Origin of the sequence: Lysobacter antibioticus (assembly GCF_001442535.1) — a bacterium.
Classification (GTDB): domain Bacteria; phylum Pseudomonadota; class Gammaproteobacteria; order Xanthomonadales; family Xanthomonadaceae; genus Lysobacter; species Lysobacter antibioticus.
This window is the reverse complement of the sequence record NZ_CP013141.1, coordinates 1,686,577-1,878,483: the sequence shown is the minus strand read 5'-3', so window position 1 is coordinate 1,878,483 and position 191,907 is coordinate 1,686,577. Positions and strand designations below refer to the sequence as shown.

Below are 191,907 nucleotides of genomic sequence, written 5' to 3'. Positions count from 1 at the left end.
GACCACGCGGGCCGCCCGGGCCCGGACGGCGGCTGCGGCCGCCTTCGGAATCGCCCGGGCTGGCGTGCTGGATGCGCAGCGGGTGGCCGGCCACGCGCACCTTCTTCAGGTGCTCCATCAGTTCGCGCGGCATGCCTTCGGGCAGGTCGATCAGGGTGTAGTCGTCGCGGATGTCGATACGGCCGATGTAGCGGCTTTCCAGGTCGGCTTCGTTGGCGATCGCGCCGACGATGTTGCCGGGCTGGACGCCGTGGGCGTGGCCGACTTCGATGCGGAAGGTTTCCATGCCGACTTCCGGCGCGCCGCGCGGTGCGCGCTCGGCGCGCGGTGCCGGTGATTCGTCGTCGAACAGCGACTCGGCCTTGTTGGACGGACGCGCCGACGGCGGGGTGTATTGGCGGTCTTCGCGACGCGGCGCCGGAGCGCGCTCGCCTTCGCGCGGCGGGCGCGCGTCGTTCTGGCGGAATTCCTTGCGGTGCGCGCCCGAGTTGGAGGCGTTGTCGCGCTCGACGAACTTGCGCGTCGCCGCGCCACGGTGTTCGCGCGGGCCGTCGCGCTCTTCGCGCTCGTAGCGTGCGGCCGCCGGGGGCGGGCTCAGCAGCAGCGGGCTGTCGCCCTGGACCACCTTGGCCAGCGCCGCAGCGATCTCGACCGCCGGCACGTTCTTCTCGCGCTCGTAGCGTTCGACCATTTCGCGGAACAGGCCGAGGTCGGCGCTTTCCAGGGCTTCGGTGATGCGGCCGAGGAAGCGCGCAACGCGCTGCTCGTTGACGGTCTCGACGCTCGGCAGCTCCATCGGCTCGATCGGCTGGCGCGTGGCGCGCTCGATCGCGCGCAGCATGCCGCGCTCGCGCGGGGTCACGAACAGGATCGCCTCGCCTTTGCGTCCGGCGCGGCCGGTGCGGCCGATGCGATGGACGTAGCTTTCGGTGTCGTAGGGGATGTCGTAGTTCAGCACGTGGCTGATGCGGTCCACGTCGAGGCCGCGCGCGGCGACGTCGGTGGCGACCAGCACGTCGATCTTGCCGTCCTTGAGGTTCTGGATGGTCTTCTCGCGCTGCGCCTGCTGCACGTCGCCGTTGATCGCCGCCGCCGACAGGCCGCGCGCGCACAACTTCTCGGCCAGCTCTTCGGTGCCGAGCTTGGTGCGCGAGAACACGATCATCGCGTCGTAAGGCTCGGCCTCGAGGATGCGGGTCAGCGCGTCGAGCTTGTGCACGCCGCTGACCGACCAGTAGCGCTGGCGGATGTTGGCGGCGGTGGTGGTGGTCGACTTGATCGCGATCTCGACCGGCTCTTTCAGATAGGTCTGGGCGATGCGCTTGATCTGGCTCGGCATGGTCGCCGAGAACAACGCGACCTGGCGCGATTCCGGGGTCTTCTTGAGCACGTTCTCGATGTCGTCGATGAAGCCCATGCGCAGCATTTCGTCGGCCTCGTCGAGCACCAGGCAACGCAGCTCGGACAGGTCCAGGGTGCCGCGGTCGAGGTGATCGATGACGCGGCCGGGCGTGCCGACCACGACGTGCACGCCGCGCTTCAGGGCCTGCAACTGCGGGTAGTAGCTCTGGCCGCCGTAGATCGGCAGCACGTGGAAGCCGGGCAGGTGCACGGCGTACTTCTGGAAGGCTTCGGCGACCTGGATCGCCAGCTCGCGGGTCGGCGCCAGCACCAGGGCCTGCGGCTTGAATTGCTTCGGATCGATCTGGGCCAGGATCGGCAGCGCGAACGCCGCGGTCTTGCCGGTGCCGGTCTGGGCCTGGCCGAGCACGTCGCGGCCTTCGAGCAGCGGCGGGATGGTGGCGGCCTGGATCGGCGAGGGCGACTCGTAGCCGACGTCCTTGAGCGCGCGCAGCAGCGGCTCGGACAGGGCGAGGTCGGTGAATTTCGGGGTATCGGGGGAGGTATTGGTCAGGTCGGCGCTCATAACGAGGCTCAGCAGCGCCGGCGATGCCGGTCGGAAGACCCACCAGTTTACTCCTATGAGTGTGGAGCTACGGCTCGGTCGCAGGATCGGCGGGCATCCTGGGTACAGCTGCGGTGCGGTCGGCGAGGGCGATCGGGCGGGTCTCGACGGTCTTCCGGCTCGCCCGGACCTCCGCTGTGCCGGATCGGTCCTTTGCCGGCCGGCCGCCGGCCCAGGCTTGCTTCGTTTGCACGTTTGTGCACAATTGAACTCAATCATTAACGATTGAGCCGATATGTCCGCCGAGGAACTGCTGCCGCAACAGCGCCATCGCCTGATCCTGGACCGCTTGCTGGCCGAGGGCCGGGTGATCGCGGTCGACCTGGCGCGCGAACTCGAGGTTTCCCACGACACCATCCGCCGCGACCTGCGCGAGATGGCCGCGGCCGGGCAATGCCGGCGGGTCTATGGCGGCGCCTTGCCGATGGCGCCCGATCACGGTTCGCTGGCGCAGCGCCGGACCCAGGCGCCGGCCCGCAAGGCGGCGTTGGCGCGCGCCGCGGTGGGCTTGGTCGAACGCGGGCAGGTGCTGTTTCTCGATGCCGGCTCGACCAACATCGCCATCGCCGAGGCCTTGCCGCGCGATTTCGACCTGACCGTGGCGACCAATGCGCCGGCGATCGCGGCCCTGCTCGCGCAACGCGACGACATCGAGCTGATCGTGATCGGCGGCCGAGTCGATCCGCACGTCGGCGCCAGCCTGGGCAGCGGCGCGATCCGCGATGCCGCGGCGATCGTCAGCGACCTGTATTTCCTCGGTATCTGCGGCGCCGATGCGCAGGCCGGCATCAGCGCGATCGACTACGAGGATGCGCAGTTCAAGCGTGCGGTCGCTGCCGCCAGCCGCGCGGTGGTGGCGGTGGCCACCGACGACAAGCTCGGCACCGCCGCGCCGTTTTCGGTGTGGCCGGCCGAGGGCGTGCAGGCGCTGGTGATCGAACACGGCGGCGATGCCGCCGAGGCCGAGGCCTTCGCCAGACTCGGTGCGCGCGTGCTGCGCGCCGAACCAGCAACCGACCCCGCGCGCGCACTGCGCGCCGACTCCGCCGACTGATGCGTGCATGACCAACAGTCTGGGCGCCGATGCCTTCCGCATCGTCCTGTCGCGGCGACATGCCGCCATCGAACCGAGAACGATCATGACTGAATTCGATCCCGCCGCCGTTGCGGCGGACAACCAGGCAAGTACCGCGGGCGAGCGCGAAAACGTCAGTGCCACTGCAGCGACGGACGCCGCGCAGGCCGACGCGCCGATCGGTGCGAGCGAGCGCCTGTCGACCCGCATCGCCTTCTTCATCGCCGGCCTGGCGATGGCGGCCTGGGCGCCGCTGGTGCCGTACGCGAAGGCGCGCACCGGCATCGACGAGGGCATGCTGGGTCTGCTGTTGCTCGCGCTCGGCGCCGGTTCCCTGGTGACCATGCCGCTGACCGGCGCCATCGCCGCACGTTACGGCTGCCGCCGGGTGATCCTGCTGGCCAGCGCCGTGGTTTGCGCGACTTTGCCCTTGCTTACGCATTTTTCCGGCGTGCCGGCGATGGCGCTGACCCTGTTCGCGTTCGGCGCCGCCATCGGCACCATCGACGTCGCCATCAACATCCAGGCGGTGATCGTCGAGAAGGCCAGCGGCCGCGCGTTGATGTCGGGTTTCCACGGATTTTTCAGCGTCGGCGGCATCGCCGGCGCGGGCCTGGTCAGCGTCTTGCTGTGGTTGCAGGCGGCGCCTTCGATCGCGGCGATGACCGTCGCGGTGGTCTTGGCCCTGTTGATGCTGGCCGGCAGCCGCGGCCTGTTGCGCTATGGCGACGACAGCCACGGCGGCGGCTCGATGTTCGCGCTGCCGCACGGCGTGGTGATCCTGATCGGCGCCCTGTGTTTCATCGTGTTTCTGGCCGAAGGCGCGATGCTCGACTGGAGCGCTTTGCTGCTGGTGTCGCAGCGCGGCGTCGCGGCCAGCGTGGCCGGCATCGGCTATGCCGTGTTCGCGCTGGCGATGACCATCGGACGTTTCAGCGGCGACCGCATCGTGCATCGTTTCGGCCCGCGCCCGGTGTTGGCGGCCGGCGGCGCCTGCGCCGCCGCGGGTTTCGCCTTGGCCGCGCTGGCGCCGGGCGCCTTGCCGACCTTGCTCGGTTTCGCCCTGGTCGGGCTCGGCGCCTCCAACATCGTGCCGATCCTGTTCAGCGCCGCGGGCCGGCAGACCGCGATGCCCGCCGGTCCGGCGATCTCGGCGGTCAGTACGCTCGGTTATGCCGGCATCCTGGCCGGGCCGGCCGCTATCGGCTGGATCGCCAAGTTCAGCAGCCTGCCGGTGGCGTTCGTGCTGCTCGCTGCGGCCTTGGTCGCGGTGGCCGCGAGTGCGCGCATCGCCGCCGCGCGCGACTGATCCGAGAGTTCAGCGCGGCCGCTGCGCCAGCCAGCGATCGAGTTGCGCGGCGAAGGCCTGGCGGTCGCGCGCATGGAACACCGCCGGGCCGCCGGTCTGCACGCCGGCGCCGCGCAATTCGTCCATGAAATTACGCATCGACAGGCGTTCGGCGATGTTGTCCGCGGTGTATAGCTCGCCGCGCGGATTCAGCGCGACCGCATGCTTTTCCAGGGCCAGCGCGGCCAGCGGGATGTCCTGGGTGACCACCAGGTCGCCGGCGACCACACGCTCGACGATCTGCGCATCGGCGACGTCGAAGCCGCCGGGTACCTGGATCGCGCGGATATACGGCGACGGCGGCGTGCGCAGCCATTGGTTGGCGACCAGGGTGACCTGCACCCGGGCGCGGTCGGCGGCGCGGAACAGGATCTCCTTGATCACGCCCGGGCAGGCATCGGCATCGACCCAGATCTGCGGCGCGGCGGTGTCGGTCATGAGGCGGGCGAGGTCGGCTTCGGCAACGATGCGGCATTGTCGCGCCAAGCCGTGCGCCGCGTCGCCTGCCGCGGTCCGCGGCCCGTTACCATGCTCGTCTCGGCCGCGGTCCTGGCGGCGGCCATTCCAGTAGGGCGCCGCGCATGATCAAGGTCCATCACCTCAACAATTCCCGCTCGCAGCGCGTGCTGTGGTTGCTCGAAGAGCTGGAACTGCCGTACGAGATCGTCCATTACCAGCGCGACGCCAAGACCATGCTGGCCCCGCCGGAACTGCGCGCGATCCATCCGCTCGGCAAGTCGCCGGTGGTCGAGCTCGACGGCCAGGTGCTGGCCGAATCGGCCGCGATCATCGAAACCCTGAGCGAGCGCTTCGACCGCAGCCACCGTCTGTCGCCGCCATTGCAGCCGTTGGACGGCGAGGAACGCCTGCGTTATCGCTACTGGCTGCACTACGCCGAGGGCTCGGCGATGCCGCCCTTGCTGTTGAACCTGGTGTTCTCCAAATTGCGGCGCGCGCCGATGCCGTTCTTCGCCAAGCCCATCGCGCGCGGCATCGCCGACAAGGCGGTGTCGGCCTTCGTCGGGCCGCAACTGGCCCTGCATCTGGACTACATCGAAAGCGAACTGGGCAAGCACGAGTGGTTCGCGAGCGATCGCTTCACCGCCGCCGACATCCAGATGAGTTTCCCGGTCGAAGCGGCGGTCGCCCGCGCGCGGGACCGCGAGCGGCCGCGCATGCAGGCCTTCGTCGAACGCATCCAGGCGCGGCCGGCCTACCGACGCGCGCTGGAGCAGGGCGGGCCGTACTCGCTGCTGAGCTGAGCGGCGGCTTGGTTTCGGCCCGGTCCGGGCCCACTGATGGGGGACGCGTCGTCACGCCGGCGCGGCCTTCCTTTTGAGCACCGTCCTTTCGAGCACCGCAGCCCGCATGCATTCGCCGCACTTCGACAACGCCTTCGTCCGCGAGCTTCCCGGCGACCCGGACCCTTCGCCGGAGCGCCGCCAGGTGCATGGCGCGCTGTATTCGCGGGTCGATCCGACCCCGGTGGCGGCGCCCCGGTTGCTGGCCTGGTCGGCGGAAATGGCCGAACGCCTGGGTTTCAGCAAGGACGAGGTCGCCAGCCCGGCCTTCGCCGAGGTATTCGGCGGCAATGCCTTGCTCGACGGCATGCAGCCGTACGCGGCCAACTACGGCGGCCATCAGTTCGGCCATTGGGCCGGGCAGCTCGGCGACGGCCGCGCGATCTCGCTCGGCGAACTCGTCAACGCCGCCGGCGAGCGTTGGGAACTGCAACTCAAGGGCGCCGGCCCGACCCCGTACTCGCGCACCGCCGACGGCCGCGCGGTGCTGCGTTCGTCGGTGCGCGAATTCCTGTGCAGCGAGGCCATGCATCACCTCGGCGTACCGACCACGCGCGCGCTGAGCCTGGTCGGCACCGGTGAGGACGTGGTGCGCGACATGTTCTACGACGGCCATCCGCAGGCCGAACCCGGCGCCATCGTGTGCCGGGTCGCGCCATCGTTCATCCGCTTCGGCAATTTCGAGCTGCCGGCCTCGCGCGGCGAGACCGAACTGCTGCGGCAACTGGTCGACTTCTGTATCGCCCGCGATTTCCCGCATCTGAGCGGCGAGGGCGAGGCCCTGTACGGCGCCTGGTTCGGCGAAGTCTGCGAACGTACGGCGGTGACGATGGCGCACTGGATGCGGGTCGGCTTCGTCCATGGCGTGATGAACACCGACAACCTCTCGATTCTCGGCCTGACCATCGACTACGGCCCCTACGGCTGGATCGACGACTACGACCCGGACTGGACCCCCAACACCACCGACGCCGGCCAGCGCCGTTACCGCTACGGCCAGCAGCCGCAGGTGGCGTACTGGAACCTCAGCCGCCTGGCCGGCGCGCTGTCGCTGTTGCTGCCGGTCGAGACCTTGCAGGACGGCCTGCGCCGTTACGTCGATGCCTACAACCTCGCCGAACGCGACAGCATCGCGCGCAAGCTCGGCCTGCGCGAGTGCGGCGACGACGATGTCGAGCTGATGCAGCAGCTGCGCGAGTGGCTGCATCGGCACCAGGTCGACATGACCATTTTCTTTCGCGCCCTGGCCTCGGTCGATATCGCCCAGGCGCAGCCGGAACCGCAGGTTTTCGCCGAGGCCTATTACGACCCCGAACTCGGCACGCAGGGCGAGCCGGCCTTGCGTGCCTGGCTGGCGCGCTATGCCGAACGCGCGCGCGCCGACGCTTGGCCCGCGGAGCAGCGCCTCGCCCGCATGAACGCCGCCAACCCGCGCTACGTGCTGCGCAACTACCTGGCCCAGCAGGCCATCGACCGCGCCGCGCAGGGCGACCTGCAGGGCATCGCCGAGTTGCTGGAGGTGATGCGCCGGCCGTATGAGGACCAGCCGGGGCGCGAAGCCTATGCCGCGCGCCGCCCGGAATGGGCGCGCGACCGGGCCGGTTGCTCGATGCTGTCGTGCAGTTCCTGAGCGCGTAGTTCCTTGGCCTGCAGTTTGCGGGCCCGCAGCTTCCATACGTGTGCGGCTGAAGCCTCGACACCGCGCGAGCGGCGTCGCGTCGCCGGGGAGCGCGGTTTGCAGCACAATCGGCAGCCATGAATCCGCTGCCCGAACTCCGCGTCGTCGAGCACGACGACACCGCTTGGCATGGCGCGTACTGCGACTACGTCTCGCAGGTCTTCCGCCAGGCCGATTTCCGCCGTTGGTGCGAATGGCGGCAGTGGGGCGATGATTATCGTGCGTTCTGCATCGTCGGCGACGACGGCCGCGTGCTCGCCAACGTTTCGGTCTCGCGCATGCGCTTGCTGGTCGAGGGGCGCGAGCTCGCGGGCTATCAACTCGGCGCGGTCGGCTGCCTGCCGCAGGTGCGGGGGCAGGGGCTGGCGCGCAGGGCGATGCAGGCGGCGCTGGCGTATTGCGGGCCGGCGCCGGTGTTCTTGTTCGCCAACGACAGCGTGCTGGATTTCTACCCGCGTTTCGGCTTCGCACCGGCGCCGCAGACCTTGTTCGAGGCCGAGCTGCAGGCCGAGCCGGTGGGCGACGGCCGCATCGTTCGCGCCGCCGCCCTCGACCTTGCCGACGGCGAGGTCCGCGCAGCTTTCCTGCGTTCGGCGGCCGAGGCGTCGCCGGTCAGCGCACGCTTCGCCGCGTGCGATTACGGCCGTATCGCCACCTGGTACGCCGCCAACGGCTACGCCAGCCCTCTGCGCCGGCTCGACGACGACACCTGGGTATTCGCCGAGGTCGAGGACGGCGTACTGACGATCGAAGACGTGTTCGCTACCCGGCCGTTCGATCTGACGGCGGCGCTGCCGCATTTGATCGAGCAGCCGGTCCACACGCTGCGTTTCGGCTTCACCCCGGAACGGCTGTGGCCGAGGGCCCGTGCGCTCGGGGCGGAGGCCGACGCTGATCTGTTCGTGCGGAATCTTGTGTTGCCGGCGGGGCCGCACCGGTTTCCTTTGCTCGCGCGCACCTAAACGCTGCGGGGTTCGGCGATGGGGGGGCGGGCGATGGCGGGCGGGCGATGGCGGACGGGCGAGGGCAGGCCGGCGGTGTCGCCGACGGCGCTGGCCGCCGTCGATCCCGGGCCGCCCGGCTGCGCCGCGCCGACGACTCGCATCGCGCGGCGGCCGTGGCCCGATGACGGCCGGCGCCGCGGCGGCGCCGCAGTCGCCGGGCCGGTCGTTCAGACCGGGGCGAAGCCCTTGGTGGTCTTCTTTTCGTTCTTTTCGGCGCGCTTTTCCTTCATGGTCTTGGCCGGTTTCTTCTTGGTTTCCTTCTTGCGGTCCATTCCCTTGCTCATGATCCGATCCTCGTTCGATGGCGGCGCGTCGCAGCGGATGGCGGGCGCCCGTGGCCAAGTATGCGCCGCCCGGCGGGCCGGCGCCTGCGTCGGCCAGCCGCCGTTCGCGTGGCCTCGCGGCTGAACCACGGGGCCGCCGGCCAGCCCCGTCCACCCGATCCGAGCTGCCGATTGGCGCGCCGCGCCCGGTAGAATGGTCGGATGCCCCTGATTACCGTACAGAACGCCGACTACAGCGTCGGCGGCCCGCTCCTGCTCGAAAACGTCGAACTGTCCATCGAACCGGGCGAACGCATCGCCCTGATCGGTCGCAACGGCGCGGGCAAGTCCACTCTCATGAAACTGCTGGCCGGCGAACTGCAGGCCGACGACGGCGAAATCCGCCGCGAATCCGGCGTGCGCGTTGCCCGGCTCGAACAGGAAGTGCCGCCCGGCGCCAACGGCACGGTGTTCGACGTGGTCGCCGACGGCCTCGGCGAGCTCGGCCACTGGCTGGCCGAATACCATCACCTCAGCCACGCCGAACCCTTCGACGGCGACGCCCTGGCCGACGTGCAGACCAAGATCGAAGCCGCCAACGGCTGGGGCCTGGATCAGCGCGTCACCGAAACCCTCGACCGCCTCGGGCTGGACGGCGAAGCCGCGTTCTCGGGCCTGTCCGGCGGCATGAAGCGGCGCGTGCTGCTGGCGCGCGCGCTGGTTTCGGCGCCCGACCTGTTGCTGCTCGACGAGCCGACCAACCACCTCGACATCGAAGCCATCGACTGGCTCGAACAATTCCTCAAGTCCTGGCAGGGCGCGCTGCTGTTCGTCACCCACGACCGCCGCTTCCTGCGTTCGCTCGCCACCCGCATCGTCGAGATCGACCGCGGCCAGGTCACCAGTTGGCCCGGCGATTGGGACAACTACGTGCGCCGCCGCGAAGAGCGCCTCAACGCCGAAGCCCAGGAAAACGCCCGCTTCGACAAGCTGCTGGCGCAGGAAGAAGTGTGGATCCGCCAGGGCATCAAGGCCCGCCGCACCCGCGACGAAGGCCGCGTACGCCGGCTCAAGGCGATGCGCAACGAACGCCAGGCGCGCCGCGACACCGTCGGCAACGTGCGCATGGACTTCGCCCAGGCCGAGTCCTCCGGGCGCAAGGTCATCGAGGCCAAGGACGTCAGCTTCGACTACGGCGGCAAGCCCTTGCTGAGCAATTTGTCGACCACCATCTTCCGCGGCGACCGCATCGGCCTGATCGGCCCCAACGGCAGCGGCAAGACCACCTTGCTCAAGACCTTGCTCGGCGATCTCAAGCCGAGCGCCGGCGAAGTGCGCGAAGGCAGCAAATTGCAGGTCGCCTATTTCGACCAGTACCGCGCAACCCTGCGCGAGGACTGGAATGCGATCGAGAACGTCGCCGAGGGCCGCGAGTACGTCGAGGTCGGCGGCAAGCAGAAGCACATCATCGGTTACCTGCAGGATTTCCTGTTCACCCCCGAACGCGCGCGTGCGCCGATCACCCGTTTGTCCGGCGGCGAGCGCAACCGCCTGCTGCTGGCCAAGCTGTTCGCGCAGCCGTCCAACCTGCTGGTGATGGACGAACCGACCAACGATCTCGACGTCGAGACGCTGGAGCTGCTGGAAGAACTGCTCGGCGACTACACCGGCACCTTGCTGCTGGTCAGCCACGACCGCGACTTCCTCGATAACGTCGTGACCTCGACCTTGGTCATGGAAGGCGAAGGCCGGGTCGGCGAATACGTCGGCGGCTACAGCGACTGGGTGCGCCAGCGCGCCAATGCCGCGGCCAAGAGCGTCGCCAAGGCCGCCGCGTCGAAGCCGGACGCCGAAGCGGCCGCACCGGTCGTCGCCAAGCGCAAGCTCAGTTACAAGGACGCGCGCGAACTCGAGCAATTGCCGGCGAAGATCGAGGCCTTGGAAACACGCCTGGCCGAGCTCACCGCGCAGATGAACGAGCCGTCCTTCTACCAGCGCGATGCCGCCGCGATCAACGCCCACAACGCGACTCTCGCCGAGGCCCAGGCCACCCTCGATACTGCCTACGCGCGCTGGGCCGAACTGGACGGCTGACCCCCGTCGAACTTCGACCCCCGGCCCCCGCGCCAGACCCCAACTTTCGTCGCTTGCGCGGGCCAAGGCGGCGGTTCCTAATCCCCTCGACAGCCGGCGCGGCCGGCGAGGGGAGAGCGGCGATGCGCAGGGTCGGATCGGATCGAATCGGACTGGATCGAATCGGACTGGATCGAATCGCACGGGTCGCGGCGATGGCGCTCGCCGTGCTGTGCGCCGGCAACGCCGCGGCCGCGGTCAAGGAGGCCGCGCCGAACGGTTTCACCATCGAGAACGAACAAGTCGTCGCCGTCGACCAAACCACCGCATGGAAGGCGCTGGTCGAGGACGTCGACCGCTGGTGGCCCAAGGACCACACCTGGTGGGGCGCCGAGTCGACCCTATCCATCGACGCCCGCGCCGGCGGTTGCTTCTGCGAGATCGGCCGCGACGGCAAGCAACAGGCCCAGCATATGACCGTCAGCTTCGTCGATCCCGGCAAGACCCTGCGCCTGCTCGGCGGCCTCGGGCCGCTGCAGGGCATGGGCTTGAGCGGGGCGATGGAGTTCCGCCTCAGCGCGGCCAAGGACGGTGGCACCCGCATCGTCCTGCATTACCGCGCCGGCGGTTATACGCCCGATGACCTGAGCAAGTTCGCCGCCTTGGTCGACAAGGTGCAGGGTCTGCAACTCGGCGGCCTGGCCGATTACCTGCGCCGCGCGCGCGACCCGGCCAAGGCAGGTTCCGGCAAGTGAGTTCCGCGCTCGCCTATCGCACCCGCCACGATCGCGGCGCGATCCTGGCGACGCACCGCCACCGCGCGCCGTACGCGGCGCTGGTGTTGGACGGCGACTACACCGAATCCAGTCTCGACGGGCCCTTGCCGTGCCGCCCCGGCACCTTGGTGTTGCACCCGCCGTATCACGCCCACGGCGATCGTTTCGGCCGCCTCGGCGCGAGTGCGATCAATATCGAATTGCCGAACGATCGCTTCGTTTTCGCCGCCAGCGCCTGGCAAGTGCACGACCTGCGCGAAGCCCGGGAAGTGTTCGCGCGTTGCCCGCGGCGGCTGCCGGAGCTGCTGGCCTGTGCGACGCCGCAGGCGGCCGTGGTCGTGCCCGATTGGCAGGGCGAACTGCTGCGCACGATGGCCGAATGCGAGGACGAGATCGGCACCCTCGCGCGTCGCCTGGGCGTTTCCGCCGAGCACGCCAGCCGGGCCTTGACCCGCACCTATGGCATGTCGCCGCAGGCGCTGCGGCGCGAAGCGCGCTGGCGCCATGCGCTGCAGCTGATGGCCGGCAATGCGTCGCTGGCCGAGGTCGCCGCGGCCGCCGGCTTCAGCGACCAGAGCCATCTGCATCGCATCGTCGTCGCCCATGCCGGCTGCACGCCGGCGCGGCTGCGCGAACAGATCCGCGGCCGGCTCGGGCCACAGATCAATTGCGTACAAGACCGCCCCCTGGCGATCGCGGCCTAATGACTCCAACGCGCCGCCGGCGCACCAGGAGCCACGCCATGAACCTCACCCGACTTGCCGCCGCCACGGCCTTGCCTGTCCTGCTCGCTTGGGCGGCGAGCGGTGCATCGACGACGGTCCCGGCCAGTGGCCCGGTCGCGGCCAAGGCGGTCAACGACGCGCTCGGTGCGTCGCTGCGCGCCGACATGCCGACCGCGCTGAGCACCTTGAAGGCGGCGCCGCTGGAGGAGTTCAACGCCAAGGACGCCGCGTTCCGCGCCTGCATGCTCAGCCGTCACGATCGCAGTACGCCGCCGTACCTGGCCGGCACCGTCGCCGATCCGTTCGCGCGCAGCGTGCTCGAGGTCTATCAGCGCTATTGGTGGAAGGCGCTGCGCGATCCGGCGGTGCGTCCGGCCGAAGAGGCGCGGCTGAAGACCGATCTGGCCGCGTTGATCGGCGAGCCCGCGCCGGCACCGACCGAAGAAGCTTTCGAAGGCTTGAACGAACGCATCAACGTCGAACTGCGCAAGCGCGGCTTTCATCCGCTGCAGGGCCGCACGCCGCCGTTGTACGACCTGATGCTGTGGGGCCAGCAGGAGGAGCGGCCTTACACGGTCGACCTGCCGAGCGGCGAACAGCAGCCGGTGAAAGTGTTCGTGATGGACGGTTGGGTCAGCCGCGGCTGGGCCCACTACACCTCGTGCGAGCGCACCGGCGCGGCCGGCTGGGCCAAGCCCGAGGGCCTGTACGCGGTGCGCAGTTCCTACGGTGACATGAAGGGCGAAGACTTCCGGGTCAGCTTTCTCGGCCACGAGGCCCAGCATTTCGCCGACATGAAGCGCTGGCCGGAGATGCCGGCCTGGACCTTGGAGTACCGCGCCAAGCTGGTCGAACTGGCCCAGGCCGATACCACCCGCGAGAAACTGCTCGACCGTTTCTATCGCAGCCAGGACGACGAACCCGATCACCCGCACCCCTACGCCAACAAGCGCGTCACTACCGAGGTGGCGAGCAAACTCGGCCTGGCCGCCGACGCCGATCTGCGCAAGGCCGATCCCGAAGCGGTGCGCCGCACCGCGCGGGAAGTGCTGATCGCCGATACCCAGCGGCGCGAGGCCGAGGGCGCGGAGAAGACCGGCGTTATGGCGGGGTCCGACCCGGCGCCGGTCAGCCGGCCATGACGAAAGCTTGCGCGCGCGGCGACGGGAGTTCCTGCGCCGCGCGCGTCTCGCGACGTTCGACCCGGGCGACGCGGCCTTCCTCCATCACGATCAGCTGGTCGGCGACATCGAAATAGCGGTCGTCGTGAGTGATCGCGACGATCGCCTTGCCGCGCGCCTTCAGCGCCGGAAGGATCTCGTGATAGAACACGGCCTTGAAGGTCGGGTCCTGGTCGGCGGCCCATTCGTCGAACAAATACAGTTCTTTGTCGTCGATGATCGAGGCCAACAAGGCCATGCGCCGGCGCTGGCCGTCGGACAAGGCCAGGGTCGAGAAGCGGCCGTCGCGGTAGCTGACCTTGCGGTCCAGGTGCAGGGCCTTGAGGTAGTGATCGACCGTCGCCTTGAGCTGGTCGTCGTCGGCGCCGAGGATCTGGTCGAACAGGTGATAGTCGGAATAGATCGCGCTGACCGACTGCCGGTAGGTGCCGATCGAATCGTCGCTGACGGCGTGGTCGCCGAAGCGGATGATGCCGCCGACCGCGCGGTAGTGCAGGGTCAGCAGCTTGCTCAGGGTCGACTTGCCCGAGCCGTTGCCGCCGACGATGAAGCTGATCTCGCCCTTGCGGAACTCCAGGTCGAGTGGACCGACCCGGAAACCGTCGTCCTTGTCGTCCTTGCTGCCGTGGCGATAGCTGACCTGCTCGAAACGCACGCTGTCCCAGTCGCGCGCCGGCTCCTGCACGGCCGAGATGCTCTCCTGCGGAATCTCCTCGAACAGCTTGGCCACGCGCTGGATCGAAACGCGCGAGATCGAGATCTGCGGCAGGAAGCCGAGAATCGCCGAGATCGGCCCGGCGATGTACAGCAGCGCCATGATCACCCCGATCAACTGCTCGTTGCTGATCGTGCGGTAGTTGACCACGATGAACACGATCGAGCCGATCACGAAGAAACTCAGCAGGTCGCCGTAGTTGCTGGCCGCGCGCAGGATCGTATAGCCGGTCTTCTCGTCCTTCTGCACCGAGCGTTCGCAGTGCATCAGCACTTTGTCGAAGAAGGCCTCGCGTTTGGCGTCGTCGAGCTTGAGCTCCTTGATGCCGTGGATCAGGCCCTGGATCGATTCCTGCAGGTGGTCGAAATGCTGGCGCGCGCTGTTGAAATAGCGCCCGCCGATCAGCATCGGGATCTGGTAGGTCACCACGCCGAAGGCGATGCAGCCGAGCACGAACCAGAACAGGTCGGCGTTGAGCACCAGCAGGAAACCGAGCATGCCCAGCAGCATGACCAGGTTGATCAGCATGTCCGGGAACATGCGCGCGCCCAGCACGATGCGCGGCACGTCCGAGGTCAGGGCGGCGATCAGGCGCGAATGGCCGATCTTCTCCAGCGCCGACAGCGGCGCCTGGGCGATGCGGTCGTACAGGCGCGTGCGCAGGCTGGAGGCAACGTCGATCGCGACCCGGGTCAGCACCACTTGCGACAGGGTCCGGGTGACCAGGATGAACACGCACACCAGGGTGAATACCAGCGCGAACGGCGCGTTGGCGATCTCCAGCGAGAACAGCCGGGTCGGCGCGGCCGCGATGGTGTGCAGGCGCGGGTCGCCCTGCTTGAGCACGTTCATCACCAGCGGGATCAACAACGAATAGCAGATGCCCGACAGGCCGCCCAACAGGATCGAGAAGAACACCTTGTTGGGGGCGCGGCGCGAATACTCGGCGAACAATTTCATTCGGCGGCTCCAGTGGTCTGGCCTGCGCGGTGCGCAGCGGCGGGCCGGTCGTAGCTGGCCTCCAGCCTGCGGTATTCGACATCGCGGAAGGCTTCGACGCTGTCGTCGTAGTGCGGACTGAACACGTTGCCGGACTGGCCGGTGGAGTTCATGTAGTGGTGCTGCACCGCGTCGCGTCGCAACGCGATCACTTGCCGGAAGCCGGCGCCGAAGGCCTGCAGATAACCGTCCGAGCCGGCATAAGTCGCGCCGGCGACGTTGATCGAATTCGGCGAGCCGCCGTTGCCGACGCGGCGCTCGAACAGTTTGTCGAACGGCTTCCACTGGCTGAAGGGCGTGTGCCGGTAGACGGTGTGCTGGACCTCGCCCCAACGCCAACTGTCCATGCTCCAGTCGCCCTTGAGCTTGTACAACTCCCACAACGCACGCTCCTGCGAGGCTGCCAGGGCCTGGTCGCAAGTCTCGCGCGCGGCGGTGGCGGGCCGGTCGCACCAGCCTGCGGCGTCGGTGCGCAACAGTGCGGTCAGCTGGTCCAGGCCGACGCCTTCGACCAGGCCGTCGAGGACGTCTTCGCCCTGGGTCTCGCCCCAGTTCGCCTGCAGACGGTCGGCGTAGACGCGCTCGCGGAAGTGCCGCATCCAGGCGTGGAAGATCGCCGCGGCCTGACTGTCGGCGCGCATGTCGCCGTTCCAGTCCTTGAGGTGGCGGGCGGCTTGTGCCGCGTGCTCGCCTTTGGGCAAGCGCTTGCGCAACTCGCCGATCAGCGCCGCGGCTTCCAGGTCGAGGGTGTCGGCCTGGATCCGCTGCATGTCGGCCATGCCCAGGCGCTTGCCGGCGTCGATGCGTTCGCGCAGCAATTGCTCGATGCGGCGCGCGCGCGCCGGCGAAGCCCAGTCGTGCGAGACGAAGTACGGATAGGCGTCGCCGGCGACCTTGTTGTTGGCGGTGACGATATAGCCCGATGACGGGTTATAGCTTTGCGGCCACTGCGCCGGCGGCACTTCGCCGGACCAGCCGTAGGCTTCGTCCCAGCCCGGCGAGGGCAGGGTGCCTTCGCCCTGCTTGCGCAGCGGCAGGCGGCCGGCACCGAGGTAACCGATGTTGCCCTCGCGATCGGCGTAGACCATGTTCATCGCCGGGGCGACGTGGAAGGCCAGCGCTTGGCGGAAGCCGTCCCAATCCTTGGCATAGCCGAGGCGGAAGAACGCCTCGTAACTGGTGTCGCCGGGGTCCAGCCCGGTCCAGCGCAGCGCCACCGGTTGATCGAACACGCCGTAGCGATCGCTGATGATCGGCCCGTGCCGGGTCGAGCGCACCTTCAATGCGACCGGCGCGTACTGCTCGCGCAGCTGCCGCGGGAAATCGGCGCGCACTTCGATGCGCTCCTCGCGCACCGCGAACGCCTGCCAACCGGCGCCGGTTTCGTAATGCTCGCTGGCGCGGTCGACGCGCTCGAAGAACAGGTCCTGGGTGTCGGCCATCATATTGGTGCCGCCCCAGGCGAGACGCTCGTTGCGTCCGAACACCACCACCGGCAGGCCGACCAGGCTCATGCCCGAGGTCTTCAACCCCGGCGCCTGGATGCTGAGCGGATACCACAAGGACGGAATCTGCAGGCCCAGATGCGGATCGTTGGCGAGCATGGCGGCGCCGTCGGAGGTCAGGCGACCGGCGACCACCCAGGCGTTGCTGCCGGTGTTCGGCACCGCCAGGCCGTAATCGCGCTGCAACTGCGATTGCAAACGGCCGATCGAGGCCAGTGGCGCGGCATCGCGCACGCCCAGCGCCGCCACCGTGGTCGGCGCATCGGCGGGGTAATCGGGGAAGAACGGTTTCAGCTGCGCTTCGTCGAGGCCGCGTTGGGCGACGTAGCGCGCCAACTCGCGCTGGAAATTGCCGCCGAGGTCCAAGGCGAACATCTTGATCCAGGCCAACGAGTCGCGCTCGGTCCAGCGCTCCGGCGCGATGCCGAACACACGGAACTCGCTCGGCAGCGGGTGGCCTTCGCCGATCCAGGCGTTGATGCCGGCGGTGTAGGCGGTCAGCGAACGTTGTGCCTGCGGACTCAGCGCCGGCCAGGCGCTGGCGGTGGATTCGTACAGGCCGAGGGTGCGGAACCAGACATCGGTGTCGACGCTGTCCTTGCCGAATATCTCGCTGACGCGGCCGCGTGCCAGGCGCCGCTGCAATTCCAACTGCCACAGGCGGTCTTGCGCTTGCGCATAGCCGACCGCGAAGAACGCGTCGTCGTCGCTCGCCGCCTGGATGTGGACCATGCCGTCGGCATCGCGCCGGATCGTCGCCGGTGCCTTTGCGCCGCGGCTGAGCTGCCCGCGGCTGATCTGCAGGCTCGCTGTTTGCGGCAGGCTCGCCTTCAGCGACGACCAGGTCCAGACCGAAGCGGCCAGCAACGGTACGACGACGATGGCCAGGAACCGCGAGGCGAGCGGAAAGGAACCGAACAATGCAAAAAACTTCACCGATGCTCTCGCCATGATCGTGAAGGGGACGACTCCTTGTCTCCGCCGTCGACGCCGTCCCCACGGAGTGTCGATGCGTTCCATCCTTGCGGCCTGGGCGTTCGGCCTCGGCCCGCGTTCCCATTCGGGATGCGTGGCGCTACCGCAGCGCCACTTTCGTAGCCGGCGCGGTCGTCGCGATGACGTCGACGCGCGCGGCACTAACGCCCAGCAGGCGCCACGGCCCCGGCATGCTCGACTCGGCCATGCTGGCGGCTCGGCGTAGCACCTGACGAGACGCGGCCGTCGCGGCGGGCGACAACGGTGGGCCCGTGCGAGTAGCTAACGTCGCGTTCGCCTCAATCAGGCCAAGCAGTCCCGGCCGATGTCCCGGCATACCCGCCCGCGACCGATCGATGCCATCGATGCCAGTCGTGTCCTGTACATCCCCCGGATGCCGTTTGCTGTGTTTCGGATATTTCCCTGTTCCCTGGGGTTTCGATCCTTTCTTTGCAGATTCTTGAGTGCGATCACGTTGTCGGCTACCGCAATGATCATGCGCCTATGGCGTCCCCGGATCCTTGCTGATAGGTGGCGATCGAGTCGACGAAAATAGCTGTCGATGAAAGACCAACGTCACACAGCAATAGCTTAATGAGGATGTCGCGTCAATAAAATGACTCTCGCTCATCTACGTGAATCGAGTTGGCGAAAAATACGCCAGTGCACTCGAAAGTGGTGTTTTCCCTGGGGATTTACTTAATACATCGCCTTCACATCGGATCAAGGCGCGAGCAATCGAGTGTGTAGGCTGCACGTACCTGGCCGTATTTTTTATGTGATCGCGTTTCAGGTTCGTGTGGCTGTAGAGACCAAGTGCACAGATTCCATACGGATATTTGACGCGCTTGAGACGCCAAGCGTATAAGCCTCGCGAGGGCCGATTACGCAAGATGCAGTGGCAAGCGTCATGGGCCCGGAGATGCGCGGATCGCGTTGACGACCGTCGCATCGAGTGCGAACCGGCAGCATTAGGCTCGCACCGTCCGAACCGAATCGGGTCGGACTCAGGGGGAAATCGAAAGGAAATACCAACGACGGCGCGCGGGATTCGCGCGTCGATGGAGGGTTGTTGGTCCGCATATCGCATGAAGCGAAGCACGCCAGACATGGGGTCTTCGAACGGAAGCAGTTCAGTCAAGCAAAGGTTTGCTCAAGGAAGTCAGTGTGCAAAGTTTTCCCGAGATCATGTTTCACCGTGCCCGAACCATGCCCGACGCCGTGGCCTGCCGCTTCTTCAAGGGCGCCTCGTTGGAGCCGGAGGTATTCACTTTCGGCGGTCTGTTCGAGCAGGCGGCCGGCCTGGCGGCGCGACTGCAGCAGCGCGGCCTGTCGGGCCAGCGCGCCGTACTGGTGTGCAAATCGCAGCAGAGTTTCGTCGTCGCCTTCTATGCCTGCATGCTCGCCGGCGTGGTCGCCGTGCCGTCGGCGCCGCCGCGCCGGCAGGTGATGCAGAGCCGCCTGCAACTGATCGTCGGCGACGCCCAGGCGCGCGCGCTGCTGTTCGACGGCGACGAGTTGCTCGACACCGAACTCGAATTCGACGGCGAGCGATTGCTCAAGATCGACCTGCGCGAACACGACGCGGCCGGCTTGCGCGCCGACGCCGGGCAGTGGACCCAGGCGTTCCCGGAGCCGTCGGCGCACGCCTTCTTCCAGTACACCTCCGGTTCCACCGGCGACCCCAAGGGCGTCGTCGTCAGCCACGGCAATCTGATTCACAACTGCGCAGCGATCCAGGACGCGATGGAACTGTCGCCGGACTCGGTGCTGTTCACGGCCTTGCCGCTGTTCCACGACATGGGCCTGGTCGGCGGCGTGCTGCAGCTGATGTACAGCGGCTGCCCGGCCGGCTTCATGTCGCCGTCCGAATTCGTGCAGTACCCGGAACGTTGGTTGCAGATCATTTCGAAATTCGGGGTCACCGTGAGCGGCGGCCCGAACTTCATGTACGACTTGGCCGGACGCGCGATCAAGCCCGAACAGATCGAAGGCGTCGACCTGTCGTCGTGGCGGGTCGCCTTCTGCGGCGCCGAACCGATCCGCGCCGCCACCGTGGCGCGTTTCGCCGAGCGTTTCGGCGAGTATGGTTTCCGCGCCGAATCCTTCTACCCGTGCTACGGCATGGCCGAGTCGACCTTGCTGATCACCGGCGTGCGCTGCGGCACCGCGACCGCGGTCGATCGCCGCGACGGTGCGGCCGTGGTCGGCTGCGGCACGCCGCGCGTCGGTATGCGCCTGGTCATCGTCGACCCGCACACCCACCGCCTCGTGGCGGACGGCGAGGGCGGCGAGATTTGGGTGCACGGCGCCAGCGTCGCACAAGGCTATTGGCAGCGCCCCGAACTCAACCGGATCGCTTTCCATGCGCGCATCGACGGCGAAGCCGAGACGGTCGCGCCGGGAGGTTATCTGCGCACCGGCGACCTGGGATATCTGCACGACGGCCAGTTGTTCGTCACCGGCCGACTCAAGGACCTGATCATCGTCAACGGCCGCAAGTACGTGCCGCAGGACATCGAAGACGAATGCGAGCAGAGCCATGAAGCGCTGCGCCAGTCCGGCGGCGCCGCCTTCGACGTCGTCGAGGGCGACAGCGGCCGATTGGTGGTCGTGTTCGAACTCAAGCGCGAATGGCTGCGCCGTCATCCGCAGTGGAGCGACGTGATCGGCTCGATGCGCGCTTGTGTCAATTCCGCCTATGGCCTGCCGGTGTCCGAGGTGGTGCTGATCAAGCCCGGCACCTTGCCGCGCACGTCGAGCGGAAAGGTGCGGCGCAGCCAGTGTCGTATGGACTATCTCGCCGGTGCCTTACAGCGCGCGGGATGACCGATCGGCCCCGACGCAGGGCCACGCGGACCGCGTCCGCGATAACAAGAAACGTAGCGCCAGTGAATGCAGCGCCGGTCCTCGTGGAGCGGAAGACATGGAGCAGTTGGGGGTAGGGCAATGAGCAAGCGTGAACCGTGGTTGATCGATGCGATGGCCGAAGTTCTGGAGGTGGACCGTTCGCAGTTGTCGGCGACCGAGTCCTTCGCCGAACTCGGCGTGGATTCTCTGTTGGGACTGCGCCTGACGCGCAAGTTGGAAGATCTGCTGGGCAGCGAAGTCGAACTGGAATGGCTGTTCGATCATCCCAGCGTGCGCCAGCTCGCGCGTTTTCTCGACGAGCGTTTCGGCGAGATCGATGCGGCGCCCGCCGGCCCGGGTTGAAGCAACCGACCCGGCGAACCAAACCCTCCGCAGGCTGGTCATGGACGGTTCCGCGATCCGGAACCGAGCGGCCTGCTCAACGCGTCACGAAAGGAATCAGCGACATGAGCGAATTTCCGGTATCGCCCGCGACTCGCCACTGGCATAGCGCCGCGCCGCTCGCGCTCGAACTCGGGCAGCACCTGCCCGGCTACACCCTGGGGTATCGCACCTGGGGCCAGCTGTCCGCAGCCGGCGACAACGCCGTCATCGTCTGCCACGCCCTGACCGGTTCGGCCGACGCCGCCGAATGGTGGGAGCCGTTGTTCGGCGCCGGCAAGGCGATCGACCCGCAACGCGATTTCATCGTCTGCAGCAATGCGCTCGGCAGTTGCTACGGCAGCACCGGGCCGGCCTCGCCGCATCCCGACGGCGGCCACTGGGGCACGCGCTTTCCCAAGCTGACCATTCGCGACCAGGTCCGTGCGCAGATGGCCTTGGCCGATGCGCTCGGTATCCGCCGCATCAAGTTGGTAATCGGCGGTTCGATGGGCGGTCTGCAGACCCTGGAGTGGGCCTTGCTCGATCCGCAGCGAGTCGAATCGATCGCGGTGATCGCCGCGAGCGCGCGCCACTCGGCCTGGTGCATCAGCTGGAGCGAGGCGCAGCGCCTGTCCCTGCGTGCCGATCCGAAGTTCCGCGGCGGCGACTACCCGCGCGAGGACGCGCCGCATGCCGGCCTCGGCGCCGCCCGCGCGATCGCCATGGCGACTTATCGCAGCCCGGCCTCGCTCGACGACCGCTACGGGCGCGCCAACGGCGCCTCGGTGTTCGATGTTCACGCCAAGCTTCCCGACGATTTCGCCGTGCGCGGCTGGATGCAGCATCATGCCGAGAATTTCGTCCGTCGATTTGACGCCAATTGCTATCTGGCGCTGATCGATGCGATGGATCAGCACGACGTCGGTCACGGCCGCGGCGGCGTCGACGCCGCCCTGTCCAGCATCCGCCAGCCGGCCCTGATCGTGGCCATTTCCAGCGACGGCCTGTATCCGCCGGCCGAGCAGGAACTGCTGTGCGAATCGATTCCCGGCGCGCACTTCCTCGAAATCAACTCGCGCCACGGCCACGACGGTTTCCTCATCGATGCCGCGGCGATGGAACGCAGCATCGCCCAATTCCGCGGCGTCGCCGCAACACCGGGCCACGGCGCCCGCTTCATCAACGCAGCGGAGGTCGCAACTTATGCTGGCTGATTACTCGCCCGTACGTATCCAGGCCCGCAACAGCGTGGTCGACGCTCACCGCGTCGACCTGGTGCTGATCGGCGCCCGCGGCAAGGTCGGCAGCGCCTTCCGGCGCCAGCTCGGCAATCGCCAGCCGGCCTTGTTGTCGGAAGCCAATCTCGATCTGCGCCTGCTCGCCGGTTTCGACCGCCGCGGCTTCGCCTTCGACACCCACGGCATCGTCCCGGAGTCGATCGACGAGCACATGCCCGAGCGCGGCGCCGACGATGTCGAACGGCTGATGTCGCACGTCGGCCGCCACGGCGGCGTGCGCACCCTGGTGGTCGACTGCACCGCCAGCGACGAGATCGCCGATTTCTACCCGCGCTTGTTGATGGGCGGCATGGGCATCGTCGCAGCCAACAAGCGCGCCAACGCGCGCAGCCTGTCGAGCTATCGCGATCTGCAGCACGCCGCACGCGAACGCGGCGTGCCGTACCGCTACGAGACCACGGTCGGCTCGGCGATTCCCTTGCTCGGCCCGCTGCGCGATTTGCGCCTGCGCGGCGAACGGGTGATCTCGGTGCAGGGCGTGTTGTCGGGCTCGCTGAGCTACATCCTGCACCGCATGCACGAGGGGTGTCTGTTCTCGGCCGCGGTGGCCGAAGCGCGCGCGCTCGGCTACACCGAGCCCGACCCGATGGAAGACCTGCGCGCGATCGATCTCAGCCGCAAGCTGCTGGTGCTGGCGCGCGAAGCCGGTTTCGCGATGGAGCTCGAAGACCTGGTGATCGAGCCCTTCGCCGACCTCGACATCGCCTCCGACGATCTGATCCCGGCCCTGCAGGTCGCCGACGCCGGGTGGAAAGCCCGCATCGCCAACGCCCTGGAGCAGGGCGAGCGCTGGGTGGTGCTGGCCGAGGCCAGCCGCGAAGGCGGGCGCATCAACCTGCGCCGGGTGCCGGCGCACTCGTCGTTCGCCCAGCTCGAACCGGGTCAGAACCTGATCTCGATCCGCACCGAACTGCAGGACCGCATGCCTTTGTGCGTCAGCGGCCCGGGGGCGGGCGTGGAGATCACCGCCGCCGGCGTGCTCAGCGACGTGGTCGCGGCAGCGGCGCACTGGACGCGCCAGGACTGACGCGTAGCGACACAGGACCGCCGGTCGCGAGACCGGCTTTGGCAGGACGCGAATCGACAGGACGCGATAGATGAATTTGGAAAGGGCCATCGAGATGGAGCGAAACGAGGACATGGACGCCTGGTTTCCGCTGTCCGCTGCGCAGCAGGGACGGTGGTTCCTGTACCGTTTCGACCCGGCCGGGCGCGGCAACCACAACAACGTGTTCGCCGTGGCCTTGCAGGGACGGATCGAGCCGTCGGCGATCGCGCGCGCGCTCGAGACCCTGGCTGCGCGCCATCCGATGCTGCGCGCGCGAGTACGTTGCCTCGACGGCCGCGAGCCCGAGCAATGCATCGCGCTCGACGCGCAGGTGCCGCTGTCGATCGTCGATGCCGCCGGCCTCGACGAGGACGAGTTGAAGGCGAGGGTCGGCGCCGATGCGCTGGCAACGTTCGACGACGAGCGCGCGCCGCTGGTGCGGGCCGCCCTGTATGTGCGTGATGTGCGCGATGCGCGCGAATCGGTGTTCGTGCTGGCCTTCGATCATTTGATCTGCGACGGTTGGTCGTATTGGCGCCTGCTCGAAGAGTTCGGCGCGCTGCTGTCCGGCACCACGACCGAGGCCGAACCGAGCGCGGCCGCCGCCAGCTATCGCGATTACGTCGCCTGGCAGCGCGACTGGCTCGGCAGCGCCGAGGCCGAGCGCCAGTTCGGCTATTGGCAGGATCGCTTCGCCACGCCCGCACCTGTGTTGGACCTGCCGAGCGACCGTCCGCGCCCGGCGCGGCCGAGCGGGGCGCAGGCGGTGGTTTCGCTGTCGCTGTCGGCGACGACGTCCCAGGCGCTGACCGCTCTGGCTACGCGCCAGGCTGGAACGCTGTTCACCACGTTGTTGGCCGCTTACCAGATTCTGTTGCACCGCCTCAGCGGCCAGGACGACGTCGTCGTCGGCTCGCCGATGCCGGGCCGCAGCCGTCCGCAGTGGGACGGCGTGGTCGGCGACTTCGTCAACATGGTCGCGTTGCGCGCTGGCTTCGCCGAACGCCAGACCGTCGCCGACGTGCTGCGTCTGGCCCGCAATGCCGCGCTCAAGGGCATGGCGCAGCAGGACTATCCGTTCTCCCGCCTGGTCGACCGCCTGCACGCCGGCCAGGAGCGCGGCGAGCATCCGCTGTTCCAGAGCGTGTTCGTGTTCCAGAACGCGCGCCGCAGCAAGGATCTCGCGGCGCTGTGGAAGGCCGACGAGTCCGCCGCGCCGGTGGCGCATTGGGGCGAGATCGGCCTGCGGCCGTTCCCGCTGCCGCAACGCCTCGGCAGCGACCGCATCGGCCTGGCCTTGCAGGCGATGGAGTTCGACGACGGCTTGCGTTGCGATTTCGTCTACGACACCGATCTGTTCGATCAGGCCACGGTCGCGCGCTATGCGCAATGCTTCGAAGTGCTGCTCGACGGCATGATCGCCGACGCCCAGTGCCCGGTCAGCCGCCTGCCGCTGCTGTCGGCGGCCGAGCGCGAGCAGGTGCTGGAAGCCTTCAACGACACTGCTTTCGATTACCCGCGCGAGCGTCTGCTGCATCAGCCGTTCGAGACGCAGGTTCGGGCGACGCCGGGAGCGACCGCACTGGTCTGCGGCGGCGAGCGGCTGAGCTATGCCGAACTCAATCGCTGGGCCAACCGCATTGCGCATCGGCTGCTTGCGCTCGGCGTGCGTGCCGACGACCGCGTCGCGATCTGCCTCGAACGCAGTCCGTCGCTCGTGGCCGGGGTGCTCGGCATCCTCAAGGCCGGCGCGGCCTACGTGCCGCTGGACCCGAACTATCCTGCGGACCGTTTGGCCTACATGCTCGCCGACAGTGCGCCGATGGCGCTGTTGAGCCAACAGTCGCTGACGGGCTTGCTGGGTGAGGTCGCGGTGCCGGTCGTGTTGGCCGACGATGCGGACTTGGCCGATCAGCCCGAGCATGATCCGAAGGTCGATGGCCTGACCGCGCGCCATCTGGCCTACGTGATCTACACCTCCGGTTCGACCGGCCAGCCCAAGGGCGTGGCGATCGAACATGCGAATGCGACGAATTTCATCGCCTGGGCGAACGCCAACTTCAGCCGCGAGCAGCTGAGCAATACGCTGTTCTCGACCTCGATCAACTTCGACCTGGCGGTGTACGAGTTGTTCGCACCGCTGAGCATCGGCGCGCAGATCACCGTCGTGCGTGATGTGCTGGCGACCGATTCGAACAGCCCGCTGAGCCTGATCAACACCGTGCCCTCGGGCATCAACGCCTTGCTGCAGAGCGGCGGGGTGCCGGTGACCACGCGCACGGTCAATCTGGCCGGCGAACCGCTCAAGCGCGCGCTGGTCGAGCAGATCTTCGCCCAGACCGACGTGGCGATGGTTGCGAACCTGTACGGCCCGACCGAGACCACGACCTATTCGACCTGGGTTGCGATGGACCGCGCGGATGGTTTTGCCTCGCACATCGGCAAGCCGGTCGCGAACACCCGCATCTACATCGTCGATGCGCATCTCGAGCCGGTGCCGGTCGGGGTGGTCGGGGAGCTGTACATCGGCGGCGAAGGCGTGGCCCGCGGCTATCTGCACCGTCCCGAACTGACTGCCGAGCGTTTCGTGCGCGATCCCTTCGTCGCGGACGAAGCCGCTCGGATGTACAAGACCGGCGACCTCGGCCGCTGGCGCGCCGACGGCACCATCGAGTACCTGGGCCGCAACGACTTCCAGGTCAAGATCCGCGGCTTCCGCATCGAGCTCGGCGAGATCGAGAGCAAGCTCGCTGCGTGCGAAGGCGTGCGCGAAGCGGTGGTGGTGGCGCGCGAAGGCGAGGGCGGCGATAAGCGCTTAATCGCTTACGTGGTTCCCGCCGAGGGCGTGGAGCTGTCGGCGGCGCGCCTGCGCGAGCAACTGTCGCGCAGTCTGGCCGAGTTCATGCTGCCGAGCGCCTTCGTGACCCTGGCGGCGTTGCCGCTGACCCCGAACGGCAAGCTCGACCGCAAGGCCTTGCCGGCGCCGGGCGACGACGCGGTGATCCGCCGCGAGTTCGAATCGCCGCAGGGCGAGGTCGAGACCACGCTCGCCGCGATCTGGTGCGAGCTGCTGGGCCTGGAACGCGTCGGCCGCCACGACCAGTTCTTCGAGCTCGGCGGGCATTCGCTGCTGGCCCTTCAGGCAGTGTCGCGGATACGTCAGACGATCGGCGTCGACATCGCCCTGCGCGATCTGTTCGCGCGTCCGACCCTGTCGGCGCTGGCCGCGCATGCCGACGCGCTGGAGGCACCGCGCGTGGCCTCGTTCGAGCCGATCGCGCCGGTCGCTCGCGACGGCGCCTTGCCGCTGTCGTGGCCGCAGCAGCGTTTGTGGTTCCTCAATCAACTCGACGCCGCCGCCGGCGCTGCGTACCACATGTGCGCAGCGCTGCACGTGCGCGGCAAGCTCGACCGCGGCGCCTTGCAGGCGGCGCTGGACCGGGTCGTCGCCCGTCACGAGAGCCTGCGCACGGTGTTCGTCGAGCAGCAGGGCGAACCGCGCCAGTCGATCGGCGCCGTCGACACCGGTTTCCAATTGGTCGATCACGACCTGCGCCATCTCGATCCCGGTTCGCGCGCGCTGGCCGCGGCCGAACACGGCGCCGCCGAAGCGGTGGCGCCGTTCGATCTGGCCGCCGGGCCGCTGATCCGCGGCCGCCTGCTGCTGCTGTCCTCGGACGAACACATCCTGCTGTTCACCCAGCACCACATCATTTCCGACGGTTGGTCGATCGGCCTGTTGGTCAAGGAAGTCAGCGCGCTGTATGCCGCGATGCGCCAGGGCCAGGCCGATCCGCTGCCGCCCTTGTCGATCCAGTACGCCGACTACGCCGCCTGGCAACGCGAGCAATTGCAGGGCGAGCGGCTGCGCGAGCTCGGCGAATTCTGGCGCGCGCAGTTGCGTGGCGCGCCGGTGTTGCTGGAGCTGCCGACCGACCGGCCGCGTCCGCCGGTGCAGAGCTATGCCGGTGACAGCGTGCCGCTGGTGCTGCCGGCCGCGCTCAGCGCCGCGCTGCGCGCCTGGGCACAGGGGCACGGCGCGACCTTGTTCATGGCCTTGTTGGCCGCCTGGTCGACGTTGTTGTCGCGTCTGAGCGGACAGGACGAGGTCGTCGTCGGCACGCCGGTGGCGAACCGCCAGCATCCGCAGACCGAGCCGCTGATCGGCTTCTTCGTCAACGCCTTGGCCCTGCGCGTGAGCCTGCGCGACGACCCGAGCGCGGCGCAGTTGCTGGCGCGGGTCCGCGCGGTCGCGCTCGACGCCTACGACCATCAGGACCTGCCGTTCGAACAGGTCGTCGACGCGCTGCAGCCGGCGCGCACGCTCAGCCACAGTCCGCTGTTCCAGGCCATGTTGTCGCTCGACAACACGCCCGGCGGCGCGACCCTGAACCTGCCGGGCCTGAGCTTGAGCCCGCTGGCGACCGCGCAGGCCACCACCCGCTTCGACCTGTCGCTGGCACTCAGCGAATCGGGCGCCGAGATCGTCGGCGAGCTGGAGTACGCCACCGACCTGTTCGAGCGCGAGACCATCGAACGCTATGCCGGCTATTTCGTCCGCCTGCTCGAAGCCATGGTCGCCGACGCGCAAGCCCCGGTCAGCCGCCTGCCGCTATTGTCGGCGGATGAGCGCGAGCACGTGCTCGAAACCTTTAACGATACTGCTTTCGACTATCCGCGCGAGCGCCTGCTGCACCAGCCGTTCGAGGCGCAGGTTCTGGCGACGCCGGGAGCGACCGCACTGGTCTGCGGCGACGAACGCCTGAGCTACGCCGAACTCAACCGCCGGGCCAACCGCATCGCCCATCGCCTGCTCGCGCTCGGCGTGCGCGCCGACGACCGCGTCGCGATCTGCCTCGAACGCGGTCCGTCGCTCGTGGCCGGCGTGCTCGGCATCCTCAAGGCCGGCGCGGCTTACGTGCCGCTGGACCCGAACTATCCGCCGGACCGCCTGGCCTACATGCTCGCCGACAGCGCGCCGATGGCGCTGTTGAGCCAACAGTCGCTGACGGGCTTGCTAGGCGAGGTCGCGGTGCCGGTCGTGTTCGCCGACGATGCGGACTTGGCCGATCAGCCCGAGCACGACCCGGTCGTCGATGGCCTGACCGCGCGCCACTTGGCCTACGTGATCTACACCTCCGGCTCGACCGGCCAGCCCAAGGGCGTGGCGATCGAGCACGCGAATGCGGCCAACTTCATCGCCTGGGCGAACGCCAACTTCAGCGCCGAACAGCTGAGCAATACGCTGTTCTCGACCTCGATCAACTTCGACCTGGCCGTGTACGAGCTGTTCGCACCGCTGAGCATCGGCGCGCAGATAACGCTCGTGCGTGATGTGCTGGCGACCGACCCAGGCAGCCCGCTGAGTCTGATCAACACCGTGCCTTCGGGCATCAACGCCTTGCTGCAGAGCGGCGGGGTGCCGGCGACCACGCGCACGGTCAATCTGGCCGGCGAGCCGCTCAAGCGTGCCCTGGTCGAGCAGATCTTCGCCCAGACCGAGGTGGCGATGGTCGCGAACCTGTACGGTCCGACCGAGACTACGACCTATTCGACCTGGGTGGCGATGGACCGCGCGGATGGTTTTGCCTCGCACATCGGCAAGCCGGTCGCGAATACGCGTATCTACATCGTCGATGCGCATTTGCAGCCGGTGCCGGTGGGGGTGGTCGGCGAGCTGTACATCGGTGGGGAGGGCGTGGCACGCGGCTATCTGCATCGTCCGGAGTTGACCGCTGAGCGTTTTGTCCGCGATCCCTTCATCGCTAACGAAGCCGCTCGGATGTACAAGACCGGTGACCTCGGTCGCTGGCGCGCTGACGGCACCATCGAATACCTGGGCCGCAACGACTTCCAGGTCAAGATCCGCGGCTTCCGCATCGAGCTCGGCGAGATCGAGAGCAAGCTCGCGGCTTGCGAAGGTGTGCGCGAAGCGGTGGTGGTGGCGCGCGAAGGCGAGGGCGGCGACAAGCGCCTGATCGCCTACGTGGTGCCGGAAGAGGGCGTCGAGCTGTCGGCGGCGCGCCTGCGCGAGCAACTGTCGCGCAGCCTGGCCGAGTTCATGTTGCCGAGCGCCTTCGTGACCCTGACGGCCTTGCCGCTGACCCCGAACGGCAAGCTCGACCGCAAGGCCTTGCCGGCGCCGGGCGACGACGCGGTGATCCGCCGCGAGTTCGAAGCGCCGCAGGGCGAGGTCGAGACCGCGCTCGCCGCGATCTGGTGCGAACTGCTGGGCTTGGAACGCGTCGGTCGCCACGACCAGTTCTTCGAGCTCGGCGGCAGTTCGCTGGTCATCACCCGGCTCGGCTTCGAGATCCGCCAGCGCTACGGCATCAACGCCAACGTCGGCGAACTGTACGGGCGCCAGGCCTTGAAGGACATGGCCGCGTTCGTCGAACAACAGTCGCCGCGCCTGCGCCGCGAGGCCGACGACGTCACCGTCATCGAGTTCGACCTGTAGCTGCCGCCGCAGCGATCCGCCATACGCGAACGACCACATTCTGGAATGGAAACGGCAAGGACATGAGCATGCAGCAGCGCTACTACCTCAGGGAGAACGTCTATTTCGAGCCGCTCGTGCTCAAGTGGTACGCCTGGCCCTACCTGTTGCCGCCGGTCAGCGCGGCGATGAACATCACCGGCCGCAGCCTGCGCCTGATGAAGTCCTTCGTCGCCAATCACCAGTTGCACCTGGCCGCGAGCAAGAACCCGGAGCTGTCCGGCGGCGACTTCGTCAATTGCAGCGAAGACCAGCTCGACAACGTGCGCGGCCTGATCCACGACATCGAACACACCCATCAGGACTACCTGGACCTGCGCAAGGCGGTGGCGAAGCTCAACGAGATGCTGGAGCAGGCCAAGGGCCTGTCGCTGGAGCCGCTGTACGCGCAAGTGCCGGAAGCGCTGCGCGGTTATGTCGAGCTGATCTACGACATGAACCACAACGCCTCGTTCCGCCTGATCGAAGGCTTGATCTACGAGAGCCCGCTGTACAAGCCGCTGGCGCAGAGCGTTTCGCTGGGGCTGCTCGGCAAGGTCAAGGAGCGTCCGTTCGTGCTCAGCTCGCCGCGCCTGCCCGACGAGAATCATCTGCACGTCGAGGTGCCGTTCGCCCACGACTTCATCGACACTTTGTTCGCCGCGCGCGGCACGCCGATCGAACGCGAGCAGATCGACAGGCTGTTCGACGGCGTCGGCCTGCAGGGCGGGCTGACCGTGGACGAGCTGTTCACCACCGAGCCGCCGCGGGTCACGCGCGCGGCGCTGGAAGGACGCCTGCGGGTCAGCTATCTCGGCCATGCCGGCCTGCTGCTGGAAACCGAGCGCACCAGCATCCTGGTCGACCCGATCATCGCCGTGCGCGACCAGGCCAACGGCGACCGCGTGCTGAGCTTCAGCGAGCTGCCCGAGACCATCGACTACGTCTGCCTGACCCACACCCACATGGACCATGTCTGTGTGGAGACCCTGTTACAGCTGCGCCACAAGATCGGCGAGGTGCTGGTGCCGAAGAACGGCGGCGGCAGCATCGTCGACCCCTCGATCAAGCTGATGCTGCAGACCATCGGTTTTAAAGTGCGTGAGTTCGAGGATATGGAGATCTTGGACTGCGTCGACGGACGCATCCGTGCGATCCCCTTCCTCGGCGAGCACGCCGACCTGCACATCCGCTCCAAGACCGCGTGGTACTTCGAGTTCGCCGGGCAGAAGATTTTCTCCGGCGCCGATTCGTCGAGCCTGGACGAGCGCATGTATGAGCGCATCCAGAAGGTGATCGGGCATATCGACTTGCTGTTCATCGGAATGGAGTGCGTCGGCGCGCCGATGAGCTGGCTGTACGGCTCGTTGTTCACCAAGCCGATTCCGCGCGAGATCAACGAGTCGCGCCGCTTCAACGGCTCCGACTGCGCCTCGGCGCAGAAGATGATCGAGATCTTCAAGCCCTCGCAGGTCTACGTCTACGCGCTCGGCATGGAGCCGTGGTTCAAGTACTTCATGGGCATGGACTACACCGAGGACGCGCGTCAGATCCAGGAATCGAGCCAGTTGCTCGAATTCTGCGCCGGCCGCCAGGTGCAGTCCGAGCGTCTGTTCGCCAAGCACGTCTGGAACTTTAGTTGATGCGCACGTCGCGGCGGCCGACAGGCATGCCGCGGCGGCAGGGAATGCAACGTCGAGCGGCCGCCGGCAGCGGCGGCCCCACAGGATCACAGGGAATTAGCTAATGTTTCTTTTCGAGCTGGTGCAGTACGTCGAACAAAACGGCATCGACATCAAGGTCGTCGACGGCAAGTTGCGGATCACCGGCGATCAGGCCTTGCTGACCGACCAGGTCAAGGAGACGATGAAGCGCTACAAGGCCGAGCTGTCGGCCTATTACGCGCGCCTGTCGCAGGACGCGATCGCCGCGCGCGGCGGCGAGGGCTCGTATCCGCTGTCGTTCGCCCAGCAGCGCCTGTACTTCCTGTATCAGTACGACCCCGAGCTGACCAGCTTCATCCTGCCGATGGAACTGGAGCTGCGCGGCGAACTCGACGTCGCCGCGTTCGGCGAGGCGGTCGCGGCGGTGGTCCAGCGCCATCCGATCTACCGCACCACCTATCGGGTCGAGGCCGGCGTGCCGCGCCAGCGTTTCGATGCCGGGCGCAATTTCCAGATCGCCTACCAGGATCTCAGCCAGGCCTCCGAGGCCGAGCGCGAGGCAGGCCTGGCCGAATGCCGCCGCGACGTCTCCGAGCGCCCGTTCGACCTGGGCGAGGAACTGCCGCTGCGCGTGCACCTGCTCAAGCGCGACGCCGGCGCCCACACCTTGCTGGTCGGTTTCCACCACATCGCCACCGACGAGTGGTCGATCCAGCAGTTCGTCCATGAAGTCTCGCGGATCTATCGCGACCGCGGCCATGCGCGGGTCGCGGTCGAGCCGGTGTCCTACCTCGACTACGCCGCGTGGCAGGTCGAGCAGTACGAGGCCGGCGGCTACGAGGTGTCGCGTTCGTACTGGCAGCACCAGCTCGACGGCATCAAGGGCGTGCTGGAACTGCCGCTGGACTTCCCGCGCCCGGCGCTGCAGAGCTACAACGGTGCGCAGATCGCCCGCCAGGTGCCGGACGAACTCGGCCGCAAGGTCGGCGCCTTCGTGCGCGGCCGCGGCTTGCCCGAGTTCGGTTTCTACCTCGGCGTCTGCCATCTGCTGCTCAACAAACTCAGCGGCGAGAACGACATCGTGGTCGGCACCGACGTGTTCGGCCGCGATCACGCCGACCTGCGCGACATGGCCGGCTTCTTCGTCAACCAGCTCGCCCTGCGCAGCCAGATCCACCCGGAAGCCCCGGTCGCCGAGTACCTGGGCCAGGCCGGTCTGGCGGCGATGGACGCGCTGCGCTATCAGGACATGCCTTACGACAAGGTCGTCGACGCCCTCGGTATCGAGCGCGACGCCGCCTATTCGCCGGTGTTCCAGGTCAAGTTCCTGTACGAACGCGCGGCCCGCAAGCTGGAGCTGTTCGACGATGTCGAAGCCAGCGAGCGCGCCTCGTTCGGCACTCGCTCGCAGTACGACCTGACCCTGAAAGTGCAGGGCGAGCAGGTCATCGCCTACTACAACACCGACCTGTTTCGCGCTGGAACGGTCGAGGCCTGGCTGGATCTGTACCTGGCCTTGCTCGATGAGATCGTCGAGCAGCCGCAGCGCCCCGTCGCCGACCTGTTGCAGGGCACCCTGGCGCAGCGCTATGCCGCCTTTACCCAGGGCGAGCAACGGACGGTCGACCCTGCCGACCTGTTCGCCCGCATCGACGCCGCGGTGGCGGCGAACCCGCAGGCGATCGCAGTGCGTTCGGTCGACGGCGACGCCAGCTACGCGCAGTTCGACGCGCGCGTGCGCCAGATCGCCGCGCGCCTGTTGGCGATGGGCATCGCCAAGGGCGACAAGGTCGCCGTGCACCTGGACCGCTCGATCGACCTGACTGCGGCCACGGTCGCGGCGATGCGCGCCGGCGCGGTGTTCGTGCCGCTGGACCCGAGCTATCCGCGCGAGCACATCGACTACACCCTCGGCGACAGCGGCGCCGGCGTGGTCGTGACCCAGTCGAGCCTGGCCGACCACCTGCCGGAGTTCTACGGCTTCGTCCTCGATCTCGACAGCTTGCCGACCCCGAGCGCCGACATCGCCGCGCCGGCCTATCCGACGCTGGGCGCCGAAGACATCGCCTATCTGCTCTATACCTCCGGTTCGACCGGGCGGCCGAAGGGCGCGCTGATCCCGCACGGCGCCTTCGCCAACCTGTGCGACTGGTACATCCGTTTCTGCTCGCTGGACCCGAGCAGCCGGGTGCTGCTGATGATCCCGATCGGCTTCGACGCCTCGATCAAGAACATCTTCGCTCCGCTGATGGCCGGCGGCACCCTGGTGCTGGCGCGCCCGGACCTGTTCGATCCCGAGTCGCAATTGCGCCAGATCGAACACACCGGGGTGACCCTGATCAATTGCGCGCCGAGCGCGATGTACGCGCTGGTCAAGCACGACGCCGGCAACGGCTACGAGTCGCTGCGCAGCCTGCGCCTGCTCGCGCTCGGCGGCGAAGCGCTGGACCTGAGCCTGCTGCGGCCGTGGCTGGGCAGCGAGGCCTGCAGCGCCGCGCTCGCCAACATCTACGGCCCGACCGAATGCACCGACATCTCGGTGGTGTACCAGGCCGGGCGCGAAGAGTGGCTGCAGCGCTCGCAGGTGGTGATCGGCCGGCCGATCCAGAACGCCCAGGCCTACATCGTCGACGCCGGCCTGCGCCTGTGCGCTCCGGGCGTGCCGGGCGAGCTGGTGATCGCCGGCCGCGGTGTCGCGGCGGGCTATCACAACCTCGACGAGACCACCGCGCGCAGCTTCGTGCGCACCGCGCTCGCCGATTCGCCGGTCTACCGCACCGGCGACGTCTGCCGCTACGACGAAGACGGCCAGATCGTCTACCTGGGCCGTCGCGACGGCCAGATCAAGATCCGCGGCAAGCGCGTGGAGACGGCGGAGATCGTCGCCCAACTCGCCGCCTTGCTGCCTGCGCGCAAGATCAGCGTGCAGTTGTACTCGGCCAACGGCATGGAACTGCTGCTGGCCTTCGCCGACGGCGGCGCTGCGGCCATCGGCGCCGACGAGCTAAAGCAAAGCCTGGCCCAGCGGCTGCCGCGGCACATGGTGCCGGCGCAGATCCTGTTCCTCGAGCGCATGCCGCTGACCCCGAACGGCAAGATCTGCGGCAAGTCGTTGGCCGCGGTGTTCGAGGCGCAGCGCGCCAACGCCGAAGCGGTCGACGAAACCCTCGACGAGACCGAACGCCTGATCGCCTCGGTCTGGGAACAATTGCTCGGCGTGCAAGGCATCGAGCGCGGCTCGGACTTCTTCTCGCTCGGCGGCGATTCGATCTTCTCGATCCAGTTGGTCGCCGAACTGCAGGCGCACGGGATCAAGGTGTCGGTCGCCGACATCTTCAAGCATCCGACCCTGGGCCAGCTCGCGCATTTGGCCGCGCGCAACGCCTCCGCCGCGCCGGTGATCGAGGCCGGCGCCGAAGCGTGCGCGGACGCCAGCGACGAAGCGACGTTGGCGCCGTTCGCGTTGCTATCCGCGGCCGACCGCGCGCTGCTGCCGGACGGCCTGGAGGACGCCTATCCGGTGACTTCGCTGCAGCACGGCATGATCTTCCACGGCCTGCTCGACAGCGATCTGTCCAACGGCGGCTCGACCTATCACGACGTGTTCTCGTTCGAGCTGAGCTTCGACGCCTTCGACTCGCAGGCCTTCGTCCGCGCGATCGGCGACGTCGTCGCCCGCCACCCGGTGCTGCGCACCGGCTTCGACCTCGGCCGCTATTCGGTGCCGCTGCAGCTGGTGCACGCGCAGGTGGCGCCGAACATCGACCAGACCGACCTGCGCGGGCTCGACGAGACGGCGCAGGAACGCGAAGTGGCGCTGGCCATCGCCGCGATCAAGGTCAAGGGCTTCGCCCTGGACGCGTCCAGCCTGATCCGCTTCACCGTGCTGCGCAAAGCCGAGCACTGCATCCAGCTGGTGATCGATGCGCATCACGCCATCCTCGACGGCTGGAGCATGGCGACCCTGCAACGGCAGGTGTTCGAGTGCTATCGCGCCTACCAGGCCGGCGCCGAGACCGCGCCGACGTTCGATAGCGGCCGTTCGGGCTTCGCCGATTACGTCGCCCAGTTGGCCCGCGAAGAGGCCGACCCGGCCAACCGCGCGTTCTGGGACGAATGCGGCCGCCGCGCCGGCCAAGGCCGCTTGGCCGCGGTCGCAGCGAGCGCAGCCGCGCGCGAGCACCGCGAGATCCGTCTCGACGCGGCTTTGGCCACGCGCCTGGACGAACTGGCCGTGCGCGAAGGCGTCGCCGTGCGCACGCTGTTGTTCATGGCCCATGCCTGCACCCTGCGGGCGATGATCGGCGCCGACCGCGTCGTCACCGGCCAGACCGACAACGGCCGCCTGGAAACGCGCGGCACCGAGAACGTACTCGGCCTGTTTCTCAATGTATTGCCGCAGACCGTCGATCTCGGCGGCAAGCGCTGGCGCGAGCTGGCCGCGGCGGTGCACGAGGCCGAGACCGCCAGCCGCGCTCACCGGCGTTATCCGCTGGCCTCGATCCTGCAGCGCCATCCCGCGCTCGCGGTCGATTCCTTGTTCACCTACACCAATTTCCGCGTCTCCAACCCGCTGACCCGCGAGGCCTCGTTGCGGGTGCGCGAAGGCGAGTTGTTCGAAGAGATCAATTTCGGCCTGTCGCTGCACGCCAACGGCAATCGCGAAGACGGCTACACCGTCATCCTCGACGCGCGCCTTAACCTGCAGCCGATCCACATCGAAGCCTTGCTGCGTACCTACGTCGACGCACTGGAGGCGATGACCGCCGATTTCGACGCCGCCATCGCGCCGTTGCCGGTCCATCATCTGCCGGTGTTCGCCCACGGCCAGGACGGCGCCGCGCACGCTCTGCTGCGCTTCGACAGCGTTCTCGATGCCGCCGCCCTCGATGCGGCCGCGACCGAAGTCGTGCACCACGCCTTCGACGGCAGCGTCGCCGGCCCGGCCCTGCACTTGCTGAGCCCGGCGTTCGCCGCCGGCCAGGACGAGCAGGCCTGCATCGACATCGCCCTGAGCCAGATCGGCGCCACCGATGCGCCGCTGACCGTCGCCGCCTATCGCCGCGACGGCCTGCAGCTCCTGGTATTGCGTGTGTCCCCGGCCTTGGCCGCGGCCGATCCCGATGCCGCCAGCGCCCTGGTGGCGCGTTACTGCATGTTGAGCGGCGACCGCGCCGCGTTGTCGGCGCGCGCCGGCAGCGCCGCGCCGTGGCGCGATGCCGGCGTATTCGATCGCGACCGCGCGTATTGGCAGGCTCAGCTCGACGGCGCGCCGGTCGCGCTGGCGTTGCCGAGCGATCGCCCGCGCAACGCGGCACCGGATCACGTCTCCGCTTCGGTCGAGGTTGCCGTGCCCGCATCGACCGCCTCGGCGTTGCGCGTTTTCGCTGTGCAGCAGGCCGCGCCGGTGCCGGCCGTGCTGTTGGCGGCGTGGATCGCCTTGCTGTCGCGTTGGAGCGGGCAGGGCGAGGTCGTCACCGGCCTGGCCTCGGCCGTTTTGGCCAACGAGGTCGCGGCCTTGCGCCTCGACCTGCAAGACGACCCGACGGTCGCCGAGGCCGTCGCGCGCGCCGCTGCCGCGCTCGATGCTGCCTGTGCGCATGCCGAACTGCCGTTCGCTCAGGTCGCCGAGGCCGTACGCGGCCGTGGCGAGGCCTTGTTCGAGGTGCTGTTGGCCCTCGACGGCGCTGCAGCGTCGCGGCCCGGACTGGCCCTGTCGCTGGAACTCGCCGACACCGCCGAAGGCCTCCGCGGCCGTCTGCATTACCCGCAGGCGCAGTTCGACCGCGCCAGCGCCGAGCGCATGGCCGGCCATCTGGCCACCGTGCTCGCCGCATTCGCGCAGGACGGCGGACGCAAGCTCAGCGGCTTGCCGCTGCTGTCGGCGCCCGAACGCGAGCAGGTGCTGTTCGGCTTCAACGACACTGCGACGGTAGCGGCGTCGGAGCGGCTGATGCACCGCCGCTTCGAGCGCCACGCCGCCTCGCAGCCGGAGGCGATCGCCCTGATCGACGGCGAGCTCGCGCTGAGCTACACCGAACTCAACCGCCGCGCCAACCGCATCGCCCATCGCCTGATCGCGTTGGGCGTGAAACCCGACGACCGCGTGGCGATCTGCGTCGAACGCAGCGCGGCGATGGTCGCCGGCCTGCTCGGCGTGCTCAAGGCCGGCGGCGCCTACGTCCCGCTGGACCCGAACTATCCGTCCGAACGCTTGGCCTACATGCTCGAAGACAGTCGCCCGGCGGCGCTGCTGACCCAGGCCGGGTTGCGCGAACGCCTGCCGCTCGGCGAGCCGGCGCGTCTGCCGGTGCTGGCGATCGACGCACTGATCGCGGCGCCGGGCGAGGGCGAGTCGCACGACCCCGATCCGCAGTCGCTGGGGTTGACTCCGGCGCATCTGGCGCAGGTGATCTACACCTCGGGTTCGACCGGCCAGCCCAAGGGCGTGATGGTCGAACACCGCAACGTCGCCGAACTGATCCGCACCCACATCGCTCACTGCGCGTTGCAGCCCGGCGACCGGATGCTGCAGTTCGCTTCCTACTCGTTCGACAGCTCTGTGGTGGAAATCTTCCCCACCCTGTCGGCCGGCGCCACGGTGGTGCTGCGTCCGGCGCATCTGGTCGCACCCGATGCCGAATTCGTCGACTTCCTGAGCGCGCAATCGATCAACATCGCCGACCTGCCGACCGCGTTCTGGCACCAGTGGTCGCAGGAGGTCTCGGAAGGCCGGTTGTTGCCGGCGCCGAACTTGCGCCTGGTGGTGGTCGGCGGCGAGAAGGTCGAACGCCGTCATCTGGCGCAATGGTTGAGCGCGCCAGGTCTGCGTTGCGGCCTGCTCAACACTTATGGCCCGACCGAGGCCACGGTGTATGCGACCGCGGCGCTGTTCGCCGATGCCTCGCAGTTGCCTGTGCACGAGGTCTCGATCGGCCGCCCGGTCGCCAACACCCGCGTCTACATTCTCGACGCGCACGGCCAACCGGTGCCGGTCGGCGTGGCCGGCGAGCTGTGCATCGCCGGCGCCCAGGTCGCGCGCGGCTACCTCGGGCGCGAAGCGCTCAGCGCCGAGCGTTTCCTCCGCGACCCCTTTGTCAGCGCCGATTCCGATCCGGTCCAGGCGCGCCTGTACAAGACCGGCGACCTTGCGCGCTGGCGTGCCGACGGCAGCATCGACTACCTCGGCCGCAACGACTTCCAGGTCAAGATCCGCGGTTTCCGCATCGAGCTGGGCGAGATCGAAGCGGCGCTGTCGGCCTGCGCCGGCGTGCGCGAAGCGGTGGTGATCGCCCGCGAGGACGAGCCCGGCGACAAGCGCCTGGTGGCGTATGTCGTCGCCGCCGCAGAGGCCGCGACGACCGCGGCGCAGTGGCGCGAGCAGCTGGCGCGCTCGCTGGCCGATTATCTGTTGCCGTCGGCGATCGTGCGCCTGGACGCGCTGCCGCTGACCGCCAACGGCAAGCTCGACCGCAAGGCCTTGCCGGCACCGGACGACGCGGCGATGGCCGCGCGCCCTTATGCCGAACCGCAGGGCGAGGCCGAGGCCGCGTTGGCCCAGGTCTGGCAGGACTTGCTCGGCCGCGAGCGGGTCGGCCGCAACGATCACTTCTTCGAACTCGGAGGCCATTCGCTGATCGCGGTGCAGTTGGTCACGCGTTTGCGCGAGAGCCGCGGCGTCGAGCTGTCGCTGCGCGACGTGTTCGCCCGGCCGGTGCTCGCCGAGATGGCGCAGAGCCTGCGCGGAGCCCGCGCGGCGGCGTTGCCGCCGATCCTGGCAGCCGACCGCGGCGCGCCGTTGCCGCTGTCGTGGGCGCAGCAGCGCCTGTGGTTCCTCGATCAGCTCGATTCCGCCGCCGGCGCCGCTTATCACATGCCCGCGGCGTTGCGCCTCAGCGGCCGCCTCGACCGCGCGGTGTTGCAGGCGACCCTCGACCGCGTCGTCGCGCGTCACGAGATCCTGCGCACCTGCTTCGTCGCCGGCGACGGCGAGCCGGTGCAGTCGATCGCGCCGGCCGACTGCGGTTTCGTTCTCGACGACCTCGACCTCAGCGCGCTCGACGCGCCGGCACGCGAGCGCGAAGTGCAGACCCTGTCGGCGGCGGAAGTGCGCAAGCCCTTCGATCTGTCGAGCGGGCCGCTGATCCGCGGCCGCCTGCTGCGCCTGGCCGCGGACGAACACGTGCTACTGCTGACCCAGCATCACATCATCTCCGACGGCTGGTCGCTCGGTGTGCTGGTCGACGAGGTGTCGGCGCTGTATGCCGCCTTCGCCGAAGGCCGCGCCGATCCGCTGCCGCCGTTGCCGGTGCAATACGCCGACTACGCGGTGTGGCAGCGCCAGTGGCTGCGCGGCGATACGCTGGAAGCGCAGATGGGCTATTGGCGCGAGCATCTGAGCGGCGCACCGGCCCTGCTGGAACTGCCGACCGATCGGCCGCGTCCGCCGGTGCAACGCTACGTCGGCAGCACTCGGCGTTTCCGTATCGACGAACGCACCGCCGACGGCCTGCGCGCCTTGTCGCAGCGCCACGGCACGACTTTGTTCATGACCTTGCTGGCCGGCTGGTCGCTGCTGCTGTCGCGCCTGAGCGGCAGCGACGACGTCGTGGTCGGCACCGCGGTCGCCAACCGCCGCCGCGGCGAGGTCGAGCCCTTGCTCGGCTTTTTCGTCAACACCCTGGCGCTGCGGGTCGACATCGGCGACGACCCGACCGTCGCCGAGCTGCTGGCGCGCACCCGCGCGGTCATGCTCGGCGCCTACGAACACCAGGACGTGCCGTTCGAGCAGGTCGTCGACATGCTGCAGCCGGCGCGCAGCCTGGGCCACAACCCGGTGGTGCAGAACATGCTGGTGCTGCAGAACACCCCGACCGGCACCCTGCAGCTGCCCGAGCTGAGCCTCAGCCTGATCGACCAGCCGCGCGACGAGACCCTGTTCGACCTGTCGCTGGAACTGATCGAGAACGAGGGCGGCCTCGACGGCAGCCTCGAATACGCCAACGACCTGTTCGACGCCGCCACCATCGAACGTTGGTCGCAACATCTGCAGACCCTGCTGCGGGCGATGGCCGAGGGCGAACAGCGGCGCATCGGCAGCCTGTCGCTGCTCAGCGCCGACGACCGCCGCCTGGTGCTGGAGCGGTTCAACACCGTCGACGGCGCTGCGCCGGCCACGGCTCACGACGGGCAGACGGTGCACGCTCTGTTCGAGGCCCAGGCCGCCCGCGATCCGCAGGCCACCGCGGTCGAATTCGAGGGCAGCGCGCTGAGCTATGGCGAACTCAACCGCCGCGCTAACCGCGTCGCCCATCGCCTGATCGCGCTCGGCGTAGCGCCCGACGACCGCGTCGCGATCTGCGTCGAGCGCGGCCTGGACGCGGTGGTCGCGGTGTTCGGCGTGCTCAAGGCCGGCGCGGCCTACGTGCCGCTGGACCCGGCCTATCCGCCGGAACGCCTGGCCTATCTGGTCGGCGACAGCGCGCCCAAGGCCTTGCTGACCCAGAACGCGCTGCGCGAGGCGGCCTGGTCGCTGGACGAGCACGCTCCCGACATCGCCGTGCTGATGCTCGACGACGACGAGACATGGGCCGCTCAGCCCGAGCACGACCCGGCGGTGAGCGCGCTGACGCGGTCGAACCTGGCCTATGTGATCTACACCTCCGGTTCGACCGGCGAGCCCAAGGGCGTGATGGTCGAGCACCGCAACGTGCTCAACCTGTGGTCGGCGTTCGAGCGCGAGGTGTTCGCCGAATGCGCACCGGGTGCGCGCCTGGGCCTGGACGCGGCCTTGTCGTTCGATGCCTCGGTGCAGTCGCTGGTGCAACTGCTATCGGGGCGTTGCATGGTGATCGTGCCGGCGGCGATCCGCGCCGACGGCGCCGCCTTGATCGAATTCCTGGCGCGCGAGCGCATCGACATCTTCGATTGCACGCCGGCCCAGTTCGAGGCCTTGCTCGCCGCCGGTCTGCTCGACGACGCGGTCGCGGGCGGCCGCCGCCCGGGCACCGTGCTGGTCGGCGGCGAAGCCCTGCCGGCGCGCGCCTGGGACGCCGCGGCGGCTTCGTCGATGCGCTGCTACAACGTGTACGGCCCGACCGAATGCACGGTCGACGCCAGCTATGCCCGCATCGAAGCCGGGGTCGCGCCGCACATCGGCCGGCCGCTCGCCAACACCCGCATCTACGTGCTCGGCGGCGACGGCGAACCCTTGCCGGTCGGCGTGGTCGGCGAGATCCACGTCGGCGGCGCCGGCGTCGCCCGCGGTTATCTCAACCGCGCCGAACTGAGCGCCGAACGCTTCGTCCGCGACCCGTTCGCGTCGTCGGCCGGCGCGCGCATGTACCGCACCGGCGACCTCGGCCGCTGGCGCAGCGACGGTACCCTGGAGTACGTCGGCCGCAACGACTTCCAGGTCAAGCTGCGCGGCTACCGCATCGAGCTCGGCGAAATCGAGGCGCGTCTGTCGGCCTGCGCCGACGTCCGCGAAGCGGTGGTGGTCGCGCGCGAAGACCAGCCCGGCGAGAAGCGCCTGGTGGCCTACGTGGCGCCGCGCGCGGCGGCCAAGGACGAGGCGCTCGAGGAATTGCTCGACGGCCAGGTCGCGCAGTGGTCGGACATCTTCGACGACCAGGGCGAAGAGGAAACCGTCGAGCAGGCCGATTTCGGTTTCGACCTGACCGGCTGGAACAGCACCTACACGCGTGCGCCGATCGCCAGCGAAGGCATGCGCGAATGGCTCGACACCACCCTGGTGCGGATCGAGGCGCTGCAGCCGCGCCGTGTGCTCGAAATCGGCGTCGGCACCGGCATGATCCTGTGCAACATCGCGCCGCGTTGCGAGCGCTATGTCGGCACCGACCTGTCGGTCAAGACCGTGGCCAAGGTCAACCACCTGGTCGGGATCACCCCGGAGCTGACCGGCAAGGCCGACGTGTTCCAGGGCGAGGCCACCGATTTCTCGGCGATCCACGGCGAGTTCGACACGGTGGTGATCAACTCGGTGGTGCAGTACTTCCCGAACCTGGCCTATCTGGAGCAGGTCATCGCCTCGTCGATCGGCGTCACCGCCGCCGGCGGCAAGCTGATGATCGGCGACGTGCGCCATCACGGCCTGATGCCGTCGTTCCATCTGTCGGTGCAGGCCTTCCAGTCGCCGGACAGCCTGTCGGCGACGCAACTGGCCGACCGCGCCGCGCAGAAGATGCGCGGCGATATCGAGTTGCTGATCGATCCGGTCTGGTTCCACGCCCTGCGCGATCGTTATCCGCGCATCAGCGCGGTGCGCGTGCTGCCCAAGCTGGCCCGCCACGAGAACGAAATGTCGGCCTATCGCTACGACGTGGTGCTGAGCATCGACGGCGAGCGCGACGAGGTGTTCGCGGTCGACTGGCAGGACTGGGGCGACGAAGGCTTCGATGCGCAGCGCCTGCAGCAGCGCATCGACGCCGGCAGCGAGGCGGTGCTCGGTTTGCGTGCGATCGCGCACCCCTGGGCGACGCCCTACCAGCGTGCCTGGCAGCGTCTCGGCGCGGGCGAGGGCGGCGCCTCGGTCGCGGCGATCAAGGCCCAGGCCGCGCTCGATGCCGGCCAGGGCGCACTGTGCGTCGATCTCGAAGATTTCTGCCGCGAGCGCGGCTACAGCCTCGACCTGAGCTGGGCGCCGAACGCGCAGGGCGGCGAATACCACGCCCTGATCGGCCGCAACGGCCAGGCGCTGCACTTCGATTGGCGCAGCCAGATCGCGGCGGAGCAGTTGCGCAAGGACGAAGCCGGTTTCGCCCACGACCCGCTCGAAGCCAAGTGGCGCAGCACCTTGCCGGGCCGTCTGCGCGAAACGTTGGCGGCGCAGGTGCCCGAGTACATGGTGCCGAGCGCGTTCATGCTGATCGACCGCTGGCCGCTGACCGCCAACGGCAAGCTCGACCGCCAGGCCTTGCCGGCGCCGGACCGCATCGCGGTGACCGCGCGCAGCTACGAGCCGCCGCAGGGCGAGGTCGAGGAGACCATCGCCGCGATCTGGCAGGAACTGCTCGGCCTGGAACAGGTCGGCCGCCACGACCACTTCTTCGAGGTCGGCGGGCATTCGCTGCTGGCGGTGCAGGTGATGGCGCGGGTGCGCGAAGCCTTCGCCGTCGACGTGCCGGTGGCCGAGCTGTTCAAGTCGCCGGAGGTCGCGCTGCTGGCGCGGGTGGTGCTGGTCGCCAGCGTCGGCCGCTATGCCGACGAGGACGTCGAGCGCATGGCCGCCGACATCGATCAGTTGTCGGAAGAGGAACTGCGCGCCCTGCTCGAAGAGGAAAACCCGTGAGCCGCCGCGACCGCGCGGCGGCAAGGGGACGACACACCATGGAACAACAAGCGATGGAGATGCGGGATGTCTAAGGAATCGTCGGCGGACATCGAGCTGCTGAAACTGGAACTGCTGCGGCGCCGGCTCAACAAGTCGGCGACCCCGGCCGCGCAGCCGGATGGCGCGCGGCCGATCGCGCGCGCCGATCGCGATGGCGAACTGCCGTTGTCGTGGGCGCAGCAACGCATGTGGTTCCTCGATCGTCTCGACCAGGCGGCCGGCGAGGCCTATCACGTGCCGGCGGCGCTGCGCCTGAAGGGCCGGCTCGACCGCCTTGCGCTGCAATCCGCGCTCGACCGCATCGTCGCCCGCCACGAAAACCTGCGCACCCGCTTCGTCGGCGTCGACGGTTCGGCGCGCCAGCAGATCGCCTCCGAGCACGTCGGCTTCGTCCTGGTCGATCACGACCTGCGCGCGCTGGCGCCGGCCGAGCGCGAAGCCGAGGCGGCCCGGATCGGCCGCGACGAAGCCTTGGCGGCGTTCGATCTGGCCGCCGGCCCGCTGATCCGCGGCCGCCTGCTGCGGGTGGGCGACGACGAGCACATCCTGCTGGTAACCCAGCACCACATTATTTCCGACGGTTGGTCGATGGGCGTGCTGGTGCGCGAAGTCAGCGCGCTGTACACCGCTTTCACCCAGGGCCGCACCGATCCCTTGCCGCCGCTGCCGGTGCAGTACGCCGACTACGCGGTGTGGCAGCGCCAGTGGCTGCAGGGCGAGGCCTTGCAGAAACACATCGACTTCTGGCGCACCCACCTCGGCGGCGCGCCGACCCTGCTGGAACTGCCCGGCGACCGGCCGCGCCCGCCGCTGCAGAGCTATGCAGGCGACCGCATCCCGGTCGCGCTGCCGGCAGCGCTGACCACCGCCCTGCGCGCGCTGTCGCAGCGCCACGGCACCACCGTGTTCATGACCCTGCTGGCCGGTTGGTCGGCGCTGATGTCGCGTTTGAGCGGCCAGGACGAGGTGGTGATCGGCACGCCGGTGGCCAATCGCGCCCGCACCGAACTCGAACCGCTGATCGGTCTGTTCATCAACACCCTGGCCCTGCGCGTCGACCTGCGCGACGACCCGACCGTCAGCCAGCTATTGGCCCAGGTCAAGACCAGCACGCTCGGCGCCTATGCCCATCAGGAACTGCCGTTCGAGCAGGTCGTCGAAGCGCTGGCGCCGGAGCGCAGTCTCGGCCACAGCCCCTTGTTCCAGGTGATGCTGACCCTGGACAACACCCCCGACAGCGGCAGCCTGGCATTGCCGGGGCTGGAACTGAGCGCGGTGCCGGCGACCAACGCCAAGGCGCATTTCGATCTGCGCCTGCTGCTCGGCGATGCCGGCGAAGACCTCAGCGGCGAACTGGAATATTCGAGCGACCTGTTCGACCGCGCCACCGCCGAGCGCATGGTACGGCAGTGGATCGCGCTGCTGCAGGGCATGGTCGGCGGCGATGCGCGCAAGGTCGGCGAACTGGCTTTGTTGAGCACGACCGAGCGCGAGCAGGTGCTGCGCGGCTTCAACGATCTGCGTAGCGACGCGGTGCACGACCGCACGATCCATGCGTTGTTCGAGGAACAGGCCGCCGCGCAGCCGGATGCCGAAGCGTTGTTGGTCGAAGACGAAGTGCTGAGCTACGCCGAACTCAATCGCCGCGCCAACCAAGTCGCGCATCGCTTGATCGCGCTCGGTGTGAAACCCGACGACCGGGTGGCGATCTGCACCGAGCGCAGCGTGGCGATGATCGTCGGCCTGCTGGGCGTGCTCAAGGCCGGCGCCGGCTACGTGCCGCTGGACCCGAGTTATCCGAGCGAGCGCTTGGCCTACATGCTCGAAGACAGCCGGCCGATCGCCCTGTTGACCCAGTCGGCCTTGCGCGCGGCGATGCCGATGCTGGAATCCTCGCCGCTGCCGGTGGTGGTGCTCGACGATGAGTCGCTGAGTGACCAAAGCGAAAGCAATCCGAGCATCGCTGGCCTGACGCCGCGCCATCTCGCCTACGTGATCTACACCTCCGGCTCGACCGGCCAACCCAAGGGCGTGATGGTCGAGCACCGCTCGGCCGTGAACTTCTGGCGGGTGATGGGCGAAACGACCCATCGCGAGCTGACCGAGCCGTCGCGCGTGGCTTTGAACGCGGCGTTCTCGTTCGACATGTCCCTGAAGGGCATCCTGCAGTTGCTCTCGGGCCATGCCCTGGTGCTGATCCCGCAGGCCATCCGCGCTAACGGCCCGGCGATGCTCGACTTTATCGACCGCTACCGCATCGACGCCTTCGACAGCACGCCCTCGCAATTGGAGGTGTTGCTGGCCGCCGGTCTGATCGGCAAGCCCGGTCACCAGCCGACCAGCGTGCTGCTGGGCGGCGAGCCGATCGGCAAGGCGATGTGGGACAAGCTCCAGGCCTCGCCGAGCATCCATTTCCACAACATGTACGGCCCGACCGAGTGCACGGTCGATGCCACCATCGGCAGTATCCGCGATGCCGTCGGCGGCCCGAACATCGGCCGCCCGATCGCCAACACCCCGGTGTATTTGCTCGATGGCCACGGCGAGCCGGTGCCGGTCGGCGTGCCGGGCGAGCTGTTCCTCGGCGGTGTGCAGGTCGCACGCGGTTACCTGGATCGCCCGGAACTGACCGCCGAGCGTTTCCTGCGCGATCCGTTCGCGCAGGACGCCGATGCGCGCATGTACAAGACCGGCGACCTCGGCCGATGGCGCGCCGACGGCACGATCGAATACCTGGGCCGCAACGATTTCCAGGTCAAGATCCGCGGCTTCCGCATCGAGCTGGGCGAGATCGAAGCGCGCCTGACCGCCTGCGACGGCGTGCGCGAAGCGGTGGTGATCGCCCGCGAAGAAGACAGCGGCGACAAGCGCCTGGTCGCCTACGTGGTCGCGGAGCAGGGCGCCGAGATCTCGGTGGCCAATCTGCGCGAAGCGCTGACCCGTGACCTGGCCGAGTACATGATCCCGAGCGCCTTCATGGCGCTGGACGCGCTGCCGCTCACCCCGAACGGCAAGCTCGACCGCAAGGCCTTGCCGTCGCCGGACCAGTCCGCGCTGGCGAGCCGCGAGTACGAAGCGCCGCTAGGCGAGACCGAACAGGCCATCGCCGGGGTCTGGCAAGACCTGCTCGGCATCGAGCGGGTCGGCCGCCACGATCATTTCTTCGAGCTGGGCGGCCACTCGCTGCTGGTCATCAGCCTGATCGAACGCTTGCGCCAGTGCGGCCTTAACGTCGACGTGCGCACCGTGTTCACCACTCCGGTGTTGAGCGTGCTGGCCGGCAAGATCGCCGGCGAGGCCGAAGCGCCGGCGGCGGAGGTCGCGCCGAACCTGATCGTCGCCGGCACCACCGCGATCACTCCCGAGCTGTTGCCGCTGGTGTCGCTGAGCCAGGCCGAGATCGACGCCATCGTCGCCACCGTGCCCGGCGGCGCCGGCAACGTCCAGGACATCTACCCGCTGGCGCCGTTGCAGGAAGGCATCCTGTTCCACCACATGCTCGAAAACGACAGCGGCGGCGATACCTATCTGCTGCGCACCGTGCTCGGCTTCGACGGCCGCGAGCGCATGGACGCTTTCCTGGCGGCCTTGCAGCAGGTCATCGACCGCCACGACATCCTGCGCAGCGCGGTGATCTGGCAGGGCCTGCCGCAGCCGGTGCAGGTGGTGTACCGGCAGGCGCCGTTGCCGCTGCACGAGGCCGAGCTGTCGGCCGATTCGCCGGCCCTGCCGCAGTTGCTCGCCCACACCGACCCGCGCCGGATGCGCCTGGACCTGCAGCGCGCGCCGATCCTGGCCGCGTTCCGCGCCCAGGACCCGGACAGCGGCGAATGGCTGCTGGCGCTGCTGCGCCACCATGTCAGCGGCGACCACGTCGCCATGGCATTGATCCTGTCGGAGATCCTGGCGCTGCTGCAGGGACGCGGCGAGGCACTGCCGGCCAGCCTGCCGTACCGCAATTTCATCGCCGCCACCCGCGCCGTGCCCGAGGCCGAGCATGAGGCCTGGTTCCGCGAGCAGCTCGGCCATGTCGACGAACCGACCGCGCCGTTCGGCGTGCTCGACGTGCAGAGCAGCGGCGAGCAGGCGCGCGAAGCGCGGATCGTGTTCGACGATGCGCTGGCGCGGCGCATCCGCGAACTCGCGCGCGAGCGCGGGGTGACTCCGGCGGTGTTGTTCCACGTGGCCTGGGCGCAAGTGCTGGCGCGCTGCAGCGGCCGCGACGAAGTGGTGTTCGGCACCGTGCTGTCCGGCCGCCTGCAGGGCTCGGAGGGCGCCGACCAGGTGGTCGGCATGTTCCTCAATACCTTGCCGATCCGTATCCCGGTCGGCGGCGAAGCCGTGGCCGAGGCGGTGCGCGACACTCATCGCCGGCTCAGCGAACTGCTGGCGCACGAGCAGGCGTCGCTGGCCCTGGCCCAGCGTTGCAGCGCGATCGCGCCGCCGTTGCCCTTGTTCACTGCCTTGCTCAACTACCGCCACAGCCACGAGCCCGGCAACGCCGCCGAGGAACAGGCCATGGCCGAGGCCTGGGACGGCGTGTACGTGCTCAAGGACGACACCCGCAACAACTACCCGCTGACCATGTCGGTCGAGGATCTCGGCCAGGGCTTCGGCCTGACCGCGCTGTCGGTGCCGGGCATCGACGGCCCCCGCGTGGTCCGCTACATGCAGACCGCGATGGAGTCGCTGATCGGCGCGCTCGAAAGCGGCGGCGAGACGCCGCTGCGGGCGTTGCCGATCCTGCCGGTGTCCGAGCGGGAGCAGGTGTTGAGCGGCTTCAACGATCTGCGTAGCGATGCGGTCCACGACCGAACGATCCATGGACTGTTCGAGGCGCAGGCCGCTGCCGTGCCGGATTCGGATGCACTCTTGGTCGAAGACGAGGTGCTGAACTACGCCGAACTCAACCGCCGCGCCAACCGGGTCGCGCACCACTTGATCGCGTTGGGTGTGAAACCCGATGATCGCGTGGCGATCTGCACCGAGCGCAGCGTGGCGATGATCGTCGGCCTGCTGGGCGTGCTCAAGGCCGGCGCCGGCTACGTGCCGCTGGACCCGAGCTATCCGATCGAGCGCTTGGCCTACATGCTCGAAGACAGCCGGCCCATCGCCTTGCTGACCCAGTCGGCGCTGCGCGCGGCGATGCCGATGCTGGAGTCGTCGACGCTGCCGGTGGTGGTGCTCGACGATGAGTCGCTGGCCAGCTACAGCGAGAGCAATCCGAGCGTGGAAGGTTTGACGCCGCGCCATCTCGCCTACGTGATCTACACCTCCGGCTCGACCGGCCAGCCCAAGGGCGTGATGGTCGAGCACCGCTCGGCGGTGAACTTCTGGCGGGTGATGGGCGAAACGACCCATCGCGAGCTGAGCGCAGGCTCGCGCGTGGCCTTGAACGCCGCGTTCTCGTTCGACATGTCCCTGAAGGGCATCCTGCAGTTGCTCTCGGGCCATGCCCTGGTGCTGATCCCGCAGTCGATCCGCGCCAACGGCCCGGCGATGCTCGACTTTATCGACCGCTACCGCATCGATGCCTTCGACAGCACCCCCTCGCAGTTGGAGGTGTTGCTGGCCGCCGGCCTGATCGGCAAGCCGGGTCATCAGCCGACCAGCGTGCTGCTGGGCGGCGAGCCGATCGGCAAGGCGATGTGGGACAAGCTCAAGGCCTCGCCGAGCATCCACTTCCACAACATGTACGGCCCGACCGAGTGCACGGTCGACGCGACCATCGGCAGCATCCGCGATGCGGTCGGCGGCCCGAACATCGGCCGTCCGATTGCGAATACCCCGGTGTACCTGCTCGACAGCCGCGGCGAGCCGGTGCCGGTCGGCGTGCCGGGCGAGCTGTTCCTCGGCGGCGTGCAGGTTGCACGCGGCTATCTGGATCGTCCGGAGCTGACCGCGGAGCGCTTCCTGCGCGATCAGTTCTCTGCGAACGAAGAAGCGCGCATGTACAAGACCGGCGACCTCGGTCGCTGGCGCGCCGACGGCACGATCGAATACCTGGGCCGCAACGACTTCCAGGTCAAGATCCGCGGCTTCCGCATCGAGCTCGGCGAGATCGAAGCGCGCCTGACCGCCTGCGATGGCGTGCGCGAGGCGGTGGTGATCGCACGCGAAGAAGACAGCGGCGACAAGCGCCTGGTCGCCTACGTGGTGGCGGAGCAGGGCGCCGAGATCTCGGTGACGAACCTGCGCGAAGCGCTGGCCCGCGAGCTGGCCGAGTACATGATCCCGAGCGCGTTCGTCGCCCTGGACGTCTTGCCCTTGAACCCGAACGGCAAGCTCGACCGCAAGGCCTTGCCGTCGCCGGATCAATCGGCCTTGGCGAGCCGCGAGTACGAAGCCCCGCTCGGCGAAGTCGAGCAGACCCTGGCTGCGATCTGGCAGGACCTGCTGGGCATCGAGCGGGTCGGTCGCCACGACCACTTCTTCGAACTAGGCGGGCATTCGCTGCTGATCATGCAATTGGCGATCCGGGTGCGCGAACGCTTCGAGGTCGAGATCCCGCTGCGCACCCTGTTCGAGCAGCCGACTCTGTCCTTCCTCGCCGGGCTGGTGGTGTCGGCGCAGATCGAATCCTTCGCCGAGAGCGACGTCGCCGACATCGAGCAGTCGCTCGGCGAATTGAGCGAAAGCGAGTTGTTGGCCCTGTTGTCGGAGGACGCCGTCGATGAACGATGATCAGAGCCGCAAGCTCGAACAGCTGCGGCGCGCCGTGGCCCTGCAACAACTGCGCAAGCGCGAAGGCGCGCGCCGCGAGACCGTGGTCACGCCGCCGATGCAGCGCGCCGACCGCGCCGCGAGCCTGCCGCTGTCGTGGGCGCAGCAGCGCATGTGGTTCCTCGACCGGCTCGACCACGCCGCCAGCGCCGCCTACCACATGCCGGTGGCGCTGCGTCTGCGTGGGCGCCTCGACCGCGATGCGCTCAAGGCCACCCTCGACCGCCTGGTGGTGCGCCACGAAAACCTGCGTACGCGTTTCGTCAGCGTCGACGGCACCCCGGTGCAGATGATCGACCCGGCCGAGCGCGGATTCGAGCTGATCGAAGAAGACCTGAGCGGCTTGTCCGCCGATGCGCGCGAAGCGGCGGTGGCCGAACGCGGCCTGGCCGAGGCGCATGCCTTGTTCGATCTGGCCATCGGCCCGCTGGTGCGCGGGCGTTTGTTGCGCCTGGCCGACGACGAGCACGTGCTGCTGGTCACCCAGCATCACATCGTGTCCGACGGCTGGTCGCTCGGCGTGCTGGTCAAGGAAGTGACCGCGCTGTACACCGCTTTCAGCCAGGGCCAGGACGACCCGCTGCCACCGTTGGCGATCCAGTACGCCGACTACGCCGCTTGGCAGCGGCAGTGGCTGCAGGGCGAGACCCTGCAACAGGAAATCGAGTTCTGGCGCGAGCGCCTGAGCGGCGCGCCGGCCCTGTTGGAGCTGCCGACCGACCGGCCGCGCCCGGCCGCGCAGAGCTATGCCGGCGACCGCTTCGACCTGCAGATTCCGCCGGCCTTGACCGCCGGCCTGCGCGCGCTGTCGCAGCGTCACGGCACCACCTTGTTCATGACCTTGCTGGCGGCCTGGGCGACCCTGCTGTCGCGCCTCAGCGGCCAGGACGAAGTCGTCATCGGCACCTCGGTCGCCAACCGCCGCCGCAGCGAGCTGGAACCGCTGATCGGCCTGTTCCTCAACACCCTGGCGTTACGCGTCGACCTGCAGGGCGAGCCGAGCACGGCCGAGCTGTTGCAACGGATCAAGGCCACCACGCTCGACGCCTATGCCCACCAGGACCTGCCGTTCGAGCAGGTGGTCGAGGCGCTGCAACCGCAGCGCTCGCTCAGCCACAGCCCGATTTTCCAGACCATGCTGGCGTTCAACAACACCGCCGCCGGCGGCGTGTTGAGCCTGCCGGAGCTGGAACTGTCGGCGATCGACACGCCGCGCCAGACCGCGCATTTCGACCTGGAACTGGCGATCAACGACACCGGCGATGGGCTCGAAGCCAGCTTCGCCTATGCCACCGACCTGTTCGACCGGGCCACCATGCAGCGCTACGCCGGGCACTTGCTGAGCCTGCTCGAAGCGATGACGGCCGACGACAGCTTCACGGTCGCGCGTCTGCCTTTGCTCGATGCGAGCGAACGCGAGCGTCTGCTGAAGGCCTGCAACGATACTGTCGCGGTCTATTCGCAGGACCGCTGCGCACACGAGCTGTTCGAAGCGCAGGCCGCGCGCACGCCCGACGCGGTCGCATTGATTTGCGGCGAGACCCGGCTCAGCTACGCCGAACTCGAGCGCCGCGCCAATCGTCTGGCGCATCGTCTGATCGCACTCGGCGTTAAACCTGATGATCGCATCGCGATCTGCGCCGAACGCGGCGAGGCGATGGCGATCGGCCTGCTCGCCACGCTCAAGGCCGGCGCCGGCTACGTGCCGCTGGAACCGGGCTATCCCGATGAGCGCCTGGCCTACATGCTCGACGACAGCGCGCCGGTCGCGGTGCTGGTGTCGCCGGCCTTGCGCGGCCGGGTCGAGGCGCTGGGGCCGTCGGCGCCGTTGCTGAGCCTCGACCAAAGCCAATGGTCGGACGGCGCCGAACACGCACCGCAGATCGCGGCGCTGACGCCGGCGCATCTGGCCTATGTGATCTACACCTCGGGTTCGACCGGGCGGCCGAAGGGCGTGATGGTTCATCACCAGGGCCTGGTGAACTACCTCGAACACGCGCGGCGCGAATACCTCGGCGAGGCGGTGCAGGGCGCGCTGGTGGCGACGCCGTTCGGCTTCGACGCCACCGTGACCAGCTTGTTGACGCCGTGGCTCGCGGGCAAGCCGGTGGTGCTGTTGGCCGAGCAGGCGCAGGTCTGCCTGGCGCAGTTGCTCGATTACGCCGCCCAGGCGCAGCCGTGGCTGTTCAAGCTGACCCCGGCGCATCTGGATGCGCTGTCCAATCTTGCCGCCGCGCCGGCCTCGGCTACCGCGCACGTACTGGTGGTCGGCGGAGAACAACTGACCCGTCGCGGCCTGCAGCGCTTCCGAGAGCGGGTGCTGCCGGCCTCGGTGGTGATCAACGAATACGGCCCGACCGAGACCGTGGTCGGCTGCACTGTGTATGTCAGCGACGCGAGCGAAACGCCGTCCGCCGCCGACGCGGTGCCGATCGGCAAGCCGATCGCCAACACCCGCATCTATCTCCTCGACCGCCTCGGCGCGCCGGTGCCGGTCGGCGTGGCCGGCGAGGTGCATATCGGCGGCGTGCAGGTCGCGCGCGGCTATCTCGGACGCCCGGAACTCAGTGCCGAACGTTTCCTCGACGACCCGTTCGCCGGCGTCGCCGGAGCGCGCATGTACCGCACCGGCGACCTGGCGCGCTGGCGCGCCGACGGCGAACTCGAATACCTGGGCCGCAACGATTTCCAGGTCAAGATCCGCGGTTTCCGCATCGAACTCGGCGAGATCGAGACCCGGCTCGCCGCCTGCGCCGGTGTCGCCGAGGCGATCGTGATCGCCCGCGAAGACACGCCGGGCGACCAACGCCTGGTCGCCTATTTCCTGGCCGAGAGCGGCGCTGCGCCGCAGCCGGGCGATCTGCGCGAAGCGCTGGCGCGCGAGTTGGCCGAGTTCATGCTGCCGAGCGCCTTCGTCGCGGTCGAGGCCTGGCCGCTGACCGCGAACGGCAAACTCGACCGCGCGGCGTTGCCGTCGCCGGACGCTTCGGCCGTGGCCGCGCGCGCCTTCGAAGCGCCGCAGGGCGAGGCCGAACTCGCGGTGGCCGAGGTCTGGCAAGGCCTGCTCGGAATCGAGCGGGTCGGCCGCCACGACCAGTTCTTCGCCCTCGGCGGCCACTCGCTGCTGGCGATGGTGCTGATCGAGCGCCTGCGCCAGCGCGGCTACAACGCCGACATCGGCGCGGTGTTCACCGCGCCGAGCCTGAGCGAACTCGCGCAGCGCCTGGTGCCGGTCGCCGGCGCCGCCTCCGACGCCTACCAGGTGCCGGCCAATCTGATCCCCGACGCGTTCGCCGCCACCGGCGCGGATGCGGACACCGAGGAATTCCAAGTATGAGTCTCGACGAACTGCTGGCCCGACTGCGCGAACTCGGCGTCGCCGTGCTGGTCAAGCAAGGCGAATTGTCGATCCGCGCACCGCGCGGCGCGATGGGCCCGGAACTGCTGGAGCAGCTGAAACTGCACAAGCCGGCGCTGCTGGCGATGGCGGTCGAGGACGGCGTCGACCTGGTCGGCGGCGTCCGGGGCAGTATCTCCGAGCGGGCACCGGCGAAGATCACTCCGCAGATGTTGCCGCTGGTGCAGCTGAGCCAGGAGCAGATCGACGGCATCGTCGCCGCCGTGCCCGGCGGCGTGGCCAACATCCAGGACATCTATCCGCTGGCGCCGTTGCAGGAAGGCATCCTGTTCCACCACCTGCTCGAAGGCGAGGACGGCGGCGACACTTATCTGCTGCGCTCGATCGTCGCCTTCGACGCGCGCGACCGCCTCGACGCCTTCCTCGGCGCGCTGCAGGCGGTGATCGACCGCCACGACATCCTGCGCAGCGCGGTGCGCTGGCAGGGCCTGAGCGAGCCGGTGCAGGTGGTGCACCGCCGCGCGTCGTTGCCGCTGTCGGAGCTGGTCCCGGACGCCGGCGAGAGCGCGATGGACTGCCTGCTGCGGCGCACCGATCCGCGCCGCCATCGCATCGACCTGCAACGCGCGCCGAACCTGGCCGCGCAGATCGTGTTCGATGGCGACAGCGGCGAATGGCTGCTGGCCTTGCTCAATCACCACATGGTCTGCGACCACGTGACGATGGAGCTGATCCTCGGCGAGATCCATCTGCTGCTGCAGGGGCAGGGCGCCTTGCTGCCGGCGCCGTTGCCGTACCGCAACTTCATCGCCCGCACCCGCGCGGTCGGCGACGCCGAGCACGAGGCCTATTTCCGCGGCCAGCTGGGCCACATCGACGAGGCCACCGCGCCGTTCGGCGTGCTCGACGTACAGGGCGACGGCGCCGCCGTCGCCGAAGCGCGGGTCGAGTTCGACGATGCGCTCGCCTCGGCGATCCGCGAGGCCGCGCGCAGCCACGGCGTGACCCCGGCGGTGCTGTTCCACGTCGCCTGGGCGCAGGTCCTGGGCCAATGCTGCGGGCGCGACGAGGTGGTGTTCGGCACCGTGCTGTCCGGTCGCCTGCAGGGTGCCGAGGTCGCCGAGAACGTGGTCGGCATGTTCATCAACACCTTGCCGATGCGGGTCGCGCTGGCCGGGGTCGAGGTCGCCGATGCGGTCCGCGACGCCTACCGCGCGCTCGGCGAGTTGCTCGCCCACGAACAGGCGTCGCTGGCGCTGGCCCAGCGTTGCAGCGGCGTGCGCGCACCGACGCCGTTGTTCACTACCTTGCTCAATTACCGTCACAGCCACCAGGAAAGCGCCGCCGAGTCGGAAGACACCGCGCGGGTCTGGGCCGGCATGCGCCGCATCGGCGGCGAGGATCGCACCAACTACCCGCTGACGATGTCGGTCAACGACCGCGGCCAGGGCTTTGGCCTGTCGACCCTGGCGGTGCCGGGCATCGACGGCCCGCGTCTGATGGCCTATTTGGAAACCGCGGTGCGGGCCCTGGTCGACGCGCTCGCGCACGAGCCGCGGCGTGCGCTGCGGCGCCTGCCGGTGTTGCCGGCGCCCGAGCGCGAACAGGTGCTCGGCGGCTTCGGCGCCGCACGCGCCAGCTTCCGCAGCCAGGACAGCATCCACGGTCTGTTCGAGACGCAGGCGGCGCGCGATCCCGACGCCGTCGCGCTGAGCTTCGACGGCGCCAGCCTGAGCTATGGCGAACTCAATCGCCGCGCCAACCAGGTCGCGCATAGTTTGCTCGAACTCGGCGTGCGCGCCGACGATCGCGTCGCGATCTGCATCGGCCGCGGCTTCGACATGCTGGTCGGCGTGCTCGGCATCCTCAAGGCGGGCGCCGGTTACGTGCCGTTGGACCCCGTGTATCCGGCCGACCGCCTGAGCTACATGCTCGGCGACAGCGCGCCGGTGGCAGTGTTGACCTCGGCTACCCTGCGCGACGAGTTGCTCTTGCTCAGCGAAGCCAACGCGCCGTTGCTGGTGCTCGACGACGGTTCGCTTGCCGACCAGGCCGGGCACGACCCGGCGTTGGCGGTGGAGCCCGGTCACCTGGCCTATGTCATCTACACCTCCGGTTCGACCGGCCAGCCCAAGGGCGTGATGGTCGAACACGGCCATGTCGTGCGCCTGTTCGCGGCGACCCGGCCGTGGTTCGAGTTCGGCCGCGACGACGTCTGGACCCTGTTCCACTCGTTCGCATTCGACTTCTCGGTCTGGGAAATCTGGGGCGCGCTGTTCCACGGTGGCCGCCTGGTGGTGGTGCCGGAGCTGTGCGCACGCACCCCGGACGAGTTCTACGGCCTGCTCGCCGACCAGGGTGTGACCGTGCTCAACCAGACCCCGAGCGCGTTCCGGGCGCTGATCGCCGCGCAGGCGCGCAGCGAGCGCCCGCACGCCTTGCGCACGGTGATCTTCGGCGGCGAAGCACTGGAGCTGCACACCCTGGCGCCGTGGATCGAGCGCAACGACTGCGACCGCACCCGGTTGATCAACATGTACGGCATTACCGAGATCACCGTGCACGCCAGTTATCGGCGCATCCGCGCCGAGGACGTGCGCCAGGCCCGCGGCAGCCTGATCGGTTGCGCGATCCCGGACCTGCAACTGTACGTGCTCGACGCTCAGTTGCAGCCCGTGCCGGTCGGCGTGGCCGGCGAGTTGTACGTCGGCGGCGACGGCGTCGCCCGCGGTTATCTCAACCGCGCCGAACTCAGCGCGGAGCGTTTCCTGCGCGATCCGTTCTCGGCCTCGCCGCAGGCGCGACTGTACAAGACCGGCGACCTCGGCCGCTGGTTGCCCGACGGCGATCTCGAATACCTCGGCCGCAACGACTTCCAGGTCAAGATCCGCGGCTTCCGCATCGAGCTGGGCGAAATCGAAGCCAAGTTGGCGGCCTGCGCCGGCATCGCCGAAGCGGTGGTGATCGCGCGCGAAGACCAGCCGGGCGACAAGCGCCTGGTGGCGTATTTCATCGCCGCGGACGGCGCCGAGCCGAGTGCGGCCGAGCTGCGCGAAGCGCTGGCGCGCGAGCTGGCCGAGTACATGATCCCGAGCGCCTTCGTGCGCCTGCAGGCCTTGCCGCTGACCGCCAACGGCAAGCTCGACCGCAAGGCGCTGCCGGCGCCGGACCAGGCCTCGGTGTCGAGCCGGGGCTTCGAGGCGCCGCAGGGCGAGACCGAGCGCGCCATCGCCCAGGTCTGGCAGGAACTGCTGGGCCTGGAACGGGTCGGCCGCCACGATCATTTCTTCGAGCTCGGCGGCCATTCGCTGCTGTTGATCGGCCTGATCGAACGCCTGCGCCAGCACGGCCTGTCGGTCGACGTGCGCAGCGTGTTCGCCGCACCGACCCTGAGCGCGCTGGCCGCGCGCGCCGACGCCGCCAACGCGCCGGATGAGGCCGCGGTGCCGGCCAACCGCATCGGTGCCGACACCGTCGCCATCACCCCGGAGCTGTTGCCGCTGGTGGCGCTGGAGCAGGCGCAGATCGACGCGATCGTCGCCGCGGTCCCGGGCGGGGTCGGCAACGTCCAGGACATCTACCCGCTGGCGCCGCTGCAGAAGGGCATCTTGTTCCACCATTTGCTGGAGAACCAGAGCCAGGGCGACACCTATCTGCTGCGTTCGGTGGTGGCCTTCGACGGCCGCGAGCGTCTGGATCGTTTCCTCGGCGCCCTGCAGCAGGTGATCGACCGCCACGACATCCTGCGCAGCGCGGTGCACTGGGACGGCCTGCCGCAACCGGTGCAAGTGGTGCAGCGGCGCGCGCCGCTGCCGGTCACTGAAGTGGCGCTGGCTGCCGGCGAGGCGGCCTTGCCGCAGTTGTTGGCGCACAGCGACACCAACCGCATCCGTCTCGACCTGACCCGGGCGCCGGTGATGGCCGCGCAGATCGCCTTCGACGCCGAGTCGGGCGAATGGCTGCTGGCGCTGCTGACCCACCACATCGTCGAGGACAACTATTCCAAGCAGCTCATGCTCAAGGAAGCCGAGCTGTTGCTGCAGGGGCAGGGCGCGCTGTTGCCGGCGCCGATGCCCTACCGCAACTTCATCGCCCGCACCGTGGCGGCGCCTGAACAGCGCCATGAGGCCTGGTTCCGCGAGCAGTTCGGCGATGTCGACGAACCGACCGCGCCGTTCGGCGTGCTCGACGTGCAGGTCGACGGCGCCCGCGCCAACGAGTCGCGGGTCGAGTTCGCCGACGCCTTCGCGGTGCGTGTGCGCGAAGCCGCGCGCCACTGGGGGGTGACGCCGTCGGTGTTGTTCCACCTGGCTTGGGCGCGGGTGCTCGGCCAGTGCAGCGGTCGCGACGACGTCGTGTTCGGCACGGTGCTGTCGGGGCGCATGCAAGGCTCGGAGGGCGCCGACCAGGTGGTCGGCATGTTCCTCAATACCTTGCCGGTGCGGGTCGGCCTGGCTGGCCGCAACGTCGGCCAAGCGGTGCGCGACACCTATGGCTTCCTCGGCGAGCTGCTCGAGCGCGAGCAGGCTTCGCTGGCGTTGGCCCAGCAGTGCAGCGCGATCCTGCCGCCGTTGCCGCTGTTCACCGCTTTGTTGAACTACCGCAACCGTCGCGAAATGCGTCAGGGCGACACCCGCGACGCCGATGCGGCCTGGGATGGCATGCGCCTGATCGGCGGCGACGCCCGCAACAACTACCCGCTGACCCTGTCGGTCGAGGACCGCGGCGAAGGCTTCGGCCTGACCCTGCTGTCGGTGGCCGGCATCGACGGCCCGCGCGTGGTTCGCTATATGCAGACCGCGATGGAATCGCTGATCGCCGCGCTCGAAGCCGGCGGCGCGATGCCGCTGCTGGACTTGCCGATCCTGCCGGTGTCCGAGCGGGAGCAGGTGTTGAGCGGCTTCAACGATCTGCGTAGCGATGCGGTCCACGACCGAACGATCCATGGACTGTTCGAGGCGCAGGCCGCTGCCGTGCCGGATTCGGATGCACTCTTGGTCGAAGACGAGGTGCTGAGCTACGCCGAACTCAACCGCCGCGCCAACCGGGTCGCGCATCGCTTGATCGCGTTGGGTGTGAAACCCGATGACCGGGTGGCGATCTGCACCGAGCGCAGCGTGGCGATGATCGTCGGCGTGCTGGGCGTGCTCAAGGCCGGCGCCGGCTACGTGCCGCTCGACCCGAGCTATCCGATCGAGCGCCTGGCCTACATGCTCGAAGACAGCCGTCCCATCGCGCTGCTGACCCAGTCGGCGCTGCGCGCGGCGATGCCGATGCTGGAGTCGTCGCCGCTGCCGGTGGTGGTGCTCGACGATGAGTCGTTGGCCAGCTACAGCGAGAGCAATCCGAGCATCGCTGGCCTGACGCCGCGCCATCTCGCCTACGTGATCTACACCTCCGGCTCGACCGGCCAGCCCAAGGGCGTGATGGTCGAGCACCGTTCGGCGGTGAACTTCTGGCGGGTGATGGGCGAAACCACCCATCGCGAACTCAGCGGGGGCTCGCGCGTGGCGCTCAACGCCGCGTTCTCGTTCGACATGTCCCTGAAGGGCATCCTGCAGCTGCTGTCGGGCCATGCCCTGGTGCTGATCCCGCAGTCGATCCGCGCCAACGGCCCGGCGATGCTCGACTTTATCGACCGCTACCGCATCGACGCCTTCGACAGCACGCCCTCGCAATTGGAGGTATTGCTCGCCGCCGGTCTGATCGGCAAGCCCGGTCACCAGCCGACTAGCGTGCTGCTGGGCGGCGAGCCGATCGGCAAGGCGATGTGGGACAAGCTCAAGGCGTCGCCGAGCATCCACTTCCACAACATGTACGGCCCGACCGAGTGCACGGTCGACGCCACCATCGGCAGCATCCGCGATGCGGTCGGCGGCCCGAACATCGGCCGGCCGATTGCGAATACCCCGGTGTATCTGCTCGATGCGCGCGGCGAACCGGTGCCGGTCGGCGTGCCCGGCGAGCTGTTCCTCGGCGGCGTGCAGGTCGCACGCGGTTATCTGGATCGCCCGGAACTGACGGCGGAACGTTTCCTGCACGATCCGTTCTCGGCGGAATCCGATGCGCGCATGTACAAGACCGGCGACCTCGGTCGGTGGCGCGCCGACGGCACCATCGAATACCTGGGCCGCAACGATTTCCAGGTCAAGATCCGCGGGTTCCGCATCGAACTCGGCGAAATCGAGGCGCGCCTGACCGCCTGCGACGGCGTGCGCGAAGCGGTGGTGATCGCACGCGAAGAAGACAGCGGCGACAAGCGCTTGGTCGCCTACGTGGTGGCGGAGCAGGGTGCCGAGATCTCGGTGACTAACCTGCGCGAAGCGCTGGCCCGCGACCTGGCCGAGTACATGATCCCGAGCGCGTTCGTCGCCCTGGATGCCTTGCCCTTGAACCCGAACGGCAAGCTCGACCGCAAGGCCTTGCCGTCGCCGGATCAGTCCGCGCTCGCCAGCCGCGAGTACGAAGCCCCGCTCGGCGAAGTCGAGCAGACCCTGGCTGCGATCTGGCAGGACCTGCTTGGGATCGAACGCGTCGGTCGCCACGACCACTTCTTCGAACTCGGCGGCCACTCGCTGTTGATCATGCAACTGGCGATTCGAGTGCGCGAACAGTTCCATGTCGAAGTGCCGTTGCGCGAGCTGTTCGAGCGCCCGCTGCTGTCGGTGCTGGCCGATGCGATCAAGGCCTTGCAGGTCGAGGTCTTCCTCGGCGACGAGCTCGGCGACATGCAGGACGAGTTGGATTCGATGTCGGAAGACGAATTGCGCAAGCTGCTGGAAAGGGAATCCGTAGATGAATAAGCAGGACCCGGCTCTGGAAGCGCTGAAACAGGCGATTTTGCGCAACCGGCTCAAGAAACGCATCGAACAGCGCGGCGACGACCTCGCCGCGACGACGATTCCGCTGGCCGACCGCAGCGTGCCGCTGCCGCTGTCGTGGGCGCAGCAGCGCCTGTGGTTTCTCGACAGGCTCGACCCGGCCGCCAGCGCCGCGTATCACATGCCGGTGGCGCTGCGTTTGAGCGGTCGCCTCGACCGCGACGCGCTCAAGGCCACCCTCGACCGCCTGATCGCCCGCCATGAAAACCTGCGCACCCGTTTCGTCGAAGTCGACGGCGTGCCGACCCAAGTGGTCGCGCCGGGCGAGCAGGGCTTTGCCCTCGACCTGCAGGACCTGAGCGCACTCGCGCCCGAGGCGCGCGAAACCGCGATCGCCGAACTCGGCGCCATCGAAGCGCGCGCGCCCTTCGACCTCGCCGCCGGCCCTTTGATCCGCGGGCGCCTGCTGCGCCTGGCCGACGACGAGCACGTGCTGTTGCTGACCCAGCACCACATCGTCTCCGACGGTTGGTCGATCGGTGTGTTGGTGCGCGAAGTCACCGCGCTCTACGGCGCTTTCAGCCAGGGTCTGGCCGATCCGTTGCCGCCGCTGCCGATCCAGTACGCCGACTACGCGGTCTGGCAGCGCCAATGGCTGCAAGGCGACGCCTTGCAGGGGCAACTGGACTTCTGGCGCGGCCACCTCGGCGGGGCACCGGCCCTGCTGGAACTGCCGAGCGACCGACCGCGCCCGCCGGTGCAGCGCTATGCCGGCGGCCGCGTCGACCTGCGCCTGACCCCGCAGCTGACCGCGTCCCTGCATGCCTTGTCGCAGCGCCACGGCACGACCATGTTCATGGTCCTGCTGGCGGCGTGGGCGACCCTGTTGTCGCGCCTGAGCGGCCAGGACGAAGTGGTGATCGGCAGCCCGGTGGCGAACCGCCGCCGCAGCGAAGTCGAGCCGTTGATCGGCTTCTTCGTCAACACCATCGCCTTGCGTATCGATTTCAGCGGCAAGCCCGGCGTCGCCGCCTTGCTGGCCCAGGTCAAGGCCGCCACGCTCGGCGCTTATGCGCACCAGGACGTGCCGTTCGAGCAAGTGGTCGAAGCCTTGCAGCCGGCGCGCAGCCTCAGCTACGGGCCGGTGTTCCAGACCATGCTGGCGTTCAACAACACGCCCGGCAACAGCGAGCTGAGCCTGCCGGGCCTGAGCCTGGAAATGCTCGGCACCTCGCGCTACACCGCCCACTTCGATCTGGAACTGGGGCTGCGCGAGATCGACGGCGCGGTCGAGGGCAACATCGGTTACGCCAGCGATCTGTTCGATCACAGCACCATCGAGCGCTATGCCGGCTACTTCGTCAGCGTGCTCGAAGGCCTGGCCGCCGAGGGCGCCGAGCCGATCGCGCGCCTGCCCTTGATGGCGGCGGCCGAGCGCGAGCGCGTGCTCGAAGGTTTCAACGACAGCGCGGTCGAGTTCGCGGCGTCGCGTGTGCTGCATCAGCTGTTCGAGCAGCAGGCGCGCAGCACGCCCGATGCCCTGGCGCTGGTGTTCGAGGAACGCAGCCTCGATTACGCCGAACTCAATCGCCGCGCCAACCGGGTCGCGCATCGCTTGATCGCGCTCGGGATTGAACCTGATGATCGCGTCGCGATCTGCGCCGAGCGCGGGCCGGAACTGGTGATCGGGGTGCTCGGCATCCTCAAGGCCGGCGCCGGCTACGTGCCGCTCGACCCGGCCTATCCGGACGAGCGCCTGGCCTACATGCTCGACGACAGCGCGCCGCTGGCGCTGCTGAGCCAGCGCAGTCTGTTCGACGAAGTGCCGGCGTTGGGCGCTTCTCGTGTGCCGCTGATCGACCTCGACGATCCCGTGCTCGCGAACGAGCCCGAGCACGATCCGCTTGTGGCCGGGCTGACCCCGCAGCATCTGGCCTACGTCATCTACACCTCGGGTTCGACCGGCCAGCCCAAGGGCGTGGCGATGGCGCAAGCGCCGCTGGTCAACCTGATCGATTGGCAGTGCCGCGACCAGGGCGGTCGCGCCGCCGGCGAGAAGGTGCTGCAGTTCTCCGCGCTCGGTTTCGACGTCGCCTTCCAGGAATTGTTCTATACGCTGGCCTCGGGCGGCTGCCTGATGCTGCTGCGCGAAGCGACCCGCCAGGACCCGTTCGCACTGGTCGATTTCATCAAGCGCCACGAGGTGCAGCGGATCTTCCTGCCGTTCGTGGCCTTCCAGGGTCTGGTCGCGGCGGCCGAGCGCAACGGCGAAGCGCTGCCGTCGCTGACCCGTGTGGTCACCGCCGGCGAGCAGTTGTTCGTCAACCCGGCGATCCGCAGTTTCTTCGCTCGCGTGCCTGGACGCGAGCTGCACAACCATTACGGCCCGACCGAAAGCCACGTCTGCACCGCCCACACGCTGTCCGGCGACCCGATGGCGTGGCCGGCGACTCCGCCGATCGGTGCGCCGATCGCCAATGCGCGCATCTACCTGCTCGACGGCGAGCGCCAGCCGGTGCCGCCCGGCGTCAACGGCGAGATCTACATCGGCGGCGCCTGCCTGGCGCGCGGCTATCTCGGTCGCCCCGAACTCAGCGCCGAGCGCTTCCTGGCCGACCCCTTCGTCGCCGACGCCGATGCGCGCATGTACAAGACCGGCGACCTCGGCCGCTGGCTGCCCGACGGCACCGTCGACTACCTCGGCCGCAACGATTTCCAGGTCAAGATCCGCGGCTTCCGGGTCGAGCTCGGCGAGATCGAGGCGCGTCTGTGCGCCTGCGCCGGCGTGCGCGAAGCGGTGGTCACCGCGCGCGACGACCAGGCCGGCGGCAAGCGTCTGGTCGCGTATCTGTTGGCGGAGCAGGGCGCCGACGTCTCGGCGGCAACTTTGCGCGCGGCGTTGGCGCGCGATCTGGCCGAATACATGCTGCCGTCCGCGTTCGTGAGCCTGGACGCCTGGCCGATGTCGCCGAACGGCAAGCTGGACCGCAGGGTGCTGCCGGCGCCGGACCAGTCCGCGCTCGCGCTGCGCGAATACGAAGCGCCGCAGGGCGAACTGGAACAGACGGTGGCGCGGGTCTGGTGCGAACTGCTGGGCCTGGAACGCGCCGGGCGCCAGGATCAGTTCTTCGAGCTCGGCGGGCATTCCTTGCTCGCAGTGCAGTTGGTCACGCGCCTGCGCGAAGCGCTCGGCGTCGAGCTGGCGCTGCGCGAGGTGTTCGCGCATCCCAGCCTCGCCGCGATGGCCGCGGCGCTGGCCGGCGCCGGCCGCGCCGACGACAGCACCATCGCCGTGGCCGACCGCGACGGCCCGTTGCCCTTGTCGTGGGCGCAGCAACGCCTGTGGTTCCTCGACCAGCTCGATCGCGCCGCCAGCGCGGCGTATCACATGCCGGCGGCGCTGCGCCTGAGCGGCCGGCTCGACCGCAGCGCGCTCAAGCGCACCCTCGACGGCATCGTCGCCCGTCACGAGAACCTGCGCACCAGTTTCGTCGATGGCGGCGGCACGCCGGTGCAGCTGATCGCGCCGGCCGAAGTCGGCTTCGTCCTGATCGAACACGACCTGACGGACGTCGCCGCCGAGGCGCGCGACGCCGCGGTCGCGGCACTCGCCGCGCAGGAAGCGCAGGCGCCGTTCGATCTCGCCGTCGGCCCGCTGATCCGCGGCCGTCTGCTGCGGCTGGCCGACGACGAGCACGTGCTGCTGGTCACCCAGCATCACATCGTCTCCGATGGTTGGTCGCTCGGCGTGCTGGTGCGCGAAGTCAGCGCGCTGTACGCCGCGTTCCACGAAGGCCGCGCCGATCCCTTGCCGCCGCTGCCGATCCAGTACGCCGACTATGCCGTGTGGCAACGCCAGTGGTTGCAGGGCGAGACCCTGCAGGCGCAGCTGAATTTCTGGCGCGAGCATCTGCGCGGCGCGCCGGCCTTGCTGGAACTGCCGGCCGACCGTCCGCGCCCGCCGCTGCAGAGCTATGCCGGCGACCGCGTCGCGCTGAGCCTGTCGCCGGAGTTGACCGCGTCGCTGCGCGCCTTGTCGCAGCGCCACGGCACCACTTTGTTCATGACCTTGCTGGCCGCCTGGTCGGTGCTGCTGTCGCGCCTGAGCGGGCAGGACCAGGTCGTGGTCGGCAGCCCGGTCGCGAACCGCAAGCGCGCCGAAGTCGAGCCGCTGATCGGTTTCTTCGTCAACACCCTGGCCCTGCGCGTCGACCTGAGCGCGGCGCCGAGCGTGGCCGCGCTGTTGGCGCAGATCAAGGCCACCACCCTGGACGCCTATGCGCACCAGGACGTGCCGTTCGAGCAGGTGGTCGAAGCGGTGCAGCCGGCGCGCACGTTGAGCTACAGCCCGCTGTTCCAGAGCATGCTGGCCTTCAACAACACCCCCGACGGCGGCGCCCTGGAACTGCCGGGGCTGAGCCTGGAAGCGGTCGGCGGCACCCGCCACACCGCGCACTTCGACATCGAGCTGGCGGTCACCGATGCCGGCGCCACCCTCGAAGGCAACCTGGCTTTCGCCACCGATTTGTTCGAGCGCGCCACCATCGAGCGCTATGCCGGGCATTTCGTCCGCCTGCTCGAAAGCATGGCCGGCGACGATGCGCACACGGTCGATGCCTTGCCGCTGCTCAGCGCCGACGAGCGCGAGCAAGTGCTGCATGGTTTCAACGCCACCGATGCCGAGTATCCGCACGACCGCTGCATCCACAGCGTGTTCGAACAACGCGCGGCCGAGCGGCCGACCGCGATCGCCGCACGTTTCCAGGGGCGCAGCCTGAGCTATGCCGAACTGGACCGCAGCGCCAATCGCCTCGCGCATCGCCTGATCGCGCTCGGCGTCGAACCCGACGACCGCATCGCCGTCTGCGCCGAACGCGGCCTGGAACTGCTGGTGGGCGTGCTCGCCATCCTCAAGGCCGGCGCCGGTTACGTGCCGCTGGACCCGCAGCATCCCGACGAACGCCTGGCCTTCATGCTCGCCGACTGCGCGCCGCGCGCGCTGCTCGCGCCGTACGCACTGCGCGAGGCGATACCGGCGCTGGCCGGCAGCGAAGCCGCATTCGTGGCCATGGACGGCATCGCCGATGCGGCATCGCCGTCGCCGGCCGACCTCGCGCCCGAAGTGGCCGGGCTCGGCTCGCGCCATCTGGCCTACGTGATCTACACCTCCGGTTCGACCGGCTTGCCCAAGGGCGTGATGGTCGAACACCGCAACGTGTTGCGATTGGTGATCAATAACGAATGCGCGCAGTTCGGCGCCGCCGACGTCATCGCCCAATGCGCGAACCCGGCCTTCGACGCCTCGACCTGGGAGCTGTGGGGCGCCTTGCTCAACGGCGCGCGCCTGGAAATCATCGCTGCCGAGGATGTGCTGGAACCGGCGCGCTTCGGCGCGGCCCTGATCGACGGCGGCGTGACCGCGCTGTGGCTGACGGTAGGTCTGTTCAACGAGTACGTCGATGCGCTGGCGCCGGCCTTCGCCGGACTGAATCATTTGTTGATCGGCGGCGACGCGCTCGACCCGCGCAGCGTCGCGCGCGCGCTCGGCCGCGCGCAACGGCCGCGGCGTTTGGTCAACGGCTACGGCCCGACCGAGACCACGACCTTCGCCACCAACTTCGAGATCGCCGCGGTCGCCGAGGGCGCGCGCAGCATCCCGATCGGCAAGCCGATCGCCAACACCCGTGTGTACCTGCTCGACGCGCGCGGCGAGCCGGTACCGGTCGGCGTCGCCGGCGAGCTCTACATCGGCGGCCCCGGCGTGGCCCGCGGTTACCTCAACCGCGACGAGCTCAGCGCCGAACGTTTCGTCGCCGATCCTTTCGGCGCAGCAGCCGGCGCGTGCCTGTACCGTACCGGCGACCTCGGCCGCTGGCAGGCCGACGGCAACATCGAGTTCCTCGGCCGCAACGATTTCCAGGTCAAGATCCGCGGTTTCCGCATCGAACTCGGCGAGATCGAAGCGCGCCTGGCCGATTGCGCGGGCGTGCGCGAAGCGGTGGTGCTGGCGCGCGAAGACCAGCCCGGCGACAAGCGCCTGGTGGCCTATGTGATCGCCGAAGACGGCGTCGAAGTCTCGGCAGCGGCATTGCGCGAAGCCCTGACCAAGAATCTGGCCGATTACATGCTGCCGTCGGCGTTCGTGAGTCTGGCGGCCTGGCCGCTGACCGCGAACGGCAAGCTCGACCGCAAGGCGCTGCCGGCGCCGGACGCATCGGCGGTGGCGGCACGCGAGTACGAAGCGCCGCAGGGCGAGGCCGAAACCGCGGTCGCGGCGGTCTGGTCCGAGCTGCTCGGCCTGGAGCGGGTCGGCCGTCACGATCATTTCTTCGAGCTCGGCGGCCACTCGCTGCTCGCCGTGCAACTCACCACGCGCCTGCGCGAGAGCCTCGGCGCGGCGCTGGCCCTGCGCGAGGTATTCGCGCGGCCGACCCTGGCGGCGATGGCGGCGGCCCTGTCCGGCGCCGAACGCGCCGACGAGGCGGCGATCCCGCGCGCCGACCGCACCGCGGCCTTGCCGCTGTCGTGGGCGCAACAACGCCTGTGGTTCCTCGACCGGCTCGATCCTGCCGCCGGCGCGGCCTATCACATGCCGACCGCGCTGCGCCTGAGCGGCCGTCTCGACCGCGATGCCTTGAAGGCGACCCTCGACCGCATCGTGGCCCGCCACGAAAACCTGCGCACCTATTTCGTCGAAGTCGACGGGATCGCCTCGCAGTCGATCGCGCCGGCCGACCGGGGCTTCGACCTGGTCGAGACCGATCTGCGCGAGCTCGACGCCGAAGCGCGCGAACGCGCGGTCGCCGAGCTCGGCGGCGAAGAGGCGCGCGCGCCGTTCGATCTCGCCGCCGGCCCGTTGATCCGCGGGCGCTTGCTGCGGCTGGCCGACGCCGAACACGTGCTGCTGTTGACCCAGCATCACATCGTCTCCGACGGTTGGTCGCTCGGCGTGTTGGTCAAGGAAGTGAGCGCGCTGTACGCGGCCTTCAGCCAGGGCCAGGACGACCCGCTGCCGCCGTTGCCGATCCAGTACGCCGACTACGCGCAATGGCAGCGGCAATGGCTGCAGGGCGAAACCCTGCGCCAGCAGATCGGGTTCTGGCGCGAGCATCTGCGCGGTGCGCCGGCGTTACTGGAGCTGCCGAGCGACCGGCCGCGTCCGCCGTTGCCGAGCTATGCCGGCGACCGCGTCGGCTTGAGTCTGTCGCCGCAGCTGACCGCCGGTCTGCGCGAGCTGTCGCAGCGCCACGGCGCGACCTTGTTCATGACCTTGCTGGCGGCGTGGTCGAGCCTGTTGTCGCGCTTGAGCGGGCAGGGCGAGATCGTCGTCGGCAGCCCGGTCGCCAATCGCCAGCGCGCCGAGATCGAACCGCTGATCGGCTTCTTCGTCAACACCCTGGCGCTGCGCATCGAGGTCGACGGGCAGGCTAGCGTCGCCGATCTGTTGAGCCGCGTGCGCGCCACCATGCTCGACGCCTACGCCCACCAGGACGTGCCGTTCGAGCAAGTGGTCGAAGCGGTGCAGCCGGCGCGCAGCCTCAGTTACAGCCCGTTGTTCCAGACCATGTTCGCGTTCAACAACACCCCGGGCGGCGGCGCCCTGCAACTGCCGGGTTTGGAGCTGGAAAGCATCGGCCGCCCGCTGCACACCGCCCACTTCGATCTCGAACTGGCCCTGGCCGACAGCGGCGACAGCCTGCAAGGCAATCTGTCCTTCGCCAGCGATCTGTTCGACCGCAAGACGATCGAGCGCTACGCCGGTTATTTCGTCCGTCTGCTCGAAGCGATGGTCGCCGACCCGCAAGCCCCGGTCAGCCGCCTGCCGCTGCTGCCCGCGGCCGAGCGCGAGCAGGTGCTGGAAGCCTTCAACGACACTGCTTTCGATTACCCGCGCGAGCGTCTGCTGCATCAGCCGTTCGAGACGCAGGTTCGGGCGACGCCGGGAGCGACCGCACTGGTCTGCGGCGGCGAGCGGCTGAGCTATGCCGAACTCAATCGCTGGGCCAACCGCATTGCGCATCGGCTGCTTGCGCTCGGCGTGCGTGCCGACGACCGCGTCGCGATCTGCCTCGAACGCAGTCCGTCGCTCGTGGCCGGGGTGCTCGGCATCCTCAAGGCCGGCGCGGCCTACGTGCCGCTGGACCCGAACTATCCTGCGGACCGTTTGGCCTACATGCTCGCCGACAGTGCGCCGATGGCGCTGTTGAGCCAACAGTCGCTGACGGGCTTGCTGGGTGAGGTCGCGGTGCCGGTCGTGTTGGCCGACGATGCGGGCTTGGCCGATCAGCCCGAGCATGATCCGAAGGTCGATGGCCTGACCGCGCGCCATCTGGCCTACGTGATCTACACCTCCGGTTCGACCGGCCAGCCCAAGGGCGTGGCGATCGAACATGCGAATGCGACGAATTTCATCGCCTGGGCGAACGCCAACTTCAGCCGCGAGCAGCTGAGCAATACGCTGTTCTCGACCTCGATCAACTTCGACCTGGCGGTGTACGAGTTGTTCGCACCGCTGAGCATCGGCGCGCAGATCACCGTCGTGCGTGATGTGCTGGCGACCGATTCGAACAGCCCGCTGAGCCTGATCAACACCGTGCCCTCGGGCATCAACGCCTTGCTGCAGAGCGGCGGGGTGCCGGTGACCACGCGCACGGTCAATCTGGCCGGCGAACCGCTCAAGCGCGCGCTGGTCGAGCAGATCTTCGCCCAGACCGACGTGGCGATGGTTGCGAACCTGTACGGCCCGACCGAGACCACGACCTATTCGACCTGGGTTGCGATGGACCGCGCGGATGGTTTTGCCTCGCACATCGGCAAGCCGGTCGCGAACACCCGCATCTACATCGTCGATGCGCATCTCGAGCCGGTGCCGGTCGGGGTGGTCGGGGAGCTGTACATCGGCGGCGAAGGCGTGGCCCGCGGCTATCTGCACCGTCCCGAACTGACTGCCGAGCGTTTCGTGCGCGATCCCTTCGTCGCGGACGAAGCCGCTCGGATGTACAAGACCGGCGACCTCGGCCGCTGGCGCGCCGACGGCACCATCGAATACCTGGGCCGCAACGACTTCCAGGTCAAGATCCGCGGCTTCCGCATCGAACTCGGCGAGATCGAGAGCAAGCTCGCTGCGTGCGAAGGCGTGCGCGAAGCGGTGGTAGTGGCGCGCGAAGGCGAGGGCGGCGATAAGCGCCTGATCGCCTATGTGGTCGCGCACGACGGCATCGAACTGTCGACCGGGAATCTCCGCGAGCAACTGTCGCGCAGTCTGGCCGAGTTCATGCTGCCGAGCGCCTTCGTGACCCTGGCGGCGTTGCCGCTGACCCCGAACGGCAAGCTCGACCGCAAGGCCTTGCCGGCGCCGGGCGACGACGCGGTGATCCGCCGCGAGTTCGAAGCGCCGCAGGGCGAGACCGAGACCGCGCTCGCCGCGATCTGGTGCGAACTGCTGGGCTTGGAACGCGTCGGCCGCCAGGACCAGTTCTTCGAACTCGGCGGGCATTCGCTGCTGGCCCTGCAACTGGTTACCCGACTGCGTTCGACCCTCGGTCTGGAGTTCGCCCTGCGCGAGGTGTTCGCGCAGCCGAGTCTCGACGGCATGGCGCGGGCCCTGGATAGCATCGACCGCGCCGCCGAATCGCTGGCGCCGATCGTGCCGGCCGACCGCAGCGGGCCGCTGCCGCTGTCGTGGGCGCAGCAACGCCTGTGGTTCCTGGATCAACTCGATCCGGCCGCGGGCGCGGCTTACCACATGCCGGCGGCACTGCGTTTGAGCGGTGCGCTGGACCGCGGCGCGCTCAAGGCCGCGTTGGACCGGGTCGTCGCCCGTCATGAAAACCTGCGCACCTGTTTCGCCGAAGTCGACGGCCAGCCGGTGCAGCTGATCGCCGCGGCCGACAGCGGTTTCGTCCTGGTCGAGCATGACTTGGGCGACCTCGACGAGACTGCGCGCGAGCATGCGTCGGCCAGCCTGAGCCTGCAGGAGGCGCGTGCATCGTTCGATCTCGCCCGCGGCCCGCTGATCCGCGGCCGCCTGCTGCGCCTGCGCGACGATGAGCACGTGTTGCTGGTCACCCAGCACCACATCGTTTCCGACGGCTGGTCGATCGGCGTGTTGGTGCGCGAAGTGGCGGCGTTGTACGCGGCCTTCCACGAGGGCCGCATCGATCCGCTGCCGCCGCTGCCGATCCAGTACGCCGACTACGCGCTATGGCAACGGCAATGGCTGCAGGGTGAGGCGCTGAGCGAGCAGGTCGAGTTCTGGCGCGGGCAATTGCGCGGTGCTCCGGCATTGTTGGAGCTGCCGAGCGACCGGCCGCGTCCGCCGGTGCAGAACTATGCCGGCGATCGGGTCGAACTGCGTCTGTCGGCGCAAGCTTCGGCGGCCTTGCGCGCCTTGTCGCAGCGTCACGGCACGACGTTGTTCATGACCTTGCTCGCGGGTTGGGCGAGCCTGCTGTCGCGCCTGAGCGGGCAGGACGAGGTGGTGATCGGCAGTCCGGTCGCCAATCGCCAGCGCAGCGAGATCGAGCCGCTGATCGGCTTCTTCGTCAACACCCTGGCGCTGCGCATCGGCGTCGACGGCCAAGCCAGCGTCGCGGAACTGTTGGCGCAGGTGAAGGCGACCATGCTCGATGTCTACGCCCACCAGGAGCTGCCGTTCGAGCAGGTGGTAGAGGCCGTGCAGCCGGCGCGCAGCTTGAGCTACGGCCCGCTGTTCCAGACCATGTTCGCCTTCAACAACACCCCGGGCGGCGGCGCGCTGAATTTGCCGGGATTGGCGCTGGAATCGATCGACAGCCCGTCGACGACGACCCAGTTCGACCTGTCGCTGGCCTTGGCCGACGGCACCGACGGCATCGCCGGCAGCCTGGCCTATGCGACCGCGCTGTTCGACCGCGCCACTGCCGAACGCTACGCCGCCTGCCTGGTGTCGCTGCTCGAAGCGATGGCCGCCGACGAGCGCTGCGCCATCGCGGCGTTGCCGCTGCTGGCCGCGCCGCAACGCGAGCAGGTGCTGCGCAGCTTCAACGACACCGAGACGAAGTTCGTCCTGCCGGCCTCGATCCATCGTGGCTTCGAGTTGCAGGCACAGCGCACGCCCGAGGCCGAGGCCCTGGTCTGCGGCGGACGCAGCCTGAGCTACGCCGAACTCAACCGCCGCGCCAACCGCATCGCCCATCGCCTGATCGCGCTGGGCGTGCGTGCCGACGACCGCGTCGCGATCCGGGTCGAACGCGAGCTAGAGACCATCGTCGGCGTGCTGGGCATCCTCAAGGCCGGCGCCGGCTACGTGCCGCTGGACCCGGCCTATCCGCGCGAGCGCCTCGACTACATGCTCGCCGACAGCGCGCCGGTGGCCTTGCTGGCGACATCCACGGCATCGCAGCTCGCGACCGCGCTGCCGCTGGTGCTGCTCGACGATGTCGCCCTGGCCGGGCAACCCGATCACGATCCTGAGCTGCCCGGAATCGGCCCGCAGCAGCTGGCCTATGCGATCTACACCTCCGGCTCGACCGGACGGCCCAAGGGGGTGATGGTCGAGCACCGCAACGTGCTCAACCTGTGGGCCGCGCTGGAACGCGAGGCCTTCGTCCATTGCGCGGCCGGCGCGCGGGTCGCGCTCAACGCCGGCCTGTCCTTCGATGCCTCGCTGCAAGCGTTGACTCAGCTGCTGTCCGGCCGCAGCGTGGTGTTGGTGCCGGCCGAGGTTCGCGCCGACGCCGAGGCGATGCTCGATTTCCTGGCGCGCGAACGGATCCAGGCCTTCGACTGCACGCCGGCCCAGTTCGAGTTGCTGATCGAGCGCGGCCTGTTGCGCCGCGGCGACACCGATCTGCGCATGGTCCTGATCGGTGGCGAAGCCTTGTCGGCGCGCGCCTGGGACGCGGCCGCGGCCTCGTCGTTGCACTGTTTCAACGTCTACGGACCGACCGAATGCACGGTCGACGCGACCCTGGCGCCGGTCGGCGCCGGCGTCGCCCCGCACATCGGCACGCCGATCGCCAACACCCGGGTCTACATCCTCGACGGCGAACGCCAGCCGGTGCCGGTCGGGGTGACCGGCGAGCTGTTTATCGGCGGCGCCGGCGTGGCCCGTGGCTATCTGCATCGGGCCGAGCTCACCGACGAGCGCTTCCTTGCCGATCCGTTCGCGGACACGGCGGGTGCCCGCATGTACTGCACCGGCGACCTCGGCCGCTGGCGCGAGGACGGCCGCATCGAATACCTGGGACGCAACGATTTCCAGGTCAAGATTCGCGGCCATCGCATCGAACTCGGCGAGATCGAGGCCCGTTTGGGCGAATGCGACGGCGTGCGCGAGGCGATGGTGGTCGCACGCGAAGACCAAGCCGGCGATCAGCGCCTGGTGGCCTACCTGCTGGCACGCGGCGATGCTGCACCGGCTGCGGCCGCACTGCGCGAACAACTGGCGCGCTCGCTCGCCGAACACATGCTGCCGGCGGCGTTCGTGGTGCTGCCGGCGTGGCCGCTGACCGCCAACGGCAAACTCGACCGCGCGGCCTTGCCGGCGCCGGACGGCGCGGCGCGGGTGCAGCACGCTTACGCCGCGCCGCAGGGCGCGACCGAAGAGGCCATCGCCGCAGTCTGGTCGCGGTTGCTCGGCGTCGAGCGGGTGGGGCGGCACGACCGTTTCTTCGAACTCGGCGGCCATTCGCTGCTAGCGATCCGGGTAGTGCACGAACTGCGTGCGCGCCTCGGCGTGGCCGTGCCGCTGTCGGCGACCTTCTCGGCGCCGACCTTGGCGGCATTGGCGGCGGCGATCGACCAGCAAGACGCGCGCCCGGTTTCGCTGTGCGTGCCGCTGCAGGCGGCGGCGACGGGCCGGCCGATGTTCTGCGTGCATCCGGTCGGCGGCCAAGTCTCGTTCTATACCGCCCTCGCAGCGGGACTGGCGAGCTTGGGTCCGGTCTACGGCCTGCAATCGCCGGAAGCCGCGGGCCTGCCGCAGCGCCCGGCCTCGTTGCGGGCGATGGCCCAGGCCCAGGTCGAGGCGATCCGCAGTCTGCAGCCGCGGGGTCCGTACCGTCTGCTCGGTTGGTCGAGCGGCGGCATCCTCGCCGCGACGATCGCGCAGCAATTGATCGCCGCCGGCGAGCGGGTCGAATACCTCGGCCTGCTCGATACCCACCTGCCCATCGCCGGTCTCGACAAGGAGCCGATGCGCGCGGCCGAGGTCGCCCTGCGCGCCGAGTTGCAAGGCCGCGGCCTGGCCTGGCCGGTGTCGGTCGAGTTCGACGGGCTGGCCATCGAAGTGTTGTCGGCGCAGCGCTTCGAACAAGTCGAGCCGCTGCTGCAGCGCCTGGGCTGGCGGGATGCCGATGCCGCGGCCTTCGCCCATCTGCAGGCGCAGTGGCCGGTGACCCGTGCGCACCTGCAGCTGTTGTCGGGCTATAGCGCGAGTCCGGTCGACGCGCCGGTGCAGGCCTTCCGCGCCGATGGTTCGACCCGCGTCGCCGAAGGCATCGAGGCGATCAGCGGCGGCTTTGAGGCGGTCGCGGTCGATGCCGGCCACTACGCCATGCTGGCCGAGCCGCACGCGCAGCGTATCGCCGCGGCCATCGCCGAGTTCCTCGCCCCTCCCTCGTCCACGCGCAATTCCCGCATCGGCGCCGATGCCGAGCGCGCCCTCGCCGAGACCTTGACATGAGTTCGTCGCTTTCCTTGCAGACCACGCCGTGGTTGATCCGCACGCCGTCCTCGACCCGGCGCATGCGCTTGTTCTGCTTCTCCTACGCCGGCGGCAACGCCTTCAACTTCTTCCGCTGGCAGGAGGCGCTCGACCCGGCCGTCGAAGTCTGCGCGGTGCAGTTACCGGGGCGCAGTGCGCGCATCGCCGAAGAGCCGATCGGGTCCTTGCCGGCCTTGCTGCAGGCGGTGGCGCCGGTGATCTCGCGCATGGACGACCTGCCGTGCGCCTTCTTCGGCCACAGCGTCGGCGCCCTGGTCGCGTTCGAGTTGAGCCGCTACCTGCGCCTGCACGGCTTGAGCACGCCGAGCCATTTGTTCATGTCCGGCTGCCATGCGCCGCAGTTCCGCAGCCCGACCCGGCAGCTGCACACCTTGTCGGATACGCAGTTCACCGAGGTGCTGCGCGAGTACGAGGGCACGCCGCCGGAGGTGCTGGAAAGCCGCGAGTTGATGGAACTGCTGCTGCCGGCGATCCGCGCCGATTTCGCCATCGCCGAGAACTATCGCTACCGCCACGGCCCGCTGTTGTCGATGCCGATCAGCGTGTTCGCCGGGCGCGAGGATCTGAACAAGGAGTCCGGCCAGGTCGACGGCTGGCAGAAAGAAACCTCGGGCGCCTGCCAGGTCACCTGGTTCGACGGCGGCCACTTTTTCGTCAACAGCCAGCGCGCCGCGGTGCTGGAGCAACTCAACGCGGAACTGACCGCAAGTTTGTGCGTATAGCCGCCGCGCCCGCATCGCGCCGGGCGCGACCCCACAGTATTACCCCGCACAGTATTTCGAACGCTACGGATTTCAAGAACGACAGGGACCTGCCATGAACGTCAACGCGCTGTTCAACTCCGACCACCATCCGATCGTGATCACACCCGCCGGCGATGTCAGCCAGGCGGCGCTGCACGATTACCTCGTCCACAACCGCGAGCAGGTCCAGGCCTGGTTGCTCAAGCACGGCGGCGTCCTGCTGCGCGGGTTCCAGCTCAACGGCGCCGAGGATTTCCGCGCCTGTTCCGAGCGACTCGGCGCGCAGGCGTTCGACTACATCGGCGGTAATTCGCCGCGCAGCCGCGTCGCCGCCGACGTCTACACCTCGACCGAATACCCGGCCACCGAGGTGATCAGCCTGCACAACGAGATGTCCTACCTGCCGCGCTGGCCGCGCCGTCTGTTCTTCCACAGCGTGATTCCGGCCGCCTCGGGCGGGCAGACCTCGCTGGCCAACAGCAGCGACGTGCTGCGTGCGGTGCCGGACGAGATCGTGCGCAAGCTGCGCGAGCGCGGCATCAACTACGTGCGCAATTTCCAGTCGAGCATTCCGCTCGGCAAGAACTGGCAGACCACCTACCAGACCCAGGACCGCGCCGAGGTCGAGAGCATCGCCGCCGAGCAGGGCTCGACCTGCCGCTGGCAGGCCGACGGCGTGCTGCGCGTCACCACGCGTTGCGACGCCTTCGTCACCCACCCGCAGACCGGCCAGGAGGTGTGGTTCAACCAGGCCGAGCAGTGGCACCCCTCGGCACTCAACCCGCAGCTACGCAGCATGTACGAGCAGATGGTCGGCAAGGGCAACCTGCCGCACGAGTGCGAATACGGCGACGGCGAGCCGATGGAGGAGGAGGCGCTGGCCGAAGTCCGCCGCGCGCTCGACGCCAGCAAGCTGCTGTTCGACTGGCAGCGCGGCGACCTGCTGATGATCGACAACATCCTGATGATGCACGGCCGCGAATCGTTCAAGGGAGAACGCAAGACGCTCGCCTATCTGTCCGAGACCTGATCCGGACCCGACGCGCCACGCCTTCTTCCAGCCCCACCTTTGGACACCACATGACTGCAGATTTTCCCGCCTCGCGACTGCGCGCCGGTTCGGTGCTGATGCTGACCCTGTTGGTCAGCGCGCCGGCCTGCGCCTCGATCGTGATCGACGGCAAGCTCGACGAAACCGAATGGGAACAGGCCAAGCGCTACGACGACTTCAAGGTCACCGAGCCGTATCGTCTGACCGCGCCCGACAGCGGCAGCGGCACCCAGGCGCGCCTGCTGTCGACGCCGGACGGCATCGTCGTCGCCTTCGTGCTCGAACAGGCGCCGGCGTTCGCGCGGGTCAAGCCGCGCCTGGAGCGCGACCAGGAGGACGTCATCGACGGCGTCAACTTCATGGTCGATTTCGACGGCGACGGCCGCACCGCCTACACCTTCAGCGTCGGCCTGTCGGGTTCGATCATGGACGGCGTGGTGACCAACGAGAACGTGCCGAACTACGACTGGGACACCGACTGGAGCTGGGCGGTCGAGGAGACCGAGAACGGCTGGCAGGTCGAGATGCTGATCCCGTGGACGGTGGCGCCGATGCGCGGTACCGACTCGCCGAGCCGCAACGTCGCGGTGTATTTCAGCCGCGTGCTCGGCGGCAACGGCGAGCGCCAGTCGTACCCGGCGGTGTCGATCGAACGCGGCCGTTTCGTCTCCGGCTTCGAGCGACTGGAGATTCCGCAGTACCGCAAGGCCTTGCTGCACTTCTGGCCCTATGTCACCGCCAACCACGACATGATCACCGGCCGCACCAAGTACAACGGCGGCGTCGACCTGTTCTGGAAGCCGTCGCCGCGTTTCCAGTTGAGCGCGACGGTGAATCCGGATTTCGGCCAGGTCGAGTCCGACGACCTGGTGATCAACTTCGACGCCATCGAGACCTTCTTCAGCGACCGGCGCCCGTTCTTCACCGAGAATCAGGGCATCTTCGACCTCAGCACGCCCGATCAGGGCCGGTTGATCCACACCCGCCGCATCGGCGGCGATGCCGACGACGGCAGCGGCGCCAGCGACATCGATGCGGCGATCAAACTCAACGGCTCCTTGGGGCGGCTCAGCTACGGCGTGCTGGCGGCGACCGAGGACGGCGAGGCCGGCCGCGATTTCTACGCGGCGCGTTTGTTGTTCCCGGTGCACGACAAGCTCAGCATCGGCTGGCTCGGCACCGACACCGAGCGCCCGTTCCGCGACCGCAGCGCGCAGGTGCAGGCGGTCGACATGAGCTGGCGGCCGAGCGATGCCCTGGTGATCAACGGCCAGGTGCTCGGCAGCTTCATCGACCAGCGCGGCCGCAGCGTCAACGACAGCGGCGCCTGGATGCGGATCAACTGGACGCCGTCGGAAAGCTGGCGCTATCGGCTCGAAGCCAATCACGTCGGCAACCACCTCGACTTCAACGACCTGGGCTACCAGCGCCGCGCCAGCCTCAACGAGGTCAAGCTCGCCGCCGACTACGTGCATCGCGTCAAGGACGAGGGCGCCAACCTGCGCAGCGTGCGCTGGTTCGCCGACTTGCAGGCGCGCAGCAACGACCGCGGCGACCGCTTGCCGACCACGCTGGCGATCGTCAACAACTACAACTACCGCAGCGGCAACCGACTCAACTTCAATGTCAGCCTGATCACCTCCGGTTGGGACGACCTGATTTCGCGCGGCAACGGCTTGTGGAAGCGTTCGCAGCGCTATCGCTCCGAAGCCGAGTTCGTCAGCCGCCGCTACGGCGACTGGACCTATGGCGCGGCCTTGTCGATGCTGCCGCAAGGCCTGTCGGGCAAGGCCACGCCGGAGCTGGAACTCAGCGCAGTCTGGTACCCCAACGACGAGTTCAACGCCCAGCTGATCTTCAGCCCGGACCGCGGCAGTGACTGGCTGATCTGGGAAGACGGCCGCAACTTCGGCCGTTACTCGCGGCGCGGCGACTACGCCAGCCTCAATCTGAGCTGGTTCCCGGGCCTGCATCATGAGGTGCGCCTGAAGACCGAATGGGCCTCGGTGCGGGCCGACGGCGGCCAGGGCTACATCCTGCAGCCGAACGGACAGATGCTGGCGAGCGGGCAGGCGAGGGCGGATTTCGACGTCAACAACTTCGGCCTGCAGCTGCGCTACCGCTACCTGCTCGGCCCGCAGTCCGACATCTTCGTGGCCTATTCGCGCGGCGGTTCGACCTTCCTCGAACGAGATCCGCTCGGTACCTACGATCAATTCACCGATGCGCTGGAACTGCGCGATTCCGACCAACTGCTGGCCAAGATCCGCTACCGGTTCTGAGCCGCGCCAATATCGTCACGCGCCGCGGCGGCTACCGCGGCGCAGCGTTTCACAGGAGTACTGGACATGCATGCTTTCAAGGAAACCGCGCTGTTCGCCGACGGCCGCGCCCCGCGCGTATTCGAACCCGGTGCCGGCGAGCGCGATCTGGCCGCCTTCGTCGCCGCACGGCGCGAGCTGATCGAGGAGCGTCTGCTCGAACATGGCGCCTTGTTGTTCCGCGGTTTCGACGTCGCCAGCGTCGCCGACTTCGAGGGCTTCGGCGAAGCGGTGTCGCCGCGCGCGCTCGATTACACCTACCGTTCGACCCCGCGCAGCTCGGTCGGCAAGGGCGTGTTCACCGCCACCGAATATCCGCCGGACCAGGAGATCGCCCTGCATTGCGAGAACGCCTATCAGCGCGACTGGCCGCTGAAGATCGCGTTCTGCTGCCTGATCGCGCCGCAGAGCGGCGGCGAGACCCCGATCGCCGACATGCGCCGGGTCGCCGCGGCCATCGGCGAAGAGCGCATGGACCGCTTCGAGGCGCGCGGCGTGCGCTATGTGCGCCACTACCGGCCCTACGTCGATATTCCCTGGGAAACGGTATTCCAGACCTCCGACCGCGGCGAAGTCGCGCGTTTCTGCGAGGCCAACGGCATCGTCCACGAATGGCTGGACGCGCAGACCCTGCGCACCGCCCAGACCAACCACGGCACGGCGCGGCATCCGCTGACCGGCGAGCGCGTGTTCTTCAACCAGGCGCATCTGTTCCACGTCAGCAACCTCGGCGCCGAGGTGGCGACGTCCTTGCTCAACATGTTCGGCGCCGACCGGCTGCCGCGCCATGCTTATTACGGCGACGGCGGCGAGATAGCGGCCGAGGACCTGCAGGCGGTGCGCGAGGCCTTCGCCGGCGCCTCGATCCGGTTTCCCTGGCAGGTCGGTGACGTGATGTTGCTCGACAATATGCAGATGGCGCATGGGCGCAAACCTTTCAGCGGCGCCCGCAAGATCGTCGCGAGCCTGCTGGATGCGTATTCCGAGCGTGCCTCGAACGAAACGGTGCCGCTCGCGGCGACGGCGTAAGCGTACTGCGGCGGCGCTCGTCTGAGTGCGGCTCGACAATGCTCCCGGCCCAGGCCGGGAGCGTGCGGCTTACTTGAGCGGGTAGGAGGAGTAGATCACCGCGTTGATCTTCCAGCCCTGCTCGGTCTTGACCAACTGCCAGGCTTCCTGGCCCTTGCCGGTCATGCGCTCGTCTTCGAGGAAGACGAAGTCGAAATGCACGCTGGCGATGGCACCGTCGGTTTCGATCTTGAGGTTCGAGAATTTTTCCTCGAAGCGTTCCTTGCCTTGACTCATCTGCTCGGCGAACTCGACGTAGGTGCCGGGTTCGAGCTTCTTCAGCTTGGGGTTCTTGGCCTTGCGCTGGCGGAACTCCTCGTCGGAGGACACCAGGATCCAGGAGTTGTGTTCGGGCAGGAACAGGCTCTTCAAGGTGGCCGAGTCCTTGGCGATGATCGCGGCCTTGAAGGTCTCGACGATGGCTTCGATCTCGCGCTTGGCTTGTGCGCGTCGGTCCTGCTCGTGTTGGTCGGAGTCCTGCGGGGCTGCGGCCGGCGCGGTCTGCGCCTGGGCGTGCAGGGACAGCGCCAGCAAGGCGAGGGCGCACAGATTCAGGATCGACTTCATGAGGGACTCCATTCGCTGGGGACGCCGCCGCGACGGGCTGCGCGAGGTTTTCGAACCGCCGGCCGGCGGCCCGCCCATCATGCCCGAGCGCCCGCGCGGCGGCGTCGACCCAGTTCGCGTAATGGGCAGGCCGCGGCGCGGGCTTTACACTGCGTCCATGCATCAAGACTCGCTGTTCGCGGCACCGGCCGTTTCGCCCGATATTCATCGATTGTTCTTCGCCCTGTTGCCCGATGCGGCGACCCAGGCGCGCATGGCCGAGGCCGCCGCGAGCCTGCATCGCGAGCACGATGCCGGCGGGCGCCTGATCGGCGCGCACCGTTATCACCTGACCCTGCAGTTCCTCGGCGACGCCTCCGAGTTCCAGCCCGAGCGCGCGGCGCGGGCGCAGGCCGCCGCGGCCAGCCTGATCCTGCCGGCGTTCGATCTGCGGCTCGACCGTGCCGGCAGTTTTCGCAACAAGTCGGTCCCCTGGTGGCTCGGTTGCGAACGCACACCAGAGGGCCTGGACAGTCTGTTCCAGCGGCTCGGCGTGGCCCTGGCCAAGGAAGGCGTGCGGGTCGAGTCCGGTCGTGCACTGGTGCCGCACGTCACCATCGTCCGCGACGCGGCCGGCCACCTGCACCCGCCGATCGCCATCGACCCGATCGATTGGCGCGTCGAGGCCTTCGTCCTGATCCACAGTCAGCTCGGCTCGCGCAACGCCTACGACGTGCTGGGGCAGTGGCCGCTGACCGCGTGAGCGGCGCAGAATAAGGCCTCATCGCCAGACCGACGGTGGACCGCCATGGGCCAGCCCGATCCGCGTATCGATGCCTATATCGTCAAGGCCGCGCCGTTCGCGCAGCCGATCCTCGAGCACCTGCGCGCGGTCGTGCACGCGGCCTGTCCGCAGGTCGAGGAAGCGATCAAGTGGGGCATGCCCAGTTTCGTTTACCGCGGCAAGCTGATGTGCGGCATGGCGGCGTTCAAGCAGCATGCCACCTTCGGTTTCTGGCAGGGCGCGAACATCGTCGGCGCACGGCAATCCGCCGACAGCGATGCGATGGGCCAGTTCGGCCGTCTGAGCAAGATCGGCGACCTGCCCGGCAAGCGCGAACTCACTCGCCTGGTGAAGCAGGCGATGGCCTTGATCGAAACCGGCGTGACGCGTCCTGCGACCAAGCGCGCGCAACCCAAACCGCCGGTTGAACTCCCGACGGATCTGGCCGCCGCGCTGGCGCAGAAGAAAAATGCGAAAGCCAAGACGACCTACGAAGCGTTTCCGCCGAGCCAGCGGCGCGAGTACGTCGAATGGATCGAGAGCGCGAAGCGCGAGGACACCCGCAAGGCGCGGCTCGCCCAGGCCATGGAATGGATGGCCGAAGGCAAGGTACGCAATTGGAAGTACATGGCGAAGTGAGGGTCGGGTTTCGTCGCATACGCCGATTCTTGCGATTCGGGCGAAAAGCAATCCCCCCAGCCCCCCTTTTTCAAGGGGGGAACAGCGAGGAGGCGCTCGACGGCCGAAACTCCGGCCGAGTCTGATCGAGGCGACCGTCCGCCCGCTCAGCGACGGAAGTCGACGGCGAAGGCGACTAGGGTGCCGGGGATGCGCGCCTTGCCGGCCGGGCAATCGGCATCCAGCGGAACCTGTGCGCGTTCGCCGCTGCGGCGGTCGACGCAGACTTCGAACTGTTCGCCGGCGCCGCTCTGGGTGACGCTGTAGTCGTTGTCGCTGCCGATCAGCACCAGGTGCTTGCCGTTGCGCAGGCGCGGGCCGATCGCCAGGCCTTCGAGTTTCTCCGGGATGTCGCGGGCGCCGGCGCCGCGCAGAGCGGCGAGGATGTCGAGTTCGGGCGCCTTGTCGACCGCACGCACGCCGGCGGGCAAGTCGTTGCTGCCGGCCAGCGACTGCGTGGCGACATTGGTCGCGCCGCGCAGGGAAATTCGATACACGCGCTTATGCAGCGGCGCGGCGGTGACTTCGACGCCGAGGCCGCGGTTGTCGCGTTCCAGCACCAGGAAGTCGCGGTCGCTCAAGGCATGGATCGCGCTGAGGCCGATGCTGCGGCCTTGGTGGGTGGCCGAGAAATCGTCGTCGCTGGACGGGTCGAGCGCGTTCAGGGCGGCGATCGGTTCGAGTTGGTAGACATACTGGGCGTTGGAGCGGCCGCTGCGCAGGTCGAACTCGACGATACGCACGTTGCGGCTGCGGCGGCCGTCGTTGCTCGCGCCTTCCTGCACCAGCGGGTCCTGCATCACCGCGTACAGCTTGTCGCCGGACGGGGTGAGGGTGAGGCCTTCGAAGCCGCGGTTGTCCTGGCGCCCGCTGACCACGAGTTTGCGGTCGCCGACGTAGTCGAGTTGGCCCTGGGCGTTGCGCGGCTGCAGGTTGGCGGGCGTGGCGAAGGCGCGCAGGAAGCGGCCGTTCGGGGCGAATTCGTACAGGCTCGGGCCGTATTCGTCGGCGACGTAGAAGTGGCCGTTGCGGCCGACCGCGAAGCCTTCCGGGTCGAAACTCAGGCCGAGTTTGGCGGCGTCGCCGTTGAGCAACTGCGGGTTGAGGCCGTTGAAGCTGTCGCCGCGGCGCGCGCTGAACAACACGGTCTTGTCGACGATGGGCTGGCCGATGCGGCCGCTGCGACGGTCGTAGGGAATGCGCAGGCGCTGCACGCGGGTGGCGTAGTCGATCACGCCGCCGCCGGGGCCGCGGTCGGACAGGGCGTACCAGTAGCCGTCGCGCGGGTTATAGGTCAGGTCGGAATAGAAGCCGAAGCGGTTGAGGTTGGCCTGGTCGGGCGTGCTCGGCGGCAGACGCACCGCATCGCGTTGGGTCGCCGGGGTTTCGACGAGGTCGGTCAGCGACCAATGAGCGGCCACCGCAGGGGCGGCGAACGCGGTCGCGGCGCAGGCGAGCAACAACGAGGTCAGGGTCGAACGGATCATGCGTGGCTCCGGCGGGGCAGGGGAACCCACCCACGCTAGTGGTCGCAGATGTCAGTTCGGTGACGCGCGCAGGGTGACGAGCTTGGGCCGGGTGCGCAGCTTGACCAGCAGGCCGAAGTGGTCGGAGGGCCAGACGCCATCTTGGTTTTGCTTGAGCACGACGCGGGCTTCGACGAGTTCGAAACCGATCGGGTCGTAGAAGACGTGGTCGATGCGTTGCGCCGGCAGGTAGGCGGGGTTGAGGGTGGTGTGGGCAGCGATGTTCGCGGACGCATCGGGGTGGGCGCTGCCGTAGGCATCGCGATAACGCGTAGCCAGCGCCCGCAGTTCCGGCGAGTCGGCATTGCTGTTGAAGTCGCCGGCGACGATCACGTAGCTGCCCTGCGCGGTGGCGTCGATGAAGTTCAGCAGGCTCGATACCTGCCTGGCGCGGATGGCGCCGCCGGCCCGGTCGTTGTGCAGGTGGGTGGCGTAGACGTCGATATGGGTGCGCGGAGTGCCCGGGCGCAGCCGCGCATGCGCGGCGGTGCGATAGTCGTCGAGCGGTTCGAGTTTGCGCATCTCGCGCGCCTCGGTGCGCTTGCGGGTGAGGATGGCGTTGCCGTAACGGCGCGCGGCATCGGCCGGGTCGACCGAAACGAATTGCACCCGATAACCGAGCGCTGCGGCGAGGTCCTCGGCCTGGTTGCGCAGGCCGTCGCGTTGCAGCACTTCCTGCAGGGCGATCACGTCCGGCTTCAGGCGCTTGATCTCGGCGACGATCATGGCGCGGCGCTTGGGCCAATCGCCCTTGTCGTGCCAGAGGTTGAAGCTGAGCACGGTCACCGTGACCGCGCGGGTTTCGATGGGCGGGGTTTTTTCGGCGGCGATCGCCTGCGAGGTTGCGGCGATGCCGGCGAGCAGCAGGGCCGCGGTGAGCGCGGATGCGAACGAACGCGGAATCGGCGCGATCGCGGCAGAAGGGAAGGTTCGCATGGCTGTGCGACGCTCCGATCGGGACAGGTGTCGAGGATAACGTGGCTCGGGTGATGCCAGGGTAGGAGCGGCGCAAGCCGCGACCTCGTTCCAGTCGCCATGCAATACGGGTTCGATCCTCGCTTCGGCGGTCGCGGCTTGCGCCGCTCCTACCCTCGATGCACGGCTATCGAAGAGCCGAGACGAAAAAACGCGCGGAGCCGCTGGGGCTCCGCGCGTTCCGGGTCGTTACTTCAGCGTGCGCCGACGATCAGCGCGGCACCTGCTGCGTACGCACCACCGGGTACTGGTTGTAGCGCGTGTCCCAGGCCGAATGCAGACGATAGAAGAAGTCCAGGCGCGCCTGCGGGCTCTTGGCGAAGGCCGGATCGTTGTTGATCTTCGCCTCGAATTCGGCCTTCAGCTTCGAGTCCTTGGCCAGCATCTCGCGCGCCACTTCCTCGGCAACGTAGTCCTCCATGTATTCCTTGCGCTCGAAGGCGTTATTGAACTCGCCCCAGGCCGCGAGCGAATCCGGTGCCTGCGGTTCCAGCAGGGCCATGACCACGCGCGCCTTGGACTGGGCGATCGGCACGAACAGCGCGCCGGCGACCAGGTTCTGGGTTTCCGGCTTCCAGGCGCCGCTCAGGGTGGCGCGCTGGTGGCCTTCGACCGATTGCGCGGCGAACTCGGTCTTGTCGGAACGGAAAGTTTCGACCTGCGCATCCTTGAGCGCGGCGCCGAGGCGGCGATAGCTCACGCCGTGCTGGTCGAGCTTGGCCGCCACCCAGGGCGCCTGCGCGGCCGGCACCAGATAGCCGCCGCGCGGGGCTTCGACCACGCGGCTGGGCTGGATGTCGTACTTCAGTTTTACGTTCCAGACCTCGGGCTTGGTCTCGTCGTAGCGGGTCATCAGCGCGCCGGAGACTTCCGACGGCGTGCGCGTGTAGGCATAGCCGCGGAAGGCGACGTCGCGGACCTTGTTGCTGGCCTTGTAGTCGAGCGCGACCGGTTGGCCGCCGAGCGCCTGCGCGCGCCGGTCGGCGGCCAGGGCTTCGCGGCGCCAGTCGCTGCCGTGGCCGGCGACCAGTTCGAGCACGTTGACGATGGTGTTGCGGGTGATCCGCACGCGGGTCGGATAGTCCTTCCACGAATGGGTTTCGACCAACATGCCGAGGCGGTTGCGCAGCGGGATGTAGCCGTTGGAGAAGCGCGGCGGCGGCACCGCGTCTTCGAAGCCCGAGGCCGGGTTGTCGGTTTCGATGAAGGACGGGTAGAACGACACCGGCAGTGAGCCCTGCTTGGCGAGGCGTTCGATCACGCCATCGCGCAGGGCCAGGCCGGCCGGGCGCAGCGCGTTGTCGCCGGAATGCACCGGTTCGACCTGGATCGAGACGTCGTGTTCGAACTTGGCGCCGTCGGTGACGTGCAGGTCGATGTAGGCCAACGGGTCCCAGGTGCCGACCAGCTTGAGCATGGCCTGCATCTCGGGCGCATCGGCCTTGAGGTAATCGCGGTTGAGGTTGTAGTTCTGCGCGGTGGTGCGCCAGCCCATTTCCTCGGGCCCGCGTTGGTTCGGACGGTTCCAGCGGCCGAAGCGCTCGTGGCCGTCGATGTTGAACACCGGCACGAACAGCAGCACCTGCTTGTCGAGCGCCCCCGGCGCGGCCTCGCCGTCGAGGATCTGGCGCAGGGCGAGGAAGCCCGCGTCCTTGCCGTCGATCTCGCCGGAGTGGATGCCGCCCTGGATCAGGGTGACCGGCAGCGACTTGGCCTGGGCCTGCGCCGGCGTGAACGCGCCGCTGCGGGTCACCACCAGCAGCTTCATCGGCCGGCCTTCCGGGGTGGTGCCGAACTCCTCGCAGCGCACCGCGTCCGGGTAGCGCTTGGCGAAGGACGCGCACATCGCGATCACTTCGTCGTAGCGGCCGGTCTTGAGGAAGCCGCTGCGCTCGGCGACGGTGGTCAGAGCGTCGTTGGCTGCGGCGGCGTGCAGCGAGGTGGCGGCGGCCGCGAGCATGGCGGCGACCAGGACGGTACGTGTGGCAGTACGTGGCATCGGATCGGTTCTCCCCGGAATCGCTCCGCATGGTAGCGAAGAAACGCACCTCTGGATTGGCCGCGAGGGTCCGATCCGCACCCAAATACGCAGACTGCTGACAGCCTGCTGTCAGGATCGATGGGCAGGGTCGGCGCTGAAGGGTGGGGCAGGAGCTATCTTGCCGCTAGCCGCTGCGATGGTGGTTGCCAGCACCAAGCATATCCCCCGCGCGATGGGCTTCGCACTGCATCGGACTTGCGCGGCGCGCAGCCCCTTTTTCGAAGGGAGCGACTCAGTGGGGAGGCACGCTTGCTCCGCGTCCAACGATGCAGCCACTCCAGCGATGCAGCGACTTCCCGTGATGCTCCACAACGCGACGTCGCGGCTGTTGCCGTTCCCCCCCTTTGAGAAGGGAGCAGGGGGATTTGCTTTCGCTCCGCTCTGCGTCCAACCACCCCCGCAACCGCCATCGCTCCCCTAGACTGTCGCCCTCACTTCCGGAGTCCTCCGCATGTACGCGCTCTATTATTCGCCCGGCACCGCCAGCTTCGTCGTCCATTGGTTGCTCATCGAGATGGGGATCGAGCACGAACTGCGGCCGGTCGATATGGAAGCCCGCGCGCACAAGAACGCCGAGTACCTGGCGCTGAATCCGAACGGGGTGGTACCGACTCTGATCGTCGATGGCCAGCCGCGTTACGAAGCCGCGGGCCTGGCGATGTTTCTCGCCGACCGCCATCCGCAGGCCGGCCTGGCACCGGCGCTCGACGACCCGCAGCGCGCCGAGTACAACCAGTGGATGTTCAACCTCGCCAACACCCTGCAATCTCCGCTGCGGCTGTGGTGGTATCCGTGGGATCTGCAGGCCGGCGACGAGGCGGTGCGTGCCGGTGCGCAGACGCGCATCGAGGCCACTTGCGAGCGCCTCGACGCACAGCTCGCCAAGCAGGGCCCGTACCTGCTCGGCGAACGCCTGAGCGCGGCCGATTTCTACCTGACCATGCTGATGCGCTGGACCCGCAAGATGCCGCAGCCGGCGCACGACTGGCCGCACCTGGGCGCGTTCGCCCAGCGGATGAAGGCGCGACCCTCCTTCGCCACCGTGTACGAGCGCGAAGGGCTGACCGAATGGGCTTGAAGCGCGGGGCGGCGGCGCTCGGCCTGTGGCTGGCGCTGTCGGGCCTGCCGGCGGGCGCAGCCGGCAAAACGCCGGCTCAAGGCTCGGCAACCGCAGGCTCGGCAACCGCGGTGCAACCGCTGCGCGGTGCGGTCGGCGGGATCCAGCCGGCCGAGTGGACCGCGCGCTGGTGGCGCTGGACGCGCAGTTTCCCCGACGGCCTGCAGCCTTACCTCGATCGCGATGGCAGCCGCTGCGCGGTGGGCCAGGACGAAGACGGGCCGGTGTGGTTTCTGGCCGGCACCGACGGAAGCTTCAACGCCGAACGCCGTTGCCGGATCCCGCTCGGCAAGCACGTGCTGGTGCCGCTGATCAATATGTATTACCACGCGCCGCGCTTCGGCCGATATGCGCACACCTGCGAGCAAGTGAAGGCGCAGGTGACGGTCAACAACGATCGTCTGGTCAGCGCGGTGGTCGTGCTGGACGGCCGGCGTCTCGATCGGCAGGGCTCGATGCGCCTGACCACGGCGAAGTGCTTCGACCCCTTCGCCGAGATCGACGCCTCCGGTCCGCCGACCGGCCCCTACCACGCCGCCGCCGACGGTTACTGGCTGTTGTTGCCGCCGCTGTCGCCCGGGCGCCACCGCCTGAGCATCGGCGCCAACTACGGCGGCGACGAGGACGAGGACTTCGGCCGCATGATCCAGAACTTCGAGTACGAGCTCGAGGTCGGCGATCCGGCCGTCTGACCAAGTCGTCTGATCAAGTCGTCTGATCGGGCCTGCGCGTCCGATCAGGCCGGCGGCCTGAACGGGCCGGCCGTGCCCGTGGCGGTTCAGCCGGACCCTGGCATCGGCCGGGAGCGGTCAGGCCGGCCGCCGGGGCGATCGGTTAGGCTGTAGGGCTGGACCGCCCGGTCGCCGTCGCGCCCGGGTCCAGCGGGGGCGCCTATCGACCGCCTCCGCGCCCGACCGCCGAGGACTGCCGTAGATGAGCCAAGCCGCCACCGCCCCCGCCACCACCGATTCGCAGGGCAAGATGCCCCGCCAGATCGGTTTCATCATCGGCAACGAGGCGGCCGAGCGCTTCAGTTTCTACGGCATGCGCAACATCCTGACCTCATTCCTGGTCGGGACCCTGCTGCTGGCCTCGACCTCCGACCTGGCCGAGCGCGAACACCTCGCCAAGGAGGTGTTCCACAGCTTCATGATCGGCACCTATTTCTTCCCCTTGCTGGGCGGCTGGCTGGCCGACCGCTATTTCGGCAAATACAACACGGTCATCTGGTTCTCGCTGATCTACTGCGCCGGCCACGCCTGCCTGGCGATGTTCGAGCACAGCCAGGCCGGCTTCTATACCGGCCTGTTCCTGATCGCCTTCGGCGCCGGCGGGATAAAACCCCTGGTGGTGTCGTTCTGCGGCGACCAGTTCGACCAGAGCAACAAGCACAAGGCCAAGCTGGTCTTCGATGCCTTCTATTGGACGATCAACTTCGGCTCGCTGTTCGCCTCGCTGCTGATGCCGATCTTCCTGCGCGAGTACGGCCCGAGCATCGCCTTCGGCATTCCCGGCGCGCTGATGTTCCTGGCCACGCTGATCTTCTGGCTGGGCCGCAATCGCTACGTGCGGGTGCCGCCGACCCGCGACGCGCCCGATCCGGATTCCTTCTTCAACGTCGCCCGCACCGCGCTGAGCACGCGCGTGGCCGGGCAGGGCAACCCCGGCGCGATCGTCGCCGGCCTCGGCGTGGCCCTGGCGGTCGGCGCTTTGGCGCTGACCGCGGTGCCGGCGATGGGCTTCGTCAAGAGCGCCTGCCTGGCGCTGGGCCTGCTGATCGGTTTCGGCGGCTACGGCATTTCCCTGCAGCTCGACCGCGCCCGCGGCAAGCACCCCGACGCCGCAGTCGACGGCGTGCGCGCAGTGCTGCGCATCCTGATCGTATTCGCCTTCGTGACTCCGTTCTGGTCGCTGTTCGACCAGAAGGCTTCGACCTGGGTGCTGCAGGGCCAGAAGATGTTCGTGCCGACCGACCTGTGGTGGTGGCCGACCTGGCTGATCTCCGGCGAAGGCGGTGCGCGCGCGGCGGCCTCGCAGATGCAGGCGATCAATCCGCTGGTGGTGATGCTGTTGATCCCGTTCAACAACCTGCTGCTGTATCCGGCGTTGCGCCGGATCGGCCTGCACCCGACGCCGCTGCGGCGGATGGGCTTCGGCATCGCCATCTCCGGCCTGTCCTGGATCGTGGCGGCGGTGCTGCAGTTGTATATGGACGCCGGCCACCCCATGTCGCTGGCATGGCAGGTCCTACCCTATGTGTTGCTGACCCTCGGCGAGGTGCTGGTCTCGGCGACCGCGCTGGAGTTCGCCTACAGTCAGGCCCCGCACGCGATGAAGGGCGTGATCATGGCGCTGTGGTACCTCACCAGCACCTTCGGCAACCTGTGGGTGATGCTGACCAACGCCGCAGTGCGCAACGAGGCGGTGACCACCCATATCGCCGCGACCGGGCTCAGCGAGAACGCCTTCCTGATGTTCTTCTTCGCCGGGTTCGCCTTCGTCGCGGCGGCCGCGTTCGCCTTGTACGCGCGCAGCTACCCGATGCAGGACCACTACCGCCAGGCCGCGTGAGCGACACAGGCAGGCTTGAACGCCCCCATCCGCACTTGCCCGGCGCCGCCGGGCGATCCGACCTGAGCGGGTCCGGCCCGGCCGGACCCGCCGACGAGAACCCGAGCCGATGCTGATCACCCTCATCCTGATCGCCGTGACCGCGCTGGTGTCGTGGCAAGCCTTCGAGAAACGCAGCCTGTACGAGCGCCTGGTGCTGTGGCCGCCGGGCGTCGCGCGTTTCCGTCAGTACGACCGCCTGTTGACCCACGGCTTCGTGCATGCCGACTGGATGCACCTGCTGTTCAACATGATCACCCTGTATTTCTTCGGCGGCGCGGTCGAGCGCCTGTTCGGCCAACTGGTCGGGCTGTTCGGCTACGCATTCTTCTATCTGTCGGCGATCGTGGTCGCGATCCTGCCGAGCTATCTGCGCCATCGCAAAGACGCCGGCTACGTCAGCCTCGGCGCGTCCGGCGCGGTGTCGGCGGTGTTGTTCGCCTTCGTGCTGATCAACCCCTGGAGCTGGATCATCGTGTTCGTGATCCCGGTGCCGGCCATCGTCTATGCGATCGCCTACGTCGGCTATTCGTATTGGATGGACAAGCGCGGCCAGGGCAACATCAATCACAACGCGCATTTGTCGGGCGCGATCTACGGCGTGCTGTTCATGCTGATGATGGAGCCGCAGATGTTCTGGGTGTTCCTGCAGCGGCTCGCCAGCCCGAGCCTGCCGAGCTTCTTCGGCGGCTGACAAGGGCGGCAGCGGCCGAGGCCGCTGCCATGTTGTGTCGCCGCGTCCCCGGATTGCGGCTTTGCGAACGGCGGCTCAGGCCGCCGTTGCCGTTTGAGCGATGCTCAGGACAGGAGCAGTGCGGGCGTGGTGGCCTTGTCGTAGGCATCGTCGCCGTACGAGGCGATCAGTCCTGCATAGATCTGGGCATCGAGCCGGCGCAGCTCGGCTGCGTCGGGTTCCCCGGTGCGGGCGAGCTCGTACAGGCGGGTGATGACGGCTTCGGCCTGCTGGTCGTCGTCCTGTGGCTTGAAGTAACGCATTTGGGACCCCCTTCCGTTTTGCGGTGTGACGTACTTCACATTGAAGCACATTCCATGCCAGCGATTTCAAGGGGTTTGAGCGTTCAAAAGTGACACATCGTGTCAACACCGGGCGATCAGGATCAGGCGGCTGACGCCCTGGGTCGAGTCTCACCTTTGCTCACCCGTCATGAAGGTCGTGCGTGTTAACAAACAAGCACGGTCCTTGGGGGGTGACCGCTCATCCGGAAAACCGACAGGAGCAGGGCATGGCGATCAAGAAAGCCGGCAAGTCCGTCAGCAAGTCAGCCAGCAAATCGGCAGGCAAGAGCGCCGCGGGCAAGAGCGCGAAGCGCACAGGCAAGCAGGCCGCGACCAAGGCGGCCAAGAAAACCACGGCCACCAAGAGCGCGGCGAACAAACGCCCGGCGACGAAGGCCGTCGCCAAGAAAGCGGTAGCGAAGAAAACCGTCGCCAAGAAGGCCGCAAGCAAGAAAGCGCCGGCGAAGAAAGCCGCGGGCAAGACCACCGCCATCAAGAAGGCGGCGGCCAAGAAGGCCGTCTCCAAGAAGACGAGCGCCAGCAAGACGGCGAGCAAGAAGGCGAGCGCCAAGAAGGTCGTCGCCAAGAAAGTCAGCGTCAGAAAAGCGCCGGCCAGGCAGGCCGCGGCCGGCAAGCGCGGCGCGGCGAAGAGCGCCAGCCGGGTGAGCGTAACGAAAACAATCCCGACCAAGCCGGCCTCGGCCAAGCAGGCCGCGAGCAAGTCGGCCGCGATCCAGAAAACGACGAAAAACGCCGCGAAAACGGCGTTGCCGAACAAGGCCGTCAGCGCCAAGGGCAGCGCCAGCCAGGTTGCGTCGAGCAAGGTTCCAAGGCTGGACGTCGCCGCGAAGCGAGCCACGGCCAAGCAGGTCGCGCTGGCAGCGAACAAGCCAGCGCTCAACAAACCGACGACGAACAAACCGGCCGTAAGCAAAACCGTCGTAAGCCAGCCTGTCGCAAGCAAGCCCGTCGCCAAGACAGCGAGCGCGAACGCCCAGCGCCACGACAAGAGCGTGAAGGATCTCGGCAGCGCGTCCATTGCCACGACGCCCGCACCGCGCGCGACCCGACCGCGGGCGGTGACGCCGGCGGCGCCGTTGGCGCCGTTGATCGACAGCCGCGTCGCGGCGGTGACGCCGACCGATGCGGTCGTCGACACGCCCTTGGTGGCGACGCCGGCGGTGACCGGCGTACCGGCGAAGGCCGCGGCCAAACCGCGCAAGGCCAAGAAACCGGCCGAGGCCGATACCTCGGCGGCCGGCTCTTCGGCCGCGAGGTCTCTGGTGGCGTCGGCGGCCGCTTCGGAGTCGGCCGCGCCCGCGCTTCAGGCGCAAGCGCACCGCTCGCAGGCGTCGCAATCGCCCGGTGCGGCCGGAAGCCTGGTCGCAGCCGGAGCCGCCGCCGAAGCCGAGCCGGCCGCTGCCGATACGCCGCGGCGCGAGGATGAGGCCGCGATGGAGGCGGCCGAGGCCGCCGGCAGCGGCGACGAGGAGGGCGGCCGTCCGCGCATCACCCCGGAACAAGCCCTGGCCAATACCCGTCAGTTGCTGGAAGCCAAGCAGGAGCACGCGCGCGAGGCGCAGCCCTGGCAGCAGCTCGAGTCCAAGCACGGCCAGGTGCCGCAGTCGGGCCCGCAGTCGCACAGTGCGGCGCAAAAGGCCGAGGAACTGCATGCCGCGGAAAGCCGGATGGACGCCATCCAGGGCTCGATCGGCACCCAGGACCGGCACAACCAGGGCAAGCGCGATAATCGCTGAGCCCCGGCACCGGGCCGGTCGTTGTCCCAGCGGGGGGCCGCTCGCGCGGCCCCCGATCGCAAACTCGATACTCCCCCGATACGGCCCTCGATGGCCGCCCTCATCCGCATCCCAGGTAGACCCATGGCCGTTTCCGTTCGCCACGTTCCCGACCAGCAGCGCTTCCTCACCGAAGTCGACGAGGTGCAGGCGCTGCTCGAATACCACCTCAACGGCGACCAGCTCGTCATCACCCACACCCTGGTGCCGGATGCGATCGGCGGCCGCGGCATCGCAGGCGACCTGGTCAGGGCGGCGTTCGAGTACGCCCGCGTAGCCGGCTACAAGGTCCGTCCGGCCTGTTCCTATGCGGCGGCCTGGATCCAACGCCACCCGGAATACACCGAGCAACTGGGCTGAGGCCCGGCGGCGAGGCGCGGCCGGGGCTGTCGGAACGGGAGGCTTGAGCCAGCCTCGGGCCTGGGCATCGCGCACCCGCCCCTGAATCCGGACGCGGCCAGGGGTCGCCAAGCCGGCGCCGCTGTGCCAGCCTACGCGCCCTTCGCCCGTCTGCTGCCGGTTTCCGGCATCCTGTCTTTATGCGTCTGAACAAACACATCAGCGACACCGGCTTCTGCTCGCGCCGCGAGGCCGACCGCTTGATCGCCGAAGGCCGGGTCACCGTCAACGGCATGCGCGGCGGGGTCGGCGCGGAAGTCGGCGAGGGCGACGAGGTCCGCATCGACGGCGAGATCCTGCGCGCGCGCGCGGTGGTCAAGGGCAAGCGCCAGCACGTCTACATCGCCCTCAACAAACCGGTCGGCATCGTCTGCACCACCGAGTCGACGGTCAAGGAAAACATCGTCGACTTCGTCGGCCACGAGCGCCGCATCTTCCCGATCGGCCGCCTCGACAAGGATTCCGAAGGCCTGATCCTGCTGACCAGCAACGGCGACATCGTCAACGAGATCCTGCGCGCCGAGAACAAGCTCGAAAAGGAGTATCTGGTCGCGGTGAACCACGAGGTCACCCCCGAGTTCCTGCGCGGCATGGGCCGCGGCGTGCCGATCCACGGCCAGACCACCCTGCCGTGCAAGACCGGCAAGCTCGGCCGCTTCGGTTTCCGCATCGTGCTGGTGCAGGGCTTGAACCGGCAGATCCGCCTGATGGCCGCGCACTTCGGTTTTCGGGTCAAGCAACTGCTGCGCGCCCGGATCGGCAACGTCAAGCTGGGCCATCTCAAGCCCGGCCAGTGGCGCAACCTGACCGACCAGGAACTGCAAGGCCTGCTGCCTCACCGCAACGAGTGGTGAACGGCGCCGCGGATAGCGGCGGACCGAGGGCGATCTAGATGTGGACGTCACGCTTTGCGCGATAATGTCGCGCGAAACAACCATGGACGTCTGCCAAAAGGATTGCTGTATGAAGCGTGTCATCGCCGTCTCCCTGCTTGCGCTGGCCCTGGCGGCCTGCAAGAAAGAAGCCTCGCCTCAGCCCGGCGCCGCGCCGGCCGACCCCGCCTCGACCCTGCCGGCACCGGTCGTCGTCGCGGACGCACCGATCGAGCTCAAGGAAGTCGTCGAGACCACGCCGAACTACGTGGTCGGCATCACCTACGACACCCAGGCGGCGAAGTACCCGGGCCTGGCGAAAGAGCTCAAGACCTACGCCGACCAGGCGCGCGCCGAGTTGATCGAGTCGGCCAACGGCCGCACCGCGAAAGAAAACCCGTCGCCGTACGAGTTGTCGCTGACCTTCAACGACATCCTCGACACGCCCGACCTGGTGGCGGTGTCGGCCGACGGCAGCAGCTACACCGGCGGCGCCCATGCCGCGCCGCTGATCGCGCGTTTCGTCTGGCTGCCGAAGCAGAACAAGCAGCTCAAGGCCGCCGAGTTGGTGCCGCAGAAGCAGGGCTGGGACGCGATCTCGCGCTATGTCCGCGAGCAACTGCACTCGGCGCTGTCGCAGCGCATCGACGCCGACGACCTGGCCCCGGCGGTGCGCGCCGAACAGATCGAGACCGGCGGGCGCATGATCGACGACGGCACCTCCGCCGACCCGGCCAACTTCGCCATGTTCGAACCGGTCAAGGCCGCCGACGGCAAGCTCAGCGGGCTCAAGTTCGTGTTCGCTCCCTACGAGGTCGGCCCGTACTCGGACGGCACCCAGACCGTCGAAGTGCCGGCCTCGGCGCTGCTGCCGCACGTCGCGCCGCAGTACCGCGCGATGTTCAGCGGCGGCGGTTGAGTGCCGCCGCGCCCCGGCGGTCCGACCGCCGCCGGAGCGCGCGCGAAACAGCCAAGCCCGGCACATCGCGCGGCGAGGCGTTTGTTATCGTGCGGCGACGCGGCAGGCATGCGCGCGTTGCCCCGGAAGCGTCATTCAGTGAAGAGAGCGGGTCGATCAGCGCCGTGATCCGCAGGCAGTGCCGAGCGTTTCAACGACCGAGCCGAGGCCGATATGTCCGTTGCGTCGCTGCGTAAACGAGTCGAGGGCTTGCTGGAACTGGCCGACGTGCGTGTCGACGGCCAGCGGCCCTGGGACATCCGCGTCGAAGACGAGGAGTTCTACTCCCGGGTGATGGCGCAGGGCTCGCTCGGCCTGGGCGAGTCCTACATGGACGGCATGTGGCATACCGACTCGCTCGACGAAATGCTGGTGCGCCTGATGCGCGCCCATGTCGATGAGCAGGTCCACGGTTGGGCGGCGATTCTCGACGGCCTGCGCGCTCACCTGGTCAATCTGCAGAGCCACCGTCGCAGCTTCACCATCGGCGAGCGCCATTACGACCTCGGCAACGACCTCTACCGGGCCATGCTCGGCAAGCGCCTGGTCTACAGTTGCGGGTACTGGCGCGACGAGCGCGGGCAGCCGCTGCACGACCTGGATGCGGCCCAGGAGGCCAAGCTCGACCTGGTCTGCCGCAAGCTCGGCCTGCGCCCCGGCATGCGCGTGCTCGACATCGGCAGCGGTTGGGGCGAGGCCTTGAAGTTCGCCGCCGAGCGCTACGGCATCCGCGGGGTCGGCGTGACCGTGTCGCGCGAGCAGGCCGACCTGGCCGACGAACTCTGCGCCGGGCTGCCGATCGAGTTCCGCCTGCAGGACTACCGCGAGCTCGACGAGCCCTTCGACCGGATTTTCTCGCTCGGCATGTTCGAGCACGTCGGGGTCAAGAACTACGCCGGTTATTTCGACGTCGCCCGCCGCTGCCTCAAGCGCGACGGCCTGTTCCTGCTGCACACGATCGGCGGCAACCGTTCGGTCACCCATTCCGACCCGTGGATCGCCAAGTACATCTTCCCGAACTCGATGCTGCCCTCGGCCAAGCAGATCGCCGAGCACGTCGAAGACCGCTTCGTGATCGAGGACTGGCACAACTTCAGCGCCGACTACGACCTAACTCTGCAGGCCTGGCGCGACAACGTCGAGCGCGGTTGGGAGCATCTGGACGCGGCGCGCTACGACGAGCGCTTCCGGCGCATGTGGCGGTTCTATCTGGCCGCTTCGATGGCGACCTTCCGCAGCCGCCATGCGCAGCTGTGGCAGCTGGTCCTGTCGCCGGACGGCGTGCCGGGCGGCTACGTCGCGCCCCGGTGAAGCGGGTGCCGCTTCAGGGTAGGAGCGGCGCAAGCCGCGACCACGCAGCTATCGCTTCACGGCGTCCGCGTCCGCAGCTCCTGTAAGAGCGGCCCATAAAACAAGCCCAGCGCGCACCGGCAGGACCCGACGGGCCCTGCCGGCTTGATTCAGGTCTGCTTTGTCAGGCCCGCTTTCGTCAGGCCTGCTTTTGTCAGGCTTGTTCCTGCGCCAGCTTGCTGTGGCGCATGCCGTAGCCGAAATAGACCAGCAGGCCCAGGCTGACCCAGACCAGGAAGATCAGCCAGGTGATCGCGGCCAGCTCGGACAGCAGCCAGATCGAGAAGCCGATGCCGATCAGCGGGATCAGCGGCACCAACGGGGTGCGGAAGGCGCGGTGCAGGTCGGGCTTGCGCACGCGCAGCACCCATACCGAGGCGCAGATCACGATGAACGCCGAAAGCACGCCGATATTGACCAGCTTGGCGACCTCGCCGATCGGCAGGAAGCCGGCGACCAGGGCGGTGAAGATGCCGAGCACGATGGTCGGGCGGTGCGGCGTGCCGTACTTGGGATGGATCTTGGCGAACCAGCCCGGCAGCAAGCCGTCGCGCGACAGCGAGAACCAGATGCGTGCCGCGCCGAGCATGAAGGCGAACAGCACGCTGGCGATGCCGATCACCGCCGAGATCGAGATGGCCGCGGCGATCCAGGGCAGGCCGAGGCGGGTGAAGGCTTCCGAGACCGGGGCGTCGCCGCCGAGGGTGGTATAGGGCGCGATGCCGGTCAGTACCAGCGACACCGCCAGGTACAGCGCCATCGACACGCCGAGCGACAGCAGCACCGCGCGCGGCAGATCGCGCTGCGGGTTCTTGGATTCCTCGGCGGCGGTGGTCAGGGTGTCGTAGCCGAACACCGCGAAGAACACCACCGCGGCAGCCGTCGCGATGCCCTGCAGGCCGAAGTGGCCGACGCCGTCGGCGTCGACGACGCGCTCGGGAATGAACGGCACCCAGTTGGCCGGGTCGATATAGAACGCGCCGACGCCGATCACCAGCACCACCGCGATGACCTTGATCGCGACGATCACGGTGTTGAAGCGCGCGCCCCATTCGGTGCGGAACACCAGCAAGGCCGACACGCCGATCGTGGCCAGGGCCGCGATCAGGTTGAAGACGCGGCCTTCGCCGGTGCCGATGGCGCCCTGCGCCCACACCGGCAGATAGAAGCCGGCGCTGCCGAGCAGGGCCTGCACGTAACCGGACCAGCCGATCGCGACCACCGCCACGATCAGCGCGTATTCGAGCAACAGGTCCCAGCCGATCAGCCAGGCCGGCAGCTCGCCGAGGGTGGCGTAGCTGTAGGTGTAGGCGCTGCCGGTGACCGGGATCATGCCGGCGAACTCGGCGTAGCACAGCGCCGCCGCGGCGCTGGCGATGCCGGCGAGCAGGAAGGCGAGGGCGACGGCAGGGCCGGCGTTGGTGGCGGCTTCGTGGCCGGCGAGGACGAATACCCCGACGCCGATGATGCCGCCGATGCCGATCGCGGTGAGCTGCCAGAGCCCGAGTACGCGGCGGAAATCCGTACGTTTGCTGGCCTCGGCCTGCAGTTGTTCCACCGACTTGTGCCGCAATACCTTGGCCACCAGGCTCATCGAACGCTCTCCCCGAATGATCGCCGCATCATAGCGGCTGCGGCGGGCCGCGCTTCAATACGGGACCGTTCTGGGGCGGGATCGTCAAATCGCGGCAATGCCCAGGCCCGATGATGGCGGGTCGGGCGCGGCCGGCGCACCCGCGCTCGCGGCCGGCGCAGCTTGGACGCGCGCCGGCGGCGCACGCGGACCTGCTTGGGTGCACATGACTTTGGGGAGAATCGACCGGTGAAGCGCAGTACATCTCTTAGACTGGCCTGGATCGTCTGCGGCGCGCTGGCCGGCGCGGCGGCGAACGCCACGTCCGCTCCCGCCGTCCCGGAGTCTTCGTCCGCCGTGCAGACCGCCGAAACCCCGCGCCTGATCGTGATCGCCCACCGCGGCGCCAGCGGCTATCGCCCCGAGCACACGCTCGAGGCCTATCGCCTGGCGATCCAGCAGGGCGCCGACTTCATCGAGCCGGACCTGGTCGCGACCCGCGACGGCGAACTGGTGGTCCGCCACGAGAACGAGATCTCCGGCACCACCGACGTCGCCGACCACCCGGAATTCGCCGACCGCCGCGTCAGCAAGGTCATCGACGGCGAGACCCTCACCGGCTGGTTCACCGAAGACTTCAGCCTGGCCGAACTCAAGACCCTGCGCGCGCGCGAACGCATCCCGCAGATCCGCCCCGGCAACAAGCGCTTCGATGGTCGGTTCGAGATCGCGACCCTGCGCGAGGTGATCGCCCTGGCCAAGGAGCACAGCCGCGACGGCCGCGTCATCGGCATTTATCCCGAGACCAAGCATCCGACCTGGTTCGCCTTCGAAGGCAAGCGCATCGACGGCAGCCCGATCCGGGTCTCGCTCGGCGAAAAGCTGGTGCAGACCTTGGTCGCCGAGGGTTTCACCGACCCGGCGCGGGTCTATATCCAGAGTTTCGAGGTCGCCAACCTGATCGAACTCAAGCGCAGGATCCTGCCGAAGGCCGGCATCGATCTGCCGCTGGTGCAGCTGTACGGCGACTTCGAGCGCGACCGTCCCTACGACTTCGTCTACCACCTCGCGCACGGCAGCGACCTGGGCGCGATCTATGGCGATCTGGGCACGGCGATCCCGGGCGGCATCGGCGCCGGCACCGGCTATGCGGCGCTGACCGAAACCGCGGCGCTGACCTGGATGCGGACGCACTACCTCGCCGGCCTGGGCCCGTCCAAAAGCAGTCTGCTGCCGCGCGTGGCCCTGCCGGCCAAGCGCGATGCCGACGGCGACGGCAACGCTTTGCTCGCCACCCGCAATACCGGTTTCGTCCATCCGGTGCTCGGCCGCGCGCTGCAGCTCGGCTTGCAGGTGCATCCGTACACGGTGCGCGCCGAGGAGCCCTTCCTGAGCCAGAGCGCCAACGGCATCGTCCAGAGCGCGCTCGGCGAGGCCCTGCAGCTCTACGCCCTGGGCGTGCAGGGCTTCTTCATCGACCAGCCCGACATAGGCGTGGCCGCGCGCAAGCTGTTTCTCGAACACAGCCGCATCGACCGGCGTCCGACGCCCTGAGCGCCAGCGCGCCGCTTCTGGGTAGGAGCGGCGCGAGCCGCGACAAGCCAAGCGGGGAGGTACCATGTCTTCGTCCGCAGGCAGGGTCTGCGACGTACAAAAAACAAGCACCGATTGCCCGGGCTTCGGTTGCGGCGCTGGCGCCAACTTCTTGCGTCGGACGCTATGAGCGCCAGCGCACCGCTTCTGGGTAGGAGCGGCGCGAGCCGCGACAAGCGAAGCGGTGAAGTACCACGTCTTCGTCCGCAGCCAGGGTCTGCGACGTACAAAAAACCAAGCGCCGATTGCCCGGGCTTCGGTTGCAGCGCTGGGGTAATTTCTTGCGTCGGACGCGATAAGCGACAGCGCGCCGCTTCTGGGTAGGAGCGGCGTGAGCCGCGACAAGCGAAGCGGTGAAGTACGACGTCTTCGTCCGCAGCCAGGGTCTGCGACGTACAAAAAACCAAGCGCCGATTGCCCGGGCTTCGGTTATAGCGCTGGCGTCAACTTCTTCGGTTGGTCGCGGCTCACGCCGCTCCTACAGTCGGCGATATCCTTAGCCGATTCCCGATTCCCGATTCCCGCCAATCACCCCAACGCCGCCTGCAAGGTCGCCGAGCAATCGGCTTCGAGCTTGAGCGTGGCGATGTCGTCGGCGCGGGTCACGCCTCGGTTGAGCAGGGCCAGCGGCAGGCCGGCCTCGCGCGCGGCGCGGGCGAAGCGGTAGCCCGAATAGACCATCAGCGACGAACCCACCACCAACATCGCGTCGGCTTCGGCCAGGGCCTGCTGGGCCGCGGCGACGCGCGCACGCGGCACGTTTTCGCCGAAGAACACCACGTCGGGCTTGACCATGCCGCCGCAGTGTTCGCACACCGGCGTGGCGAAGCGCTCGAACTCCAGGCCTTCCAGGTCGGCGTCGCCGTCGGGCAGGACCGCCGCGTCGAGGTCGACCCAATCCGGATTGCGTTCGGCCAACTCGGTTTGCACCGACTCGCGCGCACGCCGCGCGCCGCAATCGAGGCAGACGATCTCGTCCAGGCAGCCGTGCAGATCGACCACGTCGCGGCTGCCGGCGCGTGCGTGCAGGCCGTCGACGTTCTGGGTCACCAGCGCATGCGGGCCGTCGCGTTCCTGCCAACGCGCCAGGGCCTGGTGGCCGCTGTTCGGCCGCGCGCCGGCGAACGAAGGCCAGCCGACGAAGCTGCGTGCCCAGTAGCGGGCACGGGCGCGGGCGTCGCCGACGAAGGCGCGGAAATCGATCGGCGGCTTGCGCTGCCAGGCGCCGTTCTCGTCGCGGTAATGCGGGATGCCCGAACCGGTGCTGAGGCCGGCGCCGGTCAGCACGAACACGCGCCGGTGCGGGCGCAGCCACTCGTACAGGGCCTGTGCGGCGGTGTGCGCATCGCGGGTGTCGGCGGCGTTCGGATTCATTCGGGGGCGTGGTCGCAGGTGGGGCGGGGCTGTGGGCTAGATGGCGGCGATGCGGCGGCTATCCAAGGTCGGCGCTGCGCCGCGGCAGCGACGGTGTCGCAAAAGAAGACCGCCCGAATCGCTTCGGGCGGCCTGGCGTACCACGGCGGGGCGCGCGCGGTCGCCGGGGGGAGGTCAGGTGTCCGGGCTCACCACATCAGGCCGGCGCCGACGGTCACGCCGACATCGCCCTTGGAGTTGCTGTTGCCGGAGAATTTGTAGACCCAGCGGCCGTCCTCGCTGATCGTCGAGACGCCGATCGCGAAGCCGGTTTCGCCGCGGAACGAGCTCGCCGCGATCGCCGCCATGCTCTTGCCGGGCATGTACGACTGCGGCAGACCCGCGACCGCCATCGCCGAAGCGACGCCGGCGCTGGCCTTGTCGTCGAGCTGGCCGATCTCGCGGCGCAGGCCGTTGCCCCAGTTGTCGGTGTATTGGTTGGAGGTGGTGATGGCGCGGTTGACGCCGTCGTTGAGCTGCTGGACGTTGACCGCATCGGTGTTGCTGGTGCCGGCGCGGACGTTGCGGATCTGCACCGAGCCGCCGCCGTTGTTGAGGGTCACCTGGGTGGTGTTGACGCTGCCGTCGACGTTGGTGTCGTAACGCACCGTGCCGGCCTGCGAGGAGCGCAGCTGGGCGACGTTGACCGCGTCGTTGTCCTGGCTGCCGGCGGCGACGTTGACGATCTGGCGCTGGGCGCTGGCGGTGCCCACCGAAACCGTATTGGCGCGGTCGGCGACCGCGCCCTGGCCCAGAGCGACCGCGCCCGAGGCCGTCACGCTGGCGCTTTCGCCGACCGCGACCGCATTGGTCGCGGACGCCGAGATGCTGCTGTTGGCGCCGACCGCGGTGCTGCCGTCGGCGTTGACCCGGGCGTTGCCGCCGATCGCGGTGTCGTTGTCGCCGGCGGCATAGGCATCGCCGCCGACCGCGACGGCATGCTGGCCCATGGCGCTGGCGCTGGCGCCGGCGGCGATCGCGCGGGTGCCGGTGCCGACCGTGGCGTTGCCGGTGCCGTCGATGGCGATGCGCGGTTCGGGGGTGCCGCCCGGCGGCAGGTTGTCGATGCGGTTGTTGATGTTGGTCAGGCTGGCGTCGACCGCGGCGAAGGCCGCACCGACGTCCTGGTAGCTGCCGCCTTGCACGGTGAAGCTCGGTGCGCCGAAGACGCCGCCGCTGAAGCTGGCGCCGGCGCCGAAGATCGAGGCGATGCCGTCGCCGAAGCCCTGCACCTGGCCGCCGTTGACGGCCTCCAGGCTGCCGGCGGCTATCAGGCCGTTGGCGACATTGTCCAGGGTGGTGCCGGTGCCTGCGGGGCCGCGCAGGGTGGCGCGGGTGTAGTCGGGGTTGCCGGTGCCGTCGTCGTCGTATTTCAGGGCGAAGGCGTCGTTGCCGGCGACGCTGCCGTCGAGCGCGCTCAGCGCCGAGCCGACGTCGTTGTAGGTGTTGCCGCCGATGACGTAATTCGGGGCGGTGAAGCCGCCGCCGACGTTGAAGGTCGCGCCGCCGCCGAACAGCGCCGCAGTCGAGGTGCCCAGGCCGAACAACTGGCCGCCATTGACCGCTTGCAGGCTACCGACCGCGATCGTGCCGCCGGCGAGGTTGTCGATCACGGTGCCGGTGCCAACCGGTCCCTGCAGGGTGACGTTGCCGTAGTCGGGGTTGCCGGTGCCGTCGTCGTCGTAGCGCACGGCGAAGGCGTTGCTGCCGGTCAGGCCGCCGTCGAGCGCGGTCAGCGCGGCGCCGACGTTGTTGTAGGTGTTGCCGCCGATGACGTAGTTCGGCGCGGTGAAGGTGCCGCCGGCGTTGAACGTGGTGCCGCCGCCGAGCAGGTTAGCCACGGAAGTGCCGATGCCGAATATCTGGCTGCCGTTGATGGCGTCGAAGCTGGCGGCGGTGATCTGGCCGGCGGCGAGGTTGCCGATCAAGGTGCCGGTGCCGGCCGGGCCGCGCAGGGTGACGTTGCCGTAGTCGGGATTGCCGGTGCCGTCGTCGTCGTACTGCACGGCGAAGGCCTCGGCCGCGGCCATGCCGGTGTTGACCGCGGCGAAGGCGTCGCCGGCGTTGTTGTAGCCGTTGCCGTCGATGATGAAGTTCGGCGCGGTGACGGTGCCGTCGGCGGCGACTGTGGCGCCGGCGCCGAGGCGCTGCGCATTGGACTGGCTGATTGCGAAGATCTGGCTGCCGTTCACCGCCTGGGTGCTGCCGGCGGCGATGACGCCGGCGCCCAGGTTGGAGATGACGGTGCCGCCCGGGCCCTGCAGGGTGACGTTGCCGAAGTCGGGCGTACCGCCGAGGTCGTCGTACTTGACCGCGAACGGATCGGCCGCGGCATTGGCCAGTGCGCCCTGCAACTGGGCCACGTTGACCGCGTCGGTGCCGGTGCTGCCGGCGGCGACGTTGGTCAGCTTGCGGGTCGAACCGGCGGCGCCGATCGAAACTTCGCCGGCCGAGGTCTGCGGCGCGACCAGGCCGAAGGCGGTGTAGCCGCTCTGGGCGCCGAGCGCGGTGCTGGAACCGGCGCCGAGCGCGACGCTGTTGGCGTGGGTCGAGGTCGCGCCGAAGCCGAGGATGGTCTGGCGGTCGGCGTTGCCGAAGCTGTTGTCGCCGATCAGCACGGAGTTGCCCAGGCGCGCGGCGTAGTTGGTGTCGGGGCCGCCGACGAAGCCTTGCGAGGCCGCAGTGACGGTCGGCAGCTGATGGCGGGCGTTGGTGCCCATGACGATGGTGTTGGAGCCGTTGGCGTAGCTGCCGTCGCCGATGATGACCTGGTTGTTCTGCGCGGGATTGGTGCGCCAGGTGCAGGCCAGGCCGATGATCACGCACGAGGCGTTGTTGTTGTTGCCGATGTAGTTGCTGTCCTGGAATTGGATGTAGCTGTCGGATTGCACCGCGCCGATCAGGGTCAGGTGGTTGGCCGGTTGGTTGCCGTCCAGGTCGAGCACGTTCGGCGCCTGCACCAGGTTGAGGATCAGCGACAGATACGAATAGTTGAAGTTGGCGCGATCGATGGTCAGGCAGCCGCTGCCGAGTAGGCCGCAGGCCTGGTAGTCGTTGCCGAGCAGCCAGTTGCTGAGGTATGCGTTGATGCCGGGCAGGCTGTTGTTGGTCGGGTCGGGCGGTTGAATCACGCCCATCGGCGAGGCCATGCCGCCGTCGTCGAAGGCCATCGAATCCCAGGTGGAACTGTTGGGTATGCCATCGAATACCAGCGGCAGCAGCGGCGCTTCCTCGTCGAGCAGTTCATCGCTTGTGGTCGGCTGTTCGCCGTTGGAAGACGAGGTGTCTTCGCTGCTCTCGATCGCAGGCGCGGACAGTGCGGAGCCGTCTTCGGCGGCGCTGGCGAGCAAGGGCGTCGCCGCCAGGCTCAGCGCGACGCACCAGCAGGCGGTCGATCGGAACAGGGAAGTACGCGTCATTCGGATGCCATGCGTGGCTGCCGATGCGGTGGCCAGAAGAATTGCGTTCTGCGTGTCGCTCTGATTCATGGCAACAGTCTCCGTCTACGGTCGATGCGGTGGGCCGATCGATAGCGCAGGACGGAGCAGATGCGAGCCGGCCGCTATGGCTGCGATTTCGTCTCAATCCGTGGGATATCATCGCTGCCGCGTTCGCTGGCACGACAGTCATCGGCTGATGCAGGCTAGGTAGCCCAACTACGCAATACACTCATGCAGCATCACCTTCACTCACGCGAGATCACGCAAGCGAATGTGTGAGTTGCACAGTTCTCGACGTCAGCCGCCCCCTGCGGCCGCTATGAAAGTCCGCAGTGACTATTCAACTGTTCGCACGCACGATGGTGCACAGATAACCCATGCCGCGCACGGCGCGCAGAGGCAACGGCAAGGGGCTCATCAGCGCGACTTTTTTGCGCAGACGATAGATCAGCATTTCCAGGCGGTGCGGATCGAAATCGTAGACATCGCTGGTCAAGGAACCGATCAGACTGTCGTGCGAAACCGGATGGCCGCCGGCGCCGGTATTGACCAGGCGTAACAGCACACTGCGCTCGGGCGCGCTGAGGTCGATCGAAGATCCGTCGGGGGTGCGCAGGGTCCAACCGTCGAGCGCGAGTTCCCATTCGCTCAAACCGGCGCTGCTGCGCGCGGGCATGGCACGCATGTGATGTTGCAGGCTGTGCATCGCGGTGATGACCGCGGCGAGTCCGTCGAGGTCGACCGGTTTGGGGAAACAGGCGTCGGCGATCTCGTGATAGGACTCGGTCTGGCAGCCGCTGCCGGCATCGGCGTCGAGCATGACGATGCCGATGTCGGAATGTTGGCGCAGGTGCAAGGCGACCGTGCGTGGATTGTCGTCTGGAAGATCGCTCGCGATTACTGCGATATCGCAGGGCGAACTGAGCAGATTGCGGTATAGCGCGGTGGCGTTCGCGCATTCGACGACGGCGAACTGGCGCATCTGCAGCGAATGCAGGATCTGTTGCCTCAACAGCGGATCGCGTTCGACCAGCGCGATGCGTCGATCGTTGCGGTTGGAACTGGAACCGGACGAGCTTGCAGCTTGGACCACGGAGATGGCGGCCATCCTGATGTCCCCTGTTGATCGAACTTCCTGTCGTTACGCTGGTGCTGAACGACGCCGTCGATATCCAAAATCAGGTTAGTTGGGCTCCACTTGGACCGAATGTGACATAAGTCGAGCTTCGTCGAAAGTGCGGAAATTCCTTGGAAATCTTTAGATCGTGATAACGGTGGTTATGTGCCTTCCAACGACAAAAAGGCCGCCCACCGGACAGGTGGGCGGCCTTAGTTGGCGAAAAGCCGGTCAGCGAACCTGAATTATTTATTCTTGGGCTCGCCGGTGGCCGGGGCGGTCAGGCCGCGGCGCTCCAGCAGGGGCTCGATCTTCGGCTCATGGCCGGCGAAATCGCGGAACAGCTGCAGGGCGTCCTTGCTGCCGCCGCGCGAGAGCAGGGTGGCGCGGAAGCGGTCGCCGTTCTCGCGGGTCAGGCCGCCGTGCTGCTTGATCCATTGCACCGTGTTGGCGTCCAGCACTTCCGACCAGATGTAGGCGTAGTAGCCGGCCGCGTAGCCGCCCATGATGTGGCTGAAGTACGGGGTGCGGTAACGCGGCGGGACCGGCGTGTAGTAAATGCCGTCCTTCTTCAGCGAAGCGGTCTCGAAGCCCATCACGTCCTTGGCCTTCGGCACCTGGGCGGCGTCGCCGATCTGGTGCAGGTTCTGGTCGAGCATGGCCGCGCCGAGGTATTCGGTGGTGGTGAAGCCCTGGTTGAACTTGGACGCGGCCAGGACCTTGTCCAGCAGTTCCTTGGGCATCGGCTCGCCGGTCTGGTAGTGCTTGGCGTAGTTGGCCAGCACCGACGGCCAGTCGGCCCACATCTCGTTGACCTGCGAGGGGAACTCGACGAAGTCGCGCGGCACGCTGGTGCCGGAGAAGTAGGGGTACTTCACGTTTGAGAACATGCCATGCAGGGCATGGCCGAACTCATGGAACATGGTGGTGACCTCGTCCCAGGTCATCAGGGTCGGCTTGCCGGCCGGCGGTGCCGGGATATTGAGGTGGTTGGCCACCACCGGCAGGGTGCCGAACAGTTCCGACTGGTCGACGTAGGAGTTCATCCAGGCGCCGCCGCGCTTGGAATCGCGCGAGTACATATCGGCGATGAAGATCGCCAGCTGCTTGCCGTCGGCGTCGAACACGTCGTAAACGCTGGTGTCCGGGCGATACAGCGGCAGGTCGGTGCGCTGCTTGAACTTCAGGCCGTAGAGCTGGCCGGCGGCGTAGAACACGCCGTTCTCGAGCACGTTCTTCATCTCGAAGTAGGGCTTGAGCTGGGCTTCGTCGAAGGCGAACTTTTCCTTGCGCACCTTCTCGGCGTAGAACGCCCAGTCCCAGGGCTCGAGCTGGAAGCTCTTCTCGCCCTTGGCGGCCTGTTCCTTGTCGATCATCGCCTGCAGGTCGGCGGCTTCGCGCTTGGCGTTGGCGACCGCGGCCGGGGCGAGTTGGCCGAGCATGTTGTTGACCGCCTCGGGGTTCTTGGCGGTCTCGTCCTCGAGCACGTAGGCGGCGTAGTTCGGGTAGCCCTGCATCTTGGCGCGCTCGGTGCGCAGGGTGACGACCTTGGACACCAGCTCGGTGTTGTCGAAGGCGTTGCCGCGGCTGTTGCGCGCGACCGAGGCCTTGTGCAGTTTCTCGCGCAGGGCGCGGTTGGTCAGATCGGTCTCCGGCGGCTGGCCGGTGGTGTTGAGCAGGGTCAGCAGGTACTTGCCCTCGAGCTTGCGTGCCTTGGCCGCTTCGGCCGCGGCGGCGATGCGCTCGTCGGACAGGCCGTCGAGTTCGGCCTTGGTGTCGACGACGATGGCCGAGTCCTTGACCTCTTCGAGCACGTTCTCGCTGAACTTGGCGCCCAGTTCGGCCAGCTCGGCGTTGATCGCCTTCAGGCGGGTCTTCTGCGAGTCGCTGAGGTTGGCGCCGCCGCGGACGAAGTCGGTGTAGTAGCGCTCGACCAGGCGCACGCCCTCGGCGTCCAGGCCCAGCGAGTCGCGCTGGCCGTACAGGGTCTTGATGCGCGCGAACAGCTTGGGGTTGAGGTTGATCGCGTCGCGGTGCGCCGACATCTTCGGCGCGTATTCCTGCATGAGCTTCTGACGCACCGGGTTGGTGTCGGTGCTCATCAGGTTGAAGAAGGTCGAGGTGGAACGGGCGAGGATGCGGCCCGAGCGCTCCAGCGCCAGGATGGTGTTGTCGAAGCTCGGCGCCTGCGCGTTGTTGGCGATCGCCTCGATCTCCTTGAGCTGATCGGCCATGCCGCGATCGAAGGCCGGCGCGAAGTCGGCGTCCTTGATCTTGTCGAACTGCGGGAACTGCAGCGGCAGCGGGCTCTCCTGGAAGAACGGGTTCGCGTTCGATTGAGCGTTGGCGGTCACGGCTTGGTCTGCTTTGGTCTGGGCCTGGGCATTGTGGGCAAGGCTGGTACCGGTGGCGAACAGGGCCACGGCCAACGCCAGCGCGAGGGGATGCTTCATCGTGCGGAACCTCGTCAATAGGAACCTTAAAGCCTAACCGACCCCGGGCCAGGGCGGCCCGTGACGAAAGGCATGGCCGCCCGGGGCGGGCCCGCGAGGCCGGGCAAAGCATGACCAAGGGGCCAGGTTCGCCGGCTGCGGCCGGTTTACACTCCGGCGCAGTTCATCAAGGAGCGGGGCGATGGCGCAGGGCAGCCGACATACAGGACGGGCGCCGGGACGGGCCTCATGACGGCGCCAAGCGCACAGCGTTTCGTGCCGATGCTGCACGTCGCCCAGGTGCCGCGCGCGGTAGCCTTCTATGCCACCTTCGGTTTCGCGATCGGCAACGCCCACTACGAGCCCTCCTGCGGCGACGACCCGGTCTGGGTCTCGCTGCAGAGCCCCGGCGGCGCCGAGCTGATGCTGGTGCTGGCCGACGGGCCGGTCGACGACACCGTTCAGGCGGTGCTGTTCTATGTGTATTGCGACGACGTCGCGGCGATGCGCGAGCGCGTGCTCGCCGCCGGTATCGACGCCGGCGCCATGGCCCATCCGTTCTACCGCCCCAAGGGCGAGTTCCGGGTCACGGACCCGGACGGTTACGTCCTGATGATCACGCATCACGACTGAAGCCTTAGCACTCCAGGTTTCTACCTATTTCATTCTGTTTTTTCCGGAGCACGATCCGATGCCTCAACTGCCGATGTCCCGCTCGACCCTGCGCGCGCCGCGCCTGCCCTCCGTCGCCCGCCTGGCCCTCGCGGTCTGCCTCGCCTCGGGTTTCGCCAGCAGCGCCTTCGCGGCCGAGACCACGCGTTACCTGGCCCTGGTCGATGGCGGCAAGCAGGCCGGCCAGCAGGTCGTGACCCGGGCCGACGACGGCACCACCACGGTCGATTTCATCTTCAAGGACAACGGCCGCGGCCCCGAGCTCAAGGAAACCTACACGCTGGCGAAGGACGGCACCTACCAGACCTATCAGGTCCAGGGCACCTCGACGTTCGGCGCGAAAGTCGATGAAAGCTTCCGCCGCGACGGCGACAAGGCGGTGTGGAAGTCGCTGTCCGATTCGGGCGAGGCGAGCGTGTCCGGCCCCGGTCTGTATGCGCCGCTCGGCGGCACCCCGGCCGGCATTTCGGTGGTGCTCAATGCCTTGGCCAAGCGCAGCGACGGCAAGCTGCCGCTGCTGCCGAACGGCAGCCTGAGCGCGCGCAAGCTCGACGAAGCCGAGGTGACCCGCGACGGCAAGACCGAGAAGGTGCAATTGCTCGCCATGACCGGGCAGGGCTTCACCCCGAACTTCGCCTGGGCCACCACCGGCGCGGAACCGCGCTTGTTCGCCTTCATCTATCCCGGCTATCTGCAACTGATCGAAGAAGGGTGGCAGGGCAACGCCAACGCGCTGGAAACACGGCAGAAGGCCGCCGAAGGCAAGCTGCTGGTGGACCTGCGGCAGAAGCTCGGCCACCGTTTCGCCGGCACCACCCTGCTGCGCGACGTGCGCGTGTTCGACAGCGAAAAGGCCCAGCTCGGCGAGGCCACCGACGTGGTTGTCGCCGACGGCAAGATCGTCTCGGTCGGCAAGGCCGCGGCATCGCTGAAGTACGACCGCAGCGTCGACGGCGGCGGCCGCGTGCTGATGCCGGGCCTGTTCGACATGCACGGCCATCTTTCGCGTTGGGACGGCGGCCTCAACATCGCCGCGGGCGTCACCACCGTGCGCGACATGGGCAACGACAACGCGACCCTGCAGCAGATGATCGGCGAGATCAAGGCGGGCACGTTGTTGTCGCCGAACGTGGTGCCGGCCGGCTTCATCGAGGGCGAGAGCAATTTCTCGGCGCGCAACGGCTTCGTCATCAAGGACATCGCCGGCGCCAAGTCGGCGGTCGACTGGTACGCTGCCAACGGCTATCCGCAGGTCAAGATCTACAACTCCTTCCCGAAGGAGCTGCTGCGCGAGACCGCGGCTTATGCGCACAGCAAGGGCCTGCGCGTCAGCGGCCACGTGCCGGCGTTCATGCGCGCCCAGGACGTGGTCGACCAGGGCTACGACGAAGTCCAGCACATCAACCAACTGCTGCTGAATTTCTTCGTCGACGACAAGACCGACACCCGCACTTTGCAGCGTTTTTACCTGGTCGCCGACAAGGCCGCCGACCTCGACCTCGACTCCAAGCCGGTGCAGGACTTCATCGCGACCCTGGCGAAGAAGCAGATCGCGATCGACCCCACCCTGGCGACCTTCGAGTTCCTGCATCAGCGCGACGGCGAGTTGTCGCCGATCGTCGAAGGCATTGCCGACCACCTGCCGCCGGACGTGCAGCGCGGTCGCCGTTCGGCCGAGATGAACATCCCCGACGACGCCACCGCGGCGCGCTACAACAAGTCCTACGCCAAGGCGGTCGAGTTCGTCGGCCGCGCCTACAAGGCCGGCGTGCCGCTGCTGGCAGGCACCGACGAAGTGCCCGGTTTCACCCTGCAGCACGAATTGGCGCTGTACGTGCGTGCCGGCCTGACTCCGTCGCAGGCCTTGCAGGTGGCGACCTGGAACGCCGCCAAGGTCGCCCGGGTGCTCGACGACCGCGGCTCGGTGACGGCCGGCAAGCGCGCCGACCTGATCCTGGTCGACGGCGACCCGACCCGCGACATCGCCGACATCCGCAAGGTCTCGTTGGTGCTGCAGGGCGACACCGCTTACTACCCCAGTGAGGTCTACGACGCCCTGGGCGTGAAGCCCTTCGCCGCACCGGCCAAGGTGGCCGCGGCGAAGTAAGCGCCTGCGAAGTGGGTTACGGGGATTAGGTCCCGGCGTGTAGATCGCAACGAATCCAACTCGAAGAACTCCCCCCCTTTGAAAAAGGGGGGCAGAGGGACTGCTCTTGCTCGCGAGAGAGCAAATCGACCGGGCGAGCAACGGCAAATCCCCCGCGCTGCACGTTCGCCCCTTCGGCCCGATGCGCCTGGCGCTGGCCCCCTTTGACCAAGGGGGCAATGGTTCGGCGGCTTCGGTAGCAGCGCTTTCCCCTCGCTGACGATTCGCGTCGGCCGACTCGAAACCTACCCGAGCTGTTCCCCCCTTTTGGAAAAGGGGGCAGGGGGGATTTGCTCTTCCCCGCCAAAGCCCAAGCGACTCGCAACTTGAAGCCGGCTCTAACCCCAGCCCTCTCCCGCTGGCGGGAGAGGGGGCTCTCTGCCGGCCAGTCCGCCGATCGGCCAGAAAGCCCATTCGAGCACGGGCTCTTTAATGGTTTGGTAACATTCGCCGGTCAATGAGCCGCCACCGGCGCGGGCAGTCCGCGTCACGGCCGTCAAGGGACGGTCCGATCGCCCATCGCCGTACGCGCGTGCCCGAGGGAGCACGGCGGCGGCGGTTTCCCACGAACTGGCGTCCCACGCGCCGCGTCCATCGAGAAACCCGACCATGTTCCAGCACTTGCGTGCTCTTCGCAGCCCTGCGCCCCGTAGTCACGCCCTGGCCGTCGCTATCGGCTTGACCCTCGCTTCCGCCACCGTCTTTGCCCAGGACCCGGCGCCCGCCGCGCCCGCCGAAGGCGAGGCTAAGACCCTCGACGCGCTGATGGTCACCGCCCAGCGCAAGGTCGAACGCGCCAAGGACGTCCCGGTCGCGTTGACCACGGTCGACCGCGAGAAGCTGCACGTGCTCGGTTCCGGCGGCGGCGATATCCGCTTCCTGTCCGGCCGCCTGCCGAGCCTCAACATCGAGTCCTCGTTCGGCCGCGCCTTCCCGCGTTTCTACATCCGCGGCCTGGGCAATACCGATTTCGACCTCAACGCCTCGCAGCCGGTCTCGTTGGTCTATGACGACATCGTCCTGGAGAACCCGCTGCTGAAGGGCTTCCCGGTGTTCGACCTGGAGAACGTCGAACTGCTGCGCGGCCCGCAGGGCACGCTGTTCGGCCGCAACACCCCGGCCGGCGTGGTCAAGTTCGAGTCGGCCAAGCCGACCCGCGAGCTCGAAGGCTACGGCCAGGTGTCCTACGGCACCTACGGCACCACCAATTTCGAAGGCGCGATCAGCGGCCCGCTCAGCGCCAACTGGTCCGCGCGCGCTTCGGCGATGTACCAGCGCCGCGACGATTGGGTCACCAACACCAATCCGAACGCGCGCAGCAACGGCGAACTCGAAGGCTACGACGAATCCGCCGTGCGCCTGCAGCTGCAGTACGACGGCAGCGACACCTTCAATGCCTTGTTCAACGTCCACTCGCGCCACCTCAACGGCACCGCGCGTCTGTTCCGCGCCATGCTGTTCAAGAAGGGCACCAACGATTTCGCCGACGGTTTCGACATCGACGAGGTCGGCATCGACGGCCGCAACTCGCAGGAGCTCGACAGCTACGGCGCCAGCGCGCGCCTGAGCTGGGAACTGCCGAACGACTTGACCCTGTACTCGATCACCGGTTACGAAACCGCCGATTCGCTTAGCCGCGGCGACATCGACGGCGGTGTAGGCGCGATGTTCCTGCCGGGCGGCAGCACCCCGGTCGGCATTCCGTTCGCCGCCGAGTCGGCCGACGGCCTGCCGGATCACCGCCAGTGGACCCAGGAATTCCGCATCGAATCGAGCTATGCGGGCCCGCTCAACTGGCAGGCCGGCCTGTTCTACTTCGACGAAGACATCACCGTCGACAGCCTCAACTACGATAGCCTCGCCGGCGGCGTGCAGGCCGGTCATGCCCAGCAGAAGCAGCGCAACAAGGCCTGGGCCGCGTTCGGTTCGCTCGAATACGACGTGAGCGAGCGCTTCAAGCTGCGCGGTGGTCTGCGCTATACGCAGGACAAGAAGGACTTCAGCGCCAGCGTGCTGCAGAGCGCGCCGTTCGGTGCGCCGGTGTCGGGCCCGTTCAAGGTCCGCACCGACGTCGACGACGTCAGCTGGGACATCAGCGGCGTGTTCCAGGCCACCGCGGACATCAATCTGTACGCGCGCATCGCCAAGGGCTTCCGCGCGCCCAGCATCCAGGGCCGCCTGCTGTTCCAGACCCCGCCGCAGCCGTCGGTCGCCGACGCCGAGAAGGTGATCTCGTACGAAGCCGGCCTCAAGGCCGACCTGTGGGACAAGCGCGCGCGTCTCGGCGTGGCCCTGTTCCGCTACACCGTCGACAACCAGCAGCTCAACGCCGTCGGCGGCGCGCTTAACCAGACCATCCTGGTCAACGCCGACAAGACCCTCGGTCAGGGCGTGGAAGTCGACCTCGACGCCTACGTGACCGATAACCTGATGGTCACCTTCGGCGCCAGCTACAACGACACCGAGATCCAGGACAGCAACCTGTTCGTGGCTCCCTGCGGCGGCGGCTGCACCGTCACCGACCCGACCGTGGTGCGCAACGGCCAGACCCTCGCGGCGATCGACGGCAATCCGCTGCCGCAGGCGCCGAAGTGGGTCTACAACGTCACCGCGCGCTACAGCCTGCCGCTCGCCAACGGCAACGAGTTCTACGTCTACACCGACTGGGCTTACCGCAGCGAAGTGAACTTTTTCCTGTACGAAGCCCGCGAGTTCCGCGGCAAGGACCTGCTCGAAGGCGGCCTGCGCATCGGCTACCAGTGGGACAACGGCCGTTACGACGTGGCCTTGTACGGCCGCAACATCCTCAACGAAAAGCGTGCGGTCGGCGGCATCGACTTCAACAACCTGGTCGGTTTCGTCAACGACCCGCGCATCGTCGGTGCGGAGTTCAAGGCTTCGTTCTGATCCGAGCCTGCATTGCGTTGCTGCGAACGGCCCGCCTCGTGCGGGCCGTTCGTTTTTGTGGGGTGAGTGGATGCGCTTGCGAGCCGCTGGCTCGCGCATCCATGAACGCCTGGGCGCCGTGCGCCCTGGCCGGGCCGGAGAGACTTCAGAGTCATGTCTCGATAGGGCCTTGGACCTCACCTGGGCAAAGATGACGGCAAGAGCATTGCAGCAGGGAGTCGCACCTCCAGTCTCGTCATCCCCGCGAAGGCGGGGCTCCAGAGACTTAGAGTGAGGTCGCGATAAAACTCTGGATCCCCGCCTTCGCGGGGATGACCGCAACAACTAGTGGCATGCAGCATGGAGCCGCAACCCCAAAGCCCTATCCAGCCCCCAGACACCGCCGCCGCGAAGCGCTATGGTGCCTGCAGTCCCCAGGGAGTCCCCGCGATGACCACCGCCTACGATTTCTCCGCCGTCGACATCGACGGTCAGAACCAGTCGCTCGATCGCTATCGCGGCAAGGTGCTGCTGATCGTCAACGTCGCCTCGAAATGCGGATTCACCCCGCAGTACACCGGCCTGGAAAAACTCGAGCGCGACTATGCCGCGCGCGGTTTCGAAGTGCTGGGTTTCCCCTGCGATCAGTTCGGTCACCAGGAGCCCGGCGACGAGGCCGAGATCAAGGAATTCTGCGCGCTGACCTACGAGGTGAGCTTCCCGCTGTACGCCAAGATCGACGTCAACGGCGACAAGGCGCATCCCTTGTGGAAGTGGCTCAAGGACGAGAAGGGCGGCTTCCTCGGCATCGACGCGATCAAGTGGAATTTCACCAAGTTCCTGGTCGGCCGCGACGGCACCGTCATCAAGCGTTATGCGCCGACCGACAAACCCGAATCGATCGCCGCCGACATCGAGAAGGCGCTCGGCTGAAGCGCCTCCAGGGGTAGGAGCGGCGTCCTGCTGGATTTCCTTCGGTCACGAGCCGCGACCGCGTCGCTATTCGAAACGATGCGGTCGCGGCTTGCGCCGCTCCTACCCAGAAGCCACCGCGCCGTGTCGAAGCTCCGCGATCACGCCGCCTCCGCCGCCGGCCGCGCAAGGCCGGCGGCCGATGCCGTCACCTGCGGCCGGCCACCGCGTTTGGCCTTCAAGCCGAAACAAGGCCGCAGCCACGGCACGCGCCGGATCGCCTCGTGCAACGCCCAGCAGCCGAGCACGGTGCCGAGCAGAACGATGGCGGGCTCGACGACCGCGCCGAACTTGAGCGGCAGCACCCAATAAGCGATCAGCACGGTCAGGCTCTGGTGCAGCACGTACCACGGGTAGACCGCCTCGGTGGCCCAGGGCAGCCAGCGGAACGGGCGGTTGAGCACGTGATGCGACCAGCCCAGGATCGTGCAGATCGCCGCCCAGATGTACAGGCTGCGTATCGTCCAGATCGCGTACTGCACGCTGTCGGGCACTTCCTCGGGCAGCAGCTTGATCATCGCCAGATAGGCCGCGAACAGCGTCAGTGCCCAACCCAGGGTGCGGCGGCGCAGGCGCAGCAGTTCCTGCCACAGGCCGGCCTCGTTGCCGAGCCAGTAGCCGTAGAGGAACACGGTGAAATAGATCGCGTGGCGGTACCAGTCGTGGATCAGGTCGCCGGTTTCCTCGAAATGCGGCTGCAACAGGATCGAGCCGAGCGCCAACGGCAGCGCCGGCAGCACCACCAGCTTCCAACCGCGCAGCCCGGCCCACGCGGCGTGGGCACGGCGGCCGAGGCCGTTGCGAAACAGCGGCAACACGGCCGCGAAGACCAGGGTGTAGACCCACAGATAGACCAGGTACCACAGGTGGTTCCAGGTGAAGCCGTACTCCCAGCCGTCGAAGGCCTCGGCCGGCCAGGGTTGGAAGCGGTAGTAGCGCAGCAGGAAGTCGACGAAGCCCGGCTCGACCAGGCCGTTCGCCACGCCCTGGGCATAGGGCTGGATCGGCACGACCACCAGGCAGCCGAAGGTCAGCGGCAGCAACAGCCGCCAGCTGCGTTGGGCGATGAAACGGCCGAGCGAGGTGCCGCGCAACAGGAAGTGCACCGACAGGCCGGAGATCAGGAAGATCAGGTCCATGCGCCAGCGGTTCACGAACAGCATCGGCAACTGCAGGGCCTCCGATAGGTGCGTGCTCTTCAGGTGCCAGCCCCAGTCGGCGACGTAGAGCATGGCCCAGTGGTAGAGGATCAGCAGGGCGAAGGCGAGGGCGCGCAGGGCGTCGATGTCGTATCGGCGTGGCATGGGCGATCACGGCAGTGGCGGAGCCGCAAGCCTGTGGCGACGGGCGTTGGCGAGCGATGCCGGGGTGACCGGTGGTGGTTCATGGGGACGAATCGCGGTCCCGGGGGACGACCGGTCGTCGCGTTCGACGGCCGCCGGGCGAGAATGCGCGCATGAACGACGATGTGTCCCCGATTCCCGCGGCCGCCAGCGCCGCCACCATTCCTACCGCTCATCCGGCCGTCCCGCCGAGCGCCTGGGACCGCTACCAACCCTGGCGCCGCACCGCCGAGATCCTCGGCTGGGTAATCCTGTTCGGGGTCAATGCGGTCGCCGGCAGCCTGACCACCTTGATGGACATCCGCCGGGCCGGCCTCGACATCCCGAATTGGGCGCCGCCGGTCTGGGAGGGCAGCAGTTGCCTGGTCGCGCTGGCCCTGGTGCCGGCCCTGGTCTGGTACACCCGCCAGGTCCCGTTCCATGTCGATACCTGGCGCCGTGCCCTGTCCCTGCACCTGCTCGGCAGCGTGGCCTGGTCGGTCGCGCACGTGACCGGCATGGTGGCGATCCGCAAGGCGGTCTATGCCGGCCTCGGCGAAAGCTACGACTTCAGCCCCTGGGCGACCGAATACATCTACGAATACCTCAAGGACGTGCGGTCCTACACTTATATGGTGCTGTGGATCGAGGCCTATCGCCTGTTGCTGCGGCGTTGGCAGGGCGAAGCCAGCGTATTGACCGTCGCCGACGACGTGCCCGAGCCGATCGTTCCGGAACGGCCGGAGCGCTTCCTGGTGCGCAAGCTCGGCAAGGAGTTCCTGATCGCCGCGGCCGAGGTCGAGTGGCTGCAGGCCTCGTCCAACTACGTCAACCTGCATCTGCGCGGACGCGACTATCCGCTGCGCACGACCATGGCCAGCATCGAGACTCAGCTCGATCCGGCCCGCTTCGTGCGCGTGCACCGCAGCTATATGGTCAACCTGGATTGCGTCGGCGAGATCGAGCCGCTGGAAAGCGGCGATGCGCGCATCACCATGAGCGACGGCACCCGCATCCCGTGCAGCCGGCGTTACCGCGGCGCCCTGCGCCAGGAGCGGCGCGCGGCCTGAGGCGCGCCTGCCGCCGGCTCACTTCTCGACGAAAGCGCGCTCGAACACGTACTGGCCCGGCGTGCCGATGCGCGGCGAGGCGGTGAAACCGCGCTGGTCGAGCACGCCGCGGAAATCGGCCAGCACCTGCGGGCTGCCGCAGATCATCGCCCGGTCGTGCTCGGGGTCGAGCGGCTCGATGCCGAGCAGGTCCATCATCCGCCCGCTCTCCATCATTTCGGTCAGGCGGCCGCGCTGGTCGCGGCCGGCGTAATCGAAGGCCTCGCGGGTCACGGCCGGGCAATACTTGAGCTTGGCCGCGATCTGTTCGCCGAGAAACTCGTGGTGCGGCAGCTCGTTGACGATGTAGTCGCGGTAGGCCAGGTCTTTCTCGTGGCGCACGCCGTGGCAGAGCACGATTTTGTCGAAGCGCTCGTAGGTCTCGGGGTCCTTGATCACCGACAGCCACGGCGCCAGGCCGGTGCCGGTGCCCAGCAGATACAGGTTGCGGCCCGGATGCAGGTCGTGGATCAGTAGGGTGCCGGTGGGCTTGCGCCCGATCAGCACGCTGTCGCCGGGCTGGATCGACTTCAGGCGCGAGGTCAGCGGGCCGTTCGGCACCTTGATGCTGAAGAACTCGAGCTGCTCTTCCCAGTTGGCGCTGGCGATCGAATAGGCGCGCAACAGCGGCTTGTGCGAGCCGTCCGCCTGCTCGACCTGCAGTCCGATCATCACGAACTGACCGTTCTCGAAGCGGAAACCGTCGTCGCGGGTGGTGGTGAAGCTGAAGTAGTCGTCCGTCCAGTGACGGACGTCCAGCACCGTTTCGGTGCCAAAAGCGGAGGACATGCGAGGATCGATCGGGTGGAGCGGGGCGCACATTGTACCCGAGCGATGAGAACGGTTCTTAAAGCCAGGGGTGAGCGGAGAGGAGTGAGAAGCGAGCAAAGCCGATACCGCCTCGCTCCCGCTCGTTTCTGACTCCTCTCCGCTCGTTTCTCATCCGCCCGCCCCAAAAACCCTGTGCTGTCAATGGGTTTCGCGTTCACGCCGGCATTGCGACAATCGCCCGGTCCCCCGCCAGCGGGGCTAATCGATTGGAAACGATGCAAGACCAGAACACGCAGTCCGCGCAGATCGCCAACAAGATCGCCAAACTCATCGCCGTCGAGATCGGCGCCCAGACCGCCCAGGCCCTGTCCGCGATTGCTTTGCTCGACGAAGGCGCGACCGTTCCCTTCATTGCCCGCTACCGCAAGGAAGTGACCGGCGGCCTCGACGACATCCAACTGCGCGACCTGGAATCGCGTCTGCGTTATCTGCGCGAGCTCGAAGATCGCCGCGCCGCGGTGCTCGAAAGCATCGCCGAGCAGGGCAAGTTGACCGACGAGCTGCGCGGCGATATCGAAGCGGCCGACAGCAAGGCGCGCCTGGAAGACCTGTACCTGCCGTACAAGCCCAAGCGCCGCACCAAGGCGCAGATCGCCCGCGAAGCCGGGCTGGAGCCGTTGGCCGACGGCCTGCTGGCCGACCCGACCTTGAGCCCGGAAGCCTACGCCGCCGGCTTCGTCAGCGAAGAAAAGCAGGTCGCCGACGTCAAGGCCGCGCTCGAAGGCGCGCGCGCGATCCTGATGGAGCGCTGGGGCGAAGACGCCAGGCTGGTCGGCGAACTGCGCGGCTGGCTGACCGAGGTCGGCGTGATCCGCGCCCGCGTCGCCGAAGGCAAGGAGGCCGAAGGCGCGAAGTACCGCGACTACTTCGACCACGCTGAATCGCTGGCGAAGATTCCCTCGCACCGCCTGCTGGCCCTGTTCCGCGCCCGTCGCGAGGAAGTGCTGTTCCTCGAACTCGACCCCGGCACCGATGCCGAAGCCGGCCACGCCTACGGCGAAGGCCGGGTCGCGCTCAACGCCGGCATCTCCGACCAGGGCCGCGCCGCCGACCGCTGGTTGCTCGATGCCTGCCGCCTGACCTGGCGCGCCAAGCTGCACCTGCACTTGTTGCTCGACCTGTTCGGCCAGGCCCGCGAGAAGGCCGAGGCCGAAGCCATCGACGTGTTCGGCGACAACCTCAAGGACCTGTTGCTGGCCGCTCCGGCCGGTCCGCGCGCCGTGCTCGGCCTCGACCCGGGCCTGCGCACCGGCGTCAAGGTCGCGGTGGTCGACGCCACCGGCAAGTTCGTCGCCCACGACACCATCTACCCGCACGAGCCGCGCAAGCAGTGGGACCAGTCCCTGCACACGCTGCGCGCGCTGTGCATCAAGCACGGCGTCGAACTGATCGCGATCGGCAACGGCACCGCTTCGCGCGAAACCGACAAGCTGGCCGCCGATCTGATCAAGCTGATGCCGGAAGCCAAGTTGACCAAGGCCGTGGTCAGCGAGGCCGGCGCCTCGGTGTACTCGGCCTCCGAGTTCGCTTCCAAGGAGTTTCCCGATCTCGACGTCAGCATCCGCGGCGCGGTCTCGATCGCGCGGCGCCTGCAGGATCCGTTGGCCGAACTGGTCAAGATCGAACCGAAGGCGATCGGCGTCGGCCAGTACCAGCACGACGTCGACCAATACCGCCTGGCGCGCGCGCTCGACGCCCGCGTCGAAGACTGCGTCAACGCGGTCGGTGTGTACGTCAACACCGCATCGGCGGCGCTGTTGGCGCGCGTGTCGGGCCTGTCGAGCACGGTAGCCGAGAACATCGTCCGCCATCGCGACGAGAACGGCCCGTTCGCCTCGCGCAAGGCCTTGCTCAAGGTGCCGCGGCTGGGCGACAAGACCTTCGAACAATGCGCCGGCTTCCTGCGCATCGTCGACGGTGAACAACCGCTCGACGCCTCCTCGGTGCACCCCGAGGCGTATCCGGTGGTCGAACGCATCGTCCAGCAATGCGGGCGCGAGGTGAAGCAGTTGCTCGCCGACCCGCAGTTCGTGCGCGGCCTGAAACCGGAAGCGTTCACCGACGAGAAGTTCGGCGTGCCGACCGTGCGCGACATCCTCAAGGAAATGGAAAAACCCGGCCGCGACCCGCGCCCCGAGTTCAAGGCCGCGCGTTTCGCCGACGGCGTCGAGGACCTCAAGGACCTGCAGGTCGGCATGATCCTCGAAGGCGTGATCAGCAACGTCGCCGCGTTCGGCGCCTTCGTCGACATCGGCGTGCACCAGGACGGCCTGATCCACATCTCGGCCTTGTCGGACAAGTACGTGAAAGATCCGCGCGAAGTGGTCAAGGCCGGCGACGTGGTCAAGGTGCGGGTGCTCGAAGTCGACATCCCGCGCAAGCGCATCGCCCTGACCCGCCGACTCGACGACGCCGTGCCGGCACCGCGTCCGCCGGGTGCGGGCGCCGAACGCAACGAGCGTGGCGACCGCAGCGGAGGCCGCGGCAACGACCCGCGCGGCGGCCGTCGCGATGCACCCCCGGCTCGAGGCGGTTCGTTCGCCCCGAAGGCCGCCGCACCGATGGGCGGCGCCCTGGCCGATGCGTTCGCGAGGGCGAAGCAGAAACCCTGATTTCCGGGTTTTGCCTTTGGCGACAATCGAAAACCGCCTCCTTGAGAAAGGGGCGGTTTTTTTGTTGGGCTAGTCGAGGGTGTCGCTGATGGAGGCGGCGTTATTACCGCTTAGCTTCGGTTCTGGTTGCAGTTGCCTTGAAGGTTTTTCTGTTGCTGTTGCCTTAGTTGTTGCTGTGCGCCGCCTCGCGCTCGCGAAGGCAATCGAAGACCCGGAGGGTGGCGCGCAAGGATGCGCGCCGTTTTTCATCGGGACAGGGATGTCCCGTATGTAGATCCCCGCGGATGCACCGCTCGTGCGGGCTTGTGATTCAAAGAAAAGCATTTTTCTTTGGTTACCTTTCTTTTGTTGCTTATGACAAAAGAAAGTAACCCGCCGCTTTAGTGGCGGAAGCTTTTGGCGTTTGATCTTGGTCTTTGAGAAGCCTCAAGCAAGAGCAGAGCTTCCGTCCGCTGACGCGGCCGGGTTACTTTCTTTTGCTGGCCCAAAAGAAAGATAACCAAAGAAAAGGCCTTCCTTGACGAAGCTCCCCTGCGAGCACGCAGCTCGCGCCGGGATTTTCCGATAAGACGTCCCTGTCTTATCGGAAAACGCCGCACGTCCTGTGCGGCGCCCTCCGGGTCTACGGTTGCATCGCAAGTTCGAGACTGCGCCAAGCTGTCATGGCAAAGGCAAAGGCAAAGGCAAAGACAAAGGCAAAGGCAAAGACAAAGGCAAAGGCAACCGGCGCCAGCCGCCGATCACTTCCCCGCCGGCGGCTCCAACCGCAACAACTTGCCCTCGCTCTCGTCGGTCAACACATACACCTTCCCATCCCCCGACACCCGCACATCGCGGATGCGCCAGTCGAGCTGCTTGAGCAGACGCTCTTCCTTGACGATCTTGTCGCCGTCCAGGCTCAGCCGGATCAGGCTGCCGTCGGCGAGGGCGCCCAGGAACAGGCTGTCGTTCCACGGCGAGCCGGCATGGCCGGTGTAGAAGGCCATGCCCGACAAGGCCGGGGATTTTTCCCAGACGTGATAGGGCGATTCCAGGCCCGGTTTCTCTTTACCCTCGGCTTCGGAAATCTTCAGGCCGCTGTAGTCGATGCCGTGGGTGATCAGCGGCCAGCCGTAGTTTTTGCCGGGCTGCGGCAGGTTGATCTCGTCGCCGCCGCGCGGGCCGTGCTCGGCTTCCCAGACGGTGCCGGTGCGCGGGTCGACGGCCAACGACTGCATGTTGCGATGGCCGTAACTCCAGATCTCCGGGCGCGCGTCCTGGCGACCGACGAAGGGGTTGTCCTCGGGCACGCTGCCGTCGAGGTTCAGGCGCACCAATTTGCCTTGCAGTTTGTCGAGCTCTTGCGAGGCCATGCGCTGTTGGCGCTCGCCCTGGGTGATGAAGATATGCCCCTGCTTGTCGAAGGCGAGGCGCGAACCGAAGTGATTCGGGCCGACCAGTTTGGGCTGCTGTTGGTAGATCACCTTGACGTCGGCCAGGGCCGCGTCGCCGAGCGTGGCCGAAGCCACCGCGGTGCCGGCGCTGCCGTCGTCGCCGGGCTCGGCATAGCTGAGGTAGATACGCTGGCTGCTGGCGAAGTCGGGCGACAGCACGACATCGAGCAGGCCGCCCTGGCCTTCGGCCCAGACCGCCGGCACGCCTGCGATCGGCGCCGAGATCGCGCCGTCGGCGCCGATGCGACGCAGGCGGCCGGCGCGTTCGGTGACCAGGAAGCCGCCGTCGGGCAGCAGCGCGACCGCCCAGGGGTGTTCGAGCCCCGAGGCGATTTCGGTGACGCGCACCTCGCCGAGTTCGCTGTTGAGTTGATGGGTGGCTTGCTGCGCCGGTGCCGCCTTGGCGGTCGCGGCCTCGGCCTCCTGGTTGCGCTGGCAGGCCGCCAGGCTCAGCAGCAGGGCGAGGGAAAGGACGCTGCGATGAAGCATCGGGGTCATATGCGCTCCTGGATCGTGAGGTCGCGAGCGGAGTGCGCTCGGCAACGGCGCAGTCACCATAGCCGCCGCTCCGCACTGGGACAACGAGGCGCCGGTACAGTTCCGCCCGGCGGGTATCCGCTGCCGGCTCAGCGATAGCCGGCGGCCTGCAGCTCGAACAGCTCGGCGTAGCGTCCGCCCTGGGCGAGCAGTTCGACATGGGTGCCGCTGGCTTCCAGGTGGCCCTCGGCGAGCACCAGGATGCGGTCGGCCATGCGTACGCTGGAGAAGCGGTGCGAGATCAGCACCGCGGTCTTCTCGGTCGACAGTTCCTTGAAGCGCTGGAAGACCTCGAACTCCGAGCGGGCATCGAGCGCCGCGGTCGGTTCGTCGAGGATCATCACCTGCGCATCGCGCATATAGGCGCGCGCGATCGCGATCTTCTGCCATTGCCCGCCGGACAGGTCGACACCGGTCTTGAAGCGGCGGCCGATCAACTGGTCGTAGCCGCGCGGCAGGTTCTCGATGACTTCGTCGGCCATGCCGCGCCGCGCCGCTTCGCGGATGCGCGCGGCATCGCCCATCGCGTCGATCTGGCCGACGCTGATGTTCTCGCCGGCGGTCAAGTGATAACGGACGAAGTCCTGGAAGATCACCCCGGTGTTGGCGCGCAGGTCGTCGAGGTCGTAGTCGCGCAGGTCGCGGCCGTCGAGCAGGATCCGGCCTTCGTCGGGGTCGTACAGGCGCGCGAGCAATTTCACCAGGGTGGTCTTGCCGGCGCCGTTCTCGCCGACCAGGGCCAGCACTTCGCCGGCACGCAGTTCGAAGTCGAGCCCGCGCAGGGCCCACTGCTCGGCGTCGGGATAACGGAAGCCGACGTTCTCGAACACGAAGCCCTGGCGGATCGGTTTCGGGATCGCGAGCGGGTCGGCCGGCGAGACGATCTCCGGCTTGATCTCGAAGAACGAGAACAGGTCTTCCAGGTACAAGGCTTGTCCGGCGACTTGCGAGAAGCCGATCAACAGCCCTTCCAGCAACTGGCGCAGGCGCAGGAAACTGCCGGCGAGGAAGGTCAGGTCGCCGATGCTGAAATCGCCGCGCACCGTGCGCCAGGCGATGTAACCGTAGGCGATGTAGTAACCCAGGGTGCCGAGCCCGGCCAGCACCGTGCCCCACAGGGCGCGGCGGCGGGCGAGGGCGCGGTTGGCCTTGAAGAACTTGCCGGCCAGCTCGCGGTATTTCGCGATCAGGAAGCGATGAAGATTGAAGATCTTCACTTCCTTGGCGGTTTCGACGCTGGCGCCCATCTGACGCACGTATTCGAGTTGGCGCCGCTCCGGCGTCCAGGCGAAGTTGAGCGAGTAACCCAGGGCGTTGAAATGCGCTTCGCCGATGAAGGCCGGAATCAGGGCCACCGCCAGCAGCAGGATCAACCACGGCGCGTAGACCAGCAGGCCGATGGCGAAACTCACCACCGTGATGGTGTCCTGGACCTGGCCGAACAGCTGGCTCATCAGGTTCATGCGGCCCATGGTCTGGCGGCGCGCGCGATCGAGCTTGTCCTGCAGGTCGGGGTCTTCGAAGTCTTCGAGGTCGAGGGTGGCGGCGTGCTCCATCAGGCGCACGCTGGTCGCGTTGGTGAACAGCTCCGACAGCAGCGCATCGCCGTAGGCGACGATGCGCCCGAGCAGGTCGGAGCCGATCGCCAGGCCGAACTCGAGTGCGAGCAGTCCGAGCAGGGTATTGAGCTGGCCGCTGGCCCAGGCCGAGGACAGCGAACCGAAATCGGGATTGGTGGCGACCAGCCGCACGGCTTCGTCGATGATCAACTTGCCGACGTACAGGGTGAGCACCGGCAACAGGGCGCGGACCAGGCGCAGGCCCAGGGTGATCAGGGTCAGCGCCGGGCTCGTCGCCCAGATCTGCTTGAGGAAGGGGCGCAGGTTGCGCAAGGCGTCGAAGCGTTCGCGCAGACTGGGCTTGCCGCCGTCGGCCTGCACCTGGCGGGGCGACGGGCTCGCATCACTGGATGTGCTCATGCAGCGATTGTGCCCAAGAACCGGGTCGCCGGTATGTGGCGTGGTCGGCGATCGAGGCCGCGGTGCCCGGACCGCTTCGCACCGGGCGGGGCGGGATCGATGGCGACGCGATCGCTGCGACGAGCGCGCGGCTCAGGCCGCGGCCATCGCTTCCACTTCGAGCTTCCAGCGCGGATCGAGTAGGCGGCAGCAGACCACCGTCGAAGACGGGCGGTGGCCGTCGAGGTATTTCAGGCGCAGCTGCACGTTGGCCTCGTCGTCGGCGGGATCGGCCAGATAGGTGCGCAGCGAGATCAGGTGGCGATAGTCCATGCCGGCCGCGCGTAGCAGCACGCCCATGTGACGCCAGATCAGCTCGCCCTGCTCCTCGAAGGACGCGGGCAGGGTGACGCCGTCGGCGAGGTAGCCGTTGAGCCCGCTGATGACCAGCAGACGCGCGTCGCCGCGGACTTCGGTGGCATGGCTGTAGCCGCGATAAGGCGGAAACAGTTCGGGTGGGTTATGGCTGATGACGGGCATGGATACTCCGGTTAGGCGCCATCGGGCGGCTGCGGCTCAGTCCGGTTTGAACACGGGGCGGAAGAAGCTGCGCTCGTAGCTGACGATGAAGCGCTTCTCCTGCGCATAGGCGAAGGCGGCCCGGCAGTCGGGGTCGTCGAAGGAGCGCGTGCGGTAATCCTCGTACGCGGCAAGGCTCGGGAACGAGAACATCGCCAGGGCGATGTTGCTGGTGCCCTCGGAGGGCATGAAGTAACCGTGGTGCTGGCCGCCGAATTTCTCGACCAGGGGAATCCAGAGCTTGCCGTAATGCTCGAATTCGGCCAGTTGGTAGGGGTCGATGACGTAGCGCAGGTAGCAGGTGATCATGGGCGAGGGTTCCAGGGGCGAACGTAGGCGGGCAATGTAGCCTGAGGCTGCGCCGGTTTCAGCGACGGGCGCGGCGGAGCCGCGATGCGGATCGCACTGCCTCGCTCAGAGTGCTCGCTCAGAGCGCCTGCGCCAACCGGAAGATCGGCAGATACATCGCGATCACCGCCAGCGCGCCGGCGCCGATTCCGGCGATGCCGCCGAACAGCAAAGCGACCAGATCGCGGCGCCGCTTCGGCCACAGCATCCACAGCGCCAATACCAGCAGCGGCAGCGGGCACAGCACCCAGGGATAGTCGATCAAGGTCTGGGTGAGCAGCGGCAGATCCATGCTGAGGATGGCGAACATCGGCTCGAACCGCGGCACCAGCAGCAAGGGGCTGATGCCTCCGAGCCCGGAAAGCGCCAGGCCGATGATCGGCAGGGCCGGGTTGAAGCGGGCCGGTGATTGCGGCGCCGGCGAGGTTTGCGGAGACGAAGGGGGCATGGGACCAGGGAGGCGGCCGGGAAAGGCGTCAGCTTAGTCGCATCAAGACGGCTAGGACGGACGCCGGCTTTGCCGCGTCAAGCGGGCCAGGACGGACGCGCGCTTTGCCGCGTCAAGGCGGCCCAGGACGGACGCCGGCTTTGCCGCGTCCTTAGCGCCCGGCCTGTCCGCGCAAGGGCCCCGGCCTGGCCGGAAGGGTAGAATGGCGGTCCCCACCGCCAGCCTACGCCCGCCGTGACCGCCTCCCAGTCCCATGCCGTTTCCGCCGTGAGCGGACCCGTCGTCATCCGCCAGGACGACCTGATCCAGTCTGTCGCCGATGCGCTCCAGTACATCAGCTACTACCACCCGGTCGACTACATCAAGAACCTCGCCGCTGCCTACGAGCGCGAGGAAAGCACCGCGGCCAAGGACGCGATCGCGCAGATCCTGATCAACTCGCGCATGTGCGCTGAAGGCCATCGGCCGATCTGCCAGGACACCGGCATCGTCACCGTATTCCTCGACATCGGCATGGACGTGCGCTGGGACGGAGCCACCATGGGCGTGGAAGACATGGTCAACGAAGGCGTGCGCCGCGCCTACAACCATCCCGACAACAAGCTGCGTGCCAGCGTGCTCGCCGACCCGGCCGGCAAGCGCAGCAACACCAAGGACAACACGCCGGCGGTGGTCAACGTCAAGGTCGTGCCGGGCAACACCATCGAGGTGATCGTCGCGGCGAAGGGCGGCGGCTCCGAGGCCAAGTCCAAGTTCGCCATGCTCAATCCCTCCGACTCGATCGTCGACTGGGTGCTCAAGACCGTGCCGACCATGGGCGCGGGCTGGTGCCCGCCGGGCATGCTGGGCATCGGCATCGGCGGCACCGCCGAGAAGGCGATGCTGTTGGCGAAGGAAGCGCTGATGGAGCCGATCGACATCACCGACCTGCAGGCGCGCGGCGCCGGCAATCGCGCCGAAGAACTGCGCCTGGAGTTGTACGAGAAGGTCAACGCGCTCGGCATAGGCGCGCAGGGCCTCGGCGGCCTGACCACGGTGCTCGATATCAAGGTCAAGGATTACCCGACCCACGCCGCCAATCTGCCGGTGGCGATGATTCCGAACTGCGCGGCGACCCGCCACGCCCATTTCACCCTCGACGGCAGCGGCCCGGTAATGCTCGACCCGCCCTCGCTGGAAGATTGGCCGAAGCTGACCTACGACTCGTCCAAGGGGCGCCGCGTCGATCTCGACAACGTCACCCCGGAAGAGGTCGCAAGCTGGAAGCCCGGCGAAGTGCTGCTGCTCAACGGCAAGCTGCTGACCGGTCGCGACGCTGCGCACAAGCGCATGGTCGACATGCTCAACAAGGGCGAGGAACTGCCGGTCGATTTCAAGGGCCGCTTCATCTATTACGTCGGCCCGGTCGACCCGGTGCGCGACGAGGTCGTCGGCCCGGCCGGCCCGACCACGGCCACGCGCATGGACAAGTTCACCGAACAAGTGCTGGCCCAGACCGGCCTGCTCGGCATGGTCGGCAAGGCCGAACGCGGCCCGGTCGCGATCGAATCGATCAAGAAGCACCGCTCGGTGTATCTGATGGCGGTCGGCGGCGCGGCCTATCTGGTGTCCAAGGCGATCAAGGCCTCGCGCGTGGTCGGTTTCGCCGACCTGGGCATGGAAGCGATCTACGAATTCACCGTGCAGGACATGCCGGTGACGGTCGCGGTTGATTCGACCGGCGAGTCGGTGCACAAGACCGGCCCGAAGGAATGGCAGGCGCGGATCGGCAAGATTCCGGTGGTGGTGGAGTAAGCCTGGGTTTCGTTCGACGAGGCCCCGTTGTATCCATGCAGCGCCCGGCCCAATGCCGGGCGTTGCGTTTTCAGGCGGAGCTGCTCTGCTCTAAGGGTAGGAGCGACGCGAGTCGCGACCGCGCTGTCGCGGTTTCGCGCCGCCATCGGCTGGGCCTTCGTTGCCTTTGTAGGAGCGGCGTGAGCCGCGACCCGGCCAAGACGCGAATGCCACGCCGGCTTCCGAAACCCGGCGTGGGCCATGCCCGACTGTCTTCACTGCGGCCGATGCGCTTGCGTGCATCGCTTTGATGGGTCGCGACTCACGTCGCTCCTACAGAGGAACGGCTGTCGCCCCTCAAAGCTTCTTGACCAACTGCGCCAGCATCTTCTTCGTCGCCGGCCGGAGCAGATATTCGTTCGACAAAATCTCCAGCGCGGCGAGGTTGGTGGCGCTGGTGTCGTCCAGGTCGTCCAGGCCGACCAGCAACTCGGTCTGCATCCGGTAATAGCCGTCGCCGACCAACTGCCTGGCGATGTAGTCGACCGAGTCGGTGTTGCCGTCGAACAGGACGTCGATGATCGGTACCGCCCATTCCAGCGCGCCCCATTCGCGTGCCGAGTGCAGGTCGATGCTGCGGGTGCGTTCGCCGGTGCCGACCGACAGCACCACCAGGTCGCGGCTGTTGTCGACCTGGGCATCCTTGCGCATGGCTTCGGCGATGGCGCAGGCGGTCGGGTTGTTGGCGACCACGCCGCCGTCGATCAGGGCATACAGCTTGCCCTGGATGTTCATCGGATGAGCCGGGAAATAGGTCGGCGCGGCCGAAGACGCGCGACAGACCTCCCACACCGGCAGCTTGCGATGACAAGCATCGAAGCTCTTGAAGATCACCGGCGCGCGCGAAATCGTGTCGTAACTGGTCACCAACACCGGCACCTGCAACTGACCGAGGGTGGTCTTGCCGAATACCTTCTTGAGTACCTTCTCCAAACCCACGCCGTCGTAGCGCGGGGCCGAGAGACCGGCGTAGAACACGCGCCCCGCACGCGACCACAGTCGCCCGGCCAGATCCGGAAAGATCAGATGGCGTTGATCGCGATACAGCTCGGCCATGGCCGCGGGGCTGAGCCCATGCGCGAGGCCGCAGGCGACGAGCGCGCCGGTCGAACTGCCGGCGATCAGGTCGAAACTCTCGAGCAGGCCGGGCTTGCCGGACTGGGCCAGCGTCCGCTCGACGCCGTCGAGCCAGTGGCAGCTCACCAGACCGCGTATGCCTCCGCCGTCGAGCGAAAGGATGCGCCGCATCTTCATCGGGGGTCTCCGTCGATCTTGGCAGATTAACGCAGCACTGCTACGACCCAGGTTAGGGGCCGTCCTAACTCGCTCACGCGCCGCGCCTCAGGGGCAGGAGCGGCGTCCTGTTGGATTTTAGCGGTCGCGATCCGCGACCGAGATGCTGCCGCCAACCGAATCGCGGCGTGCCCGTGCAAGGTCTCAACGACGCCAGCATGAAAGGTCGCCGGCAGCCGGCCTCAGTACCACTCCAACAACGACACGCCCAAGCCGATGTAAGTGGCGCGATGGTTGTAGTCGATCATGCTCTCGCCGTAGCCGTCGAAGATCTGCAGATGGCCGCGCAGCTGGTTATGGATCGGGAAGCCCCAGTCGAACTGCAGCGCGCCGTGCGAACGGTCGCCGCCGCGCATCGAATGGCGCGCCATCAGCGAGAACTCGTGGCCGCCGCGGCGATGCACCACGGTGACGTCGCCGCGGCCGATGTAATCCTCGATGTCCGGATTGTCGTCGTCGTTGCCGTCCGACAAACGCCACCACGGCCGCAGCATCACCGCCCAGTTATCGCGGTCCAGGCCCACGTTGGCGATCACCCGGTTCCAACTGCGCGAGAACGGATCGGCGCGGCCGTTGGACTGGTGGTTGATGCCGATCGCCGCCATGCGGCCGTTCCAGCCGCCGATGCGGTAGTTGTTGCGGAACACCAGCAGCACTTCCGGTTCGTAGTTGGTTTCGCGGAAGGGCCGCGAATCCTCGCCGTTGTAGACCTGCCAGCGCGAGCTCTGGGTGTAGCCCATCCAGACGTCGCCGTTGTCGCCGAACAGGTTCTCGACCGCCTTGGTCTTGAAGCTGATCTGGAACTTGGCCTCGATGTCCTTGAGCGACTGCGGCTCGGTGACGGTGTTGCGCGGGTTCGGCGACGACGGCAGCGTGTTCGGGTCGTCGTTCCAGAACACCGGCAGCAGGTACACCGGCTTGTAGGCGCGGAAGTTGAACACGCCGAGCTTGGAATCCTTGGCCAGCTCCCAACGGCTGTCGAGCAGGCTGCCCTTGCCGGCGTTGGCGATGGCGCTGTCGAGCGGGTCGTCGTGGCTGAAAACGCTGCCCGACAGGGCGCGCTTGGCGCGCTCGCCGACGCTGGGCTTGGGCTCGCCGGCGATTTCGTCGCCGATCTCGAGGTTCTGCTGGATCGCCTTGGCTTCCTTGGCCGCGATATCGGCCTGGCGTGCGCCGTCGGCGGGGCGGCCGAGCGCGGCGTCGTAGCAGGCCAGGCGATCGGCGTTGCTGGTGATCGCCACGCAGGCTTGCGGGGTTGCCGCTTGCGGCGCGGTCTGGGCGAAGGCGAACACGGGGGCGCTGGCGAGCGCGACGGATATCAAGCTGCGTTGCAAGGGCATGGCGATACTCACGGCGTATGGATCGCGAACGACAAAACCGTTGCAGTCTTGCATCCGGACGCGAACGAGACGTGAACCGCGTCGCAGCCTGGAGGGGGGGGCTGCAACGCGGTCGCGCGCCGGCTCGCAAGCAAGATGCCTCAGAAGAACCAGGCGAATGCGAACAGGCCGACCATCGCGAAGGCGAGGCCGAGCTTGAGCACGGTGCCGGCGACGATGCCGACCCAGGTGCCGACGCCGACCTTGGTGGCCTGGCCGAGCTGGCGGGTGTGGATCAACTCGCCGGCGAGGGCGCCGACGAAGGGGCCGATGAACACGCCGATCGGGCCGAAGGCCAGCCCGGCGAAGGTGCCGATGATCGAGCCGACGATCGCCAGCTTGCTGGCCCCGACCCGTTTGGCTCCCATCGCGGTGGCCACGAAATCCACGCCCATCGACAGCACCGTCAGCACGCCGAGGATCACCAGCACCACCCAGCCGACTTTCTCGAATCCGGATACCCAGGAGGCAAGCATCATCCCGGCGAATACCAGGGGCAGGCCGGGCAGGGCGGGGAGCACCGTTCCGACCATTCCGACGACGACCAGCACCCCGGCCAAAATGTAATAAAACGTATCCAAATTCATGCCGAATCCCTTGTCCGGACAGGCTGTCCGGGCTGTTTGCATTTTGGCCCATGTCGGGGTACGTTGCGGTCGCTGCGTTTGCCAAGGGTCACCGTGAATCGTGGCCCCGATGCGGTAGATCCATCGATCCGCTACATCGTTGCACCTCGCTTCCTCCTTGCAACCAGCACGCGACGAAGGTCGTGTTAACAACATCACGTTCCAAGGAGAGAGTAGCGATGTCCGGCAAAGAAACGGGAACCGTCAAGTGGTTCAACGATGCCAAGGGTTTTGGCTTCATCAGCCGTGAAAACGGCGAAGATGTCTTCGTGCATTTCCGCGCGATCCAGTCCCAGGGCTTCAAGAGCCTGAAGGAAGGCCAGAAGGTCTCCTTCACCGTCGTCCAGGGCCAGAAGGGCCTGCAGGCCGACGCGGTCGAACCGCTGTAAAGCTCGCACCGAGGTTTGCTGCGGTCTTCGATCGCAGCGCATAGAGTTAGAAAAGCCCGGCTTCGGCCGGGCTTTTTGCTATGTATTTCTTGATTTTCGTCACAGTTCCGGATATTGCCCGCTTCGCCCTAGCGCAATCGCAACGATTCCGGGCCTGTCGGATTCGAAGCGCTGCCAGCGCAACCGGGCGCGAATCCTGCGGATACGACTTTCCCCCTGCTTATATCGATTGAATGCCGCCGAGCGAAAGCGCGGTATCGCCGCCCCGCATCGCGAAGCCGCCGGTCGGCCGATGCGTCGGTGCGAATTGCGTAAAAAGCGCCGGGGGCACGAAGCCCCCGGCAACCCGACGGCCTCGCCGAGCCGTCCCACGTCCCTGCGCCTGTTGCCCGCGAGCGGCGCTTCCATCGCCCCGCGCCGTTCGCGCTTCCGAATCTCCATCCGGAAGGAGCCCCGCACGGCGCCGACCCGGCCTCGTCTCCCGGTCGTTGCCGCCGCCATCCTGGCGCCGGTTTCCGCTTTCGCTTCCACTTTCGGCGGAAGGCTCGTGGTCATCGAACGCGCGAGTCCTGCGCATGGGGTTGGGCGCGAGCGGATTTCGCATCGCCGGGGCCATTAACGCGAACGGCCCGCCATGGCGGGCCGTTCGGAGCTCGACGGGCGAGCGTCGCTGCGCGGGTGCGCGGCTTAGTTCTGGAACGGGGTGTTCTCGGCGAAGTACTCGTGGTTGTCGGCGTTGTCGAGCGCGGCGCTCGGGTTGCTGTTGGCGAGGCTCTTCGCCGCGCTCTGGCCGTAGGCGTGATCGTCGGTGCCGGCGACGACGGTGAAGTGGCTCATCTCGTGGATCAGGGTGCCGGCCTTGGAGTCGGTGCCGGTCAGCGGCGCGTTCCAGAACGCGTTGCAGACGTAGATCTGGTACGGCTGGTTCGGATAGACGTAGGCATAAGCGCTGCTGCTGCAACCGCAGTTGATGGTGATCTGGCCGTTGCTCTGGTCGATCGCCGAATCGATCGATGCGAAGTGCGAGCGCGCGGTGCTGTAGCGGCTGGAGGTGTAGGCGCCGAACCAGGTCGTGTAGCGCGGGCCCACCGTGCCGGCATTGAGATAGCCCTTGGCGTTCTCGGCGTAACTGCGCGCGGCGTTGACGGCCTGGCCGGCCGAACTCGTACGCGAGGTGGTGCAACCGACGTAGTTGACGCCGTTGACCATCGCGCTCGGGCCGACCGGGGGCTTCTTCGCCGCCGGCGAGGCCTTGCTGCCGCCGAGTTGGTCGAGGCCGTCGACCCACAGGCTCAGCGGCGCGCTTTGCGCGCTCATCGGCAGGCCGTTGGCCTGGTGCAGCATCACGCGGTCGGAGGTGGAAGCGTGTTGCAGCGGCGCGTTGAAGCTGACCACGTATTGGCCGGTCTGCGACAGGTCGTAACCGGCCGAGAGATCGATCACCCGACGATAGGTCTGGCCGGGTTGCAGGATCGCGAAATCCTCGGCCTGCGGCAGGCCGCGCTTGACCATCGCGCCCTCGTAGGCGACCGGTTGGCCGTTGTAGCTGACGTTGAACAGCTTGGCGTCGAACTGGTCCGACGGCAGCTGCCACTTCGGCAGGCGCACCGCCTTGCGGCTGGTGTTGGTGATGCTGATCTCGACCGAGCCGAGGAAATCGTCGGCGGCGCCGGAGACGGCGACCATGCCGACGCGCAGCGGATTGTTCTGGGCTGCGCCGGGTGCGGCGACGGCGGCTGCAATGGCGCCGGTGAGCACGGCACTCGCGGAAACCAGATGCACGAAGCGAAGTTTCATTCCACGATCTCCTGATGTTGCGATGGGCGGGGTCCGGTGGCGGACTCGAAAACCCTAACCGAAGGCAAGATCGTGCAACGCGCGATAAGTGAGCCAGTTCCGCGCTTAATCGTGATGCGGGTCGTGAACGCGAAGCGCGGTGCGCGCGCAACAAAAAACGGCCCGCGATGCGGGCCGTTTTTCGTCATTACTTCTCGTTACATTGTTTCATCGCGATTTCATCGCGGGCCTGGGCCATGCCGCCCGGTTTGCGCTCGATCGAAGCGAACTCGATAACCGCCGGCGCTCGATCAACGAACGTAGGCGCGACCGTTGGCGACGCGCACGTAGGTGTTCTCGCGAATGCCGCCGAGGTCCTTCTGGCTGACCACCACGGTGCGACCGTCGTTCATGCGCACATAGACGTTGTAGCTCGGAGCGCCGACGCGGTTCTGAATCGCGTTGCCGGCGAGTGCGCCGGCGGCGGCGCCGGCGACGGTCGCGGTGTTGCGACGGCCCTTGCTGTCGGTGTGATCGTCGGCGATCTCGCGGCCGGCCACGGCGCCGACCAGGCCACCCAGGATCGCACCGGTCGCGCGCGGCGCCGTGCTGGTCGCGGTGGTCTGTTCGATGCGGGTCACGACACCGCAGTCGTAGCAGCTGTTCTGGTTGCTGTTGCCGTAGCTCGGCTGCGACGGCGGCGGGTAGCTGTTGCCATAGCCTCCGCCGTAGCCCGGAGACGTCGCACAGCCGGCAAGCGCCAGCGAAGCGACCGTGGCCAGACCCAGCAATCGGATGTTATTGGTGTTCATTCGAGGCTCCTGCGCTTTAGGGGCGAGTGGCGGACAGTTGCCACGCATCGCCAAGCTATGCGCAGTCACGTGAACACGTGTTCAATTTTCGACCCTGTATCCGACTTCTTCCCCACCGCGTTCAGCTCGCGGCGGGGAAGCCGGGCGATCAGCCGCGGAAGTCCTGATGGCAGGCCTTGCAGGCCTCGCCGATCTGTTCCGAAACGGCGCCGACGCCGGCGCAGTTGAGCGGCGGGCTGGTCAACGCGCCGTCGAGCGCGGCGCGCATCTTGCTCGCATGCTGGCCGAAGCGGGCATCGTCCTTGAGGTCGGGGAAGGCCGGTTCGAGATCGTCGGCCATCGTGCGCAGGGCTTTCAGATGCGGGAGCGTGTCGGTGGCTCCGCAACGATTTTGTTCGACCTTGCCTTTGAGCTGGCCCAGATGCCACTGCTGCACTTGCATGACGCTGTCGGGGAAGTGGTCCTTGCGCTGATCCAGTGCGCGTACCGCCATGACCGTGGCGACGACACCGCCGACCAAGCCGATGAGAAACAGAAACAAGTACTTCGAACCATTGCCTTTGCGTTTCGCTTCGGCGTTGCTGGGCTGGGTATCGCTCATTGCCTGGCCTCCATCCAATGTCGGCGCACGATAGCACGCGCCAATGTGAGGTCCAGGTCAGAAACCTTTGGCGGCCAAGCCTTTCGACGCCTTTGAAGGCACATTAATCGGGTGCGGATGCAGGGCAGCGGGGCGGGAAGGCCTGGCCAAGCGCGCTCGCGCGCCGCAGCGTCCCAGCGGTCGCGCCGGAAAGCCGCGCCGCCGCCCTTACAATAAGCGCATGACTCCGCAATCCTCCGACACCCTCTGGCAAGAACGCTTTGCCGGCATCGACCGCCTGTACGGCCACGGCTCGGTCGCACGCTTCCGCCAATGCCGCATCGCCGTGGTCGGCATGGGCGGCGTCGGCTCCTGGGCGGTGGAGGCGCTGGCGCGTACCGGCATCGGCCACTTGACCCTGATCGACGCCGACGACCTGTGCGTGTCCAATACCAACCGCCAGTTGCCGGCCCTGGAAGGCCAGTACGGCCGCGCCAAGGTCGAGGCCATGGCCGAACGCTGTCGCGCGATCAATCCGGCGATCGAGGTCGATGCGGTGCAGAGCTTCCTGACCCCGTCGAACCTGGACGAACTGCTGGACCGCGGTTTCGACCTGGTCCTGGATGCCTGCGACAGTTTCCGCAGCAAGGTCGAACTGATCGCCTGGTGCCGGCGCCGCAAGCTGCCGGTGATCGTGGTCGGCTCGGCCGGCGGCCGCACCGATCCGACCCTGGTGCGGGTGCGCGACCTGTCGCGCACCGAACACGATGCGATGCTGGCGCTGATCCGCAAGAAGCTGCGCGGCGAGTTCAACTTTCCCAAGAATACCGGCCGCTATTTCAGCGTCTCGGCGATCTACTCGCTGGAGAACGTCAAATACCCGCAGCCCGACGGCAGCGTCTGCGGCCTGAGGCCGAAGCTCGCCGGCGATGCGGCCTTGAAGCTGGACTGCGGGGCCGGGCTCGGCGCGGCCACCCACATCACCGGCGTATTCGCCTTCGCCGCGGTCGGGCGTGCGCTGGAGATCCTGCTCAAGCCCAAGGCGAAGGCGGAATAAAGGGTGGGAGCGGCGTCCCACAGGGACTGATCAGGTCACGAGCCGCGACCGCGCCATCGCGACGGATGACGAAACCATGGCTGCCGACGGATCGCCGGTAGCCTGTCTTCGCGCTGCGCCAAGGATTTGTGGTCGCGGCTTGTGACCGGGACGAAATCCCGGTGGGACGCCGCTCCTACTCTGATGCGGCGCCGGACACCGCCGGCAACTTGAACAAACGCTCGGCGTTGGCGCTGGTCGCGGCGGCGAGTTCGTGCAGCGATATCCCGCGCAGTCCGGCGATGGTTTCGGCGATGCCGGCCAGACGCGCCGGTTCGTTGCGTTGGCCGCGGATCGCGGCATCGGGCTGATCGGGCGCATCGGTTTCGAGCAGCAATTGCTCCATCGGCATCGCCGCGACGATGCGCCGCAAGCGCTTGGCGCGGTCGTAAGTGACCGGGCCGCCGAGCCCGAGCAGGAAACCGGCCTTCCATAGTTGCTCGGCCTGTTCTTCGCTGCCCGAGTAACTGTGGACGACGCCGCGCAGGCCGCCGATGCGGCGGAACGCGGCGATGGTCGCCTCGACCGCGTGGCGTGCGTGCACGATCAGGGGCAGGTCGAACTCGCGCGCGAGTTTCAGCTGGCCTTCGAAGTAGCGCGCTTGTTCGTCGCGATCGAGGCCTTCGACGAAATAATCGAGCCCGCATTCGCCGACCGCGAGCGGCCGTTCGCGCTCGATCCAATCGCGCAATTCGTGCAGATGCTCGGGCCGGTGCGAGGACAGATACATCGGGTGCAGGCCATAGGCCGGGTACAGGCCGGGCGCGCTCGCGCAGACTTCGCGCAACTTCGTCCAGCCGGCCGCGTCGACGGCCGGGACGACCTGGCGGGCGACGCCGGCCTTGCGTGCGCGTGCGATCACTTCGTCGCGGTCGAGGTCGAACTCGGCCGCGTCGAGGTGGCAATGGCTGTCGACCAGGGCGTGCATGCGCTCAGCGCGCGGGCGTCGTCGGCGGTTGGATGCCCGGCGGCGCCTTGCGGTTTTTCCAGTTGGCCAGCAGCAAGGTGCCCAGGCCCAGCAGGATTTCGTCGGCGAGCGGGACGAAGTCGGGGATGACCAGGTCGACCAGGAACAGCGCCGCGGTGATTACGAACAGACGCGGATAGCTCAGGCGTCCGAGAAAGCCCAACAGGGGAGCGAGCAGAGGATTGGCCATGTTCAGTCGAGTTGTGACGCAGGTTGCAAACACGCTAGCACGCGGCCGCGTGACGATTCACACAGGGGACAGATTGGCGAAAATCAATAGGTACTGGTTCAGCTTTCGAGTGGTGGAATGGCGCCGTCCCCCCAACGGTCGGCAACGTATCCCGCCCGTCTGTACTTACATAGCTGCTCAGCGCGCCCCGGAGGCTCCAAATGAACAAGAACATGATAGCTGTAGCGATTGCCGCGCTGCTCGTCGGCGGCGTCGCCGTCGCGGCGTTCCAAAGCTTCCGAGGCAACGGCGCGGCCGGCCAGGCCGCGCTGGCTCCGGTCGCGGGCGCCGAACTCGCGCCGGCCGGCACGGTCGGCGACATCGCCGCCAACGGCGCGATCAACACCTCGCCGCAGGTCGATTACGCCGACGTGGTCAAGGTCAACCCGATTAACGAGAAGCAGAAGCTGTACGCGACCGTGATCGGTACCGATCCGGTCCGCGAGACCAACACCACCTCGACCCCGCGCGAAGTCTGCGAAGACGTGGTCGTGCAAGAGCGCCTGCCCGAACGCGACGGCAACGTCGGCGGCACCGTCGCTGGTGCGGTGATCGGCGGCCTGCTCGGCAACCAGGTCGGCGGCGGCAACGGCAAGAAGGCCGCGACCGCGGCCGGCGCTGTGGCCGGCGGCTTCATCGGCAACCGCGTCGACCGCAACCACGTCGGCGGCCGCGTGGTGAACCGCACCGAGCGCCAGTGCCATACCGTGTCCGACAAATCGCAGTCCTCGCGCGTGGTCGCCTACAACGTGACCTACCGCAACCCGGACGGCACCACCGGCACCATGCGCACCGAGAGCAAGCCGGGCAGCCGCATCGCACTGGGCAGCGAAGACAAGGTCGTCGGCTACGACGTGACCTATCGCTACCAGGGCCAGGAGCAGACCATTCGCATGGACGAGCGCCCGACCCAGCGCCTGCCGGTCATCGACGGCCAGGTCGTGACCCAGACCGCGTCGGCCGGCGTGCCGAGCCGCGGCTGAGTCCGGCGCAACACGCGATACCCGAACGGGGCCGGATCTTCCGGCCCCGTTTTTTTTGCCTCGCGGTTCGACGGCAGTGCAGGGTGGGGCAGCCGCCGTCGCGGCTCGGAACGGCCGGGGGGCTCGCAGCCGCGCCTGCGCCAACCGGCGGGACTGCTTGCCGCGCGTGGTTTTGTGCCGGGTCGCAGGTGCGGACGAGAAACCCGCCCGCTGCCGTGCTGGCTTGCGCAAGAATTCCCCGGATACCGCCAAGTGCGCGGATCCGAGGGTTTTCGGCCTTACCCGGGCCGCGGCAGGCCATTACAATGACCGTCTTTCTGTCCTAGAGGTCTCCCAAGCGCGCCATGGCCCTGAATCCTTACGATCTCTACGACGTCCGTTCCTTGCTCAGCGACGAGGAGCGCGCCGTTCAGGACACGGTGGCCCGTTTCACCGATGAGCGCGTGATCCCGATCATCGGCGATGCCTTCGACCAGGGCCGCTTCCCGAAGGAGCTGGTGCCGGAAATCGCCGCCCTCGGCCTGCTCGGCTCCTCGCTGCCGGAGAAGTACGGCTGCGCCGGCCTCAACGCGGTCAGCTACGGTCTGATCTGCCAGGAACTCGAGCGCGGCGACAGCGGCATTCGCAGCTTCGTCAGCGTGCAGTCTTCGCTGTGCATGTACCCTATCTACGCCTACGGCACCGAAGAACAGCGCGAACGCTGGCTGCCGGGCATGGCCCGCGGCGAGATCATCGGCTGCTTCGGCCTGACCGAGCCGCACGGCGGCTCCGACCCGGCCAATATGAAGACCAACGCCAAGCGCGACGGCGGCGACTGGGTCCTCAACGGTTCCAAGATGTGGATCACCAACGGCAACCTGGCCGACATCGCCATCGTCTGGGCGCAGACCGACGACGGCATCCAGGGCTTCGTGGTCGAAAAGGGCATGCCCGGTTTCGCCGCCCAGGAAATCAAGCACAAGATGAGCCTGCGCGCGTCGGTGACTTCGTCGCTGTTCTTCGACAACGTGCGCGTGCCCGAGGCCAACCGCCTGCCCAACGTCAAGGGTCTGAAGGGCCCGTTGGGCTGCCTGACCCAGGCCCGCTACGGCATCACCTGGGGCCCGATCGGCGCGGCCATCGCCTGCCTCGACGAGGTGCTGGGCTACACCAAGGAACGCATCCTGTTCGAGCGTCCGGTCGCGGCGACCCAGTCGGCGCAGATCAAGATGGCCGAGATGGCGCGCCGCATCACCATGGCGCAGTTGCTGGTGGTGCAGCTCGGCCGCCTCAAGGACGCCGGCAACATGCAGCCGACCCAGGTCAGCCTGGCGAAGTGGAACAACTGCCGCATGGCCATCGACATCGCGCGCGAATGCCGCGACCTGCTCGGCGGCGCCGGCATCACCACCGAGCATGCGGCGATCCGTCACGCGCTCAACCTGGAATCGGTGATCACGTACGAAGGCACCGAGACCGTGCACCAGTTGGTGGTCGGCCGCGAGCTGACGGGGATCAGCGCGTTCTGAGTTTTTCGCTCCCGTTCGCGGGAGCAGGTGGCCCGAAAGGGCGGACGCCCCGAAGGAAGTACCCTTGGGGTATGAGGGCGCACGCCGTCTGGCGACTTGTACGCAGCCGGATCGCGCCGCTCACCCCGACCCGTCTCCCGCGCGGGAGACGGGCTTTCTGCTGGCGACGCATGCGCGAGGGGACAACCGAACCGTGATGACGATTCCCGACATCGAACTGGAAACGCCGCGCTTGGTCCTGCGCCCGCCGCGCCTGGACGACTTCGACGATTGGGCCGCCTTCATGGATGCCGGCGATTACCTGCGCTACATCGGCGGGCCGCAGCCGCGTTCGGTGGCCTGGCGCGGCCTGATGTCGGTGATCGGCTCCTGGGCCGCATACGGCTATGGGTTCTTCTCGGTCTACGAAAAAACCTCCGGCCGCTGGATCGGCCGTCTCGGCCCCTGGCAGCCGGATGGCTGGCCCGGCACCGAGGTGGGCTGGGGCATCATCCAAAGCGAAGGCGGCAAGGGCTATGGCACCGAGGGCGCGGCCGCGGCGACCGACTGGGCCTTCGAACACCTGGGCTGGAGCGAGGTGATCCACACCATCGACGCGGGCAATCTGCCGTCGAAAGGCGTCGCGGCCAAACTCGGTTCGCGCTACATGCGCCAGGACCGCCTGCCGGCGCCGGCCGACATGGAAGTCGAGGTCTGGGGCCAGACCCGCGAGGAATGGCAGGCGCGGCGCCAACGGGGAGCGGGCGCGTGATCACCGTCTACGGCTTCTCGCCCTCGGGCAACTGCCACAAGCTGCGCCTGTTGCTCGAACAGCTCGGCGAACCCTATGCCTGGGTCGAGGTCGACAGCAGCCGCGGCGAAACCCATACGCCGGAATTCCTCGCCCGCAATCCCAACGCCAAGGTGCCGGTCATCGAGCTGGATGACGGCCGCACCCTCAGCGAATCCAACGCGATCCTGTACTACCTCGCCGACGGCAGCGCGTTCCTGCCGGTCGACCGCTGGCAGCGCGCGCAGGCGCTGAGCTGGATGAACTTCGAGCAGTACAGTCACGAGCCTTACATCGCCGTGGCCCGTTTCATCGCCGGCTGGACGCCGCTGGATTCGCCGCGCCGCACCGAGCTGCCGTCGCTGCGCGAACGCGGTCATCGCGCGCTGGCGGTGATGGAACGGCATCTGCAGTCCCACGATTGGTTCAGCGGCGAGGCCTACGGCATCGCCGACATCGCCTTGTTCGCCTACACCGACGTCGCCGGCCACGGCGGCATCGAGCTGGCGCCGTATCCGGCGATCGACGCTTGGCGCGCGCGGGTGCGGGCGACGCCGGGCTTCGTCGCCTTGCCCGATCCCGACCCGCAGGCGGCGCAGCGCATCGCGCAAACGTCATGACGGTTTCGGTCTAATTCTTCCTTGATGAGCCGGCCCGGCGACGGGCGGCGGAGTGTTCGATGTCAGCGCAACTGCAGTCTTCGATCTTCAACAACGTGCCGAGCTTCAGCGCGGTGCCGAGCCCGATTCCCGCGCGCATGAAAGGCCTCAACCGGGCTGAGATCTGCGACGCCAATTTCGTCGAGTTCGTCAATCGGTGGGACGGTCGCGCCGACGCGCGGCCGGCGCCGGACGAGGCGGTCCTGCAGGGCAGCGCGCTCGACGCGCGCGGCTTCCGCGAACTGTTCGAGTCGCAGTTGATCAGCCGCCATCTCGACCTGATGGCGCGCGTGCTGCGTGTGCAGAACAAGGTCTTCTACACCATCGGTTCCAGTGGCCACGAAGGCAACGCCATGGTCGCGCGGCTGACCCGCCACACCGATCCGGCCTTCCTGCACTACCGCAGCGGCGGCTTCATGGCCGAGCGCTTCCGTAAATTGCCCGGCATGGACCCGGTGATGGATTCGGCGCTGAGCTTCGCCGCCAGCAAGGACGACCCGGCTTCGGGCGGGCGCCACAAGGTGTGGGGCAGCAAGCCCTTGTGGGTGCTGCCGCAGACCTCGACGATCGCCTCGCACCTGCCGAAGGCGCTCGGCACCGCGGTCGCCATCGAAACCGGTCGTCGCCTCGGCCATGCGCTGCCGATCCCCGACGACAGCATCGCCATCTGTTCGTTCGGCGACGCCTCGGCCAACCACGCCACCGCCCAGACCGCGTTCAACGCGGCCGCCTGGACAGCGTATCAAAAACTGCCGGCACCGGTGTTGTTCGTCTGCGAAGACAACGGCATCGGCATTTCGGTCAAGACCCCGGGCGGCTGGATCGCCAACCGTTTCCGCAACATGGACGGCCTGGATTACTTCGCCGCCGACGGCCTCGACCTGGCCAGCGGTTACGCCGACGTGCAGCGCGCGGTCGAGCATTGCCGCCGCAGCCGTCGTCCGACCTTCCTGCACCTGCGCACGACCCGCATCATGGGCCACGCCGGCACCGACTTCGAGATCGAATGGCGTTCGTTCGAGGAGTTGTGCGCGGTCGAAGCTAGCGACCCGCTGCTGCGTTCGGCGGCGATCGCGCTCGAGTCGGGGCTGATGTCGAAGCAGGACGTGCTCGACCTGTACGAGGCCACGCGCAAACAGTGCTTCGCCGCCGCCGAAGAGGCCGACCGCCGGCCCAAGCTCGACCGTCTCGACGAGGTGATCGCGCCGCTGGCACCGTATTCGCCGGAAGCCGTGCAGCAAGAGGCCAAGCGCGCCGATTTCGCCGAGCGCCGCCTGCAGGTGTTCGGCAGCGAAGCCAAGCTGCCCGAGCAACAGCCGCCGCGCCATCTGGCGATCCAGATCAACAACGCATTGCACGACCTGTTCGCCAAGTACCCGGAAACGCTGCTGTTCGGCGAGGACGTGGCGCAGAAGGGCGGCGTCTACACGGTCACCAAGGGCCTGCAGAAGGCGTTCGGCCCGCGGCGGGTGTTCAACACCTTGCTCGACGAGACCATGATCCTGGGCATGGCCCAGGGCTTCGCCAATGTCGGCCTGATGCCGATCCCGGAGATCCAATACCTGGCGTATTTCCACAACGCCTGCGACCAGATCCGCGGCGAAGCGGCGTCGCTGCAGTTCTTCAGCAACAACCAATACCGCAACCCGATGGTGGTGCGCATCGCCGGCCTGGGCTACCAGCGCGGCTTCGGCGGGCATTTCCATAACGACAATTCGATCACCGCCTTGCGCGACATCCCCGGCCTGGTGGTCGGTTGCGCCTCGCGCGGCGACGACGCCGCGACCATGCTGCGCACCCTGACCGCGCTGGCCAAGGTCGACGGTCGCGTCTCGGTGTTCCTGGAGCCGATCGCGCTGTACATGACCAAGGACTTGTACGAAGCCGGCGACGGCGCCTGGCTGACTTCGTATCCGAAGCCCGACGAGGCGATGACGCTTGGCGAAGGCCGCGTCTACGCACCGCAGGACGGCAGCGAAGGCGACGACCTGGTCGTCTTCAGTTACGGCAACGGCGTGCCGATGAGCCTGCGCGCAGTGCGCGAGATCGAGAAGCAGCACGGTTGGAAGGCGCGCGTGATCGACCTGCGCTGGTTGGTGCCGCTCAACGACGCCTACATCGCCGAACAGGCGCGCGGCGCCAAGCGCATCATCGTGGTCGACGAAGGGCGGCGCAGTGCCGGCGTCGGCGAGGGCGTGATCACTGCATTGACCGAGGCCGGTTTCGGCGGCGTGCCGTTGCAGCGCGTGGTCGGCGTCGACACCTACACGCCGTTGGCCGGCGCGGCCTTCCTGGTGATCCCCGGCGAGGACGACATCGTCCGCGCCGCCGACGCGCTGGCCAAGGGCTGACCCTCATGTGCGGACTGGCCGGCCTGCTGTGTCCGCGCACCGATATCGGCCACGAGCATCTGCTCGAACTGGCCGGCGCGATGGGCGACGCCCTGCGTCACCGCGGCCCCGACGACGATGGCGTCTGGGCCGATGCGCAACACGGCATCGCCCTGGCGCATCGGCGCCTGAGCATTCTCGACCTGTCGCCGTTGGGCCATCAGCCGATGGCCTCCGCCGACGGCCGTTACGTGATCGCCTACAACGGCGAGGTCTACAACTTCGCCGCCTTGCGCGAAGAACTGCTCGAACTGGGCCACGCCTTCCGTGGTCATTCCGACACCGAGGTGCTGTTGGCGGCGGTGGTGGAGTGGGGCGTCGAGAACGCGGTGGCGCGCTGCAACGGCATGTTCGCCATCGCCCTGTGGGACCGCCACGAGCAGACCCTGTGGCTGGCCCGCGACCGGGTCGGCAAGAAGCCGCTGTACTACGGCTGGGCCGGCGACACCTTGGTGTTCGGCTCCGAACTCAAGGCATTGTGGCGGCACCCGCAATTCGACAACGGCGTCGACCGCAATGCATTGGCCCTGTTGCTGCGTTACGACTACGTGCCGTCGCCGTACGCGATTCATACCGACACCTTCAAGTTGATGCCGGGCGCCTTGCTGCGTTTCGACGCGGCCACGGTTACGCGCGGTGCGGCGGCCCACGATCCCAAACGCGACCAGCACAGCTATTGGCAGGCGCGCGATCGCATGGCCGCGGCGATCCGCCATCCCTTCGACGGCGACATCGACGCCGCCGAGGACCGGCTCGACGACTTGTTGCGCGATGCGGTGGGCCTGCGCATGGTCGCCGACGTGCCGGTCGGCGTGTTTCTCTCCGGCGGCACCGATTCGTCGGTGGTGACTTCGTTGATGCAGGCGCTGAGCGCGAAGCCGGTGCAGAGCTTCACCATCGGCTTCGAGGGTTCGCACCACGACGAGGCGCCGCTCGCGCGGGAAGTTGCGCGCCATCTCGGCACCGCGCACACCGAACTTTATGTCAGCGGCGCCGATGCCTTGGCGGTGGTGCCGCGGCTGTCGGCGATGTTCGACGAGCCCTTCGCCGACGCCTCGCAGGTGCCGACCGCGCTGGTTTGCGCCTTGGCGCGCAGCCAGGTCACGGTGGCGCTGTCGGGCGACGGCGGCGATGAGTTGTTCTTCGGCTATACCCGCTACGAGCGCGCCTTGCGCAACCTGCGTCTGCAGCGGCGCGTGCCGGCACCGCTGCGGCGCTGGCTGGCCAAATCCGCGAGCGGTCACGGCGAAGCTTCGCGCGCCGGCGGTTTCGCCGCGTTCGCCGCCGAGATGGGCGCGCAGGGCATCGGCGACGTTTACCGCAACCGCATCGTGCGCTGGCGTTTCCCTCAGGCCGCCGTGCCCGGGTCGAAACTGCCGGCGACGATGTACGACCTCGCCGAACCGCTGGGCGGCGTGGGCACGCCCGCCGACGCGATGATGCTGGCCGACTACAGTGTGTATCTGCCCGACGACCTGCTGTGCAAGGTCGACCGCGCCAGCATGGCGGTAGGCCTGGAGGCGCGTGCGCCGTTGCTCGACACTCACGTCGCCGAGTTCGCCTGGTCCTTGCCGTTGCAGTTCAAGCGCGGCGACAGCGGCAGCAAGTACTTGCTCAAGCGCGTGCTCAAGCGCTACCTGCCGGACGCCATGGTCGACCGCGGCAAGCGCGGTTTCGGCGCACCGGTGACGCAATGGCTGCGCGGCGACCTGCGCGAGTGGGCGGCGGGGTTGCTCGACCCTTCGCGCCTGGCGCAGGAAGGTTATTTCGACGCCGAGTTGGTCGGCGGCCTGTGGCGGCAGTTCCTGGCCGGCGAGCGCCGCTGGCACACCCATCTGTGGAACGTGTTGATGTTCCAGGCCTGGCAGGAGCATTGGAAAACCGAGCGCAACGAAGTCGGGCGTTCGGTCTGGATGTCGACGACCGGCGAGGGCGGCTTGTAGGCGGCGTAGTCGCCCGCCCGGGGTAGGAGCGGCGCAAGCCGCGACCGCGGGGCTTCAGATTGAGGCGTTGCAGTCGGGTGGTTGCGTGGTCGCGGCTTGCGCCGCTCCTACCCTTAAAAGCCGTCGCAGTGCCCTGGCGCAGCGCAACCCTTTGTAGGAGCGGCGCAAGCCGCGGCCATAGGGTTTCAGGTTACCGCGTTGCAGTCGGATGGTTGCGCGGTCGCGGCTCGCGCCGCTCCTACCCTTAAAAGCTGTCGCAGTGCCCTGGCGCAGCGCAACCCTTTGTAGGAGCGGCGCAAGCCGCGACCGCGGGGTTTCAGGTTGCCGCGTTGCAGTCGGGTGGTTGCGTGGTCGCGGCTCGCGCCGCTCCTACCCTTAAAAGCTGTCGCAGTGCCCTGGTGCAGCGCAACCCTTTGTAGGAGCGGCGCAAGCCGCGACCGTGGGGTTTCAGGTTGCCGCGTTGCAGTCGGGTGGCTGCGTAGTCGCGGCTCGCGCCGCTTCTTACCCTGCAGGCGCAACCTCAGCGCGCGAAACCGTCCAGCAGCGGCACTTCTTCGATCACTTGGCCGCCGATGCTCAGCGCCTGTTCGGGGCGCTCCAGCGGCAGCACCGCCAGGGCCAGATGGCTTGCGCCATCGCTCGCCGAGGCGACCACGGTGCCCAGCGCAGCGCTTTCGCCCCGCACTTCCGCTCCGGGCTCGATCGGCGCGGAAGCGGCGAATGCCACCACGCCGCGCTTGGCCTTGCCGAGGAAATGGGTGCGCGCAACGATCTCCTGGCCGGGATAGCAGCCTTTCTTGACGCTGAAGGCGCGCAGGCGTTCCAGCGACAGCTGTTGCGGGGTCCATTGTTCGGCCTGCGACGCCGGCAGCCGCGGCAGGCCGTGGCGCAGGTCGGCCATCGCCCACTGCGCGGCCGCTGCGGGGTCCTCGGGCGCACTCGCGTCCGCGACGATGCGCAGGCTGCGCGCGCCGCCGTCGCCGCTGAAGTCCAGCTCCAGGCCGGCGTCTTCGTCGCCGCCGAGGGCGGCGCCGCGCGCCTGCGCCGGCTCGGCCCAGCGCCCTTCGGCGCTCAGGTCCTCGCGCAGGGCGATGACCACCTTGCTGCGGAAGACGAAGCGTTTCAGCGCCTCGGCGATCGCCGAGGCGTCGGCGTCCGGGACCAGCAGCCAGACGCGTTGGTCGGACAGGCGGAGCAGGGCGAATAGCGCAATCAGGCGCCCTTTGGGCGTCAGCCAGCCGCTCCAGTGCCAATGACCGTCGGCGAGCGTCTTCACGTCGTTCATGAACTGAGACTGCGCAAACGCTGCTGCGTCGCGGCCTTCCAGGGTAATGAGGCGTTGGCCGGGCAGGGCAAACGCCTGTCCGTGCAAGGGGTGCGGGTTGTCAGGCATGGGGGCCGGGAATTAATATTTAACGCTGTGATGATAGGCGAAACCACCCCGGAAGCACCTTCGGACCTTGCGTCCGAGACCCCGGCGACTCCCGTACCGGATACGGGAGGCGATTCGTCTTCCGCCAAGGACGCTCGCAAAGAGCACGGTGGTCGCGAGGGTCCCGAACCGACCCGTTACGGCGACTGGGAAAAGAACGGCCGCTGCATCGATTTCTGATCCGACGTCCGACCGCTAGCCCTCACGCCTCCACCCCCACAGCGCTCCCACGCTCCCCCCGCCACGCGGCGCCGCCGCCCAGCCGAGATTGCCATCGCATGGCGAACCGCGAACGACCCCTGTCACCGCATCTGCAGGTTTACCGCTGGCAGATACAGATGGTGACCTCGATCCTGCACCGGGCGACCGGTGTCATCCTTTCCGTCGGCGCTTTGCTGATCGCCTGGGCGTTGCTATCGCTCGCGGCCGGTCCCGAAGCCTGGGCGCAGTTCACCGCCTGCGCCCGCTCGCCGCTCGGCTTCCTGATCCTGTTCGGCTGGACCTGGGCCTTCGCCTACCACCTGATCAACGGCATCCGCCACCTGGTCCAGGACGCGGGCTACGCCTACAAGGTCGAAACCTTCGTGCGCAACGGCTGGATCAGCGTCATCGGCAGCCTGGTGCTGACCGCCCTGATCTGGATCGTCGCCATGATGTCGCGAGGTGGCGCATGAGCGCGAACAACAAGCATCTGCGTAACCCGCTCAAGACCGCGCGCGGCCTGGGCTCGGCGAAGGACGGCACCCACCACTTCGTGGTCCAGCGCGTCACCGCGGTCGCCCTGATCGTCCTGACCCTGTACGTGCTCGGCCTGATCGTGTCGTGGATCGGCGGCGATTACGCCTCGGTGCGCGCCTCGGTCGCCCATCCCTGCAACGCCGTGCTGCTGAGCGCGTTCGTGGTGGCGATGTTCTGGCACGCCAAGCTCGGCCTGCAGGTCGTCATCGAAGACTACGTCCACACCCCGGGGCTGGCGATCGCCTCGCAGCTCGCGGTGGTTTTCGTTTGCGTACTCGCGGCTCTCGCCAGCGTGCTCGCCATCATCCGCATCGCGTTGGGAGCCTGAGTCGTGGCCTCTGCCTACAAGATTCAAGAACACAAGTTCGACATGGTCGTGGTCGGCGCCGGCGGCGCCGGTCTGCGCGCCACCTTCGGTCTCGCCCAGAAGGGCTTGAAGACCGCCTGCATCACCAAGGTGTTCCCGACCCGTTCGCACACCGTCGCCGCCCAGGGCGGCATCTCGGCCGCGCTCGGCAACATGGGCGAGGACGACTGGCGCTATCACTTCTTCGACACCGTCAAGGGTTCGGACTGGCTGGGCGACCAGGACGCGATCGAGTACATGTGCAAGGAGGCCATTCCGGCCATCATCGAGCTCGAGCACCAGGGCGTGCCGTTCTCGCGCACCGACGAGGGCAAGATCTACCAGCGCCCGTTCGGCGGCATGACCACCAAGTACGGCGAAGGCCCGCCGGCGCAGCGCACCTGCGCCGCCGCCGACCGCACCGGACACGCCATCCTGCACACCCTGTACCAGCAGTCGCTGGCGCACGACGCGCAGTTCTTCATCGAGTACTTCGCTCTCGACCTGATCATGGACGAGACCGGCGCCTGCCGCGGCGTGCTCGCGCTCGACATGGCCGAAGGTACGCTGCACCTGTTCCGCGCCCAGGGCACGGTGTTGGCCACCGGCGGCTACGGCCGCGCCTATTTCTCGGCGACCTCGGCGCATACCTGCACCGGCGACGGCGGCGGCATGGCGCTGCGCGCCGGCCTCGGCCTGCAGGACATGGAATTCGTCCAGTTTCACCCGACCGGCATCTACGGCGCCGGCTGCCTGATCACCGAAGGCGTGCGAGGCGAGGGCGGGATCTTGCGCAACGCCAACGGCGAGCGCTTCATGGAGCGCTATGCGCCGAGCGTGAAAGACCTTGCGCCGCGCGACATGGTCAGCCGTTCGATGACCATCGAGATCCGCGAAGGCCGCGGCGTCGGCGAGCACAAGGACCACATCCTGCTCGACCTGACCCACCTCGGCCCCGAGGTCATCCACGAGAAGCTTCCCGGCATCGCCGAATCGGCGCGCATCTTCGCCAACGTCGACGTCGAGAAGGAGCCGATCCCGGTCATCCCGACCGTGCACTACAACATGGGCGGCATCCCGACCAACTACCACGGCGAAGTCGTGCAGTTGAAGAACGGCGACCCCGATGCGGTCGTGCCGGGCCTGTACGCGATCGGCGAAGCGGCCTGCGTGTCGGTGCACGGCGCCAACCGCCTGGGCTCGAACTCGCTGCTCGATCTGGTGGTGTTCGGCCGCGCGGTGGCCAACCGCTGCGCCGAGACGGTCACGCCCGGCGGCGCCCACGCCCGTCTGGCCGGCGATGCCTGCGACGAGGCGCTGGCGCGCCTGGACAAACTGCGCAACGCCACCGGCAGCACCCCGACGGCGGTCATCCGCGACAAGATGCAGCGCACCATGCAGGCCGACGCGGCGGTGTTCCGCACCGGCGAGACGCTCAGCGAGGGCGTGCGCAAGATGCGCGAGATCCACGCCTCGTTCGCCGACGTCAAGGTCAGCGACCGTTCGCTGATCTGGAACTCGGACCTGATCGAGACCTACGAGCTGTCGAACCTGCTCGGCCAGGCCTTGGCCACGATCGTCTCGGCCGAGAACCGCACCGAGTCGCGCGGCGCCCACGCCCGCGAGGACTTCGCCACGCGCAACGACGAAGAGTGGCAGAAGCACACGCTGTGCTGGGTCGACGAGAAGGGTACGACGAGCATCGACTACCGTCCGGTGCACAACTACACCTTGACCGACGACGTCGCCTACGTCCCGCCCAAGGAACGCAAGTACTGATCGGCGCTACGGCGCGCAGCCCCGCTGCGCGCCATTCACGCAACCCACCGCAGTACTGCCGCAAGCCGAGAGATCGCCAGCATGGCCGAATTCGCTCTACCCAAGAACTCCCAGATCCAGAAGGGCCGTCACTGGCCGACGCAGGGCGCCAAGCAGCCGCGTACCTTCAAGGTCTACCGCTGGAACCCCGACGACGGCCTCAACCCGCGCGTGGACACTTATGAAGTGGACCTCGCGACCTGCGGCCCGATGGTTCTCGACGCGCTGATCAAGATCAAGAACGAGATCGACCCGACCCTGACCTTCCGCCGCTCCTGTCGCGAAGGCATCTGCGGTTCGTGCGCGATGAACATCGACGGCACCAACACCCTGGCCTGCACCCGCGCGATCACCGATTGCGACAAGCCCGAGGTGCCGATCTATCCGTTGCCGCATATGTCGGTGGTCAAGGACCTGGTGCCGGACCTGACCCACTTCTACGCCCAGTACGCCTCGATCCGCCCGTGGCTGCGCACTCAGAGCGCGACCCCGTCGGACCGCGAGCGCCTGCAGTCGCCGGAAGACCGCAAGAAGCTCGACGGCCTGTACGAGTGCATCCTGTGCGCGTGCTGTTCGACCAGCTGCCCGAGCTACTGGTGGAACGGCGACCGTTACCTCGGCCCGGCGATCCTGCTGCAGGCCTATCGCTGGATCATCGATTCGCGCGACGAGGACACCGGTGCGCGCCTGGACGATCTCGAAGACCCGTTCAAGCTTTATCGCTGCCACACCATCATGAACTGCGCCCGCACCTGCCCGAAGGGGCTGAACCCGGCGCAGGCGATCGGCGAGATCAAGAAGCTGATGCTGGCGCGTCGCGTCTAAGGCGAACGCGGCACCGCCCAGTTCCAACCCACGACGGCGCCTCGGGCGCCGTCGTGCCGTCCAGCCAGTCGCAGGCGGCGTATCCGCGCCGCGCCGGGGGTGAGCGATGCAGTCGAAGGCGATATTCCTGCCGGCCGTGGCGATGGTCGCGCTGACCTGCGCGGTGTGGCTGCGCATGTACGTGGTGCGGATCGGGCAGATGCGCCGCGAGCGCATCCACCCGCAAGCGGTCGCGACTTCGGCGCAGGCGGTCGCCCGGCTCACCGACAGCGCGGCGGCCGACAACTTCCGCAATCTGTTCGAACTGCCGGTACTGTTCTACCTGGCGGTGGTCGTGGCTGGATCGGCCGGACTGGCCGACGGCGCGACGCTCGTCCTGGCCTGGTTGTTCGTCGCACTGCGCATCGCCCACAGCGCGATCCATTGCAGTTACAACCGGGTCATGCACCGTTTTTTCGTCTACGCCGCCGGCGCGCTCGCGCTGTGGGCGTTGTGGATCCATCTCGCAATCGGACTGCTGAGCTCATGAACAGTTTCTCCCGCATCACCGCTTCGGGTTTCGCCCGTCGCGCCTTGGCCGCACTGATCGCTGCTGCGTTCTGCGTTCCCGCGGCTTTCGCCGACACGGCCAAGGCCGCCGATGCTGCGCAGGGCGGCGCCCGTGTCGCCGATGCCCGCCAGTTGCTGGTCACGATGCGCTACGCCGAGATCCTCAAGCAGGGTTTAAGCCTGGTGTTCAGCCAGCCCATGCCCGGCAGCGAGGCGCTCTCCGACGAGCACAACGGGGTGATGAAGCGCTTGTTCGACAGCATGCCGGCCGGGCCTTTCCTCGACGGTGCCTCCAAGCGTCTGGCGCAGAGCGCGACTCAGGCCGAGATCGACGAGGCCCTGGCCTACTTCCGCGGCGCGGCCGGGCAGACCGAGTTGGCTTGCGTGCGCGACACCCTCGGCACGCCGACCACGCTCGATTGCATCCGCGAGCGCGGCGGCGAAGCGCACCTGCAGGCGCATCGCGCCTTCGCCGAAACCTCGATCGAGAACAAGCTTGGCGAGATCATGGCCGGCGACAGCGGCGATGCCGATTTCGCCGCCTCGGCCAAGCTCGCTCTCGAGCAGGATCCGGCCCTGGCGAAGGAGCTCGACGCTTATTGCGGGAGTCATCCCGGCGGCCTGTGCGATGTGTTGAAGCCGGCCCAGGCCGCGCCCTGAGCGCCCGCGACGAGGAAGCGACGAGATGAGCGAAGCCCAGACCAGCCGCGAGGAGCGCGACGAGATCGAATTGCGCCGCCTGCGCTGGCGTTGCCGGCGCGGCATGCGCGAGCTCGATCAGTTGTTCGGGCGTTATCTCGACCGCGTCTGGAAGCAGGCTTCCGACGCCGAGCGCGGGGTTTTCCTACGGTTGCTGGAAACCGAGGACGATAAGCTCTGGCACTGGTTCATGGGCCACGAAACCGCCAGCGATGTCGAACTCGACCGTCTCGTCCAATCGATCCGCGCCTTGCCGCCTTGAGTGGCGGCCCTCGCGCCTGCTCGCGGCGGCGCTGATCGTTCTGGGGCTCGCGGCGGCGCTCTCGCTATGGTTCAGCGAATGCCCGCGTGCCGTGGTCGGGCCGTTGGCACTGCTGGCGCTGGGCTGGGGCCTGTATTCGGCCCGCCGCGAACTGCGCCGTCCCCCGCAGCGGCTGTTGATCGCCGGTGAGCGCGCCAGCCTCGACGAGTTGCCGATTACCGAGCTGCGTCTGCATTCGCGCGGCTGGCTGGCCCGGCTCGATTTCACCGGCCCGGACGGGCAGGGGCGGCGCCTGCTGTGGTGGCCGGACCGCCTCGACGCCCGCGGCCGCCGTGAACTGAGGCTGGCCGTGGCGGTCTCAGCCCCTGCGCGCGATCCGCGTTCGATGGCACCATAGCCCGCTATGTTCAAACCCATTTCAGTAGCCATCGGCCTGCGCTATCTGCGCGCCAAACGCCGTAACGGCTTCATCTCCTTCATCTCCCTGGCCTCGATCGCGGGCATCGCCCTCGGCGTGACCGCGCTGATCACCACCCTGGCGGTGATGAGCGGGTTCCAGCGCGAGATCCGCGACCGCATGCTGCAGATGGCCGCCCACGCCACCGTCAGCGCCTACGGCGAACCCCTGACCGAATGGCGGCTGGCGATCGACAAGGCCGCCGCCGACCCCCGCGTCGCCGGCGCCGCGCCCTACATCGAGAAAGAAGCGCTGCTGTCGTCCACGCGGCAACAGCCGGCGATCATCCGCGGCGTCGATCCGGCCGAGGAGAGCAAGGTCTCGGTGCTCGCCGACAAGATGGTCGAGGGCAAGCTGAGCTCGCTCACCCCGGGCAGTTTCAACATCGTCCTCGGTAAGGAACTCGCCCTGTGGACGGGCGCCCAGGTCGGCGACAGCGTGGTGGTGATGACCGCCGACGGCCGCAGTACGCCGATGGGGGCGATGCCGCAGCTCAAGCGCTTCACCGTCAGCGGCATCTTCGAGGCCGGCTACAACGAGTACGACAAGGGCCTGGCGGTGGTCAACATGCGCGACATCCAGCGCGTGCTGCGCATGGGCGACGGCGTCACCGGCGTGCGCCTGAGGCTGCACGACATGGACAAGGCCTGGGACGTCGCCCGCGATCTCGCGGTGAACCTCGGCGGCCCTTACCGCGTCACCGACTGGAGCAACGACAACGCCAACATGTTCCGCGCCCTGAAGATGGAGAAGACGGTGATGGCGATCCTGCTGTCGCTGATCATCGCCATGGGCGCGTTCAACCTGGTGTCCTCGCAGGTCATGCTGGTGACCGACAAGCAGGCCGACATCGCGATCCAGCGCACCCTCGGGCTCACCCCGATGAGCGTGATGCGGATCTTCATGGTGCAGGGCACCTTGATCGGCATCATCGGCACGGTGCTCGGCGTGGTCGGCGGCATCGTCCTGACCCTCAACCTCGAACACATCCTCAAGGCCATCGAGACCGTGCTCGGCGTGCAGCTGTTGCCGGAAGACGTCTACTACATCACCGGCCTGCCGACCGACCTGCAGACCAGCGACGTGACCATCATCGCCTGCGTCGCGTTGGCGATGGCCTTCCTGGCTACGATCTATCCCGCCTGGCGCGCCGCGCGCACGGCGCCGGCGGAGGCGCTGCGTTATGAATAACCCTCAGAACGCCGACGTCAGCCAGGCCGTCGCCGACGACATCGTGCTGCGTTGCGACGGCCTGGCGATGACCTATTCGGAAGGCAAGTTGCACACGCCGGTGTTCCAGGGGCTGGAGCTGGCGGTGCGCAAGGGCGAGACGGTCGCCATTCTCGGCGCGTCCGGCGCCGGCAAGAGCACCTTGCTGCATCTGCTCGGCGGCCTCGACACCCCGACCGCGGGCGAGGTCTATGTCGCCGGCGAGCGCATGAGCTCTTTGTCCGACCGCGCGCGCGGCCTGCTACGCAATCAGGCGCTGGGCTTCGTCTATCAGTTTCACCATCTGTTGCCCGAGTTCACCGCGCTCGAGAACGTGATGCTGCCGGTGCTGCTCGACGGCCGCAGCCGTTCGGCCACCACCCGGCAGGCGACGGAGCGGGCCAAGGCCTTGCTCGAATCGGTCGGCCTCGGCCATCGCCTCGATCACAAACCCGGTGAACTTTCGGGCGGCGAGCGCCAACGCGCCGCGGTCGCGCGCGCGCTGGTCAATCGGCCGGCCTGCGTGCTCGGGGACGAGCCGACCGGCAACCTCGACGAAAAAACCGCCGCGGTGGTGTTCGAGCTGATGCTCGCGCTCAATCGCGACCAGGGCACCAGTCTGGTGTTGGTGACCCACGACCGCCGCCTCGCGCGGCGCCTGGACCGCGTGCTGGAATTGCACGAAGGCAAACTGCGGCAACTGGACGCCGCCGAGGTGTAGACATGCACGACGCGGCAAGGACGCCGCCCTTCGGAAAACTCGTCGCCTGCGCATTGCTGACCGGCATCGGTGCCGGATTGGCTTTGCCACAGGCCTGTCCGTGGGGAGTCTCGTTACCCGCTTTGATCGCCGTCGCCCTGACGTGGTGGCGTTTGCCGCGATGGCGATGGCTCGCCGCGGCGGTGTTGGGCTTCGCGCTCGCCAGCCTGCATGCAACGTACGCGCTGAGCCTGCAGTTGCCGGCGGACTGGGAAAAGCGCGAGGTCGCGGTCAGCGGGCGCATCGTCGATCTGCCGCAGCACGAACCGCGCCGCAGCCGCTTCCTGTTGCGCGTCGACGACGACGCGCAACAGCCCGCACCCTTGCGTGGTCGTTTATTGCGATTGGCCTGGTACGACGACGAGTTGGAACCGCGCCGCGTGCTGCGAGCCGGCCAGCGTTGGCGTTTCCAGGCGCGGGTGAGGGCGCCGCGCGGCCTGCGCAACCCGGGCGGTCCGGATGCCGAGAAATACGCCTTGATGCAGCGTTTGGCCGCGACCGGCTATCTGCGCGAGCCGGAGCGTGCGCGTCTGTTGGCCAGGGCAAGCGGGCTCGATGCCTGGCGCGAATCGATCTCCGATCGCATCGCCGCGACGGTGCATTCGCCGTCCTCGCGCTTCGTGAGTGCGCTCGCGCTCGGCGATACCCGCGGCCTGGACGAGCGCGACTGGAGCGTGCTGCGCGCCGACGGTCTGACTCATCTGATCGCGATCTCTGGGTTTCATGTCGGGCTGGTGGCTGGGTTCTTCGCCCTGTTCGTGCGCGGGCTGTGGCGGTTGTGGCCGGGGTTGGGGCGACGGGTGCCGGCCGTGGTGGCGGCTTCGGTCGCGGCGATGCTTGGCGGACTGTTGTACGCGGCTTCGGTTGGTTTCGCCCTGCCGACCGTGCGCACCTGGCTGATGATCGCCCTGGTCGCGGCGCTGCGCATGTCGCGCCGGCCTTTTCATGCTTTCGACGCTTTGGCGATGGCGGCGATCTTGATGGCCTTGGTCGATCCCTTGGCCCTGCTTGGCGCCGGGTTCTGGCTGAGCTTTCTCGGCGTCGCCTGGTTGCTGTGGTGCCTGCCGGATTCGATGGCGGCGACCGGCTGGCGCGATCGGCTGCGCGGTTTCCTCGGTGCGCAGGGCGTGGCGAGCCTGGGTTTGCTGCCGGTATGCGTGCTGTTGTTCGGTCAGGCGTCCCTGGCCGGGCCGTTCGCCAACCTGGTCGCGGTGCCCTGGTGGAGCCTGGTGGTGGTGCCCTTGGCCTTGCTCGGCACCGGGTTGGAGGCGATCCACGCCGGCGCCGGCGAGTTCGCCTGGCGCGCGGCAGCGGCCTGTTTCGACGCGAGTTGGCCCTGGTTCGAGTCGCTGGCCGACAGCGGCCTGGCCTTGTGGTGGCTGCCGGAACCGGCCTGGTTCGCCTTGCCGTTGGCGATGCTGGGCGCGTTCTGGCTGCTGCTGCCGCGCGGCGTGCCGGGCAAGGCGCTCGCTCTGCTGCTGTGGCTGCCTCTGCTGTGGCCGGACCGGCATCTGCCCGAGCCAGGCGAGGCCGAACTGGCCGTGGTCGACGTGGGGCAGGGCTTGTCGGTGTTGGTGCGAACGGCCAACCACAGCCTGTTGTTCGACGCCGGGCCCTCGGTGCGCGACGGCTTCGATGCCGGCGAGCGCGCGGTGGTGCCGGCCCTGCATGCGCTCGGCGTGCGCCGCCTCGACCGTGTCGTCGCCAGCCACGGCGACAACGACCACGCCGGCGGTGTGGCCAGCGTGCTGCGCGCGTTTCCGTCGCCGGTCGTGTTCGCGCCGCCCGAGGTCGATGGCGAGGCGCTCGAGGGCATCCGCACCCGTCCCTGCGAGGCCGGGCGCAGTTGGGAATGGGACGGCGTGCGCCTGCGTTTCCTGCATCCGCCCAGGCATTTTCCCTACCTGGGCAACGAATCGAGCTGCGTGCTGCGGGTCGAAAGCCGGCACGGCGCGGCGCTGCTGACCGGCGACATCGGCGAGGTGGTCGAGCGCGATCTGGTCCGCCGCGCCGGGCTGTCGGCGCAGGAGCGCCTGCGCGCCGAGGTGGTGCTGGTCGCCCACCACGGCAGCGGCGGCTCCTCCGATCCGGATTTCATCGCCGCGACCGGCGCGCGCCACGCCCTGGTCTCCAGCGGCCACGGCAACCGCTTCGGCCACCCGCGCGCGGACGTGCTGGAACGCTGGCGGCGAGCGGGGGCGGGCACCCGCGATACCGCCGCCGACGGCGCCCTACGGGTGGGCTTGCGCGCCGGCGGCATCGCCATGGAAACGCGACGCCAGACACACCCGCGTCTGTGGGATGCGACCCGGCGTGCGGGCGCTGGGCTATCCTATCGGCCAGATTGATGTCGGCCACAGGCCGGAGGTTCGCGAGTGCTGGAACTGGTCAAGGCCGGCGGTTGGCCGATGATTCCGTTGTTGATCCTGTCGGCGGTGGCGCTGGCGATCATCATCGAACGCCTCTGGACCCTGCGTCGCAGGGCGGTGTTGCCGCCGCAGCTCGGCCAGGAAGTGCGCGCCTGGGCCGCGACCGGCAAGCTCGATCCGGCCCACATCGAGTCGCTGCGCGCGACCGCGCCGCTGGGCGAGCTGCTGGCCGCCGCGCTCGACGTCCGCCATCGTCCGCGCGAAGAAATCCGCGAGCGCATCGAGGACGTCGGCCGCCACCTCGTGCACCGCATGGAGCGTTACCTGAACACGCTCGGCACCATTTCCGCCGCCGGCCCGCTGCTCGGCCTGTTCGGCACCGTGGTCGGCATGATTCAGATGTTCATGGTCATCAACGACCACGGCATCGGCGACGTCAACCAACTCGCCGGCGGCATCGGCAAGGCGCTGATCTGCACCGCTACCGGCATGATCGTGGCGATCCCTGCGTTGATGGCCCACCGCTGGTTCCGCGGCCGCATCGCCGAGTACATCGTCGCGATGGAGCACGAAGCGATCGCCCTGGTCGACGTGCTGACCCCGGGCACGGTCGAGTCGCGCCAGCATGAGGCGCGCGCGCCGGTGCGCCTGGCCGGCCAGGCCGGCTGAGGCGCCGACGCATGCGCATCCGCGACCATCGCTCCGACGATGAGCCCGAGATCAACCTGGTGCCGTTGATCGACGTGATCCTGGTCCTGATCATTTTCTTCGTCGTCACCGCCACCTTCGACGCGCGCTCGGTGCTGAAGCTTGAGCTGCCGCGCGCCACCGGCGAGCCCTCCGGCGACGCCAGCAAGGCCCTGATCGTGCTGGTGAATGCCGAAGGCCGCTATTTCGTCGGCGACCGCGAAGTGCTGCGCGACGATCTGGAATCGCTCAAGACCACGATCGCGGAGGTCGCCGGCAGCGACCGCGACCGCACCGTCATGCTGCGCGCCGATGCGCGCACGCCCTACCAGGCCGTGGTCACCGTCTACGACGCGCTCGGCCAGCTCGGTTTCCGCAGGATCATGAGCGCGACCGCGCCGCCGCAACCCGGTGCCCAGGCCGCGGCGGGGACGGTGCGGTGACAGCCACCGCATCGCCCTGGCAGACCTACCGCCGGTTGCTCGAATTCTCGCGGCCTTACCGCGGACTGCTCTGGATCGCCGCGCTCGGCATGTTGATCGAGGCCGCCGCCGGCGCCGGTTTCACCAAGATCATGGAACCGATCATCAACCAGACCTTCATCGCCAAGAACTCGGCGTTGGCGATCTGGCTGCCGGCGGCCATCGTCGCCTTGTTCGTGCTGCGCGGTCTCGCCGGCTACCTCACCGACTATTACATGGCCAAGTCCGGTCGCGGCGTCGCCCGCGATCTGCGCGTGAAGGTGCTCGGCAAGTACCTGCGTCTGCCCGGTTCGCGCTTCGACACCGAGCCGGTGCCGTCGATGCTGGTCCGGCTCGGCTCCGACAGCGACCAGGTCGCGCAGGCCGCGGTCGACGCGCTCAAGGTCATGGTCCAGCAGTCGCTGCAGGCGCTCGCGCTGCTCGGCGTGATGATCTGGACGAGTTGGCAGGTCACCATCGCCGTGGCGGTGATGGCGCCGCCGCTGGCCTGGGTCATGGACAAGGTCGGCCGCCGTTATCGCCGCATCAGCCACAAAATCCAGGAAAGCGGCGCGCAGTTGCTGCTGGCGGCCGACCAGGCGCTGTCGAACCAGCAGGAAGTGAAGGTCTACGGCGCGCAGCCGACCGAGCTGACCCGCTACGGCGCCATCGCCGACGACTACCTGCGCCTCAGCCTCAAGGTCGAATCCACCCGCAGCATCGCCTCGGCCATGGTCCAGCTGATGGGCTCGATCGGTCTGGCCTTGCTGCTGCTGGTCGCCAGCCACGAGGCCTTTGCCGGGCGTCTGAGCGCCGGCGGTTTCGTCGCCCTGATGATGTCGATGATGGCGATGATCCCGGCGCTGCGTCAGCTCACCAACGTGCAGAACATGCTGCAGCGCGGCCTGGCCTCGGCCGAGCGATTGTTCGACGTGCTCGACGCTGCCGACGAGCTCGACGAAGGCACGCGCGAACTCGCGCGCAGCCAGGGCCTGGTCGAGTTCCGCGAGGTCACCGCGCGTTATCCGGGCCAGGACCGTCCGGCATTGTCGGACATCAGTTTCGTTGCGCGTCCCGGCACCGTCACCGCCATCGTCGGCCGCTCCGGCAGCGGCAAGTCGACCCTGATCAAGCTGATCCCGCGCTTCTACGACCCCGAGGCCGGGCAGATCTTGCTAGACGGCCACCCCGTGCAGGACTACCGCCTGGCCGACCTGCGTCGCCAGATCGCCCTGGTCGGCCAGCAGGTGATGCTGTTCGACGGCACGGTCGCGGCCAACGTCGCCTACGGCGAGCTGCAGGACAGCGACGCCGAGGCCCTGCAGCGCGCGGTCGGCGGCGCCAACGCCAGCGAATTCATCGAGCGCCTGCCGGAAGGCGTGAACACGCCGATCGGCGCCAAGGGCGGCAAGCTCTCCGGCGGCCAGCGCCAACGCCTGGCGATCGCCCGCGCGATGCTCAAGGACGCACCGATCCTGATCCTCGACGAAGCCACCGCCGCGCTCGACACCGAATCCGAACGCCTGGTCCAGGACGCGCTCGAACGCCTGATGCCGGATCGCACCACCTTGGTCATCGCCCATCGTCTGTCGACGATCGAGCACGCCGACCAGGTGCTGGTGCTCGACCAGGGCCGCATCGTCGAGCGCGGCAGTCACAGCGAATTGCTCGCCCAGGGCGGTCTGTACGCGCATCTGCACCGCATGCAGTTCAGGGAAGCCGAATGAGCGGCGCCTCGGATCGGCAACCGCATGTGCCGGCGTACTGGTACGGCGACGTCCCGGTGCCCGCGCATGCGCGCCTGCTTTCCGCCCTGTACGGCGCAGTCACCGACCTGCGCCGCGCCCTGTATCGCAAAGGCCTCAAGCGCCGTCGCCACCCCGGCGTACCGGTGATCGTGGTCGGCAACATCACCGCCGGCGGCGCCGGCAAGACGCCGCTGACGATCGCGCTGGTGCAGCGCCTGAAACAGGAAGGCTGGACCCCGGGCGTGGCCAGCCGCGGCTATGGCCGCGACGACATCGCCACGCCGCTGTGGGTCGAACGCGACACCGATCCGCGCGCAGGCGGCGACGAGCCGGTGCTGATCGCGCGCCGCACCGGCGTCAAGCTGCGCGTCGACCGCGACCGCGCCGCCGCGGCGAAAGCGCTGGCCGACGCCGGCTGCGATATCGTCGTCTGCGACGACGGCCTGCAGCATTACCGGCTCGCCCGCGACATCGAGATCGAAGTCGTCGACGGCCGCCGTCGCTACGGCAACGGCCAATTGCTGCCGGCCGGGCCGTTGCGCGAGCCGCCCGAACGCGGCGCCGAATGCGACTTCCGCGTCGTCAACATGCCCAACCTCAGCGGCGACGGCGCCGCCGCGACCACCGGCTTCGGCGAATGGCCGATGCGCCTGATCGCCGACCAGGCGTTGCCGCTGCTGGGCGGCCGGCCGCTCAAGCTCGACGCCTTCGTGGGCCAGCGCGTACACGCGGTCGCCGGCATCGGCGACCCCGAGCGCTACTTCACCATGCTGCGCAGCCTCGGCATCGCCATCGTGCCGCACGCCTTCGCCGATCATCATCGCTACAGCGCCGCCGATTTCGAATTCGGCAGCCGCCTGCCGGTGCTGATGACCGAGAAGGACGCGGTCAAGATTCCGTTGACGGGCGAGGGCGCGTTCGCTTCGGACCTGCACTACAGCGTGCCCGTGCGCGCCGAATTGCCGGAAGCGTTCTGGGTGTCGCTGCTCGACAAACTGCCGGCGCGCGCCGCGCGCTGAAGTTGCGCGGCGGCGTCCATCGATCCATCCCGGGCGCCATCGCCCGCCCCCCGCTCGCCGGAGTTCCAAGGGTAGGAGCGGCGCAAGCCGCGACCCTTCCGTCTATCGCTCGTCTGCGCCCGACCTGACCTGAGCCGGCCTGACGTAAGCTTGTCCAGCGCCGCACGCGCGCATCGAATTTCTCGCGGCCAGCCGCGACCGTTGGAGCGAACATGAGCCAGGATTTCGTCGTCGCCATTCCCGCCCGCTACGCGGCCTCGCGTCTGCCGGGCAAACCGCTGCGCGAATTGGCCGGCGAGCCCTTGGTGCTGCACGTCGCCCGCCGCGCCCTGGCGGCCGGCGCGCGCGAGGTCTGGGTCGCGGCCGACGACGAACGCATCGCCCAGGCGTTGAAGGACAGCGGCGTGCAGGTGGCGATGACCTCGTCCGAACACGCCTCGGGCACCGACCGTCTCGCCGAGTGCGCCGACATCGCCGGCTGGCGCGACGACACCGTGATCGTCAACCTGCAGGGCGACGAACCCTTCGCGCCGGCCTCGGGCATCGTCGCCACCGCAGCCGCCTTGCGCGACAGCGGCGCCGAGATGTCGACCCTGGCCGCGCCGATCAGCGAAGTCGAGGTCTTGTTCGATCCGAACGCGGTCAAGCTGGTGCGTGCCGGCAACGGCGATGCGCTGTACTTCAGCCGCGCGCCGATTCCGTGGCCGCGCGACGCTTTCGCCAACGACCGCCAGCGCATGCCCGGCGGCGGCGAATGGCTGCGCCATATCGGCATTTACGGTTATCGCGCCGGGTTCCTGCGCAAGTTCGCCAAGCTGCGGCCGGGCCGGCTGGAACAGATCGAATCGCTGGAGCAATTGCGCGCGCTCGAAGCCGGCTACCGCATCGCGGTGGGCATCACCCCCGAGCCGTTCCCGCCCGGCGTCGATACCCCCGAAGACCTCGTCCGCGCCGAAGCGCATCTGGCCGATCACCGGGCGGGCGCGGCGGGCGAGGGCGCCTGAGCCATGCGCTTGCTGATCGTCTGCCTCGGCAACATCTGCCGCTCGCCGGTCGCCGAGGGCGTGCTGCGCGCCCGCATCGCCGCGTCCTCGGTGGCCGGGCAGGTCGAGCTCGATTCGGCCGGCACCGGCGACTGGCACGTCGGCCAGCCGCCGGACCGGCGTTCCATCGCCAACGCCGCCCAGCACGGCGTCGACATCTCCGGCTTGCGCGCGCGCCAACTCGCTGCGTCGGACTACACCGAGTTCGACTGGTTGCTGTGCGCCGACCGCGCCAACCTGCGCGATGTGCGTGCCCGCGCGCCGCGCGGCGCCAGGGCCCGCAGCGCGCTGCTGTTGGACTGGTGCGGCCTGGAAACCGAAGGCGAAGTGCCCGATCCCTACACCGGCGGGCCGGCCCAGTTCGAGCATGTGTTCCAGTTGCTCGACCGCGCCGCCGACGGCGCGATCGCGCGCCTGCGCGAAGAACTGCATCTGGGTTGATCGCACGATGCGTCGGCAGGCCTCGGCACTGCGCCGGCGCCGGTCGATGCGGATTGGAGCGGGGCGGCGGCGCCGAACCTCGCGCCGGACACCTGCCGGGCCCGGCCATCGCCATGGCGCACAGGGATTTGCCGATCGCGGTACGGCCGCCTTGCCGTCCGGGCCGTTCCCCGATGCATTCAGTGCCAAGGCCCGGTTCGGGCCCTTGCGCTCACGCATAATCAACCCAATCCAGAACCCGGCCCTTCGCCCCGCTTCCCCGATCTGCCGATGCCCGCCACCGCGCCCGCCCGTTCGAACGCTTACATCCGCGCCAGCGCCGGCGCTCGGGTGATGCCCGCCTGTGTCGCGCCCGACCGCGTCGCCAGCGTTCGCGCGTATCCGCAAGCGAGGGCCTCGTGACGACCGCTTCCCAGCCCGCAGCGTTCGACGGCAAGGCCTTCGTCAAGCATCTGAGCACCGCGCCGGGCGTCTATCGCATGATCGGCGCCGACGACAACGTGCTCTACGTCGGCAAGGCCGGGGCGCTGCGCAACCGCGTATCGAGTTATTTCAACGCCACGCCGAAGTCCACGCGCATCATGTCGATGCTGTCGCAGACGGTGCGCATGGAGGTCACGGTCACCCGCACCGAGGCCGAGGCGCTGATCCTCGAGAACCAGCTGATCAAGTCGCTGAAGCCGCGCTACAACGTGCTGCTGCGCGACGACAAGAGTTACCCCTACGTATTGATGACCCAGGAAGCCTGGCCGCGCATCGCCATGCACCGCGGTCCGCGCGCGATCCCGGGACGCTACTTCGGCCCCTATGCCAGCGTCGGCGCGGTGCGCGACACGCTCAACCTGATGCACAAGCTGTTCCGCCTGCGCAGTTGCGAGGACAGCGTGTTCCGCAATCGTTCGCGGCCGTGCCTGCAGCACCAGATCGGCCGTTGCAGCGCGCCCTGCGTCGGCCTGGTGCCGGCGCGCGACTATGCCGAAAGCGTGCGCCGCGCCGGGCTGCTGCTCGACGGACGCAGCGACGAGCTCACCGACGAGCTCGGCCGGAGCATGGAAGAGGCGAGCATGCGCCTGGATTTCGAGGACGCCGCACGTCTGCGCGACCTCATCACCGGCATCCGCACGCTGCAGGCGCGCCAATATGTAGACGGCCGCGCCGCCGACCTCGACGTGCTCGCGGTGGCGATGCAGGGCGTGTCGGCCTGCGTGCTGTTGCTGGCGTTTCGCGACGGCCGCAACCTCGGCACGCGCGCGTTCTTTCCCAAGACCAACGGCAGCGACAACCCCGAGGAAGTGCTGGCCGCATTCGTCTCGCAGTACTACGCCGAGCAACCGCCGCCGCGCGAGATCGTGCTCGATCGGGACCTGCCCGATCGCGAGTTGCTCGAGCACGCGTTGTCGAGTTCGGGCGAGCGCCGGGTGCAGATCAAATGCAACGTGCGCGGCGAACGCGCCGGTTATCTCGACATGGCGCGGCGCAACGCCGAGCTCGCGCTCGGCACCGAACTGACCAGCCACGCCGCCCAGCTCGCACGCGCCGAGGCGCTGCGCGACCTGCTCGGCATGCCGTCGCTGCCGGCCCGGATCGAGTGCTTCGACATCAGCCACACCATGGGCGAGGCCACCGTGGCCTCGTGCGTGGTGTTCGATGCCGAGGGGCCGGTGCGCGGCCAATACCGCCGCTACAACATCGCCGGCATCGTCGAGGGCGACGACTACGCCGCCATGAATCAGGCGATTTCGCGCCGGTTCCGGCGTGCGGTCGAGGAAAACGGGGTGGTGCCGGACATTCTGCTGATCGACGGCGGCGCCGGGCAGGTGGCCCAGGCCCGGGCTGCCCTGGAGGAGCTCGGGGTCGAGGGGCTGATCCTGGTGGGCGTGGCCAAGGGCCCGGCCCGCCGCCCCGGCGACGAGGAATTGCTGCTCCCGGACGGCCGGACCGTCCGCCCGGGCGCCGAATCGCCGGCCCTGCAGCTGGTCCAACAGGTTCGCGACGAGGCGCACCGTTTCGCCATCACCGGCCATCGGGGGCGTCGCCAGAAGGCCCGCAACAGCAGTAGGCTGGAAGACATTCCCGGTATCGGGCCGCGTCGGCGCGCTAACCTGTTGCGGCATTTCGGCGGTCTGGGCGGCCTGAAGGCCGCCGGGATCGAGGAAATTTCCCGGGTCGAGGGGGTCAACGAAGCCCTGGCCGAGCGCATCTACGCCGCCTTGCACGGGTTGGACGCGCCCGCCGAGGCCGCGGTTACGGGCACTATCCAAAAGGGCGCCGCTGCGGCGGCGACGGGCGGCAAGAAGCAGGGGGCCGCGGTTGCGGCACCCGATCGCAAGCGGAGTGAAGGATGAAGTTGACCATACCCACCATGCTGACTCTGGCCCGGATCGTGCTGATCCCGGTGCTGGTGGTGGTGTTTTTCCTGGACTATCCGTGGACCAACTTCGCCGCCGCGTTCATTTTCGCCTTCGCCTCGATCACCGACTGGCTCGACGGCTGGATCGCGCGCCGTTACGACCAGTACTCGGCATTCGGCGCCTTCCTCGACCCGGTGGCCGACAAGCTGATGGTCGCGGTGGCGCTGCTGCTGATCGTGCAGAAGCATCCGACGGTGTGGATGACCTTGTGGGCGGCGGTCATCGTCGGCCGCGAAATCGCCGTTTCCGCGCTGCGCGAATGGATGGCCGAGCTCGGTCAGCGCGCCGCGGTGAAAGTCGCCTCGATCGGCAAGATCAAGACCATCGTGCAGATGGTCGCGCTGGTTTGCCTGCTTTATCAGGAGCGCGTGTGGGGTTTGCCGATCTTCGGCATCGGTGAATGGTTGCTTGCTGCGGCGGCCTTGCTAACTTTGTGGTCGGGACTAGCGTATTTACGCGCGGCATGGCCTATAATGCGCGAGGACGCCAACAAGCCCACGAACTGATCGCATCGGTTCGGCGCGAACGAAGCCTTGGCAGGCAACGAACGCATCGGGGACTGAATCGCTTCCAGGCATCGAAAAAAAGTAGTTGACACTTTTCTTTCGATCCCTAAAATATCGCTTCCTTCAGCGGGAATAGCTCAGTTGGTAGAGCACGACCTTGCCAAGGTCGGGGTCGCGAGTTCGAGTCTCGTTTCCCGCTCCAAATTAGAGGACCTCCGGTAACGGAGTCATCCTCAGAAACAAAACCCCGCCCGCGGGGTTTTGTTTTTTCAGGCGAAGGCTTGCAGCGATTGCAAGCCGACGCAGCCGCAGGCAGTATGCTGTGGCAAGTCACCGGCCGGGTGGCAGAGTGGTTATGCAGCGGACTGCAAATCCGCGTACGCCGGTTCAATTCCGACCTCGGCCTCCAATTCGAAAAACGATCAGGGCAACCTGGTCGTTTTTTTTTGCGCCATCGTCTTGCGCGAATCGACCGAAGCGGGGCTGGTGCGCAGCGGCAGCGGTATCGGCGATCCGGTTCGAGCGAGCACTTGCGCGGGCCAGCGCGCCGCGTTTGCCCGTAGGTGCGCCCGGACCGGCGCGCATCGACGATCGCGAATAGTCGCAGTGGGCCGCTTCGCCGCGACGGCTTCGCGGAGTCGAGAGGCGGAGCGCCGGACCGGGTCGGGCAGGGAAGTCGTCGCGACACGATCGGCAAGCGCATCGCCGACAGTCCTCAGGGCAAAGGCGAGTGCGGCGCATCGCCGTTGTCCGGAGCAGGCGAAACCGCTCCCGGATGGTTCAGGCAGCGCTCGCGGTGTCGTGTCGCGCACGGCTGTCGTAAGCTATCGCGGTCACCGCATCCTGCCCGGATGGCGAAATCGGTAGACGCAGCAGACTTAAAATCTGCCGGGGGCAACTCCGTGCCGGTTCGATTCCGGCTCCGGGCACCAGCTGCACCAAGGGTTTCGGCAATTTCGGCCGAGTTAGAGCAAAAACCTCGGTGCAGTATTTGTGCAGTCATCTCAACTTCGCCATCGCGTCGGCCAGATGCTTGGGCGCCAGATGGACGTAGCGCTTCGTCACGGCCATTGAGCTATGCCCCAGGATCTCGGCCACCGTGTGTAGCGGAACGCCCGCCTGCACGAGCCACGACGCACAGGTGTGGCGCAGGTCGTGCCATCGGCAGTCGATCCCCAGTTTCTCCCGGGCCTGATTCCAGTCCTGAGTTACCTGAGAGTCGGACGCGCCCAGTGGCAACCTCCGGACGATTGGGGCAACCGCGGGATGGATTGGGACCATCTGCAGCGTCCTGGTCTTGCTCGTCCGGTCCAGCAGGTTCACGTCCTTTTGGGTCAGCCGGAGCAGGTGACTGCGGCGGATGCCCGTATAGGCTGCCAGGAGCTCGTACCCGCGCGTCGCCGGCACTTCGCCAGGCCCGGACCTGCTCGATAGTCAAGAACGTCTCACGCGGCTGCTCCGGCAGGAGCTTGATCGCCGCAGGCCTGTTCAGCCAACCCCACTCCCTCCAAGCAGCTCGTGTGGTCTGGCGCAGGGGCTATCGATCTAGCACCTCATGGGCGGGCAGCTTGTTCGTACCTAGGCAGATATCTGATTGTCAATCATGGCAATCAAAAAATATGCATCACCTAGGGAGCATTCCTGCTTAAGCTCCTGAGGAGTCGGGTAAAGCTTTTTGTTTGTACATCGCGGAAATTGCTAGTGCTTCTTTCGCCCCACCAGGAAGGATTTTTGCCTTTGTGAGGATGTACTTCGGGAACTTAGTGAGTAGGTAGGTTTGTTTGAACCATTGGCGGAATTCTGGGAGCGCTGAGTCTGGATACGCGTTTGGCTTCTGAGGATTGCTGAGCGCCTGCGGATAGTAGCTCGGGTAATTGTGCTCGTATTGAACGCGGGCACCATACTTTGTTTCGAGGCCGTTATCGCACCAGTACTTGCCCCAGGCAATTCCGACGCTAATGTCCGGTATCGTCTTGTGGTTCACCGTTAGGTCGGCTGTGATCAGATCGACGACCAGACCGGTAATTTCTTGGAAGATGGTGAAGTGCCCCAGGGGAGCGCTGTCTTTGAGCAGCGAGACGCGATCATGATGGAACTTCCACTTGTCTGCTGGCGTATAGCCTAGCGCCTCATAAATAAACCTTCGCAGACCAAACGCTGCGAGCTTCCGGTAATTGTCGAGTGCAGTCGATCCATCCACCTTTGACTCGAAGGCGTAGTACTCCAGGAATGCCATGCAAACGATGTCGGGGTAGTTGAAGTGCACAGTCCCGTTTTGGATTGTTTCAAGATAAAGTCTTGTTTCGTAGTACCCCTGGGAAAAAAGATATTGCTTGAAGAATGAAATGCGATCCTTGCCAATCACAGGGTTCGCATAATGATCCTCCCATTCCTTAGTTATGGTTTGGATGACGTTTCGTGCGACGCCGACCATGCTTGCTAGGCCACGCTGGGTTAGATAAGGGATGCCGTTTTCCAGCACGCCCATCTCTATGCCATTGACGTCCCTTTGGACCTCAACGCTTAGGTCTAGGGGTAGTTGCTTCGGGGCGGCCTGTTGCAGCTGTCCGGTCATGTTTAACATCCTGTTTTATATGGATTTTCAGGCGGCCTGTTGAGGCCTCTGAGACAGCTTTGTGATAGCCACTAGCTTCGGAGTCTATACGCTAAAAGATGCGCGTTTCGGCCATCTCAGCTTCCTCCACTGGGGAGTGCGGGCTCTATGCTGTCGGTCCAACTTTGATCAGGTCGCCATGAGCCCTAAAGAGCCATCGCCAATTCCGCGGTTCCCCACTGCCGGCGGCGCGTACGCGTTCAAGATCGATCCCATGCACGATTACCGCTTCGGCGACGAGGTCGAACCTGAGGCTGAAGGGCGGTTTTTCGGTTCGCGCATCTTCAGCGAAATGACCCTCTCCGAGGCGGACGCACGCGCTCTTCGTGCGTTGCTGGCGTCGGACAAGGCTTACGATCCGCAGGGGACGACTTTCCGCTGCTTCAGCCCAGGGCTTGGTTTGCGTTTCGGGGACGCTGAGAGCGCAGTCCGGGTAGTGGCATGCCTGGAGTGCTATCACTTCGTGTTGATCGGCAATGGCCGAGTTTCTTGGCAAATTCCCGCTCGCAACACAGTGCGGCAGTTGCTTGAGCTTTATCAGCGTTTGCCACCTGAAGCTTAGCCGAGATCGTATTCGTCCCAAGCCAGGTCACTCCGTTGGATGCAATTGTGGATTGTCCAAATTCGCAACTTGGGCGGGTTTAAGAGTGCGGCGGCAGCGATCTTAGGTGCTCCATATTCAACTCGAATGATTGTTGAGTTGGGGGCGCTGGGGCCTATAGTTGATTCTAAAATCAATTAGATAAGTAAAATCGATAGGTTGTGTATTGAATACGGCGCCAGCGCCAGCGCCGGCTCCGGCACCATCGCGCGATTCTGGGAAAACGTTTGGATCTGCGTTATCGGTCCAGTTCTCCCAACGCGGCACGCAGTGTGCCGAAAGCCGCTTTTGTGGCGGGTTTTTCGCGAACCGCATTGAATGCCAGGCTTGCGCGGATCGCGCGATGCGGATGCGCCGATAACGAAGCGGCCGCGCAGGCTCGGTTCAAACCTTCTTCCAGAAAATGATCGTGCCGGTCAGGCCGCCATGCGGTTTCAGGGCGTAATCGGGGATCTCGCCGGCGCGTGTGTAGCCCAGTTTTTCGTAGAAGGCCGATGCGCCTTCGTCGCTCGCGGTGTCGAGCACGAGTAAGGCGCGTCGATGCTCGCGTGCCAGCGTTTCTGCAGTGCGGACCAATGATGAAGCCACGCCGCGGCCGCGATGGTCGCGCCGTGTCATCAGTTTGGCGATCTCGCCGCGATGCGGTTGATTGGGCGGGCAATCGAGCAACAAGGTCACGGTGCCCACCAACCTGTCTTGGTCGAAGGCGCCGAGCACGATGCGCGCGCCGAGCTCGGCCGCGGCCAGCGAGGCGTGCCAGAACGCCTGGGCCTGTTCCGGCGACAGGGGATGCATGAAGCCGACCGAGCCGCCGTCGGCGACGACATCGATCAACAGTTCGCCCAGCATCGAGCGGATTTCGGGCGAGGGGGAGAGCGGCCTGATCTCGAAGGCGGGCTTATCGATGCAGTGCGTATCGATCGAAAGCATGCGGCTCAGCTCCTGGCCAGGACGACGAGGTAGACGCAAGGCCTCGGCGTGTCGTTGGCGAGCGTGACGTCCGACGGCGCGCCGAAGCCGAGGCAATCGCCCGCTTGCAGTCGGTGGCTTTCGCCGCCTTCGACGATGCTGAGCTCGCCCTTGATCACCCGGATCGCCTGACGGATGCGCGCGTAGGACGAGGCGGGCAGGCAGACACGCCGCCCCGCCGGCATCTCGACCTCGACGATCTCGACCGGATGGTCGGGGCGGACGAACACCTGTTTGCGCCGATAGCCGGTTTCCGGGTCGCGCCAAACCGGCTGCGCCTGCGCTCGCGACAGCCGGCCGGCATCGCCTTCGGCGCGCAGCAGCAGCCCGGCCAGGGTCAGGTCGAAGGCGCCGGCCAGGCGGACCAGAAGGGCCGCGGTCGGGCTGGTCTCGCCGCGCTCGATCTTGCTGATCGCGGCCTTCGATACCTCCGAGCGGGCCGCCAGTTCGGCCAGGGACCAGCCGCGGGTTTCGCGCTCCAGGCGTATCCGGCGGGCCAGTTGCAGGCTGGAGTCATCCAGTAAAGTGGTCATTCGTATCTTTTACTGGACGGTCCTGGACGGCGTCAATCGGCCTTCCCGGAGAGAGGGCCTGGCGGGCCCGGGGTGCGTGAAAGTTGTCGAGGAGGCCGTGCAGCAAGGCGCTCAGCCTGTCCGGGGGGCGACTCGCCCTGGTCGCAACGATGGAATTAGGCCTGCTGCGGCCGTCGTCGGCCGGCCCAGGCTCAGGATCGATTCACGTGAGGCTAACGCTTTGGGGCGCAGGCTGGCCCGTCACCACGACGCAATGTCGTATTCAGCCATTCAGGCGCAGAAGATTCCTTCCTTCCGCATCAGCTTCGCACTCCCGCGTCCGGCGAGTGCACGGTCTTGGTCGTTTATCGCGTCGCTGGAGACCGTAATGAACGATCGGCGTGACTAGCGTTTGCGGGTTCCGCATCCGGTGTCGGTGCGGCTTCGGCCGCAGCGCCGGTGCGGCACGACCCGATCGCCGGCGCGCCGAATCGAAGAGTCAATGATCCATCTGGAAAAGCGAGGCGGCGAGGAAGATCTTCGCCGTCGTTTAGGTGCGAGCCAAGGAGTCGACGGTGCGGGACTTGAGGTCCGGCACCGCCGCAGCTGCTCGCGATGGAATCAGGCGGGTGGAGCGAAATCCGTTCGCCGCGTGTTGGAGAGGCCGATGCAAGAGAACGTCGAATGGTTCTATTTCACGCTGGGAAACGGCCAGAGCATCGGGCCGCTGCAACTGCGGCGAATCTGGATGGAGGCCTGCAGCTCCACCAATGTGAGCGTTCACCGCACGCATCGTCTGTTGTTGGGAAAACAGACCGCGATCTATTCCTTGCGCGCTTCGCCCAGGCTCGGCGATCTGCGCATCGTCGAGTCGCGTCTTCGCCGGCTGCTGGACGATTCCAGGCTCAGCAGTGTCTTAACTTTCGTGTCGCATTGAGGTTTTCATGCAGCTTATGTTCGATATCGCCGTTGGCAAATGCGAAGCCATCGACCAATCGTCGGTGACGGTTCGCCTCGACAGCGCCATCGTCAGTCGTCTCATCCCCGGTCGTGCCTGGAGCCGCTCCGGCACCAGCATCCTCAAAATCAGCCTGCGCCTGTGCAGCGAGCGCAGGCCGCCCAAGGTCGGCAGCGAGACCTTCCTGCAGCGCGAGGCCTTGTTGCGCAATCCGCTCGCCAGCCTCGATCTGCTGGGCGACGGCGAGTTCACGCCGGTCAGGCTGCGCGCGCTCGGCACCGATACCGATCCGCAGTTGCCCGAGGCGGCGCCCGTCCGCGGCAAGGCCGACCGCGCTCCCTCGCGCCCGCGCAAGGATTCCTGACCGGGCCCAGCCATCGCGTGGCTCCGTAGGCGCCTCAGGACGCTGGTCTCAAGCGCGGCTGCGCTCGGATTCAGTCAATTCAGCGTTTGCTGCGACGCAGCATGTATGTGACCGATTTCGCACATACATTCGTCGAGCGATCGGTCGGATCGCACCAGCCAATACCTGAAGGGTGTCAGCCAATGAAGTCATCGTTTCGTATCGCCTTGCTGTGTGGTGCGGTGCTTTCCGCGCTCGGTGTTTCCTCCGCAGCGGTCGCCGGCGGCAGGCCGGACCTGGTCCTGGCCGGGCTCAAGGCCGGCCGCGCGCACCAGCCGGGAGAGCTCCTGGTGAAATACCGCGACGGCACCAATGCCGTACAGCAGGCTTCGGCCCGCCAGGCGTTCGGGCTGCAGAAGCTCGAGACCTTGCGCGGCGGCAATTCCTCCCGCGGTGAGCTGGCCCTGATGCGGGTGCCGGCCGGACGCGACTTGGCGGCGACCCTGTACGAACTGGGCAAGAACCCGAGCGTCGAATACGCGGAACCGAACTGGCAGTACGAACATCAGGCCAGCTCGAACGACACCTATTACACCAATGGCTCGCTGTGGGGCATGTACGGCTCCGGATCGAGCCCGGCGAACCAGTACGGCTCGCAGGCCGCGGTCGCCTGGGCCGGCGGCCACACCGATTGCAGCAACGTCGTCGTCGGCATCATCGACGAAGGCTATATGTATTCGCATCCCGACCTCGCCGCCAACGCCTGGACCAATCCCTACGATCCGGTCGACGGCGTCGATAACGACGGCAACGGCTATATCGACGACGTGCGCGGCTGGGACTTCGAAGGCAACGACAATCAGGTCTTCGACGGCGCCGGCGACGATCACGGCACCCACGTGGCCGGCACCATCGCCGGTGCGGGCGGCAACGGCCAGGGCGTGGCCGGCGTGTGCTGGAGCGGCGTCAAGCTGATCAGCGGCAAGTTCCTCGGCCGTCGCAGCGGCACCACCGCCAATGCGATCAAGGCGATCGATTACTTCAACGACCTCAAGTCGCGCCACGGCCTGAACATCGTCGCCACCAACAACTCCTGGGGCGGTGGACCGTTCTCGCAGGCCTTGCAGGACGCGATCGGCCGCGCCAATACCGCCGGCATCCTGTTCGTGGTCGCCGCCGGCAACGCGGGCGTCAACTGCGAAACCTCCGACTGCTATCCGGCCGAGTATCCGAATCCGAACGTGCTGTCGGTGACGGCGCTGCGTTCGGACGGTTCGCAGATCTACAGCTACGGCTCGACCACGATCGACATCGGTGCGCCGGGCTACGGCATCTGGTCGACCGTGCCGGTTTCGTCGAAGGGCAATGTCGTGCCGAGCTATGCGAGCTACAACGGCACCTCGATGGCGACGCCGCACGTGACCGGTGCGGTCGCCTTGTATGCGTCCTCGCATCCGGGCGCGACGGCGGCCGACATCAAGAGCGCGATCATGAGTTCGGCCATCGCCACGCCGTCGCTGAACGGCAAGACGGTAAGCGGCGGGCGGCTCAACGCCAGCGGTTTCTGAGTCGGGTTGCCGATCGAGTACGAAGAAGGCCCCGGGAAACCGGGGCCTTTTCGTTGCTGCGCTAGCCGTCAGTTCTGCGCCGGAGTGTTCTCGGCGAAGTACTCGTGGCTGTCGGCGTTGTCGAGCGCGTTGGTCGGGTTGCTGATGGCGAGGTTCTTCGCCCCGGCCTGGCCGTAGACATGATCGTCGGTGCCGGCGACGGCATCGAAGTGGCTCATCTCATGGATCAAGGTGCCGGCCTTGGAGTCGGTGCCGGTCAGCGATGCCGTCCAGAACGCGCGGCAAACGTAGATCTCGTAAGGCTGGTTCGGATAGACGTAGGCGTAGTACTTCTGGTTGCAGCCGCAGTTGACCGTGATGGCGCCGTTGCTCTGGTCCATGGCGGCGTCGATGGCGACGAAGTGCTGGCTGGCGGTGCCGTAGCGTTGCGAAGTGTAGGCGCCGAACCAGGTGGTGTAGCGGGGGCCCACGGTGCCGGCGCCGAGATAGCTCTTGGCGTTCTCCGAATAACCGCGCGCGGCGGTGATGGCGCTGCCGATGGTGTCGATCTGGGTCGCATCGCAGCTCTTGTAGGACACGCCATCGACGACGCTGCCGCCGCCGGGCTTACCCTTGGCGCTGACCTCGCCCTTGCCGTTGACCCACAGGCTCAAGGGAGCACTCTTGGCCACCAGCGGCAGGCCGTTGTCCTGGCGCAGCAGCTTGCCGTCCGAGAGCGAGGCGAATTGCAGCGGCGAATCCAGGGCGACCACGTACTGGCCGCTTTGCGAGAAGTCGTAGGCCTTGGACAGATCGACGACGCTGCGCAGGGTTTCGCCGGCGCGCAGGATGGTGAAGTCGGCCGCATCGGGCAGGCCGCGCTTGATCATCGGGCCGTTATAGGCCACCGCTGCGCCATCGCGGCTGATGTCGAACAACTTGGACTCGGCGAGATTCGAAGGCAGTTGCCATGTCGGCACGCGAGCGGTGTGACGGCTGGTATTGGTGACGGTGACTTCGACCTGGCCGCCGAAGTGTCCGTTCTGATCGGCGAGCGCCATCAAACCGATGCGCAAAGGATTGTTCTTTTCGTGCGGCGGGGCCGCGGTGACGGAGGCGATCGCGCCGGCGAGAACGACGCTGCCCGCGACCGCGGACATGAGACTGATTTTCATTCAAAAATCCCCGAGAAATGAACGACAAAGTCCGCGAGGGCGGACACGTCAACGTAACCAGAATGTCGCCCTGAATGCATTGTGCGATGCATCACGCTTTAATCGGTCGAGGTTAAGGCGTGCGGCGGATACTGCGCTGGAAGGCCGACAAAAACGTATGCTCGGCGCCTTCATCCGGACTTCACGCACGATCACGACGAGGTGTTTGCCATGCGGTACATGAAGCGAGCGGGTATGGCCCTATTGCTGGGTTTGAGCCTGGCGGGGGCCGCGCAAGCACAGACGGTCGGTTACAACATCCGCACCGGCGACGTCTGGGTCGATACGCGGCTTGGTGAGATCAACGATTACGGTCGCCGATATCGCGAGCCCTTCATCAACGAGATCAGCGGTTACTACGGCGCACCGCGTTCGCTGATCGACGAATTGCTCGATCGCCGCGGCTGGGCGCCCGGCGACGTCTACTACGCATGCGCCATCGCGCGTTCGCTCGGCGTGCCGTGTCTGAACGTCGTACGCGAATACGATCGCAACCCCGGCCAGGGTTGGGGCGCGGTCGCACAACGCATGGGCATCAAGCCCGGTTCGCCGGCCTTCCATGCGCTCAAGCGCGGCGCGGTCGGCACTTACGATCGCTGGGGCTATCCGATCACCGTCAATCAGTCGGTGCACGTGGATTGGGCCCAGCACGGCCCGGGCAAGGGCAAAGGCAAGAGCAACGGACATCCCGGCGGCAAGAAGAGCGGGGCTGGCTCCTCGCATTACGACCACCCGAGTTCGAAAGGAAACGGTCGCGGCCACGGCAACTCCGATAAAGGCGGCGGCCATGGCAAGGGGCAGGGCGGCGGCAAAGGGCAAGGCAAAGGCAAGGGCAAGGACTGAGTCGGGTCTCGTAATGATCGGGCCCGAGGCGTGAGTGTCGGGCTTGATCACCGCAACCGGCAGGGCTCATGCCGGTTGCGGCGCGGATTGAAAGCGCGCCTCTACCGTTGGCGAGGCGCTCGGCACGGCCAACGCCCCGGCCGAGAAGCGTCGTTCGCGCGACGCGATGGCGATGTGGGAGCGCAGTTCTCGATCGCTCGAATGCATACGCCGCTGACCCGGTAGGCGCGTCGCAACACCAGCGAAATTCTCGTCTTCTCAAAGAGACTCGGACGGCTTGATCCGTCGCGATGTCTGCGACGGCGATCGGTCATTCTGTCTTGGTCGCGATGCAGGCAGGCCGGGGGGCGGCATCCTGCGCGGCCAACGCCAGGGTCGCCGCATTCGACAGGGATGTCGGGTATCGAATGCGATGCTTCCGGGCGCGCCGCACGTCCAACGACACCGCCGGGCTCGCCGGCCTGCTTCATCACGACATGCAACCCAACGCAGGACACCGCGGCCGCATCCGGTTGCGCGTTCCTGCGCGGCACGACGGCGCGCTTCGCGATCCGTCGTCTCATCGGCGCTCTTAAAAGGATATTCATGCGCTCCTTTCTGTTTTCCAGCCTGGCCCTGTCCGCCGCGATGTTCAGTGCGAACGCGTTCGCTTGCGACACCGTCGTCACTTCGGCCAATCCGCATATCATGGCCCCCGGCAAGTATTGCTTGACCAGGAATCTCGACGTCCCCATCGTCATCACCGGGGGGGAGATCGAGTTCGACTGCAAGGGACGGACCTTGGCCAATCCCGACCCGAACGGCGGCGGCCCCGCCGCCATTACGGTCGACTCCTGGTCCAAGGTGACGGTGCGCAACTGCCGTATCGAGGGCTACTCGTTCGGCATTCATCTGCGCACGCGATCGGGCGATCAATTGCTCAATAACACCGTGGTTCGTCCGTACGATGCGGGCATCGTGATCATCGGCGACAGCCCGCCGGACGGCGAAGGCGCGCGGGTGGTCGGCAACCGCGTCATCGACTACGGCAACCCGAACATCTCGCCGTGGCGCGAGGCCATCCAGATCACGATGGCGCCGCGCACCGTCGTCACCAACAACGTGATCGCTGGCTACAACGGCGGCGGCCTGCTCGTCGACCGCTCGGCCGACGTGCAGGCGACCGGCAATCAGTTTCTCGATTTCCCGGACAATACCGATCGGATCATCGAGCTGCGTGATTCGCCGCGGGCGCGCCTGGTGCACAACTCGATCATGCTGCGGACGCGTTCGGGCGTGCGGGGGTTGATCGGCGGCGGCAGTGCGACCTGCATCGAGAACGTGGCCATCAATACCGCCCCTTCGGGCTTCTCCGAGTGCGCGGTCACCCGTTACAACGTCGAAGAGCCCTCGCCGTTCCCGCCGCAACCTCTGCGGTAAACCTCGGCGGTAAATCGCTGCTGTAAGCCGATACACAAACGCCGGCGCCGCACTCGCGGCGCCGGCGTTACCGCTTATCGCGGCGATCTCGCTCGATGCCATCGCACAGGCCCGGCACGCTGCGCATGGCGCCGGATTCGCGGCCTTGCTAGGCTTTGCGCATCCATCCAACCCCCGGGCCGCTGTCGCGGCGGCGGGCGCGCGCGTCGCCAGGAGTCCGTTTCGATGTCCATCCTCGTCACCGGCAGTGCCGGCCACCTCGGCGAAGGCCTGATGCGCCGTCTGCGCGCGCAATCGCGCGACGCCGTCGGCATCGACATCAAGGCCTCGGCGTTCACCGGCCAGGTCGGTTCGATCGCCGATCGCGGTTTCGTCCGGCGCGCCATGCAAGGGGTGCGGGCGGTGGTGCATAGCGCCACCCTGCACAAGCCGCACGTCGCGACCCACAGTTACCAGGATTTCATCGACACCAACGTCACCGGTACCTTGGTGCTGCTTGAGGAAGCGGTCGCGGCAGGGGTCGAGTCCTTCGTCTTCACCAGCACCACCAGCGCCTTCGGTGCGGCCTTGAAACCGGTGCCCGGCGGTCCGGCGACCTGGATTACCGAGGCGGTGACGCCGGTGCCCAAGAACATCTACGGCACCACCAAGATCGCCGCCGAAGGCCTGTGCGAGCTGTTTCATCGCAAGCACGAATTACCGGTGCTGGTGTTGCGGACCTCGCGCTTCTTTCCCGAGGACGATGACGACGCCTCGGTGCGCGACGTCTACCAGCCGGCCAACGTCCAGGCCAACGAGCTGCTGTATCGGCGCGCCGATATCGAGGACATCGTCGACGCGCACCTGCGTGCGGTCGAACGCGCGCCGGCCTTGGGCTTCGGCCGTTACATCGTTTCGGCGACCGCGCCGTTCGGCCATGAGGATCTGCTCGCCTTGCGCGAGGACGCCGTCGCGGTGGTGGAGCGGTTGTTCCCGGATTGCCGCGAGCTGTATGCGGCTAAGGGCTGGCGCTTGTTTCCGCAGTTGGATCGGGTCTACGTCAACGAGGCGGCCCGCCGCGATCTCGGTTGGGAGCCGCGCTACGGTTTCGCCTACGTACTCGATTGCCTGCGCGCCGGCATGGATTTCCGCAGCGCGCTGGCCCACGAGGTCGGCGTGAAGGGTTATCACGACCGCGTGTTCGAGGGCATGCCGTACCCGGTGGCCTGAGACGGTATCGGACTGCGGCGATGTGATCGCAAGCCCGGGGGCAGGAGCGGCGCGAGCCGCGACCGCGGCAATGCGGGCGGCCGCGGATGTACCTCGGCCGGAGGATCACGGTCGCGACTCGCGTCGCTCCTACCCGGGAGCGGTGTCGGACTGTGGTGATGTGACCGCAACCGCGGAGTAGGAGCGGCGCGAGCCACGACCGCGGCATTGCGGGCGGCCGCGGAGGTGCCTGGGCCGGAAGATCACGGTCGCGACTTGCGTCGCTACTACCCGGGAGCGGCCTAGGCAGTCTCGTTTTCACGCCGTGGCAAGCCCGGAATAGGGAAAACCGCCGCCAGCTGGCTAGAATGCCGATCATCGCGATCGGAGCTTTGCGGCAGGTACGCCTCGTCGCCGACGCTCCGCCCGCCGTCGATTGGACGCAGCGCCGAGGAGTAGACGAGATGGCGATCGATTCTGGCCGGCCCTTGCCGCACCTGTTCCTTACACGTCGCATCCTTGCGGCCCTGTCGCAGTCCGTCGCATCGATGCCGTGCCCGGCCGCGTCGGCCGTGGCCGTTTGCGCTTTATGAGCTGGACCGCCCTGATCTGCCTGGGGGCCAGCGACGGCCCGCGTATCGAGAATCTGCTGCTGTCGGCGGCGCAGCTGCTGAGCGAGTTCGACGGTACCGCCGACCCGAGCGCCTTATGCGCCTGCTCGGAGCTGTACGGCGACCGCCATCGCGTCCATCGCGGCGGCGCCACGGTCAACCTGATGTTGGCGATGAAGGTCGCGCCGCGTTGGTCGGTCGAAACCATGGAGCGTCGTTTCAAACAGATCGAGGCCGCGTTCGGACGCGAGCGCGATCCGCAACGCGTCCTGCCGGTGCCCCTGGATATCGACCTGGTCGGCAGGATCGACGGCGAGGTGCAGTGGCAGGATCGTTACGACCCGGCCCGGCCCTACCTGTTCCATGGTCTGCATCAACTGACATTGCCGCTGCTGCGTAAGGCGCTCGACGCCGTCGCCTTGCAGCGCGGCTTCCGCCCCGAACACAATGCGATGGGTTTCTATCCCCTGGCCGGAGCGGATTTCGTCGAACGCTTCCTGCACGCTCAGGCCGCTACGCCAGCCGTTGCCGCCAAGGAGGCCAGCTGATGTCCGAACGCGTCACTCTCGTTACCGGCGCTTCGCAACGCATCGGCCGGGCCATCGTCGAAGCCTGCCTGCAACGCGGCGAGCAGGTCGTCGCCCATCGCCGCCGCGCCGCTTCGACGCCGGCGCCGTACTCGGCGCCGGTGCATGAATGGAGCTGGGACATGGTCGAGCCGCTGCAGGCCTTGCCGCCGGTGGAGGTGACCGACCTGGTCCTCAATGCCTCACTGTTCGAGCGCGGCCATGCCTGGGGCGACCTCGGTGCCGGCGATACCGACGAGGAGCGCGAGCGCCTGGAGCGGCATCTGCGGGTCAACCTGATCGCGCCCTGGGAGCTGGTGATCGGCCTGCACCAACGGCAGCCGCTGCGCTCGGTGGTGGTGATGCTCGACACCTATCTCGATCGCTCCTTCGCCGGTCATGCGGCCTATCAGGTCAGCCGCGCGGCCGGTGCCGGCATGGTGCGTGCGCTCGCCGCCGAACTCGCGCCGACCCGTGTCAATGCGGTCGCCCCGGGCACGGTGCTGCCGTCGGCGCGCGACCCGGCCGAACGCGCCGAACAGGAAGACGCGATCGCCGCGCGCACCGTGCTCGGTCGTATCGGCACGGTCGAGGCCGTGGTCGAGGCCGTGCTGTATCTGCGCGACGCCAGCTACAGCACCGGCGAAATCCTGCGCATCGACGGCGGCCGCTTCAAACTCTGAGCGCGGCGAACGCCGAGCGCAGCCTGCGCCGGCCGGCGTTGCAAGGGCGCGACAGGCCGGTCCATCGATGCGCTCGTGGCGGCGCCGGGCGCTGCCCATAATCGGCGCATTGCCATCGCCTACTCGCCAGGGAAGACCGCATGAGCGCCACCCACAGCCACGATTACGACGCGGTCATCGCCACCCTGGCGGATTATTTCGATGGCCTGTACCACAGCGACACCGCCCGATTGCGCCGCGCCATGCATCCGCAGGCGCATTACGTCTGCGCGACCGACGGCAGTCTGCTGAAGCTCGACATGGAGGCGTATTGGGCGGTCGTCGAGCAACGCGCATCGCCGGCCAGCCAAGGCGCTGCACGCGAGGATAAAGTCGTCTCGGTCGAATTCGCCGGCCCGGTGACCGCGTTCGCGCGGGTCGAATGCACGATTCCGCCGAAACGTTTCACCGACCTGCTGACCCTGATCAAGCTCCACGGCCGCTGGCAGATCATCTCGAAGGTGTTTCATTACGAACTCGACGCCGCCTGATCGCCTGTTGCGGCGACGGGCGTCGAATGCGCACGCGAACGCGAGCGCCGGAGCGCGCAGGGCGCTCCGGGGAAAGGTGTCGAGAAGCGTTTCGCTCAGGGATGCGCGGTCAGTTGCGCCACGCGGCGTCCGATTTGCGCCTGCGCGGCCTCGGCGTTCTCTTTCGCGCGCTGCCACGCCGACCGCGCCGCGTCTTCGGCCTGTTCCCAGTTCAATACCGAACCGAGACGGATGCGTTGGTAGCGCGCCCTCAGGTCCAGGCGGGGATCGTCGAAGTCGCGGTCCGGGTGTTCGAGGTGGGCGGCGATGCCGACGTAGAACGCAGGTGCGTAATCGCTGAAACGCAGGCCGTCGCGATAGAAACCGGCGCTGCGGAACTGACTCGCCCAGTAGCTCAAGCCGGGCGTGGTCGGGGCGGGGCGGCCTTGCAGGGTGCTCGTCATCACACAGGCTCCGCTCTGGGAACCCCCTGTGGGGCGAATCTTGCCCGATCCCGGCGTTAGTCTTTCGTGTACGGAACGTTCAATCCGCGCTGTCGGCGCGGCCAGGCGGCCGGAGGCGAGCCGGGGCGTGCCGGCGGCCCCTGGGCCCCGGCTGGCCACGGTCCTGGCGCCGGTCATCGGATTCCGTCCGCGGCGGCCCGCTTGCGCATTCAGGGCCGGGCGAGCAGGGTATGCTGGTAGCCGCCGCAACCCCCGGGCGGTACTCGTCTCGATGATCCAGGCCGCTGGGAGCGTGCGTGACTGGAATTGCCGACACCTCATTCGACCCGGTTCGAGCGACCGAACATCTGCGGTTCGTGCGCCGCATCTACCAGATGCGTACCCTCGGCCTGGGGACGGGGTTCTTCGCCGTTGCGGGGGTCTTGTACGAACACGATGCCAGTGCCTGGGTCTGGGCGCTGCTGTTCGCCAACGGTTATCTGTGGCCGCCTCTGGCCTATCTGCTCGCCTCGCGCAGCGTCGACCCCGAATACGCCGAGTACCGCAACCTGGTGATCGATTCGGCCCTCGGCGGGATCTGGATCGCGGTCATGCATTTCAACGTCGTGCCGAGCGCGCTGCTCGCGGTGATGCTGTCGGCCGACAAGATCAGCGTCGGCGGCTGGCGTTTCTTCGCGCGCACCGCGACCGCGCAGGCCCTGACCTGCGCCACGGTGTGGGCGCTGTTGGGCTTTGCGTTCGCGCCGGACAGCTCGATGCCGGTGATCCTGGCCAGCCTGCCTTTCATGTTCGTCTATCCGATGGCGATCAGCAGCGCCGCCTACGGCCTGGCGCGCAAGGTCGTGCGCCAGAACAAACAGCTCGACCAGCTCAGCCGCACCGACCCGCTGACCGGCCTGCAGAACCGCCTGCATTGGGACGATTCGGCCACCGCGACCATGACCTACTGCGCGCGCTCCTCGAAGGGCGCGGCCTTGATCCTGATCGACATCGACCGCTTCAAGGAGATCAACGATTTCCACGGCCACCTGGTCGGCGACGCGGTGCTGCGCCGGGTCGCCGGCACGCTGCACGAGGTGGTGCGCCTGACCGACACCGCCAGCCGCATCGGCGGCGACGAATTCGCCCTTATCCTCATGGACACCGGCCTCGATGCGGCGGTGGCGATCGCCGAACGGATACGCAACGCGGTCGAGGATGCGCGCTTCGACGAAGCGCCGGCCTTGCGCTGTACGGTCAGCATCGGCGTCGCGACGACCGGGCCGAAGACCATCAGCGCGGCCATGTGGATGCGCCATACCGATACCGCGCTGTATCGCGCCAAGCAGCTCGGGCGCAACGCGGTCGCGGTCGCCGAGGATTGAGATGAGCGGGGAACGCGCGCCGATGATCTGGACACGCTGGACGCCGGGCCCGGGTTGGGCCGGTTTCGACGCGCACCGGGCGCTGTCGGAGGCGATCTGGAGCGGACTGTCCGAGGCCGAGGGCGTTTGGCAGTACATGAACTTCAGCCAGGACCACTCGATCTGGGAACACCGCGCCGACGGCAGCGAGATCGTGATCCAGTACCGCGGCGAGCGCATCGACAGCCTGCATTCCAGCGCGGGCGAGGCGCAGGCCTATCTGCGCGCGGCGCTGGCGCCGTTCGGCCTGATCGCGCAGGAAGGGCCGGCGCCTTAGCCGAAGTCGCCCTGGGCCCATGGGCGGAGCGATCCGGGCGTTTTTCCCCGCGCCCGGGAACGCGACCGAGCGCACCGGTTTGCCAGTCCGGAAAGCGGGTCTCTAGAATCCAGGACCGGACCGCCACCACGGCGGCGAACCTAGGGCAGGGCATGACGCAGTACGAAGGCAGCATCGCGCAAACGCGCATCGGCGTGATCGGTCTGGGCTACGTCGGCCTGCCGTTGGCCCTGGAGTTCGGTAAGCGCTACGACACCATCGGCTACGACACCAATGCCGTGCGTGTGGCCCAGCTCAGCGTCGGCGAAGACCACCACCGCGAGAACGACGCCGACGAGATCGCCGCATCGACCCAACTGCGTTTCACCGCGAGCGCCGAGGATCTGGTCGATCGCGATGTCTACGTGGTCACGGTGCCGACCCCGATCGACGAACACAAGCGCCCGGACTTCACGCCGCTGATCGAGGCCAGCCGCGTCATCGGCGGCATGCTCAAGCCCGGCGACACGGTGATCTACGAGTCGACGGTCTACCCCGGCGCGACCGAGGAGATCTGCGTTCCCGAGCTCGAACGCGCCTCGTCGCTGCGCTTCAACGAGGACTTCTTCGTCGGCTACAGCCCCGAGCGCATCAATCCCGGCGACCGCAAGCGCCGCCTGGTGGATATTCCCAAGGTGACTTCGGGCTCGACGCCGCAGACCGCCGAGCGCGTCGACGCGCTGTACCGCAGCATTATTCCGGCCGGCACCCACCTGGCCTCGAGCCTGCGCGTGGCCGAGGCCGCCAAAGTCATCGAGAACACCCAGCGCGACGCCAACATCGCCTTGATCAACGAGTTCGCGCTGATCTTCCAGAAGCTCGGCATCGACACCACCGAGGTGCTGGAGGCGGCCGGCAGCAAGTGGAATTTCCTGCCGTTCCGGCCCGGCCTGGTCGGCGGCCACTGCATCGGCGTGGACCCGTATTACCTGATCCAGAAGGCGCAGAGCGCGGGTTACTACCCGGATATCCTGCTGGCCTGCCGGCGCATCAACGACGCCATGGGCAGCCACATCGCCTCCGACATCGTCAAGCTGATGATCCAGCGCGGCGTGGCCCTGGCCGGTTCGCGCATCCTGATCCTGGGCATCACCTTCAAGGAAAACTGCGCCGACTTGCGCAATACCCGAGTGGTCGATCTGGCGCGCGAGCTCGGCGAATACCGGGCCCAGGTGCAGATCCACGATCCCTGGGCCAACGCCGAGGAGGCGCGGCGCGAGTACGGCGTGGAGATGATCGACACGCCGCAGGCCGGGGCCTTCGATGCGGTGGTGGTCGCGGTCGCGCACGACGAGTTCCGCGCGCTGGGCGCCGCTGGCGCGCGCGCCTATGGCCGACCGGGCGCCTTGCTTTACGACATCAAGAGCCTGTACCCGCGCAACGAGGTCGACGCGCGGCTTTGATCGGGCACCGGGCGCGCCTGAGCCGCAGGTCTGGGGGCGCCGGTCGCGCGGCGTGTTAGGCCAAGCGCTCATCCGCCCGGCCTCGTACAACGATTGCACACGCGCAGGGGTATGCTCGCCCTCAGCTCGTGAACTGATCCGATCGCCATGCGTTATGCCGCTTATGTCGCCAGCCTGCTCCTGACCCTGATCTCGGCGGTGCTGGTGTTCCTGCACCATGCCGATTGGTTGTGGGGTGTCGGTCTGTTCGGCGCGCTTGCCGCGCTCGGCACCTGGGACTTGTTGCAGACCCGCAGCACCCTGCGCCGCAATTACCCGGTGCTGGCGCATTTCCGCTACGGCCTGGAATCGATCGGCCCGGAGATGCGCCAGTATTTCATCGAGGCCGACACCGCCGAAGTGCCGTTTTCGCGCCAGCAGCGCGCCCTGGTTTACCAGCGCGCCAAGTCGGTCAACGACGTGCGCCCGTTCGGCAGCCAGCAGGACGTCTACGGTCTGGACTACGAGTGGATCAACCATTCGATGGCGCCGACCGCGCACGTTTCGCACGACTTCCGCATCATCATCGGCGAGAACACCGCGCATCCGTACTCGGCCAGCGTGTTCAACATCTCGGCGATGAGCTTCGGCTCGCTGTCGGCGAACGCGATCCGCGCTCTGAACCGCGGCGCCAAGCTCGGCGGCTTCTATCACGACACCGGCGAAGGCTCGATCTCGCCGTATCACCGCGAGAACGGCGGCGACCTGGTCTGGGAGATCGGCTCGGGCTACTTCGGCTGTCGCGACGAACGCGGGCTGTTCAACGAGGAGCGCTTCGCCGCCAACGCCGGCGACCCGCAGGTCAAGATGATCGAGATCAAGCTCTCACAGGGCGCCAAGCCGGGCCACGGCGGGGTGTTGCCGGCGGCCAAGGTCAGCGCCGAGATCTCGGCCACGCGTGGCGTGCCGATGGGCCAGGACTGCGTATCGCCCGCCGCGCACACCGCCTTCGATTCGCCGCAGGGCCTGCTGCATTTCGTCGCCCGCTTGCGCGAACTGTCGGGCGGCAAGCCGACCGGCTTCAAGCTGGCGATCGGCCATCCCTGGGAATGGTTCGGCATCGCCAAGGCCATGCACGAGACCGGGGTATTGCCGGACTTCATCGTCGTCGACGGCGCCGAGGGCGGCACCGGCGCGGCGCCGGCGGAATTCATCGACCACGTCGGCGTGCCGATGCACGAGGCCTTGATGCTGGTCCACAACACCCTGGTCGGCCTGGAACTGCGCGACAAGATCCGCATCGGCGCGGCCGGCCGCATCACCAGCGCCTTCGACATCGCACGCACCCTGGCGATGGGCGCGGACTGGTGCAACGCGGCGCGCGGCTACATGTTCGCCCTGGGCTGCATCCAGGCCCAGAGTTGCCACACCGATCGTTGCCCGACCGGCGTCGCGACCCAGGACCCGAGCCGCTGGCGCAAGCTCGACGTGCCGGACAAGGCCACCCGCGTATTCCATTTCCACGACAACACCCTCAAGGCGCTGCGCGATTTGCTGTGCGCGGCGGGCTTGAGCCATCCGGCCGAGATCGGGCCCGAGCACATCCTGCGCCGCGTCTCGCCGACCGAAGTGCGTTCGCTCGGCGCGCTGTACAACTTCCTCGCGCCTGGCGACTTGTTGGGCAAGATCCCGACGCATGCCGTGTTCCAGTCGTTCTGGGCGAACGCGCGCAGCGATTCGTTCGCGGCGCCGGATCGGTTGTTGGCGATGCGGGGCAGTAAGTCGTATTGAGGGGGGCGGATTTCCCGACTGTAGGAGCGGCGTGAGCCGCGACCGCGGGACGGGCAGAAGCCGCAAGGCCGATGCTGTTCATCGAAGCGGCATGCTGTCGCAAGGATAGGAGCGGCGTCCTACTGGATTTCCTTCGGTCACAAGCCGCGATCGCGCTGGCTCGACCGACGGCATTGCTTACGGATTTCACGCTACCTGGATTTCGATCTTTGCCGCTGCGAATCTATTTCTGTAGGAGGGACGTGAGTCGCGACGCGGGGCGCGTAGAGATGACGAGGCCATCGTTGTAAGTCGAAGCGACGTGCTCTCGCGGGGTAGGAGCGGCGCAAGCCGCGACATCGCTGCGGCGGTCTTGCGGCGCTTCTGTCAGAAAAATTTAGATCAAGATCAAACCCAAAGCTTCCGCCACTAAAGCGGCGGGTTACTTTCTTTTGTCATAAGCAACAAAAGAAAGCTAACCAAAGAAAAATGCTTTGTTTTGAATCACAGGCCCGCACGAGCGGTGCATACGCAGGGATCTACATACGGGACATCCCTGTCCCGATGAAAAACGGCGCGCATCCTGCGCGCCGCCCTCCGGATCTTCGATTGCCTTCGCTAGTGCGAAGCTGCGCACAGCCACAGCCACAGCAAAATCTTTGCGGCAACGGCAACGGCAACGGCAACGGCAACGGCAACTCAACTGCTTGTCGCCGCGTCGTGGCTCAAAGCAATTCCAGCACGCGCTCCGGCGGGCGGCCGATCACGGCGCGGGCGGCGTGGACGAAGATGGGGCGCTCGATCAGGCGCGGGTGGGCGGCCATGGCGGCGAGCAGGTGGTCGTCGTCGAGCGCGGGGTCGGCCAGGCCCAGTTGGCGGTATTCGTCTTCGCCGCTGCGCAGCAGGCCGCGGGCGGGCAGGCCGAGCAGGGCCAGCAGATCGCGCAGTTGTTCGACGCTCGGCGGGGTGTCCAGGTAGGCGACGAGGATCGGTTCGATGCCGCGAGCCTGCAGCAGTTCCAGGGCGCCGCGCGATTTGGAGCAGCGCGGGTTGTGGTAGAGGCGGGTCGGGGCGGCGTGGGTGTCGGTCATGGCGGTGTCCTCACGGTTCGGTGGGCGCGGGCGGGGCGGGCAGACCGCGGATGGACTTGGCGGGCCGCCGGAGCGCCGGTGGCGACCGTGCAATGCGTCATGCCGCGCGGCGGCCGGCTTTGGCAATGCGTTCGTGGGCCGGGTGGCGCGCGCAGGCTATGGCCGCGACGATGCTCCGAAAACGAAAAAAGCCGGCTTGCGCCGGCCTTTTCGTGGAACTGGTGGGCGGTGCAGGGTTCGAACCTGCGACCCTCGCCGTGTGAAGGCGATGCTCTACCGCTGAGCTAACCGCCCGAGTTGAATCGGGCCGCAAAGTTTACAGGGGGACTCGCGGAACAGGCAAGCCTCTGGATGAATCGCCCGTCAGGACCGGCCCCGGGCGCCGCGCAGGGGCTTGTGCGGCTGGGGCCGGGCACCGTTCTAAGCGAATGGCTTACTCCAGTTGCTCCTTGGCATAGGCGGCATCCAGCGCTTCCATCGCGTCCAGCGGCTTGAGCTTGGCGGCTTTCTCGTAGGCCGCGGCGGCGGCGTTTTCCTGCTTGTCGCCGTGCAGGAGCATCAGCACGTTGCCGTACTCGATGTGGGCGATCGGCGAGTCCGGGGTCAGCTTGACCGCGGTCTTGATGTGCTTCTCGGCTTCGGCGGCCTTGGCGCCGTAGGTCAGGCCGCCGATCATGCCGCCGATCTTGTTGATGATCTCGGCGTGGTACAGGGCCATCGCGGTATGCGCTTCGGCATGTTTCGGCGACAGCTCCAGCGCCGTCTCCAACGCACTGCGGACCTTGCCGGCGATGCCGGCCTTGAGCGCCTTGGCGATGCTCAGGCCCTGGCTGTAGCGGCCCAGGGCGAAGGCGTGGCGATAATGGCTGTTGGCGTCCTCGGGCAGGGCCTTGATCGCGGTCTCGGCGAGCTTGGCGGCCTGCTCGAAGCGTTGCAGCTTTTCGGCGTCGTCGTCGACCAGATAGGTGGCGTGGATGCCCATGGCCTTGACCGCGACGCTGGCGCCGACCGGGCCGAGTGCCTGGCCGGCGTCGAAGGCGGCCTTGAAATCGCCGCGATGGAACGCGCGCCAGGCGTCCTGTAGAGCGTCGGCGAGTGCGTCGGCGTCGAGGCCCTTCGGGGCCGCCTTGCCGGCCGCGCCGATCAGCGCGCTGGCGCGCTTGGCGTCGGGGAATGGCTCGGTATCGCCGGCGTGCAGCTTGGGCCAGGCTTTCTTGAGGGCGTCGCCAGCGTAGGCATAGCCCTTGGCATCATGGGGAAAGTTGGCCCAAGCGGATTTGGCAGCCATCTGCAGTCCTTGTCGACAGGTCGGGAAGGCAGCATCCCGCCGTCGCCGCGTCGTGGCAAGAGGCGCGCGCCGCATCGGCCCCAGGCCGTCAGAAAGCTGAAGCGCCTAGTGTGATTGCTCGATGCTGCGCCGCCACAGTGGCCTGGTGAAACCGCTCATCCGGAGCGGTCAGCGGAGCTAACGATGGCAGCAGTGAAACGCAAGAAACCGGCGGCGAGCGAAACCACGCTGCGCCATGTCTGGCTGGCCGGCCTGGGCCTGGTGGTGTTGGCGCGTCGCGAAGCGATCGCCGCGGCGGGCCGCGGTATCGGCCGCGTCGATGCGCTGCAGCGGCGCGTACGCGATTTCGCCGACGACGCGCGCAGCAACGTGCGCGGCGGCATCGAGAACGTGCGCGACCAGGTCGAGCCCAAGGTGGTCAAGTTCAGCGCCGAGGTCGAGACGCGCCTCGCACCGGTGCTGGACAAGCTGGGCCTGAAGAAGCCCAAGCGCGGCCAGCGCAAGGCCCGCAAGGCCGCGGCGAAGAAGCCGCAGTCGCGCCGGGTGGCGGTGCGCAAGCCGGCGTCGCGTCGCGCCCGCAAGGCCTGATCGTTCCGCCGCGTCCAAGGCGGCGGGGCGGTTCGAGTGAATCAAGCGAGTGAATCGAGAAAGGGCGCCGATCGGCGCCCTTTCTGCGTTGCGGTCGCGCCGATCGCCTCAATCGGCGTCGGCGGGCCGGTAGCGGTCGACGACGATGCCGCAGTCGTAGGCCTGCGAACCGAGCAGGCGCAGGGCCAGTCCGCGATCCGGAAAGATCGAGCGTCCGCGGCCGACCGCAGTTGGATTGACGTAGAACTGGAATTCGTCGACCAGCCCGGCCGCGATCAGGGCCGAGGCGAAACCGGCCCCGCCGAAGCACAGGATGTCGCCTCCCGCCTCTCGTTTCAGCGTCTCGACTTCCAGCGCCAGTCCGCGCGAGGCGATGCGGGTATGCGGCCACGGCGCGGCGTCGAGTTTGCCGCTCACCACGACCTTGTCGGCGTCGACGATTTTGCGGGCGAAGGCGTAGTGCGGATCGGCGGGGTAGTTCGCCGCGGCCGCGCGGGTCCAGTGGTCGATATAACCTTGCGCGGCCATCGGCCGGCTCAGCAGGATGCAATCGGCCGCTGCGAAGCTGTCGTTGAAGGCCTGCTTGAGCGCATCGTCCCAAAGCCAGGCGCCGTTCCAGTTCCAGTTCCAGACCTGCCAGGCGATGCCGTCTTCGGCGCTGACGCGGCCGTCGACCGACATCTGCATCTGCAGGATCAGCTTTCTCATCGGCGCTTTCTCATCGGCGTTCTCTGTGGGGCGCCTGCGGCGGGGCGCAAACCTGCGGCGGGCCTGGTCGCCCGCCGGTTCAGTCCAGATAGGCCCGGATCAGGGTGTTCAGATGCATGCGTTCGGCGTCGCGCAGGAACGGCGCGAGCAGCATCATCACCTGGACGATGCCGTCGCGGATCGCCGCGTGCTCGTCCTTGTCGCCGCGCGCGGCGGCGTAGTTGAGCCAGAAGGTGGCGATGACCAGTACGTTGGTGGCCGTGGCGGCGAGCTCGTCGCCGGACGCACGCATGACCCCGGCCTGCGACAGCCCGCGCATCACCATGTGCGCCTGTTCATCGGCGCGCTTGAGGATGCGGGCGAAACGCATGCGCAAGCGACGGTTGCGGCTGAGGATCTCGACCAGGTCGCGGTAAAGGAAGCGGTAGTCCCAGATGCACTCGAACACCAGGTGCAGTTGCAGCCAGATGTCCTCGAGCCCGGGCAGGCGGCCTTGCGGCGCGGCCAACGCGGCGTCCATGCGCTCCTCGAAGCGCGCGAACAGCTGCTCGATGATGTCGTCCTTGTTGCGGAAGTGGTAGTACAGATTGCCCGGGCTGATCTCCAGCTCGTCGGCGATGTGGTTGGTGGTGACGTTCGGCTCGCCCTGCGCGTTGAACATGGTCAATGCGGTGTCGAGGATGCGCTGACGGGTCTGTTTCGCCATCGGGCGTGCCGTGCAGGGGCGGGCGGGCGCGGCGTCAGCCGCGCAGTTTCTTGACCAGGTCGACGTACTTCTTCTGCGCGTCGGCCTGTGCGGTGCCCTTGAGCTTTTCCCAGGCTTCGTACTTGGCGGTGCCTACGAAGTCGAAGAAGCCGGGCTTGGGGCCGCTGACGTCGCCGTCGGCGCCCTGCTTGTACAGCGCGTACAGGCGCAGCAGGGTGTCGTTGTCGGGGCGGTCGGTCAGCGATTGGACGTCTTTGGCGGCTTGTTCGAACGCGGACTGGATATCGGACACGGCGAGCCTCTCCTGGCGCCAGGGTGAAGCGGCATAACAGCATGCACGCCCGGGACGGTCAATACGGAAAGGAATTGTTCCGCGGCACGGGCTCTGGCACCGTAGCGTCATGCCGCCGCATTGGCGGTCGATCGGCCATCCAGGAGAGGGGTATGAGCTATTTCGTCACCGGCGCGACGGGTTTCATCGGTCGCTTCCTCGTCAGCAATCTGCTGAAACGCAAGGGCACGATCCACGTGCTGGTGCGCAAGGACTCGCAGAAAAAGTTCGACGCCACCGCAAAAAAATGGGCTGGGACCTCAAGCGGGTGATCCCGGTCGCCGGCGACATGACCCAGGCCAAGTGCGGCCTGAGCGCCGCGCAGATCCGCGCGCTCAACGGCAAGATCAAGCACTTCTTCCACCTGGCCGCGATCTACGACCTGACCGCCAGCCCGGCCGCGCAGCGCGCGGCCAACATCGACGGCACCCAGCACGCGCTGGACCTGGGCGCGGCGCTCAACGTGGGCTGCTTCCATCACACCAGCTCGATCGCCGCGGCCGGCATGTACCCGGGCGTGTTCCGCGAAGACATGTTCCACGAGGCCGAGGGCCTGGACGATCCCTACCTGCGCACCAAGCACGATTCCGAAGGCCTGGTGCGCGGCGAGAAGCGCATCAAATGGCGCATCTACCGCCCGGGCATGGTCGTCGGCCATTCCCAGACCGGCGAAATGGACAAGATCGACGGGCCGTACTACTTCTTCACCTTCCTCAAGAAGCTGCGCGAAATGCTGCCGCCGTGGATGCCGATGCTCGGCGTCGAAGGCGGGCGCATCAACATCATCCCGGTCGACTACGTGGTCGACGCGATGGACCACATCGCGCACAAGCCCAAGCTCGACGGCCATTGCTTCCACCTGACCGATCCGGAGCCGCAGCGCGTCGGCGAGGTGCTCAACACCTTCGCCCGCGCCGGCCACACCCCGGAGATGACCATGCGCATCGATGCGCGCATGTTCGCCTTCGTGCCCAGCAGCGTGCGCGGCGCGGTCGGCAACCTGCCGCCGGTGCGGCGTTTCATCGGCATGTTGCTGCGCGACTTCAAGATTCCCAAGGAAACCTTGAAGTTCATCACCTATCCGACCCGTTTCGACAACCGCGAGACCGAGCGCGCGTTGCGCGGCAGCGGCATCAGGGTGCCGAACCTGGACACCTACGCCTGGCGTTTGTGGGACTACTGGGAGCGCCATCTCGACCCGGACCTGTTCATCGACCGCACCCTCAAGGGCAAGGTCCGCAACAAGGTCGTGGTGATCACCGGCGGTTCCTCGGGCATCGGCCTGGCGACGGCGGAGAAAGTCGCGGCGGCCGGCGCGGTGACGGTGATCATCGCGCGCGGCGAAGACGAGCTGTTCAAGGCCCGCGACGCGATGAAGGCCGCCGGCGGCAAGGTCTTCGCCTACACCGCCGACCTCGCCGACATGGCCGACTGCGACCGCCTGGTCAAGCAGATCCTGGACGAGCACGGTCACGTCGACATCCTGGTCAACAACGCCGGCCGTTCGATCCGGCGCTCGATCGAGCTCAGCTACGACCGTTTCCACGACTTCGAACGCACCATGCAGCTCAACTACTTCGGCAGCCTGCGCCTGATCATGGGCTTCATGCCGAAGATGACCGAGCGCCGCAAGGGCCACATCATCAACATCAGCTCGATCGGCGTGCTCGCCAGCTCGCCGCGGTTCTCGGCCTACGTCGCCTCGAAGGCGGCGCTGGACGCCTTCAGCCGCTGCGCCCAGGGCGAGTTGTCGGGCAAGGGCATCAGCTTCACCACCATCAACATGCCGTTGGTGAAGACGCCGATGATCGCGCCGACCAAGATGTACGACAGCGTGCCCACCCTGACCCCGGACGAAGCCGCCGACCTGGTGGTCAAGGGCATCATCGAGCGGCCGACCCGCATCGCCACCCGCCTGGGCATCTTCGCCTCGGTGGTCAACGCGCTGGCGCCGAAGGCCTACGAGGTGGTGATGAGCACGGCGTTCGAGTTGTTCCCCGACTCGGCCGCGGCCAAGGGCGACCGCAAGGGGCTCAAGGACGAACACGCCAGCAGCGAACAGATCGCGTTCGCAGCGCTGATGCGCGGCGTGCACTGGTAGGCGGCGCGTCCTTCTGAACGGCGCGCACAGCGTCGCAAGCATCGGGGCGGCTCAGGCCGCCCCGATGCGTTTTGCGTACCGGGTCGGCGGTTTCCTGCAGGAGCGGAGCAAGCCGCGATCGAGGTCCGGCGCGACCTCGGGATCGCGTCGTGGGCGGGTCGCGCGTCGCGGCTCGCGCCGCTCCTGCCCCTGGAGCCGCGGGCGAGCTTCCAGGCTCGGCAATCGCCCAAAACGAAAACAGCGCGCCGTTGCTCACGGCGCGCTGTGGTCGGGTCCGATGGGTTCGCTTCGATGGGCCCGGATCAATAGGCCCGGCACTGGAAGAAGCGCACGCGCGCCTTGCTGCCCGGCGGCGGTTGCAACTGCACGCGCGAAGAACGCAGGTCGGGATAGGCGTCGAGGATCGTGCAGATCCGGTCGATGTCCTGTTGCTGCGCGTCGGTCAGGCGGTAGATCAGCAAGTTCGACGGCGTCGACCACAGGGCGCGTTCGACGCCGTCCAGGGTGGAGATGCTGCGGATGACCTGACCGCGTTCGGCCGCGGGGTTGCCGGTGTGAGCGGTGCCCGTGGGCGGATTCGCCGGTCGCGTGCCGACCGTAGCCGCCGGAGCGGTCGCAGGAGGCGCCTG

127 protein-coding genes, 4 tRNA genes and 2 pseudogenes (1 of these 133 only partly in view) are annotated in these 191,907 nt (G+C 67.6%); 91 read left to right on the top strand and 42 right to left on the bottom strand.

The annotated features are described in order from the left end of the window. On the bottom strand, window positions 1–1,915 hold the 5' portion of the coding sequence (locus tag GLA29479_RS07635) for a DEAD/DEAH box helicase (protein WP_425599976.1). 20 nt of this gene lie to the left of the window's left edge; 1,915 of the gene's 1,935 nt are visible here — the first part of the coding sequence; its start codon is at window positions 1,913–1,915; its stop codon lies off the left edge, out of view. A 286-nt stretch (window positions 1,916–2,201) separates the two neighbouring features. Between GLA29479_RS07635 and GLA29479_RS07630 the strand changes: the two genes are divergently transcribed. Together GLA29479_RS07630 and GLA29479_RS07625 are read left to right on the top strand one after the other, a co-directional pair. Next, window positions 2,202–3,020, top strand: a complete 819-nt coding sequence (locus tag GLA29479_RS07630; protein ID WP_057971240.1) for a DeoR/GlpR family DNA-binding transcription regulator — start codon at window positions 2,202–2,204, stop codon at window positions 3,018–3,020. 7 nt (window positions 3,021–3,027) lie between these two features. Further along, window positions 3,028–4,350, top strand: coding sequence for an MFS transporter (locus tag GLA29479_RS07625; RefSeq protein ID WP_282955881.1), 1,323 nt, complete (start codon window positions 3,028–3,030; stop codon window positions 4,348–4,350). A gap of 9 nt (window positions 4,351–4,359) precedes the next feature. Here GLA29479_RS07625 and GLA29479_RS07620 read toward each other — a convergent pair whose 3' ends face one another. Next, window positions 4,360–4,827 (bottom strand): YaiI/YqxD family protein, encoded by a 468-nt coding sequence (locus GLA29479_RS07620; protein ID WP_057920012.1) that lies wholly within the window; start codon window positions 4,825–4,827, stop codon window positions 4,360–4,362. Between the two features lie 143 nt (window positions 4,828–4,970). Here GLA29479_RS07620 and GLA29479_RS07615 point away from each other — a divergent pair, with 143 nt between their 5' ends. From GLA29479_RS07615 to GLA29479_RS07585, 7 genes are all read left to right on the top strand, one after another. Continuing rightward, the gene (locus tag GLA29479_RS07615; protein ID WP_057971239.1) at window positions 4,971–5,651 is read left to right on the top strand and encodes a glutathione S-transferase; all 681 of its coding nucleotides are present in this window, start codon (window positions 4,971–4,973) and stop codon (window positions 5,649–5,651) included. A gap of 106 nt (window positions 5,652–5,757) precedes the next feature. Then, window positions 5,758–7,320, top strand: coding sequence for a protein adenylyltransferase SelO (locus tag GLA29479_RS07610; protein ID WP_057971238.1), 1,563 nt, complete (start codon window positions 5,758–5,760; stop codon window positions 7,318–7,320). A gap of 125 nt (window positions 7,321–7,445) precedes the next feature. Then, window positions 7,446–8,330, top strand: coding sequence for a GNAT family N-acetyltransferase (locus GLA29479_RS07605; RefSeq protein ID WP_057971237.1), 885 nt, complete (start codon window positions 7,446–7,448; stop codon window positions 8,328–8,330). Between the two features lie 527 nt (window positions 8,331–8,857). Then, window positions 8,858–10,729 carry an ATP-binding cassette domain-containing protein gene (locus tag GLA29479_RS07600; RefSeq protein WP_057971236.1) on the top strand — a complete coding sequence of 624 codons (1,872 nt, stop codon included), beginning with the start codon at window positions 8,858–8,860 and terminating at the stop codon, window positions 10,727–10,729. Window positions 10,730–10,923: 194 nt separating this feature from the next. After that, window positions 10,924–11,463: an SRPBCC family protein gene (locus GLA29479_RS07595; protein WP_248842812.1), complete on the top strand. Its 540-nt coding sequence runs from the start codon at window positions 10,924–10,926 to the stop codon at window positions 11,461–11,463. Further along, window positions 11,460–12,188, top strand: coding sequence for a helix-turn-helix domain-containing protein (locus GLA29479_RS07590; RefSeq protein WP_057971234.1), 729 nt, complete (start codon window positions 11,460–11,462; stop codon window positions 12,186–12,188). Before GLA29479_RS07595 ends, GLA29479_RS07590 begins: the two co-directional genes overlap by 4 nt. Window positions 12,189–12,226: 38 nt before the next feature. After that, entirely contained in the window at window positions 12,227–13,351 is a 1,125-nt protein-coding gene (locus tag GLA29479_RS07585; RefSeq protein WP_057971233.1) for a hypothetical protein, read from the top strand. Here the strand turns inward: GLA29479_RS07585 and GLA29479_RS07580 are convergent. Together GLA29479_RS07580 and GLA29479_RS07575 are read right to left on the bottom strand one after the other, a co-directional pair. Beyond that, complete coding sequence (locus GLA29479_RS07580; RefSeq protein ID WP_057971232.1) at window positions 13,338–15,065, bottom strand: cyclic peptide export ABC transporter; 1,728 nt, start codon at window positions 15,063–15,065, stop codon at window positions 13,338–13,340. The genes GLA29479_RS07585 and GLA29479_RS07580 overlap by 14 nt on opposite strands. Further along, window positions 15,062–17,545 (bottom strand): penicillin acylase family protein, encoded by a 2,484-nt coding sequence (locus GLA29479_RS07575; protein ID WP_169795624.1) that lies wholly within the window; start codon window positions 17,543–17,545, stop codon window positions 15,062–15,064. The genes GLA29479_RS07580 and GLA29479_RS07575 overlap by 4 nt, the downstream gene beginning before the upstream one ends. Window positions 17,546–18,772: 1,227 nt before the next feature. Here GLA29479_RS07575 and GLA29479_RS07565 point away from each other — a divergent pair. The 15 genes and pseudogenes from GLA29479_RS07565 (at window position 18,773) to GLA29479_RS07495 (ending at window position 79,412) form a co-directional block, all read left to right on the top strand. Next, entirely contained in the window at window positions 18,773–20,413 is a 1,641-nt protein-coding gene (locus tag GLA29479_RS07565) for a fatty acyl-AMP ligase (RefSeq protein ID WP_282955884.1), read from the top strand. A gap of 120 nt (window positions 20,414–20,533) precedes the next feature. Further along, window positions 20,534–20,797, top strand: coding sequence for an acyl carrier protein (locus GLA29479_RS07560; RefSeq protein ID WP_057917621.1), 264 nt, complete (start codon window positions 20,534–20,536; stop codon window positions 20,795–20,797). 104 nt (window positions 20,798–20,901) lie between these two features. Next, complete coding sequence (metX, locus tag GLA29479_RS07555) at window positions 20,902–22,032, top strand: homoserine O-acetyltransferase MetX (RefSeq protein ID WP_082638377.1); 1,131 nt, start codon at window positions 20,902–20,904, stop codon at window positions 22,030–22,032. Next, the gene (locus tag GLA29479_RS07550) at window positions 22,022–23,143 is read left to right on the top strand and encodes a homoserine dehydrogenase family protein (RefSeq protein WP_057971228.1); all 1,122 of its coding nucleotides are present in this window, start codon (window positions 22,022–22,024) and stop codon (window positions 23,141–23,143) included. Before metX ends, GLA29479_RS07550 begins: the two co-directional genes overlap by 11 nt. Window positions 23,144–23,213: 70 nt before the next feature. Next, window positions 23,214–29,624 (top strand): non-ribosomal peptide synthetase, encoded by a 6,411-nt coding sequence (locus GLA29479_RS07545; protein ID WP_057971227.1) that lies wholly within the window; start codon window positions 23,214–23,216, stop codon window positions 29,622–29,624. A 62-nt stretch (window positions 29,625–29,686) separates the two neighbouring features. Then, window positions 29,687–31,285 carry an MBL fold metallo-hydrolase gene (locus GLA29479_RS07540; RefSeq protein ID WP_211265040.1) on the top strand — a complete coding sequence of 533 codons (1,599 nt, stop codon included), beginning with the start codon at window positions 29,687–29,689 and terminating at the stop codon, window positions 31,283–31,285. A 103-nt stretch (window positions 31,286–31,388) separates the two neighbouring features. Then, window positions 31,389–43,487, top strand: a pseudogene (locus GLA29479_RS07535) (amino acid adenylation domain-containing protein); the annotation flags it as partial. A gap of 195 nt (window positions 43,488–43,682) precedes the next feature. After that, window positions 43,683–50,342, top strand: a complete 6,660-nt coding sequence (locus tag GLA29479_RS07530; protein ID WP_057971225.1) for a non-ribosomal peptide synthetase — start codon at window positions 43,683–43,685, stop codon at window positions 50,340–50,342. Beyond that, window positions 50,332–53,718: a non-ribosomal peptide synthetase gene (locus GLA29479_RS07525; protein WP_057971224.1), complete on the top strand. Its 3,387-nt coding sequence runs from the start codon at window positions 50,332–50,334 to the stop codon at window positions 53,716–53,718. Before GLA29479_RS07530 ends, GLA29479_RS07525 begins: the two co-directional genes overlap by 11 nt. Then, a complete protein-coding gene (locus GLA29479_RS07520) occupies window positions 53,715–60,542 on the top strand; it encodes a non-ribosomal peptide synthetase (protein ID WP_057971223.1) in 6,828 nt (2,275 codons plus the stop codon). The genes GLA29479_RS07525 and GLA29479_RS07520 overlap by 4 nt, the downstream gene beginning before the upstream one ends. Then, window positions 60,535–74,226, top strand: a complete 13,692-nt coding sequence (locus GLA29479_RS07515; protein WP_057971222.1) for an amino acid adenylation domain-containing protein — start codon at window positions 60,535–60,537, stop codon at window positions 74,224–74,226. The genes GLA29479_RS07520 and GLA29479_RS07515 overlap by 8 nt, the downstream gene beginning before the upstream one ends. Continuing rightward, window positions 74,223–74,990 (top strand): thioesterase II family protein, encoded by a 768-nt coding sequence (locus GLA29479_RS07510; RefSeq protein WP_082638372.1) that lies wholly within the window; start codon window positions 74,223–74,225, stop codon window positions 74,988–74,990. Before GLA29479_RS07515 ends, GLA29479_RS07510 begins: the two co-directional genes overlap by 4 nt. Window positions 74,991–75,084: 94 nt before the next feature. Next, the gene (locus GLA29479_RS07505) at window positions 75,085–76,041 is read left to right on the top strand and encodes a TauD/TfdA family dioxygenase (protein ID WP_057971221.1); all 957 of its coding nucleotides are present in this window, start codon (window positions 75,085–75,087) and stop codon (window positions 76,039–76,041) included. A 50-nt stretch (window positions 76,042–76,091) separates the two neighbouring features. Continuing rightward, window positions 76,092–78,344 carry a DUF5916 domain-containing protein gene (locus GLA29479_RS07500; RefSeq protein WP_057971220.1) on the top strand — a complete coding sequence of 751 codons (2,253 nt, stop codon included), beginning with the start codon at window positions 76,092–76,094 and terminating at the stop codon, window positions 78,342–78,344. A gap of 66 nt (window positions 78,345–78,410) precedes the next feature. After that, on the top strand, window positions 78,411–79,412 hold the full coding sequence (locus GLA29479_RS07495) for a TauD/TfdA family dioxygenase (protein WP_057971219.1): 1,002 nt from the start codon (window positions 78,411–78,413) through the stop codon (window positions 79,410–79,412). A 69-nt stretch (window positions 79,413–79,481) separates the two neighbouring features. Here GLA29479_RS07495 and GLA29479_RS25205 read toward each other — a convergent pair whose 3' ends face one another. Then, entirely contained in the window at window positions 79,482–80,018 is a 537-nt protein-coding gene (locus GLA29479_RS25205) for a nuclear transport factor 2 family protein (protein ID WP_057917631.1), read from the bottom strand. A gap of 157 nt (window positions 80,019–80,175) precedes the next feature. Here GLA29479_RS25205 and thpR point away from each other — a divergent pair, with 157 nt between their 5' ends. Together thpR and GLA29479_RS07480 are read left to right on the top strand one after the other, a co-directional pair. Next, window positions 80,176–80,760 carry an RNA 2',3'-cyclic phosphodiesterase gene (gene thpR / locus GLA29479_RS25200; RefSeq protein WP_169795623.1) on the top strand — a complete coding sequence of 195 codons (585 nt, stop codon included), beginning with the start codon at window positions 80,176–80,178 and terminating at the stop codon, window positions 80,758–80,760. 45 nt (window positions 80,761–80,805) lie between these two features. Then, window positions 80,806–81,420 carry a YdeI/OmpD-associated family protein gene (locus GLA29479_RS07480; RefSeq protein ID WP_057971217.1) on the top strand — a complete coding sequence of 205 codons (615 nt, stop codon included), beginning with the start codon at window positions 80,806–80,808 and terminating at the stop codon, window positions 81,418–81,420. A 146-nt stretch (window positions 81,421–81,566) separates the two neighbouring features. Here GLA29479_RS07480 and GLA29479_RS07475 read toward each other — a convergent pair whose 3' ends face one another. From GLA29479_RS07475 to GLA29479_RS07465, 3 genes are all read right to left on the bottom strand, one after another. Then, complete coding sequence (locus GLA29479_RS07475) at window positions 81,567–82,946, bottom strand: esterase-like activity of phytase family protein (RefSeq protein ID WP_057971216.1); 1,380 nt, start codon at window positions 82,944–82,946, stop codon at window positions 81,567–81,569. A gap of 51 nt (window positions 82,947–82,997) precedes the next feature. Next, window positions 82,998–83,921 (bottom strand): endonuclease/exonuclease/phosphatase family protein, encoded by a 924-nt coding sequence (locus GLA29479_RS07470; RefSeq protein WP_057971215.1) that lies wholly within the window; start codon window positions 83,919–83,921, stop codon window positions 82,998–83,000. Between the two features lie 250 nt (window positions 83,922–84,171). After that, window positions 84,172–85,959, bottom strand: coding sequence for a M14 family metallopeptidase (locus GLA29479_RS07465; RefSeq protein ID WP_057971214.1), 1,788 nt, complete (start codon window positions 85,957–85,959; stop codon window positions 84,172–84,174). A 493-nt stretch (window positions 85,960–86,452) separates the two neighbouring features. On the opposite strand from GLA29479_RS07465, the gene GLA29479_RS07460 reads away from it, so the two are divergent. The 4 genes from GLA29479_RS07460 to GLA29479_RS07445 all read left to right on the top strand — a co-directional run bounded on the left by GLA29479_RS07460 (window position 86,453) and on the right by GLA29479_RS07445 (window position 90,422). Further along, window positions 86,453–87,079 carry a glutathione S-transferase family protein gene (locus tag GLA29479_RS07460; RefSeq protein WP_057971213.1) on the top strand — a complete coding sequence of 209 codons (627 nt, stop codon included), beginning with the start codon at window positions 86,453–86,455 and terminating at the stop codon, window positions 87,077–87,079. Beyond that, on the top strand, window positions 87,070–87,810 hold the full coding sequence (locus GLA29479_RS07455; protein ID WP_057971212.1) for a hypothetical protein: 741 nt from the start codon (window positions 87,070–87,072) through the stop codon (window positions 87,808–87,810). The genes GLA29479_RS07460 and GLA29479_RS07455 overlap by 10 nt, the downstream gene beginning before the upstream one ends. 241 nt (window positions 87,811–88,051) lie before the next feature. Further along, a complete protein-coding gene (locus GLA29479_RS07450; RefSeq protein ID WP_057971211.1) occupies window positions 88,052–89,689 on the top strand; it encodes a POT-type proton-dependent oligopeptide transporter in 1,638 nt (545 codons plus the stop codon). Between the two features lie 112 nt (window positions 89,690–89,801). Continuing rightward, entirely contained in the window at window positions 89,802–90,422 is a 621-nt protein-coding gene (locus GLA29479_RS07445; protein ID WP_211265071.1) for a rhomboid family intramembrane serine protease, read from the top strand. 104 nt (window positions 90,423–90,526) lie between these two features. Here the strand turns inward: GLA29479_RS07445 and GLA29479_RS07440 are convergent, their stop codons facing one another. Beyond that, on the bottom strand, window positions 90,527–90,724 hold the full coding sequence (locus GLA29479_RS07440) for a hypothetical protein (RefSeq protein WP_057917641.1): 198 nt from the start codon (window positions 90,722–90,724) through the stop codon (window positions 90,527–90,529). Between the two features lie 248 nt (window positions 90,725–90,972). On the opposite strand from GLA29479_RS07440, the gene GLA29479_RS24385 reads away from it, so the two are divergent. From GLA29479_RS24385 to cfa, 5 genes are all read left to right on the top strand, one after another. Continuing rightward, window positions 90,973–92,502 carry a histone H1-like repetitive region-containing protein gene (locus GLA29479_RS24385; RefSeq protein ID WP_144436394.1) on the top strand — a complete coding sequence of 510 codons (1,530 nt, stop codon included), beginning with the start codon at window positions 90,973–90,975 and terminating at the stop codon, window positions 92,500–92,502. Window positions 92,503–92,625: 123 nt separating this feature from the next. Then, window positions 92,626–92,901, top strand: coding sequence for a GNAT family N-acetyltransferase (locus GLA29479_RS07425; protein WP_057917643.1), 276 nt, complete (start codon window positions 92,626–92,628; stop codon window positions 92,899–92,901). Window positions 92,902–93,080: 179 nt separating this feature from the next. Continuing rightward, window positions 93,081–93,794 carry a pseudouridine synthase gene (locus GLA29479_RS07420; protein ID WP_031373157.1) on the top strand — a complete coding sequence of 238 codons (714 nt, stop codon included), beginning with the start codon at window positions 93,081–93,083 and terminating at the stop codon, window positions 93,792–93,794. Between the two features lie 109 nt (window positions 93,795–93,903). Next, complete coding sequence (locus GLA29479_RS07415) at window positions 93,904–94,731, top strand: DUF3298 and DUF4163 domain-containing protein (protein ID WP_057971207.1); 828 nt, start codon at window positions 93,904–93,906, stop codon at window positions 94,729–94,731. Between the two features lie 213 nt (window positions 94,732–94,944). Next, complete coding sequence (gene cfa / locus GLA29479_RS07410) at window positions 94,945–96,081, top strand: cyclopropane fatty acyl phospholipid synthase (RefSeq protein ID WP_057971206.1); 1,137 nt, start codon at window positions 94,945–94,947, stop codon at window positions 96,079–96,081. Between the two features lie 193 nt (window positions 96,082–96,274). On the opposite strand, the gene GLA29479_RS07405 is transcribed toward cfa, so the two are convergent. Beyond that, window positions 96,275–97,714, bottom strand: coding sequence for an amino acid permease (locus tag GLA29479_RS07405; protein WP_057971205.1), 1,440 nt, complete (start codon window positions 97,712–97,714; stop codon window positions 96,275–96,277). A gap of 228 nt (window positions 97,715–97,942) precedes the next feature. Between GLA29479_RS07405 and GLA29479_RS07400 the strand changes: the two genes are divergently transcribed. After that, on the top strand, window positions 97,943–99,247 hold the full coding sequence (locus tag GLA29479_RS07400; RefSeq protein WP_248842811.1) for a glycerophosphodiester phosphodiesterase family protein: 1,305 nt from the start codon (window positions 97,943–97,945) through the stop codon (window positions 99,245–99,247). A 567-nt stretch (window positions 99,248–99,814) separates the two neighbouring features. Here the strand turns inward: GLA29479_RS07400 and GLA29479_RS07395 are convergent. From GLA29479_RS07395 to GLA29479_RS07380, 4 genes are all read right to left on the bottom strand, one after another. Next, window positions 99,815–100,660, bottom strand: a complete 846-nt coding sequence (locus GLA29479_RS07395) for an NAD-dependent protein deacetylase (RefSeq protein WP_057917648.1) — start codon at window positions 100,658–100,660, stop codon at window positions 99,815–99,817. Between the two features lie 188 nt (window positions 100,661–100,848). After that, the gene (locus tag GLA29479_RS07390; RefSeq protein ID WP_057971203.1) at window positions 100,849–104,118 is read right to left on the bottom strand and encodes a YadA family autotransporter adhesin; all 3,270 of its coding nucleotides are present in this window, start codon (window positions 104,116–104,118) and stop codon (window positions 100,849–100,851) included. A gap of 361 nt (window positions 104,119–104,479) precedes the next feature. Next, a complete protein-coding gene (locus GLA29479_RS07385) occupies window positions 104,480–105,247 on the bottom strand; it encodes a response regulator transcription factor (RefSeq protein WP_057917650.1) in 768 nt (255 codons plus the stop codon). A 254-nt stretch (window positions 105,248–105,501) separates the two neighbouring features. Further along, entirely contained in the window at window positions 105,502–107,709 is a 2,208-nt protein-coding gene (locus tag GLA29479_RS07380; RefSeq protein ID WP_057917651.1) for a M3 family metallopeptidase, read from the bottom strand. A 228-nt stretch (window positions 107,710–107,937) separates the two neighbouring features. Here GLA29479_RS07380 and GLA29479_RS07375 point away from each other — a divergent pair, with 228 nt between their 5' ends. The 4 genes from GLA29479_RS07375 (at window position 107,938) to GLA29479_RS07360 (ending at window position 114,325) form a co-directional block, all read left to right on the top strand. Then, a complete protein-coding gene (locus GLA29479_RS07375) occupies window positions 107,938–108,321 on the top strand; it encodes a VOC family protein (RefSeq protein WP_057917652.1) in 384 nt (127 codons plus the stop codon). A 58-nt stretch (window positions 108,322–108,379) separates the two neighbouring features. Beyond that, window positions 108,380–110,467 (top strand): amidohydrolase family protein, encoded by a 2,088-nt coding sequence (locus GLA29479_RS07370; protein WP_248842810.1) that lies wholly within the window; start codon window positions 108,380–108,382, stop codon window positions 110,465–110,467. 648 nt (window positions 110,468–111,115) lie between these two features. Further along, window positions 111,116–113,413: a TonB-dependent receptor gene (locus GLA29479_RS07365; protein ID WP_057971201.1), complete on the top strand. Its 2,298-nt coding sequence runs from the start codon at window positions 111,116–111,118 to the stop codon at window positions 113,411–113,413. A 429-nt stretch (window positions 113,414–113,842) separates the two neighbouring features. Continuing rightward, window positions 113,843–114,325, top strand: coding sequence for a glutathione peroxidase (locus GLA29479_RS07360; RefSeq protein ID WP_057971200.1), 483 nt, complete (start codon window positions 113,843–113,845; stop codon window positions 114,323–114,325). Between the two features lie 140 nt (window positions 114,326–114,465). Here the strand turns inward: GLA29479_RS07360 and GLA29479_RS07355 are convergent, their stop codons facing one another. Then, entirely contained in the window at window positions 114,466–115,668 is a 1,203-nt protein-coding gene (locus GLA29479_RS07355; RefSeq protein ID WP_057971199.1) for an acyltransferase family protein, read from the bottom strand. Between the two features lie 152 nt (window positions 115,669–115,820). Here GLA29479_RS07355 and GLA29479_RS07350 point away from each other — a divergent pair, with 152 nt between their 5' ends. Further along, window positions 115,821–116,756 carry a LytTR family DNA-binding domain-containing protein gene (locus tag GLA29479_RS07350; protein ID WP_082638369.1) on the top strand — a complete coding sequence of 312 codons (936 nt, stop codon included), beginning with the start codon at window positions 115,821–115,823 and terminating at the stop codon, window positions 116,754–116,756. A gap of 18 nt (window positions 116,757–116,774) precedes the next feature. On the opposite strand, the gene GLA29479_RS07345 is transcribed toward GLA29479_RS07350, so the two are convergent. Beyond that, complete coding sequence (locus tag GLA29479_RS07345; protein WP_057917656.1) at window positions 116,775–117,584, bottom strand: ferredoxin--NADP reductase; 810 nt, start codon at window positions 117,582–117,584, stop codon at window positions 116,775–116,777. A 257-nt stretch (window positions 117,585–117,841) separates the two neighbouring features. On the opposite strand from GLA29479_RS07345, the gene GLA29479_RS07340 reads away from it, so the two are divergent. Next, entirely contained in the window at window positions 117,842–120,238 is a 2,397-nt protein-coding gene (locus tag GLA29479_RS07340) for a Tex family protein (RefSeq protein ID WP_057917657.1), read from the top strand. A gap of 740 nt (window positions 120,239–120,978) precedes the next feature. On the opposite strand, the gene GLA29479_RS07335 is transcribed toward GLA29479_RS07340, so the two are convergent. The 5 genes from GLA29479_RS07335 to GLA29479_RS07315 form a co-directional block, all read right to left on the bottom strand. Beyond that, the gene (locus GLA29479_RS07335; RefSeq protein ID WP_211265039.1) at window positions 120,979–122,169 is read right to left on the bottom strand and encodes a PQQ-dependent sugar dehydrogenase; all 1,191 of its coding nucleotides are present in this window, start codon (window positions 122,167–122,169) and stop codon (window positions 120,979–120,981) included. Window positions 122,170–122,297: 128 nt separating this feature from the next. Then, on the bottom strand, window positions 122,298–124,187 hold the full coding sequence (locus tag GLA29479_RS07330; protein WP_057917658.1) for an ABC transporter ATP-binding protein: 1,890 nt from the start codon (window positions 124,185–124,187) through the stop codon (window positions 122,298–122,300). A gap of 132 nt (window positions 124,188–124,319) precedes the next feature. Beyond that, window positions 124,320–124,706 (bottom strand): RidA family protein, encoded by a 387-nt coding sequence (locus tag GLA29479_RS07325; protein ID WP_057917659.1) that lies wholly within the window; start codon window positions 124,704–124,706, stop codon window positions 124,320–124,322. Window positions 124,707–124,742: 36 nt separating this feature from the next. Next, window positions 124,743–125,054 carry an NIPSNAP family protein gene (locus GLA29479_RS07320; protein WP_057917660.1) on the bottom strand — a complete coding sequence of 104 codons (312 nt, stop codon included), beginning with the start codon at window positions 125,052–125,054 and terminating at the stop codon, window positions 124,743–124,745. A gap of 118 nt (window positions 125,055–125,172) precedes the next feature. Continuing rightward, on the bottom strand, window positions 125,173–125,541 hold the full coding sequence (locus tag GLA29479_RS07315) for a hypothetical protein (protein WP_057917661.1): 369 nt from the start codon (window positions 125,539–125,541) through the stop codon (window positions 125,173–125,175). Between the two features lie 267 nt (window positions 125,542–125,808). Between GLA29479_RS07315 and GLA29479_RS07310 the strand changes: the two genes are divergently transcribed. Then, complete coding sequence (locus GLA29479_RS07310; RefSeq protein WP_144436393.1) at window positions 125,809–127,335, top strand: fumarate hydratase; 1,527 nt, start codon at window positions 125,809–125,811, stop codon at window positions 127,333–127,335. Between the two features lie 336 nt (window positions 127,336–127,671). On the opposite strand, the gene GLA29479_RS07305 is transcribed toward GLA29479_RS07310, so the two are convergent. From GLA29479_RS07305 to GLA29479_RS07295, 3 genes are all read right to left on the bottom strand, one after another. After that, window positions 127,672–128,628 (bottom strand): patatin-like phospholipase family protein, encoded by a 957-nt coding sequence (locus GLA29479_RS07305; RefSeq protein WP_057971198.1) that lies wholly within the window; start codon window positions 128,626–128,628, stop codon window positions 127,672–127,674. A 221-nt stretch (window positions 128,629–128,849) separates the two neighbouring features. Beyond that, window positions 128,850–130,007, bottom strand: a complete 1,158-nt coding sequence (locus tag GLA29479_RS07300; protein WP_057920019.1) for a phospholipase A — start codon at window positions 130,005–130,007, stop codon at window positions 128,850–128,852. 140 nt (window positions 130,008–130,147) lie between these two features. Next, window positions 130,148–130,633 carry a DUF456 domain-containing protein gene (locus GLA29479_RS07295; RefSeq protein WP_057917663.1) on the bottom strand — a complete coding sequence of 162 codons (486 nt, stop codon included), beginning with the start codon at window positions 130,631–130,633 and terminating at the stop codon, window positions 130,148–130,150. 218 nt (window positions 130,634–130,851) lie between these two features. Between GLA29479_RS07295 and GLA29479_RS07290 the strand changes: the two genes are divergently transcribed. Then, window positions 130,852–131,061 (top strand): cold-shock protein, encoded by a 210-nt coding sequence (locus GLA29479_RS07290; RefSeq protein WP_031371474.1) that lies wholly within the window; start codon window positions 130,852–130,854, stop codon window positions 131,059–131,061. A gap of 687 nt (window positions 131,062–131,748) precedes the next feature. On the opposite strand, the gene GLA29479_RS07285 is transcribed toward GLA29479_RS07290, so the two are convergent. The 3 genes from GLA29479_RS07285 to GLA29479_RS07275 form a co-directional block, all read right to left on the bottom strand. Then, window positions 131,749–132,858 (bottom strand): M35 family metalloendopeptidase, encoded by a 1,110-nt coding sequence (locus tag GLA29479_RS07285; protein WP_057917664.1) that lies wholly within the window; start codon window positions 132,856–132,858, stop codon window positions 131,749–131,751. 290 nt (window positions 132,859–133,148) lie between these two features. Continuing rightward, complete coding sequence (locus tag GLA29479_RS07280; RefSeq protein WP_057917665.1) at window positions 133,149–133,649, bottom strand: glycine zipper 2TM domain-containing protein; 501 nt, start codon at window positions 133,647–133,649, stop codon at window positions 133,149–133,151. Window positions 133,650–133,797: 148 nt separating this feature from the next. Continuing rightward, window positions 133,798–134,250, bottom strand: coding sequence for a hypothetical protein (locus tag GLA29479_RS07275; protein WP_057917666.1), 453 nt, complete (start codon window positions 134,248–134,250; stop codon window positions 133,798–133,800). Window positions 134,251–134,470: 220 nt separating this feature from the next. Here GLA29479_RS07275 and GLA29479_RS07270 point away from each other — a divergent pair, with 220 nt between their 5' ends. Next, complete coding sequence (locus tag GLA29479_RS07270; protein WP_057917667.1) at window positions 134,471–135,286, top strand: tRNA threonylcarbamoyladenosine dehydratase; 816 nt, start codon at window positions 134,471–134,473, stop codon at window positions 135,284–135,286. A gap of 175 nt (window positions 135,287–135,461) precedes the next feature. Here GLA29479_RS07270 and GLA29479_RS07265 read toward each other — a convergent pair whose 3' ends face one another. Both GLA29479_RS07265 and GLA29479_RS07260 read right to left on the bottom strand, forming a co-directional pair. Beyond that, on the bottom strand, window positions 135,462–136,253 hold the full coding sequence (locus GLA29479_RS07265) for a TatD family hydrolase (protein WP_057971197.1): 792 nt from the start codon (window positions 136,251–136,253) through the stop codon (window positions 135,462–135,464). A 4-nt stretch (window positions 136,254–136,257) separates the two neighbouring features. Beyond that, complete coding sequence (locus GLA29479_RS07260; RefSeq protein WP_057971196.1) at window positions 136,258–136,482, bottom strand: DUF6116 family protein; 225 nt, start codon at window positions 136,480–136,482, stop codon at window positions 136,258–136,260. Window positions 136,483–136,682: 200 nt separating this feature from the next. Between GLA29479_RS07260 and GLA29479_RS07255 the strand changes: the two genes are divergently transcribed. The 6 genes from GLA29479_RS07255 (at window position 136,683) to asnB (ending at window position 144,773) form a co-directional block, all read left to right on the top strand. Next, window positions 136,683–137,504, top strand: coding sequence for a glycine zipper 2TM domain-containing protein (locus GLA29479_RS07255; protein WP_057971195.1), 822 nt, complete (start codon window positions 136,683–136,685; stop codon window positions 137,502–137,504). 344 nt (window positions 137,505–137,848) lie between these two features. Further along, window positions 137,849–139,012, top strand: a complete 1,164-nt coding sequence (locus tag GLA29479_RS07250; protein WP_031371466.1) for an acyl-CoA dehydrogenase family protein — start codon at window positions 137,849–137,851, stop codon at window positions 139,010–139,012. Window positions 139,013–139,208: 196 nt separating this feature from the next. Further along, window positions 139,209–139,763 carry a GNAT family N-acetyltransferase gene (locus GLA29479_RS07245; RefSeq protein WP_057971194.1) on the top strand — a complete coding sequence of 185 codons (555 nt, stop codon included), beginning with the start codon at window positions 139,209–139,211 and terminating at the stop codon, window positions 139,761–139,763. Further along, complete coding sequence (locus GLA29479_RS07240) at window positions 139,763–140,401, top strand: glutathione S-transferase family protein (protein ID WP_425599975.1); 639 nt, start codon at window positions 139,763–139,765, stop codon at window positions 140,399–140,401. Before GLA29479_RS07245 ends, GLA29479_RS07240 begins: the two co-directional genes overlap by 1 nt. A gap of 137 nt (window positions 140,402–140,538) precedes the next feature. Further along, entirely contained in the window at window positions 140,539–142,791 is a 2,253-nt protein-coding gene (locus tag GLA29479_RS07235; RefSeq protein WP_425478928.1) for a thiamine pyrophosphate-dependent enzyme, read from the top strand. A 5-nt stretch (window positions 142,792–142,796) separates the two neighbouring features. Next, window positions 142,797–144,773 (top strand): asparagine synthase (glutamine-hydrolyzing), encoded by a 1,977-nt coding sequence (gene asnB, locus GLA29479_RS07230; protein WP_057971191.1) that lies wholly within the window; start codon window positions 142,797–142,799, stop codon window positions 144,771–144,773. Between the two features lie 520 nt (window positions 144,774–145,293). Here asnB and ygfZ read toward each other — a convergent pair. Further along, on the bottom strand, window positions 145,294–146,166 hold the full coding sequence (gene ygfZ / locus GLA29479_RS07225; protein ID WP_057971190.1) for a CAF17-like 4Fe-4S cluster assembly/insertion protein YgfZ: 873 nt from the start codon (window positions 146,164–146,166) through the stop codon (window positions 145,294–145,296). A gap of 30 nt (window positions 146,167–146,196) precedes the next feature. Here ygfZ and GLA29479_RS25955 point away from each other — a divergent pair, with 30 nt between their 5' ends. The 23 genes and pseudogenes from GLA29479_RS25955 to GLA29479_RS07115 all read left to right on the top strand — a co-directional run bounded on the left by GLA29479_RS25955 (window position 146,197) and on the right by GLA29479_RS07115 (window position 165,485). After that, on the top strand, window positions 146,197–146,385 hold the full coding sequence (locus GLA29479_RS25955) for a DUF1674 domain-containing protein (RefSeq protein ID WP_082638368.1): 189 nt from the start codon (window positions 146,197–146,199) through the stop codon (window positions 146,383–146,385). Window positions 146,386–146,483: 98 nt separating this feature from the next. Next, window positions 146,484–146,879: a succinate dehydrogenase, cytochrome b556 subunit gene (gene sdhC, locus GLA29479_RS07220; RefSeq protein ID WP_057971189.1), complete on the top strand. Its 396-nt coding sequence runs from the start codon at window positions 146,484–146,486 to the stop codon at window positions 146,877–146,879. Beyond that, window positions 146,876–147,271, top strand: a complete 396-nt coding sequence (gene sdhD / locus GLA29479_RS07215; protein WP_031371459.1) for a succinate dehydrogenase, hydrophobic membrane anchor protein — start codon at window positions 146,876–146,878, stop codon at window positions 147,269–147,271. Before sdhC ends, sdhD begins: the two co-directional genes overlap by 4 nt. 42 nt (window positions 147,272–147,313) lie before the next feature. Next, on the top strand, window positions 147,314–149,068 hold the full coding sequence (gene sdhA / locus GLA29479_RS07210; protein ID WP_057973100.1) for a succinate dehydrogenase flavoprotein subunit: 1,755 nt from the start codon (window positions 147,314–147,316) through the stop codon (window positions 149,066–149,068). An 81-nt stretch (window positions 149,069–149,149) separates the two neighbouring features. Next, window positions 149,150–149,932, top strand: coding sequence for a succinate dehydrogenase iron-sulfur subunit (locus GLA29479_RS07205; protein WP_031371457.1), 783 nt, complete (start codon window positions 149,150–149,152; stop codon window positions 149,930–149,932). A gap of 106 nt (window positions 149,933–150,038) precedes the next feature. Next, window positions 150,039–150,461 (top strand): MAPEG family protein, encoded by a 423-nt coding sequence (locus GLA29479_RS07200; protein WP_057971188.1) that lies wholly within the window; start codon window positions 150,039–150,041, stop codon window positions 150,459–150,461. Beyond that, entirely contained in the window at window positions 150,458–151,141 is a 684-nt protein-coding gene (locus GLA29479_RS07195) for a hypothetical protein (RefSeq protein ID WP_057971187.1), read from the top strand. Before GLA29479_RS07200 ends, GLA29479_RS07195 begins: the two co-directional genes overlap by 4 nt. A 25-nt stretch (window positions 151,142–151,166) precedes the next feature. Continuing rightward, window positions 151,167–151,442, top strand: coding sequence for an FAD assembly factor SdhE (locus GLA29479_RS07190; protein WP_057971186.1), 276 nt, complete (start codon window positions 151,167–151,169; stop codon window positions 151,440–151,442). Continuing rightward, a complete protein-coding gene (locus GLA29479_RS07185) occupies window positions 151,393–151,839 on the top strand; it encodes a hypothetical protein (protein ID WP_144436392.1) in 447 nt (148 codons plus the stop codon). Before GLA29479_RS07190 ends, GLA29479_RS07185 begins: the two co-directional genes overlap by 50 nt. A 6-nt stretch (window positions 151,840–151,845) precedes the next feature. After that, entirely contained in the window at window positions 151,846–153,090 is a 1,245-nt protein-coding gene (locus GLA29479_RS07180) for a lipoprotein-releasing ABC transporter permease subunit (protein WP_057971184.1), read from the top strand. Next, the gene (gene lolD, locus GLA29479_RS07175; RefSeq protein WP_057971183.1) at window positions 153,083–153,829 is read left to right on the top strand and encodes a lipoprotein-releasing ABC transporter ATP-binding protein LolD; all 747 of its coding nucleotides are present in this window, start codon (window positions 153,083–153,085) and stop codon (window positions 153,827–153,829) included. Before GLA29479_RS07180 ends, lolD begins: the two co-directional genes overlap by 8 nt. Window positions 153,830–153,831: 2 nt before the next feature. After that, window positions 153,832–156,216: a DNA internalization-related competence protein ComEC/Rec2 gene (locus GLA29479_RS07170; protein ID WP_057971182.1), complete on the top strand. Its 2,385-nt coding sequence runs from the start codon at window positions 153,832–153,834 to the stop codon at window positions 156,214–156,216. 27 nt (window positions 156,217–156,243) lie between these two features. Continuing rightward, on the top strand, window positions 156,244–156,906 hold the full coding sequence (locus GLA29479_RS25545; RefSeq protein ID WP_148649684.1) for a MotA/TolQ/ExbB proton channel family protein: 663 nt from the start codon (window positions 156,244–156,246) through the stop codon (window positions 156,904–156,906). Window positions 156,907–156,917: 11 nt separating this feature from the next. After that, window positions 156,918–157,367 (top strand): ExbD/TolR family protein, encoded by a 450-nt coding sequence (locus GLA29479_RS07160; protein WP_031371449.1) that lies wholly within the window; start codon window positions 156,918–156,920, stop codon window positions 157,365–157,367. Further along, the gene (msbA, locus tag GLA29479_RS07155) at window positions 157,364–159,112 is read left to right on the top strand and encodes a lipid A export permease/ATP-binding protein MsbA (RefSeq protein ID WP_057971181.1); all 1,749 of its coding nucleotides are present in this window, start codon (window positions 157,364–157,366) and stop codon (window positions 159,110–159,112) included. The genes GLA29479_RS07160 and msbA overlap by 4 nt, the downstream gene beginning before the upstream one ends. After that, window positions 159,109–160,152: a tetraacyldisaccharide 4'-kinase gene (gene lpxK / locus GLA29479_RS07150; protein ID WP_057971180.1), complete on the top strand. Its 1,044-nt coding sequence runs from the start codon at window positions 159,109–159,111 to the stop codon at window positions 160,150–160,152. Before msbA ends, lpxK begins: the two co-directional genes overlap by 4 nt. Before the next feature lie 212 nt (window positions 160,153–160,364). Then, window positions 160,365–161,156, top strand: coding sequence for a 3-deoxy-manno-octulosonate cytidylyltransferase (kdsB, locus tag GLA29479_RS07145; RefSeq protein ID WP_057971179.1), 792 nt, complete (start codon window positions 160,365–160,367; stop codon window positions 161,154–161,156). 3 nt (window positions 161,157–161,159) lie between these two features. After that, complete coding sequence (locus tag GLA29479_RS07140) at window positions 161,160–161,636, top strand: low molecular weight protein-tyrosine-phosphatase (protein ID WP_057971178.1); 477 nt, start codon at window positions 161,160–161,162, stop codon at window positions 161,634–161,636. Window positions 161,637–162,034: 398 nt separating this feature from the next. After that, window positions 162,035–163,876: pseudogene (gene uvrC, locus GLA29479_RS07135) on the top strand (excinuclease ABC subunit UvrC); the annotation flags it as partial. Between the two features lie 101 nt (window positions 163,877–163,977). Continuing rightward, window positions 163,978–164,553: a CDP-diacylglycerol--glycerol-3-phosphate 3-phosphatidyltransferase gene (gene pgsA / locus GLA29479_RS07130; RefSeq protein WP_031371443.1), complete on the top strand. Its 576-nt coding sequence runs from the start codon at window positions 163,978–163,980 to the stop codon at window positions 164,551–164,553. 126 nt (window positions 164,554–164,679) lie between these two features. Beyond that, window positions 164,680–164,755: transfer RNA gene (locus GLA29479_RS07125), tRNA-Gly, on the top strand. Window positions 164,756–164,888: 133 nt separating this feature from the next. Beyond that, window positions 164,889–164,962 (top strand) — tRNA-Cys (locus GLA29479_RS07120). 436 nt (window positions 164,963–165,398) lie between these two features. Further along, window positions 165,399–165,485: transfer RNA gene (locus GLA29479_RS07115), tRNA-Leu, on the top strand. 67 nt (window positions 165,486–165,552) lie between these two features. On the opposite strand, the gene GLA29479_RS25720 is transcribed toward GLA29479_RS07115, so the two are convergent. Continuing rightward, window positions 165,553–165,876, bottom strand: coding sequence for a tyrosine-type recombinase/integrase (locus GLA29479_RS25720; RefSeq protein ID WP_248842809.1), 324 nt, complete (start codon window positions 165,874–165,876; stop codon window positions 165,553–165,555). Window positions 165,877–166,198: 322 nt separating this feature from the next. Beyond that, complete coding sequence (locus tag GLA29479_RS07105; RefSeq protein WP_057973099.1) at window positions 166,199–167,128, bottom strand: BstA C-terminal domain-containing protein; 930 nt, start codon at window positions 167,126–167,128, stop codon at window positions 166,199–166,201. 253 nt (window positions 167,129–167,381) lie between these two features. Between GLA29479_RS07105 and GLA29479_RS07100 the strand changes: the two genes are divergently transcribed. Next, window positions 167,382–167,729 carry a hypothetical protein gene (locus tag GLA29479_RS07100; RefSeq protein WP_057971176.1) on the top strand — a complete coding sequence of 116 codons (348 nt, stop codon included), beginning with the start codon at window positions 167,382–167,384 and terminating at the stop codon, window positions 167,727–167,729. Window positions 167,730–168,152: 423 nt separating this feature from the next. Here the strand turns inward: GLA29479_RS07100 and GLA29479_RS07095 are convergent, their stop codons facing one another. Together GLA29479_RS07095 and GLA29479_RS07090 are read right to left on the bottom strand one after the other, a co-directional pair. Beyond that, on the bottom strand, window positions 168,153–168,698 hold the full coding sequence (locus GLA29479_RS07095) for a GNAT family N-acetyltransferase (protein ID WP_057971175.1): 546 nt from the start codon (window positions 168,696–168,698) through the stop codon (window positions 168,153–168,155). Window positions 168,699–168,703: 5 nt separating this feature from the next. After that, entirely contained in the window at window positions 168,704–169,270 is a 567-nt protein-coding gene (locus tag GLA29479_RS07090) for a helix-turn-helix domain-containing protein (RefSeq protein WP_057971174.1), read from the bottom strand. A 481-nt stretch (window positions 169,271–169,751) separates the two neighbouring features. Between GLA29479_RS07090 and GLA29479_RS24375 the strand changes: the two genes are divergently transcribed. The 3 genes from GLA29479_RS24375 (at window position 169,752) to GLA29479_RS07075 (ending at window position 172,118) form a co-directional block, all read left to right on the top strand. Next, window positions 169,752–170,186, top strand: coding sequence for a hypothetical protein (locus tag GLA29479_RS24375; RefSeq protein WP_144436391.1), 435 nt, complete (start codon window positions 169,752–169,754; stop codon window positions 170,184–170,186). A gap of 7 nt (window positions 170,187–170,193) precedes the next feature. After that, window positions 170,194–170,571 (top strand): hypothetical protein, encoded by a 378-nt coding sequence (locus tag GLA29479_RS07080; protein WP_144436390.1) that lies wholly within the window; start codon window positions 170,194–170,196, stop codon window positions 170,569–170,571. A 182-nt stretch (window positions 170,572–170,753) separates the two neighbouring features. After that, complete coding sequence (locus GLA29479_RS07075) at window positions 170,754–172,118, top strand: S8 family peptidase (protein WP_057917691.1); 1,365 nt, start codon at window positions 170,754–170,756, stop codon at window positions 172,116–172,118. A 68-nt stretch (window positions 172,119–172,186) separates the two neighbouring features. Here GLA29479_RS07075 and GLA29479_RS07070 read toward each other — a convergent pair whose 3' ends face one another. Continuing rightward, window positions 172,187–173,272, bottom strand: a complete 1,086-nt coding sequence (locus tag GLA29479_RS07070; RefSeq protein WP_057971173.1) for a M35 family metalloendopeptidase — start codon at window positions 173,270–173,272, stop codon at window positions 172,187–172,189. A 234-nt stretch (window positions 173,273–173,506) separates the two neighbouring features. Here GLA29479_RS07070 and GLA29479_RS07065 point away from each other — a divergent pair, with 234 nt between their 5' ends. The 6 genes from GLA29479_RS07065 to GLA29479_RS07035 all read left to right on the top strand — a co-directional run bounded on the left by GLA29479_RS07065 (window position 173,507) and on the right by GLA29479_RS07035 (window position 179,151). Next, the gene (locus tag GLA29479_RS07065; RefSeq protein ID WP_057917693.1) at window positions 173,507–174,154 is read left to right on the top strand and encodes a hypothetical protein; all 648 of its coding nucleotides are present in this window, start codon (window positions 173,507–173,509) and stop codon (window positions 174,152–174,154) included. Between the two features lie 393 nt (window positions 174,155–174,547). Continuing rightward, a complete protein-coding gene (locus GLA29479_RS07060; protein ID WP_082638364.1) occupies window positions 174,548–175,573 on the top strand; it encodes a right-handed parallel beta-helix repeat-containing protein in 1,026 nt (341 codons plus the stop codon). Window positions 175,574–175,798: 225 nt separating this feature from the next. After that, the gene (locus GLA29479_RS07055; protein WP_057917695.1) at window positions 175,799–176,782 is read left to right on the top strand and encodes an NAD-dependent epimerase/dehydratase family protein; all 984 of its coding nucleotides are present in this window, start codon (window positions 175,799–175,801) and stop codon (window positions 176,780–176,782) included. 568 nt (window positions 176,783–177,350) lie between these two features. After that, the gene (locus GLA29479_RS07045; RefSeq protein WP_057971171.1) at window positions 177,351–177,920 is read left to right on the top strand and encodes a 2-amino-4-hydroxy-6-hydroxymethyldihydropteridine diphosphokinase; all 570 of its coding nucleotides are present in this window, start codon (window positions 177,351–177,353) and stop codon (window positions 177,918–177,920) included. Beyond that, the gene (locus GLA29479_RS07040; protein WP_057917698.1) at window positions 177,920–178,621 is read left to right on the top strand and encodes an SDR family oxidoreductase; all 702 of its coding nucleotides are present in this window, start codon (window positions 177,920–177,922) and stop codon (window positions 178,619–178,621) included. The genes GLA29479_RS07045 and GLA29479_RS07040 overlap by 1 nt, the downstream gene beginning before the upstream one ends. A 140-nt stretch (window positions 178,622–178,761) precedes the next feature. After that, window positions 178,762–179,151 carry a nuclear transport factor 2 family protein gene (locus GLA29479_RS07035; RefSeq protein WP_057917699.1) on the top strand — a complete coding sequence of 130 codons (390 nt, stop codon included), beginning with the start codon at window positions 178,762–178,764 and terminating at the stop codon, window positions 179,149–179,151. Window positions 179,152–179,246: 95 nt separating this feature from the next. Here GLA29479_RS07035 and GLA29479_RS07030 read toward each other — a convergent pair whose 3' ends face one another. Next, window positions 179,247–179,594, bottom strand: coding sequence for a hypothetical protein (locus tag GLA29479_RS07030; protein WP_057917700.1), 348 nt, complete (start codon window positions 179,592–179,594; stop codon window positions 179,247–179,249). 296 nt (window positions 179,595–179,890) lie between these two features. Between GLA29479_RS07030 and GLA29479_RS07025 the strand changes: the two genes are divergently transcribed. The 4 genes from GLA29479_RS07025 (at window position 179,891) to GLA29479_RS07010 (ending at window position 184,486) form a co-directional block, all read left to right on the top strand. Then, on the top strand, window positions 179,891–180,958 hold the full coding sequence (locus GLA29479_RS07025; RefSeq protein ID WP_144436389.1) for a diguanylate cyclase: 1,068 nt from the start codon (window positions 179,891–179,893) through the stop codon (window positions 180,956–180,958). 1 nt (window position 180,959) lies between these two features. Then, window positions 180,960–181,274 (top strand): hypothetical protein, encoded by a 315-nt coding sequence (locus GLA29479_RS07020; RefSeq protein ID WP_057917702.1) that lies wholly within the window; start codon window positions 180,960–180,962, stop codon window positions 181,272–181,274. Window positions 181,275–181,426: 152 nt separating this feature from the next. Continuing rightward, window positions 181,427–182,716 (top strand): nucleotide sugar dehydrogenase, encoded by a 1,290-nt coding sequence (locus GLA29479_RS07015; protein ID WP_057971170.1) that lies wholly within the window; start codon window positions 181,427–181,429, stop codon window positions 182,714–182,716. Window positions 182,717–182,863: 147 nt separating this feature from the next. After that, complete coding sequence (locus GLA29479_RS07010) at window positions 182,864–184,486, top strand: FMN-binding glutamate synthase family protein (RefSeq protein WP_057971169.1); 1,623 nt, start codon at window positions 182,864–182,866, stop codon at window positions 184,484–184,486. A gap of 704 nt (window positions 184,487–185,190) precedes the next feature. Here GLA29479_RS07010 and arsC read toward each other — a convergent pair. The 3 genes from arsC to GLA29479_RS06995 all read right to left on the bottom strand — a co-directional run bounded on the left by arsC (window position 185,191) and on the right by GLA29479_RS06995 (window position 186,844). After that, the gene (gene arsC, locus GLA29479_RS07005; RefSeq protein ID WP_057971168.1) at window positions 185,191–185,556 is read right to left on the bottom strand and encodes an arsenate reductase (glutaredoxin); all 366 of its coding nucleotides are present in this window, start codon (window positions 185,554–185,556) and stop codon (window positions 185,191–185,193) included. A 219-nt stretch (window positions 185,557–185,775) separates the two neighbouring features. Then, window positions 185,776–185,850 (bottom strand) — tRNA-Val (locus GLA29479_RS07000). Window positions 185,851–185,989: 139 nt separating this feature from the next. Beyond that, window positions 185,990–186,844, bottom strand: coding sequence for a tetratricopeptide repeat protein (locus GLA29479_RS06995; RefSeq protein ID WP_057971167.1), 855 nt, complete (start codon window positions 186,842–186,844; stop codon window positions 185,990–185,992). A gap of 183 nt (window positions 186,845–187,027) precedes the next feature. Here GLA29479_RS06995 and GLA29479_RS06990 point away from each other — a divergent pair, with 183 nt between their 5' ends. Continuing rightward, window positions 187,028–187,432 (top strand): hypothetical protein, encoded by a 405-nt coding sequence (locus GLA29479_RS06990; protein ID WP_144436388.1) that lies wholly within the window; start codon window positions 187,028–187,030, stop codon window positions 187,430–187,432. 108 nt (window positions 187,433–187,540) lie between these two features. Here the strand turns inward: GLA29479_RS06990 and GLA29479_RS06985 are convergent, their stop codons facing one another. The 3 genes from GLA29479_RS06985 to GLA29479_RS06975 form a co-directional block, all read right to left on the bottom strand. Then, entirely contained in the window at window positions 187,541–188,140 is a 600-nt protein-coding gene (locus GLA29479_RS06985) for a dihydrofolate reductase family protein (RefSeq protein WP_057971165.1), read from the bottom strand. A 79-nt stretch (window positions 188,141–188,219) separates the two neighbouring features. Beyond that, window positions 188,220–188,846 (bottom strand): TetR/AcrR family transcriptional regulator, encoded by a 627-nt coding sequence (locus GLA29479_RS06980; protein ID WP_057917709.1) that lies wholly within the window; start codon window positions 188,844–188,846, stop codon window positions 188,220–188,222. A gap of 34 nt (window positions 188,847–188,880) precedes the next feature. After that, entirely contained in the window at window positions 188,881–189,138 is a 258-nt protein-coding gene (locus tag GLA29479_RS06975; protein WP_031371730.1) for an acyl-CoA-binding protein, read from the bottom strand. Between the two features lie 152 nt (window positions 189,139–189,290). On the opposite strand from GLA29479_RS06975, the gene GLA29479_RS25950 reads away from it, so the two are divergent. Continuing rightward, window positions 189,291–189,449: an SDR family oxidoreductase gene (locus tag GLA29479_RS25950; RefSeq protein ID WP_282955880.1), complete on the top strand. Its 159-nt coding sequence runs from the start codon at window positions 189,291–189,293 to the stop codon at window positions 189,447–189,449. Next, on the top strand, window positions 189,425–191,278 hold the full coding sequence (locus GLA29479_RS06970) for an SDR family oxidoreductase (RefSeq protein ID WP_282955879.1): 1,854 nt from the start codon (window positions 189,425–189,427) through the stop codon (window positions 191,276–191,278). Before GLA29479_RS25950 ends, GLA29479_RS06970 begins: the two co-directional genes overlap by 25 nt. The last annotated feature ends 629 nt before the right edge of the window (window positions 191,279–191,907 follow it).

Excerpts from the sequence above, each read along its gene's own strand:
- GLA29479_RS07630 (WP_057971240.1), top strand. The coding sequence starts at position 2,202 with ATGTCCGCCGAGGAACTGCTGCCGCAACAGCGCCATCGCCTGATCCTG.
- GLA29479_RS07625 (WP_282955881.1), top strand. The coding sequence starts at position 3,028 with ATGACCAACAGTCTGGGCGCCGATGCCTTCCGCATCGTCCTGTCGCGG.
- GLA29479_RS07620 (WP_057920012.1), bottom strand. The coding sequence starts at position 4,827 with ATGACCGACACCGCCGCGCCGCAGATCTGGGTCGATGCCGATGCCTGC.
- GLA29479_RS07615 (WP_057971239.1), top strand. The coding sequence starts at position 4,971 with ATGATCAAGGTCCATCACCTCAACAATTCCCGCTCGCAGCGCGTGCTG.
- GLA29479_RS07610 (WP_057971238.1), top strand. The coding sequence starts at position 5,758 with ATGCATTCGCCGCACTTCGACAACGCCTTCGTCCGCGAGCTTCCCGGC.
- GLA29479_RS07605 (WP_057971237.1), top strand. The coding sequence starts at position 7,446 with ATGAATCCGCTGCCCGAACTCCGCGTCGTCGAGCACGACGACACCGCT.
- GLA29479_RS07600 (WP_057971236.1), top strand. The coding sequence starts at position 8,858 with ATGCCCCTGATTACCGTACAGAACGCCGACTACAGCGTCGGCGGCCCG.
- GLA29479_RS07595 (WP_248842812.1), top strand. The coding sequence starts at position 10,924 with ATGGCGCTCGCCGTGCTGTGCGCCGGCAACGCCGCGGCCGCGGTCAAG.
- GLA29479_RS07585 (WP_057971233.1), top strand. The coding sequence starts at position 12,227 with ATGAACCTCACCCGACTTGCCGCCGCCACGGCCTTGCCTGTCCTGCTC.
- GLA29479_RS07580 (WP_057971232.1), bottom strand. The coding sequence starts at position 15,065 with ATGAAATTGTTCGCCGAGTATTCGCGCCGCGCCCCCAACAAGGTGTTC.
- GLA29479_RS07565 (WP_282955884.1), top strand. The coding sequence starts at position 18,773 with ATGTTTCACCGTGCCCGAACCATGCCCGACGCCGTGGCCTGCCGCTTC.
- GLA29479_RS07560 (WP_057917621.1), top strand. The coding sequence starts at position 20,534 with ATGAGCAAGCGTGAACCGTGGTTGATCGATGCGATGGCCGAAGTTCTG.
- metX (WP_082638377.1), top strand. The coding sequence starts at position 20,902 with ATGAGCGAATTTCCGGTATCGCCCGCGACTCGCCACTGGCATAGCGCC.
- GLA29479_RS07550 (WP_057971228.1), top strand. The coding sequence starts at position 22,022 with ATGCTGGCTGATTACTCGCCCGTACGTATCCAGGCCCGCAACAGCGTG.
- GLA29479_RS07545 (WP_057971227.1), top strand. The coding sequence starts at position 23,214 with ATGAATTTGGAAAGGGCCATCGAGATGGAGCGAAACGAGGACATGGAC.
- GLA29479_RS07540 (WP_211265040.1), top strand. The coding sequence starts at position 29,687 with ATGAGCATGCAGCAGCGCTACTACCTCAGGGAGAACGTCTATTTCGAG.
- GLA29479_RS07530 (WP_057971225.1), top strand. The coding sequence starts at position 43,683 with ATGTCTAAGGAATCGTCGGCGGACATCGAGCTGCTGAAACTGGAACTG.
- GLA29479_RS07525 (WP_057971224.1), top strand. The coding sequence starts at position 50,332 with ATGAACGATGATCAGAGCCGCAAGCTCGAACAGCTGCGGCGCGCCGTG.
- GLA29479_RS07520 (WP_057971223.1), top strand. The coding sequence starts at position 53,715 with ATGAGTCTCGACGAACTGCTGGCCCGACTGCGCGAACTCGGCGTCGCC.
- GLA29479_RS07515 (WP_057971222.1), top strand. The coding sequence starts at position 60,535 with ATGAATAAGCAGGACCCGGCTCTGGAAGCGCTGAAACAGGCGATTTTG.
- GLA29479_RS07510 (WP_082638372.1), top strand. The coding sequence starts at position 74,223 with ATGAGTTCGTCGCTTTCCTTGCAGACCACGCCGTGGTTGATCCGCACG.
- GLA29479_RS07505 (WP_057971221.1), top strand. The coding sequence starts at position 75,085 with ATGAACGTCAACGCGCTGTTCAACTCCGACCACCATCCGATCGTGATC.
- GLA29479_RS07500 (WP_057971220.1), top strand. The coding sequence starts at position 76,092 with ATGACTGCAGATTTTCCCGCCTCGCGACTGCGCGCCGGTTCGGTGCTG.
- GLA29479_RS07495 (WP_057971219.1), top strand. The coding sequence starts at position 78,411 with ATGCATGCTTTCAAGGAAACCGCGCTGTTCGCCGACGGCCGCGCCCCG.
- GLA29479_RS25205 (WP_057917631.1), bottom strand. The coding sequence starts at position 80,018 with ATGAAGTCGATCCTGAATCTGTGCGCCCTCGCCTTGCTGGCGCTGTCC.
- thpR (WP_169795623.1), top strand. The coding sequence starts at position 80,176 with ATGCATCAAGACTCGCTGTTCGCGGCACCGGCCGTTTCGCCCGATATT.
- GLA29479_RS07480 (WP_057971217.1), top strand. The coding sequence starts at position 80,806 with ATGGGCCAGCCCGATCCGCGTATCGATGCCTATATCGTCAAGGCCGCG.
- GLA29479_RS07475 (WP_057971216.1), bottom strand. The coding sequence starts at position 82,946 with ATGATCCGTTCGACCCTGACCTCGTTGTTGCTCGCCTGCGCCGCGACC.
- GLA29479_RS07470 (WP_057971215.1), bottom strand. The coding sequence starts at position 83,921 with ATGCGAACCTTCCCTTCTGCCGCGATCGCGCCGATTCCGCGTTCGTTC.
- GLA29479_RS07465 (WP_057971214.1), bottom strand. The coding sequence starts at position 85,959 with ATGCCACGTACTGCCACACGTACCGTCCTGGTCGCCGCCATGCTCGCG.
- GLA29479_RS07460 (WP_057971213.1), top strand. The coding sequence starts at position 86,453 with ATGTACGCGCTCTATTATTCGCCCGGCACCGCCAGCTTCGTCGTCCAT.
- GLA29479_RS07455 (WP_057971212.1), top strand. The coding sequence starts at position 87,070 with ATGGGCTTGAAGCGCGGGGCGGCGGCGCTCGGCCTGTGGCTGGCGCTG.
- GLA29479_RS07450 (WP_057971211.1), top strand. The coding sequence starts at position 88,052 with ATGAGCCAAGCCGCCACCGCCCCCGCCACCACCGATTCGCAGGGCAAG.
- GLA29479_RS07440 (WP_057917641.1), bottom strand. The coding sequence starts at position 90,724 with ATGCGTTACTTCAAGCCACAGGACGACGACCAGCAGGCCGAAGCCGTC.
- GLA29479_RS24385 (WP_144436394.1), top strand. The coding sequence starts at position 90,973 with ATGGCGATCAAGAAAGCCGGCAAGTCCGTCAGCAAGTCAGCCAGCAAA.
- GLA29479_RS07425 (WP_057917643.1), top strand. The coding sequence starts at position 92,626 with ATGGCCGTTTCCGTTCGCCACGTTCCCGACCAGCAGCGCTTCCTCACC.
- GLA29479_RS07420 (WP_031373157.1), top strand. The coding sequence starts at position 93,081 with ATGCGTCTGAACAAACACATCAGCGACACCGGCTTCTGCTCGCGCCGC.
- GLA29479_RS07415 (WP_057971207.1), top strand. The coding sequence starts at position 93,904 with ATGAAGCGTGTCATCGCCGTCTCCCTGCTTGCGCTGGCCCTGGCGGCC.
- cfa (WP_057971206.1), top strand. The coding sequence starts at position 94,945 with ATGTCCGTTGCGTCGCTGCGTAAACGAGTCGAGGGCTTGCTGGAACTG.
- GLA29479_RS07405 (WP_057971205.1), bottom strand. The coding sequence starts at position 97,714 with ATGAGCCTGGTGGCCAAGGTATTGCGGCACAAGTCGGTGGAACAACTG.
- GLA29479_RS07395 (WP_057917648.1), bottom strand. The coding sequence starts at position 100,660 with ATGAATCCGAACGCCGCCGACACCCGCGATGCGCACACCGCCGCACAG.
- GLA29479_RS07390 (WP_057971203.1), bottom strand. The coding sequence starts at position 104,118 with ATGACGCGTACTTCCCTGTTCCGATCGACCGCCTGCTGGTGCGTCGCG.
- GLA29479_RS07385 (WP_057917650.1), bottom strand. The coding sequence starts at position 105,247 with ATGGCCGCCATCTCCGTGGTCCAAGCTGCAAGCTCGTCCGGTTCCAGT.
- GLA29479_RS07380 (WP_057917651.1), bottom strand. The coding sequence starts at position 107,709 with ATGAAGCATCCCCTCGCGCTGGCGTTGGCCGTGGCCCTGTTCGCCACC.
- GLA29479_RS07375 (WP_057917652.1), top strand. The coding sequence starts at position 107,938 with ATGACGGCGCCAAGCGCACAGCGTTTCGTGCCGATGCTGCACGTCGCC.
- GLA29479_RS07370 (WP_248842810.1), top strand. The coding sequence starts at position 108,380 with ATGCCTCAACTGCCGATGTCCCGCTCGACCCTGCGCGCGCCGCGCCTG.
- GLA29479_RS07365 (WP_057971201.1), top strand. The coding sequence starts at position 111,116 with ATGTTCCAGCACTTGCGTGCTCTTCGCAGCCCTGCGCCCCGTAGTCAC.
- GLA29479_RS07360 (WP_057971200.1), top strand. The coding sequence starts at position 113,843 with ATGACCACCGCCTACGATTTCTCCGCCGTCGACATCGACGGTCAGAAC.
- GLA29479_RS07355 (WP_057971199.1), bottom strand. The coding sequence starts at position 115,668 with ATGCCACGCCGATACGACATCGACGCCCTGCGCGCCCTCGCCTTCGCC.
- GLA29479_RS07350 (WP_082638369.1), top strand. The coding sequence starts at position 115,821 with ATGAACGACGATGTGTCCCCGATTCCCGCGGCCGCCAGCGCCGCCACC.
- GLA29479_RS07345 (WP_057917656.1), bottom strand. The coding sequence starts at position 117,584 with ATGTCCTCCGCTTTTGGCACCGAAACGGTGCTGGACGTCCGTCACTGG.
- GLA29479_RS07340 (WP_057917657.1), top strand. The coding sequence starts at position 117,842 with ATGCAAGACCAGAACACGCAGTCCGCGCAGATCGCCAACAAGATCGCC.
- GLA29479_RS07335 (WP_211265039.1), bottom strand. The coding sequence starts at position 122,169 with ATGACCCCGATGCTTCATCGCAGCGTCCTTTCCCTCGCCCTGCTGCTG.
- GLA29479_RS07330 (WP_057917658.1), bottom strand. The coding sequence starts at position 124,187 with ATGAGCACATCCAGTGATGCGAGCCCGTCGCCCCGCCAGGTGCAGGCC.
- GLA29479_RS07325 (WP_057917659.1), bottom strand. The coding sequence starts at position 124,706 with ATGCCCGTCATCAGCCATAACCCACCCGAACTGTTTCCGCCTTATCGC.
- GLA29479_RS07320 (WP_057917660.1), bottom strand. The coding sequence starts at position 125,054 with ATGATCACCTGCTACCTGCGCTACGTCATCGACCCCTACCAACTGGCC.
- GLA29479_RS07315 (WP_057917661.1), bottom strand. The coding sequence starts at position 125,541 with ATGCCCCCTTCGTCTCCGCAAACCTCGCCGGCGCCGCAATCACCGGCC.
- GLA29479_RS07305 (WP_057971198.1), bottom strand. The coding sequence starts at position 128,628 with ATGAAGATGCGGCGCATCCTTTCGCTCGACGGCGGAGGCATACGCGGT.
- GLA29479_RS07300 (WP_057920019.1), bottom strand. The coding sequence starts at position 130,007 with ATGCCCTTGCAACGCAGCTTGATATCCGTCGCGCTCGCCAGCGCCCCC.
- GLA29479_RS07295 (WP_057917663.1), bottom strand. The coding sequence starts at position 130,633 with ATGAATTTGGATACGTTTTATTACATTTTGGCCGGGGTGCTGGTCGTC.
- GLA29479_RS07290 (WP_031371474.1), top strand. The coding sequence starts at position 130,852 with ATGTCCGGCAAAGAAACGGGAACCGTCAAGTGGTTCAACGATGCCAAG.
- GLA29479_RS07285 (WP_057917664.1), bottom strand. The coding sequence starts at position 132,858 with ATGAAACTTCGCTTCGTGCATCTGGTTTCCGCGAGTGCCGTGCTCACC.
- GLA29479_RS07280 (WP_057917665.1), bottom strand. The coding sequence starts at position 133,649 with ATGAACACCAATAACATCCGATTGCTGGGTCTGGCCACGGTCGCTTCG.
- GLA29479_RS07275 (WP_057917666.1), bottom strand. The coding sequence starts at position 134,250 with ATGAGCGATACCCAGCCCAGCAACGCCGAAGCGAAACGCAAAGGCAAT.
- GLA29479_RS07270 (WP_057917667.1), top strand. The coding sequence starts at position 134,471 with ATGACTCCGCAATCCTCCGACACCCTCTGGCAAGAACGCTTTGCCGGC.
- GLA29479_RS07265 (WP_057971197.1), bottom strand. The coding sequence starts at position 136,253 with ATGCACGCCCTGGTCGACAGCCATTGCCACCTCGACGCGGCCGAGTTC.
- GLA29479_RS07260 (WP_057971196.1), bottom strand. The coding sequence starts at position 136,482 with ATGGCCAATCCTCTGCTCGCTCCCCTGTTGGGCTTTCTCGGACGCCTG.
- GLA29479_RS07255 (WP_057971195.1), top strand. The coding sequence starts at position 136,683 with ATGAACAAGAACATGATAGCTGTAGCGATTGCCGCGCTGCTCGTCGGC.
- GLA29479_RS07250 (WP_031371466.1), top strand. The coding sequence starts at position 137,849 with ATGGCCCTGAATCCTTACGATCTCTACGACGTCCGTTCCTTGCTCAGC.
- GLA29479_RS07245 (WP_057971194.1), top strand. The coding sequence starts at position 139,209 with ATGACGATTCCCGACATCGAACTGGAAACGCCGCGCTTGGTCCTGCGC.
- GLA29479_RS07235 (WP_425478928.1), top strand. The coding sequence starts at position 140,539 with ATGAAAGGCCTCAACCGGGCTGAGATCTGCGACGCCAATTTCGTCGAG.
- asnB (WP_057971191.1), top strand. The coding sequence starts at position 142,797 with ATGTGCGGACTGGCCGGCCTGCTGTGTCCGCGCACCGATATCGGCCAC.
- ygfZ (WP_057971190.1), bottom strand. The coding sequence starts at position 146,166 with ATGCCTGACAACCCGCACCCCTTGCACGGACAGGCGTTTGCCCTGCCC.
- GLA29479_RS25955 (WP_082638368.1), top strand. The coding sequence starts at position 146,197 with ATGATAGGCGAAACCACCCCGGAAGCACCTTCGGACCTTGCGTCCGAG.
- sdhC (WP_057971189.1), top strand. The coding sequence starts at position 146,484 with ATGGCGAACCGCGAACGACCCCTGTCACCGCATCTGCAGGTTTACCGC.
- sdhD (WP_031371459.1), top strand. The coding sequence starts at position 146,876 with ATGAGCGCGAACAACAAGCATCTGCGTAACCCGCTCAAGACCGCGCGC.
- sdhA (WP_057973100.1), top strand. The coding sequence starts at position 147,314 with ATGGTCGTGGTCGGCGCCGGCGGCGCCGGTCTGCGCGCCACCTTCGGT.
- GLA29479_RS07205 (WP_031371457.1), top strand. The coding sequence starts at position 149,150 with ATGGCCGAATTCGCTCTACCCAAGAACTCCCAGATCCAGAAGGGCCGT.
- GLA29479_RS07200 (WP_057971188.1), top strand. The coding sequence starts at position 150,039 with ATGCAGTCGAAGGCGATATTCCTGCCGGCCGTGGCGATGGTCGCGCTG.
- GLA29479_RS07195 (WP_057971187.1), top strand. The coding sequence starts at position 150,458 with ATGAACAGTTTCTCCCGCATCACCGCTTCGGGTTTCGCCCGTCGCGCC.
- GLA29479_RS07190 (WP_057971186.1), top strand. The coding sequence starts at position 151,167 with ATGAGCGAAGCCCAGACCAGCCGCGAGGAGCGCGACGAGATCGAATTG.
- GLA29479_RS07185 (WP_144436392.1), top strand. The coding sequence starts at position 151,393 with ATGTCGAACTCGACCGTCTCGTCCAATCGATCCGCGCCTTGCCGCCTT.
- GLA29479_RS07180 (WP_057971184.1), top strand. The coding sequence starts at position 151,846 with ATGTTCAAACCCATTTCAGTAGCCATCGGCCTGCGCTATCTGCGCGCC.
- lolD (WP_057971183.1), top strand. The coding sequence starts at position 153,083 with ATGAATAACCCTCAGAACGCCGACGTCAGCCAGGCCGTCGCCGACGAC.
- GLA29479_RS07170 (WP_057971182.1), top strand. The coding sequence starts at position 153,832 with ATGCACGACGCGGCAAGGACGCCGCCCTTCGGAAAACTCGTCGCCTGC.
- GLA29479_RS07160 (WP_031371449.1), top strand. The coding sequence starts at position 156,918 with ATGCGCATCCGCGACCATCGCTCCGACGATGAGCCCGAGATCAACCTG.
- lpxK (WP_057971180.1), top strand. The coding sequence starts at position 159,109 with ATGAGCGGCGCCTCGGATCGGCAACCGCATGTGCCGGCGTACTGGTAC.
- kdsB (WP_057971179.1), top strand. The coding sequence starts at position 160,365 with ATGAGCCAGGATTTCGTCGTCGCCATTCCCGCCCGCTACGCGGCCTCG.
- GLA29479_RS07140 (WP_057971178.1), top strand. The coding sequence starts at position 161,160 with ATGCGCTTGCTGATCGTCTGCCTCGGCAACATCTGCCGCTCGCCGGTC.
- pgsA (WP_031371443.1), top strand. The coding sequence starts at position 163,978 with ATGAAGTTGACCATACCCACCATGCTGACTCTGGCCCGGATCGTGCTG.
- GLA29479_RS07105 (WP_057973099.1), bottom strand. The coding sequence starts at position 167,128 with ATGACCGGACAGCTGCAACAGGCCGCCCCGAAGCAACTACCCCTAGAC.
- GLA29479_RS07100 (WP_057971176.1), top strand. The coding sequence starts at position 167,382 with ATGCACGATTACCGCTTCGGCGACGAGGTCGAACCTGAGGCTGAAGGG.
- GLA29479_RS07095 (WP_057971175.1), bottom strand. The coding sequence starts at position 168,698 with ATGCTTTCGATCGATACGCACTGCATCGATAAGCCCGCCTTCGAGATC.
- GLA29479_RS07090 (WP_057971174.1), bottom strand. The coding sequence starts at position 169,270 with ATGACCACTTTACTGGATGACTCCAGCCTGCAACTGGCCCGCCGGATA.
- GLA29479_RS24375 (WP_144436391.1), top strand. The coding sequence starts at position 169,752 with ATGATCCATCTGGAAAAGCGAGGCGGCGAGGAAGATCTTCGCCGTCGT.
- GLA29479_RS07080 (WP_144436390.1), top strand. The coding sequence starts at position 170,194 with ATGCAGCTTATGTTCGATATCGCCGTTGGCAAATGCGAAGCCATCGAC.
- GLA29479_RS07075 (WP_057917691.1), top strand. The coding sequence starts at position 170,754 with ATGAAGTCATCGTTTCGTATCGCCTTGCTGTGTGGTGCGGTGCTTTCC.
- GLA29479_RS07070 (WP_057971173.1), bottom strand. The coding sequence starts at position 173,272 with ATGAAAATCAGTCTCATGTCCGCGGTCGCGGGCAGCGTCGTTCTCGCC.
- GLA29479_RS07065 (WP_057917693.1), top strand. The coding sequence starts at position 173,507 with ATGGCCCTATTGCTGGGTTTGAGCCTGGCGGGGGCCGCGCAAGCACAG.
- GLA29479_RS07060 (WP_082638364.1), top strand. The coding sequence starts at position 174,548 with ATGTCGGGTATCGAATGCGATGCTTCCGGGCGCGCCGCACGTCCAACG.
- GLA29479_RS07055 (WP_057917695.1), top strand. The coding sequence starts at position 175,799 with ATGTCCATCCTCGTCACCGGCAGTGCCGGCCACCTCGGCGAAGGCCTG.
- GLA29479_RS07045 (WP_057971171.1), top strand. The coding sequence starts at position 177,351 with ATGAGCTGGACCGCCCTGATCTGCCTGGGGGCCAGCGACGGCCCGCGT.
- GLA29479_RS07040 (WP_057917698.1), top strand. The coding sequence starts at position 177,920 with ATGTCCGAACGCGTCACTCTCGTTACCGGCGCTTCGCAACGCATCGGC.
- GLA29479_RS07035 (WP_057917699.1), top strand. The coding sequence starts at position 178,762 with ATGAGCGCCACCCACAGCCACGATTACGACGCGGTCATCGCCACCCTG.
- GLA29479_RS07030 (WP_057917700.1), bottom strand. The coding sequence starts at position 179,594 with ATGACGAGCACCCTGCAAGGCCGCCCCGCCCCGACCACGCCCGGCTTG.
- GLA29479_RS07020 (WP_057917702.1), top strand. The coding sequence starts at position 180,960 with ATGAGCGGGGAACGCGCGCCGATGATCTGGACACGCTGGACGCCGGGC.
- GLA29479_RS07015 (WP_057971170.1), top strand. The coding sequence starts at position 181,427 with ATGACGCAGTACGAAGGCAGCATCGCGCAAACGCGCATCGGCGTGATC.
- GLA29479_RS07010 (WP_057971169.1), top strand. The coding sequence starts at position 182,864 with ATGCGTTATGCCGCTTATGTCGCCAGCCTGCTCCTGACCCTGATCTCG.
- arsC (WP_057971168.1), bottom strand. The coding sequence starts at position 185,556 with ATGACCGACACCCACGCCGCCCCGACCCGCCTCTACCACAACCCGCGC.
- GLA29479_RS06995 (WP_057971167.1), bottom strand. The coding sequence starts at position 186,844 with ATGGCTGCCAAATCCGCTTGGGCCAACTTTCCCCATGATGCCAAGGGC.
- GLA29479_RS06990 (WP_144436388.1), top strand. The coding sequence starts at position 187,028 with ATGGCAGCAGTGAAACGCAAGAAACCGGCGGCGAGCGAAACCACGCTG.
- GLA29479_RS06985 (WP_057971165.1), bottom strand. The coding sequence starts at position 188,140 with ATGAGAAAGCTGATCCTGCAGATGCAGATGTCGGTCGACGGCCGCGTC.
- GLA29479_RS06980 (WP_057917709.1), bottom strand. The coding sequence starts at position 188,846 with ATGGCGAAACAGACCCGTCAGCGCATCCTCGACACCGCATTGACCATG.
- GLA29479_RS25950 (WP_282955880.1), top strand. The coding sequence starts at position 189,291 with ATGAGCTATTTCGTCACCGGCGCGACGGGTTTCATCGGTCGCTTCCTC.
- GLA29479_RS06970 (WP_282955879.1), top strand. The coding sequence starts at position 189,425 with ATGGGCTGGGACCTCAAGCGGGTGATCCCGGTCGCCGGCGACATGACC.